This is a genomic window from Methylobacterium thuringiense (assembly GCF_022179645.1).
GTDB classification, from domain to species: domain Bacteria; phylum Pseudomonadota; class Alphaproteobacteria; order Rhizobiales; family Beijerinckiaceae; genus Methylobacterium; species Methylobacterium thuringiense.
This window is the reverse complement of sequence record NZ_BPRA01000003.1, coordinates 113,762-290,749: the sequence shown is the minus strand read 5'-3', so window position 1 is coordinate 290,749 and position 176,988 is coordinate 113,762. Positions and strand designations below refer to the sequence as shown.

Below are 176,988 nucleotides of genomic sequence, written 5' to 3'. Positions count from 1 at the left end.
TTTTGACACGGCCTGGACCCAAAGGAGACTACAAGCGGAATGCTTGTCGAAATTTCGCCGCCAGAACGAAAGCACAAGCAATCCAAAATAGACTCATCATTAATTCGAATATTGGAAACCTGATTGCTGTTATTATAATAGGATTGTCGCATCCTGTTTGCGGAATGATCTTTATAATAGCGCCTGGCTTGAATTTAAGATAATTACTTGCCCCACCAAGATTGGCCTTTGCGACACACTCTCTGTCAACGTTACCATCATTTAGGCTGAATTTAATCAACCCATAAATATCCATCTTATATCTATTTGTAGATAAGACTTCAGCATCAATTACTGAGCTATGTTTGGAGATATAATAAGCTTCAATGCTTCGAAGAATTTGCCAAACACCGAACCCCGCAAGTGTTAGGAAGACAAGCAGTGCGACAACGCCCGGAATGATAAGGCGAAGTCGCTGGTTTCGCGATAAGCGCGGTGGTGATGTCATCGTGATCGCTTTAGCTCAGATGCTTTAGAGACAGGTGAATACCGTCCGCTTTCCACCCAACTCGGACGGTCGGAGCGGGTTCTATCTGTCAGATTTCGACCACTAGAGCCGTACCCGACCCGATTGCATCGGGTCGGCGTCTCTAAGCCTTCATTGTGACGCGCTTTCTTTCGACCAACCGGCAACCACTTGGTCGGAAAGCGCTCTAGCGGAACAAACGCCGCGTCAACGGCTCGATACGAGAATCGCCGAGATCCCGCCCCGTCGCGACGCCTCGTGCCGGACTCCAGGTCGGGTTCCGCTGCCCCTCCACCCGCCGGGGAAGGGCGCGGGGTGGACGCGGAGCAATCCCCCCGGACACAAGGTTGGCGGTCGATTGCCGAGCCTTTACGCCGACGCCGACCGACGAGGACCCGATGCCCGACCGCAAGCCCGCCGTGCTGTTCGTCTGCCTCGGCAACATCTGTCGCTCGCCCCTGGCCGAAGCCGCCTTCCGACAGGAGGCCGAGCGTGCCGGGCTCGACGTGGAGGCCGACTCGGCCGGCACCGGCGCCTGGCATGTCGGCAACCCGCCGGATCGCCGGGCGCAGGCGGTGGCGCGGCGCCACGGCGTCGACATCTCCGGCTACGGCGCCCGGCAGGTCCAGCCCGGCGATTTCAGTCGCTTCACCCACATCGTCGCCCTCGATCGCGACAACCTCGCGGTGCTGGAGCGGATGCGGCCGGCGGACGGGGCCGCCCTGTCGCTCCTCCTCGACCACGTACCCGGCCGCCGGGGCGAGGCCGTGGCCGACCCTTATTACGGCGCGGATGCCGGCTTCGACACGACCTGGGCCGACGTGACCGCGGGTGCCCGCGCCCTCGTCGAAAAGTTTTCGCGGTGAGCGCTCTCGCGGCGCACGGCGCCGCCCTGCTCGGCGGCAGCCTTGTGCGGGCCGAGCCCATTGGCGGCGGCGATCTGTCCAGCGTGATGCGCATCGTGCTGGCGGACGGGCGCGAGGCGGTGGTGAAGGACGGCCCGGACCCGCCGGCCGAGGCCGCGATGCTGCGCGCGATCCGGGCCACCGGCGCGCCCGCGCCGGACGTCCTGGCGGTCGACGCCACCGCCCTCGTCCTGGAGCGCCTGGCCGTCAGCGACGATCGCGGCGCCGACGCGGATCTCGGCCGTGCCGTCGCCCGGCTCCATGCCGCGACGGGCGCGCGTTACGGCTGGGCGCAGGACTTCGCCTTCGGCCGGGTCGCGATCGAAAACGGCTGGAGCGCGGAGTGGCCCGCCTTTTGGGCCGAGCGCCGCCTGCTCTGCCACGTTCCGCATTGCGACCCCGCGCTCGGCCGGCGCATCGAGTCCCTGGCCGCGTCCCTCTCGAAAAGACTGCCGGCCCGGCCGCGCCCGGCGCTGCTGCACGGCGACCTCTGGGGCGGCAACGTGCTGTGCGACGGCGCCCGCGTCTCCGGCCTGATCGACCCGGCCTGCTCCTACGGCCACGCCGAAGTCGACCTCGCCCTACTCACCCTGTTCGGCCGCCCCGGCCCGGCCTTTCGCGATGCCTACGGCCCGGCCGAGCCGGGTTTTTCGGAGCGCGTGCCGCTCTACCAGTTGTGGCCGGCGTTGGTGCATCTGCGCCTGTTTGGGGCGGGGTATCGGGGGATGGTGGAGGGGTTGTTGGACGCGGTGGGGGTGTAGGGCGGTGGGCCGGAGCGCGTATCGTCGCCCAGCTGCGTCTTATTTGGAATCCGCTCGGGGCAGGCTTCCGCTTGCGACCCCAAGCGGCTATCTGAAAAGATCGGCTTGTTACTCACAAGTAGTAATGCAGACAACAAAAGTCTGGGCACCACCCACTGTCGCTATGCGGCCCGGCTCCTAGCTACTCGAGTATAAGCCGCCGATACCCAAAGGCGCATCTGAAGCAAATCGTTGCTAACGCCATACATATGACATGCTGCTGCCGGGCTGAGACGTTTCTGAGCAATATAGATTGCTGCTTCGTCAGATATTAGCAGGGCCGGTCCGAGCCAGTTTGCTTCATTTTCTTGCTCACGGTTAAAAATCCGGGCACCACGGGCGTCTGTCAAAGGCGAACCCTGATGACAGAGAAGGCCATGGGCGGCCTCATGAGCAAGGTTAGCGCCTTGTCGTCCTGTGCTGTGCGAATCGTTATGCACGATCCAAGGAGCGCCATCGTTAGGCAGGGTCACTGCTGAGAACTCAGTCTGCCCGACACCTGAAGTCAGGTAGGCGACTGCCTCAGGTTCTCTGCTAGCAAAATCGCTTAGCTTTACGACGTTATAGCCGAGATGTTCAATCAATTTCCACGGGCAAAGCGGCTCGTGCAACTGAACGCCTAACTCCTCCCTCATATCGCGAGCATACGAGTTAGCCTCTGCCTTAAATCCTCTTCGCATCGGAGCCGGCTGGCACTGTTACTGCTTACGCATCTGTTGATACGCTACCTTGATGATGGCTTCTAACGCCTGAACGCCTTCTTGCGAAAGGGCGGGATCTGCTCGCAACAAAGCTGTGATCTGTGCAAGTGGGGATGCACCGCCAGCTTGGCTATGCGCGGTACGCGAAAAATTTGCAGAGTTGAGTCCAGACCACAAGCATAAAGCAGCAAGCGTGTTCACGTCGGGATGTCGACCTTGCGACATGCGCGTTAGCGTCGACGCTGGTACCTCAGCTTGCTCCGCCACTTTCTTCCAAGTGATACCGCGTGACTGGCGCTCTGCGTCAAGAGCAGAAAAAAAGGCGGCGCCATCGAATTTTCCGGCGGTCATGGGCGATTGCTATCTTGCAACGTAAATGCTCCTGCGCAATAAACGAACGAGTTGCGATCTAGCAACCGGCCGCGCATCTCGCAATGTCGCGGAGGCATATGAAGGAGAGATCAATGGCCAAAAGTGGTTCAGGTGGTGGTTATCGCAGCGTTATCAGCGGGCGATACGTCACGAACGCTCACGGGCAGCGCAGCCCGCATACGACGGTAAAAGAGGCTCCCGGTCCGAAGGGATCGAGTGGTGACCATCACCGGAGCGCGATTAGTGGCCGGTATGTCACAACTGGGCACGGGCAGCGCAGCCCGCGGACGACTGAAAAAAACTCTTAGTAGGGAGCTCGCACATGGCTAGATGCACTGCGCCAGCAAGAGGTCATCGCACAGCGAGCGGTGCAGCCGCCTGCCCTGCATGCGGTGGTCGCTCCCGGTTTTACGGCGGCTACAGCAGCTACGGCGATTTTGGGTCGAGCTCGTACCCATCCTATACCTCCCCAGGAAGCGGCGGCGGCGGCCGGAGCGGCGGTAGCGGCGGCGGCCGCAGTGTGAAGCCGAGATGGTCGCAAACTGGTTCGACAGTGTTGTACACCCCTGCCGAGGTGCGGGCACTTACGCCGGTTCGCGAGAACGTTGAGAAGCAAGCAACACTCGACCTTCGGGACGTTTTTCTTTGCCATGCATGGGACGATCGACAGGGCGCCGCCAAGGAGTTGCATGATCTGCTCGTTGCAAGCGGTGTAAAGGTCTGGTTCAGCGAGAAGGATGTTGGCCTCGGCGTGCCCTTGCTCCGCGCCATTGACAAGGGGTTGGCGAATTCGCGGATCGGACTTGTGCTGGTGACTCCCGCGTTGCTGCGTCGCCTTCCAAAAGAAGGTATCGCCGACAAAGAACTCTCGGCCCTCCTCGCAGGTGAGCGGCTTGTTCCCATCGTGCATGACACGACGTATGAAGCTCTTCGTGAAATTAGTCCTCTGCTCGCCTCGCGGAGCGGATTGAGCACTATCGAAGAGTCAATGACAGACGTCGCTGCGAAAATTGCCGACTTAGTCACAGTCTAACTAGGTTTTGGAGATTGTAGCTTAACTGGGGCTGGCGACTTAAGCGCCCCGTTTATGGTATGCGGGTCGTCTCTGGGCTAACATCAACCAGGCGAGGCGAGTCCATTTCTTAGTGTGCTATCTAAGTAACGACTCGTTGTCGTTCAGGACAATACGTGCCCTCCGTTAGATGTCAGCCTGCTGTGAATTTCTAAACCAAGGCGGACAAGCAGGTTTCGACCCAAAACAGCCGAGATGCACTTAGACCCCAAGTAGGAGGGAACCGTTGCCTTCAAGCCTTCAGCCGACAACTGTACAGCGAGACGTCGCCGCCCTGCGTCGTGGCGATGTTCCTGGCTGTCACCAATTCGCGCCCCGAGTTCAGCGTCCAGACCTGGACAGTGCCGGTGCGCGAAGAGCTTGAGCAACTCTGTGCGGCTCTCTGGTAACCCGCCTGTCTGGCTGCAGATCGCGCGATAGCTGCAAAACGTCGTATCATTCAGCCGGCGAAGCTCGGTTAGGCCGTCGCTCCGTATGGCTGAGACGGTCTGCGAGCGAATGTGCCTGAAGCATTCGGCGCTGTTCAGCCAAAGCTTCAGCCGTATAGGAAAAATAGCATACGAGCGGTATGCTGTCAATGGCTCTCACGCGAGGCTGAGTCCGCCACGCGAACCCGTTCCGACGCGTGGGACGGCCTGGGACACGCGGGACGAACGTCCCGAACGTTCGGTATTCCGTCCGCCTCAGGCCGGGATCCGCACCGTCGCCCGGAGGCCCCCGAGGGGCGAATCGTGGAGCGAGACGTCGCCGCCGTGGGTCCGGGCGATGTCGCGGGCGATGGCGAGGCCGAGGCCGGAGCCGCCGGCATCCTGGCGGGCGTCGTCGAGGCGCACGAAGGGCTTGAACACCTCCTCCCGGCTCTCCGGCGGCACGCCCGGGCCGTCGTCGTCGATCGAGACGAGGAAGGAGCGCCCGTCGAGGCGCCCGCCGATGGCGACGGTGTCGCCGTAGCGGGCGGCGTTGGCGGCGAGGTTGAACAGGCAGCGCCGGAAGGCATCGGGCCGCACCGTCACCAGGGGCCGCCCGTCGAGGGTCACGGCGGTCACGTGGGCCCCGAGGCGCTCGATGTCGGTGCGCAGATCCTCGAGCAGCGCGCGCATGTCGGTGGCCGCGGCGGTCTCGGCGGAGTCGCCGCGGGCGAAGGCGAGGTAGCCCTCCAGCATCCGGCTCATCTCGTCGACGTCGCGCGCCAGATCCTCCACGTCCGGGCTCTGCTCGACCAGGGCGAGGGAGAGCTTGAAGCGGGTGAGGATCGTGCGGAGGTCGTGTGACACGCCGTTGAGCATCGTCGTGCGCTGCTCCATGGCCCGCTCGATGCGCCGCTTCATCTCGATGAAGGCGTGGCCCGCCTGCCGCACCTCGCGCGCCCCGCGCGGCTTGAACTCGATCTCGCGGCCCTTCCCAAAGCTCTCGGCCACCGCCGAGAGCCGCAGGATCGGCTTGATCTGGTTGCGCAGGAACAGGATCGCGACGCCGAGCAGCACCATCGACGAGCCGGCCATCCAGAGCAGGAAGATGTGCGAGTTGGAGGCGTAGGCCTGGCTGCGCCGCGCCGTCACGCGCATGACCCCGTCGGGGATCGCGACGCGGATCTCGATGAGGTTGGAGCGGCCCACCGTGTCGATCCAGAACGGCCGGGCGATCTGCTTCTTGATCTCGTCGGACAGGGCCTCGTCGAGGATCGAGAAGAACGGCCGCGGCCCCTGCGGCGGCAGCTTGGTCCCCTTCAGGATGTCGAGATCGAGGTTGAGGCGGTTGCCGGCGATGCGCGACAGCGTCTCGGCGTCCTTGTCCTGGGGGTATGTCTCGTAGATGTCGATCAGCGCGGCGATGTCGGCGGTGACGGCCGAGGACAGGCGCCGGGTCACGAGCTGCCAGTGGCGCTCCATGAAGGTGTAGGCGATCACCGATTGCAGCAGCACCATCGGCGCGATGATGATGATGAGCGAGCGGGCATAGAGCCCCTTCGGCAGCACGTCGCCGATCAGCCGGGACAGGCGCCGCCATGGCCCGCGCGCGCGCACCTCCTCCTTGGCGGGGGCCTCGCCGACGATGGTGCCCTCGATCGTGCGCCCTTCGGCCATCATGGGCCCCGGGTCAGTCGACCGCGAGGCGATAGCCGACGCCGCGCACCGTCTGGAGATAGATGGGGTTGGCCGGGTCGACCTCGGTCTTGCGGCGCAGGCGGTTGATCTGGACGTCGATGGTGCGCTCCCCGGCCCAGCCGCCGGCCAGGGCATCGCGCTCGACATTGCCGCCGCGGGCCTCTGCCAGCATGGTCAAAATCTCGCGCTCGCGCTCGCTGATCTTGACGGATTCATCGTCGCGCCGGAGTTCGCCCCTGTCGATCTTGTAGGTGAACGGCCCGAAGCTGACCTCGCCGCCCGGCGTGCGGACCGGTCCCGTCGGCACGCCCCGCTTGATGATGTTGTTGAGCCGCAGGATCAGCTCGCGGGGCTCGAAGGGCTTTGGCAAATAGTCGTCGGCGCCGATCTCCAGCCCCATCACCCGGTCGTTCGAGTTGGAGCGCGCGGTGAGCATCAGGATCGGCACCCGCGAGGTCTCGCGCACCTGCCGCGCATAGTCGAAGCCGTTCTCGCCCGGCATCATCACGTCGAGCACGAGTGCATCGAACACGAAGGATTGCGAGCGGGCGCGGGCCTCGGGCACGTCGGCCGCGGCGGTGACGCGAAACCCCTGCTCGGCGAGGAAGCGGGTCAGCAATTCGCGTACCCGGCGGTCGTCGTCGACCACGAGGACGTGCGGGGCGTGGTCCGGCAACTCGACGCGCGGCTTCGGGGAAGGGATTGCCATCAGGCGGCGGCCTTGGCGCGCCGCGCCATCAGCCGGGTGACGACGGCGCGCTCTTCCGGCTCGATCATCGCCAGCAGGAACCCTTGCGCCGAAGCCAGCGCCTCGCCCGGATCGTCGTTGGCGCCGCGACGCGGCTGGTCGACGAGCGCGCGGGCGACGCGGCGCATCTGCACCCGGCTCAGCTCCTCCGCGAAACGGATGCCGAGATCGGTGCAGAACAGCAGCCTCTGGCGCCGGTCGTTCGTACCGGTGCGCTGCGCGATGTAGCCCTGTTCGATCAAGTCTTTCAGCACCCGGTTGAGGCTCTGCTTCGTGATCCGGAGGATATCGAGGAGTTCGGCGATCGTGAGTCCCGGATAGCGGTCGACGAAGTGTAGCACCCGGTGATGCGCCCGTCCGAAGCCGTATTCCGCCAGGATTCGGTCGGGGTCGGCGACGAAATCGCGATAGGCGAAGAACAGCAATTCGATGAGGTCGTCGCCGTCGTTGCGGTCGGGAAAATGCGGCTCCATGATCGGGCTCGGCTCGCCGCCGCCGGCGGCCTCTGTCGTCGCGCGATGGGGCAAGGCGATGGCGACCTCGACGGAGAAGGCGATGCGGTGCGGATAAGTCAGTGTTGTTGACATATCTCAGCCCCATCGTTAGGCGTCAACCCTCCCGGCGCAGCCCCTCGATGTCCCCCGGCCCGCCGTTCGAACCCGCGGTTTTTTCGATGCCGCGTAAGAGGAAGCCGACATGTCCGTGATCCCCTTCGACGAGCGCGAGGGCACCATCTGGTTCGACGGCGCCATGGTGCCGTGGCGGGATGCCAAGATTCACGTGCTGAGCCACGGGCTGCATTACGGCTCGTCGGTGTTCGAGGGCGAGCGCGCCTATGGCGGCGTGATCTTCAAGAGCCGCGAGCATGCCGAGCGCCTGAGGCGGTCCGCGCAGTACCTCGATTACGAGATCCCCTTTTCGGTCGAGGAGATCGAGGCCGCGAAGGAACTCGTGCTCAAGACCAGCGGCCTCAGCGACGCCTATCTGCGCCCGGTCGCGTGGCGCGGTTCGGAGATGATGGGCGTGTCCGCGCAGGGCAACACCATCCACCTCGCCGTCGCCGCCTGGGAATGGCCGAGCTATTTCGACCCGGCCACCAAGATGAAGGGCATCCGCCTGGACATCGCCGACTACCGCCGGCCCGACCCACGCACGATCCCCTCGGCCTCGAAGGCGGCGGGGCTCTACATGATCTGCACGATCTCGAAGCACCGCGCCGAGAACAAGGGTTATGCCGACGCGCTGATGCTCGATTGGGAGGACAACGTCGCCGAATGCACCGGCGCGAACATCTTCTTCATCCAGGACGGCGCGATCCATACGCCGCTGGCCGACCGCTTCCTCAACGGCATCACCCGGCAGACCGTGATCGATCTGGCCAAGCGCCGCGGTTTCGAGCTCGTCGAGCGGCGCATCCGGCCGGAGGAGATGGAAGGCTTTTCGGAGTGCTTCATCACCGGTTCGGCCGCCGAGGTGACACCGGTCTCCGAGATCGGCCCCTATCGCTTCACGCCAGCCGCGATGACCAAGACCCTGATGGACGACTACACCGCCGAAGTGCAGCCGCGGGCGAAGGCGGCGTGAGGGACTGAGCGCGCGATCGCTGTCGCGCGTGCTGCGGGAAACGCGACGGCCGTGGGTGGTCGGCCGGCTTGTTGCGCCTGCGGCTCGCAAGCCCGACGGCATGTGATTTCGGTCGCGCAAACCGTCCCGATCTGCTGTTCGAAGCATCTACCGGGAACACCGCGTCCAGCGATGCGTTCTCAGGAACGTTTCATGAACAGGTGGACCGATGACCAAGACGACTCACGACGCTCCCGCAAACCCAAAGGTCGATCCCGACGATTCCTCGAACCGGATCAAGGATCCGGACGAGTGGACCACGGGCGGTGAGCCGATGACTGGCGCGCAGGCCTCCTACCTCAAGACGCTCTCGGAGCAGGCCAAGGAGCCGAAAGCGTTCGAACCCGATCTCGACAAGGCGGAGGCCTCCAAGCGGATCGACGCGCTGCGGAAGGCCGCCGGAACAGAGTAAGACGGCGGGCACTGCGGTAACCGAGCGGGATATCGGCAAGATCGAGGGTTCGATTAAGGCCTTGGCAACTCGGAAGCGGTGAGAATGACGCGTTGGAAGTCCGGGTAAGGTTGGACCGTCTTGAGCATTCCATCGCCGATGATGCCGACCGAACGGCGCTCGCCGCGCCGTTCGACCGTGATGACGTTCCTATCGGATCGGCGCGGGGAGACAGCGATCGAGTACGGCCTCATCGCCACCCTCGTCGTCGTCGTCACTCTGGCGGGTCTGTCTCAGTTCAGCGCCGCAACCAACAAAATGTATAACAAGATCACGAATGCGATGGCGGCGACGCCGTAACGCCTTGCCGTAGATCGATTCTTCCCCGTGAGTGGTTCGCCCTAAGGTATGGCTGTCGGGCCATGACGAGGATGGATACATCGTAAGGAAGCAGCAAAAATCTGAAGGTTCATTCGCCAAATTGGTACTATGACCAATCTGAAATCAGCGCTCAATCATCCAATAAGAATGGTGCCGCTTGAGGGATTCGAACCCCCGACCCCCTCATTACGAATGAGGTGCTCTACCAGCTGAGCTAAAGCGGCGCAGGGCGGTCGAGCGCTGGGCCGAACCGTCCTGACAAGCCAAGCCCATAAAGGCCACGCGCCGGCTTGGCAAGACGATGGGCAGCGGATGATCCGGCCGAAGAACCGGATCAAATCATCTGTCGCGCGCACGACGCAATCGATCGCGGCGGGAGATGGACGCTGCAAGGGAAGCCGTCGACCTCCAAGAGAATGTTCGATCCGGCGACGATATTGCCGGACCCGTCGCGCAGTGGCGTCGGATACGGCATGAAGCGGACCTTGTTGCCGTCAGGACGCTCGAGGATGGCCTGGACGCCGCGCACGGCACGGCCTTCCCTGAGGGCAACCGCCATTGGACATGCCTCGTGGGGAAGTGCGGAGCCGTCCGTCTCGTAAAGCCTCCAGGCACCGCACCAGCGAGCCTTGCCGAGCACGGGTCGGAAGCCCCAGAGTTTCGCGGCGGCATCATTGTAATAGGTCAGCCAGCCCTCGGCGTCCGTGGTGTAGAGAGCGGCTGGAATCTGGCGAAAGAGTTCGGCCCGAGACGGCTCGTAATTCCAATCGGAATCCGGTGCGTCGAAATCGTAGTCGATGCCTTCGAAATCCATTGTACTCCCCCACGACAGACGGGCCGGGCGCCCATGGCGAAAACCGGAACTCCGGTCTCCGTTTGCCCCCATCTGTCGCGAGTCCCTGTGAGCCCTCCGGCCGCTTTCGCGGGTCGCTGAAGGCTCTTCGGTGTGCACCGGCGAAGGCGCGCACTCCAGATCGTCCAACCCTGCAAGATTGTGCCTGGACAGCTTCCGGGGGCGGTTGCTGTCCCGACGCCATGACCGGAATGACCAGTCTGGGCTCTCAAGTAGGGTCCTATGCGGACATGCCTTTACAAACATGAAAACAGTTTCCGTGCAAGTGTCGCAAGCTTATGTTGCAACGCGATATTTTACTTTCTGTCGAGTGCCATCGTCCGAACGCTCCACGCAGAAAACGATCGACGCCGCACTGCGAGATCGACCGTTGATGGAGGAGTCGCGGATCCCCTATGGTCGGCGCCATGGACGCGATCGCGATCGACTTCGAAACGGCCAACGAGCGGCGCGACAGCGCCTGCGCGGTCGGCCTCGCTTGGATCGACGGCGGACGCGTCGTACGCCGGGAGACGCGGCTGATTAGGCCGCCGGAGCTGCGTTTTTCACCGGGTAATATCCGGGTCCACGGCATCCTGCCGGCGGATGTACGCGGCCAACCGAATTTGCCCGAGGCGATGGCTGAATTCCTGCCGGACCTTTCGGATCGGCTGGTACTCGCCCACAATGCCGGCTTCGATATGAGCGTACTTTCGGCATCGCTCGCTGCCTGGGGCAGGCCCGTCCCGGCGGTGAAATATCTGTGCACCCTGCGGATCGCGCGGCAGGTGTTTCCGGATCCGGCCGGATGCGGGCTAGCCAAGGTCGCCGGACGGCTCGGCATCCGCTTCGAACATCACGATGCGGGCGAGGATGCCTATGCCTGCGCCGAGATCGCCCTCGCAGCCATGCGCGAGCGAGACGCAAGGAGCGTAGCCGAACTGCCAGGCCTGCTAAAGCTACCCGCACTCGTGCTGTCGGGCGGCTACCGTCCGGACCCTGAGGATGCCCGCTCGACCGCATCGCGGGCGCTGCTCGTCGGACGCAGGCCGCCGGGCAAGGCCGATCTCGGCCTACGCTTCGCCATCCGCGGCAGCACGGGCAACCGTTATGAGGTCGTGCTGGAGGAGCGCAGCACCGGCCCCTATCTGCGCTGTGACTGCATCGCCGGCCGTCATCGCAAGCGTTGCCGACATGTCGACGCCATCGTCGAAGGCGACGTCACCGCTTTGGTCTCAGGCAATTTCGGGGATGTCGAACGCCTGCGCGTTCGCCTCACCGCTGCGATGACGCCGGTGGAACCGCTACGGGTCAGATCGCCGATCGAATCCCGGCGTCAGGCCAGCTTCGGGTAGAAGCGCTCAGCGACGGCGAGGAGCAGGATTGCGCAATGGCTCGATGCTGACGGCACGACGCCAAAGCTGCAGCATGATCCAGGCGGCGCCGAGGCTGAACAGTGCCATCAGTACATGTCCGACGGTGTCGCCGAGCTCGAACAGGCCCGCCAGCGCCCAACCCGCAGCCACGGCCGCGGCAAACACTTCGGTTCCGACCAGCACCATCAGGCTGACGATCGTGATCAGGTTGCGGGTGTTCACGGGCTCGGACCTGTCTGTGGCTCAGTTGCACGCGCAGTAGCCCGACAGGCCCCACACGTGCAACCAAAGTCTGTCTAAGTGCTCACCGGGGAGCGCGCTTGGCCAGGATACGCTGCAGCGTGCGACGGTGCATGTTCAGACGGCGCGCCGTCTCCGAAACGTTGCGCTGACACAGCTCGTAGACGCGCTGGATATGCTCCCAACGCACCCGGTCCGCCGACATCGGGTTCTCGGGCGGATCGGCACGCTCGCCCGGCTGGGCCATCAGCGTGCCGTGGATCTCGTCGGCATCGGCAGGCTTCGCGAGGTAGTCGAAAGCGCCGAGCTTCACGGCGGTTACGGCGGTGGCGATGTTGCCGTAGCCGGTGAGCACCACGCCCCGCGCCTCGGGACGACGCTCCTTGAGGCGGGCAATCACGTCGAGGCCATTGCCGTCGCCGAGACGCATGTCGACGACCGCGAAGGCCGGGGGCTCGCGGTCGACGGCGGCAACGCCCTCGGCCACGCTCTCGGCCACATGGACGTTGTAGCCACGCGCTTCCATCGCGCGGGCAAGCCGGGTCGAGAACGGACGGTCGTCGTCGAGGATCAGCAGGCTGCGATCGGTGAAGGCAGCCAGCGGATCGGCATCGGACAACACCGCAGGATCGGTTCCCTGCGTCGGCGCACCGGTGTGCGTGAGCATGTGATGTTCCTTGTTCGGTCTATGCTTTGACCACTTATATGGGCGCCGTTCCGCGTTCGGGCAGTGGCCACATTGAATTGGGCGCAACAAAATTGTTCGCCAAAGTTCCGCGCTCGAAAATGTGGCGCGCCCAGGAGATCCGCGCCACCGCACCTTTCATCCCCGGAGTCGAGGCATTCGAAAGGCTGAGCTGCGCACCCGAGCGCTCGATCAGGGTCTTTGCGATGAACAGGCCGAGCCCGAGACCCGAGCCGACCGTGTCGGGAGAGGTCGAGGGGCCGGGGCTACGGGTGGTGACGTAAGGTTCGCCGGCGCGCAGCAGGACTTCACTCGGAAAGCCCGGCCCGTCGTCGCGGAACTCCAAGGAGACCCGATCCAAGGTCCAGCGGGCTTCGACCAGCACGCGCGATTCCGCGAAATCGACGGCGTTGTCGAGGATGTTGGCCAGCCCGAAGGTCACGCCGGGATTGCGACGGCAGGACGGCTCCGGCCCTTCCCCGCTCTTCGAGACCTCGACGGCGATGCCGAGCGCGCGCTGCGGGGCGACGAGTTCCTCGATCAGATGGCCGAAACTCAGCGTCTGGAGGAAGCCTTCGTCCTCGTCCAACGAGGTCAGCTTCGAGAGGATGCCGCGGCAGCGGTCGACCTGATCGCGCAGGAGCTTGAGATCGTCCGCCACCGCCTGCGTCGCCGTGGGGCCGAGCTGCCGGTCGAGTTCCTTGGCCACCACCATGATGGTGCCGAGCGGCGTGCCGAGTTCGTGCGCAGCCGCCGCCGCCAGCCCGTCGAGTTGCGAGAGGTGCTGCTCGCGGGCGAGCACCAGTTCGGTCGCGGCGAGCGCCTGGGCCAGCTGCCGCGCCTCCTCGGCGACGCGCCAGGCGTAAACGCCGGTGAAGGCGGTGCCGAGCAGGATCGCGGTCCAGACGCCGGAGACATAGAGGAACGGCAACTCGATGCGCCCATCGGCGAACCAGGGCAGCGGCCGATGGACCAGGGCCAGCAACGTCGCCAGCCCGATCGCGAGCATGCCGAGCGCCAGAGTCCGCTCCGGCGGCAGGGCCGTGGCCGAGATCAGAACCGGGGCGAGGAAGAGCAGCGAGAATGGATTCTGCAGCCCTCCCGTCAGGAAAAGCAGGGCGGCGAGTTGCACGATGTCGAAGGCGAGCAACAGCGCCGCCGAATCGTCGCTGAGCCGGTAACTCGCCGGAAAGCGGATGCGCAGCGCCAGGTTCAACCAGGACGAGACGGCGATCACCAGGAAGCACCAGCCGAACGGCAGGCGCAGCCCGAGTCCGAATTGCGCACCGAGGACCGCCGCGCTCTGGCCGGTCAGCGCAAGCCAGCGCAGGCGCACGAAGGTGTCGAGCCTGAGATGCCGGGCGTCGTTGACGCCGGCTCCGCTGCCCAGGTCGTTCATGTGCTCAAAACGTTCATGACGGTGTCCACAACTTTGGAAGGCCGGCCGTCGACCCAACTGCCGGCGAGATGGAACGGCCGAAGCTGTCGCGCGTCATCGCCGGTTCAGGCCACATGCCGGAAGAACCGGCGCGCGGAATCGTTCCCTGAACCGGGATTGCCAGAAAGACAGATTTGGCTCGGCGTGCCGGGTCTCCGACAGATCCTGGAACCGCAGCCGCGCAAAAGGGCCACGCCAAAGGGAGTCGTCATGGATCTCGCCTACGTCTGGTACGAAACCATGAGGGCAATGCTGGCCCCGGCCCGGCTCATGGCCGACATGACCCGGCACGGCCTGCAGAACCCGGCCAACCCGCTCGCCTACTCACAGTACTTGCGGCCGCTCACCGCCGCCTGCGAGATGTTCGAGCGGGTGACGCGCCGCTACGGCAAGCCGGCCTTCGGCTTCGACAACACGATCGTCGACGGCGTGGCCGTGCCGGTCTCCGAGCGCGTGGTCTGGTCACGGCCGTTCTGTAACGTCATCGCCTTCGATCGCGGTCTCGTGCACGGACCTGCCGAACCGGATCCCAAGCTGCTGATCGTGGCGCCGATGTCCGGCCACTACGCCACGCTTCTGCGCGGCACCGTCGAGGCGATGTTGCCGAACCATCGGGTGTTCATCACCGATTGGGCAGATGCGCGCATGGTGCCGCTGCTCGACGGCCATTTCGACCTCGACACCTACATCGACTATCTCCGCGACATCTTTCGCGATCTCGGGCCGGACCTGCACATCATGGCAGTGTGCCAGCCGGCCGTGCCGGTGCTCGCGGCAGTCGCCCTGATGGAAGCGCAGGAGTCTCAGTACGTCCCGGTCTCGATGACCCTGATGGGCGGCCCGATCGATACGCATCGCTCGCCCACAGCCGTGAATTGCCTCGCGCAGGAGCGTGGCATGGGCTGGTTCGAGCAGAACTGCATCACGCTGGTGCCGGCGATCTATCCCGGCGTCTTCCGGCGCGTCTATCCGGGTTACCTGCAGCTCTCGGGCTTCATGGCGATGAACCTCGATCGCCACGTCACCGCGCACAACGACATGTTCCATCATCTCGTCACCGGCGACGGCGAATCCGCCGAGAAGCACCGCGACTTCTACGACGAGTACCTCGCGGTGATGGATTTGACGGCCGAGTTCTACCTGCAGACCGTGCAGACCGTGTTCGTCGACCGTTCGTTGCCCAAGGGCGAGATGATGCATGCCGGCACGCGGGTCGATCTCGGCGCAATCCGCCGCTGTGCGATCCTCGCGGTGGAAGGCGAGAACGACGACATCTCGGGCGTCGGCCAGACCAAGGCCGCCCTCGACCTGACCCCAAACCTGCCCGCCGAGCGCAAGGCCTATCACCTGCAGGAAGAGGTCGGCCATTATGGTGTGTTCAACGGCTCGCGCTACCGCTCGGTGATCGCGCCACGCATCGCCCGCTTCATTCGCGAGATGCAGGGAACGCCCACCGCCAGCCGCTATCTGCGCGAGGTCGGCTGAGGGCCGGAACATCTCCGCCGCAGATGAGAATGGTCTGCGGCCTCCAGCGTGGCTATGCCCATTCTGAGACACGGCTTATGGTGCCGCTTCCGGCACGGCTACCCGAACGTGACAGCACGGACGGGGACGAGCCTAGGCGGTCAGGAGGCCGGATATCCGCGTCATGGTAGCCGCGTTGAGATCCATGCTGTTGCGGACACCCGATCCGGATTTCCTGGAAGTCTGGCACGAGGGCGTCGGCCTGCACGTCGTCCTGCGTCGGCGACCGACGGCGCGGCGGCTGACGCTGAGGGTCTCCAACGCCACCGGCGAGGTCATCCTGACGCTGCCGACGCGCACCTCGTTCGCGGCGGCTCAGAAATTCGCCGTAAGCCATGGCGGCTGGATCGCTGCGCGGCTTGCCAAGGTACCGGCGCGGGTGGCCTTCGAGCCGGGCGCCAGCATTCCGTTGCGGGGCGAGATGCATCGCATCGTCCATCGCCCGGGGCGAAGCGCATCGGCCGCCGAGCGGGCGGGCGACGAAGCAGTGCTCGCGGTATCGGGCGAAGCCGCGCACGTGTCACGCCGGGTGCGCGACTTCCTGCAGCGCGAGGTCCAGCGCGACCTGGCTTCAGCAGCCGACATCTATGCGGGCCGCCTCGGCGAGCGGCCGAAGCGCATCACGGTGCGGGACACGCGCAGCCGCTGGGGCTCGTGCACGGCGACCGGCGAACTGAACTTCTCCTGGCGGCTGATCCTCGCCCCGCCGGTCGTGCTTGACTACCTCGTCGCCCACGAGATGGCGCACTTGCGCGAGATGAATCACTCGGCCCGCTTCTGGGCGTTGACGAACGCCCTCTGCCCGAACGTCGACGAAGCCGAGCGCTGGCTCAAGCGGCACGGCTCGGAACTGCACCGCTACGGCTGAACCCGGTCTTCGGTCCGGCAGCGCCGTCAGCCCTTCGTGCGCACCGAGGTCCGGCGCAGCACACGCTCGGCAGGCCAGGCTGGGCGCGGGTCGGTATGGCCGGGCCAGAGGGTGCGCGGGGCGACGTTATCGCAGACCTCGCGCTGGCGAACGATCGGCTGGCCGAGCCGGTCCCGGCGCACGATCGTTCCACCTTCGTGGCAGAACCCTGCCATCGCCGCAGAGCTGCCGCCACGGCGCCCGCCCACCGCGACAGGCGGATGCTCGATCGTCAGGGGTGCCTGATGGTTGAGCGAGCGCTCCTGATAGGTCGTCGTCGCCTCGGGCGGGAGATAGTCCGACTCCTCGAATGGGAGCGAGAGCGCGGAGGCCGCGCCGGTCCCTGCAAGGAGCCACAAGGCGGGCAGAGTGAGGCGGCGGAGCGCGATTCGACGCATGGGGAAATCCGGACAGGAGCTTTCGACAGGATTAAGCCGTGAATGGTCGTGGCGATAGCGCGACCCGGCCACACTCGGCTGCTTCGCGTTCATCGGCAGCTTCCAGCGCTCGGATCCGTGGCCAGGGATGACCGCGGCGCGCCTCGCGGATCGGACCCTACCAAGGCCAGATTGGAACCTTCGCTGCCTCGTACCGTTCCGGTTGCCAGATAGGCCGTCGCGTCAAGCCGACGCACCTTAAAGGAGACCTGCGATGAGCAGCACAACCGACAAGATCAAGGGGACCGCCAATCAGGCCGCCGGCTCCATGAAGCAGAGCGTCGGCAAGATCACCGGCAATACCACGCTCCAGGCCGAGGGGCATGCTCAGGAAGCCAAAGGCACGACGCAGAAGACCGTCGGCAACGCCAAGCAAGGCCTCAAGAACCTCGCCGACAAGGTGAAGGCCGGCTTCTAGTCCGGGAGATAATTGCCGGCGGCTGCGCCCCATGCGCGCGCTGTCGGCGCCCCCTCCCTACGACACGGGAAACCTCGTGCGATGTCGCATTAAGAGGCTTCCCGAATTTTTTCTCCTTCGCGTCGCCGTATCCCGGGCCGTCAGCGGCCCAGAAATGCGATGCCTTAGAAAGACGTATCGATGAACCGAGATCAGATCGAAGGCGGAATCCGCAACATCCGCGGCCGTGGCCGCAGTGCCATCGGTGCTGTGACCGGCCGCGCCCGTCCGCAGGTCGAAGGCGCCTACGAGCAGGTCGCCGGCGTCGCCCAGTCGGCCTACGGTCGCGTCCAGGACCGCGCCGAGCGGCTGCACCGTGACGGCCGCGACTTCGCGGAGGATGCCGCCAAACGCGGTCGCAGCTTGCGCGACGACGTTTCCCAGCGAGGCCGCGCCATCAGCGACGAGGCGGCGGAGCGTGGCCGATATTACGGTCGCGAGGTGAGCGATCGCGGCCGTGCCGTCTATGCGCGGGCTGAAGAGAACAAGGGCACGACCCTTGCGCTCGTCGCCGCGGCCGCCTTCGGCATCGGCTGGCTGCTCAGCCGCCGCCGCTGACCTCCTCAGCGCGCTTGACGATCGAACCGGCTTGCCGCTCCTGTGCGGCGAGCCGGGTTCCGGCGGGATGCTCGACGAGGGGGCCATGCCGGCACGCGCCTGGCGCGATCTGACCACGGTGGATGTCGCGGCGCGCGACATGGCGCGTACCGTCACCGTGATGCCCGTCGCCGCCATCGAGCAGCACGGACCGCACTTGCCGCTCGGTACCGACGCGATCATTGCCGAAGGCTATCTCGAGCGTGTCGCCGCGCTGGTTCCCGACGCTCTCGACGTGCTGACGCTGCCGGTGCAGGCGGTCGGCAAGTCGGACGAGCACGACAGCTTCCCAGGCACCCTTTCGCTCACGACAGCGACGGCCTTGGCGGCTTGGATGGAGATCGGCGCCGGTGTCCACCGGGCCGGCTGCCCCAAGCTCGTCATCGTCACCTCGCACGGTGGCAACAGCGCGCTGATCGACCTGATCGCAGGCGAGCTGCGCGGCCGGTTCGGCACCGTCGTCGTGACGACTTCGTGGAGTCGACTCGGCTACCCCGATGGGCTCGTGCCGGAAGACGAGATCCGCCACGGCATTCATGCGGGCGGGATCGAGACGGCGCTGATGCTGGCGCTGCGGCCGGATCTGGTCCGCACCGAGCATGTTCGGAACTTCCAGCCGCGAACCGTGGCGATCGAGCGCGATTTCTCTCTGCTCCGCGCCGGACGGCCGGCGGCCTTCGCCTGGAAGGCCGAGGACCTGCATGCCTCCGGTGCGATCGGCCATGCCGCGCTGGGCACAGCGGAGGTCGGCGCGGCGATGCTCGAGCATGGCGCGCGCCGCTTCGTCGAACTGCTCGGCGAGGTCTCCCGCTTCGAGCTCTGACCTCGGAAGCCGAAGCTAACCGGCGAACAAGCCCGCGATGTCGGCCTCTTCCATGATCCGGTAGCGGCCGGCCTCGAGATCCTGCGGCAGTTCGAGCCCACCGATCTTGTCACGGTGTAGCGCGGCGACATGGTTGCCGATGGCTGCGAACATGCGGCGGACCTGATGGTAGCGGCCCTCGCTCAGCGTCAGGGCGGCATGGGTGGCGTGGTGGACCTCCAAGACGGCCGGCAGCAGCGGTTTCTCTTCCCCCTCCAGCATCAGCGTGCCGGAGGCAAAAACCCGTTCCTCGTCGCCGGCGAGTGGCCTCTCCAGCGTCACCTGATAGCGCTTCGCCACATGGGCCTTCGGCGAGATGATCCGATGCAGCAGGGCGCCGTCGTCGGTGAGGAGCAGGAGGCCGGAGGTTTCCTTGTCGAGGCGGCCGACGGTGGAGAGCGCGGGGTCGCGGTGCCGCCAGCGCTCGGGCAGCAGGCCGTAGACGAGCGGGCCGGTCTCCTTGTGCGAGCAGGTCACTCCCAGGGGCTTGTGTAGCAGCAGCGCGACGCCCGGCAGCGGATCGAGCGGCTCGTCGTCGATCGTCATGCGCGCGGACAGATCGGGATCGAGCGCGATGCGCCCGGCCGCGTCCCTCACGGGCTCCCCGTCGAGGAGGACGGCGCCGGCGCGGGCCAGACCCTGGATCTCGCGACGGGAGCCATACCCGAGATTGGCCAGCAGCTTGTCGAGACGGACGGCTTTACCTTGAGGAGCGGACTTGCCGCCGCTCATTTCCGAGCCTCGTAGACCTTGAAGCCGCCCTCGGAGGCGACGGGCGTTACGGTGCGGAATGCGGCGCGCAGGGGCGCCTCGTAGGGCAGATGCTGGTTCGCCGTGATCCAGAGCGTGCCGCCCGAGCGCAACGCGTCCGCGGCGCGTGCGATGAAGACCTTGCCGAGCGCCTGATCCTCGGCGCCGCCATCGTGGAAGGGCGGGTTCATCACCACGAAATCGAGGCGGGTCAGGGCCGGGTCGGGCTGGCGGATGTCAGCCCAGCGGATCGTGGCGCGCGGATCGACGACGTTGCGGCGGGCCATCTCGACGGCGCGCCGGTCGATGTCGATCATGGCGAGGCTCGTGACCGTCTCGGCGTGCAGCACGGCAAGCGCAAGGATACCGAGACCGCAACCGAAATCGGCGCCCTTGCCGGCGAGCTTTTTTGGGAGGTGCTTGAGCAGCAGCGCGCTGCCGGGATCGACTCGGTTCCACGAGAAGATACCGGGCTGCGTGCAGAGTGCGAGGTTGTCGACATGGCGCGAGCGGCCCTCCTCGATCGCCTCGTCGAGTCCGTCGAGGGATGCCGGACGCGAGACCGTGCAGATTCGGTGGTGTCGACGGGCCTCCTCCGACACCGCGCAGCCGAAACCTGCGAGTTCCTTGCCGAGTCGGCTACCGCCCCGATCCTTCGGCGCCAGGACGACCAGCGTTTCACCGGGCGAGAGTGCGCGCAGGACGAGCGCAAGAGCGTAGCGGCGCTCGGCCGTACCCGGCGGGGCGAGCACGACGGCGGAGCCCGGCAGCGCGGCCGTCTGCATGTCCTCCAGGCGCGCAGACCCCGGGATGAGCGGAGAGACCTGAAGCGCGTCCTGGGGCACGTCGACGAGTTCGTCGGACGGAAGGCCGTAAACGACGGGCCGCACGGTAGCGGCTCCGCTCTCGAGGTTTGACATGATCGGGGAGGGACTCATTCGGGGTCGTTACAGGCGGACGGCGAATCCCTTTCGGTTCGGAGAATCGCGCCGAGTCCGGTCTTTTACAGGCTTTGGCCGGCGTCCGGCACGACTGCGCTGTTGATGGCCGCACCGTTTGCGCATGTGACGCAGCGACGGGTTGGCATCGACACCCGGGAATTCCCGTCGCAGGCCGGAGACGGCCCGTCAGTCGCATCGATGACGAGGACAGGCCGCCGCTGAATCAGCCTCTCGGAAACTCCAGGCCCATCTCGCGGTAGCGGGCGGGATCGTCGGCCCAGTTCTCGCGTACCTTCACGTGCAGGAACAGGTGAACCTGAGCCTCGGCGACCTCGGCGATGTCGCGCCGGGCCGCCTGTCCGATCGCCTTGATGGTCTGGCCGGCCTTGCCGAGCACGATTGAGCGCTGGCTCTCGCGCTCGACGAAGATCGTCTGCTCGATGCGGACCGAGCCGTCGCTCTTGATCACCCACTGGTCGGTCTCGACGGTGGAGCGGTAGGGCAGTTCCTCGTGCAGCCGGTCGTAGATCTTTTCGCGGGTAATCTCGGCGGCGAGCATGCGGATGGGAGCGTCGGAAACCTGATCCTCCGGGTAGAGCCATGGGCTCGGCGGCATCCGGGCGGCGAGCGCCTTGCGCAGATGCGGGACGCCGTCGCCGTTCAGCGCGGAGATCATGAAGGTGTCCTCGAAGGGCGCCCGCGCGTTCACGGCCTGCGCCAGTTCGAGCAGCTTTTCGCGGGCGATCAGGTCGATCTTGTTGAGGATCAGGAGTTTCGGCCGCCGCACCTCGGGCAATTTCGACAGAATGGACTCGACCTCCTCGTCGATGCCCTTGCGCGCGTCGATCAGCAGGCAGAGCGCGTCCGCGTCGCCCGCGCCGCTCCAGGCCGAATGCACCATGGCGCGATCCAGCCGGCGCTTCGGCGCGAAGATGCCGGGGGTGTCGACCAGGATGACCTGGGCGCTGCCCTCCATCAGGATGCCGCGCACCTGGGTCCGCGTCGTCTGCACCTTTCGGGAGACGATCGTGACCTTCGCGCCGACGATCGCGTTCAGCAGGGTCGACTTGCCGGCATTCGGCACGCCGATGAGCGCGACGAAGCCGGCCTGGGTGTCGACGGGCTTCAGGGCTGCTGGCTCGCTCTCGGGTGCGCCCGACACCGTGCCGTCGGTCTTGTTCTCGTCGGGCGCCTGTCCCTCGATGTCGGTCATTCCGGTCCGTCCTGCGTGGCGCCTGCGGCACCGATTCCCTCGCGGTCGAGCACGGCCTGTGCCGCTTCCTGCTCCGCGAGCCGTTTAGAGCCGCCGCGTCCGAGCCCCTGTTCGACGCCCGACACGCGCGCGGCGATGACGAAAATCGGGGCGTGGTCCGGGCCCGAGCGCTCCACTACCTCATACACCGGAATCGGCAGCGCCCGCGCCATCGCCCACTCCTGCAACGCCGACTTGGCGTCACGCCCACGCGGTGCGGCGGTGTCCTGCTCGGGACGGAAGGCCGCGCGCACGATCGCCTTGGCCGCAACATAGCCGGCATCGAGGAACACGGCTCCGAGGATCGCCTCGCAGACATCGGCCAGGATGGTCTGGTTGCGCCGGCCTCCGCCCTGAACCTCGCCGGGGCCGAGATTGAGATGCGGCCCGACCTCCCAGGTCTCCGCCACGGATGCACAGGTTTCGCGGCGCACGAGCCCGGCGAGCCTGCGCGACAGGTCGCCCTCGTCGGCCTGCGGAAATGCCTCGTAGAGCAGGTCAGCCACGGCGAGACCGAGAACGCGGTCGCCCAAGAATTCGAGCCTCTGATAGCTGCCGATACGGCCACCATCCGCCTTGCTGACATGGGTTAGCGCCAGCGGCAGCAGGTCCCGGTCGGCGAAGCGATGGCCGATCGCGGTTTCGAGAACGTCGATCGCGGGTCTCGGGCGATGCGCGCGCCGGGCGCGACTCGATAGACGTCCCTGCTGTCCGTCGTCCGCGGGAGTCTTCTCAGTTTCGGCCGTCACATCAGTGAATCGTCGTAAAGATGCGGTTCCAGCGCACGTCGGCCGGCCAGCGCCAGACCTGCCAAGCGGGCGTGCCCTCGTCGATCGAGAAGAAGATCATCTCGGCGCGGCCGACGAAGTTCTCGAAGGGCACGTAGCCGACGCTCGAGAGGTCGCGCGAATCGGTCGAGTTGTCGCGGTTGTCGCCCATCATGAAGAAGTGGCCAGCGGGCACTGTGTAGAGCTCGGTGTTGTCCCAAAAGCCGTGGTCGCCGTCGCGCTCGACGGTGCGGTGCTCGACGCCGCCGGGCAGCGTCTCGTTGTATTGCGGCACCTTTGTCGCCTGGCCGAAGGCATCCGAGGTCTCGTAATCGGCGATGCGCTCGCGCTTCACGGCCTTGCCGTTGATGTTGAGCACGCCCTCGATCACCTGGATCTTGTCGCCGGGCAACCCGATCACGCGCTTGATGTAGTCGGTGGCGTTGTCCTTGGGCAGCTTGAACACGGCGATGTCGCCGCGCTTCGGCTCTGCGCCCCAGACGCGGGCGTGGTACTGGAACGGCAGGTACTCCGAGAGCGGCAGGGAGTATTTCGAGTAGCCGTAGGAGTATTTCGACACGAACAGGTAGTCGCCGATCAGCAACGTCGGCACCAACGATCCCGAGGGGATGTTGAAGGGCTGGAACAGCAGTGTCCGCACCACCAGGGCGATGAGCAGCGCCTGGATGCCGACCTTGACCGTCTCCCGGATGCTGGCCCAGGTTCCGGTATCAGGCTCGGCCGTCCGGATCTGCTGCTTCGTGTCGTGATCCACGCGCGCCTGTTCCATGCGTTGGTGCTGGGCTCCCGGCCGGTCTCCGCCACGGCCGCGACTGTGCGACCCGGCGACGCGTCGGCGGTGTGCGGCGGTCTAGACCAAGCCGAGCCCCCCGGCAACGCGGGCGCGCGCCGGCTACCGATGCGCCGTGCCGGAGGGCACGGCTTCGATGATCACGAAGGCCTGCGCCATGGGCGGATCGTCGGTCAGCGAGATGTGGATGCGGGCCTCGTGGCCCGCGGGCAGCATCTCGGCGAGACGCGCCTCGGCGCCGCCGCTGAGCCGCAGGGTCGGCTTGCCGCCGGGCAGGTTCACCACCTCCATGTCGCGCCAGAACACGCCGCTCGCCATACCGGTGCCGAGTGCCTTGGCGCAGGCCTCCTTGGCCGCGAAGCGACGGGCATAGGACGGCGCGCGGGCGGCGCGAGCATCGCACTTGGCCCGCTCGCCATCGGTGAAGACGCGATGGGTGAAGCGCTCGCCGAACCGCACGAGCGATGATTCGATGCGCCGGATGTCGCAGAGGTCCGAGCCGATGCCGAGGATCATGGATGCGTCGCGTCTTAGCCGATACGGCAATGATCTCGCCACGCGTGACCGCAGGGCGATGCCGCATCCATTACCGATCGGCGGGTACGCGTCGAGCGCGATCGTGGAGGGCAGATCGCCGCTCTATCCGGCGCAGCGGATGCCGCCGCCCTCTCGGTGCGCCTCATCGGCCACAGTTCGCGCCGGGCGGGGCTGCTATGAAGCGGAGCCGGCAGGAACAGTCCCGATCGTTCCGCGCCGACACCTCTTGAGCCCCGCGGCCACGCGCCTGCGGGGCTTTTGCTTGACCAAACTACCGCGCTCGCCGACCGACAATGGGGATGGTCGGGGCCGGCAAGCGCGGTAGGCCAGCGTTCATTCGAAACCGGCAGCGTATTCTATCGTACGGAATCGCGGCGTCTAGCGCGTACGACGCCGACAGGTGTCGAGCCCGGCGCACGTGTGCTGCGGCCATGCCGCAACCGGTCAGCCGCCGCGCGACCGGTCCATCGCCGCGCGCATGTCCCGCACCGCCCGCTGCAGCCCGACGAAGATCGCCTCGGCGATCAGGGCGTGACCGATATTGAGCTCCCTGAGTTCGGCCAGGGCCGCCACCGGCCCGACGCTGTCGAGGGTCAGGCCGTGCCCGGCATGGACCTCGAGGCCGAGGGCGGTGCCATGGCGCGCCGCGCGCACGATCCGGTCGAGTTCGGCGCGGGTGCGAGCCGCGTCGCCGGCCGCGTGCGCCTCGCAATAGCTGCCGGTGTGGAGTTCGACCACGGGCGCCCCCAAAGCGGACGCGGCCTCCATCACCGCCGCCTCGGGCTCGACGAACAGCGACACGCGGATGCCGGCCTGCGCCAGCGTGACGATTCGCGGCGCGAGGTGGGCGCGTCCGCCGACGATGTCGAGGCCGCCCTCGGTGGTCCTCTCCTCGCGCTTCTCGGGCACGAGGCAAGCGGCGTGCGGCCGCGTCGCCAGCGCGATGGCGACCATCTCGTCGGTGGCGGCCATCTCGAGGTTGAGCGGCACCGGCAGGCTCTTGAGCGCGGCGATGTCGGCATCGCGGATGTGGCGGCGGTCCTCGCGCAGATGCGCGGTGATGCCGTCGGCGCCGGCCGCGACGGCCTCGCGCGCCGCCCGGACCGGATCCGGATAGACACCGCCGCGGGCGTTCCGGACGGTGGCGACGTGATCGATGTTGACGCCGAGCCGCAGCGCATGGGGCGAGGAGGACGTGGACACGGGAAACTCCGCCAGGGACCGGACGGCCGCACGCTGGGCCGCTCCCGCCGGATTGGACCGCGGCCGGCGCGTTGACAATGGACCGGCGGCGCTCGCGTTCACGTGAACGCCCCGCGGGAAACATCAGAACCGATCCAACCTTGCCCTCCCAGGACCGGCGCCGCGGGCGAGATCCGCAGCGCGCCCGCATCGTGAGGAGACCGGATGACCTACCTGCGTTACGCCCCCGAGATCGAGACGCCCGAACAGGACGAGCAGGCGACGATCGACGGCATTATCCAGGGCATGACCCAGCAGTCGCAGACCGTCGAGACGCGCGACGGCCACGCCGTGCGCGCCAGCCACGCCAAGAGCACCGCCTGCGTCACCGGCACGCTGACCATCGCCGACGACCTGCCCCCCGAACTCGCCCAAGGCCTCTTCGCCACCCCCGGCAGCCACGCGGTGGCTGTACGCTTCGCCCAGGGGCCGGGCGAAAAACTCGGCGACCGCGTCTCCACCCACCGCGGCCTCTCGCTCAAGATCTTCGATGTTCCAGGCGAAAAGCTGCCCGGCCACGCGGCCGACACCCAGGATTTCGTGCTCGCCACCGGCACGACCTTCCCGTCCGGCACCGCCTCCGGCTTCCTGCGCGACGGCACGGTCATCGGCAAGGCCACCGGCCTGCCCGAGGGCGTGAAGAGCGCCGTCGCCTCCACGATGCGCAACTTCAACAAGCTGCTGCACGCCTTCGGCACCGAGAGCGCCCTTGCCGATTTCTTCGGCCACCCCTTCGGCCATCCCCTGGCCGAGAGCTATTTCAGCCAAGCCCCGATCCGCTTCGGCGATTACGTGGCGAAGCTCGGCGCCGTCCCGGTCGCGCCGGCCCAGCGCGCCCTCGAATCCTGGCAGCTCGACCCGAAGCAGGACGAAGACGGATTTCGCCACGCAGCCGTGGCCTATTTTAGCGAGAACGAGGCGGTCTACGAACTGAAGGCTCAGCTCTGGGCCGACCGCGACAAGCAGCCGATCGAGGACGCCTCCGTCGACTGGCCGGTCGCGATCAGCCCCTACCGGACGATCGCCACCCTCCGCCTGCCCCGGCAGGACGCGTACAGCCCGGAGCGCGTGCGCTACTTCGACGAGGTCATGACCTTTCGCCCGGCCCACAGCCTCGCGGCGCACCGTCCGCTGGGCTCGGTGATGCGCGCGCGGCTGCAGGTCTATCAGGCGCTCAGCCGCTTCCGGCAGGAGGAGAACGGCGTGAAGGCGGAGAACACCGGCGGGATCGCGCAGATTCCGGCGTGACAGCCAGACATCGACTTCGTGCCATCGAGACCAAAGGCTTTGCCGTCATTGCGAGCCGAAGGCGAAGCAATCCAGGGCCAACGCGCCGACGTAGCGAGTGAGGCCCTGGATTGCTTCGCTGCGCTTGCAATGACGACGGGGGTCAACCGACGAGAGAAAGAGCCATCGGAAAATATTTGAACGCGGCTTCGCTTACGCCGTGCGCCTTCAGCCTCGGCAAAAAACGCAGCTTCACTGTGCGTTGCGGCGGGCTCGTTCGAACGCGCGGGCGACGATCTCCTCCGGTTCGCCCTCGACGAACGCCCCGCGTTCGATCTGCGCCAGACCTTCCAGCACGTAGGGCAGATGCTCCGGCTCGACATCGAGCGGTCCGGCCTCATGGCCGGCGAGCGATACGATTGCCTGGGCAATGCTGTCTCGCTCCGCGGACGGCATTCGGCGCATGGCTTCGACGGCTTGGTTGAAAATGTCGGCCATAGATCACCTCGACCGGCAAAATAGCATGCTCGATGCCGCCGTACATCGCGTCGGCTCGCAAAGCCCGCTGCGCCGTCCCACATCACCGGGACACGACACGGAGCGCAGTCCCATGGGTCTCCTCGACGGACTTCTCGGCCACGGCAGCGACCTCACCCCCGGCGAGGTCGACCAGCAGCTCGCCGGCGTGCTGACGCAGGGCGAGAGCGTCCGCGTCGCCTTTCGGGTCCTGCGCGACCTGATGGTCTTCACCGACCGCCGCCTGATCCTGATCGACAAGCAGGGCATGACCGGCCGCAAGGTCGAGTACCTCACCGTACCCTACCGGGCGATCACCTCCTTCTCCGTCGAGACCGCCGGCAGCTTCGACATGGATTCCGAGCTGAAGGTCTGGGTGTCGGGCCGGCCCGATCCGATCGAGCGGACGCTGAAGCGCGGGGCGGATGTGATGGGGATCCAGCAGGCGATTGCGGCTTCGTTGAAGTGAGAGCTTTAGCTGAACTCACATACGTGGCAACCGAATCCCTATTATCTACGGCGAAGGCTTGACCAAGCTCGGTACGATCCCCTCACGATTTTTGTGGCCCCAGGCGAAATGGTATGCCCTGGTGCCGTAATCTTCCGTTCGACCATAATCCGACAATTTCCCACTCCCTTGACTCGCCCATACGTACCCGCGCACCAGTCAAAAGTAAGACATCTCGTCTTCTTGAAATTTTTGATCATATTTATTTAGACAGAAGTACAATTTTTTAGAACAATATCAAGCTCTTCATCGAGGGGCAGTAACAAACTTACAATTTTCAGCAAGCGGTCATATTCGCCTTTTGGATCGATTCCTTGCTGAACAAATTTTGCCGAACTGGTGTGAGCAGCCTTGCCTCTTTGCTGTCCAAAATCATCGATTTCCGTAAGAAAAACGTCATCGATTTTCTTATGATCTATACCAACGGGCAACAGCATACCAAGTATATTCTTCTCCCGAATACCATGATTGTTAATCGAAATTTGTTTTATAAATAGGCTGACGGCTTCATTTAACCTATGATTAACATCGATTAGTGAGGGCCATATCTTCTTTTGATTGTCTCCCGGCGCACTATATGTATCTGGAGGAAGCTTCATCTCTCTACCACTAAATGCGATAAGACACATTGCTGTAGCCGATACATGGCATTTTTCTTTCCAAGACGCCCAAGCTGTTTTAGCTATTTCAGTGACTCGCTCTTCAAAAAATTCTTCGATTTCTGCATGAGCTAAAACTCTGAAAGCCAGCGCTTTAACGAAAATGCTTTGGTCGCTGTAGTTACCTGTTGGGTCAAAAACAGCAGGCAATAAATGTGTACGCAGATATGCTATCTGCTCATTCAAACGCATGTAACCAGCGGACGCCATTGCTAGAAACCCGCAAACGAAATTCTTCCATCGACCAATTTTGGTGGCGCTGCAGGTAAAGCTATTATATTATGAAGCGCTTCCCCCCAAATTCTGAGCCGCGCTTCAGTATGAGGCAAGCCTGCTGTATCGCTTTCGATAGCCTCAGCAAATTCAGGGTTTTTCAGAACCTCATTGTATGCATTAATAACTCGATCTCGGTCGCCCAACATTGCATCACTAATGCGCGGTTCGGATGCATAGAACACAAGAGCGTCAAATATTGCTCGATTAAACGATTTGGAATTTTCTTTCCGTGCTATACGATTAGCCCCAAAAATATCGATAAGAGCCTTTGTAGCTTCTTTAAAGTTTCTTACCTGTTCTTTAACGACATATTGCGATTTATCCCAGTTGTTATTAAGTTTTTCGCAACTTTCATCAAGAAAAGTTTTCATACGGCCAGGATATTTTTCAACAAAGTTGTGAAGTGCGAGATATCTCACTAGCAGTTCTACGTCCCTCATTCTCGGATCTGGCGTCTTTCGAGAGAGCAGCGCTTGTATCTCTGAGGATGCCGCCGCAGCATCATCGACATAGTCGGAGAACCCACCTGGAACGACAGCCTGCCGCAGCTCCTGAGGCGATAACTTTACGCTTCCGGTGTTTAGCCTTAAAAATACGAGATGTAAGAATTCCGTATTTGGCCAGTTCCGGATGACAACGGTGCGTAGAGTGTGGTTCAAGAAAGCATTCAGCTCATTCGAGAGCGTAGGGTCCTCAGCAAGGTCTTTATATTTTTTCGAACTAAATCAGCTCTTGCTTCTAATCCTAATAGTGCAAAATTATTGTTTTCACCTTCAGCATCTCCAACAAACTGCAATAACGACAATAATCTTTGTTTTCCATCCAGGACTATATATTTACCGCGCTCGTTACGCTTCTCAGCTAGAACAATTTGAGGAATTGGAAGACCCAAAATAATTGATTCTACAAATCTGCTTTTGCGCAATACTCGCCAAGCGTCACGGCGCTGAAAGCGTGGCCTCATTTCGATATTTCCGCGCTTTGCTTGCGATATAATTGTTTCTACCGTCCAATCAGTCGAGTGAAGAACGGCTTGCGAGAAATCGCTACCTGATTGGCATCAAGGATGGCATCGCCTTCATCTGCAAATTCAAGATTATCATCATCAACCGGCATGCACTGCTTCCTCAGACAACGAACTTGATATCGAATCTTGCTACTACAAACGAGCATAAATCTAGCTGAACAGATCGCCAAGAGCTTTATGAACAGGAAGGCGGTGCACCTTAGATGCAAATGCTCTGGCTGGCCGTGCAGCATATGGCAGCGTCAGCAGAAGACGGCTAATTCCCGTCGCTATCCGAACTGCTTCCTCTCTCCACCTTGCCCTCCAGCAAAAACCCCGCTACACGCCCCGCTTCGCGTTCGCTCCGGCCGGGGGCTGAACGGGCGGTGCCGTTCGCGGCATAGGGTTCGTCTTCGAAGAACCCGTCGTCCGGTGTTCCCGCCTTCGACACTCCGCTCGGGCCATTCAACGGCTCGAAGGGCTTGGCGCCGAGAGAACTGCGAGACGAACCGGCCCGAGCAATCCGCTGACACGCGGTCGGGCTCCTTTTTGTGATGAAAGGCCCGAGAATGCCTCTCTACGAACACGTCTTCCTGGCGCGCCAGGACGTGACGGCCCAGCAGGTCGAGACCATGGTCGAGACCTACAAGGGCGTCATCGAAGCCAATGGCGGCACGATCGAGAAGATCGAGCCCTGGGGCATCAAGTCCCTCGCCTACCGGATCAAGAAGAACCGCAAGGCGCATTTCACGCTCCTCAACATCTCCGCCCCCCCGGCTGCGCTCGCCGAGATGGAGCGCCAGATGCAGATCTCCGAGGACGTGCTGCGCTTCATGACCATCCGCGTCGAGCAGCTCGAGGCCGAGCCCTCGGCCATGATGCAGAAGCGCGACCGCGACGACCGCAAGGATCGCGACCGCGGCGACCGTCCGCGTCGTCGCGACGACGAGTTCGGCGGCGGCGGCGATCGTGGGGACCGGGGTGACCGCGGCGATCGCGGCGACCGGCCCGAGCGTAACTTCGGCGGGGAGAACTGATCATGGCATTCGGTGCAAGTGCCGGCGCGGCTGCCGGTGGTGCTGGCGGCGGTGGCCGTCGTCCCTTCTTCCGTCGTCGCAAGACCTGCCCCTTCTCCGGCGTGAATGCGCCGAAGATCGACTACAAGGACGTGAAGCTGCTCTCCCGCTACGTCTCGGAGCGCGGCAAGATCGTGCCGAGCCGCATCACCGCGGTCTCGGCCAAGAAGCAGCGCGAGCTCGCCCAGGCGATCAAGCGTTCGCGCTTCCTCGGTCTGCTCCCCTACGTCATCAAGTAGTCTTTTCGGATTTGGCCGGCCCGGCTTTGCTGGGCCGGCTCTTCGTTGCGGACGGTTTCCTCCGTCCGATCGCTGGGGCTTCGGATTGCCTCTAACCCTGCCCTCCTCGGGTCAGCGGGACAGCGCGTCGTACAAAACATGGCCCAGAACCTCGGCATCGGCGTCCTCGCCGGGCTCGTCTCGGCGCTCCTGTTCGGGATGCTGCTGCAGGCGACGCCGCTCGCGATCCTGCTCTACCTGCTCGCCCCCCTGCCGATTCTCATCGTCGGGCTCGGCTGGAGCCACAAGGCCGGCCTTGCCGCCGTGGCGGCCGGCACCTTGGCGCTGGCGATCGGCGTCACCCCCTTCCTCGGTATCGGCTTCGCGGCCTATCTCGCGGTCCCCGCCTGGTGGATCGCCTATCTCGCCTTGCTCGGCCGGCCGAACGCCGACGGCACGCTCGAATGGTATCCGGTCGGCCGGCTGCTCGCCTGGGTCGCCGGCACGGCCGCGCTCGCTTTCGTCGCCATCGCCGTGATCGCCGCGCCGAACTACGAGACGTTCCGGACTCAGCTCGGCGCCATGGCGAAGAAGGTGGTGCAGGCACAGATGAAGGGCGAAGGACCCGCGAGCGTCTCGGCGAGGATTGCCGGGCAGCCTGAGGGCCAACCCTCGGGCGTAACTCCGCCGCCCGCGCAGGAGCCGCCTCCCGTCCCGAACGAGGATAAGGCTCCCACGGTTCAGGACGAGGTCGCCGATGCGCTGGCCACCGTCGCTCCGGGGCTCGCCGCGCAGGGCCTCACCATCCTGCTCGTGTTCTACCTCTGGGCCGCCGCGCGCATCGTCAAGATTTCCGGCCGGCTGATGCGGCCCTGGCCGGACCTGCCCTCCACGCAGATGCCGCGCAACGTGCTGGTGATGCTCGTCGGCGCGATCGCCGTGGCCCTGGTGCCGGGCTATCCCGGCGTGCTCGGCGTGGCGCTGATCGGCGCGCTGAGCGCGGCCTTCAGCCTGCAGGGGCTCGCCGCCTTCCACGACCGGAGCCGGGGTCGGCAGGCGCGCGGCGCCCTGCTGTTCGGGCTCTACCTCGTCCTCATCCTGACTCAGGGGCTCGCCTTCGTGGCGCTGACCCTGTTCGGCATCGCCGACACGGCGCTCGCGCGCCGCTCGGCCCCGGCGGACCCGCCCGGCGGACCCCGCTCCCTCTGAACCACCCAACCCAAAGAAGGACTTCATCCATGGACGTCATCCTCCTCGAGCGCGTCGCCAAGCTCGGCCAGATGGGCGAGACCGTCAGCGTCAAGCCGGGCTACGCCCGCAACTTCCTCCTCGCCCGCGGCAAGGCCCTGCGCGCCACTGAGGGCAACAAGAAGCACTTCGAGACCCAGCGCGCCCAGCTCGAAGCCCGCAACCTCGACCGCCGCAAGGAGGCCGAGGGCGTCGCCGAGAAGCTGAACGGCCAGAGCTTCGTGCTCATCCGCCAGTCGGGCGAGTCCGGCGTGCTGTACGGCTCGGTCTCCACCCGCGACCTCGCCGAGGTCGTCACCAAGGACGGCTTCTCGGTCGGCCGCGACCAGTTCGTGCTGCACCAGCCGATCAAGACGCTCGGCCTGCACAACGTGCCCGTCACGCTGCACCCCGAGGTCGAGATCACCGTCACCGTCAACGTCGCCCGCAGCCCCGAAGAGGCCGAGCGTCAGGCCCGCGGCGAGTCCGTCACCGAGCGCGAGGCGTTCAACCTCGACGACCTCGGCCTCGAAGTCGGCCAGGCCCTGGCCGATGCCGGTGAAGGCGCCGACGACCGCGATCGGGATCGCTAAGCCTCTGGTACTTCAGGCTGACACCGCTTCCATCTTGCGAAGCGGTCGATGACGCCCTTCTCCTCCCCCTTGTGGGGCGGGGAACCGTCACACCACCCTGTCCGAGAGGCCGGAAGTCTCCCAAGCAACGGTGGACAGCGGGGAGCGTCGTTTCCCGCGGTTGACACGTTCGCAGTTTGTTCGACCATGGACGCCCGCGGTTCCTCTCAGGGAATCGCGGGCGTTCGCGTTCCGAAGAGCGCGGCTAAGGATCGGTTCACCCTGTCGCGGCATGGTGGACGGCTGACGGAGACCGGCGCCCGCGGGCTGCCGCTGAAGGAGCGAGACCGCCTATGGCCCTGCCGAACGCCCTCGCGGCCAAGCTCGAAGCGGTCCAGGCCGAATACCGGGTCGCGCCGCACAACATCGACGCGGAGCAGGCGCTGATTGGCGCGATGCTCGTGAACAACGACGCCTATTATCGCGTCTCGGACTTCCTGATGCCCGAGCACTTCATGGAGGAGGTGCACCGCCGGATCTTCGAGACCGCCGCCTCGCTGATCAAGGCCGGCAAGCTCGCCACGCCGATCACGCTGAAGACCTATCTCGGCGACGCCGACCTCGGCGGCATCACCGTGATGGCCTATCTCGCGCGCCTCGCGGCCGAGGCGACCACCGTCGTCAACGCGGCGGATTACGGCCGCGCCGTCTACGATCTCGCCATCCGCCGCCGGCTCATCACCATCGGCGAGGACCTCGTCAACGGCGCCTACGAGGCCCCGGTCGAGTCCGCGCCCCGCGACCAGATCGAGGAGACCGAGCGCCGGCTCTACGAGCTCGCCGAGGCCGGCAAGTACGACGGCGGCTTCCAGAAATTCTCCGACGCGCTCACCACCGCCGTCGACATGGCGGCCAAGGCCTATCAGCGCGAGGGCAAACTCTCGGGGCTCGCCACCGGCCTGTCCGACCTCGACGCCAAGATGGGCGGGCTGCAGTCGTCGGATTTGATCATCCTCGCGGGCCGCCCGGCCATGGGCAAGACGTCGCTCGTCACCAACATCGCTTTCAACATCGCCAAGGCCTACCAGGGCGAGAAGCAGCCCGACGGCACCACGAAGACGAAAAACGGCGGCATCGTCGGGTTCTTCTCGCTCGAAATGTCGGCCGAGCAGCTTGCCACCCGCATCATCGCCGAGCAGTCCGGCGTGCCCTCCTACAAGATCCGCCGCGGCGACATCCGCCCGGAAGATTTCTACAAGATCACCGATGCCGCGCGGGATATGCAGACGATTCCCTTCTACATCGACCAGTCCGGCGGCATCTCGATCGCTCAGCTCGCCGCCCGCGCACGCCGCCTCAAGCGCCAGAAGGGCCTCGACGTCCTGATCGTCGACTACCTCCAGCTGCTCGCCGGCTCCGGCAAGCGCTCGGACAACCGCGTGCAGGAGATGACCGAGATCACCACCGGCATGAAGGCACTGGCCAAGGAACTCTCGGTGCCGATCATCGCCCTGTCGCAGCTCTCCCGCCAGGTCGAGAACCGCGACGACAAGCGCCCGCAGCTTTCGGACCTGCGCGAGTCCGGCTCGATCGAGCAGGATGCCGACGTGGTGATGTTCGTGTTCCGCGAGGAATACTACGTCAACAACAAGAAGCCCCGCGAGGGCACCGAAGAGTTCTTCGCCTGGGAGGCGGAGATGAACCGCGTCCACGGCAAGGCCGAGGTGATCCTCGGCAAGCAGCGTCACGGGCCGACGGGAACGGTGGAGCTGCAGTTCGACGCGAACATCACGCGGTTTTCGAACCTTGCCGCCGAAGATCGAATGCCCGATCGGATGTAATTTCTCGGCATTGGCCATGGCCGTAGCACCATGATCGCGATGCCGGCTTTGTGTTAGACGGCAAGTAGCGATCCTTGATGAGGACAGCCGCCATAGCGTCCCGAGACACGAATCGAGACGGACACACCGCGCACGGCGCCCGTCTCATGATCGACCTCGCCGCCATCGCCGAGAACTGGCGGCGGCTCGGAGCGCAGGCCCCTGACGCGGAATGCGCGGCGGTCGTGAAGGCGGATGCCTATGGTTGTGGGCTGGCGGCAGTCGCGCCAGTGCTGTTCCGGGCCGGCTGCCGGACGTTCTTCGTGGCGCATCTGGCGGAGGGGGTCGCCGCTCGCGCTATCCTGCCTGACGCCGACATCTATGTTCTCAACGGCTTCCGGCCGGGCAGCGAGCCGTCCTATCGTGACGCGCGGCTGCGCCCGGTTCTCGGCTCCTGCGAGGAACTTACCGAATGGGTAGAGGGCGCACAGGGCGCGCTGCCCGCGGCGCTCCATGTCGACACGGGCATGAACCGGCTCGGGCTGTCGGTGGCAGAGGCTCTGGGACTCGCCGCCGACGCGGTCTTCGGCCGCGCCGGCATTGCTCTCGTGATGAGCCATCTCGTCAGCGCCGAATGCCCGGATCAGCCGGTGAACGCTCGCCAGATTGCCGCCTTCGCCGACATCCGTGCGGCGTTCCCCGGCATTTCGGGATCGTTGGCCAATTCCTCGGGCATCTATCTTGGGCGCGAGGCCCGTCACGATCTGCTCCGCCCGGGCTATGCCCTGTTCGGCGGCAATCCGACTCCATACGCCGAAAACAACCCGATGCGGCCGGTGGTGCGGCTGGAGACGCCGATCGTCCAGGTTCGTGCCGTAGAGTCCGGCGAGACTGCCGGCTACGATGCCCGCTGGACCGCACCGGCCCCCCGCCGTCTAGCCACGCTGTCGATCGGCTACGCCGACGGCTATCCACGCTCCGCGAGCAATCACGGCCACGCGCTTGTCGAAGGCGTACTCTGCCCGATCGTCGGCCTGATCTCGATGGATCTGATCATCCTCGACGTCACCGCCGTGCCTGACGCTCGCCGAGGGATGATCGCAACGCTGATCGGGGACGAGCTCGATCTCGACAGGGTCGGCAGAACGGCAGGTACGATCGGCTACGAGATCCTGACGGGGCTAGGTTCCCGTTATGTTCGCGAGTATGCTGGCGCCTGAATCCGACCGACCGGATTCCTCTCTTTAAAAATGACATGGCCAAGATCCACCAGACCTTCGTCTGCCAGTCCTGCGGGGCCGTCTACAATCGCTGGCGCGGGCGCTGCGAGGCCTGCAACGGCTGGAACACGATCGTCGAGGAGACGGGGGCGGCCGGCCCGCAGGCCGGTCCCGTCGCGACGCGGCCGAGCCGGGCGCGCGGCCGCGTGTTTCCCCTCGAAGGGCTGACCGGCGAGGCCAAGGAGGCGCCGCGCACGCCCTCGGGCATCGCAGAGCTCGACCGGGTCACCGGCGGCGGTTTCGTACGCGGCTCGGTGATCCTGATCGGCGGCGATCCAGGCATCGGCAAGTCGACCTTGTTGATGCAGGCCGGCGCGGCCATGGCCAAGGACGGCGCACGGGTCGCCTACATCTCCGGCGAGGAGGCGGTTGGTCAGGTGCGGCTGCGCGCCGAGCGGCTCGGGCTCTCCGACCGCCCCGTGGACCTCGCCGCCGAGACCAATGTCGAGGACATCGTCGAGACGCTCTCGCAGGGGCGGCCGCCGGCGCTGGCGATCATCGACTCGATCCAGACCATGTGGACCGAGACCGTCGAATCGGCACCCGGCACCGTCACGCAGGTGCGCTCCTCCGCGCAGGCGCTGATACGGTTCGCCAAGACCACGGGCACCGCCGTGATCCTCGTCGGCCATGTCACGAAGGACGGGCAGATCGCGGGTCCGCGGGTCGTCGAGCACATGGTCGATGCGGTCGCCTCGTTCGAGGGCGACCAGGGCCACCATTTTCGTATTCTGCGGGCCGTGAAGAACCGGTTCGGACCGACCGACGAGATCGGCGTGTTCGAGATGACCGATGGCGGCTTGGCGGAGGTGCCGAACCCGTCCGCGCTCTTTCTCGCTGGGCGCGACCACGCAGCACCGGGAACCGCGGTCTTCGCCGGCATGGAGGGCACGCGGCCGCTTCTGGTGGAGATCCAGGCGCTCGTGGCGCCCTCATCGCTCGGCACGCCGCGCCGTGCGGTGGTCGGCTGGGACCCGAACAGGCTCTCGATGGTGCTCGCGGTTCTCGAGGCTCATGGCGGCATCCGGCTCGGGAGCCACGACGTCTATCTCAACGTTGCCGGCGGCCTGCGCATCACCGAACCGGCAGCCGATCTTGCGGTCGCCGCCGCGCTCGTCTCCTCGCTCTCGGGCGCGGCGCTGCCGGCGGAGACGGTGTATTTCGGCGAACTCGGCCTGTCGGGGGCGGTGCGCCCGGTCTCACAGGCGGGGGCACGGCTGAAAGAGGCGGAAAAGCTCGGCTTCTCGAGAGCGGTCACGCCGCAGGCGCGGGGCGAGACGCCCGATCGTTCGATGCAGACGGAGGCTTTGCGTCACATCGCCGATCTCGTCGCCGGGATCGCATCGGGCGCGCCCCGCTCGGGTGGTAAGCGGCAGCCGGCTCGGGCATGGCCGGACGACGAAGACGGTTGAGAACGGCAGAGGCTATGGCCCGGCCGGCTTCGCAGGCTCTGGCTTGTTCGCAGGCGGTTCGGCGCCCGGTGCCGCGCCGAGGTCCGGCTGCAGCAGCGACAGCGTGATCGCCCGGGTGACGTGTTCCGCCATGCAGCGCAGACCGAGATCGTTCAGCCGGAAATGCCGGCCGAGCATATGCGTCTCGTTCTCCTTGTCGCCGCTGGCCGAAAGGAAGCGCATCGCTTCGTAACGCCGTACCAGGGGCACGCGCTGCTCCGCCGCGATATCCTGAACCTTACGGACGAGACCGTTGTAGGATTCGTCGTCGGCGATGCTCTGTGTAAAGAGCGGGTCGATCAGCACCACGTCGATGTCGTGCGACTTGATCCACTCGACCGTGTCGCGAAGCGCATCACCGAAGGCATCGGTATCGACTCGAGCGAGCGCGTCGTTCGTGCCGACCTGCCAGACGACGAGATCGGGTTCGATCTCGGCGACCATCGTACGTAGCCGCTCGCCTGCACCGCTCGCGACTTCGCCCGAGAGACCACGCGAGTCGATCTGCACGTCCACATTCGGGAGCGAGCGCTCCAGGGCATTCTCGAGCCGGACCGGATAGGAGGTCGAGGCGCCGAGGCCCGACGAGGACGAGCCGACGGACAGCACGCGAACCGGGCGCTTTTCCTTGAGCGCCCGCTTTACGGCCATGAGCTTGGCCAATGTGTAGAGCTTCGAGCCCGGCACGCGGCATTCGGGCGACAGACTGAGATCCAGCCCCTCGATCGGCGCGGCACCCGGCGCGGCCGATGGTGGATGCGGGGGCGATACGACGGTTGCCGCCCCCTCCGCCAGCGCCATGGCTGGGGACAGGGTGAGGAACATCCCGAAGATTGCGGCGCCTACGGTGCGGCAGGCGTGCCGACAACCTTTTTCGGTTTGCGGGAACGCCATTCGACGAACCATGCGGTAAAACCCAGTGCGAACAGGCCGCAGCCTACGACCGAAACGTCGACGATCATACCACCGCCGAACCGGAACCGCACGAACTGTGCGGCTAGGCCCAGGAGCGAGCCCATCGAGAAGACCGCGAGGGAATTGCGCCCGAGACCCGCGAGATAGCGCGTGATCGGACCGATCCGATGCGCGACCAGCCCGTACACCGTCTGGAACGCCAGGAGGACACCGCAAAAATGGATCAGACGGGCGGGCGAGAGGTAAGTTTTGTCGAAGGTGAAAATAAGGCGCGGCTCCGGCACCGTGAGCGGATCGGGCCGGAGCTCGAATACCGACAGCACGATCCCGACGATCACGATAACCACGCCAAGCGGCATGAGCCGGCGGCACCAAGCCCGGAAACGCGGCTGCGTCCGGTTCCAGTCCTGCATGGTGAAGCCGAGCACCAAGAGGAGCTGCCAGCAGAACGGATTGAAGAACCAATCGCCCTCCCCTGGCCAGGATGGGAGGTTCCACTCGTAGACGAGGCTCGCCGCATAGAGGCTGAACGACAGGATCAGCGTGCCGGTCTGGTTCACCCGCGCCATCAAGATGTAGATCGGCGCCACCGCGAGCAACACCACGTAGAGCGGCAGGATGTTGAAGAAGCCGAGTTGGTGCGTCATCAGAACGATGCCGACCATGGTCTGAATCGGATCGGCGAAGAATCCGCCGGCATTGTGCCATTCGAGTATGAGAGGGTTGTCGAGCAGGAGCGCCGTACCCGCGATCATCGCGAGCGCCAGCGCCATGATCACCACCTGTGCTCGATAGACCTCGATCGTACGCGACAGCAGCCGCAGGATCGCCGTCAGCGCCGGTTCGGGAACGCCGTCGCGCCCACGGGTCGCCAGCCCGATCGACCAGCCGGCGAGAAAAACGAACAGCTCGGCGGCGTCCGAAATCCCGTACTGGGAGAAGGTCCAGCGCTCGAAGATGTTGCCGGGGATATGATTGACGAAGATCGTAATGAGGGCGAAGCCGCGCCAGAAATCGATCGCGTTCGGTCCACGCATCGGTCTCCCGACTCCGGCGAGGGTTGGATCGGCACGCTTCGAGGGAAGCGCGTGCGGGCGCCCCGAAACGAAGGCGCGTCCTGATACGGCCCACGCGCCGATCTGCAAAGCGCGGTCTCGGAGTCCGGTATTGTGCGCACCGAACGGTTGGTGCCGAACGGCACACCGAGATGCAACAATTCAGCGTGGCGCAAAAGCGACTGTATTTTGCATACAGAACCGGTAGTATCGGTCCGTCCGTTTCAGAGACCACGGACTACCTAAATCCAGCGCGCTCCTGCGGGGCGCGCTGTTTGTTTTACGCGGCCGTTCAAGCGGTCGCACTTTCCCTGTTGCGGGTATGCCAGACGCGGAGAGCATCCAGCGTCACGACACCGTCGGGCCAGACGGCACCCGAGAGATGCCGATGCGGCCTGCCCGGCTCGCCGAGATCGGAAACCGCGGAGAAGGCGCCGTCGAGCCGATGGCTCTGCGTGTAACGGCTGCGCGTAGCGAGCACGGGTAGGCCGGCATCGAGCGCCGAGCGGATGCCGGCCGCTGAATCCTCGAAGGCGATGCCTTCGAGCGGATCGATACCGAGCCTGCCCACAGCCAATTCGAAGATGTCCGGTGCCGGCTTCTTTCGAGCGGCCTCGTCACCGGCGGCGATGACGTCGAACGGTTCGTCGCCCTTCGGAAAATTGATCGCAACGAGCCGGTCGAGATTGGGCCGGGTCGTCGTCGTCGCTACGCCGAGGCGGAGACCGGCGGCGCGGGCCTCGCCGATCAACCGTGCAACGCCGGGGCGTAGCGCGAGCGGGCCGGTCTCGATGAGTTCTCCGTAGATGCGCGTCTTGAGGTCATGGATCTCAGGCATCCGCGCGGTGAGCGCGCGCTTCTCGGCGGGATGCTCCTGGTCGATGTAATGGAGGAGGCGTTCCTTTCCGCCCATCACCTTCAGCAGTTCGGCATAGAGCTCGGGCGTCCAGTGCCAGTCGAGGCCGAGCTGGCCGAAGGCGCGGTTGAAGGCCTGCCGGTGCAGGTCCTCGGTCTCGGCGAGAGTGCCGTCGACGTCGAAGATCAGCGCCTTCAGCATCGCAAGCCGTCCCGACCGGTCGCGGAATTCGCACCCTCGCGGATCGCGGTGATGTTGCCGGCATAGGCGCCCGCGCCCCCGCCGAACACGCCGGAGCCCGCCACGAACACGTTCGCACCGGCGCGCGCCGCCGCCGCCACGGTCTCCGGTGTAATGCCGCCGTCCACCTCGATGTCGAGAGCGCGCCCCCCCGCCATCGCGCGCACTCGCGAGACCGTCTCCAAAGCCGCCGGCAGAAAACTCTGGCCGCCGAAGCCGGGATTGACCGTCATGCAGACGACGAGGTCGACGAGGTCGAGCACCGGCTCAACCATCGCGGCGGGGGTGCCGGGATTGAGGGCGATGCCGGCGCGCTTGCCGAGTGCCCTGATGGTCTGGAGCGAGCGGTGGATGTGCGGGCTGGCCTCGACATGCACCGAGATCGTGTCGGCGCCGGCTTCGGCGAAGGCGGCGAGGTAGGGATCGGCCGGGGCGATCATCAGGTGCACGTCGAAATGCTTTTTGGTGTGCGGGCGCAGCGCCTTGATGAGCGCCGGACCGAAAGTGATGTTGGGCACGAAATGCCCGTCCATCACATCAAGATGAATCCAGTCGCCGCCGGCCTCATCGACAGCGCGGACCTCTTCCCCGAGCCGGGAGAAGTCGGCCGAGAGGATGGAGGGAGCGATGATCGTCATGGATACCTCAGGAAGGTCCGCACTTGGCGCGCGGCCCGGCCCCTCAAAGGGTGCGATGCAAAACTAAGGCGCGGGATACCCGCGATGTAGTGCCAATTCGTCCAACCGGGAATGCGAAATCGGGGCCGCCTGCTCTCGCACTCGCCGGGCCGACGTTCATTTGTCGCAGGTCGTGCCGGCTCATCCCAGGCGGCGCTTGCGCTCGACGAGTTGCATGATCATCGGCGTCAGGATGAGCTGCATCGCAAGATCGAGCTTCGAGCCTGGAATCACGATCGAGTTGGCCCGGCTCATGAACGAGTCGTGGATCATCGAGACGAGGTACGAAAAATCGATCCCGTGCGGATCGCGGAAGCGGATGACCACCATCGATTCGTCGGCGGTCGGGATCCAGCGGGCGATGAACGGGTTCGAGGTGTCGACCATCGGCACGCGCTGGAAATTGATGTCCGTCCAGGAGAATTGCGGGCAGATCGTCTGCACGTAGTCCGGCATCCGCCGCAGGATCACGTCGGTGACAGCATCGGTCGAGTAGCCGCGGATCGAGCGGTCCCGGTGCAGCTTCTGGATCCATTCGAGGTTGATGACCGGCACGACCCCGATCTTGAGGTCGGGATAGCGGGCGAGATCGATGGTGTTGTCGACGACGCAGCCGTGCAGGCCCTCGTAGAACAGCAGGTCGGAGCCCGGCGGAAAGTCCTCCCACTCCGTGAATTGACCCATCGGAACGCGGAAGCGCGCGGCGTCGACCTCGTCGTGGGCGTAGGAGCGGGTCCGGCCCTCACCAGATTCGCTGTAGCGGCGAAACACCTCTTCGAGTTCCGGCAGCAGGTTGGCGCGGGGCGCGAAGTGGCTGAGGGTCGGCTCCTCCGCCATCTTGGCGCGCATGGTGTCGCGGTCGAAGGCGTGGAAGCCGTCGCCTTCGATGTAGACCGCGCTCACGTCCTCGCGCCGAAAGATCTGCTCGAAGGTGTTGCGCACGGAGGTCGTGCCGGCGCCCGAGGAGCCGGTGACGGAGATGATGGGATGACGCGCCGACATTGGGCTTTGCAGACTCGCGGGGGACCGTGGGCGCGCTCAGCTACGCATCAGGCCGCGCTGGCCGAAAAGCGGCGAGCGGCCGGCTGCGGGCTGGCGGCCTTCATAATATTTGGCGACGCAGGCCACATCGTCGGTCGAGCCGAAGACCAGCGGCGAGCGCTCGTGGATCTTGGTGGCGACGACGTCCAGGATGCGTGTCTGTCCGTCGGTGGCGGAGGCGCCGGCCTGCTCCATGACGAAGGCGATCGGGGCGGTCTCATAGAGGAGGCGCAGACGGCCCTGCTCGTAGCCCTTCCGACCGTCGCCCGGATACAGAAAGATGCCGCCGCGGATCAGCACGCGCTGCGCGTCCGCCACCAGCGCCGCCGTCCAGCGCATGTTGAAGTTGCGGTCGCGTGGGCCTTCCTCGCCGCGCAGGCAGTCCTCGATGAAGGCTTTGACCGGAACGTCCCAGTGGCGGCCGTTCGAGGAATTGATCGCGTATTCGTTGGCCGTGGCGACGACCTTCAGGGCGTCGTGAGTCAGGCGAAACACCTTGTCGGTGCGGTCCAGCGTAAAGATGCGCGTACCGTTGCCGAGGGTGACGACGAAGGTAGTGGCTGGGCCGTAGACGGTGAAGCCGGCGGCCGTCTGGGTCGTGCCGGGCGTCTTGAACGAGGCGTTCGGGTCGCTCGGGTCCGACACCACAGGCCGGATGCCGAAGATGGTGCCGACGATCATGCCGACGGCGATGTTCGAGGAGCCGTCGAGGGGGTCGATCGCTACGGCGAGCGGCGCGCCGGGATTGAGGACCATCACGTCGTCGGCCTCCTCGGAGGCGACTTCGGCCACGGGCGCGGATTGCAGTGCCTCGGTGAAGCGCTTGTGGGCGATGACGTCGAGCGCCTTCTGCACGTCGCCGTCGCTGTTGGTTTCGCCCTGTGCGCCGAGATCGCCGGCGAGCGCACCGCGGGCGCAGATCTCGCTCACGTCGATCGATGCGGCGGCGAGCGCCAGGATCGTCTTGGCGGTGTCGGCGAGGGAGGCGTCGCGGGCGACTTCCGCGTCGAGGTGCTCGGAAAGCGTGGAGCCGATCGCCATGGCCATGTCCTGATCCGAGTCCGCTTGATGCCGCCGGCCGTTGCCCGGCCGCTGTGTTCTGAGGCCGCATGATATCCTGCGACCGCTCCGGAGCACCAGATGCGGTGCAAGAGGGCGACAAAGATTCTCACGAAACTTGTGGTGCCGCGCAAAAAAACTAAAAGCGGCCCATGCGCAACCTCTCGCTCAAGCAGTTGCAGGCCGTCGCGGCCGTCGCCCGGCTCGGAACCATGACGCGGGCGGCGCAGGAGCTGAACGTCACCTCCGCCGCCCTCTATGCCCGCATCCGCCAACTGGAGGACGAGGCGGGCCTCCTGCTGTTCGATCGTACGCCGACGGGCCTCAAGCCGACCGATGCCGGTCGCGAGATGCTGTGGGCGATCAACAGCATCAACACGGTGCTGGAGACCTGCACCGAGCGCCTTCGCACACTGAAGGGTGCCGGTGGCGGCCGCGTGGCGTTGGGCGTCGTCTCGACGGCGAAGTACTTCGCCCCCGCCGTGATCGCCGGATTCATGCAGGCTCACCCTCAGGTCGAGATCAATCTGACGGTGGGCAACCGCACCGACACGGTCGAAACTCTCCGCAATTACGAGATCGACTTCGCGATCATGGGCCGCCCGCCGCGTGATTTCGCCATCGAGGCCGAGACCTTCGGCCCGCACCCACTCGTGCTGATCGCTTCGCCGGACCATCCGCTTGCCGGAAAGACGGGGCTGACGCGCGACGACATCGCGGACCAATCCTTTCTCGTGCGCGAGGAAGGGTCGGGGACGCGTGCGGTCTTCGAAGAGTTTATGAACGGCGTGATGATCCGCCGGGCACGGCTCGGGATCGACGCCGGCTCCAACGAGACGCTGAAGCAGGCCGTGATCGCCGGGCTCGGGATCGCGCTTCTGTCCTCTCATACGGTCTCGGCGGAGCTGGAAAGCGGCCGGCTCGTGCTCCTCGACGTGCAAGGCCTGCCCATCCGGCGCGACTGGTATGTCGTCCGCCGTGCCGACAAGGTACTCGGCCCGGCCTCCGACTCGTTCTGGAATTACCTCGTCCAGGAAGGTGCGGGCTTCCTGCCGAAGCTCCATTCGGCGATTGTGGCGGCGACGCCCGAGCCGGTGGCTCCGTGAGCGTCGTCATCGTCGGCGCGGGCCAGGCCGGCTTCCAGACCGCCGCGAGTCTGCGCGAGGCCGGGTTTGCGGACCCGATCACACTCGTCGGCGACGAGCAGACGCTGCCCTACCAGCGCCCTCCCCTCTCGAAGGCCTATCTCGCCGGCAAGACCGACGCCGAAGGCCTGCTGCTGCGGCCGGCTTCGTACCTGGCCGAGCATCGCATCGCGCATCGCCTCGCTCGGGGCTCCGCGATCGACCGCGATGCTCGCCGCCTGATCCTCGATGACGGCACGGACCTGCCCTACGATCAACTCGTTCTCGCGACGGGATCGCGCAACAGGACGCTGCCGGTGCCCGGCGCCGATCTTCCGGGCGTCCATCAGCTTCGGTCGCTCGACGATGCGAATGCGCTCCGCGCAGCCATCGCGTCCGCCAAGAACATCGTCGTGGTGGGCGCGGGCTTCATCGGGCTCGAATTCGCCGCAGTCTGCGCCGGCCGCGGGCTCGCCGTCACGGTCATCGAAGCGGCCGACCGGCCGATGGCGCGGGCGGTGTCGATGGAGACAGCCGACGCATTCCGGATTGCGCACGAGGCCATGGGAGTCGTTTTCCAGTTCCGGGCCGGCATCACCGCCATCGAAGGCCACGCCGGCCACGCCGCGGCCGTCGCGACTGCGGATGGCGGACGGATTCCGGCTGATCTCGTCCTCGTCGGCATCGGCGTCGTGCCGAACCAGGAACTGGCAGAACGGGCCGAACTGCCGGTCCGCGACGGCATCGAGATCAATACGTTTCTCGCGACGGTCGATCCCGCGATCTCGGCAGTTGGCGACTGCGCCCGCTTTCCGACGCGTTTCGCTGCGGGGATGTCGCGAGGAGATCGGGTTCGCATCGAATCCGTGCAAAACGCGATCGATCAGGCCCGCTGCCTCGCAGGCCGGCTCACGGGACGTCCTGTGGCCTATGACGCGGTGCCGTGGTTCTGGAGCGACCAAGGCCGTTACAAGCTCCAGATCGCAGGCCTTTCCGGCACCGGCGACGGCAGCGTCGTGCGGGGCGGTGGCGACGCCTTCTCGGTGTTCCGCTTCCGCGACGGCCGACTGCGAGCTGTGGAATCCGTCAACCGCGGGGCCGACCACATGGCGGCCCGCCGCATACTCGCCCTTGGACGCGACCTGACCCCAGCCGAGGCGGCCGACCCGGCCTTCGACCTGAAGGCGCTTGCGACGGCGCGCTGAACGCCCTCAGCGATCGTTCTCGGTGTTCAGCTCACCGAGCCGTGTTCCCTCGTCGCCGTTTTTGTGGCCGAGGCGGACGCCTGCCGAATCGCCGTCGGTGAAGATCACACCACCCGTCATGAGCGCACTCCGCAGGGCTTCGATCGTTCCCGAGGGTGGATCGTTCAAGCCGTTCTCGAAGTCGCGCACCAATGCCACGTCCAAACCGACCTTGGATGCGAGATCGGTCACGGACAAATCGATCAGAGCCCGGCCTGCTCGGCACTGTGCCGGCGTCATCGTGTTGGCAGAACGGCCGCTCGCTTCACCTTCATCCGATCCGGACACTCACGCACTCCCGCAGATTGGTCTCGTCAGGCCCAGGTCAACTCACCCGGGCTCGCTGCCCCGACAACCCGGGGCGCCTCGGATCGTTGCAGACGACGGTGGAACAGGATGTACGGCGCGCAAAACGACCCCGCGCGACCATATTTGCGCTCGATTCCTATCGGATTCGCGTGGGGCTTCGCGGCCCCGGCGGCTGCGGAGACCGAGTTTCATCGACGCGATGGACGCGCGAGCTACAGGGGGCTTCACCATGAACAAGACGCTGACCGTCGCGCTGACCTGCGCGACCATCGCTGGAGCGATGATCGCCGCGACGCCGTCGCAGGCTCAGATGGGGGGCGGCGTTCGCCAACTCGGTGCTGGGCAGCAGCCTGAGAAGAAGCCGCAATACGTCCCCGGCGCCAAGGCGCAGGAAAAAGTGTTCCCGCTCGGCACGACCTGGACCGCGGTGAGCCTGAACGGCAAGAACTTCAGCGGCGGCGACCGTCCGAGCTTCATCATCGACGCCCAGTACCGTGCCCGCGGCTACGGCGGCTGCAACACCTTCGCCGCCACCGCCTTCCCGCTGCGTGAACAGCACCTCGCCGTCGGCCCGCTCGCGATCACCAAGAAGTCCTGCGACAAGGCGCTCGGGGCGACCGAGCAAGCCTTCTTCGTGGCCCTGCGCACGGCAGGCGCCTGGGACATCGTCGGCTCGCAGCTCGTGATCAAGAGCCAGGGCGGGGAACTGCGCTTCGATCGATCGCTCTGAGCGCTCGGCAGCGTTAACACTCCCTTGTGGATGATCCGCGGTTCCTGCCGCGGATTCATCTTCCCTCAGGACCGGCGCCCCCATTCTCGATCCATCGCGCCGGCCTGATACGGCCGGTCTTCGGGGAGATCGGGACGGATGAAGCTCACGCTGGCAGGTCGGCGCTCCCCGGTTCGTGCTTCAGCGCGCGCAGCGACGGCGCGATACGTCCCTGTGCGCAGCTACGATGAGAACGCCGCTTTCCTGGCTCTCGGCACGACCCTGTTCGCCGTCCTCGTTCTCGTTCTTTGCGCCATTGCCCTGCGCGGCTGAGGCCCCATAGGAGCCGGGCCGGCACCGGATGACCGTCGGAACGTGGCGCCGATCGGCGATCCGCAGGGAACTCGTTTCTCTACAATAACCCTCCGGCAGATCATTCCTTCTCCAGGCTCCCGGACACGGCAGGAAATCAAGAAAAGAATTGCTGCGGCAGGGGTTAGGTCGATTGCCCCCGCTGCCATGACGCGATATCCGATCGCTCCGAGAAGTCCGGAGGACGCCCACTCCGGTCGGCCCCTGTCAGGCCGGCGTGCACCCGGCGCTTCCACGCAATTGCCTCGGACGATTCAGGAGACCCGCAGATGGCCGACGACACCACCGCATCCGCGCGCAAGGCCGGCCACGGCCGTATCTACGGCTCGATTACCGAGACGATCGGCAACACCCCCCTGGTCCGCCTCAACAGGCTCACGAAAGAGCACGGCGTCGACGCCGAGATCCTGCTCAAGCTCGAGTTCTTCAACCCGATCGCGAGCGTCAAGGACCGCATCGGCGTCAACATGATCGACGCCCTGGAGGCTTCGGGCCGCCTCAAGCCCGGCGGCACTCTGGTCGAGCCGACCTCCGGCAACACCGGCATCGCCCTGGCCTTCGTCGCCGCGGCGCGCGGCTACAGGCTGATCCTGGTGATGCCCGAGACGATGTCCGTGGAACGCCGCAAGATGCTGGCCTTCCTCGGCGCCGAGCTCGAACTTACCCCCGGTCCGCAGGGTATGAAGGGTGCGATCGGCCGGGCCGAAGAACTCCTCAAGGAGATCGATGGCGCGGTGATGCCGCAGCAATTCTCGAACCCGGCCAATCCCGAGATCCACCGCAAGACCACGGCGGAAGAGATCTGGAACGACACCGACGGTCAGCTCGACGCCTTCGTCGCGGGCGTGGGCACCGGTGGCACCGTGACCGGCGTCGGTCAGGTGCTGAAGCCACGCCTGCCGAACCTGAAGGTCTTCGCGGTAGAGCCGACGGATTCGCCGGTGATCTCCGGCGGCCAGCCCGGCCCGCACAAGATCCAAGGTATCGGCGCCGGGTTCATCCCGGACAACCTCGACCGCTCGGTGATCGACGGCGTGCTGACCGTCTCGAACCAGACCGCGATCGATACCGCGCGCCAGCTCGCCAAGCTCGAAGGCATTCCCGGCGGCATCTCCACCGGCGGCAACGTCGCAGCTGCGCTAGAACTCGCCTCGCGACCCGAGTTCAAGGGCAAGCGGATCGTGACCGTGGCCTGCTCGTTCGCCGAACGTTACATCTCCTCGGTGCTCTTCGAGGGAATCGGCTAGCACCGGCCGTCGACGCTTCAAAATCGGGACACCGCGCTTTCGCAGCGGCTGCGGCATCGCGAAGCCATACGCAACGTCTCTCGCCTCGCCCTGTTGTCCACGGCAGCAGGCGAGGATGACGATGAGCGAACAGCAGCACGAACGGCCGTCACCCGAGACCGGCGGTGCCTCTCATGTCCGAAGCGGCCAGGACTCAGGTATCCCTTCCCCACGCGACGGCGGCGTCCCTTCTCAGTTCCGGGACGCATTGAAGGGCGGTCCTGACGGCGAGGCCCGGGAATCGATCGAACGCGCGACGTCCGTCGTCGGCGACGACGAAGGCGATGCGTCATGAGCGACGAGAACACGTCCCACGCCACCCTCACCCGCAAGGCCGACGATGTCGGCACACCCGGCGCGCCGGCTGCCGGCGGCGGTCATCAGACGGCCGTGCAAGCTGCGATCACCGAAATGGGACCAGGCGGCCTCTCCGATGCGGATCGCAGCCGCGACCGCCCTGACGCCGGCAGCGCGGCCGGACGCAATCCCACGCCGATCGGCGGCTCCTCCGGCGGTCATTCCGACCAAAACTCGGCCTCCGGCAGCGGCAAGGTCGCCGGTGGCCATTACGACGTCGAGAAGGATGAGGAATGACCAGCGCCGGACACAAGACGAAGGACGACACGACGAACACGGACGACAAGCCGAAGGGCAAACCCGCCAACTCCGCTCCCGATGCCGTCATGGACCCGAACGAGAAGACCGAGGGGAAGCCCGGGCTTCCGTCGGGTGCGGACCAGGGCGACGACGCCGATCCCGGCGGCGGCTAGGCCGCCTCGGCGACCACGCGGTTCCGGCCGCTGGCCTTGGCCCGGTAGAGGGCGTCGTCCGATCGCTTCAGCATGTCGGAGGCGCTCGTGTCGCCGGCATGCCGGATGGCGACGCCGATCGACACCGTCACGGTGATCGCCGCCGCCCCGCGCTGGACCAGGAACGGGACGGATTCCATTCGTTCGCGAATGCGCTCGCCGGCGGCCTGGGCATCGACCAGCGTCGCACCCGGCATCACGATAACCACTTCCTCGCCGCCGAAGCGGGCGACGATATCGATACCGCGGGTATGCTGGCGGACGCGGTCGGCAAAGGCCTTGAGCACCTCGTCGCCGGCCTCGTGTCCGTAGCTGTCGTTGATCGACTTGAAACGGTCGATGTCGAGGATCAGGCAGGCGAGCCCAAGCGACTGGGCCGCGGCCTCGCCGAAGAGCGGGACGAGTTGCCGGTCGAGGTAGCGGCGGTTGTGCAGACCGGTCAGCTCGTCGGTCATCGCGAGTTCGATGGAGGCCTGCACAGCGCCGCGCAGCGTTTCCGAGAAGCGGCGACGACGGATCTGCGTGCGCACCCGCGCGATCAGTTCGTTGCGATCGACCGGCCGCAGAAGATAGTCGTGCACGCCGAAATCGAGGCCGCGGGTGAGACGTGCCATCCCGTTGGTCTCACCGACCATGATCAGAGCCATGTCGCGGGTGCGGTCGAGGGAGCGGAGTTGGCTGCACAAACGCAGGCCGTCGGAACCGTCGAGATCGATGCTGACCAGCGCCAGGTCGAAGCCGCCTTCTGTCGCCGCCACCAGGGCGCGGTGCGGATCCGCCTCGATCGTGACGGTGTGATGCTGCGCCAACGCGGTGGCCATGCGATCGGCGGCGTTCGGCCGGTCCTCGACCAGCAGGATGCGGGCGCCTTGGCCTGTCTCGGCTGCAGCCAGCGCGAAGGGGTCGCCCATGCCGAGTTCGCGCGAAGCCATCGCTCGGCTGCGCAGCTCGTCGGTGACGGCCTTGAGCCGGAGCAGGCTGCGTACGCGCGTGAACAGGGCGGTGTCGTCGATGGGCTTCGTCAGAAAGTCGTCGGCGCCGGCATCGAGCCCGCGCAGGCGGTCCGAGGGTTCGTCGAGGGCCGTCACGATGACCACGGGCAGGTGGGCCGTCGCCGGATTGGTCTTCAGCCGGCGGCAGACCTCGAAGCCGTCCATGCCCGGCATCATCACGTCGAGCAGGACGATGTCGCACAGGCCGTTCTCGCAGATTGCGAGCGCCTCGGGGCCACTCATAGCGGCGACCACGCCGAAATACTCCATCGAGAGCTTCGCCTCGAGGAGCTTGAGGTTCGGGAACAGATCGTCGACGATCAAGACACGGGCGGACATGCGTTGCTCCTGCCTCCCTCTACCGGCGGCTTCCCTAAGGATTCAGCCGGTCTCGCCGAGAAACGTGCGCACCGTCGCGATGAATTTTGCGACGGAGATCGGCTTCGACAGGTACGCCTCGCAGCCACCCTCGCGGATCCGCTCCTCGTCACCTTTCATCGCGAAGGCGGTTATGGCGATCACCGGAATGTGGCGCAGATCCTCGTCGTCCTTGAGCCACTTGGTCACCTCCAAACCCGAGACCTCGGGCAGCTGGATGTCCATGAGGATCAGGTCGGGACGATGCGTGCGGGCGAGTTCGATGGCCTCGATGCCGTTGCCGGTCTTAAGGGTCGCGTAACCATGGGCCTCGAGAAGATCGTTGAAGAGCTTCATGTTGAGCTCGTTGTCCTCAACGATGAGAACGGTTTTCTTCATGGCCCCCAGTCTCCGGGCTCCCGCGACCTCGCCTTCGTCGCCGTCTGCTCTTGTTCCGTTTAAGTGATACTCGTTGATGAAACGCAAATTTGATCATGGAGACGAGGCTGCGGAGAACCTCGCCCTCGAAGTCCTGGCATGGCTCGCCGGTGACGAGGAGCGGCTGTTTCCGTTCCTGCAGTTGAGCGGTCTCAACCCCGATACGGTCCGCGAAAGCGCGCGGGATCCGGCCTTCCTCGGCGCGGTTCTCGACCATGTGATGGGCGACGAGCCGATGCTGCTCGCCTGCGCCCGAGCGCTCGACGTCAAACCCGAAAGGATTGCCGCGGCCTGGCGGCGGCTTCAGCCGCCGGAGTTCGACCACGATCTGTAGATCGGCAAGCCGGCCTACCGCGCCAGTTCGCGCAATCCCAGCCGGATCAGCGTCTTCGCCTCCGCCCCTTCGCCGGCTCCCCTCATCGCCGCGGCGATGGCGGCGGAGGCCTGGATCTGCGGGTAGCCGAGATTGACCAGCGCCGAGATGGCGTCCGCCACCGGCTGGGGGGCGGCGCGCTCCTCGACGGCGCCGGTGAGCGCGATCAGGGCCGGATCGATCGGCGCGAAAGCCGGCGCCTTGTCCTTCAGTTCGGCCGCCAGCCGGGCCGCGAGCCGAGGCCCGACGCCGGGAGCGCGGGCGATCGAGCCCTTGTCGCCGGTGGCGAGCGCCGTGGCGAGTTGCGAGGGTTCCAGAACCGAGAGCACGCCGAGCGCTACCTTCGAGCCCACGCCCTGCACGGTCTGAAGCAGGCGGAACCACTCGCGTTCGGCATCCGACCGGAAACCGTACAGCCGGATCATATCCTCCCTTACATGGGTCTCGATGGCGAGGTCGGCCGCCTCGCCGGGCTTCGGCAGCCGCTGCAGCGTACGCGCCGAGCAATGCACGACGTAGCCGACGCCCTGCACGTCGAGGATGACGAAATCCTCGCCGAAGGAATCCACGATGCCCTTGAGCTTGCCGATCATGACGATTCCGTGCGGGGATGCGCCGGGACTTGGTTCCCGCGCCGGCCTGCCATATCCGATACGCTGCCCGACCCGACAAGGTGAGCCCAGACCCGTGCCGATGACGCCACTACCCGCCCTCGCCCTTGTCGCGCTCCTCGCAGGCGCTCCCATAGCAGCGTTGGCTCAGGCCGAGCCCACGGGGCCGACCAGCGATCCGACGCAGGTCAAGCCGGGGCGGTATCGGCTCGATCCGGCGCATGGAAAGATCACCTGGTCGCTGAGCCACCTCGGCTACTCGACCTATTACGGCCAGATCACCGGCGTGGCCGGCGAGGCGACGCTCGACCCGCGCGATCCGGCCAAGAGCAGGCTGTCGGTCACGATCGACACGGCGAGCGTCAACGGGCTGAACGACAAGCTCAACGAGCACCTCAAGGCGCCGGACTTCTTCGACGTCCCAAAATTTCCGCAGGCGACCTATGTCAGCACCTCCGTCGAGCCGACGAGTCCGACCACGGCCCGGGTCAACGGCGAACTGACGATCAAGGGCATCACCCGGGTCGTGTCCTTCGACGCCACCTTCAACCAGGCCGGCGTGAACCCGGTGGACAAGGCCTATTCGGTGGGCTTCGACGGGCGCGCGGTGATCCGGCGCTCCGATTTCGGCGTCAACGCCTTCCTGCCGATTCTCGGCGACGAGGTGCAGTTGCGGCTGGAGGGCGAGTTCAAGGCGGTGCCGTGATCGCGCGTTTGCGGCGGCGCAGCGTTCACGATATGTGCTGACGACGGGATGCGTCGCTGTCCTTTAGCCACGCCGGAGGCACCATGACGACGGACGTCCGCATCCTCGGCATCGATCCGGGGCTCCGCCGCACCGGCTGGGGGCTCATCACCGCCAGGGGCACCAAGCTCGCCTACCTCGCCTGCGGCGTCGTCACCTCCGACGGCGACCTGCCACTGGCCCTGCGCCTGCGCGAACTGCACGAGGGCATCACCGCCGTCGTCGGCGGCCACGCACCCGACGAGGTGGCCGTGGAGGAGACCTTCGTCAACAAGGATGCGCAGGCGACTCTGAAGCTCGGCCATGCCCGCGCCATCGCCCTGCTGGTGCCGGCTTTGGCCGGGCTGCCGGTCTCGGAATACGCCGCCAACCTGGTGAAGAAGACTGTCTGCGGCTCGGGTCATGCCGAGAAGGTGCAGATCCAGGCGATGGTGCGCTTCCTGTTGCCGAAAGCCGAGTTCAAGGTCGCGGACGCCGCCGACGCGCTCGCCATCGCCATCACCCATGCTAGCCATCGCGGCGCTCACTCGCTGAAAAAGCTGCATGTCGCCGGCCAGGTCCAGGGCCCCGGCGCCGCACGGATCGCGGCGGCGTTGGCCCGCCAGGGTTAGCGACAGATCTGGCAGCGGCTCGGCATGGTCCGGTCGATCGCCCGGAAAGATTCCGGCTCTCCAAACCGGTCGTCGCAAAACAGCCTCCCGATTTCCCGAATAAAGTTTGGGACCTTTTGGGAGTTCGATCGTTGACCGATCAGAAAGCCGCCGGCACTCGGCCGAAACGTGGCTGGTTCAACGTCTCTGGAGTCTCTTGAATGAAGCGCATTCTCCTCATCGCTACTCTCGCCGTGTCGCCGTTCGTTCTCGCCGGCGCCGCTGACGCGCAGGGTACTGTTCGCGGTGCACAGCGCGGCGTCGAAGACGGCAACCGCGCCGCTGGCCCGGTTGGCGGTGTCGTGGGTGGCGCAGTCGGCGCAGCGACCGGCACGGTTGGTGGTGTCCTCGGCATCGACCCCGATGCGCGTGAGGCCCGCGAGGACCGGATGGATCGCGAAGACCGCCGCGACCGCAAGATGATGCGCGGCGAGCGTCCCGCCCGCTAGGATCAACGTTCATTGCGTGATCGACCGCCCTGCAGCTCCGTGCTGCGGGGCGGTTTTCGTTTGTGCGACGGCTGATTATGCGCCGATGCGCACCAACACTTTCCCTCGAACCTCGCGCCGCTTGAGGATGCCGAGCGCTTCGGCATAATCGGCAAGCGGCAGAACGCCGTGGATCCGGGCCTTGAGCCGGCCCTCGGCCGCCCAGGCGAGAAGTTGCTCCTGGTTCGCCCGATGCGCCTCGGGCTCCCGCTCGACGAAGGCGCCCCAGTGCACGCCCTGGACGTCGACGCCCTTCAGCATGACGACGTTGAGCGGAAATTTCGGGATCTCGCCGGCCGCGAAGCCGATGACAAGATAGCGGCCCTTCCACCCGAGGGAACGCAGGGCCGGCTCGGCATTGTCGCCGCCGACCGCGTCGTAGACCACGTCGACGCCGCGTCCCTCGGTGAGGCGCTTCAGGGCCGCCCTGACGTCGTCGGCGACATAATCCACGCAATCGTCGGCGCCGTGTTCGCGGGCCGTGTCCAGCTTATCGGGCGAGGAGGCGCAGGCGATCACGCGCGCTCCCAGGATCTTGCCGATCTCCACCGCCGCGAGGCCGACGCCGCCCGAGGCGCCGAGGACGGCCAATGTCTCCCCCGGCTGGATGCGTGCCCGATCACGCAAGGCATGGAGCGTGGTGCCGTAGGTGATGGTGAGCCCTGCCGCGGTCTCGTCGCTCAAGCCGTCCGGCACGCGCGTAAGATGGCGGGTGTCGACCGCAATGGCCTCCCGGCAAGTGCCGCTGGTGACGTGCACGATGACTCGCTCGCCGACCGCAAATCCCGTGACGCCCTCGCCCAGGGCCGTCACCACGCCGCAGGCCTCGCCGCCCGGCGAGAACGGCAGGGCCGGCTTCACCTGGTAGCGGCCGGCGATGATCAGCGTGTCGAAGAAGTTGAGCGCGGCCACGGTGATCCCCACCACGGCCTCGCCCGGGCCGGGCCGTGGGTCCGGCAGATCCGCGATCGAGAGATCCTCCGGCCCACCGAGCCGGGTGCACAACAGAGCCTTCATCCAGCACTCCCCTTCCGCTGCCCGAATAAGCTGGAGGGGGCGGTCGGCGCGAGAGCAAATCGCGCGGTCACTTCCGTTCGTACACGCCGGTCAGAAGCCCCTTGGCCAGCACCCGGCCCCGCATCGCGTCGAGGATGTCGCCGCGCCCGGGAGAGTGCGGCAGGTCCAGGACGCCGTCGAGGGCATAGACCTGGAACAGGTAGTGGTGCGGCCCGTGGCCTGTCGGTGGGTCCGGCGGCAGCCAGGCGTCGCGCTGGAACGAGTTGCGGCCAAGCTCGTGCCGCTGTCCCTCGGTCCCCCGGCTGGCGAAGTCGCCCTCGGGCAGCGCGGCGTCGTGGGCCCGCTCCTTCCAGGCGATGAGATGCACGAGCGGTCTCGGCATCGGCGCGTCGGGATCCTCGACCATCAGGACCACGCTGCCGGTCCCCGGCGGCAGGCCGCTCCAGGCCAGCGGCGGCGATAGCTTGCCGCCGTCGTCGGTGTAACGAGCGGGGATCGTGCCGCCGTCCGCGAAGGCCTCGCTCGTGACGGTGATGCTCTCCGGCACGTCCGAGAATACGGAGTGGTAGACCGTCTTGCCGAGGCCGGCCTTCACGCGGGACAGGGCCTCGCCGACGGCGTGAGGGATCTTTTCGAGCATTGCGCTTCCTCCACGTTGGCAATCGCATCGCGATCGGTCCTTTTGAGGAGAACGGCCGGGCGACCCGACGGGTCCGTCGTCAGGCCCCGCGCGCGGCCACCATGTAGTTGATCGCCGTATCCCGGCTGCGCCGCCAGCCGCCGCTGAGCGGATCGAACACCACGCCCGCCACGTCGAACACGGATAACCCGCCGGCCACGAGATCGTCGCTGAGCTCGTCGGGCTTCACAAATTTCTCCCAATCGTGCGTGCCCTTGGGCAGCCAGCCGAGCACGTATTCCGCGCCGACGATGGCGAGCGCGTAGGAGCGCAAGGTTCGGTTGAGGGTCGCGGCGAAGAGCAGGCCGCCGGGTTTCATCGCCCGGCAGGCCGTGCGCAGGAAGGCCGGCCGGTCGACCACGTGCTCCACCACCTCCATGGCCAGCACGATGTCGAAGCGTTCGCCGCGCTCCACCACGGCTTCGATGGTCTCGGCACGATAATCGACCGTGACGGTCTCGGCCTCGGCATGCGCCTTGGCGACGGCGATGTTCTTCTCTGCCGGATCGAGCCCAGTCACGCTCGCACCGAGGCGGGCGAGCGGTTCGGACAGCACGCCGCCACCGCAGCCGACATCGACGAGGCTGAGACCTTCCAGCGCGAAGGGCCGGTTTGGCTCGCGGCCGAAATGCCGGCAGGCCTCGTCGCGGATGTAGGCCAAGCGGACGGGGTTGAAGCGATGCAGCACCCGCATCGGTCCGTCCGCATCCCACCACGTCGCCGCCTGCGCATCGAAACGCGCGACCTCCTCCCGATCGACCGACGCCGCCATTCGCTCGACACTCCCTGGCGCCTGCCTGCAATCCAGGGCGGCGGCCATCGCATTGACACCTTCGAGAGGCCCTTGTACCCGCCGGGCGCCTTCCCGGTACAGCCGCCGCGACGATCCGCGGCGACGCGAACCGCTTCGGGCTCCCCGATCCATGGCTCGACACGATTGAGACGACCGGACGCGACATGCCTCGTTTGGTGATGAAATTCGGCGGGACCTCCGTCGCGAACGTCGACCGCATCCGCAACGTGGCCGCCCACGTCGCCCGCGAGGTCGCGGCCGGCTACGAGGTGGCCGTTGTGGTCTCGGCGATGTCGGGCAAGACGAACGAGCTCGTCGCCTGGGTCAAGGACTGCAACGCCCTTTACGACGAGGCCGAGTACGACGCCGTCGTCGCCTCGGGCGAGCAGGTCACCTCGGGTCTCCTCGCCATCGCCCTGCAGAAGGCCGGCATCAAGGCCCGCTCCTGGCAGGGCTGGCAGATCCCCATCGAGACGTCGGAAGCACACGGATCCGCAAGGATCGAGGCGATCGACCCTAAAAACCTCGATGCTGGGTTCGCACGCGGCGAAGTCGCCGTCATCGCCGGCTTCCAGGGCATCCACACCGGCACCGGCCGTCTCGCGACCCTCGGGCGTGGCGGTTCGGATACGAGCGCGGTCGCCATCGCCGCCGCGATCGGCGCGGAGCGCTGCGACATCTACACGGACGTGGATGGCGTCTACACCACCGACCCGCGCATCGTACCGAAGGCGACGCGCATGGAGCGGGTAACCTTCGAGGAGATGCTGGAGATGGCCTCCCTCGGGGCCAAAGTGCTTCAGGTCCGCTCCGTCGAGCTTGCCATGGTCCATCGCGTGCCGACGACGGTGCGCTCCTCCTTCGATCCCCCCGACGCAGCGCGCCCGGGCACCCTCATCTGCGACGAGGACGACATCGTGGAACAGCAGATCATCACCGGGATCGCCTTCTCGAAGGACGAGGCCCAGATCACCCTCCGCTCGGTCAAGGACAGCCCCGGCATCGCCGCGGCGATCTTCGGCCCGCTGGCGGACGCCAACATCAACGTCGACATGATCATCCAGACCGTGTCGGGAGACCAGTCGACCACGGACATGACCTTCACGGTGCCGGCGGCCGACTATCAACGCTCCCGCGCGATCCTCGACGCGCAGCGCGGCATCATCGAGTACGGCCAGATCGAAGGCGCCACCGACGTGGTCAAGGTGTCGGCAATCGGCGTCGGCATGCGCAGCCATGCGGGTGTCGCCGCCAAGGCGTTTCGGGCGCTTGCCGAGAAGGGCATCAACATCCGGGCGATCACCACGTCGGAGATCAAGTTCTCCGTCCTGATCGATGCCGCCTACACGGAGCTTGCCGTTCGCACGCTCCACTCGCTATACGGCCTCGATCAGGCCTGACCGTACTCGCCGCACGCGTGACGTGCTACCGCCTCGGCGGTTGGCACGTTTGGTGGTTGCATCGGCTGAACACGGATTGACGACGAGATGCCCGCTGCGCCCGGAGGCCCGCGCCTGCTTCTGCGCCGGCTCCGCGAAGCCATGGCGGAGCCTGTCAGCGCACAGGCACGCCTCGACCGCATCGTCGTCCTCATCGCCGCGAACGTCATCGCCGAGGTCTGCTCGGTCTATGTGTTGCGCGACGACAACACGCTCGAGCTGTTCGCAACAGAGGGCCTGAACCGCGAGGCGGTCCACATCACGCGGCTGCGGGCCGACGAGGGCCTTGTTGGTCTGATCGCGAACCAGGCCGAGCCGCTCTCGCTCTCCGACGCCCAATCGCACCCGAATTTCTCGTATCGGCCCGAAACCGGGGAAGAGATCTACCACGCCTTCCTCGGCGTACCGCTGCTGCGGGCCGGCAACACGCTCGGCGTCCTCGTCGTCCAGAACAAGACCTACCGGGTCTATTCCGACGAGGAGATCGAGGCCCTCCAGACCACCGCCATGGTGCTGGCGGAGATGATCGCCTCGGGCGAGCTCCAGGCGCTCGCCCCCGGCGCCGGCAGCGCGGCGCGACGGCCTGTGAGCCAGCGCGGCGTGCCGCTTGCCGACGGAATCGGCCTCGGCCACGTCGTGCTGCACGAGCCGCGCATCGTCGTGAAGCGGCTGATCGCCGAGAGCGTCGAGCCCGAGGTCGTGCGCCTGGAAGAGGCGATCGAGGACGTCCGTTCGGCGATCGACGAGTTGGTCGAACGTGGCGACGGCATCGGTTCGAACGAATCGCGCGAAGTCCTCGAAACCGTACGCATGTTCGCCCACGACAAGGGCTGGCTGCGCCGGATGCGCGAGGCGGTGCAGTCGGGTCTCACGGCGGAGGCCGCCGTCGAGCGGGTGCAGTCGGACAACCGCGCGCGGATGATGCGCCAGTCCGATCCGTATCTGCGTGACCGCCTGCACGATCTCGACGACCTCGCCAACCGCCTCCTACGCCGCCTGATCGGCCACGAGGCCGGCGGCGGCACCGGCGCCCTGCCGGAGAACGCGATCCTCGTGGCGCGCTCCATGGGGCCGGCGGCACTTCTCGACTACGACCGGGCGAACCTGCGCGGCGTAGTGCTGGAGGAAGGCGGCCCGACCAGCCACATCGCCATCGTCGCGCGGGCGCTGGGCATTCCCGCGGTTGGCGAGATCGCCAACGCCACGGCGCTCTGCGATTCGGGCGATGCGATCATCGTCGATGGCGGTGCTGGCGAGATCCAGGTGCGGCCCTCGCCGGAAATCGAGTCGGCCTATGCCGAGCAGGCCCGCCTGCGCGCCCGGCGCCAGGAGCAATACCGGGCGCTCCGCGACGTGCCGGCGACGACCCGCGACAAGGTCCGCATCGGGCTGCACCTCAATGCCGGCCTGCTGATCGACCTCAGCCATCTCGCCGAGACCGGCGCGGAAGGCATCGGCCTGTTCCGCACCGAGCTGCAGTTCATGGTTGCCCAGCGGATGCCGTCGGCCGCCGAGCAGCAGACGCTCTACGAGGCGGTCTTCGCCGCCACCGGCGATCTGCCCGTCACCATTCGGACCCTCGACATCGGCGGCGACAAGATCCTGCCGTACATGCCGAGCCTGGAAGAGGAGAATCCGGCTCTCGGCTGGCGCGCGATCCGCATCGGCCTCGACCGCCCTGCCCTGTTGCGGGTGCAGCTGCGCGCGCTGCTCAAGGCGGCCGGCGGGCGGGCCATCAAGATCATGTTCCCGATGGTGGCGACGGTGGAGGAGTTCACCCGCGCCCGCGGCATCGTCGAGCGCGAGAAGGCGCATCTGCGCCGCCACGGCTATCCTCTGCCGACCGATTGCAAGCTCGGTGCAATGGTCGAGGTGCCCTCGCTGCTGTTCCAGATCGACGAGATCGCCCGCGAGGCGGATTTTCTCTCGGTCGGCTCCAACGACCTGATGCAGTTCCTGTTCGCGGTCGACCGCGAGAACCGGCGCGTCGCTGACCGGTTCGATCCCCTCTGCGGCGCGGCGATGCGGGCTTTCCGGCTGATCGCGGACCGCGCCGAGGCCATGGGTTGCCCGGTGACGGTCTGCGGCGAGATCGGTGGACGCCCGCTCGAAGCCATGGCCCTGATCGGCCTCGGCTTCCGCAACTTCTCGATGTCGCCGGCTTCGATCGGGCCGGTGAAGGCGATGGTTCTCTCGATCGAGGCCGAAGAAGTCCGCGCCTTGATCGAGGCCGAACTCGCCAAGGCGACGGACGGCGCTTCGCTCCGGCCCGCGCTCACCGCCTTCGCGAAGGCGAAGGGCGTGCCTATCTAGGCTCTGCCAGTCCAGACGCCGCCAAACGCCATCTTCCGTTCCTTTTCACGCCTAGTCCCGCAGGACGATGACCCCCATTCCCTCCGATCGCCTCGACGCCATCCTGGCGCGGCACGACATCGTCACCGCGATGCTGAGCACCGGCTCGGCCGATGCGGAGAGCTTCGTCGCGCTCTCCCGTGAATTGTCGGGCCTCGACGGCGTCGTCGCTTCGATCCAGGCCTATCGGGCCGCGATCGACAACCTCTCCGGCATCGAGACGCTGATCGCCGGAGGCGATGCCGAGATGCGCGCGCTCGCCGCCGACGAGAAGCCCGAGGCCGAAGAGGCGCTGGAGAAGGCGCATCGCGGCCTCCAACTCATTCTGCTGCCGAAGGACGCGGCCGACGAGAAGAGCGCGATCCTCGAAATCCGCGCCGGCACCGGCGGCGACGAGGCGGCCCTCTTCGCCGGCGACCTGTTCGAGATGTACGCAAAGTATGCCGAGGCCAAGGGCTGGCGCGTCGAGGTGATCTCGCAGAGCGAGGGCACCATGGGCGGCTATCGCGAAATCTTCGCCGAGGTGAACGGACGCGGCGTGTTCTCCCGCCTCAAGTTCGAGAGCGGCGCGCACCGCGTTCAGCGCGTGCCGGAGACCGAGACGCAAGGCCGCATCCACACCTCGGCGGCCACCGTCGCGGTACTGCCGGAGGCCGAGGAGGTCGATATCGTCATCAACGATTCCGACCTGAAGATCGACACCATGCGGGCACAGGGCGCTGGCGGCCAGCACGTCAACAAGACGGAATCGGCGATCCGCATCACCCACCTGCCCACGGGGATAGTGGTGTTCGTCCAGGAAGAGCGCTCGCAGCACAAGAACCGCGCGCGCGCCATGTCGTTGCTGCGTGCAAAACTCTACGACGCGGAGCGGACCGCCAAGGATTCGGTCCGCGCTGCCGATCGCAAGGCCCAGGTCGGCTCCGGCGACCGTTCGGAGCGCATCCGCACGTACAACTTTCCGCAGGCGCGGGTGACCGACCACCGCATCAACCTCACGCTGTACAAGCTCGAAGAGATCATGGCCGGCACGGCGCTGGACGAAGTCATCGACGCGCTCGTCACGGAGCATCAGGCCGAATTGCTCGCGGCCGAAGGCATGGCGTGACGCACGCGCCGCCGCGGCATCGACCATGAGCATTCCCATCGAGCCGAGCCGCTCCCGCGTCGAGGCACTCCGCCGGATGGCCCAGGCGCTCGAGCAGGCGGGAATTGCCGAAGCGCGCGGCGACGCTCGCTTCCTGTTCCTCCACATTCTCCGTCTGACCTCGACCGACTTGGCCCTACGCGGCCACGTGCCGGTCGGACAGGAGGAAGCGAATGCCCTCACGGAAGCGCTCGCGCGAAGGCTCGCAGGGGAACCGGTGGCCCGGATCCTCGGCGAATGGGAGTTTCGCGGGCTGACCTTCGCCTTGTCACCCGGGACGCTGGTGCCGCGACCGGATACGGAAACGCTCGTCGATACCGCCCTGCGGCTGGGCACCGTGCCCTCCCCGACCATCCTCGATCTCGGCACCGGCTCGGGCTGCATCCTGATCGCATTGCTCTGCGCATGGCCGAGCGCGCGCGGCATCGGCATCGACCGATCGGCGGACGCCCTCGCCACCGCGCGAAAAAATGCCGAGCGCAACGGCGTCGGCTACCGCGCCGCCTTCCTACGCGGAGACTGGTGCGCGGCCGTTTGCGGGCCCTTCGACCTCATCGTGTCGAACCCGCCTTACATCGCTAGTGGCGTGATCCCGACGCTCGCCGAGGAGGTGCGCCGATACGATCCCGCGGAGGCGCTGGACGGCGGCGCCGACGGACTCGACGCCTTTCGGGCGATCATCGATGGTATCGCCGCGCGGCCGGGGCTGCTCGTGATGGACGGTGCCCTCCTACTAGAGATCGGCCACGATCAGGCCGAGGCCGTCGCCGGGCTCGGTCGCGACGCGGGCTTCCACGTAGGGGGGATCGATTGCGATCTCGCCGGTCATGCGCGCGTCGTCACGCTTCGGCCACCGTTCGACGCCACGTCAGCCAACAACAAAGTCGTGCGATGATTGCATCGGCATGAAAAAATGCTTGTTGCGGAGACGATCAGCCATTACGTTCAGGGTGTAGATCGTGAACGGCCCGTTAAGACGGGCTGCGGTAGGATCGGGTTCGGTCAGCATCGCCTTCGGTTCGGACGATCGCCCCACCATCGAGCGGACGCGCACTCGGCATCACAGCCAAGCTGGCCGCCAAGCACGATGGCATCGAACCTGACAGTCGAAGGTCAACCCGCAAGCGCGCCTTGGTGCGAGCACGGGCTCCGATCGGACAAGACGACGGCACGCACGACGTGAAAGATCACGGATCGACCTGCGAGGCATCCCGCAGCGAGCATTGTGCTCGGTTGCGGACGGCCCGCACGCGCCGCCGGTCCACCTCTGTCAGAGATAATTTTCGCTGCGAGTGAAGGGTCAATCGAGGCCGATGAGACCAAACCAGAACAGACGGATGCGCGGCCGAAACCGGCCCAAGGGTCCCAATCCGCTGACCCGGTCCTACGAGTCCAACGGACCTGACATCAAGGTCCGCGGCACCGCCCAGCACATCGCAGACAAATATGCGCAATTGGCCCGCGACGCCCTCGCGAGCGGGGATCCCGTGGCTGCGGAGAACTACTTCCAGCACGGCGAGCACTACTTCCGCATCATCACCGGCGCCCAGGAGCCGAACCGTCCGCAGGCCTCGCAGGGCTATGCCCGCAATGGCTTCGACGACGAGGAAGAGGGCGATGAGGACGGCGCCGATCAGGGCCGCCAGGGCTACGGTGGCGATGATTACGGCGACGCGGCCCAGCAGCCGCAGCCTTTCGAGCGCCAGGATTATGAATCGCGGCAGCAGAATCGCGGCAACGATCGTCCGGATCAAAACCGTCAGGACCGGAGCCAGGGCCAGGATCGCAACGACCGGCCCAACCGCTTTCAGAACCGGAACGATCGTCCGCAGCGTTTCGACAACAATCGCCAGGACTACAACCGCGGCGAGTTCCGTCAGGACCAGCCAAGGCAGGATCAATCCAGGCAAGACCAGCCTCGCCAGGATTACGGGCGGCAGGATCAGGGTCGCTCCGAACAGAGCCGCCAGGATTACGGGCGTCAGGACTATTCGCGCCAGGACGCCGCCCGGCATGATCCGTCACATCAGGATCAGCCCCGCCAAGATCAGCCGCGGCAAGATCAGCCTCGACAGGACCAGCCGCGCTACGAGAACGGCCGCGGCAACTTCAATCGCCAGGACGGTGGCCGCCCGGACCGCACCCGGCAGGAATTCAGCCGCTCGGAGCCTGTACGTCAGGACGCCGTTCGTCAGGAACCGGTTCGCGAAGACGCCCCCCGCCAGGACGTTCCCCGGCAAGAGGCGAGTCGCGACGAGGCGCCCGCTCCCCGCAGCGCGCAGCCCCGTCGCGAGCGCCGCAACCGCGAGGAGGCTCCTCGCCACGCCGTCGACGAAACGTCGGCCCTGCCCGCCTTCCTGATGACGGCGACGCGCAATCCGACCCCGGTACCCGAGACGAATGCCGAGCCGACTCGATCCACCCCCGAGCCGGCGGCAACCCCGCAGCACGAGGCGACCGGTGACGATTCAGCACCTGCGCCGAAGCCCCGTCGGCGCCGCACGCGCTACAAGGCCGGTGAAGAGGGTGCCGCCCCCGAAAAGACCGAGGCAAGCGATATCGGCGAGTAGTCGCCGAAGTCGGGCCCGAACGATCGAGAGCCGCCCCCTCAGGGCGGCTCTTTTCGTTTCGGACCGGTTTTGTTGAGGTCTACGAGAGGTAGTTCACCAGCGAGAGCTTCGAGAGCATCGAGGTGACCTGATAGCTGGCCTGCAGCTGCGTCTGCAGCGTCAACAGCTTCGCGGCGACCTCCTCGGTGGAGACCGTCTCGACACCCTCGAGGGAATCCTGAAGCGCCGTCTTGGTGGATTGCGCTTGGGCCTTGGCGTCGGCCATGCTGTTCGACGCGACACCGAATTCACCCACGAGATCGGCGACATCGGTCTTGCCGTCTGCGGGCGTCACCAGGGTTTTCGCCCGATCTGCGGTGGCCTGGAAGAGCGCTACGTTCTGTGTGCCGGTCGAATCCGTGAAACCGCCGGCAGCAAGCGCTGCGAAAGCGGCGAGCGTCTCGCGCAGCGGAGCCTCGTTGGCCCGGGCACCGATCGAGACGTTTCTGTCTGCACCGACCTGGACGCTGGCAGTCGCGCGCGGATCAGTTGCCGCATCGTCGCCGGTGTACCAGATGACCGTGCTCTTGCTCGCTGTCTCGGCATAGCCACTGCCATCCGCTGCCATCCGTCGCGGCGCGAGACCCGGCGAGGACGAGCCGTCGAAGAAGTTCTCCGAGGCCCGTATCGCCGAACTCGCGGCGAGTGCTGTGCCGCCTGCTTGCTTCAGGGCATTCGATACCGCCACCGAGAGGTTGGCAGCCGTGTCTGCCGGCGTAGCGCCGATGGCGAAATTCGTCGCGGAGGTGGAATCCGCGGTCGCTGCTGCAGTCAGAGTGATGCTCTGGGTCGTCCCATCGCGCATCCCGACCTTGAGGGTCAATGTGTCTCCGGCGACGGGCGTGCCGGCGGAGAGCGACAGAGCGGCCGGACTGCCTCCGCCGAAGGCGGCCGAAATCCCGGGCGGGCTGGCGCTCTGAACGCTTGCGATGGACGCGGTGCCGAGCAGGGCCTTGAGGTTGGCGGCCGTGTCGGCCGGCGTCGCGCCGATAGCGAAACTGTCGCTCGAGCCCGGCAGCGCCGTGGTACGGGCCGAGAGGTCGAGGATCTTCTGGCTGCCGTCGGCTTGCAGCACTGCGACACGGACACGATCGCCGTCGCTCGGCTGGCTCGCGAAGGCGAGATCGACGTTCGCAGCGGTTCCGGCCGTCAGGGTCGCCGATACGCCGGCAGAATTGGAACTGACGGCCGAGACGAGCGAAAAGCCGAGATTTGCGCGCGCCTTGGCACTGGCATCTTCCGTGAGCAGGACCGTCGATCCGGTCTGGGTCTGCGTAAGCCGGCCATTGCCGTCCGCTCCGAGATCGGCGTTCTTCTGCTCGGCGATCAAGGTCTCGAGACCGGCGAGGCCGGTGGAGGGGTCACCTTTCAGCATGATGTCGGACGAGATCACCGGCGCGGTGTCAGTGCTGCGGCCACCAAAGATATACTTGTCCGCCACCGACTGGTTCAGGGCGTCGAGAGCGGCATCGAGGTTCGAGCGTGCCAGCGTGGTGCTCGTGGTAACGCCGGTGCCAGTGGTCGAGAGGGAGGCCGAGGCCAGGCTGGTCCGCAACTTGTCGCCGAGCGTCTTGACCTGCGTCAGGCTCGTGGCGGCTAAGGTCACCCGCGTAGTCGAGCTGGCGATGGCCGCGGTATAGCCGTCGAGGGCGCTGATCGTGGCATGGGCGCTGAGGCTCGACGTGCGCGCCGAGCCGAGGCCACCATAGGTTTCGGCGGCGCGGCCGCTGGCGAGCTGCGTCGTCAGCCCGTCGAGACGGCTCTTGAGACCGGCAAGGCTCGCGGCGGTACGGTCGGCGGCGTAGCTGCCGGCAGCGAAGGTATTGATCGAGGTCATGGAGCTGCGCCTCAAATCCTGAGAAGCGTGTCGATCATGTCGCGGGCGGCGGTGAGCACCCGGGCATTGGCGGTGTAGGCAGTCTGGAGTTCGATGAGCTTCGACATCTCTTCGTCGATGTTGACGCCGGACTGAGTCGAGAACCGACCCTGCGCCGTGGCCAAGGCTACGCTCTGGCCCTCATCGAGATTTTGCGCCGAGGCGGCCGCAGCCCCTTGAGAGGCGATGATCGACTGCGCGAAACCGCTCACTGTGGAAGTCGTCGGCGCGTTGACGCCGCCTATGCCGCTCGACGACGAAAAGGTCCGCTGGGTGCCGGTCAGCGCAGTGTACAGCGCCTGCGGCCGCGTCGAATCGCTCGATGCGGCCGTTCCCGATGTGGCGACGAGGGTGGCAGTCGTGGTCGCAACGTTCGGGTTGACGGCGATGCGCTGCGCGAACCCGGTCAGCTGGGATCCGCCATCGAAGGAGCCGGTAAAGAGCCCGTTGTTGCGGCCGGAATCCACGAAGAGCGCCAATTGGGCGCTACCACTCTGCGTGTCGGTCGGCGACGTGGCCTGGGTCACGCTGGCGCTTGCCGCGAGCAGGGTCGGCGAGCCGCCGCCGTTCGAGAGGATGCGGACGGTGCCTGATGTGCTGCCTCCGGCGCCTGAGACGCTGAAGCTCGAACCGAGCGCGGTAGAGATCGCGGCCACGATCGTGGCGGGATCCCGCGACGCAGACGAGGCCGGGATCGTGAACGGCACGACGGTGGCGCCGGAATCGTCCGTGGCGGACGCGGCGGCGGTGGCCGGCGGCGTCAGGTAGGACGGCATCAAGATCAGGTTGCGCTGGATGCCCGAAGCATCCTTGACGGTCAGCGTGATGCCGTTGCCGGCGCTGAGACCGTTAAGGTCGATGTCGAAACCGGATCGGGTGCCATCGGTCGCCGCGGTTCCGGAGGCGAGGTTGTCCGACATCGAACGCGACAGGCCGGCGGCGAGATCGTCGAGCTGGCGCTGAGCCTGGGGCAGTACCGTGTCGCGCTGCTCCAAGGCTGCGGCGATGGAGCCCGAGCGGATCGCCCCGGAGGCGACGAGGTCGATGGACGCGCCGCCCGGGATGACAGCCGTGATGGTACCGACGCCGCGCTTGGAGGAATCCGTTGAGTAGGTCGCATTCGGCGAGAGCGTGCCCCGGCTATCGAAGGACAGCTTCGTGGCGTTGCTGCGATCCACGAGGGTGACCCCGGTCGTGGTGAAGACGGAGACCGAACCGTCGCTTTGCCCCACCGTCTGCACATCCATCAGCGCGGACAACGCGTTGATGGCTTGGTCGCGCCGGTCGAGGAGGTCTGCTTTGCTGGCACCGTCTCCGGCCGACTGCACCCGCGTGTTGAGATCGGCGATGGAGGTCAGCAGGGTGCCCGCCTGGGCGGTATCCTGCGAGAGTTGCGATTCCATCGCGGTGCGCAGGTCCTGCACGCTGTTCGCGACGCTGCCGATCTTGGCGGCGAGGCTGGACGCGGCGGTGACGGCACCGCTGCGCGCCGCCGAGGCGCTCGGATTCGCGGCGAGCGTCTGGAGCGAGGAGGCGAACCCGTTCACCAGCCCGTCGAGGGCGTTCGAGGAGCCCGGCGTTCCGTAGAGTTTATCGACCTGGGTGAGCACGGCCGCGTTCAGCGCCGTATAGGCGGCACCGGAAGTTTCGAGCCGGAGTTGCTTCAGCGCCGCCGCATCGAGAGTTCGACCGACGGTTCCGGTGGCGACGCCGGAGTTGCCGGGCCCGGTCGTGACGGAATCGAGCGTGCGCTTGATGTAACCGACCGTGCCCGCATTCGCGACGTTCTGCGAGACGATCCCGATCTGAGCCTGTGTCAGGCGCAGGCCCGCAGTCGCGGTGTTCAGGGCATTGATCGACACCTGAGGCTCCTTCGAAACATTGCCCGATGCCGCGTCTCGCCGGTTGCCCGGTCGAGAGCCGCATCAGCGTAAAGTCTGGATCTTCGCCCTGCTCAGCGGATGATGTTCATGAGATCGGACATCATCGTCTGCGCCGTCGACATGACGCGCGTGTTCGCAGAGTAGGCCTGCTGGGTTACGATCATCTTCGAGAATTCGCTGGCAATGTCGGTATTCGACTGCTCGATGTTGCCGCCGACCACCGTCGTCCCCTTGAGCCCGGCAATGGGTTCGCCGGAAGAGGACGTCTGCTGGTAGTTGCCGAGGGAATCGGGCCGCAGCCCGTCGTCGTTGGTGAAATTCACCACGTCGACGCTGGCGAGCGCGACCGTCGTCCCGTTCGAGTAGGTGCCCATGATCTTGCCGTCCTCGGTCACCTCGACCGTGTTCAGCGTGCCCGAGGCGTAGCCGTTCTGCTGGAGCGTATTGGTCGTGACGCGGCCCGTGGTCGAGGCGTATTCCGTCAGGCCGCCGGTGCCGTAGTTCAGGCTGACATTGCCGACCGAAGCACCATCCACCGTGAGGTTGGAAATGGTGACCGCCGTCGTCGTCGGCGAAGTGAGCTGCCCGCTCGCATTGAAGGCGAAGGCCTGCCCGACATTGGTCCAACTGGTGTTGCTGCCGGTGACGCTGCTCTTGTCCGCGTAGAACAGGTTCCAGGTGTCGCTCGTCGCGGGTGTCGTCGTGGAATCGGCGTTCTGCACCTTGGCCCAGCGCGTTTGCAGACTGACTGGCGATCCAGCCGCGGTGTAGGCGGTGAGCGAGGGGCCGGCGATGCTGCTGTCGATGAAGCTCTGCGAGTTCGTGGAGGACACCGTTCCGGTTCCGGTGCCGCTGGTGATGCGCGCATCCGAGCCGTCGGCGAAGGCGCCGAGGAGTTCCGAGCCCGCCGTCGTGGTGGTGTTGGTGGTGGTCGGGGTCTTCGGAAGGTTCGCCGAATAGCTGATCGACGTGGTGGCCTTGGCCGGCAGGATCGAGTTGGAGATCTTGATCGGGCCGGTCGACGTCGTCGTGCCCGTGATCGGATCGAGCGTCTGACCGGTGAGGTAGGAACCGGCGCCGTTGGCGAGGAAGCCGTCCTTGTCCGGGGCGAAGTCGCCACGCCGCGTATAGAGATTGTTGCCGGAGAAGGATGTCGTGCCAGCGGCATCGGTGCTCTTCTTCTGGACGACGAAGAAGCCCTGGCCGTTCAGCGCCATGTTGGTGGCGACGCCGGTGGAGGAGACGTTGCCCTGGATGGTGTTGGTGAGCTGCGAATAGGCTCCGACGCTGCCGGCGACCTCGCGCCGCGGCGTCTGCTCGGCGATCAGGTCGACGAAGCTCGTGTCGATGCGCTTGTAGCCCGTGGTCTGGGAGTTCGCGATGTTGCCCGAGATGTTGTCGAGGGCATAGGACTGCGCCTTGAGTCCCGAGACTGCCGTCTGCAACGCGGTGAAAACGTCCATGACCGATACCCCGTGCGCCGCCGATGCGGCCCAATCCTCGGGATGGACCGGCGCAACCCCCGTGCCAGCGTCAAGTCTTTGAAATCGTTGAGCCCAGCCTAGAAAGACCCTGCAGAGTCCGGCCCGGTGCGACGCCTTGCCCGGCAAGTCTTGCCGAGCGGCCCCGGCGTTTACGCGGCGTTATCGACAGATCTCCTAGGATATCGGGAGCGTGCCCGAAACGATGGGCAAGACGACGGAAGCCTGACGATCCCATGCGGCCCAAGCGGACGAGCCTCGTCAACCTGATCTACTTCTCGCGGCTCAATCTCGCCGCCGATGCGCCGACCCGCGCCCGCCAGATCAGCGAGATCACCAAGCACGCGCAGAAAAAGAACGAATTCGCGGTGATCACGAGCTTCCTGATCGTCGAGGGCAACTTCGCCGTCCAGATCATCGAGGGCGAACGCATGTCGGTGAACGAAACCTTTCAGCGCATCTCGGCGGATGCACGCCATCGCGACGTGAAGATCGTGGAATGGCGTGAAATCAACAAACGCGCCTTCGTGACCTCGTTCACCACCGGCGTACGCGGCGGCGCGAGCGAGACCCACTTCACCAAGGCCGGCCTGCTGCCGATGCTCCAGCGCGGGACGCCGAAGGCCAGCACGATTCACAATCTCGCAACGACGCTCCAGCAAGACACGATGTCGAAGCAGGGCATCGACCATCTTTTCGTCTGACCTCCAGGATGGAATCCACAGACAACGCCATGAGCGACACCCCCGCGATCCTGATCGTCGACGATCAGCCGAAGCTGCTGCGGCTCGTCGTCGAGTTGATGACGCGTCTGGGTTTTCCCGAGGTCGATGGTGTCTCGGACACCGTCGAGGCGCTGGAGCGCATGCGCGCGCGGAAATACGCTCTGGTCATCTGCGATCTCGACTTGGAGCCGACGGACGGGTTGACGCTGCTGCGCGAGATTCGCGCCGACAACGCGCTGATGAACACGCCCTTCATCCTGACCGAGGCGACCTTCGACTTCGAAGACGTCAACCTCGCGCATCTCGCCGGCGCCGACGCCTTCCTGTTGAAGCCGTTCGATATCCCGCTGCTGAAGACGAAGCTGAAGCAGGTTCTCAATCGCCGTCCGCGCCGCCGCGAGACCCCGATGCCGATGGAATCGACGCTGAGCCAGGATTTCCCACTGCTCGGGAAGCTCTGACCAGCGGCGTCGATGATGGGATTGGGCGTCGGATCATACGACCCCAGGCCGCAAGACGATCCTCGCGAAGGTAGCGAAGGAACCCGAAGCCGTTTCAGCTTATTGGCGAATGTCGCCCCCGTGGTCGACTCACTACGCTCGCGACACGGACTTGAATCGAAGTCATCCAATCGTCGGCTGCGCAGCGCTGAGCCATCATCGTCAGAACGGTTATGATCGTCCGCAGCCTGACGTGAGAAGGCTTGGCGAAGGCGACTTCCGCCGAAAACCGCATCGGCATCCTTGGCGGTCTTCATCACGGCGGCGATCGTCAGAGTGCTCTTCAAGCGCTCGCCGACGTCCAACGCGACCGAACGGATGCTTGGATTCGCACGCATATCGCGAAAAAGGCGGAAGGCCGGCCCTTCGACAGCGGCAGCAGCATCCCTTAACAGCGGCGCAAAGAGACTTCACGGAGGATCCGGCCGCATGTCTCACCATGCAAGATCGTTCGCACTCGCGCTGGCCCTCGCCTTGGTCTCCCTCCCTACTCGGGCAGAAGACTGGCCGGTGTTCGGAGGCGATCACTCCAATCGCCACGCCTCGGCATTGGACGCGATCAACCGCGATACCGTTGGCAGGCTTCGACCCGCCTGGATCTTCCAGACCGGCACCACGGGCTACTTCCAGGCCGAACCGGTGATCGTTGACGGCACGATGTACGTCTCGGCAACCGGCAACCACGTCGCCGCGCTCGAGGCGAAGTCCGGCCGGGTGCTGTGGACCTATACGCACAAGGCCCGCACTGAAAAGATCTTCGGGCCACCCTCGAATCGCGGCGTCGCAGTGTCCGGCGGTCTCGTCTACGAGGCGACGATGGACGGGCGCGTCATCGCGCTCGACGCCAAGACCGGCAAGCTCGTCTGGGACATCGAGGCCGTGCGGCCCGAGGAGGGCGAGACCGAGACGGCCTCGGGGCTCGCGGCGCAGCTCGGCGACAAGGCGGTGCAGGGATCGAGCCGCCTCGGCTTCAAGATGCCACCGCTGGTCGCAGAGGGCCTCGTCATCGTCGGCGTTACCGGCGCGGGCTACGGCCTGCATGTCGAGGACGACAAGGGTGGCCTCGACGGCGGCTCGGTGGTGGGCATCGAGGGCGGCTACGGCCGCCGCGGCTGGCTCGCGGCCTATGACGCCACGACCGGCGAGGAGCGCTGGCGCTGGTACGTGACCAAGCAGGACGGCTGGGAGGGCGGCTACGTCGATAAGACCACCGACGGCCTGCCGCTCCACCGCGATATCCCCGCCGAGAAGGCTGCGGCGGACAAGAACCGCGAGGCCTGGAAGGTCGGCGGCGGCTCGCTCTGGATGACCCCGGCCTATGACCGCGATCTCGGCCTGATCTATTTCGGCACCGGCAATCCGGCCCCGCAGAATTTCGGCCTGACCCGGCCGGGCGACAACCTTTACACGATGAGTCTCGTCGCCCTCGACGTGAAGACGGGAGGGCTGCGCTGGTACTTCCAGCAGGTGCCGCACGAGACCTGGGGCTACGACGTCGCCAGCCCGCCCTTCCTGCTCGATTACCCGACCGACAAGGGGCCGGTGAAGGCCGTGGCCGAGGCGAGCAAGCTCGGCTGGATCTACGTCCACGACCGTAAGGACGGGCGGCTGCTTGCCAAATCCGCGCCGCTGATCACCCAGAGGAACCTGTTCGTTCCGCCGAGCCAGGAGGGCACGGTGGTCAGCCCGGGGCCGCTCGGCGCCGTATCGTGGCACCCGGTTTCCTACGACGCGAAGACCGGGCTGGCCTTCGTCCAGGTTCGGCACGGCGCTGCGACCTACACGGTGAAGACCGTACCTGCGGCGAACGGTCGGCCGGAGATCCGCTACACCGAGACCGGTGAGGCCAAAGGCGAGCCGGCCTTCAGCACGCTGACGGCGGTCGACTTGTCGAAGGGCGGTGCGGTGGCCTGGAGCGCCAAGGCCGGCAGCCGACTCTCTGGTGGCACGCTCGCCACCGCCGGCGGAATCGTCTTCTCCGGCGAGGAAGACGGGCATCTCGATGCGCACGACACGGCCACCGGCAAGCTGCTCTGGCGCTTCCAGTGCGGCGCCGGCATCGGTGGGCCGCCGGTGACCTATTCGATCGACGGGAAGCAGTACGTGGCGGTGGCCGCAGGCGGGGCTTCGTTCACGAAAGGCTCGGGGTTTGGTACCGGCGACGCCCTGGTGGTGTTCGCGCTTCCGGAGTGAACGGCGCTCGAAGCATTTCGACAAACGAAAAGGGCGGATCCTTTCGGATCCGCCCTTCGCAGTACAACCTCGAAAAAATCAGCGCTTCGAGAACTGGAAGCTGCGGCGAGCCTTCTTGCGGCCGTACTTCTTGCGCTCGACGACGCGCGGATCGCGGGTCAGGAAGCCTTCACGCTTGAGAGGAGCGCGCAGTTCCGGCTCGTAGTAGGTCAGCGCCTTCGAGAGGCCGTGGCGCACGGCGCCGGCCTGACCCGAGAGGCCGCCGCCCTTCACCGTGACCGTGATGTCGTACTGGTCGACGCGGCTGACGATCTCAAGCGGCTGGCGCAGGATCATGCGGAGCACCGGACGGGCGAAGTAGACCTCGATGGTGCGGCCGTTGACGACGACGGTGCCGTTGCCGGGCTTGATCCAGACGCGGGCGACCGCGTCCTTGCGCTTACCGGTGGCGTAGGCGCGGCCCTGCTTGTCGATCTTCTGGACGCGGACCGGAGCCTGCTGCTCGGGATTGGTCGTGTCGGTGTTCGACCGGTTGAGGTCGGAGAGGGACTGAAGCGTCGCCATGATCAAGCGCTCACGTTCTTGCGGTTGAGGGCGCCGACGTCGAACGTCTGCGGCTGCTGGGCTTCGTGCGGATGGCTGGCGCCCTTGTAGACGCGCAGGTTGCCCATGATCTGGCGGAAGAGCGGGCCGCGCGGCAGCATGCGCTCCACGGCCTTCTCGACGATGCGCTCGGGGAAGCGACCCTCGAGGATGTACTTGGCCGAGCGCTCCTTGATGCCACCCGGATAGCCGGTGTGGTGGTAGTAGTTCTTCTGCTCGTACTTCCGACCGGTGAACTTCACCTTGTCGGCATTGATGACGATGACATTATCGCCGCAATCGACGTGGGGCGTGTAGGCGGGCTTGTGCTTGCCGCGCAGACGCATCGCCACGATCGAGGCGAGACGACCGACGACGAGGCCCTCCGCATCGATCACGAGCCACTTCTTGTCGACGTCGGCGGCCTTCAGCGAGGTGGTTTTCATGGCTGATTCCGTGCCGGTGTTCTGAAACAAGGCGCCGCCGCGTCGGGGACGCAGCGGCGTTCGAGCGGTGCATACGGGCCGAACGGCCGGCCGTCAAGGAATATCGAACCGCGACCTGTCCGAAAACCTCAACAAATGGAATGGGTTCACGATAAAGGTATCAAGATACCGCAATGATCGTTTCGCCGAGCACGGAATTAATGGATAGCCCGAACGCTGTCGGCGCCGCTGCAGGCTGGGCATGGCCTTGATGGACGGCAAGACAATGCCGCCGCAAACGTCGGGCCGGCCGTTCGTGCATCGCACCAAGGGGCTGACATTTCTGCAACACACACGCCAGAGTTAGCCAGCGTCGTACGGTTCGCGGACAACGCAATTCCGTGGCGGGATGTCGCATCCGAGGGTTGAATCTCTCTCTGTCAGAGAGCGTTCCACACCGGCGTGGTTACTACCTGCGGACCTACCGGATCGACCGGCCTGGCCCGGAATGGGGCAATGCGAAGGCACTGTGGTTTTTCTGCACTATTGCCAGCTTGGCCATAACGTAAGCTGAGGTTGTTCATTCGGAACTGAGTCGGAGACCACGATGATCACCTCCTCCACCACCAAGCGTGTCGTTCTGATCGCTTTCGCCGCCGTCGTTGCCCTCAACGCTTCGGCCTGCATCGGCAAGGGCAAGGGCAAGGCCCCGCCGCCCGTCGCCGCTCCGGTCATCTCCAAGTACTGATCTCTTAGAAGACTCAGTATTTATCGACCGGTATCCGAACTAGACGGCCTCGGGGGTTCGCCATGAGCGAACCCCCAACTTTGTCAGCCGCCGGAATCGGCAAGAGTTAGATGCAAACGCTTTTGGAGCGCTGGCCTATGGGCACCCTTCGCGAATTGACTGGACGCGTCCGGGCGACGCGGATCCTAAGCCGGCTCTCCCTTCTCTCCCTGACGGCCACCGTTCTCGCCCTCGGCCTCGCCTCGCAGCCCGCCGACGCCGCCCGTAGCGGCAACGGCGCAGAAGGACGGCAATACAGCCCCCGTGGCAAGACACAGTACGCGATCGAATTCCGCTCGCGCTACGCGATGAGCTACGGCCACACCTTCATCATGTACGGCCGGGTGAACGCCAAGGGTCAGCTCGTCGACCGCGTCGTGGCCGGCCTGCACCCGGCGGGCGACAGCGCTCAGCCCTGGATGCTCGGCCACCTCATCCCCGTGAAGTCCGAGACCGGACCGAGCGATGGCGACCTCGAGGATGAGTACGTCTCGGCCCGCTACCGCGTCGTGGTGGACGAACCCGAGTTCCGGCGCATCGTCGCCTACATCAAGAACAAGCAGGCGACGTCGGGCACCTGGCACGCGATCTTCAACAATTGCAGCAGCTGGGTCGCCGATGTCGGCAACTTCATGGGCCTCAAGGCTCCCGGTTCGCTGCTGATGCCGGCCGACTTCATCAACGGCATGCGCAAGATGAACGAAGGTAACGACCGCCGCACCGCGCTGTCTCTCGCTGCCGCCCGGTAATCCCGGCGGTGGTATGACAGTCACCGCCGCACCGACCGTTCGCAATCGGCTGGTCGTCCACATCCACGGCTACCAGCTGACCGCGCCGGAGCGCTTTCACCGGCGTTTCGCCCGCGATCTCACGACATTCGGCGAGACTTGGTCAGCCCGGACCGGGACCGGTGTGCCCGAGGTTCTGCCGCGGCAGGCGCGCTGGCAGGCGGAGGCGTCCGGCCCCGACTGGCGGACGCGGACCGACTATCGCATCATCCGCCTCGACGACCTGATCGCACAGGGCCACCATAGGCCCCTGCTCGGTCGCATCGTGCTCGGCATACGCGGCCTGCTCGACTTCGTGCTCGATCGCGCGATCTTCGGTTACTTTCGCCACGGCTGGCGCTATGCGATCTTCACCATCGCGCCGCTGGCGATGATGCTCGCCTCCGTGCTCGCCGGCTATTTCGCGGCACGATGGTCGTCCGGCTCGATCGGGCCGTGGTTCGGGTCGCTCGTCGGGATCGCCGCGTTCGCGGCCGGCTTCGCGTTCTTCTCCAGGAAATTCTACCTGTTCATCCTGCTGGAGGACTGGGCCTTCGCCAGCATCCTGGCGCGCCGGCTGGAGCCAGAACTCGCCGCGCGGCTCGACGAGAGCCGCAGCGAGGTCCAGGCCGCGATCGAGGCCGGCACCTATGACGAGGTCCTGCTCATCGGCCACAGCCTCGGCGCCGTGATGATCCTGCATTTCGCGGAGATGCTGCTGGGCGGGCTGCCGCCCGAGAACGCCACGACCGCCTTCCCCACCCGCATCGCCCTCCTCACGATCGGTTCGTCGGTCCTCAAGATCGGCCTGCACAGCGCCGCCGCGCCGCTGCGTCGGGCCACCGCCGCAGTGACATCCTTCCCGCGCATCGTCTGGGCCGATTACTGGTCGCAGCACGACGTCATGAACTTTCCCTATGTCGATCCCGCCGTCGCTATGGGCCTCACGCCGCGGCATCCGCCGATCAGCCGCAAGGCGATCTTCCGGCAGATGATCTCGGCCGAGGCCCTGCGGGCGCTGCGCTTCGATTTCTTCCGCAAGCACAACCAGTTCTTCCACGCGGCGACGCGGCGCAGCGGTTACGACTACTTCATGTTCACCTGCGGCCCGTTCTTCTGCGCAGACCTCGCCGGTTCGCCGCACGGGGCGATGGACTGGCTCGACGACGCCGGCGCGATCACCGGCAACGCGCCGACCTGCGCCGCCTGATTGCGCCCCGGCCCGAACGCCCGTATCGCCGCCCGATGACGACCCCGCTTCTCTGCAAGCTCGCCTTCCTTGCCCTCGTCGTGGGCTGGTACGCGATCCGGATCCCGCACAGGCGGCGGGCCAAGCGCATCCCCGTGACCGCCTCGCACTGGGACGTTCGCGAGAATGTCCTGCTCTCGATCTCCGGTACCGGGCTTGGCGTGATCCCGATCGCCTACAGCCTGTTCGGTTTCGCCAAGCTCGGCGAGCGGGCGACGAACCCGGCGCTCCTGGTTCTTGGCATCGTCGTCGCGGCGCTCGCCCTCTGGATGTTCGACAAGAGCCACCGCGGCCTCGGCCGCGAATGGTCCTTCAGCCTCGAACTGCGCGACGGCCACCGCCTCAAAACCGACGGCGTCTACCGGTGGGTCCGCCACCCGATGTACAGCGCGTTCTGGCTCTGGGCGCTCGCCCAGGCGATCCTGTTGCCGAACTGGATCGCCGGCTTCTCCGGCCTCGTCGGATTCGGCTGCCTCTATGCCTTCCGCGTACCGCGCGAGGAGCGGATGATGCAGGAGCGCTTCGGCAACGAATGGCGCGCCTATGCGGACGCAACGCCGCGCGTCGTACCGTGGAAGGCATGGAGCCGGAAAGGCTCGGTCGCCCGACGCTGAGTCCGCAGTCTTGCGCTAGGCCGAGCGGTCTTCGATGGTGCGGCCGAGCCAGACATCCGGCCTGCGGCGAAGATGCTTCAGGATGCGTTCGGCCGAATGGCCGAACGCATCCTGAAGCTCGAAAGTTCGCCCGCTCAGATCGCGCAAGCATAGTCGCAAATCACAGATGTAAGTATCCGGACGCGACCTCACACGAGCAGGTCTATCGAACTAGTTCGCACCTTTCTTGTCATTGTTTTCCTTGCTTTTTTCCATGTGAGCCCGACGGTTCTCTTCGAAATCGTCGCCACTCGCCTGCTTCTGTGTGGCGCCGCTCGCCGCCGCCGAGTTCGTCGATTTCGTCTTCGAGCTCTCGGCGTGAGAAAGTGTGGGTACGGCGGCGAGGCCGACCGTAAGAGCGAGCAGCAGCGTGACGGGTCGCGACATAATTCGATCCTCCTTGGTAGAGCAAATTATAATGCAGTTTTCGGGGTCGAACACAACGCGCGCAAGCCAAAATATGTTCTCTGAAAATTGTATTAATAATAGTATTATTATATAATATACCGTACGTTTAACGTCATGACTGGAAAAATACTTGCGAAAATAGCCACCGGATCGGTCGAGCGCCCCCCAAAGCTGCCAATTCCGTTCGATGATCGATCACCCCCGACACCGCCGAACTCTCGATTTCGGCTTCGGCCGACCTCCGGCGAGGTGGCGGATCCCCGCCGCTGCCGCCCTCCGCCGAGACAGGCTGTAAGCGAATGACGAATCCTACCGGGGCGGTATCGAATACGTCCCGGTCGCATGGCAGACGAGATCGCCGCCGCCCTTCGTGGTGATCCGCACCTCCCCCACCGCGAGCCGCCGCCCGACCTTCAGCAGGGTGCAAACGGCGATCAGCCCATCGGTGCCGGGCTTGCGCAGGAAATTGAAGCTCAGCGAGGTCGTCACCGCGAGGGCCACAGGGCCGAGATTGGCGAGGATCGCAGCGTAGAGCGCGAAATCGGCGAGCGCCATCATGGCCGGCCCCGAGACCGTGCCGCCGGGCCGCAGGAACCGTTCGTGATGGTCGAGCCGCATCCGCGCCGTCAGCGGGCCGACCGCCTCCAGGTGGTAGGCGCGCACGCCGTCGTTCAACTGCGGAAACTCGCGGTCGAGAAAGTCGCGGGTTTCGTCCAGGCTCATCGCGGTCATCGCAGTCTTGCAGCATGAGAGCGGCTGGCCGACAAGGCGGTCATGGACGCGCCCTTGGCCCACCACGACCGTTACCCCGACGCGCAGATCCGCGCGCTGATGAAGGCGACGCGCACGATCGCGCTGGTCGGTGCCTCGGCGAATCCGGCCCGTCCGAGCTACATCGTGCTCAAGTACCTGTCCGAACGCGGCTACGCGGTCACCCCGGTCAATCCCGGTCTCGCCGGCCAGACCCTGCTCGGGATGAGGGTGATCTCACGGCTCGCGGAGTTGCCCGGCCCGGTCGACATGGTCGAGATCTTTCGGAATTCCATCGCGGCGGACGGCCTCGTCGACGAGGCCCTGGCGCTGCCAGAAGTCCCGAAACTCATCTGGATGCAGCTCGGCGTGCGCAACGACGCAGCCGCCGCGCGAGCCGAGGCGCGCGGCGTCACGGTGATCATGAACCGCTGCCCGAAGATCGAGTACGGTCGCCTGTCGGGGGAGATCGGCTGGACCGGCGTGAACTCGCGGATCATCAGCTCCAAGAAGCCGGTGCTCGACAAGCGCGGCGTACAGCGGCTGACGATCGACGATCGATAGTCGCTCCGGCCATGGGTCGGGCGCGTCGAGACGACTGGGTTACCTTGCCCCCAGCAATTGCGCTAACCTCTCCAAAAAGCCAGCCGACACGGTTGTTGAGACGCCTTGAGACGCTTCCTCAAATTCCTCCACACGATGGGGGCGATCGGGCTGATGGGGGCGATGGCGTCGCTGCTCGTCATGCTGAGCGTCATGCCGCCGACGAGTTCGCTTGCCGCCTATGCCGCCATGCGCGGCGCGATGGGCGCCATCGCCACCTGGATCTTCTTCCCTTCGCTGGGACTGACGCTGGTCGCCGGCCTGCTCGCCATCGCCATGACGCGCGGCTTCCACAATGCCGGCTGGGCCTGGCTGAAGGCCGCCACCGGCATCCTAGTGTTCGAGAGCGGCTTCGTCGGCGTGCTCGGCCCGATGCAGCAGGAGGCCGAGCGCAGCGCCGCGGCGCTCGTCGGCAAGGTCAATCCTGCGACGCTCGCGCAATCGCTCGGGCCGGAACGCAACACGCTCTGGGTGCTTCTCGCGATCGCGGCGATCAACGTCGTACTCGGGATCTGGCGGCCGCGGTTGATGCGGCAGGCAGCTTCCAGCCCGCCCGACGAAGCGGAGACCACGTCGTCGTGAGCCGGCGCTCCTGCGGGCGGTTTCCATGAGACCAGGCCGGACGTCTGTTCCTCCACCGTCTTTGCGAGCGGAGCGAAGCAACGGTGGACCGGGTTGTTTCAGATGCTCGAGCGGCCTGATTCCCTCATGAATGCCACCGCGATAAAACTGATCGCGGCTGCGCCCGCCAGATAAAGCCCGACCGCGCCGGTGCCGCCCCAGCCTGCGAGCCATTGCGCGGCGAAAGGCGCGCCCGAGGCACCGAGGATGCCGGCGAGATTGTAGGTCACGGAGGCGCCGGTGTAGCGCACCCGCACCGGGAACAGCTCCGGCAGGGCCGCGCCCATCGGCCCGAAGATCCAGCCCATGGCGAAGAGGCCGAGGCAGAGCACGGCGAGCACCTGTGCGCCCTCCCCGCTTCCGAGCATCGGCCCGAACAGGGCGCCGAGGCCGGCGGTGACGGCGAGGCCGGAGAGCAGCACCGGCTTCCGCCCGAAGCGGTCGGCCGCCGCGCCCGAAAGCGGGATCGCCAGCGCCATGAACAGGATCGCGGCGCATTCGAACAGCAGGAACGTCGTCTTCGGGTAGCCGAGCCGGCTGGTACCCCAGCTCAGCGCGAACACCGTGCAGAGGTAGAACACCGCGTAGGGCGCCACCATCGCCAGGGTGCCGAGCAGTGTTGCCCGCCAGTGCTGCGTCGCCATCGCGAACAGGGGCACCCGCTCCGGCGCGGCCCTGGCGAGCGCTTCGGCGAAGGCCGGCGTCTCGGTGAGCTTCAGCCGGACATAGAGCCCGACCCCGACCAGCACGGAGGAGGCGAGGAAGGGCAGCCGCCATCCCCAGGCCGCGAAGTCCTCAGACGTCAGGCCGAAATTTAGGGCGAGAAACAGCAGGTTCGCCGCCAGAAAGCCCACCGGGGCACCGAGCTGCGGCGCGATGCCGTAGAGGGCGCGACACCCCGGCGGCGCGTTCTCGACGGCGAGCAACGCCGCACCGCCCCACTCGCCGCCGAAGCCGATGCCCTGCCCGACCCGCAGCAGGCAGAGCAGCGCCGGCGCGAGCCAGCCGATGCTCGCATAGGAGGGCAGGCAGCCGATGCCGACGGTCGAGGCGCCCATGATCATCAGCGAGGCGACGAGCGTCGCCTTCCTCCCGACCCGGTCGCCGAAATGCCCGAACAGCGCCGCGCCCACCGGCCGCGCCACGAACGCGATGGCGAAGGTGGCGAAGGCCTGAAGCGTCTGTGCCGCGGGCTCTCCGGGCGGGAAGAAGATCGGCCCGATCACCAGGGCCGCGGCGGTGGCATAGATGTAGAAATCGTAGAACTCGATCGCGGTGCCGACGAAGCTGGCGACGAGGATGCGGGTGGCGGAGGGCGGCATGATCCTCCTATAGTCGAGCGTTTTCGCAGCGGTAGTGGAATGGGGCCTCGCGAAGGCGGATCCGCCGCTTGCCTCGCCTGGAACCGCGGGCGTACACGGCTCCGCGAGGAGTATCCCGATGACCGACCGCGAGCCCGGCTTCAACACCCTGGCGATCCATGCCGGAGCCACCCCGGACCCGACCACGGGCGCCCGGGCGACGCCGATCTATCAGACCACGTCCTTCGTCTTCGACGACGTGGACCATGCCGCCTCGCTGTTCGGGCTGCAGGCCTTCGGCAACATCTATTCGCGGATCACCAACCCGACCAACGCGGTGCTGGAGGAGCGCATCGCCGCGCTCGAAGGCGGCACCGCGGCGCTCGCCGTGGCCTCGGGGCATGCCGCCCAGTTCCTGACCCTGCATGCGCTGATGCAGCCGGGTGACGAGTTCGTGGCGGCGAACAAGCTCTACGGCGGCTCGATCAACCAATTCAACCACAGTTTCAAGAACTTCGGCTGGAACGTGGTCTGGGCCGACACCGACGATCCGGCCACCTTCGAGGCCGCCATCACGCCCTGCACCAAGGCGATCTTTTGCGAGTCGATCGCCAATCCGGGCGGCGTGATCACCGATATCGCGGCCCTCTCAGCGATCGCCAAGCGGCACAATATCCCGCTCATCGTCGACAACACCATGGCGACGCCGTACCTGATCAAGCCCTTCGAGCACGGGGCCGACATCGTCGTCCACTCGGCGACCAAGTTCCTGGGCGGACACGGGAATTCCATCGGCGGGCTCATCGTCGACGGCGGCAGTTTCCGCTGGGAGGGCGACGAGCGCTACCCGATGCTGTCGAAGCCCCGGCCGGAATATGCCGGCATGGTGCTCTCCGAGACCTTCGGCAATTTCGGATTCGCCATTGCCGTCAGGGTGTTGAGCCTGCGCGACCTCGGCCCGGCGCTCTCGCCCTTCAACGCCTTCATGATCCTGACCGGCATCGAGACCCTGCCGCTGCGGATGCAGCGCCACTCCGACAACGCGCTCCAGGTCGCGCAATTCCTGCAGCAGCATCAGGCGGTTGACTGGGTCAGCTATCCCGGCCTCGAGACCGACCGCTACCATCAGCTCGCCAAGCGCTACACGCCGAAGGGCGCCGGCGCGGTCTTCACCTTCGGGCTGAAGGGCGGCTACGAGGCGGGGGTGAAACTGGTCTCGAACCTCCAGCTTTTCAGTCACTTGGCCAATATCGGCGACACCCGCTCGCTGGTGATCCACCCGGCCTCGACCACCCACCGCCAGCTCACCGACACGCAGAAGCGCGCGGCCGGCGCCGGCCCGGAGGTGGTCCGCCTCTCGGTGGGCATCGAGGACCCCCTCGACCTCATCGACGATCTCGACGCCGCCCTCGGCGCCTGATCAGCCGGGGATAGACCCGGCGCATGCCAGGATGTGCGCCGGACTAACACCCCATCGCCGCCCCCACCGTCGAATCGCCCGGCTTCGCGTCCTTTCGGACCGCGCGAAGCCCTGAATCCGGCTGAAGTCGGCCGAGGTGGAACGCCCGTTCCAGCCGTTCCACCCCTGTTCCAGGTTGGATCCGCGTCCGGGAGGCCCCGCATCCCGCTCCGCGAAAGCGGGCGCGCTGGAACGCCTGTTCCACCCCTGGCTTTTTCGCCCATTTTGTGCTGATAATCCTAACATGGATATCGGCATCGTTCGCTTGTCGCCCTTTGCGCCGTCCGAATCGGGAACCGTCCGGCGGAGCGGGCGGCCGCCGGACCCGGCTTTGCTGGAGGTCGTCCGCGGGCTGATCGAAACCACCACCCTGCCCTATCGCGAGATCGCCCGCCGCACCGGCGTCTCGGCCGCCGCGATCTCGCGGCATGCCGGGGCGCGCGGCTGGTGCCGGCCGGAAGGTCCGTTCCGCGAGGAGCGGCTGACGCCGGAGGGCCGGCGGCGCGAGCGGCGCGGCGCCCTGGCCGGGCGTATACTGCGGCGCGCCGAAGAACTCGTCAGTATCGTCGAGATGGATCCGGCCGCGACGGTCGCGCAACTCGCCCGCGCCGCGCGGTTCCTGACGCTCGCCGAACGGCTCGACTCCCCGGCGCCCCAGCCGCGCCCGAGACGCCGTCGGCGGCGGATTGCCAAGACAGCGCCGAATCAGTCGCCGACGCCAGATGACGATGCGACCTGAGGCTGTCGCGGCGGCGGTTCAACACGGTCTGCACTGAGCCTCTTTTGGGGCAGTACAAACCCCGTCACGGCGCAATCCGCCGCTGATCATAACCTGTGACGGGCTTTTGTACCGGAAACTGCAGCGGACCTGTGCGATCACTGAAAAAAACACTTGAATCTTTTTCTGATCCGCATAGGTCCGTTATGGCGTAAGCAAACATAGGAACACACGAATGTCCGACAGTACTGCAGCTCCGCTACTCGACCGGGTCGAACTCGCCGCCGATCTGGTGTCGGCCTATGTCTCGAACAATTCGCTGCCCGCCGCTGATCTTCCGGGGCTGATCACGCAGGTCCACGCCGCGCTCGCCAACCTGTCGGCTCCCGCAGCCGCGCCGGAAGATTCCGTCGAGAAGGCCACCACGAGCCAGATCAAGAAGTCGGTCACGCCGGACGCGCTGATCTCCTTCATCGACGGAAAGAGTTACAAGACGCTCAAGCGTCACCTGTCGACGCACGGGCTCGACTTCGACACCTACCGCGCCCGCTACGGCCTCCCCTCCGATTACCCGACGGTTTCGGCCAACTACTCCGCCGCCCGCTCGGCCCTCGCCAAGGACCTCGGCCTCGGCCAGCAGCGCCGCAAGCCCGCCGCCCAGAAGGCCGCCGAGACCGCGGACGTCGTCGCCGAGGCTCCGAAGTCCAAGGCCCCGCGCAAGACCGCCGGCCGCAAGAAGGCCGTCGAGGCAGCCTGAATGCCGCCCGGCAACAAGCCGACGACCTGACGGCCCTGGCATCCGACGATGCCGGGGCCGCAGCTTTTCTGGACGAGCGACCCCAATTCTGGATTGCACAGGCTGGCACTTGCAGCGACGCGGACAATCATCCGGGTTTGCTAGCAAGACGGTCGACTGACGCCACGACTTGTACGGCGCGTAGAGGGTCCCCGCCGTCCGAGCCATGCGCCCACGTCCGGAGGGCATTCACCGATCCGACCCGACATCCGACCCACCCCCCTTCATCCTGAGGTGCCGGAGCGCAGCGGAGGCCTCGAAGGGTCCTCCAGAACCCACCGCGACCCCTGGAGGACCCTTCGAGGCCCCGCTGCGCGGGGTACCCTCAGGGTGAGGGTGCGGGTGGGAGGCTACGACAGCAGAACCGCTTTCGAACCGGGTCCGCACGGGCCGCAGCCCCGCCGATCCCATCTCCGGTCGATCGGATCGGGGCCGGATCATTCGTCGCCGGTCGGGGGGACGATTTTCGCTCCGTCATTGCGAGCGCAGCGAAGCAATCCAGGACCAACTCACCAACGGTTGCGTCCGTGGCCCTGGATTGCTTCGCTGCGCTCGCAATGACGGAAGCGGATCGATCGTTTCATCCGGAAGCCGTACGACGGAACAGATGCGCAGCAGCCCGCCGTCTTCTCTCGAAAGGACGAGCGCGCACGACGCGTAGAACCGTCTCTCGGACGACGTCCGAGGACTCGCGACGACAGGCCCAAAAGCAAAAGGGCCGGGGGAACGATCCCCCGGCCCGATCCACATCTAGCGATCGCCCCGCTCATACCGTTTCGGGTCGATTGCTTCGGCTGACCACGCCCCCTTCCCCGGACGGGTGGAGCGTCAGCGGAACCCGATCCGGGGTCCAGCATAAGGACGTCGCGAAGCGTCGAAACGTCTGCGCCGTTCAAATCGAGCCGCTGGCGCGGCCCTTTTCACGCTGGCTCCCGGATCACCTTCCACTGCGTTCCAGGCGTCCGGGAAAGGAGCGTGGCATCGATCGGATCAATCAGAAACGGTACCACACGGGCAGGAACGACACCGAAAGCCTCACTCGGCGCCGCCGTCGATCTGGCGGCCCATGATCGAGAGGGCCTGCTGGTAGACCGAGGCGGCGTTCCAGCCCTGGAGGGCGGCGTAGTTGGGCTGGCCGGGGCCGTAGCCGGCGCCCGGCTGCCAGCCGTGGCCCTTCAGGAAGTTGGCCGTCGAGGTCATGGCGGCGTTGACGTTGTTGAGGTCGCCGCCGGTGCCGTAGAGCAGGATGTTCTTGGGCAGGAACTGGGTGTGGCCGACCTCGCCATGCGCCGCGCCGCGGGTGCCGGCGGTGATGACGCCGCGGTCGACGAGCTGCAGCGCCGCGTAGAGCTGGTCGGTGAAGTAGGCCGAGCGGCGGCAATCATAGGCCAGCGTCGCCACGGCCGAGAGCGTGTTGACGTTGCCGCGCACCTTGCCGAAGGCGGTTTCCATGCCCCAGATCGCGATCAGCGGGCCGGCGGGCACGCCGTAGCGCTGCTGGATCGAGGAGAACAGGGCCGCGTTGGAGGCCTTCATCCGGCGCCCCTGCGAGACGATGGTCGCAGCGCCGCGCTTGGCCATGAACTGATCGAGGGACAGCTTGAAGCTGTGCTGGCCGCGATCCGCCGAGATGGTCGGCGTCGAATACGAGGTGCCCGCCAGCGCCTGCAGGCTGGCCGCGCTGGCCCGGCCCTGCGCCTCGGCCGAGAATTCCCGCTTCCAGTTCTCGAAGCCGGCGGCGGTGTTGCCGCATTGCGCGGCCTGTCCCTGCCCGGCCGCAGCCGTGAGCACCGCAAGCGCTGCGGCCGTGATGGTGATGCACCGCTTGACGTCGATCACTGGAAACTCTCCCCTGGCAGGCGGACGGGCGGCTTTGTCGCGCCCGACGATGCGGCTCAAATCGTTGCTGTTATAGGCGGATCTATGACCGCGGGAGAGTGGGGCGCAGGACGTAGCGGGCTCGGTGTGCCGATGCGAGCGGCGTTTGCGTGTCGTCGGTCGGACTGCCGAACGGTGGCCGGAAACGGCTGGGCCGCTTTGGCAGGCTGTTGAAACAGTCTCAGCAGCCTGAGCATACACCGTATATTGCGTTTCAAATTGTCTTGGAGGCCCGGACAAGGCAGACGTTGCCGTCGATGTCTGTGTGCGCCGGATTTTTAGCAGCCTGCTCGAACAACAGATACGGATAAGCAGTCGCAGACATATCGACTATCCTCGATCGAACCCGGACACTTGGAGCCGTGTCCGTCTCAATTGCATCGGGCCGGCGGCCCTAAAATCTTGTTTTGATGCGCTATCTTTCGAGTTACCAGCATCCACTTGGTCGGAAAACGCTCTAGGGCGGTCGGAAACGTCAAATCTCCATCACCAGCCCCGACGCTCGAGAGAGAGCGAAGCGGAGCTGTCTTGGTATGTTCAATCGCACGTGGCATGACCCGCCCATGAGCAAGTCGCCGACTAGAATCTTTAAAGCCTTCGCTCGCCCGTGTTCGGTCAACATTGGACGTTTCCGTTGGATGGTTGTCGCCAATGACGGAGGGCACTCGGAGCATGCCACCAACTCCTACGTCACGCGAGATGCGGCACAGATGGCAGGCGACGCGAGAGCCCAAACCCTGACCGACATGAGATACGTGGCCCAGTAATTTGGTAGCCTAGACGACCCAGGACTACCGTAAGTTAATTCCAGGCTTGTTTATTGCGGGTCGGCTGCCGAGATCCATCCCTCGTCCGTGCTACCTGATCTTAGATCAAGTCCATGAATGATGATCCTCCGGTTCCGCTTGGGCTGATCACCACGATCGGTTCCGCATTGTTCCTTATGCTCGCTCTGATGGTATTTTTCTTGGGACAAGCGCTACAGTTGTGGTGATACACGATCTCGTTCGCGAGAGCCGTACCCGACCCGACTGCATCGGGCCGGCGCCTCTAAGTCTTTGTTGCGACGCGCTTTCTTTCGACAAACCGGCACCCGCTAGGTCGGATAGCGCGCTAAATTAGCTAATGAAATTGTCGGGTGTCGGACATTCGTTTAATATAGACCGATTGCTGGTCAGAACCCTCGGCATCAGCGACTGAGAGCGACGCGTGCTCCCGCCTTCTGAAGCGGAGCCGTCCATGCCCACCTACGTGTATGACCTGAACGAAGGTGACACCTCCGACTGGGAAGACGAAGACTTGGAGTGTGAGGGGCGCGGCGAGATCGAGGAACACGCCCGCCGGCTTCTCGACGAGGCGGGCGTCAGGCAAGCCGCGCGCGGCAGTGCAAGCCTCCCGTCCACCATGGTTGTCTACCAGGAAAACGGCCTGGTCGTTATGAGCGCCCACGGATGGTCCGGACGGACCGCACGGATCCTGTGGTCGCGGAGATAGCGCGACGAACGATATGCGGCGGCTTTGGTGTCTCTCACAAAATTCCCGCTGTACCGTTGGCGCCAGTGAGAAAGCTCCCGGTGATCGGGCGTTTTGTGAGGTGCACTTCGGCGTCCATGTCGCCGGACACGTCCCGCGCCGCCGGCTTCCTGAGGTGCTCGACGAAGCGGCAGGTGCGGGCGGGCTGGGATGCCGATCGGCCCGGTTGCGTGGGAAACGACCGTTTTCGAGACGTCGTAGCGCGACCGCTTTCCGCGCATCTCGGTCTTTGACTAGCGAGGCTGCGACCTCAGCTTTCGAGGGTCCGAGGGGCGACCTTGATAGAGCGGCACGAGCGACAGGCGGACGCTGACCGTTCCACCTTCCCAAAACCTAACCCACCCCAAAAAAGCCCCACCCTCGTGACCCTTCACCCGTGCTTGCCAATCCGGGCGGCCGGGTCCATCCCAACCTCATGCTGAAGACCGCCTTCGTTGCCGCGCGCGACCGTCAGCGCCTGTCGGAAATCGCTTCGGTCCTGATCGGCTTCGGCCTGAACAAGGCCGTGGACCGCCTGGGGCTCCGCAACATCCCGCTGATCCCCCGGCGCACGCCGCGGGTCGACGTGACCCGGCTGTCGCAGCCGGAGCGGTTGCGCCGGGCGATCGAGGCGCTTGGGCCGACCTTCATCAAGTTCGGGCAGATCCTGGCCAGCCGGCCGGACCTGCTCTCGCCGGTCTGGACCGACGAGCTCGAGAAGCTGCACAGCCAGGTCAAGCCGATCCCGTGGGAGATGATCGGGCCGCAGCTCGAGACCGATCTCGGCGCGCCGCCGCAGGAGATCTTTGCCGAGTTCGACATGAACCCGATCGCCTCGGCCTCGATCGCCCAGGTCTACCGGGCGCGGCTGAAGAGTGGCGAGGACGTCGTCGTCAAGGTTCTGAGGCCGGGGCTGAAGAAGATCATCGAGGCGGACCTGCGCCTGATGGGTCACGGCGCGCGCATCGTCGAGACCGAGTGGCCGGAGATGGCCCGCTACCAGCCGCAGGAGCAGATGAAGCACCTCGCCGCCGGCATCAACGGCGAGCTCGACCTGCTCAACGAGGCCCGCAACTGCGAGATGATCGCCGGGATCTTCGAGGGCCGCGATGACATCCTGATCCCGAAGATCCACTGGGAGTGGTGCTCCGAGCGGGTGCTGGTGCAGGAATTCGTGAACGGCGTCTCGCCGAACGACGCCGCGGGCCTGCGCGAGATGGGTGCCGACAAGAAGGCGCTGGCCCAGAAGGGCTGCGACGCCTTCCTGCGCATGGCGCTGATCGAGGGCGTGTTTCACGCCGACCCGCATCCCGGCAACCTGCTGATCCTGCCGGGCAACCGCATCGGCTTCATCGATTTCGGCATCGTCGGCCGGCTCTCGCAGAAGCGGCGGCAGCAGCTGCTGGTGCTGATCGGCGCCATGCTGAAGCAGGACGTCGACGGCCTGATGGCGACGCTGCTCGACTGGACCGGCGCGACCACGCCCGATCTAACGAAGTTGGAGCAGAGCGCGCAGAACTTCGTGCAGGCGCATTCCTCGATCCCGCTCAATCTCGGGCTCGTGCTCACCGACTTCATGACCATGGCCCGCGAGAACGATCTCGCGATGCCGACCGATTTAGCAATTCTTTTTAAAGGTCTCGTCACGGCGGACGGCGTGATGCGCCAGCTCGACCCGAATTTCGACCTGTTCTCCGCCGCCGGCCCGACCGTGCGCGCCTCGATGCGCAGCGTGTTCTCGGCCAAGGCGCTGATGAAGAAGGCCGAGGCGCTGGGCTCCGGCCTCTACGGTGCGGCCTCCGAGCTGCCGACGCTGATCCACCTGCTGCTGGTGCGGCTCAAGCAGGGCCGCGTCACCGTCGAGATCGAGCTGAAGGGCATGGACAAGCTCGTGCGCGGCATCGAGCGCGGCGCGGCGCGGGTCGCCGTGGGCCTCGTCGTCGCCGCCTTCGCGATGCAGCTCGCGCCGCGGCTGATCGATCTCGGCACCCCGGTCTTCGTGCTGATCGCGCTGGCCGTCTCCGTCGTCGGCATCGGCTGGCTGGTGCTGCTTGGGCGTAACCGCTGAGTCTTCGCGGCGGCTCGACTCGCCGAGGTTGCAGCGCACACTGCGATCATGAGTCGAGCCCGCGATGGATAAAATCGTCGCGACCCGATTCATTGCATAGTCAGCTGTTTAACATTTACGAAACCTGCAACCCTCACTTGCGAGGCTGCGGTATCGTGATATGATCTGTCATGCACCGAATCGCGGGATGCCTTTAGGTAGCGCGACGGGGACAGAAACGGACAAGAAGCCGTCGCCCCGCCGAAGCTAGGAGAGCAGATCCCCACCCGCCCGTCGGCGCATGAAGCGCGGCGGCTGCGCGACTCCGTGGGAGGGTCGGCCCGTCGCCTCAGGGGGCTCCGGTGCTTGAGACCATGACGTTTTCCGCGGGGCCGTTCCGCGCCAGCCGAAAGGCCATTCTCGAGGCCGAGAACGCCTACCTGCGCAAGTTGCTCGCCGAGCGGCCGCCCGGCCCCGACGGCATCTACGTGACCGGTGAGCGCCGCCGCGCGGACGAGGCCGGCGCGTCCCGCTCCACCGCCGGCCGGACCGGCGCTGAGGCCGAGGTCGCCCGCTCCGCCGAGGCCGAGGAGGTCAACGCCCAGCTCCGCGCCAGCGAAGAGTTCAACCGGCGGGTCCTGGCATCAACTACGGATTGCATCACCGTCCTCGACGTCGAGGGCCGCCTGATCTCGATGAACGAGGTCGCCGTCCCGGTCTTCGGCGGCACGAGCTTCGCCCATGTCGTGGGCCGGCCCTGGATCGACGTCTGGCAGCTGCCGGAGAGCCGCGACGCGGTGCTCGCCGCCCTCGAACAGGCCCGCGCCGGCCGCAGCTGCCGCTTCCAGGCGGCGCTGGAGACCGGCGCCCCGGCCGAAACCCTGTGGTGGGACATCGTGCTCGCTCCGATGAACGGCGACGACGGCCGCCCCGAGCGCATCCTCGCGGTCTCGCGGGACATCACCGATCTCAAGCAGACCGAAGCCCGGCAGACCGTACTGATGCACGAGATGGCGCACCGGGTGAAGAACACCCTCGCCATGGTGCAGGCCGTGGCGACGCAGACCCTGCGCAACGCGCATTCGCTGGAGGAGGCCGGCGATGCGCTCGGCGCCCGGCTGCAGGCGCTGGCCCATGCCCACGACGTGCTGATGCAGGGCGCCTGGTCGAGCGCCGATCTGCGCGGCCTCGTCGACACCGCCGTGGCCCTGCACAGCGACGGCGAGCCCGGCCGCTTCGTCATCGACGGTCCCGACGTGACGCTCGGGCCGCGCCCCGGCCTGACGCTCGCGCTGATTCTCCACGAGCTCGGCACCAACGCGACCAAGTACGGCGCGCTGTCGAAGCCCGAGGGCCGCGTCGTCATCGGCTGGAACGTCGCGATGGTCGAGGGCGAGGAACGCCTGTCCTTCCGCTGGGAAGAGGTCGGCGGGCCGCAGGTGGCGCCGCCGACCCGCGTCGGCTTCGGCACCCGGCTGATCGAGCGCAGCCTCGTCCACAGCTTCGGCGGCAGCGCCAAGCTGCAATTCCCCGAGGACGGGGTCGTGCTGACCATGCAGGCCCCCGCCGCCAACGTCGTCGTGGTGCCGGCCGCGACCGCCTGACCGGCAAGGGGCGAACCGGGCGAACCGGTTCGCCGTCATCGCGAGCGCGTTTTGCGATGACGGCTTGTCGCGATGACGGCTTGCCGTTCACCCGCGCTACCGCGACAAGGTCCACTCTTCGAGGCGGAGATTGCACGTGGCCGGCGCGGACGACGACTGGGTATACGACGAGGCCAGCGGCGAGTGGGGTCCGGCCCCAGCCGCGACGGCCCCGGCCGCCGCCGCGCGGAGGGAGGTGCGCGACGCGTCGGGCACCCTGCTGGCCGATGGCGATTCCGTCACCCTGATCAAGGACCTGAAGGTGAAGGGCGCAAACCAGACCCTGAAACAGGGCACCGTCATCAAGACGATCCGCCTCACCGACGACCCCGAAGAGATCGACTGCCGTCACGACGCGATCAAGGGCCTCGTGCTGCGCACGGAATTCGTCCGCAAGCGCTGAACACCCGCAGCCCGCGCGGCAAGGCTCGGCATGGATGATGCATTCTGCGGCACGCTGTGGGCGTGATGCCCGCAGAGTAGGCGCTCGCGGGTGCCCCGCTCATCTTTCGCATGTCTTTCGGCTCGACCGACGCCGCCAGGGAACAACAATGGCTTATCTCGCGCCCTCCGAATTCGTCATCAAAATGGTCGACGCCGGAGAATCCAAAGTCTTCATGTCGACCCGTGACACCTTGATCCGCGCCTACATGGCCGGTGCGATCCTGGCACTCGCCGCGGTGTTCGCCACGACCATCAACCAGCAGACCGGCATCCCGATCGTCGGCGCGGCCCTGTTTCCGGTCGGCTTCTGCATGCTCTACCTGCTCGGCTTCGACCTGCTGACCGGCGTGTTCGTGCTGGCGCCGCTGGCGCTCCTCGACAAGCGCCCCGGCGTCACCCTCGGCGGCGTCCTGCGCAACTGGGGCCTCGTGTTCCTCGGCAACTTCCTCGGCGCGCTCACCGTCGCCGTGATGATGTCGATCGTCTTCACCTACGGATTCTCGAGCCCGCCGGACAAGGTCGCACAGTTCATCGCCGGCATCGGCGAGAAGCGCACCCTCGGCTATGCCGAGCATGGCGCGCAGGGCTGGCTGACGATCTTCGTGCGCGGCATGCTCTGCAACTGGATGGTCTCCACCGGCGTCGTCGGCGCGATGATCTCGACCCACGTCAGCGGCAAGGTGATCGCCATGTGGATGCCGATCATGCTGTTCTTCTTCATGACCTTCGAGCACTCGGTCGTGAACATGTTCCTGTTCCCGGCGGGCCTGATGCTCGGCGCCAACTTCTCGATCTACGACTACTTCGTCTGGAACGAGATCCCGACCGTGCTCGGCAACCTCGTCGGCGGCCTCGCCTTCACCGGCCTGACCCTGTACTCGACCCATGTCCGCACCGGCGCCAAGCGCGGCCCGGCTGCCGTCGCCGCCAGCCCGCGCCGCCTCGCGGCCTAATCGGGACGCCGGTTCTCGATGCCTCGGCCCGCACGGGCCGGGGCCACTCTCGGCGATTGCTCATGCCGCCCGAACTCACCGTCTCCATCGGCCAGCACAGCGCGCGCGGCCGCAAGGCGGCGAACCAGGATTTTCACGGCGCCCTGGTGCCGCGCCAGCCCGATCTCGGCCTCAAGGGCATCGCCGTAGCGCTGGCCGACGGCATCAGTAGCAGCGCGGTCGGCGGGGCCGCCGCCGAGACCGCGGTCAAGACCTTCCTCGACGACTATTACGGGACGCCCGAGACCTGGACGGTCAAGACCTCGGCGCAGCGGGTGATCACCGCCACCAATTCCTGGCTCCACGCCGAAACCCGCCGCGGCCGCCATGCCGACAACCGCGACAAGGGCTACGTCACGACGTTCAGCGCGCTCGTGCTGAAGGCCCGCACCGCCCACCTCTTTCATGTCGGCGATGCCCGGATCTGCCGGGTTTCGGGCGCGTCGCTCGAACGGCTGACCGAGGATCACCGGGTCGTGGTGTCCTCCGAGGAATCCTATCTCGGCCGCGCCCTCGGCGTGAACGCGCATGTCGAGATCGATCATCTCGCCGTCCCGATCGAATGCGGCGACGTGTTCGTGCTCACGACGGACGGCGTGCACGAGCATGTCTCGGCGAAGGCGATCGTTGCGGCAATTGCCGCTTGCGCAGGCAATTTCGAGAATGCCGCCCGAGCCATCGTCGATGCTGCCTACGAAGCAGGCAGTTCGGACAATCTGACTGTCCAGATCGTGGGCATCGACGCGCTGCCGCCCGCCGAGCCGTTCGATATCGTGGGCAGCCTCGATCAGCTCGCTCCGGCGCCGGTGCTCGAACCGCCGACCAGCTTCGACGGCTACGACATCCTGCGCCCGTTGCATGCCAGCGCCCGCAGCCACGTCTATCTCGCCCGGGATGCCGCGACCGGCGCCATGGTCGCGCTCAAGGTGCCCTCGGTCGACCTGCGCGGCGACGCCGACTACCTGCGGCGCTTCATGATGGAGGAGTGGATCGCCCGGCGCATCGACAACCTGCATGTCCTGAAGGCCCACCCGCAGACGCGGCGGCGCAGCCACCTCTACGTCGCCATGGACTACGTCGACGGCCAGACCCTGACGCAGTGGATGGCCGACCATCGCGAGCCCGGTCTCGAGACCGTGCGCAACCTCGTCGGGCAGATCGCCCGGGGCGTGCAGGCCTTCCACCGGCGCGAGATGGTCCACCGGGACCTGCGGCCCGAGAACATCCTGGTCGATGCCGGCGGCACCCTGCGCATCATCGATTTCGGCTCCACCAAGGTCGCCGGCGTCATCGAGGCCGAGCCGCCGGTCGCGGACGAGGCGATGCTCGGCACACTGCAATACACCGCGCCGGAATGCTTCCTGGGCGACCCCGCGACGCCGGGCTCCGACATCTTCTCGGTGGGGGTCGTCGCCTACCAGCTGTTGACCGGCCGGCTGCCCTACGGCGCCAGCGCCGCCCGCGCCTGGACCCGGGCGAGCCAGCGCAAGCTGCGCTACGTCTCCGCCCGCGAGAGCCGGCCGACGCTCCCGGTCTGGGTCGACGGCGCGCTGCGCCGGGCCGTGCATCCCAACCCGGAGAGGCGCTACGCCGTCCTCTCCGAATTCCTGCACGACCTGCGTCACCCGAACCCGGTCCTCGCCGACACGCGAAGCCTGCCGCTGCTGGAGCGCAACCCGCTGATCTTCTGGCAGGGGCTCTCGCTGATCCTGGCCGTCGTGGTGTTCGCCCTGCTGGCCGATCGCGTGTTCTGGCCGCCGCGATGAGCGATCGAAGCCCGTCCGGCCCGGCGAAAACCGCGATCGGAGTCATCACGTTTTGTTGCTCCACACAGTCCCGCTCGGGGCTCTCGCAAAATCAATGCGATAGCGCTGCGCTGGGCGCTGCAGTGCACAAACCGGCGCTTTGGCGTCCTTGACCTCGAAGCGGGCCGCCTTTAGGGCGCAGACAGAAGCAGTATGAGAGCGTCACCGTCGCTGATGACAGACGACCCGTCCGAGCACCCCGTCGTCCTCCTCGTCGAAGACGACGGACTCCTCCTGATGGAGGCCTCCGATACGCTGGCGGAGGCCGGCTTCACCGTTCTCGAAGCGGCCCATGCCGACAAGGCGCTGACGGTTCTCGAAGGCCGCACCGACGTCGGCGTCCTGATGACCGACGTGGACATGCCGCAGGGGTCGATGGACGGCTTCGCCCTCGCCCGGCTGGTCTCCCGGCGCTGGCCCGGGATCCCGGTCCTCGTCGTGTCGGGCATGGGATTCCCCGGCCCGAACGACATGCCCGACGGGGCCCGCTTCATCTCGAAACCCTACCAGCCCTCGGCACTGGTGCGCACCCTGCGCGCGGTCGTCGGGGCAGCCTGAGTGATCCTCACACAACGCCCGTTCGCGACCGGTCTTCGGCCGGCGCGCAACAGGCTGCGGGCGTTGTTTGAGTAGCATTGTGCGACGCACCTCCTTGAGGCGCGCGCCGTTTCGCGACACTGTCCAAAAGATGTCCACCGAAAAACACCGCTTCGCCACGCAGGCCGTTCATGCCGGCGCCTCGCCCGATCCCGCCACGGGAGCGCGGGTGCAGCCGATCTATTTCACCAACGGCTTCGTCTTCGAATCTACCGAGCAGGCCGCCGACATCTTCGCGATGCGTCGGACCGGCTTCTCCTATTCGCGCGGCTCCAACCCGACGGTGGCGGCCCTCGAACGGCGGGTGACCGGGCTCGAAGGCGGCAAGGCCGGCGTCGCGGTCGCGTCCGGCCAGTCGGCCGTGCTGATGGTCATGATGACCCTGATGCGCTCGGGCGATGCCTACGTCTCCTCCAAGCGCCTCTTCGGCGGCTCGCTGGGCCTGATGCGCCGGCTGGAGGGCCGCTACGACCTCAAGCCGCAATTCACCGAGGACTTCACGCCGGAGGCCTTCGAGGCGCAGATCACGCAGGAGACCAAGGCGATCTTCTGCGAGTCGATCGTCAATCCGTGCGCGAGCGTGGTCGACCTCGCCGGCATCGCCGACGTCGCCCGCCGCCACAAGCTGCCCCTCGTCGTCGACAACACCCTGGCCTCGCCCGCCCTCATCCGCCCGATCGAGTACGGCGCCGACATCGTCATCCACTCGACCTCGAAGTTCCTGGGCGGCTCGGGGCTGACCATCGGCGGCATGATCGTCGATGCCGGCAAGTTCGACTGGGCGGCGCAGGGCTCGCGCTACAACCTGATCAACGATCCCTGGCCCGATTACGAGGGCATCGTGCTCTCCGAAAAGTTTCCCGAGACCTGCTTCGCCTCGGCCTGCAAGCTGTTCGGCCTGCGCGACCTCGGCCCCGGCCTCTCGCCGATGAACGCCTTCCTCACGCTGACCGGCATCGAGACCCTGCCGCTGCGCATGGAGCGCCACTGCTCGAACGCGAAAATCGTCGCGGCCTTCCTGAAGGACCACCCGGCGGTCGCCTGGGTGAGCTATCCGGCCCTGCCCGGCCAGGAGGGCGAGGCCATGGCCGCGCGCTACGTGCCGCAGGGCCCGGGCTCGATCTTCACCTTCGCCCTCAAGGGCGGCGAGGCGGCGGCCCGCACGGTGATCGAGAGCCTCGAGCTCATCTCGCACCTCACCAATATCGGCGAGATCAAATCCCTCGCGATCCACCCGTCGAGCACGACGCACCGCCAGCTGCAGAGCCACGAGAAGGCTGCCGCCATGGTCGGTCCGGAGGCCGTGCGGTTGTCTGTCGGGCTGGAGAACGTCGAGGATCTGATCGCGGATCTGGAGCAGGCGCTGGCGCGGGTTTCGTAGGCCGCCGACCTCTCCCCGCTCTGCAGGGGAGGGTCGGCGCGCAGCGATGGGGTAAGGGACACATGCGGAAGCGGCGTACGGTCGGCGTTGTACTGGGCCTCCTGATCCTCGCAGGCTCCGCCGTCGTCGCCTCCGACTACCTCCAGCTCTTCCGCACCGAGCCGCCCCTCGCCCCCGAGGCCGAGCGCGCAGACCTCGTCCGTGTCGAGAAGGGCGCACGCCGCCTCACCCTCCTGCGCGACGGCCGGGTGCTCGCGAGCTATCCGGTCGCCCTCGGCTTCACGCCGGTGGGCCACAAGCAGCGCGAGGGCGACGGGCGCACGCCCGAGGGGCGCTACCGCGTGGAATACAGGAACCCGGCGAGCGTCGCCCACCTGTCGCTCAAGGTCTCCTACCCGGAGCAGGCTGACCGGGACGCGGCGGCGGCACGGGGCGAGGAGCCCGGCGGCGACATCATGATCCACGGCATCATGAACGGGCTCGGCTGGACCGGGAGCCTGCACCGCCTGATGGACTGGACCAGCGGCTGCGTCGGCGTGAGCAACGCCGAGATGGAGGCGATCTACGCCCGCGTCGACGTCGACACGCCGATCGAGATCAGGCCGTGACCTGACGGGATCGGCGCCTACCTTCAGGGCACGCACGACAGCCCGAAGACCAGGAGCCCCCCCATGCGCGCCTACGAAATGTCCTCCGCCGACGGCCTCGACAGCTGGCGGCTGGCCGAGCGTACGCAGCCGGAGCCGGGTCACGGTCAGGTGCTGGTGCGGATGCACGCCGCCTCGCTCAACTACCGCGACCTGCTCATCGCCAACGGCCAGTACCCGTTCGCGGTGAACCTCGACCGGCTGATCCCCGTCTCGGACGGGGCCGGCGAGGTCGTCGCCGTCGGTCCGGGTGTGCGGCGCTTCGCGGGCGGCGAGCGCGTCGCCTGCATCTTCTCGCAGTCCTGGCTCGGCGGGGCGCAGGTCGCGGACATGTGGCAGACGGCGCTCGGCGGCGCCGTCGACGGCGTGCTCGCCGAGTTCCAGGTGTTTTCGGAGGAGGGCCTGGTCGCGCTGCCGGACCACCTCTCGTTCGAGGAAGGCGCGACCCTCCCCTGCGCCGCCGTCACCGCCTGGAACGCGCTCTACGGCGCGAAGCCGTTGAAGGCCGGCGAGACCGTTCTGACGCTCGGCACCGGCGGCGTCTCGATTTTCGCGATTCAATTGGCCCACGCGGCCGGCGCACGGGTGATCGCCACCTCGTCAAGCGACGCGAAGTTGGAGAAGGCCAAGGGCCTCGGCGCGGACGAGACCATCAACTACCGTGAGCATCCCGACTGGGAGAAGGAGGTCCGCCGCCTCACCGGCGGCGTCGGCGTCGACCACGTCGTCGAGATCGGCGGCACCGGCACGTTGCCCCGGTCGATCGCCTCCACCCGGCCGGGCGGCCATGTCGGCCTGATCGGTCTCCTCGCCCAGGGCGAGCCGATCGACCCGTTGGCCATCCTCGGCGGAAGCTGCCTCGTGCGTGGCGTCGCCGTGGGCTCGCGCGAGATGTTCGAGGACATGAACCGCGTGATCGCGCTCCACGCCATCAAGCCGGTGATCGACCGGACGTTCGGGTTCGACGCGGCGAAGCAGGCGCTGGCGGCCCTCGGCGAGGGCGCGCATGTGGGGAAGATCGTGGTGGCGATCGCGTAGCGCGCGAGTCAGCCGATGAGCCAGCATAACGCCGACTCGCGGGGCAGCCCGCCCAGTTCGGTTGGCGACCCACGAAGCGCAAGCGCGTTCACGCCATGGGACCGCCCGGAAGGGCAACGCGTTGACGACCCGGCGCGGCAGACCCAGCCGCCGGAGGATTCCTGTCAATGACGACCCTGTTCATCGCGAAGGTCCGCGGGCCGAACGGCGAGAAGCCGCTGATCACGGTGAGGGCTGCGGCCGAGGGCGAAGCGCGGCTGTTTCTCGAGGCGGCTTATCCCGAGGACACGATCGAGGACGTCGTCGAGCCGGGAGACTGGGTCAGCGACGCGGATACCGGCACGAAAGCCGGCGACGTGCGTGAGCATCCCGGCGTGTCGTGGCAGGCCCCGACGGGCAGTTCGGGCTGACAGCCGTGCCGTGCCTGCCGGAGGACGTGCGCGCACTCGCGCTGTTGCTTCCCGAGACGGTCGAGGGGGCCCACCAGGGGCATCCCGATTTCCGGGTCGGGGGCCGGGTCTACGCGACGCTCTGGACGGAGGAGGAGCGCCTCGTCGTGCGGCTGACACGCGAGACCCAAGCCACATTGGTCGAGACCGAGCCCGATTCTTTCGAGACGGTCCCGGGCAATTGGGGCAGTCGCGGCTGGACGAGCCTCGCCCTGTACGCGGCCGAGGAGGATGTCTTGCGCCGGGCGCTCCTCAGCGCCTGGAGCACCACCGCGCCGCCGGGGCTGGTCGCCCGATACGACGGGCTCGTCCTCGATCCGTAGAGGCGCATCTCGCGGCCGGCGTCATTGCCCCTTCGACAGTCGATCACCGACCTGTCCGTAGCCGAGCCGGGTGGCCGCCTGGTTCACCCGCCCGAAGCGCAGCACCGATTCTTCCAGGTAGTCGATCGCACCGACGAGATGCTGCCGTGCCGTCGCGACGTCGTCCCCGTCGCTTTCCGCAAGGATTACGGACGCGATGAGGACCCGATCGCGTTCGTCCTCGATCCGCCGATCCCGTTCGACATTGGGGCGTACGTCCGAATCGAAGGCCTCGATCACCTTCCAGGGTAAGTCGTCGGCTTTCGTCGCGCCGGGAAAGGCTTCCGCCAGCCGACGTCCCTTGGCCGCCGCAGCGCGAACCCGTTCAGCCAGCGTCACGTGCCGCTTCCTCGCATGGTACAGAGCGCTCACGTCTTATCGCGTCGGCCGCACCCTGACGATGCGGCGGACTCGGCCGGTCGCTCACGCCGGATCGATCGGATCGCGCCTCGCCCGCCGCGTCAGCGCCCGCAAGGCCCCGCGAAACGTGCGCACGTCCTGCTCGGTCAGCGCCATGCGGTGGAGCCGGTCGCGCATGTTGCGGATGATGCCGAGACGCTTTTCGGGAGGGTAGAACCCGGCCCGGCCGAGCGCCGTCTCCAGGCTCTCGAACAGCGAGAGCACGGCCTCGCGGCTCGCGGGCGGGGCCGTCATCGCACCGTCGAAGGGCTGGCGGGCGAGGCCGGCGGCGCGGCGCCACTCGTAGGCGACGAGCAGCACTGCCTGGGCGAGGTTGAGCGAGGAGAACTCGTCCGAGACCGGAAAGGTGACGATGGCATCCGCCAGCGAAACCTCGTCGTTCGACAGCCCCGTGCGCTCGCGCCCGAACAGGATCCCGACCCGCTGTCCGGTGTCCTGCCGCGCGGCGACGTCGGCCATGGCCGCGTCGGGGGCGTAGGCGCGCTTCATCTGGCCGCGCTCGCGGGCGGTAGTCGCCACCACGTATTGCAGGTCGGCGATGGCCTCGCCGAGCGTCGCGTGGATCGTGACGCCGTCGAGGACATGGACGGCGCCCGACGCCGCCTCGCGCACGCCCTTCTTCGGCCAACCGCCCTTGGGCGCGACGAGACGCAGCTCGGCCAGCCCGAAATTCGCCATGGCGCGGGCGGTCATGCCGATGTTCTCGGCGAGTTGCGGCTCGACCAGGATGATGACGGGGGCGGCACCGGACATGCCGGGCCTCTCGCACGGACCGGGGGAATGCGCCATGCCCGACGCGGGCTCGACCGAAACGGGCTTCTGGAAAACCTTGGGCTCGCGCCTGGAGGGCGCACCGCTCGACGCGATCAAGCTCGTCGCGGCCGTGTTGATGATCGGCGACCATGTCGACACGATCCTGCTCGACGGCCACGCGGTGCCGCTCTGGCGGCTCGGACGGATCGCGTTCCCGCTGTTCTGCCTCGCCGCCGCGCTGCATCTCGCCCGCGGCCATGATCCCGGCCGCTACGTGCTGACGCTGCTCCTCATCGCCGTGCCGACCCAACCGATCTACGCCACGGCCTTTCCCTACGGGACGACGGAGGCGAGCATTCTGGTCACCCTCGCCGCCGGCACGGCTTTCGCGGTGTGGCTCGCGAAGGCCGGCGCGTGGCGGCATGCGGTGCTGGCGGCGGGGCTCGCCTGCGTGCTGCTGCTGCCGAGCCTCGCCAAGACCGGCGTGGATTTCGGCCTCGCGGGCGTGCTGGTGCCGGGGGCATTCCTCCTGGCGCTGACCGGGCGAGCGGGCGGCGTGGCCTGGCTCGTCGCCGTCATCCTCGCGCTGAACGTCCATGGCTGGCATCCGCGCGGCGAAGCACCGTTGCCGTCGGCGATGTTCGATGCGGCGACGATTCTTGTTGGCGTTGCCGCGATTGTTTTGTTCGCGATGGGGCTGCAGGGGCGGCCGCGGTTCCTGCCGCGCTACGCGCTGCACGCGTTCTATCCGGGGCACCTGCTGGCGTTGGTAGGACTACGCGCGGCCGGATTCGCCATCGGTTCCTAGAAAACGCCGCCAGCAAAGCCGGCGGCGCAACTCTCGAAAGAAAAATCAGATCTTACCGTCGAGACCCATCTGATAATATTTGTGGGTGATCTTGTCCTGGTTCTCCAGCAGCCAATCGATCGAGGGCTCGTTGGTCATGGCCTTGCGGATCGCCTCGCACATGCCCTTGCGCTGGATCTCGAACAGCGACTTGTGGTCGACGGTCTCGGCCTCGATCACGCCGGGGCTGAGCCAGACCGAGCAGATGATGCCGAGGTCGTTGGCCTTGTGCTTGGGGATGTAGCCGGCGCGGACCGCGTCGAGGACGCCGTTGGCGATGGCGAACTGCACCGTGCCCATCAGGATCGAGGTGTACTTGCTCTCTGTCACGCTGACCTTGGAGACGCAGAGCGTCACCGGGCGGACCATGATGTCGGTGTTCAGCAGCGCGAACACGCGCGAATGGCCGACGACCTGATCGCCGGTCAGGGTGGCGAGCGCGGTGCCGACCGGCCCGTCGAGCTCGCCGATGATGACCTCGGGCTCGGCCGCCGTGTTCGGCGCGCCGCCCGCGACGAGGGCCTCGCCGGCGCGCAGGATGATACGGTCGCTCATGATGTCTCCTTGGAAATGGGAATGGCCTGAACCTGTTGCGCTGATGCACGAAATCCAGGGCCAGGGCCATGCGGGTGGCGCGGACGGGGTCCGTCCGGTAAGGCCTCGCGGCCATGACCCGACAGTCGCGACACGAGCATGACGGCCTGCGCTACACGGTGGCGCTGGTCGAGATCTGGGGCGGGATCAACGGTCTCTGGGGGTTCCTCCGGGATCTCGGCCAGACCGGATTCGCCGTGCCCCTGACGCTGCTGCCCGGCGTGCTGATCATCGGGCTCGTTCTCGCGGCGAGCGTCGTCGCGGGCGTCGCCCTCTGGTTCGACCGGCGTTGGGGCTACGCGCTGTCGCTGCCGGTGCAGCTGGCGCAACTGGTCTGGTTCACGGGCGCGTCGCTCACCTTCCGCATCGCCTCCAGCGGCTGGATACTGGCCGACCTGTTCGTCCGCAGCCGGGCCGACGGCAGCCTCGTCTTCGGCTGGCAGCTCGATCCGGTGCATAGCGGCGGCTATGCGCTCTCGCTGGCGCCGCGGGAGGAGATCACCGTCGCACTCAACTGCGTGGCGCTGGCGATCCTGGTCTGGCTGGGCCTGCGCCTGCGCACCCGGCCGCCGGGACTGCAGCGTGGCTGAGGCTGAGAGCCGTACCCGACCCGACTGCATCGGGCCGGCGTCTCTCAGCGATTGTCGTAACGCGCTTTCTTTCGACCAACCGGCAACCACTTGGTCGGAAAGCGCTCTAGCGGCCGGCGGCGGCGCGGAGCATCCCGCGGATCGCAGGATCGGCCCGCCAGGCCGCGACGCGCGCGCAGGTGAGCGCTTCGTCCGGAACCGTCCGGTAGCGGGCGAAGCTCGCTTCGACGAAGGCGCGCAGGGTCATGGTCCGCGCCGGGCCGCTTCGCGGCGTCTCGACCTTGAAGAACAGGGTGTTGCCCGGCACGCCGTAATGGCGGGCAATGTCCGGATAGACCGGCCAGGTCCCGCCGGCGATCAGGGTGTCCGCGAGATAGCTGTCGAGATCGCAGGGCACGTAGGGAATTCCGGCCTTGTCGAGCAGGCCGCGGGCGAGGTCGGCGGCGACGTACATCTTCGGATGGTTGTCCGAATGCATGAAGCAGCCGCGGCGGCTCCAGCGGATCAGGTCGGCATCGAAATCGTATCCGGCCTGCGCCCCGAGGACGCGCAGGCCTTCGGCCGAGGCGTTCCACTGATCGTAGTAGCCGAGCTCGCCGTAGATGCGCCCGTCGTAGAGCCCGAGGGTTCCGTCGAGGCCGACGCCTTCGAGATGACCGAACAGGGCGAGGGCGGAATGGGCGTGCCCCATCGGGCTCAGGAGCCCGCCATAGGCCGGCCGCCGCTCGTCCATGCCGACGCGAACCTGATCGGGGTGAAAGGCGGCGAACACCACGCTCGGGATCAGCACGGCCCGCGTCTCGGCCAGCAGCCCCAGCAGGTCGCCGCCATCCCGGAACGGCGGCAGATAGTGGTTCGTGAACACGAAGTCGTGGCGGCGCGCTTCGGCGAGGAGGTCCGCCAAGCGCGGAAACCGCCGGTTCAGCGTGAAGGCGGACAGGCCGGTCACGGCGGCGTCCGGCAGCAGCAGCGACATCGCCTGGGCCACCGCCGACCCCTGGCAGGTGCCGATCACCAGGATTCGGGGTGTCCGGCCGAGGCCGGCTCGGCGCGCCCGCCGCTCCGAGCCGCGCGACAGGAGGCTGCGCCGGACATCGGACAGAACGTCCATCATCAGCATCGGGCGCTTCTGGCATGACGCCCGCCGCCCGGCAATTACCGCGGGCCGCCTGTCGAGCGAGCGGCGTGGGAGGGCATGGAGCGCCAGCGCGCGGCCCGGATCGCCGGTCCGTGCGCGCATCCGGTGCCACGATCGCTTTGTGCCTTTGGTGCACCGCGTTATAGCGGGTTCCGACCTGACCCGCGGCGCGCGCCGGAGGGGATCCGGTCATTGTTCTTTCGCGCTTCCCCGGGCCGGCCCGGCATCGATTTCGGCGGGAAGCGCTCCAGCGGGGAAGCGATATGGCGAAGATCAAGGTGGCGAATCCGGTCGTCGAACTCGACGGCGACGAGATGACCCGGATCATCTGGGCGGAGATCAAGAACAAGCTCATCCACCCCTACCTCGATCTCGACCTCGACTATTACGACCTCGGCATCGAGCACCGCGACGCCACCGACGACCAGGTCACGGTCGATGCGGCCGAGGCGATCAAGCGCCACGGCGTCGGCGTGAAATGCGCCACCATCACCCCCGACGAGCAGCGCGTCGAAGAGTTCAAGCTCAAGGAGATGTGGAAGTCGCCGAACGGCACGGTCCGCAACATCCTCGGCGGCGTGATCTTCCGCGAGCCGATCATCTGCAAGAACGTGCCGCGCCTCGTGCCCGGCTGGACCCAGCCGATCGTGATCGGCCGCCACGCCTATGGCGACCAGTACCGCTGCACGAACTTCAAGGTTCCGGGCAAGGGCCGCCTGACCATCAAGTTCGAGGGCGACGACGGCACGGTGATCGAGCAGGAGGTGTTCAAGTTCCCGGCGCCGGGCGTCGCGCTCGCGATGTACAACCTCGACGACTCGATCCGCGACTTCGCCCGCGCCTCGCTGAACTACGGCCTCGCCCGCAAGTACCCGGTCTACCTCTCCACGAAGAACACGATCCTCAAGGCCTATGACGGGCGCTTCAAGGACCTGTTCGAGCAGGTCTACCAGGAGGAGTTCAAGTCGCGCTTCGTCTCGCTCGGCATCACCTACGAGCACCGCCTGATCGACGACATGGTCGCCTCGGCGCTGAAATGGTCGGGCGGCTACGTCTGGGCCTGCAAGAACTACGACGGCGACGTGCAGTCCGACACGGTGGCGCAGGGCTTCGGCTCCCTCGGCCTAATGACCTCGGTGCTGCTGACGCCGGACGGCCAGACCGTCGAGGCCGAGGCCGCGCACGGCACGGTGACGCGCCACTACCGCGAGCATCAGAAGGGCAAGGAAACCTCGACGAACTCCATCGCCTCGATCTTCGCCTGGACCCGCGGCCTCGCCCACCGGGCCAAGCTCGACGGCAATGCCGAGCTGGCGAGCTTCGCGACGAAGCTCGAGACTGTCTGCGTCGACACGGTCGAGTCCGGCTTCATGACCAAGGACCTCGCCCTCCTCGTCGGCCCGGACCAGAAATGGCTCTCCACCACCGGCTTCCTCGACAAGGTCGACGCCAACCTCAAGACCGCCATGGGCGTCTGAAGATCCAGGCGGGCGTTATCATGTATTCAATCGATGGCGCCCACACTGGTCCCGGCCGGTGACCGCAGAGCCTGTCCGGCTCGACCGGGCCGTTCCTTTGCGTCGGCCCGGCTCGACTTCAGATGGCCTTGAACAACCGTAGCGATTTTTGTGTCAATCTTGCCCGCAACGGTGGCGGCAGGCGGCGACAACGGTTAACCTGAGGCGATCCCATCGCGTTTCGCGGGGGCAAAACCCAGGCTCCGGCGCATGGCGAGCGCGACACGGCGCTTCGACATCGAAGCGATCACCGACAAGATCTACGAGGCCTCGGTCGTCCCCGAATCGTGGACCTCCGTGCTCGATTCGATGACCGACATCGCCGGCGGCGTCGGCACGATCCTGCTCGCCGCCGACACCACCGATTTCCGCTTCATCAGCACGCAGGGGCTGAGCGGCTTCGTCGAGAGCTTCGTCGAGCAGGGCTGGCCGGAGCGGAACACCCGCACACCGGCCGTGCTCAAGGCGCGCCATGCCGGTTTCATCGTCGAGAAGGACGTCTACTCGCCCAAGGAGATCGAAAACGACCCCCTCATCAACCAGTTCCTGCGCCCGCAGGGACTGGGTTGGGCCACGGCCACCGCCTTCCCGATGAGCACGGGCGACACCCTGGTGTTCAGCGTGGAGCGCGCCTACCGCAACGGCCCGGTGCCGGAGGCATCGGTGGAGCTGCTCGACAGCGTGCGCCCGCATCTCGGCCGGGCCGCGCTGATCTCGGGCCGGCTCCGCCTCGAACGCGCCCGCGCCGCCGTCGAGACCTTGGCGCTGCTCGGCCTGCCGGCCGGCATCGTCTCTCGGGATTTCCGGCTCCAGGCCGCCAACGCCCTCCTCGAAGGGCTGATGCCGCGCGTGGTGCGCGACGGCAGCGCGCGGGTGGCCTTCGCCGACGGCGATGCCGACGACCTGCTGGCCACCGCGCTCAACGCCACCCGCCGCCAGGTGCCGCGCTCGATCCCGATCCCGAAGCGCGATTCCGACCCCGCCTTGGTCGCCCATCTCGTGCCGGTCCGCGGCATCGCCCGCGACCTGTTCACCGGCAGCGCCTTCATCCTGGTGCTGACGCCGGTGGAGAAGCAGGCGCAGGGGCCGGATGCGGACCTGCTCCAGGGCCTGTTCGACCTGACCGCCGCGGAGGCGCGGGTCGCCCGCGCCATCGTCGCCGGGGAGACCGTCGAGACGCTGGCCGTGCGCCAGCGCATCAGCGAGAGCACGGTGCGCACCCAGCTCAAGTCGATCTACGCCAAGACCGGCATGAAGGGGCAGATCGACCTCGTCCGCCTCGGTTCCGGCCTCAGCCTCGTGCGATCCGACGAGGCCTGAGGGGCGCGGACTACCCGACCCTCAGCCTGCCTTCGATTCCGCGTTTCTCTTCCGCGTGGCCGCCGCCTTCCTGGCCGAGGCCGAGCGCTCCTCCGCCGTGCGCGAGGACGAGGCCGCGCCACCCTTGCGGCCGCCCTTGTGCGCGGCCGGGTGGCCGGTCGACTTGCCGCGCCCCGAGCCGCCGGGATGCTTGCCGCCGCCGTCGTCCTTGTTGACGGTCGCCCAGGCGCGGGCCTCGGCCTCGGCCTCCGGCACCCCACGCTTCTCGTAGGATTCGGTGATCGCCTCGGCCTTGCGGACCTGCTTGTCCGTGTATTTCGACTTGTCTCCGCGGGGCATGGCCATCTCCGGCTCAGCCGCCCGTGGCGGCGTCGAGCGTGTTCCTCACCCGCCGCACGAGATCGGCGCGGCGATAGGGCTTGTTCAAGATCTCGAACTCCGATCCCCCCACGTCAGTTCGCTCCAAGCTGGCTTCGGCGTAGCCGGTGGTGAGCAGGACCTTGAGGTCGGGCCGCCGCCGCCGCGCCTCGCGGGCGAGCATCACGCCGTTCATGCCACCGGGCATGATCAGGTCGGAGAACAGCAGCGCGACGTCGGAGCACGTCTCCAGCACCTGCAGGGCTTCGCGGCCGTCGGCGGCGGTGAGGGTCGTGTAGCCGTAATCGCGCAGGATCGTCCTGGCGAGGTTCGCCACGTCCTCGCGGTCGTCGACGATCAGCACCGTCTCGGTGCCGGCCGGCTCGGCCTCCGGCGGGACGGGCACAGCCTTCGGGACCTCGTCCGCGCTCGCCGGGAAGGACAACCGCACCGTCGTCCCCTCGCCTACCACCGACGAGACCTGAGCGGTGCCCCCCGACTGCTTGGCGAAGCCGTAGACCATGGAGAGGCCGAGCCCGGTGCCCTTGCCCTCCTCCTTGGTGGTGAAGAACGGGTCCATCACCCGCGCCAGCAGCTCCGGCGGGATGCCGCTGCCGGTGTCGGTGACGGCGACGCTGACGAAGCGGCCGCCGGGGAGGCCGCTCGTGGCGGTCGCCTCCTGCGGCGTCAGATTCTCTGTGGCGATGACGAGCCGGCCGCCCTTCGGCATGGCGTCGCGGGCGTTGATCAGGACGTTGAGCAGCGCGACCTCGGCCTGGGCCGGATCGATCCGGCAGGTCCAGAGATCGGGAGCGAGCCGGGTCTCGATGGCGACCTGCTCGCCCAGCGTCCGCCCCGCGAGTTCCCCCATGCTCTCGACGAGCTGGTTCAGGTCGACCGGCCGCCCCTCCAGCCGCTGCTTGCGGGCGAAGGACAACAGCTGCTGCGTCAGCGTCGCCGCCCGCTCGGCGGCAGTGCGGATGCTGTCGGTGGCGCGGCCGAGGCGCGCCCGGTCCGCCCCGGGGTCGTCGAGCCCGGCGGCAACGATGTCGACATAGCCGAGGATGACCTGCAGCAGGTTGTTGAAGTCGTGCGCGATACCGCCGGTGAGCTGGCCGAGCGCCTCCATCTTCTGCGCCTGACCGAGCGCATCCTCGGCATCGCGGCGCCGGGAGACGTTGAGTTGCGAGGCGAAGAAGTACACCGCCTCGCCGGAGGCATCGAAGACCGGCGAGATGAACAGCGCGTTCCAGAAGGCCGAGCCGTCCTTGCGGTAGTTCAGGATCTCGACGGCGACCTCCCGGCGCGCCTCGATCGCGCGGGCGATCTTGGCGGCGGCCTCGGGATCGGTCGCCGGCCCCTGCAGGAAGCGGCAATTGCGGCCGACGACCTCGTCATGGACGTAGCCGGTCATCGTCAGGAAGGCGCTGTTGGCGTAGACGATCGGCGTATCGGGCAACCGCGGGTCGGCGATGACCATGGGCATCCGCGTCATCTCGACGGCGGCGAAGAAGACGTTGCCCTCGGGCCGCTGGATATCCAGGCCGGCGCGCTCCACGATCACGGGGCGCGCGAAACTCGCCGGCTTCTCGGGAGACGCGTCCATAGGCTCTTCCATCCCCTCCGGAGAGAGCGCGCCGTTCCTCAGCCCCGCCGGCGCAACCGACAAATAAGTAGTCGGAACATGAAGTCGTGTCGATCGATGGTTCGATGCGATGAACGGACCGGGCACGGCTTTGTCGTCCGGCACAGTTACCCAGGTCGAAGCATCGGCTTTTCCAAAACACCAACGACCACTTTTGCGGCCGGTGCTCCAAGCAAGGCAATCCCGAGGCATACACGCGACGTCGCGAGCCGCCCCGGGATTACTTCGCTGCGCGCAATGCCGGCGACTACGCTTCCCCGTCGAGCCCGAAGCTCACGCTCTCGACATGCGCCCGCTCGAAGGCCTGCATGACGTGCTGGTAGGAGCGCTCCATCTCGGAGTTGTCGGGACCCGACGTCTCCTCGGGTTTGAGCACGAACATCAGCATCGAGCGGCCGGTGACGGTGTAGCTGTCGCCGATGCCGAAGCTCGCCAGCTCCTGGCTGTCGGGCAGGTTGGTGTCGAGGATACGCGTCCAGGCGACGCCGCCCTTCAGCTCGGGCAGCGTGAAGTCGACCACGTCGTGATAGGAATTGTAGAACAGCAGCAGCGTGGCGTCCCCGCCGCGGCGATGGATGCCCGAGGCCTGGGCCCGGCCGTCGAGGAGCACCGCGAGAGAGCGCGAATTGCCGTCGTTCCAGTTCTCCGGCGCCATTTCGGTGCCGGCGGGCGTCAGCCAGGTGACGTCCTTGACCCCGAATTCCTCGTCGAAGGCGCCCGTGACGAAGCGGCCGCGCGAGAGCATCGGCAGGGCGTTGCGCAGCAGGATCAGGCGCTGCGTGAACTCGGCGAGATCGCGCTCGTCGGCACCGATCGCCTCCCAGTCCATCCAGGAAACCTCGTTGTCCTGGCAATAGGCGTTGTTGTTGCCCTTCTGCGAGCGGGCGAACTCGTCGCCGGCGAGCAGCATCGGCGTGCCCTTGGAGAGAAACAGCGTCGCCAGCATGTTGCGCATCTGGCGAAGCCGCACGGCCTTGATCTCGGGATCGTCGGTCGGGCCTTCGACGCCGAAATTGTAGGACAGGTTGTGGCCGTGCCCGTCGCGGTTGCCCTCGCCGTTCGCCTCGTTGTGCTTCTCGTTGTATGAAACCGTGTCGGCCAGCGTGAAGCCGTCATGGGCCGAAATGAAGTTGACCGAGGCCCAGGGACGGCGGCCGCGCTTGTTGAACTTGTCGGCCGAGCCGGTGATGCGGGACGCGAGCGACGGCAGCAGGCCCGCATCGCCCTTCCAGTAGCCACGGACATCATCGCGAAAACGGTCGTTCCACTCGGCCCAGCCGGGCGGGAAGCCGCCGACCTGATAGCCGCCGGGGCCGCAATCCCAAGGTTCGGCGATGAGCTTCACGGAGTTCAGCACCGGGTCCTGACGGCAGGTGTCCAAGAAGCCGCCGCCTTCGTCGAAGCCGTACGGTTCCCGGCCGAGAATGGTGGCGAGGTCGAAGCGGAAGCCGTCGACCCGCATTTCCGTCGCCCAGTAGCGCAAGCTATCCGTGACGAGCTGCAGCACGCGCGGATGCGACAGGTTGAAGGTGTTACCGGTGCCGGTGTCGTTGATGTAGTAGCGCGGCTCCTTCGGCATCAGCCGATAGTACGAGGAATTGTCGATGCCCTTGAAGGAGAGCGTCGGACCCTTCTCGTTACCTTCCGCGGTGTGGTTGTAGACCACGTCGAGGATCACCTCGAGGCCGGCGCCGTGCATGCGCGCGACCATCTCCTTGAACTCGGAGAAGGCGAAGTCCGGCACCGCCGCGTAGCGCCGGGCGGGGGTGAAGAACGAGATCGTGTTGTAGCCCCAATAGTTCGTGAGGCCCTTCTCCTGCAGGTAGTCGTCCTGCACGAAGGCATGGACGGGCAGCAGCTCGACCGAGGTGACGCCGAGGCTCTTGATGTAGTCGAGCACGGCGGGGGTGCCGAGGCCGGCATAGGTGCCGCGAAGTTTTTCCGGCACGGCCGGGTGCTGCTTGGTGAAACCCTTGACGTGGGTCTCGTAGAAGATCGTCTTCTCCCACGGCACGTTCGGCTTCACGTCGCGGCCCCAGGTGAAGGCCGGATCGATCACCTGACAACGGCGGGTGTAGGGTCCGCTGTCGCGATCGTCGAAGGTCAGGTCGTCGCCGGTCTCCATCTGGTAGCCGAACAGGGCCGGATTCCAGGTGATCGAGCCGACGAGCCCCTTGGCGTAGGGATCGATCAGCAGCTTGTTGTGGTTGAAGCGGTGGCCGGCCTTCGGCTCGTAGGGGCCGTGCACGCGGTAGCCGTAGATCGTGCCGGGGCGGGCGTCGGGCAGGTATCCGTGCCAGACCTCGTCCGTGTACTCGGGCAGGTCGATCCGCTCGATCTCCTTCTCGCCGGCATCGTCGAACAGGCAGAGTTCGACCTTGGTGGCATGGGCCGAGAAGACGGCGAAGTTGACGCCGAGGCCGTCCCAGGTCGCGCCGCGCGGGTGGGGCGAGCCCTCCCGGATGCGCGAGCGCGTGACGCGCGGCTTCGCGGGTCCATCGGTCTGGGTGCTCTTGGCGTCGGCCATGGTGTCTCCGCTGGCGGCCGCAACACGCGGGCGGCCGAATTCGAGGTGGGAACGCTCACGTTGCGGTGAAGCTCCGCCGCAACGCGAAAATATGCTGCGGCCGACAGGGTTGACGGGCAGAATTCCGCTGCAGCGCAGCAAGCCACCGCGCCCGCACGTCTTTTCCGCTCAGCCATGTGGCCGCCATGCCTAAGCGTTCATTCATTTCGCGCCGCTATGGTCCCGCCGAGTTGCGTTCGGCGAGCCGGAGTTGGTCGTGGTGGCGGTTGTTGCGTTGGGGAGCGCGCTGGGGCGTCTGTGCGGAGAGCTGGCGGCGGCCATCGCCTGCCATCTGACGCGATCGGACCACGAGGTCGGACCGGGCGCCGAAGGCGCGACTTACTACCATGAATCCATGCCAGCCTTCGAGGAGGCGACGCGGGTCCTGAAAGGCTTCGGTCTCGCAGCCCCCGTCCCCCGCGCCGACAAGCCGGATGAGGACTGGTACTGCCGCCACGCCCTGACCATGGATGCCGAAGCCATGCCGGGCGCGCTGGCTTCCGCCGGGATCGACGGCGACGCGGCGCTGCAGGCCGTGCTGGGCTCGTTCCTCACCCTGGGCTGCGGCCATGACCGCCTGTCGTCCGAGCGCACCCCCTTCACGCCGCCGGCCGCCTACGAAGCTGCGATGCGCGCGCTGGTCCGCGCCGGCTACGCCCAGAGCGTCGGCAGCGCCTTCCGCTGGACGGACAAGATCGGTCCCGCCATGCGCGGGATCGAGGCCTGGGACGAGAACGGCCAGTCGCTCGCGACCCTCCGCGAGCAGGACCGGCTGGCGCAGGCCGATGCGGCCTGGCGCTCGATGCCGGAGACGATCCGGCGGGCGCATTTCGCCAAGCGTCCGGTGCCCCTCGTGCCCGTGGTCGAGGCGCTCACCATGAGCTGGCGCGACGGCGCCTGGCATCCGGTGACCCGCGACGCGCCGGCCGCACCCGCCGGACAGATCGCCCTGGCGCGGCGGTTGATCGATTTGGCGCAGGGCCACGCTTGAGCGCCTCCTACGAAACTTGCCCTGCACGGTCGTGGCCAGGGCGAGCATTCCCGATGGCCCGGAGCTTCGCGAGAGACACCAAGCCCGGTTCCACCGGAGCCGTATCGGCGCGATAAGGGGGCAACTTCCAGCAGGATCGCGCCATGACCGATGACCCCTCCGACACCGCCGCGAGCCTGCGCGCTCTGGCGGAGAAGCATGGGGTCAGCCCGGAGGCGGTACGGCACATGCTGCAGGCGCTCGAGTCCGGCGGCGGCCGCATGGCGCAGTTCGATCATCCCGAATTCGGCGGCATGGGCCAGTGGTTCTCCGGCGGCATGGTCATGGTCGGCCGCATGAACGACCACGGCCTGAAGGCCCGCGTGACCGCGCTCTGCGACGACCTCTCGGCCGCCCTGCCGGAGCTGGCGCCGCGCCGGTCGCAGAGCTTCTCCACGAGCCAGTCGTCGAGCGGGTCTTCGGGCAACTGGTGGCCCGAGGGCCTCGGGCGGGCCTCGAGCGTCGGGTCGCAGAATTCGACCCGTTACGCCTGGTTTCCCGACAGCCGCCGGCTCGCCGTCGAGACCGACGGACGGGTCGCGCTCTACGACACCGGCGACCACGTCATCACCGGCGCCTCGCAGCAGCAATCGGGCACGTCGCGTGTCCGCTTCAGCGGCCCGCACGGGGTGATCTCGCTCGACGACCTGACGCCGGTCGGCCAGACGCAGGCACAGAGCGAGCCGAAGCCGAACGAGCCTGCGCGCACGGCGCCGTCATACTCCCCTCCCCCGGCTCCCGAACCACGCCCGGCCTACGCTCCGAGCCGTGACGACGCGCCGAGCCAGGCCAGCCCGCCCGAACGTCCCCGGCCCGCTTCCGCACCGACATCGGCCAGCCCGCAGACCGACGTGATCTCGACCCTGGAGCGGCTGGCCGAGCTGCACCGCAAAGGCATCCTCACCGACGAGGAGTTCTCGGGGAAGAAGGCGGAGTTGCTGGCGCGGCTCTGACGGTTCGCCGCATGACCCCGCAGCGCGACCTCGTCGACATTCAAAGGATCTACCACGAGCCCGCCGTCGCGGAGTTTGCCCGGGGGCGGGAGATCTTCGCGCGCTTTCCGGATGTGGAGCGCATTGCCGTGCCCTCGCACTGGAACATCCCTTCCCTCCACGGCAACGCGGGCGCGATCGAGGATTGGCTGCGCATCAAGCGCACCACGCTCGTCGTCGGCGTGAAGAAGGGGCTCGCCCTGCGGCCCAACGGGCGCAGCGCCCATTTCATCGCGCCCTCGACCTCGAACGGCTGCGCCATGGCCTGCGCCTATTGCTACGTGCCGCGCCGCAAGGGTTTCGCGAACCCGATCTCGCTGTTCGTCAACACCGAGGCCATCGGTGAAGCCATCCGCCGCCACGCCGAGAAACAGGGGCCGCTGACCGAGCCCGATCAGGTCGATTCGGCGCTATGGGTCTACGATCTCGGCGAGAACGGCGATCTCTCGGTGGACGCCATGCTCTGCGACAATGTCCGCGACCTCGTCGCGCTGTTTCGCACCATCCCGAACGCAAAAGGTTCGTTCGCGACGAAGGCGGTGAACCGCGACCTGCTCGCCTACGAGCCGCAGGGCAAGACGCGGATCCGGTTCTCGCTGATGCCGGCGCGGATCGCCAAGGTCGTGGACGTGCGCACCAGCCCGATCGCCGAGCGCATCGCCGCGATCGATGACTTTCTGCGTGCGGGCTACGAGGTCCACGTGAACTTCTCGCCGGTGATCCTCTACGAGGGCTGGGAGGCGGATTGGCGCGCGCTGTTCGACGAGATCGACGGCACCATCTCCGACGCGGCCAAGGCGCAACTCAAATGCGAGATCATCCTGCTGACCCACAATGCGGGCCTGCACGCGGTCAACCTCGGCTGGCATCCGCGGGCGGAAGACCTGCTCTGGCGGCCCGACATCCAGGAGGCCAAGCGCTCCGAGGGCGGCGGCGAGAACCTGCGCTACCGTACCGGCTGGAAGGGGAAATGGCTCGCCCGCTTCAAGGCGCTGCTGGCGGAACGGATGCCGTATTGCACGGTGCGCTACGCCTTCTGATTCTTTTCCGGAGTTTTCGATGAGCGATCACGAGACGTTCCTGCGCGAAGCCATCGCGCTCGCCCGCGACAACATACCGGCGGGTGGTACCGCCTACGGCTCCGTGATCGTGCGAAACGGCCGAGTGATCGCGCGGGCGGCGAACCAGGTCCACGCGACCAACGATCCGACGGCCCATGCCGAAGCCCTGGCGCTGCGCGAGGCCGGCCGCGTGCTCGGGCGGCCGGTGCTCGACGACTGCATCGTCTACGCCAGCGGCCGGCCCTGCCCGATGTGCCACGCCGCGATGCGGCTCGCCGGCATCCGCGAGGCCTATTTCGCCTTCACGGCGGAGGAAGCCGAAGCCCACGGCGCGGGCAGCGCGACGATCTACGCGGAGCTGTGCCTGCCGCCGGCCGAGCAACCGATGCAGGTGCGCCATCTGCCGCCCGTGGGCGAGACGGCGCCCTATGCGGACTGGGCCGCGCGCCGGGATCGGAGCTGAAGACCGCGCTCAGTGCGTCCAGGGCGCCGTGCGGTTGAACTTGAAATTGTCGGAGTAGGACAAGCCCTTGCGCACGGTCTGGGGCCGCGGGGTCTCGACCCGATAGGCGATGCCCTCGCGCTTGGCGTAGGCGATGGCCTCCTCAGCCGTGTCGAATTCCAGACGCACCTGCTGCAGCATGTCCGACGACGAGGTCCAGCCCATCAGCGGGTCGGCCTCGCGGGCGCTGGTCCGGTCGAATTCGAGCAGCCACTGCTTGGTGCGGGCCATCCCCGACTGCGAGGCATCCTTCGAAGGGCGGAAGATGCGGGCGCTCGACATCGGACGGAGGCTCTCCGGAAAAAATGGTCGGGGCGATAGGATTCGAACCTACGACCCTCTGGTCCCAAACCAGATGCGCTACCAGGCTGCGCTACACCCCGACACGCTCGCGCGCTGAGACGGACGTACGATTTTGCCTCCGCTGGGGCAAGCAGCGGCAGACGCGAACGTCCCATGAAAAACCAGCCCATGAAAAACCCGTCCGGCACGGCCGGACGGGCGGAATCGTCAAACGGGCCGGATGCGGATCAGCAATCGTCGCCCTTGTGGCCGGCATGTTGGGTGGCGGGTGTGTCGTTCATCGCGCCGACGGTGCCCGGCGAGGCAGGCTGTTCGCCGCCGGCCAGGTTCTTCGAACCGGCTTCGGCCTTGTCGCTCTTCTCGCCGCCCTTGTCGGCGGTCTGGGCCGCCTGGTTCGCGCCGGTATTGTTCATGGCGCCGACCGTACCCGGCGAGGCCGGCTGGGCACCGCCGGCAATGTTTTTGCTGCCCTTGTCTACGTCCGAGCTCGTCGCGTTGGTCGCCTGATCCGGGCTCTTTCCCTTCTCGGCGGTGCACGGCGCAGCGATGGCGGCAGAGGCGGACAGCAGTACGGCGGCAGCGAGATTGGCACCGATCACAAATTTCTTCACGTTTTTCTCCGCGTTGTTGTTCGCGGGAGAAAGCAGCAGCCCCATGCGGATGTTCCGCCCGAACAGGGTGGCTGCGACAATTCTGTCGCGCGGCCGCCGTGAACACGTCTATGCTGGAAAATACTTCCGGCATCGCGACAGAATATCGCAGGAAATCTTGAGCGGCGCCTCGGTCTCAGGGGTCGAGGAGCGCCGTGAGACGCGCCGCGAGCCCGGCGCCGTCACCGGCGAGATGCAGCAGCTTGAGCCGGGAGGTCGCGCCGGAAAGGATCGTCACGTCGGCCTTTCGCAGGCCGAAGCTCTTGGCCAGGAAGGCGACGAGGACCGCATTGGCCGCACCCTCCACCGGTGGCGCCGCGACGCGGAGCCCCAGCGCGGCCCGGCCATCCGCGCCGACGACGACGCGGCCGAGCGCCGTGCGGTCGGCCTTCGGCGTCAGGCGCACGGCAAGCCGCAGCCCGTCGGCATCGATCGCGAAGGGGGCTGGCGTGTCGGGCGTCATGGCGCTTCGGTCCGGCGGCTCTCACCGGACCATTGAACGAACGACGGCGATGGGTGGCCCCATCGCCGTCTGGCATCGGACTGGAGTTGGCAGACCACTCAGGCGCTGGCGCGCATCGGGGTGGCGTCGACGGGGATCTCGATATCCACGCCCAGCGTCGAGACGCCCTTGCCGCGCTCCAGCTTGATCTGGACCTTGTCGGCATCGACCTTCACGTACTTGGCGATGACGGCCAGGATCTCTTCGCGCAGCGTGATCACCAGATCGGGACGGCCGTTCTCGGACCGCTCGTGCGCGATGATGAGCTGTAGGCGTTCGCGGGCGGTGTTGGCCGAGCCGCGGGGCTTGAGGAAGGTGAGAACGCTCATGCTGCCCTCCGTGTGAACAGCTTGTTGATCAGGGACTTGCGGTCGGACGGGATCGCCATCGCAACGGTTTCACCCTTCAGGCGGCGCACGGCGTCGATATAGGCGCGGGACGGGGCGCAGAGCGGGTTGTTCAGCGTCACCGGGCAGCCGACATTCGAGGCGCGGAGCACTTCGAGGCTCTCGGGGATGATGGCCAGCAGCGGGATCGAGAGGATCTCGAGCACGTCGTCGACTTTGAGCATGTCGCCGCGGTCGGCCCGGGCCGGGTCGAAGCGGGTGAGGATCAGGTGCTTCTCGATCTGCTCGCCCTTTTCGGCGCGCACGGTCTTGGAATCGAGGAGACCGATGATCCGGTCCGAATCGCGCACCGAGGAGACTTCCGGGTTGGTGACGACCACCGCGACGTCGGCGTGGCGCATGGCGAGCTGGGCGCCGCGCTCAATGCCGGCCGGGCTGTCGCAGACGACCCAGTCGAACTTTTCGCGCAGCTCGGCGATGACGCGCTCGACGCCTTCGTCGGTCAGGGCATCCTTGTCGCGGGTCTGCGAAGCGGGCAGCAGCGAGAGGTTCTCGAGCCGCTTGTCGCGGATCAGCGCCTGGTTGAGCTTGGCGTCGCCGTTGGTGACGTTGATGAGGTCGTAGACCACCCGGCGCTCGGCGCCCATGATCAGGTCGAGGTTGCGCAGGCCGACGTCGAAATCGACGACGCAGACCTTCTCGCCGGCCTGGGCCAGCGCTGCACCGAGGGCGGCCGTGGTCGTCGTCTTGCCGACGCCGCCCTTGCCGGATGTCACACAGAGAACCTTGGCCATCTCATCGTTTCCCTTGAAGCCAAATCGTGTTCGTCGAAGCGTGCCGCTCAGGCGAGGGCCGCAAACTTGATCGCGCCGCCGTCGAGCCAGATCTGGACAGCCTGGCCGCGCAGGTGGCTGCCCATGTCCTCGGCCGTGCGGACGAGGCGGTCGATGCCGAGGAGTTCGGGCTCGAACTTCCGGCAGTAGATTCTTGCGCGCGGGTTCTTGGCGGCTCCCGCGATGACCCGGCCGCGCAGCGCGCCGTAGACGTGGACGGAGCCGCCCGCGAGAATTTCGGCGCCGGAGGAGACGGAGCCCATCACGGTCACGTCGCCCTCGGGATGACAGATGCTCTGGCCGGAGCGCACCGAGCCCTCAATGGTGAGCGAGGTGACCGGAGGCTTTTCCGCCTCGATCGTGACCGTCACACCCTCGAGCGTCGGACGGCCGCCGGCGAGGAAGGGAGGAAGTCCGACTGACGCGCAGGCCGCGCCCTCGATGCCGAGGATGCGGATGCTGCGGCTCGACAGCTCGGCGACGAGGCCTTCGAGCGCGGAGGCCTCGGGGGCCAGCGCCGCCACGTCGAGGATCACGCCCTTGTCCGCGAACAGGGTGGGCGAGCGCTTCAGCGCGGCGTCGAGGAGGGCGAGCCAGTCGCCGACCGGAGCTTGGGGCGCCAGGGCGAGCGCGCGAAACACGCGGCCGCGGCAGGCGAAGATGGGGAGTGTGGGAGCAGGGCTTGTCACGGGGGTGAACGTTTCCTTACCGACCCCCCCATTCACGGCCGCCATGGTTACCGTGCGGTTAATTTTTCCGGGCGGTCGGCAAGTTTTGCCGGGTGACGTCCGGGCACCGGATTGCCGTGTTTCGGAAATTATCCTTCACCGTCAGTGGCTTGATGATCGTGATCGGCGCGATACAATCGTTAAGGCGATTTCATCCGGCCTGCGGGGATCGCCCAATCCTGTGATCGTGCGAATCAGGGAGACGCCGACGCGGACGGTGATCGAGGGGTTTTCGAGAGGCGCGATCGCCCCCGGTGCCGGATCGCCTTCCGCCGGCGCCCCGGGCATCCGGCAAGGGGAAGTCGCCGGCGGCCTCAGCCGACTTCGACCCGGCCGTCGAGGCCGATCACGCGGCCGAGGCCGCGCACGCGGTTGAGCAGGCGTTCGCCGTCGAGGGGGCGCCATTCGGCCGGAAGCCTGAGCACGATCTTGCCGTCCTCGACGGCGAGCGGTGTCCGCTGGAGCACGCCCGCCATGCCGGCTGTGACCGGGAAGGCGACGCGCTGCAGGGCGGCGATCAGGCGGGCGCGCTCCAGCAGGCGGGGACCGGCGAGATCGCGCAGCATCTGGCTCGCCTTCTCCGGCGCGATGCCCTCGTGGCGAAAATATCCGGTCAGCGCGAGATAGGCGCGGCCGGGGTGGTCGATCCCGGTGAAGGCCGCGTTGGCGATCACGTTCAGGCCCTGCTCGCCCCGGTAATCCGGATGCGCCCGCCAGTTGATGTCCGACAGGAGGCAGGCGGCGTGGCGCAGCCGGCGCTCCTCGGTGGTCTCCGGCCCGTCGAGGGTCGCGATGAAGCGGTCGGTCCAGCCGCGCAGCTCCTCGCCGTGGCCGGGAGAGCGCGCGCGCTGGTCGTTGAGCACTTGCGCCCCGGCGATCAACGGGTCGAGCATCCGGGTCTCGCGGTCGAGCTGCTCGAACAGCAAACCCTCGCGGACGCCGAGCGCCGAGATCGCGACCTCGCGCGGCCGGCCGACATTGATGATCTCTTCGAGCACCACCGCGCCGTAGGCGAGCAGCGGCCGCCGTGCCTCCGACACGAGTTCCACATCCTGCAACGCGCTCGATTCGTTCTTCTCGACCATGTCGAGGAAGTCGAGCGTGTCCTGCGGCTCGACGCTGTAGCCGTGCATGACGTGGAGGTCATAGCCGCGGGCGGCCATGTGCAGCTTGGCCAGGGCGCGCCAAGTGCCGCCGACCGCGTAGAAGGTGCGCCCGCGCATGATCTCGAGCTGAGGCTCGGCCTTCTTGAGATGTTCGCGGGCGATCTTGCGGGCCTTCTTGGCGGAATCGCCGGAGAGATCCTGCAGGGCGAGGCCGCCGAGCGGCATGGTCACGCCCTGGCCCACCGTCGAGCCGCGCACGTCGACGAGTTCGAGGGAGCCGCCACCGAGATCGCCGACGACGCCGTCCGGCCCGTTGAAGCCCGAGACGATGCCGAGCGCCGACAATTCGGCCTCGCGCCGGCCCGACAGAAGCTCGATGCCCTGGCCGAGAATATCCTCGGCCGCCTTGATGAAGGCGGGGCCGTTCTCGGCGTCGCGCGCGGCGGCCGTGGCGAGCACGAAGATCCGTCCGATCTTCATGGTGTCGCAGAGCACCCGGAACCGGCCGAGCGCATGGAGCGCGCGGCGCACGGCCTCGTCGCTCAGCCGCCGCGTCGAGAAGACGCCCCGGCCGAGACCGCAAAGGACCTTCTCGTTGTAGAGCGGCGTCGGCGCACGGGTCAGCCCGTCATAGGCGACGAGCCGCACCGAGTTCGACCCGATGTCGATGATCGCAACGGGTTTGAGCCGGTCGGGCAAGGGCATGTCGGCGGAATGGGCGAGCGTCAGGTGAGAACGAATCGGACCCATGCGTCACCCTTTCAGGCACGCTGAGCCCGACGGCTCAACGAGCGGGGGCTGGATTTCTTCGACGACTTGCCGCGCCCGGACAGGCTCGGATTCGTCATGAAATACTTGTGCGCGTTGAACGGCTCTTCGCCCTCGGCGGGCTGGATCCGCTCGCTTGCGCCCGATGCCAGTACACGCCAGCTCTGCCGGTTGTCGAGGAGGTTCGCCAGCATGATCTGGTCGAGCACCTGCTGGTGCACAGTCGGATTGGTGATCGGCAGCAGGGCCTCGACGCGCCGGTCGAGGTTGCGCTGCATCAGGTCGGCGGACGAGATGTAGACGATCGCCTTGGGGTGGGGCAGCCCGGCGCCGTTGCCGAAGGCGTAGATGCGTCCGTGCTCCAGGAAACGCCCGACGATCGACTTGACCCGGATGGTCTCGGACAGGCCGGGCACGCCGGGACGCAGGCAACAGATGCCGCGCACCACGCAATCGATCTGCACGCCTTCAGTCGAGGCGTCGTAGAGCGCGTCGATGATCTGCTGGTCGACCAGCGAGTTGCACTTGATCCAGATCGCCGCCGGGCGCCCGGCCTTGGCGTGGGCGATCTCCTGCGCGATGTGCTCGAGGAGGCGCGGCTTCAGCGTCATCGGCGAGACCGCCATGCGCTCGAGCTCCGCCGGCTCGGCATAGCCGGTGATGTAGTTGAAGATGCGAGAGACATCGCGGGCGATGGCCGGGTCCGCCGTGAAGAAGGACAGGTCGGTGTAGATGCGCGCGGTGATCGGATGATAGTTGCCGGTGCCGATATGGCAGTAGGTGACGAGCTTCTCACCCTCGCGGCGCACCACCATCGACAGCTTGGCGTGCGTCTTCAACTCGATGAAGCCGAACACGACCTGCGCGCCGGCCTTTTCGAGGTCCTTCGCCCAGCGAATGTTCGCCTCCTCGTCGAAGCGGGCCTTCAATTCCACCAGTGCGGTCACCGACTTGCCGGCCTCGGCCGCCTCGGCCAAGGCGGCGACGATCGGCGAGTTCGAGGAGGTGCGGTAGAGCGTCTGCTTGATCGCGACGACGTTCGGGTCGCGGGCGGCCTGGGCCAGGAACTGCACCACCGAGTCGAAGGTCTCGTAGGGGTGGTGGACGATGAAGTCCTTCTGCCGGATCGCCGCGAAGACATCGCCGCCGCTCTCGCGGATGCGCTCGGGGAAGCGGGCGTTGTAGGGCTTGAACTTGAGGTCCGGCCGGTCGATCCCGACGATCTGCGAGAGCTCGTTGAGCGCCAGCGTGCCTTCGACGAGGAACACGCCGTCCTGCGCGATCTCCAGCTCGTCCATGACGAAGCTGCGCAGGTCCTCGGTCATGCCCTCCTCGATTTCGAGGCGGATCACGACGCCGCGGCGGCGCTGCTTCAGCGCGCTCTCGAAATGCAGGACGAGGTCCTCGGCCTCCTCCTCGATTTCGAGATCGGAGTCGCGCACCACCCGGAAGGCACCCTGGCCCTTCACGGAATAGCCGGGAAACAGCCGGTTCGTGAACTTCACGATGACCTGCTCGATGGCGATGAAGCGCGCCGTCGTGTCCCCCGTCGCGTCGGGCAGGCGCACGAACCGGTCGAGCATGGAGGGCAGGCGGATCAGCGCGCGGAGCGTGCGGCCGTCGCGCGGGCGCACCAGCATCAGGGCGATGGTCGAACCGAGATTGGGAATGAACGGAAACGGATGGGCCGGGTCGATCGCGAGCGGCGTCAGCACCGGCAGGATGTGCTGCAGGAAGTAGTCGTCGAGCCAGGCGCCATGCTCGTCCGACAAGCCCGCCGGCTCGACGAGCTCGATGCCGACTTCGAGCAATTCGCCACGCAGCGCCCGCCAGCGCTCCTGCTGGTCGAGGGCCAGCCGCGAGACCTCGGCGCCGACGCGCACGAGCTGTTCGGAGGGCGAGAGGCCGTCCTGCGAGGGCGTGGTGATGCCGGCGCGGACCTGATCGTACAGGCCCGCCACGCGGACCATGAAGAACTCGTCGAGGTTGGCCGCCGAGATCGAGAGGAAGCGCAGCTGCTCCAGCAGCGGGTGGTTCTTGTTGGAGGCCTCCTCCAGCACACGCCGGTTGAACTGCAGCCAGGATAGCTCGCGGTTCACGAAACGCTCGGGCGAGTGGCGCAGATGGCGGCCGGCCTCCAGGATCGGCTCGCGGGCGGCCTCGTCGACCTTAGCCCCCGTCTTCTGGCCGGTCGGGCCGGCCTCGGGCTCGGCGGCCTTCTCGGCGGCGAGGATGCGGGCGGCACGGGCCGTGCGGGCGCGGGCGCTCTCGCTGCGGACGCCGCGCTCTGTGGCGAGCGTCGTCTCCTCGGCCTCGACCGCCTCGCCGTCCTGCACCGTGACGTCCGACTCCATCTCCGGCAAAGGTCAGCCTCCTCAGTTGCGCGCGGGGCGGTGCCGTAGCACGGGCCGAGCTATGCCATATGACGTTTTTGCGACAGAGCGGCCAATGCCGCTGCGCCGCGACGGCCGGAAGGCTACTCCCCTTCCGCCTTCGCCTCCTCGGCGAAGATCGTCATGGCAGGGCCGAGATTCGGGGCGGGCTCGCGGCGCGTGTTCACCAGACGCAGCAGCAGCAGCGACTCGCCCATCACCGCCTTGAAGCCCGGCGTCACCCGGATCGGCAGGCAGCGGTCGAGCGTGAGGTAGGCCGCTGCTTCGTAGCGCTTCTTCGCGTCGTCGTCGCCTTTCAGGATCTTGGCCATGACCATCGGCGGGCCGCGCAGGCCGCCATTCGGCGCGAACAGGAAGCGGAACGCGACCACCGAGCCCTCGGTCCCCTTGGGCACCGTCCAGCAGCGCACGAAGGCGGCGCGCAGGTCCTTCCAATTGTCGAGGAGTGGCGCTGGATCCTCGGCGCGGGCAGGGAGGGCGGCCAGGAGCAGGACGAAGCCGACGGAGCAGACGCGGCGATACAGACGGCTCGGCAGATCAGAGGTCATGAGGTCCGATCCTCGTTTCGTGTCGCGGGCACGAGCCCAGAGTGATCGGTAACGGTCAGTCCCGCTCGCGAGGCGAAGCCGCCAGCCAATCCCGAAGCGCCTGATTGACCCGGCCATGCCAGCCGGCACCGGTCGCACGGATGCCATCCAGGACGTCGGCATCGAGACGCAGCGTGACCTGCCGCTTCGGCCGTTCGATCTTGGGCCGCCCGCGGCCGCGCCTGATGAGTTTGCCGCCGATGTGGAAATCGGCGCGTTCGATCATCTCGTCGGTAATCTCGGGAAGTTCTTCGTATTCCTCGGGCGTGATCTCGTGGGCATCCAAGGCAACGAGGTCCGTTCCGATCGGTCGATCGGCGGAGAAGCGGGGTGAAGCGCGTTTGCTCGCGGACATTGGCTTTCCTCATGGAAAATACGGCGATCCAACCCCCGTGGAATCCATCCAACGACGACCATTCGGCCGAAAAACAGCCCCATCGTGATGTTGCCGACCTCGCCGTAGTCTTTGCGCGTGTCTTCGAACGTGTAGGTCGGTCCGGCGAAAACGACCTCGGCATCGTCGAAACCGAGGCGCCCCTCGGTGAGCGCGTCTCTGGCGCTTCGCAGGATCCGAGACGATCGCCATCGATTATTCGCAACGCCATTTAACGCGGCGATCGACGATTAAAAGGCGTTACACAAAAGGCCGATCGGCATCACCCCTGTCGGAGAGCCGCGGTCATCAGGCCTCGTCATCCGCCCCGTCGGCGTCGTCCCCGGTCTCGGCCATGCCGAGCCGGTCGAGCACCGCCAGAGCCAACGGCTTGGTGATCCGCCGGCCGCGGCCGAGGGCGTCGCGGTCGAGTTCGGCGACCACGTCGCGGGCACGGGCCAGCGAGCGGTCGATGCGTAGGGCGACCGCTTCGACAACGGCGAGGTCCACCACGATCTGCCGGTCGACGAAGAGCTTGACGATGACCGCGCGCAGCAGGGCGTCGTCCGGCGGCAGGATCTCGACGCGCGGCGCGAGGCGCAGCCGCGAGCGCAGGTCCGCCACCTTGAGGCCGAAGCCGTCGACCGGGCCCGCTCCGGTGATCATCACCGGGCATTTCCGCTCGCGGGCGAGATTGAGCAGGTGGAACAGTGAGGACTCGTCACGATCCGCCGGGCGGTCGACATCCTCGATCACCAGGGCGCCGTTCGAGACGAGATGCCTGACCTGATCGGCCTGCAGCGTGCCGGCGGACACGGTCCAGGCATGGGCGCGCGTCGCCCAGATCGAGGCGAGGTGGCTCTTGCCGCTGCCGGCCGGTCCCTGCAGCAGAAGCACCGTGTCCGGCCAGTCGGGCCAGGCCTCGACCAGGCCGTAGGCCGTCTCGTTGGCCGGGCCGACGAGAAAATCCTCGCGGCCGTAGCGCGGGTCGAGGGGCAGGTCGAAGGTGAGCTGCTTCGGCGGAGCTTTGTCGCGCATGGGACGGGCTTATACACCCGATCCGTTGCGAAATTCGCGCGCGTTGCCTGCGCGTCATCAGCAGCCGTTCGGAGCAATCGTCGGGCCGAGCCTGTACGCGATACGGCGGAAATTGCATAAAATTAGAATTTCAAAATGCTCCAGAGGGCCGAAACAGCGCAAAGCCAAGTCTTAACGACTCCACTTCCAAATCGGGGACTGATTTTCGGGAGAGGCGACATGGCACGACCACGGCACGGTTTCCTGCTGGCCGCACAGGCGATCGTGATACTCGCCACCAGCGTCTGTCTCGGCACCATGCAAGCCTCCGCCACGACCGACGAGGTCCGCAATCATCTCGCCCGCAAGGACTGCGTCCGGGGAAAATTCGCGAACTACTATCGCGAGGGCCAGGGCGGCGACCCCGCGCCTAACTATCGCGGCCGGGTGTACAAGCTCAGCCAGGACTATCCCAATCAGCTGCCGCCCGCGGAAAAGCTTCCGTGGCAAAAGATCGATTTCAAGGATGGCGGGCCGGTCGATCCGAGGGCCTACCTGCAGGCGCTTCTCGATTACGGCCTGGAGGGCAATGTCGACGTCGACTTCTACGTCGAGGACAATAAAGTCCGCAAATGGTACGGCATGCCGTGGATGGACTGGAACACCGAGGTCGCCTCGGACTGGCCCGGCACCGACGGACGTGAATTCGTCCACGGTTTCACCCACGAGTTCGACTCGTCGGGCAACACGCTGAGCACCCTGCAGCGCGATTTCGTCGACACCTGGTCGGGCGCCTATTTCAACGACCGCGCCGCCTTCGGCATCGGGCAGGTCTATTGCAATCCGGACGACCCGAAACCCGGCGCGCTGAACCCCGACCCGACCGCGCTCAACACGTTCCCTGACGGCGCCTTCATCATCAAGCTGCTGTTCTCCACCGTCACGGAGGATCAGCTTCCCACCGTGAAGAACGCCCTCGAATGGAAGGCCGACGTCTTCGTCAACGACGATCCGCGCTGGCGCAATGCCGGGCCGATCGAGCGGTTCAAGCGCGAGATCAGTACGATCCGCATGATCCAGATCGACGTGTCGGTCCGCGACGCGCGCAGCACCACGGGCTGGCTGCTCGGCACCTTCGGCTATGACGGCAACGCCCGGGGCGACACGCCCTGGAAGCGGATGGTGCCGCTGGGCCTCCAATGGGGCAACTCGCCCAAGGCCACCTTCGCCGAGACTTGCACGGGGCCGAACGGACCCTGCGATCAGTCCAAGCTCACCGAGCAATGGATCAACCCGCAGGCCCTGAAGGAGCTGACGAACGCGCCGCTCAACTTCAACCATCTCGGCTATGGCGGGCGACTCGCCGGCCCCGTCGACAACGCCAAGGCCTCCTGCATGGGATGCCACCAGACGGCGGGCTTCCCGAACGTGGCGATCCTGCCGGAGTTTTCCGCCAACGGCACGCTGCTCGGCCTCGACGCCGAGCGCCGGCCGCAGACCGAGCAGAGCCTGCGGATGATGTACCAGGCGAACGTCGTCTCGGGCGTGGTGTTCAGCGACACCCAGCTCTACTCGTCGGATTCGTCCCTGCAGCTCTCGATGAGCCTACAGAACTACGTCTCCCTGCGTTGCGCGGCCCGGCCTCCGGGCGCCGGCGCGCCGCAGGAGACACCCTCGCTCTGCACGCAGCTCGCCCGCTGGCAGGTGCTGCAACGCAAGTCGATCGACGCCGTCTCGACCTTCGGGACGCCGGGTCCGGATGGCGGTCCGCTGCCGAGCCCGTAAACGTCTCGCAGAGGCTACTCCTCCGGCTCTGCCAGCAGCACCGGCTCTTCCGAGGTGTAGAGCCGGCTCTGCAGATACTGCTCGACGCCGAATCGAACGACCACGCCGATCGAGGCCGCCACCGGCACGGCCAGCAGCAGGCCGACGAAGCCGAACAGCGTGCCGAAGGCGAGCAACGCGAACATCAGCCAGACCGGATGCAGCCCGACGGAATCGCCGACGAGCTTCGGCGAGATGACGTTGCCTTCGAGGAACTGGCCGACCAGGAACACGCCGACGGTGAGGCCGATATGCAGCCAGTCGCCGGTCGGCCACCACTGCACCAGCGCGACGCCGAGCGAGAGCAGGAAGCCGGTGAGGCTGCCGACGAAGGGGATGAAGGTCAGGAAGCCCGAGATCAGCCCGATCAGCACGCCGAAGTTCAGCCCGACCGCAAACAGCCCGACGGCGTAGAAGGTGCCGAGGATCAGGCAGACCAGGGATTGCCCGCGCACGAATCCGGTGACGGCGTTGTCGATCTCGGCGGCGAGCCGGCGCGTGGTGTCGCGATGGCGCGGCGGCACCCAGCCGTCGAGGCCGGCGATCATCCGGTCCCAGTCGTGCAGCAGGTAGAACGCCACGACGGGGGTGATCACGAGAAGTGAGGCGATCGAGACCAGCGCCTGGCTGCCCGACCAGATCGAGCCGAGGAAGGCGAGGAACCAGGTTCCGCCCTGCCCCACCAGCGAACCGACCGAGCTCTGCAGCTCGCTGACGACGTCGGTGCCGCCGATCTTTTGCAGCACCGGCCCGACCCGCTCGACGATGATGCCCTGGAGCTTCGAGACCATGCCCGGCAGTGCGTTGACCAGCGAGGCGATCTGCCCGGCGGCCAGCGGCACGACGATGATCAGCAGCATGATCAGTCCGACGACGAAGCCGGCCAGGATGATCAGCGTCGCGGCAAGCCGCCCGACGCCGAGCCGCTCCAGCCGGTCTGCCAGGGGATCGAGCAGGTAGGCGAGCGCCAGACCCGCCACGAAGGGCAGCATCACCTCCCGCAGCGAATAGAGCAGGAAGACCAGGACCCCGAGGATCAGGAGACCGATGATTGCCCTGGTGCGCATCCCGGCTCCCCCGCAGCTCGACCGTTAACGAGACGGAGAGTGGGAAGCCGGTTTTGCCGGTCAAGGCAAGCCCAGGATGACGGCGGCCGTTCGGGGAACCGATACCCGGCCGATTTCTTCGGATTCATGCGAAGGCCATGATCTGCGATCCGGTCGGCAACCAGATGTCGGTCGTGCTCCCACAAAAGGGGCTGGCGAGATCGGCGAAGCCGTTCGCGGCGCCGCTCAACAAAGCAGGTAGTGTCGGTGCCGCGGATCGGCGGCCGAACCCACCGAGCGTTGTCGACAGCGATCTCGGCGATTGTGCGCAGGATGGGGTGGATGCCGGGCAAAATCGGCTAAAGAGGCTCCAACACGAGGACGGAGAGCCGATGACGGCCGCAGATCAAGACGGGCTGACCTACGCGCAGGCCGGCGTCGATATCGACGCCGGCAACGCGTTGGTCGAGACGATCAAGCCGCTGGTGCGGGCCACGCGCCGGCCCGGGGCGGATGCCGAGATCGGCGGCTTCGGCGGCCTGTTCGACCTCAAGGCCGCCGGCTTCAAGGACCCGATCCTGGTGGCGGCGAATGACGGCGTCGGCACCAAGGTGAAGATCGCCATCGAGACCGGGCGCCACGACACCATCGGCATCGACCTCGTCGCCATGTGCGTAAACGACATCATCGTGCAGGGCGCCGAGCCGCTGTTCTTCCTCGACTACTACGCCACCGGCAAGCTGGTGCCGGGCGTCGGCGCGGACATCGTGCGCGGCATCGCCGAGGGCTGCCGTCGGGCGGGCTGCGCGCTGATCGGCGGCGAGACCGCCGAGATGCCCGGCCTCTACGCCAACGAGGATTACGACCTCGCCGGCTTCGCGGTCGGCGCGGCCGAGCGCGGCACGCTGCTGCCGCGCCCCGGCATCCAGCCCGGCGACGCGGTGCTCGGGCTCGGCTCCTCCGGCGTCCACTCGAACGGGTTCTCGCTGGTGCGCCGCATCGTCGAGCGCAGCGGCCTCGCATGGGACGCCCCCGCGCCGTTCGCCCCCGGCCGGACGCTCGGCGAGGCGCTGCTGGAGCCGACGCGGATCTACGTGAAGGCCCTGCTCGCCGCGATGAAGCGCGCCGGCGGCGTGCGGGCGCTGGCCCACATCACCGGCGGCGGATTTCCCGACAACCTGCCCCGCGTCCTGCCCGACGGCGTCGGCATCGAGATCGACCTCTCCGCGATCGCGGTACCGCCGGTCTTCGGCTGGCTCTCCAAGGAGGGCGGCGTCTCGCAGGCCGAAATGCTGCGCACCTTCAACTGCGGCATCGGCATGGTGGTGGTGGTTGCCGCAGACGCCGTGGACGCGGTGGCCGGCGCCCTCGCCCAGGCCGGCGAGACGCCGGTGCGGCTCGGCCTTATCACCGAGCGTGGACCGGAGCCCGTGACGTTTACTGGATCGCTGGCGCTGTGATGGTGGGAGACTCGCCTTCCCTCCCCCTTGTGGGGAGGGATCGAGGGTGGGGGCGGTTTCGCCTGCCTCAGGCGGAGTCCAGCGGATCCAACCCCACCTCCAACTCCTTCCCACAAGGGGGAGGAGAGCCCGTTGGTGATTGCTTCTCCCGTGCGGCCTCCGCATGAGCGAACACCGAAAAAAACGGGTCGCAATCCTGATCTCGGGGCGCGGCTCGAACATGGTGTCGGTGATCGAGGCGGCGAAGGCAGCGGATTACCCGGCCGAGATCGTGCTGGTGCTTTCCAACCGGCCAGATGCGGCCGGTCTGGCACGCGCGGCCGAGGCCGGCATCCCGACGCAGGCGATCGACCACAAAACGTTCGAGAGTCGAGAGAGCTTCGATGCCGCGCTGGACACGGCGCTACGCGAGGCCGGGACCGAACTCGTCTGCCTCGCCGGCTTCATGCGGATCTTTTCCGCCGGCTTCGTCGAGGCCTGGGCCGGGCGGATGATCAACATCCATCCCTCCCTGCTGCCGCTGTTTCGCGGCGCGCAGACGCACGAGCAGGCGCTCGCGGCGGGTGTTCGCCTCCATGGCTGCACGGTGCATTACGTGGTGCCGGAGCTCGATGCCGGGCCGATCATCGCCCAGGCGGCCGTGCCGGTCCTAGCCGGCGACGATGCGGACAGCCTCGCCGCCCGCGTCATCGTGCAAGAGCACCGGCTCTATCCGAAGGCGCTGGCGCTGGTCGCGTCTGGCCGCGCGCCGCTTGAGGGAGGCCGCGTCGCCTTCGCCACCGGGCAAGGCACCGAAGGCGCCCTGCACTCGCTCTAACCCGGAGATTCCGAAGGGCTCGGCCCTTCGGCGGGGCGCGGGGCAGCGCCCCGCAACGGTTCAGGCCGGGCGCGGCAGCTTGCAGCTGTCGAGGGCGTTGAGGGCCTTCGCCTTGGCGCTTTCGTTGAAGTAGCCGGTTGCGCGGTAGGACTGGATCTCGCCGCTGTCGAGGGTGCTGAGCGTGCGGTCGGCATAGCAGCCGCAGGGCTGCTCGACGGAGGCCTCGGGCACCTTCTGCGAACGGGCCTGGGTAATGACGCAGGCGTGGCTGACGCGGCCCTTGAGGTTGCTCTTGGAGGCAGTCTTCAGCGCCGGATCGGGCGTGTAGCCTTCGAGCGAGGCGACCTGCGTGCGGCCGGACTGGCAAGCGGCGAGCAGGGAAGCGAGGGCGGCCGCCGCGAGAAGCTTGCTGGCGCGCGAGGAAACGAGGCGCATGGATCTTGTCCGCGAGAGAGATTCGTCGATGGAATCCTTCTCGTCTCGCCGGCCTCTGCGCCGCTAGGGCAGCGAGGCCACACCGTGGCGGGAATGCGACTTCACCGTGTCGCCGCCCGCAAGCGGGATGGTCTTCGAGACGTCCGCCTCGAAGACCGGATCTTGCAAAAATCAGCCGGCGATGTCGGAATCCTGGAAGAACTGCGCGATCTCGAGCTTCGCGTTCTCGGCGCTGTCGGAGCCGTGCACGGTGTTCTCGCCGACCGACTCCGAGAAGGTCTTGCGGATGGTGCCCTCGTCGGCCTGGGCCGGGTTCGTGGCGCCCATGACTTCGCGGTACTTGGCGATGGCGTTCTCGCCTTCGAGCACCTGCACGACCACGGGGCCGGAGATCATGAATTCCACGAGCTCGCCGAAGAACGGACGCGCGGCGTGGACTTCGTAGAACTTCTCGGCCTGGGCCTTGCTCATCTGGATGCGGCGCTGGCCGACGATGCGCAGGCCCGCCTTCTCGATCACGGCGTTGACCGCGCCGGTGAGGTTCCGCTTCGTCGCGTCGGGCTTGAGGATGGAGAAGGTGCGCTCGGTGGCCATGATCGGTACGGACTTTTTATGAGAGGTCGGTGAGGCCGAAAACGGCCGTCGCGCCGGGCTTATAGCGGGGGGACCCGGCGTCCTCAACCGAGGGCCGGCCGTGGACGGACATGGCATTGGCGCAACACTGCCGGAAATTCGCCCCATTGCGACGCTTTGATCCGTGAACGACGCGGGGCCCGGCCCTGCAGCAAGCGTCCCACGGCAGGCACACGGAGACCGCCCATGCGCATCGCCCTTCGATCCGCCCTCGTCCTCGCAGCGCTCGGCGCCGCCTCCGCGGCCTCCGCGGCACCGAAGGACCCGACCGGCACCTGGCTGACGGAGGACGGGCGCGCCAAGGTCCGCATCGACCGCTGCGGCCCGAGCGCCTCGAACATCTGCGGCAAGGTGGTCTGGCTCAAGACGCCGACCGCTCCCGGTGGCGGCCCGCGCACCGACCTCAAGAACCCCGACCCGAAGAAGCGCACCCGTCCGGTGATCGGCCTGACGCTGCTCGACAATCTCAAGCCGGAAGAGGCGAAGTTCTCGGGCGAGATCTACAACGCCGAGGAAGGCAAGATGTACTCGGTGAGCCTGGAGCGCGAGAGCGCGTCCGAGCTGAACATCTCGGGCTGCCTGCTCAAGGTGCTGTGCGGCTCGCAGACCTGGAACCGCGTACCGGACGTGAACCAGCAGGCAGCGGTCAGCACGACAGAGCCGAAGACCGCCACGAAGCCGGCCGCAAAGGCCGCTCCGGAGGCCGAACCGGAAGATTGACCGCCGGATTACTGTCGGCGACCCATCCTTGAACGAAAAAGGGCGCACCGGTCACGGTGCGCCCTAAGTTTTTGCCTATCCTGATGGGGGTTTAGGCTTCGCCTGATTACAGCACCCGCAGACTGCGACAAGTGATCGGCGCCCGCCAAGCTGTGATATCTTCCGACTTTCGATGCTGCGGCGCACGCGCCGGCCCGTACGAACGTTCGGGTGGCTGTCATCATCCTGTCGGCCAGTCCTGCTTGATCGCCATGTGGCGCTGGCGCAACGGTTCCGGAGAGTCGCTCCAGGCCGATTGCCGCGATTATAGCATTGGCTATACCTCGCTGACGGTCGCGGTGGGGAGTGCGTTTCGGTGGGGTGGGTCAGGGGACGAGACGAGGCGCGTGGCACCTGCCGGGCATGGCCCCGTGCGGCTTGGATGCTCGCCGCCGCCGGCCTGATCGCCGACGGGGCGCAGGCTGCCGATCTCGCGGCCCCCTCCCCTGCACCCGGCTTCGTCGACTGGTCCGGCAGCTATCTCGGCCTGCAGGGAAGCGCCGGAGCGTCGTTCGCCAACTTCGAGTTCGGCCCGTCGACGATCGGCGGGCGTCGCGTGCGGGCCTTCGAGACCGGCGACGCGACCGGCCGCGCCAACCTGAACCGCGATGCGACGGCGGCCGTCGGCGGCGCGTTCGGCGGCTGGAACTGGCAGAGCGGCGCCTTCGTCTACGGCATCGAGGCCGACCTCGTCGGCGCGAACCTGAAGCGGCCGGGATCCTCCACCGCACCGGGCTTCGGCTACGAGGCGGTCGACCCGCCCTTCGCCCTGATCCGCGAGAAGACGGACGTGATCGGCAGCGGCCGGGTCCGGCTCGGCTACGCCTTCGACCGGAACCTCGTCTATGCGAGCTTCGGCCTAGCCGGGGCGAACGGGCGGGTGATCGCGACCTATCCGGATCTCGCGACCGGAGGCGTCGGCGGCGCCCGCCGCGACGTGTCGTATCTCGGCTTCACGCTGGGTGCCGGCGTCCAGTACGCGATCACGCCGGACTTCTCGCTCGGGCTCGACTACCGCTACATCGATTTCGGAGAGAGCGGCCGCTTCGATCTCGGTGTGCTGCCGGGCGTGAACGGCGGCCCGGTCGCGACGCGCAGCGCCTTCGTCTCGAACGAGATGATGCTGCGCCTGTACTGGCATCCCGAGGGCCTGCGCCTTCCGCCGGAGAGCGAGGACGACACGCCGAGCGAGCCGAGCCGATTCTCGCTGCACGGCCAGACCACCTTCATCAACCAGGGCGTGACCGGCTTCCGCTCGCCCTATCGTGGCGACCAGAGCCTGGTGCCGCACCAGGCGCAGGCGACCACCACGGCCACGGCCTTCCTCGGCTTCAAGCTCTGGGAGGGCACCGAACTCTACTACAATCCCGAGTTCAGCCAGGGTTTCGGCCTGTCGCGGACGCTCGGCGTCGCCGGCTTCGTCAACGGCGAGGCGCAGAAGGCCGGCGCGCCGTTCCCGAAACTTCGCTCGAACCGCTACTTCCTCAAGCAGACCTTCGGCTTCGGCGGCGAGACCGAGGCGGTGCCGGACGGCCCGAATTCCATCGCCGGCACGCGCGACGTCGAGCGCATCACGCTGGTCGTCGGCAAGTTCGCGCTCGGCGACTATTTCGACAACAACGCCTACGCGCACGACCCGCGGGTCGACTTCATGAACTGGGGCCTGTGGGGCGCGGCCGCCTACGATTTTCCGGCCAACCTTCCCGGGTTCACGCAAGGCCTGATGGTCGAGTACAACCGCGCGGAATTCGCCCTGCGCGCCGCCTACACGCAGGTGCCGAAGCAACCCTCCAGCGACATCTTCGATACGCGGGTGCTCGAGCGGCAGGGCCTCACGGCCGAAATCGAGGAACGCCACGTGCTGCCGTGGCTCGAACAGCCGGGCAAGGTCCGGCTCGGACTGTTTTCCAACGTCGGCAACACCGCGAGCTACCGCGAGGCGGTGACGCTGACGCAGCTCGGCGTCTTCGGCGACGTCAACGATGCGGCGGCTGCGACCCGGACGGCGCGCCGCAAGAGCGGTTTCTACCTGAACCTCGAACAGGCGGTGACCAGCGATCTCGGCGTCTTCGCCCGCGCCAGCGCCGGCGACGGCCGAACCGAAAACCTGTCCTTCACCGACGTCGACCGCTCCTATTCCGGCGGCGTCTCGCTGAAGGGCACGGCCTGGGGCCGCCCCGCCGACACGATCGGCCTCGGCACCTCGATGAACCAGCTCTCGCCCGCCCACCGGGACTTCTTCGCGGCCGGCGGATTCGGCCTGCTGATCGGCGACGGCCAGCTCAACTACTCACCCGAGCGGGCGATCGAGGCCTACTATGCGATGAGCCTGACCAAGTCGGTCACGATGTCGTTCGACTACCAGCACGTCGAGAACCCGGCCTACAACCGCGACCGCGGCCCGGCCGACTTCTTCGGGACCCGGCTGCACGCGGACTTCTGATATCGTATCCGGTTGATCCGTTCGGTCCCACGGCCCTTTCCCGGACGCCTGCAGCGGAGCGGAAAGTGATCCGGGACCCAGCGTAACAAAGGCCGCGCCAGCGGCTCGATTCGAACGGCGCAGACGTTTCGACGCTTCGCGACGTCTTTATGCTCGGCCCCGGATCGGGTTCCGCTGACGCTCCACCCGTCCGGGGAAGGGAGCGTGGTAGGCCGAAGGAATCAACCGGAAACCGTATGAGAGAACGACCGGTGATCGCGATCGCCACGATGCAATCGCGACAGGCGGATCGACTCACCGAAACAAAGAGAGAGCCGCACCCGGTATGATCGGATACGGCTCTCGATAGTCTCGTGCCACCCTCGCGGACGACGAACGCGTCCAAGATCTCAGGCGACCTTGCGGCGACCGCGGGTCTTAGGCTCTTCGACGGCTTCCTCCGGAATACGGCCGCCCGGACGGCCGAGGCCGATCGACTTGGCAAGTGCGGAGCGCTGCGCGGCGTAGTTGGGTGCGACCATCGGATAGTCGCTCGGAAGGCCGTAGCGCTGGCGATAGGAATGCGGGTCGAGGCCATGCGTGCCGAGATGGCGCTTCATGGTCTTGTACGACTTGCCGTCGATGAAGCTGATGATCGCGTCGGGCGTGATCGACTTGCGCACCTGAGCCGGGGTCGGCTTCTCGACGCTCTCGGCGACCGGGGCGGCCTCGACGCTGCCCGACAGGCCGACGAGGGCCGTGTGGACGCTGCCGATCAGGGCCGGAAGGTCGGCGGCTGGCAGGGAATTCTTCGATACGTATGCGGAAACGATATCACCTGCGAGGGTGACGAAGTCTGTGTTCATTGTCTGTTGTTCTTCTGCCATTTTCACGGTCCGGTTGTGTGCCCCTCAGACGTAAGATCATACAAATGATCCTGAAAATCAAGAGACGATCCGAAGAGATCATGCACAGTTCACGGTCTGTACGATAGACGAATTCGAACAGAGCCTAGCCAAGGTGCAGACGACGCGAATTTGTATCAACCGAGCACTTCCAACGCCCCAATACGTCAACAAGCATACAAACAGAGCCTAACCACGGGGCAGACGACGCGAATTTGTATCAACCGAGCACTTCCAACGCTCCAATACGTTGACAAGCATACAAAAAGTTCCGGAGCCCTCGATCAAATCACCGTGATCGGCGTTAGCCGATCAAAGCTCGTTTCGCCAGCCGTCGGGCGATCAGGCGTCTTTCGCGGTGGTGAAACGACCGTAGTGGAGCGCGAGCGTCGGTACGATCGACAGATTCAGGATCGTCGAGGTCGCCAGCCCGCCGAGGATGACGATCGCCATCGGCCCCTCGATCTCGCGGCCGGGCTCGCCCGCTCCGAGGGCGAGTGGAAGGAGGCCGAGTCCGGTCACCAGGGAGGTCATCAGGATCGGCACGAGACGATCCGCCGCACCTTCGATCGCCGTCGCAAGTGTCCAGTCCCGACCCTCGGCACGAACCAGATGCTCGTAATGCGCGACCATCATGATCGTGTTGCGTAGACTGATTCCGAATAGCGTCACGAATCCGACGATCGATCCGAGCGAGACGACAGTTCCGGTCAGTCCAACGGCCAGCACGCCGCCGACGAAGGCGAAGGGCATGTTGACGAGTACGATCGCGAGGTTGCGCAAAGATCCCGTGACGATCGCGAGCAACAGCAGGATGCCGAGTCCGGCGAGGCCGGAATACAGGATCAGATCCTGCCGGGCCTGCGCCTGCGCTTCGGCCGCCCCCTCGAACCCGACATAGACGCCGGGCGGCAGCTTCACCGAACGGCCGATCTTGCGCTTGGCGGCGGCGACGAAGGAGGCGACGTCGCGGCCCTCGACGTTGGCCGTCACCGTGCGCACGCGCTGGGCTCCCGAATGCTGCACCGCGTAGCGGCCGGAGGTCTCGTAGACGTCCGCGACCTGGGCGAGGCGAATGTAGCTGCCGCTCGGCGTGCGCAGCGGAAGGTCGCCGACTGTCGAGAGCTTCGCGCGCGCCGCGCGTTCGAGGATCACGATGACGTTGAAGACGGCGTTGCCTTCGTAGGCCTGACCGACCGTGTCCCCCTGGTAGGCGGTGCGCACGATCTCCAGCACTTCGATCGCGTCGAGGCCCCAGTGGCGCAGGTCGTTCGGGCGTAGCCCCACATTGATCTGCGGCAGCCCGGCCGGCGACTTCTGCTGGACGTCGGCCGCGCCGCGGACCTCGGCGAGTTCGCGGGCGACGTCGCGGGAGGCCGCCTCGATCCGATCGAGGTCCGAGCCGTAGACCTGGACGACGACCGGCGCGGTGAAGCCCGACACCGTCTCCTCGATGCGCTCCGTCAAAAACGTCTTCAGAGAAAAACTCGCGCCGGGGGTCGCCGCCATCAGCGCGCGGATGCCGGCCTGGGCGCGGTCCTGGGCCGTGCCGTCGAGGCCGCGCTCCAGGTCGATATGGATCTCGCTGTCCTGCGGACCGCCGACATCGTAGCCGGCCTCGGCCCGCCCGACCTGCTGGGCGACGGCGCGCACGCCGGGGATCGCCTTCAGCCCCGTCGCGATATGCCCCCCGAGCCGCAGCGACTCCTGCAGCGAGGTTCCGGGCGCCGAGGCCATGTGCAGGATGAGGTGGCCCTCTTTCAGGTCGGGCAGGAAGGCGCTGCCGTAGAACGGGGCGGCCGCCGCGCCGGCCAGCGTCGCCAGAAGCGCTACGGTGATCATGAGGCGCGGGTGCCGGTCGATCCGCGACAGGCACCGCATGTAGACGGCCCGCGCCCCGCGCATCACCGGCGGATCGCGGGTCGGCAGGTTCTTGCGGCCCGCGAGCAGCAATCGCGAGAGGGCGGGCGTCACCGTCAGCGCCGTGACCAGTGAGGCCAGAACCGCGAGGATGTAGGCGATGGCGAGCGGACCGAAGAGCCGGCCGGGCACGCCGGTCAGCGCCAGCACGGGCAGGAAGACGAGCAGCACCGCGAAGGTGGCGTAGGCGACCGAAATGCGCACCTCGAGGATCGCATCGAGGATGATGCGGGACTCGCTCGACGAAGAGCCGGTCCTGCGATGTTCCCGCAGTCGGCGCACCACGTTCTCGACGCCGATCACCGCGTCGTCCACCACCTCGCCGATGGCGATGGCGAGGCCGCCCAACGTCATCGTGTTCAGGCTCTCGCCCAGCAGGCGCAGCACCAGCACGGCGCTGATCAGAGAGAGCGGGATCGCTACCGCGCTGATCAACGCCGTGCGCCAATCGAGCAGGAAGACGAACAGCACGATCACCACGAGCACGCCACCGAGCGCCAGCGCCTGCAGGACGTTCGCGTTGGCGACCGAGACGAAGTTCGCGGGTCGGAAGAGGTCGGCGCGCAGCGTGATGCCGTCGCGCTCCAGCGCCGGACGGAGTTCGGCCAAGGCCGTCTCGACCTTCTCGGTGACGTCGAGGGTGTTGGCCCCGTATTGGGCGCCGACCATCAGCAGCACGCCGGCCTTGCCATCGACCGACGCCCCGCTGATCGCGGGTTCGGGCGCGGTGACCACGTCGGCGACGTCCCCGAGGACGACGCTCGCCCCGCCCTCGTTGACGAGGACCGTGCGCGCCACCTCCTCAGGCGTCAGCGACTGTCCCTCCGTCTGCAGCGCGATGCGCTGGTTCACCGTGTCGACGAAGCCGGCGCCGCGCACGCCGGTGGCCTTGCGGGCGGCGACGAGCACGTCGTTGAGGCCGATGCGGAAGCGGATCAGGTCCTTCGGCCGGACCTGGACCTGGAACGAGCGCACCTCGCCGCCATAGACCAGCACTTCGCCGACGCCGGGCGCAGCGAGCAGCCGCAGGCGCACGCGCCAATCGGCGATGGTGCGCAGGTCGATCGGCGAGCGCGAGTCGGAGGTCAGGCCGACGAGGAGCACCGAACTCGTCGACGAGGTCAGCGCCGTCATGGAGGGCTGGAGGACGCCCTGCGGCAGCCGACCGGAGAGCGTCGCGAGGCGCTCGGTGACGAGCTGGCGCACCCGGTAGATGTCGCTGCCGGTGCCGAAGGTCACGGTGATCACCGAGACGCCCTGGATCGAGTTCGAGCGCATGGTGGCGAGCCCCGGCAGGCCGCTCAGCGCGACCTCGACGGCCTGCGTCACCAGCACCTCGACCTGCTCGGGGTTGAAGCCCGGCGCCTCGGTCTGCACCGTCACCGTCGGCGGCGCGAACTCGGGAAAGACGTCGTACTTCGCCTGACCCAGACCGAGGATGCCGTAGACGGCAAGCGCCATCGCCAGCGCCAGGACGATGCCGGGCCGACGCACGGCGAAGGCGACGAGGGCGGCCTGCGGGCCGGAGGGATCACGGATCACCGGTCTCTCTCAATCGTCGTCGTCGGCGGTGGAGCCCTGGCCCTGCGTCCGCACCTCCTCGGAGAGCACGGCCTGCGGCCCGGTCACGACGATCTCGGTCTCGGTGGTGAGGTCGGCCACGACGTAGGAATCGTCGGCCATGGGTGCGTCCGACCGCAGGGCATGGCGCGCGAAGGTGTCGTCGCCGACGCTCCGATAGATCCAGGCGCCGCCCTGCCAATGCACCACTGCGCTCTCGGGCACGGCGATGCCGTTGGCGACCTTGTCCGAGGTGAGGAAGGCGAGCGTGCTCATGCCGGGCAGGAGCCCGCTCTCGCCGGACACCGTATAGAAGAAACTCAAGCCCTGGATGCGCTGGTCGGTGCGGGTCGCGGCCGAGACGAGACGGAGCGCCACGCGCTCGCTCTGCGGCGGCACCTCGGCAAAGGCCGCGCCAGGCTGGCCCTTGAGCGTCTCGCCTGGTGGCAGCGTCACCTGCACCAGAAAGTCGGCCCGCTCGATCAGCCGCGTCACCGCCGGCGCCCGCTCGACGATCGCCTTGCCGAGCACCGGCCCCCATTCCTGCTGGGCCGTCGCCGCGAGGGTGCGCAGTTGCGACTGTGCCGCGGCGAGCGCCGCCTCGTCGGTGCGAAACGTGCCCTCGGAGGTCTCGACCTGCACCTGCGTCGCGTACTGGCCGAGACTCTTGGCCCGCGCATAGGCGCTGCGCGACACCTCCGCCCGGGCCTGCGCCGTCTGCAAAGCCGCCTTGGCGCTGGCGTAGGAATTGGTCAGGTCGGTGATGCGGGCGATGTCGAGCACGCTGCCATAGGCCTGGATCTCGGTGCGATGCGCCTTCGGCACCAGCCGCGCCGTCTCGACGCCCATGCGCCCGCGCTCGGCGTCGGAGAGCTTCACCACGATGCGGCCGCCCTCGACGGCGGTGCGCATCGCCGGGAGATGGGGGCGCTCCGGTTCGGCCTTGGCGGGTTCGGGCGTCTTCTGCGCGATCGGAACCAGGGGTTTCGGCGCGAACTGCTCCTGTAGAAACGGCCAGGGCAGCACAACGAGGGCGGCGGCCAGCAGCAGGCCGGCCATCCACCAGGCGGCGGTGTTGCTGCGGCCTCTCACGGGCGCACCGGTTTTTTCAATGCGAGCGCGACGCCGCCATCTCCCCAGGGGACGGGAAAGGACGTACGGGGCCACCCGATTCGATCAATGCGAAACCGAACCACGCGCGCTCCCCGATATTCGGCCACTTGGCGTAAGCCGTTCTGATCCCGTACTCGGATTACCGTTTTATCCCGAATCTTACTACCGTTTTAACCCGTCCTTCGAATCCTTTACCCTGACTGTCCCCGCTACAATGGTGGCCTGTCTCGGCAACGAGGTTCGTGCTAAGCGTGCGCGGGTCATGGCTCTGGTCCGACACATCGCGCTCCTTCTGGCGCTGGCGATCGCAACGATCGTCGTCTCCCTGACGCCGTCCTCGGCGCAGGCCCATGACGGCCATGCCCACGCCTCCGTCTCCATATCCGTTGATGCAGCCCGTCACGCATCGGCCGCGAACACGGTCATGACGGTCCAGGCCGAGGCCCGCATCGACTGCACCGGTCCGTGCTGTGCCGCCGACGGTCATCACGGTTCGTGCTGCTGTGCCACCGGGCTCGCCCCGGAAGGCACAAACGCAACGCTGCCGCCGATGGCGTCGGCCCGCTCCCTGTCGCGCGAGCATGCGAGCCCGGACGGAATCGTACCCGAGGCGCTCCCCGAGCCCCCCAGACCCTTCGCCTGAGCTCGCTGCCCGGGCCGCGCTCGCGCGCCGCCGGCGGCCTCCCTCCGGTGAAGGTTTTTCGTCATGTCTCGATTGTTTGCGGCAGCGCTCTGGGCGCTGGCCGTTTTTGGAGCGCATCCGGGGCTGGCCCACGAGGGTCACGACCACGGCACTGAAGCCCCCGTACCGGCCCATGTCGGGCCGCGGGCCGAGGCCGCTTCCCCAACCTTCGAACTCGTCGCGATCCCGCGCGGGCACGATCTCGTGCTCTATCTCGACGCCTTCGCCAGCAACGCACCGGTGGCCGGCGCCGACATCGACGTCGAGACGCCCGACGGCTTCGTCGAGGCGAAGGCGCAGGAGGACGGCAGCTACCGGCTTGCCGCGCCCTGGCTCGCGGCCGGCGGCCACCACGACCTCGCCGTCACGGTGAAGGCGGACGGCATCGAGGAGACGCTGACGCTCGATCTCGACCTGCCCGAAGCCGGGCAAGCCATGCCGGCAGCGGGAGCCGCAGAACCCTCCGCCCTTCTCACCGAACTCCGAAACCATCTCGGCCACCAGGGCCTCGTCGGCGCGGTGGCGGGTGGGTTCCTGCTCGGGCTCGCGACCATCGCGTTGATGCGCTCGCGGCGCGCGCTCCCGGCCCTGGCGGTCCTCGCCCTGACGCTGACCCTGCTGGTCGGCGGCGCGGCCATCGCGCATGAAGGCCACGACGAACCGCCGCCGCCTGTGAACGGTGCGGCCCTGATCGAGCCCACCGCCACCGTCTTCGAGCAGGCACGCCGGCTGCCCGACGGCACCGTCTTCGTGCCGAAGGCGACGCAGCATCTTCTGGCCGTCCGCACCGGCGTGACGGCCGAGGCCGCCTATCGCCGGACCATCGAGCTGCCCGGCCGGGTGATCGCCGATCCGAATGCCAGCGGCGTCGTGCAATCCTCCGTCGGCGGACGTCTGTCGCCGCCGCCCGGCGGTTTTCCGAATCTCGGCGCGCAGGTGCGCCGGGGCGACGTGCTCGCCACCGTCACGCCGCCGGTGCAGGCGGTGGACGCCTCCGACATGCGCCAGACCCAGGGCGATCTCGACCAGCAGATCGCCATCGTCGCCCGCCGCGTCGCCCGCTACGAAAAGCTCGCGCCGAGCGGCGCCATCGCGAAGACGGCGCTGGACGATGCCCAAGCCGAACTCACCGGCCTCAAGGATCGCCGCAGCGCCCTCGACACCCTTCGCCGCGTGCCGGAGGACCTGATCGCCCCCGTCGACGGCGTTGTCGCGGAGCGCGCCGCGACCGCCGGCCAGATGGCCGCCCCCGGCACCATGGTTTTTCGGATCGTCGACCCTGGGAAGCTCTACGTGGAGGCCTTGAGCTTCGAGGCTCTGGAGCCCGGCGCCACGGCCACCGGACGCCTGCCAGACGGCCGCACCCTTACCCTCGCCTATCGCGGCGCCGGCCTCGCCGACCGTGCCCAGGCGGTCCCGGTGCAGTTCGCGATCACAGGCGGAGCCGACGGCGTGCGGCTCGGCCAGTTCGTGACCGTGCTGGCCCCAACCGGCGGCACGGCCACCGGCCTCGCCCTGCCCCGGGCCAGCGTGATCCGCTCCGAGGGCGGTGCGGTCGTCTACGAGCACGTCTCGGCCGAGCGCTTCGCGCCGCTGGCCGTGAAGGTCGAGCCGCTGGATGCGGAGCGGGTGCTCGTGGCGGGCGGCGTTGCAGCCGGTCGGCGGATCGTGACGCAAGGTGCCGAGTTGCTGGATCAGGTGCGGTGATCATGGCTTTGCATCGGCCAGACGCCACCGCTTCAAGGCGGGCGCCCCCCTCTACCCGCGTGCGGGGAGAGGGAGGCTGCTCACGACCGGCGCGTGCGTCCTGCGAGAGGATTTAGCGCGATGTTCGCCTTCCTCGTCCGCGCCGCCCTGCTGAACCGCGTCCTCGTCCTCGCCCTCTGCGCCGCCCTCGTACTCGGCGGCGGGCTGGCGCTTACGCGATTGCCGGTCGACGTGCTGCCCGATCTGAACCGGCCCACCGTCACGGTGATGACGGAGGCGGACGGCTATGCGCCGCGCGAGGTCGAGCAGCTCGTCACCTACCCGATCGAGACCCGAATGAACGGCCTACCCGGCGTCAGCCGCGTCCGCTCGGTCTCAGGCGTCGGCCTCTCCATCGTCACGGTGGAATTCGACTGGGACACCGACCTCTATCGCGATCGCCAGTTCGTCGCCGAAAAGCTCGCCCTGGTGCGGGCCGAGCTGCCGGCGGGCGTCGAGCCGACCATGGGGCCGGTGGCCTCGATCATGGGCGGCATCCTGCTCGTCGCGGTGACCGGCGAGACGGCGACGCCGATGGAGCTCCGCGAGACCGCCGATTTCACCCTGCGGCCGCGGCTGCTCGCCATTCCCGGCGTGGCGCAGGTGATCCCGATCGGCGGCGAGGTCCGCCAGTTCCGGGTCAGCCCGAACCCGGCCGCGATGCGCATGCTCGGCGTGACCAACCAAGGCCTCGCCAACGCGCTCGCCGGCTTCGGCACCAATGCCGGCGGCGGTTTCGCGGATAGCAGCGCCCGCGAGATCCTGATCCGCAACGTCGGCCGCACGTTGAGCCTCGACGACCTGCGCAACGTCGTGATCCCAACCGGCGCGCAGGGCGCCACCGCGGCGGCGGACCTGCCGGGCACCGGCAATCCGGCGGTCGAGGGCCGGGTGCATCTGCGCCAGGTCGCCGAGGTGGCCTACGCGGCCAAGCCCCGGCGCGGCGACGCCGGCTACATGGGCAAACCGTCGGTGATCCTCTCGGTGGAAAAGCAGCCGGGCGTGGACACGGTGCGCCTTACCCAGAGCGTGGAAGCCGCCCTCAAGGACATCAGCCCGAGCCTGCCCGCCGGCATCGACGCCGAAAAAATCCTGTTCCGGCAGGCGGACTTCATCGAGACATCCCTCGGCAACGTCGAGCGGGTCCTGCTGGAGGCCGTCGCGGTGGTCGCGCTGGTGCTGTTCGCCTTCCTGATGAATGCGCGCACGACGCTGATCTCGCTGACCGCGATTCCCGTCTCGATCCTGACGACCGCCCTGGTCTTCAAGCTCTTCGGATTGTCGATCAACACGATGACGCTCGGCGGCCTCGCCATCGCCATCGGCGAGTTGGTCGACGACGCCGTGGTCGACGTCGAGAACATCCATCGCCGGCTGCGCGAGAACCGGGCGGCGGGTTCGCCGCGCCCGGTCTTCGATGTCGTGGTGGCGGCCTCGAGCGAAGTCCGCTCGGGCATCGTCTATGCGACGGCGATCATCGTGCTGGTCTTGGTACCGCTCTTCGCGCTGTCGGGCATCGAGGGCCGGCTGTTCGCGCCGCTGGGGCAGGCCTACATCGTCGCCATCCTGGCGAGCCTGCTCGTCTCGGTGACGCTGACGCCGGTGCTGGCCTCCTACCTGCTGCCCGGAATGAAGAGCCTCGCCGACCACGAGCCGCTGCTCGTGCGCAGCCTCAAGGCCGGCTATGCGGTGCTCCTGCGCGGCGCACTCGTGCACCAGCGCCTGCTGATCGTGGCGACGGTGATCGCGGTGGTCGCTTCGGGGATCGGGGCGAGCCGGCTGCCGCGGGCCTTCCTGCCGGCCTTCAACGAGGGCTCGTTCACGATCAACCTCACTTTCCGGCCGGGGATCTCCCTCACCGAGAGCGCCCGCGTCGGCACCATCGCCGAGCGCCTGCTGCTGGACGTCCCCGAGGTGCAGGCGGTGGGCCGCCGCACCGGACGGGCCGAGCTCGACGAGCATGCCGAGGGCGTCCACTCTTCGGACTTGGAAGTGCGGATGAAGCCCGGCGGCCGCGCGCGCGAGGCCGTGGTTGCGGATTTGCGGGCGCGGCTGGCGGTACTGCCGGTCGCGGTGAATGTCGGCCAGCCGATCTCGCACCGGCTCGATCACATGCTCTCGGGCGTGCGCGCCGAGATCGCCCTGAAGCTGTTCGGCGAGGATCTCGACACCCTGCGGAGCAGCGCCGAGGCCCTGCGCGAAAAGATCGCCAAGGAGGTGAGTGGCTTGGCCGACCTGCAGATCGAGCGGCAGGTGCTGATCCCGCAGCTCGACATCCGCGTCGATCACAACCGCGCCGCGCTCTACGGGGTCTCGCCCTCGGGCGTCGTCGAGGCGATCAGCAGGCTCGCCAACGGCCGCACGGTCTCGACCATCGCCGACGGGCCGCGCCGCTACGACGTCGTGGTGCGCCTGCCCGAGGCGCGCCGCACGCCGCAGGCGTTGGGGGATCTCCTGGTCGAGACGCCGTCGGGCTGGGTGCCGGCCCGCGAGATCGCCGACATCCGCGAGACCGACGGGCCGAACCAGATTCTTCGCGAGAACGGCCGTCGGCGGATCGTCATCCAGGCGAATTCCGACGGCCGCACCGACATGACCGCTCTCGTCGCCGGAATCCAGGGCGTGGTGGACGGCGCCCGGCTTCCCAAGGGGGTCGGCGCGAGCCTGGAGGGGACGTATCGGGCGCAAGGCGAGGCCGCCCGGACCATCGGCCTGCTCATGCTGACCTCGATCGTCATGGTGTTCGCCCTGCTGCACGGCCGGTATCGCTCCGTGACGCTCACCCTGGTGATCATCGCGAACGTGCCGGCGGCCATGATCGGCAGCGTGGCGGCCTTGTGGATCGCCGGACTACCGGTCTCCGTCGCGTCGATGATCGGATTCGTCACGCTCACCGGGATCGTCGCCCGCAACGGCATCCTCAAGATCAGCCACATGCTGAACCTCGCGGCCGGCGAGGGACTCGACCTCGGCCCCGCCCTCGTGATGCGGGCGAGTCTGGAACGGATGACTCCGGTGCTGATGACGGCCCTCTCGGCCGGCATCGCGCTGGTGCCGCTGCTGATCGACGGCACCGCGCCGGGCAAGGAGATCCTCCACCCCGTCGCGGTCACGATCTTCGGCGGCCTGATGAGCGCGACGCTGCTCGATGCGGTGCTGACGCCGGTCCTGGTCCTGCGCTTCGGCCGCCGCGCCTTCGCCCGGCTGAAGGCCGAGACGCCGACGGCCGGCGCGCTCCGCGAAGCCTATTGATCCCCCCTCACCCGACGAGAACCCGCATGCGCAAAGCCGCCCTCGCCGCCGCCCTCCTCCTCGCCTCGGGCTTCGCCGCCGCGACGGCCCTCGCAGAGGGGGCGCATCATCACGACCACGCCATGCCCGAGGCTAAGGCCACCGATACGGCGGCCACCAGGGAATTCCGCGCGGCCGACGCACAGATGCACCGGGACATGACCATCAGCTATTCTGGCGACGTCGATCTCGACTTTGTGCGCGGGATGATTCCGCATCACAGGGGCGCCGTCGCCATGGCGAAGGTCGCGTTGGCGCATTCGAAGGATCCGGAGATCCGCAAGCTCGCCGAAGAGATCATCAAGGCGCAGAACGTCGAGATCGCGCAGATGCAGGCTTTTCTAAAGCGCCGGCAGTCCTCCGCCGCTCAGTGATCGCCCGGAGTGCGAGCCGCCGTCATCGGTTGCTCGCGCACCCCGGTCGAAGTCGGCACCGGGGCCGGGAGCCCGACCCGAACTGCCGCGACATTGGATGGTCAGGCGACCCCGCGAGCCTATAGCTGCACTGCAAAATCCTGGGACTGACGCGAACCTGTTCCGATCGAAAACTCTGAAGTTGCGCTGCAATGAACGCAGCGCAAAACAGGTGTATCATACCTGACAGATAGACTAGAATTTCTCAAATTCGACTTTACGCTGCATCCTTATGCGGATCTCATGAGTTTCCCTGTGCGGCCGAACGCCACGGCCTTGGAGCGACAGTCCCAGCCACGGTGATCGGAATCGATGCCGTCTCTGCGAAGACGTGTCGCCAGAACAGGGAGAACGCCTTGAGACACGGACATCCCGGACAATTGCGGAAACTCGCTTTCCTCGCAGCCTTCGCGGCGGCGTCGGGACTGGCGACGGGCGCGGCGAATGCGGAGCCGAAGAAGCCGGCCAAGAGCGAGGACGGCAAGTATCTCGATGCCGACGGCCACCCGACCTACAACATCTCGGAAGAGGGCAAGAAGGTCGATTGGCTGACCTATTCCGGCTACCGCCGCTATCACGCCGAGTGCCACACCTGTCACGGTCCGGACGGCGCCGGCTCGACCTACGCGCCGGCCCTCGCCGACTCCCTGAAGACCCTCACCTACGACAAGTTCCAGGAGACGGTGATGGGCGGCAAGCAGGACGTGAACGCCTCCGAGAACAAGGTCATGCCGGCGTTCGGCGGCAACAAGAACGTGGCCTGCTACGTCGACGATCTCTACGTCTACCTGAAGGCCCGCGCCGACGACGCCTGGGGCCGCACGCGTCCGGGGGGCCACGAGGACAAGCCCGGCGCCATCGCGGAAGCCGAGAAGGGCTGCCTCGGCAGCTGATTGGGAAGCGACGGCGGGCGGGCCGGCCTCGGATGCCGGCCTGCTTCGCTCGACGTCGTCACCGTTTCGCCCGCGCTGCTGCGGCCGTCCACGACGCGCCCGATCCACGACATCGCTCGAAATCCGACGCCCGGCACTGATCCCGAACGTCCACGTTCGGAAGGGACTCGCACGACGCGTCGTCATGCCGATGCCGTCGCGCACCTCTTCAGGATGGAGCAGTCGACGGAGACCTTGGCATCGCATCCCCAAATACACAGTAAAATTTAATCATGGTTAATCGTCGGTTTAACCTCGACTACGTATTTGGAATGAGCAATCTTAAATGGCGCCGTAAAAACGAAGACGCACAATACACGGCATAGTAGTAGCTATCTCGATACCATAAGGGCGCCGCCATGCATGATGTGCTTTCGCAGCAATCCCGAAGCCTGGGTGATTTTGCCGACGTCGATTCTGCGGATTCCGAACATTTCGTCGCCAAACTCGACGAGATGCAGGCGTTGCCGGCTTTCCAGGACTACAAGCAGATTGCCTTCGCGCTGCTGAGGCTCGTTCCCGGCGCGTCCGTCGCCGACATCGGCTGCGGAGCGGGCGACGATGCAGGCCGTCTGATCGCGCTGGTCCAACCCTCCGGCAGCGTGACGGGTTTCGACTTGAGCGAGACGATGCTGGCGCAGGCGCGGGCGCGGTACGGCAATATTCCGGGCTTGAGTTTCGCCTTCGGCAGCGCGGACGGCATGACGGCGGCGGAAGGACGCTTCGATGCCGTGCGGGCCGACCGCGTCCTTATCCATGTTCCCGATGCAACGCAAACCTTGGCCGAGATGGTTCGGGCCACCAAGCCGGGCGGCCGTGTCGTCGTCAGCGAGCCCGACATGCCGGGCTGCTGGATGTCGAGCTCCGATCCGGAACTCGCGCAACGCGTCGTCCACGAAATCGCGCAGACCTGCACCTCGCCGTTCCTGGCGCGGGATCTCGTTGCGCTGTTCAAGGATGCGGGCCTCGTCGACGTCACCCTGACGGTCAGCCCCGTCACGGCCTTCGAACCCGGAATCGTCGGCAAGATCCTGGACTTTGCCGGCATCGTGCGCCGCCTGGTGGAGAGCGGAGCCGTGACGAAGGAAAAGGCGACGGAATGGGTCGCGGAACTCGAGGAGCGCGGTCGCACCGGCCGTTTCGTCGGCGGGATGTCAATTATGACGGTTGCGGGAACGAAGGTTTAATCTCCGTCAGATAGCCCAGGCTCGAGCGCTTTCCGATCGAGTGGATGCCGGTTGGTCGAAAGAAGGCGCGCCAGAACAGACTTTAGGCTCGTCGGCCGGATGGAATCGGGCCGGCGACCCTAAAGCGACTTCAGCTGGGCCTTCGGATGATCAAAGCCGCAGTACCGGCCTGCGACAGACCGGGGATCCATTGGAGGTCGCTGGGCAGCTACATCCGGGCGATCGGCGCATTCACGCGGACGGCGGCGCCAATCCTCGAACGATCGAGCTTCGCGCGGATCGCCGCCTCCGACTGGTCGGACCTTCCGCCGGCGCAGACCTTCCCGGTTCCCTCGGCCAGCCTCGGCTTCCGTCATTACGCGGCGGCCGACAGCAAACGCGTGCTCGTTCTGATTCACGGCTCGGGCTGCTTCTGTGACCTGGCCCACGAGATGGCCGTGCGAATCGTCCGCCGCAACGCCGCCCATGTCTATACCCTCGACATGCGTGGGCACGGCCGGTCGAGCGGCCCGCGCGGGCACGCCATCGACGACCAGGGCCAGATGATCGGCGATGTCGTCGCCTTCGTCCGTCACCTTCATGCCACCCACGATCGGCCCCAGGTCACCTTGGGCGGCCATTCCGCCGGCGGCGGAATCGTCCTGGCCTTCGCGCGCAGCCCGGCCGCGGACCTCGTGTCGTCGTACCTGTTCCTGGCGCCGTTCCTGGGTTTCGGCTCCGAGGTGGATCGTCCGCATTTCGGCGGCTGGGTCCGTCTGCGCATCGGCGTCCTGCGGCTCCTGACGCTGGCGAACGTCCTCGGCATCACCCGCTTCAACGGCAGCACCGTCGTCGACTTCAACATCGAGGCGGCGGGCGATCCGCGCTACGTGCCGAGCTGGTCGTTCAGCACGCTCCTGGCTTTCGGACCGGACCGTTGGTCGGCGAACGCCCGGCCGCTCCCCGCCGACAAGCCGGTGCTGGTCCTGGCCTGCTCGGACGACGAATGCTTCTCGCAGCGCCACTACGCCGGAGCGTTCGCGGTCGTCGCGCCTCACGCGGAGCTTCCCGAAGTCGGCCCCGGAGGGCACTGGGATCTGCTGGTCGATGCCAAGGCCGCCCAGCTCGCGGTTCGATGGCTGGAAGCTCAAGATCGGAGAGAGACCGAAACGACTGATAAGACGACGCCGCGTGAGCGTGCAGCTTAGTCGTATCCGAACACCACGGTGATCGCAGGCGCCATCCTGCCGTCCACGTCGAGGTCGGCGTCACGCGGGATCGGGCGTTCCGGCACTGTCTCCGGTTTCTCCCTGCAGAGCTGAGCAGAGCGCTCGCTTCGACCGGTCCGTTGGGTCGGACAGGGTGCGAGCAGTCGCGACCATCCATGACGGCCTGTGGAGGTGACGGCGGCCGACGCAACTTGAGCGATACGCGCCTCTCCGCATTCCGTGGCCGCTCTCCGAAAATCATCCCTGAAAATCTGCACCACACTGCAGAGATGTGCGATCACGCACATTGCTGAAAGTTCCCCGGGATTAAACCTCAAGTATATACAAGTGCGAAAACGCACTTAAGTTTGGTGTTTACATCGCTATAGGATGGAGCGCGCTGAAAGACTTCGTGCCGGGATAGCGACAGTCATGGACGCCTGATCGAAACGTCACCACTCTCGAGACGAGCGCAATCGGACGGGCAGCGCCCGCCGACGGTCCTCGCCCCGGCGGCAACGCAGACCGGAGCGTGCGACACAATCGCTGCCCCGGGATGAATGTAGCGCGAGATGCGCGCGTCCAAGAATAGCCGCAGTATGGAATGGGGCCGCCGCCCGATCGTTCCAGTCAGATTCTTGGTCGGCATGCCGATCATGTGAGTTCCGAAGCATCTTTCTGACTGCAATCAATCCGTCATCTCACACGAGTATTGCCTCTGCAGCGTACCGAGCCTCCCATTCGAGACGACGAGGTCATTCGTGGACAATATCATTCAGGGCATCTCGAATTTCCGCGGAAATATATTTCCCGGACAGCAGAAGGTCTATGAGCAACTCGTCCGCGACGGCCAGAACCCGAGCGCCCTGATCATCGCCTGCGCCGATTCCCGCGTCTCCCCCGAGCACATCACCCAATCCGGCCCCGGCGACCTCTTCGTCTGCCGCAACGCCGGCAACATCGTGCCCCCGTACTCGCAGCATAACGGCGGTGTCTCCTCGGCGATCGAGTACGCCGTCGTGGCGCTCGGCGTGCGCGACATCGTCATCTGCGGCCATTCCGATTGCGGCGCGATGAAGGGGCTGATGATGCCCGAGGCCCTCGAGAAGATGCCGAACGTCGCGGCGTGGCTGAAGCACAGCCAGGCGGCCAGCCGGATCGTCTGCGAGGCCTATCCCGCCGACATGGACCCGAAGGACCGTCACCGCGCCCTGGCGCTGGAGAACGTCGTCGTCCAGCTCAGCAACCTGCGCACGCATCCGAGCGTCGCCTCGGGCCTCGCCAGAGGTCAGTTGCGCCTCCACGGCTGGTTCTTCGAGATCGAGAAGGGCACCGTCCTTGCCTATGACGGCGAGGAGGGAGGCTTCGTTTCGATCGAGGAGAACATCCAGATCAAGGTCGCGCAGGCTCCTTCCGTGAGGGTCGCCGCCCCCGAATTCGCGCGAGCGATGTCGGTCGCGGCCGAATAAGGTCCAACCAACCCCATGCCACAGTCCCTCTCGCGGTTCCTGCCCGCCTCCCTGTCGCGGGACCTGCCCGCCTCCTTCGTCGTGTTCCTGGTGGCGCTGCCACTGTGCATGGGTATCGCCATCGCCTCGGGCGTCCCGCCCGAGCGCGGACTGATCACGGGCATCATCGGCGGCCTCATCGTCGGCATGCTCGCGGGTTCGCCGCTCCAGGTCAGCGGCCCCGCCGCCGGCCTCGCGGTCATCGTCTTCGAGTTCGTGCGCGAGCACGGCATCGGCATGCTCGGCCCCGTGCTGGTGGTGGCCGGCGCGATCCAGATCCTCGCCGGGGCGCTCCGCGTCGGCGGCTGGTTCCGGGCGATCTCGCCGGCCGTCGTGCACGGCATGCTCGCCGGCATCGGCGTGCTGATCGTGCTCGGGCAGATCCACGTGCTCACCGACGCGCTGCCGCAGGCGAGCGGCCTCGACAACCTCGTCGCCATCCCGGCCGCCTTCTTCGACTTCGTGCAGGGCGAGGGCAACAAGACCGGCGCGGTGATCGTCGGCCTCTCGACCATCGTCGGCATGCTCGGCTGGGAGAAGATCCGGCCGGCCCGGCTGAAGATGCTGCCGGGCGCGCTCGTCGGCGTGGTCGCAGGCACCGTCGTCAGCGCCGTCGCCGGCCTTGCCGTCAAGCATGTCGACGTGCCGGATGCGATCCTCTCGACGCTGGCGCTGCCGGCCACCGGCGATTGGGGCCGGCTCTCGGAGCCGACCATGATCGTCATGGCGCTCACCCTCGCCATCATCGCCAGCGCCGAGAGCCTGCTCTCGGCGGCGGCGGTCGACCGGATGCATGACGGCCCGCGCACCCAGTACAACCGGGAGCTCGGCGCGCAGGGCATCGGCAACATGCTGTGCGGCCTCGCCGGCGGCCTGCCGATGACCGGCGTGATCGTGCGCTCCTCGGCCAACGTCCAGGCCGGCGCCGTGAGCCGCGCCTCCGCCGTGATGCACGGCGCCTGGATCCTGGCCTTCCTGATGGCGCTGCCCTGGGCGCTGGAGCTGGTGCCGACGGCGGCGCTCGCCGGCATCCTCGTCGTCACCGGCGTGCGCCTCATCAGCATCGAGCACGCCTTCCACCTTCACCGGCGCCACGGCATCGCGACCGCGGCGATCTGGCTGGTTACCATGCTGACCGTGGTCGGCACCGACCTCCTCACCGGCGTGCTCGTCGGCCTCGGCCTCAGCCTGATCCAGGTGGTTCCGCACCTGCTCCAGAAGGGCCTGCTCAAGATCGAGGGCGGCGCCGCGACGGCCTTCCAGCCCGAGGGCGGCCTCGCGGCCGTCCCGGAGGTCCGACTCTCGGGGTCTGCGACCTTCCTGCAGCTGCCGCACCTGAACGAGGCGCTGGAGCTGACGCCGGTGGGCGGCACCGTCCGCGTCTCCGCGGACAAGCTGGGCCATGTCGACCATACCTGCCTGGAGATGATCCAGGACTGGGCCTCGCGCCGGGCCAAGGCCGGAACGACCTTCGAGGTCGTCGGCGGCTCGGCCAGCCTGCGCGAGAAGCTGACGGCAGCACTTCATCCCGCTGCAGCGCACTAGATCGCGCTGCGTTTTGATCGAATCGATCAGAACGCAGAAAACGTGATCGATCCAAAAGTTGACAGCAGGCTTCGCGCGAAAAAAACGTTACCACTTTTTCGCAGCCTGCTCTGACCGGACGCAGACACGCAAAAGGCCGGCGTGGGATCACCGCGCCGGCCTTTTTCGATGTCGAAGCTCGTTCTACCGAGTGGCGCTGCGGATGCGACGCGCGCCTTCGAAGCGGTTGAGGAAGCGCGGCTCCTTCTCCGGCGCGATGCGGATGGCGAGATGCATCGCGCCGCCCTCCTCCGACTTGCGATCGAGCACCTCGGCATTTTCGTAGAGCCAGTTTAGCGCCGCCCCCTCCTCCGGCCCGAGCTTCACCGCGAAGGTCGAGCGGGCGGTAGCGATGCGCTTCTCGATGCGGGAGGAGAGTGCGTCGAGCCCCTCCCCGGTCAGCGCCGAGACCAGCACGGGGGCTGCGCTGCCGCTCTGATTGCCAAGATTGGCGAGCCGGGTGCGCTCGCCCTCGTGCAGCAGGTCGGCCTTGTTCCAGACCTCGATGATGCGGTCGGCATTCGCCTCGATGCCGAGTTCGCGCAGCACCGTGTCGACGTCCTCGCGCTGCGCTTCCGTGTCGCCGTGCGAGACGTCGCGGACATGCAGCAGGATGTCGGCCTCGATCACGTCCTCCAGTGTGGCGCGAAAGGCGGCGATCAGCGAGGTCGGCAGGTCGGAGATGAATCCGACGGTGTCGGACAGGATCACCGTCTCGCCGTGCGGGAGCTTGGTGGCGCGGGCCGTCGGGTCGAGGGTCGCGAACAGCATGTCCTGCGCCTTCACGTCCGCTTTGGTCAGCGCGTTGAACAGCGTCGACTTGCCGGCATTGGTGTAGCCGACCAGTGCCACGATCGGGTACGGCACCCGCGCCCGGCTGGTGCGGTGCAGGCCGCGGGTCCGGGTCACCGAATCGAGATCGCGCTCGATCTTGGTCATGCGCTCCTGGATCTGGCGGCGGTCGGCCTCGATCTGGGTCTCGCCGGGGCCGCCGAGGAAGCCGAAGCCGCCGCGCTGCCGCTCCAGGTGGGTCCAAGACCGCACGAGCCGGCTCTTCTGGTAGGACAGGTGGGCGTGCTCGACCTGCAGCGTGCCCTCGCGGGTCGAGGCGCGGCGGCCGAAAATCTCGAGGATCAGGCCGGTACGGTCGATGACCTTGGCGCCCCAGGCCTTCTCGAGGTTGCGCTGCTGCACCGGCGAGAGCGCGCAATCGGCGACGACGAGGCCGATCTCTTCCGCCGCGATCAGCCCGGCGATCTCCTCGACCCGGCCCTTGCCGAGATACGTCGAGGGCCGGATGCGCTGGATCTGGACGCTGATCGCCTGCGTCACGTCGAGCTCGATCGCCGCCGCGAGGCCGGTGGCTTCGTCGAGGCGCGCCTCGATCGAGCGCGGGGTCTCGCCGCTACTCGCCGATCGCTCGGCGGCGCGGGTCAGATAGGGTCCGACGACCAATGTGCGGGTCGCGGCCGCGATGTCGCCTTCGGGCGCGGCGTGACGCCGCAGCCGATCTTCGGCGGGGGTCAGCGTCTCAGTCATGAAATCCTCTTGGCATCACGACGACATATCGTGATGCCGCTGCCGTTTCGCACGGGGTTCGCTCGGCGCAACCTCAAGCTGCGCGAGAAAAGGCGTCAAACCTTCTCGGCGGGCGCAGCCTCGTCCGGCTCGAACAACTGTACGGGATGGCCGGGCATGATGGTCGAGATCGCGTGCTTGTAGACGAGCTGCGAATGTCCATCACGGCGCAGAAGCACACAAAAATTGTCGAACCAGGTTACCACGCCCTGAAGCTTGACGCCGTTGACGAGGAAGATCGTGAGCGGGATCTTGTTCTTGCGAACATGGTTGAGAAACGTGTCCTGAAGGTTCTGTGCACGCTCGCCCGCCATTTTTCTTATCCTTTTTTGATTCGTGCCCGCCACTCGGGTGGGTTCTCTTGGTTGGCGACGCGCGTCGGACCGTCCACAGCCGACATTCGGGTCTGACTCCGCAAGCCCTCTCCATTACACGGCGAAGCCTTCGGCGACGCAAGAGGCTTGCGCAGCGGAAGGCTTCTTCTTGGACCGGTCCACAGCAAGGTGGTCCGGTCCAGTGCACCTTCCGACCAGGCAGTCGCAATCGGCCGGCAAAAAGCGCGTCGAGACAGAACCTTGGAGCCGCAGGCCCGATGCAATCGGATCGGATACGGATCCGGAACGATCAGACGTTCAGGGGCCGATTCCGAGGGATTTCAGCTTCCGGTGCAGCGCCGAGCGCTCCATACCGATGAACTCTGCGGTCCGGGAGATGTTTCCGGAGAATCGGGCGATCTGAGCGATCAGATACTCGCGTTCGAAGATCTCGCGCGCCTCACGCAGGGCCAGGCTCATCAGCTTCTCGCCGCCCGCCCCCGTCGGCGTGGTCGGCACCAACGCGCCGACCTCGGTGGGAAGCATCTCCGAGGTGACCTCCTGCTCCGGATCCGTCTTGGTCAGGATCATCAGCCGTTCGACGTTGTTGCGCAGCTGCCGAACGTTGCCGGGCCAGTCGTGCGATTGAAGAACCGCCATCGCATCCTCGGCGATCCGGCGGCGCGGCAGGCCGGTGGCGCCCGAGATCTGCTCCATGAAGAAGGTGATCAGTTCCGGCACGTCCTCGCGGCGCTCGGCGAGGGACGGCACGCGGATCGGCACCACGGAGAGCCGGTGGAACAGGTCCTCGCGAAACCGTCCGCCGGCGATCTCTTCGGCCAGATCGCGCGACGAGGACGAGATGATGCGCACGTCGACATGCACGCGCGTCGTGCCGCCGACCCGCTGGAAGTTCTGGTCGACGAGAACGCGCAGGATCCGGCTCTGCGTCTCCTTGGGCATGTCGGCGACTTCGTCGATGTAGAGCGAGCCGCCATGCGCTTCCTCCAGCGCGCCGACCCTGCGGGTGCGGCCCTCGCCGGCCTCCACGCCGAATAGCTCCGCCTCCATCGTATCGGGTGTGATGGTGGCCGCGTTGATCACCACGAAGGGGCCGCTGGCGCGGGCCGACGTGGTGTGCAGGGTCCGGGCGGCGAGTTCCTTGCCAGAGCCCGGCGCGCCGGAGATCATCACGCGGGCATTGGTCGGCGCGACACGGTCGACGGTCTGGCGCAGCTGGTTCACGGCGACCGAGGCCCCGACGATGCGGTTCGTCTGGCCGCCACGAGTCTTGAGGTCGCGCACCTCGCGCCGCAGCCGCGAGGTCTCCAACGCGCGCTCGGCAACGAGAATCAGCCGGTCGGCCTTGAACGGCTTCTCGATGAAGTCGTAGGCGCCCGACTTGATCGCCGCGACCGCGGTCTCGATGTTGCCATGGCCCGAGATCATCACCACCGGCAGGTCGGGATGGCCGGCCTTGATCAGGTCGAGCACCTGCAGGCCGTCGAGGCGCGAGCCCTGCAGCCAGATGTCGAGGAAGACGAGGTGCGGCCTACGGCTCTCGATCGAGGCGAGCGCCTCGTCCGAACCGGAGGCGGTCCGGGTGCGGTGGCCCTCGTCGTCGAGGATGCCGGAGACGAGGTCGCGAATGTCGGCCTCGTCGTCGACGATCAGGATATCGGCGCTCATGACTGCATCTCCGCGACGCGGGGCGCACTTGAGACGGCGCCCTCCCTGCCAGTGTTGTTGTGAGGAGCCCGCACGGACGCGGCCGCCGCATCGGTGACGGCATCACGCGAGACATCGCGCGGCACCTTCATGCGGACCTGACCGCCCCGTCCGTCGGGATTGTCGTTCAACTCGATCCCGCCGCCATGCTCTTCCAGAACCTTGCTGACGATGGCCAAGCCGAGGCCCGTCCCCCCTTCGCGGGTCGTCATATAGGGCTCGAGCAGGCGCTGGCGTCCCTCGGCGGGAAAGCCTTTTCCGTTGTCGGTGACTTCGATCACCGCGAAGTCCTGTTCGACGAGCAGCCTCAGGCGCACCCGGCCCTGGCCGCCATCCGCCGTCAGCACGTCCTCGGGGACGGCCTGGACCGCCTCGACGGCGTTCTTGAGGATGTTGGTCAGCGCCTGGGACAGGAGCCGGATATCGAAGGCCGCCTCGATCCGTTCCTCCTCGCCGACGCCGTCCACCGAGAACGGGAAATCGAAGTCGGGATGCGCGACGCGCATCATGAAGAGGTTCTGCTTGGCGATCTCGGTGAGATCCTGCCGGGCGATAGCCGGCTTCGGCATCCGGGCGAAGGACGAGAACTCGTCGACCATGCGCTTGATCTCGTCGACCTGGCGCACGATCGTCGCCGTGCACTGGTCGAAGATCTCTTTGTCCTCGACGATCACCTTTCCGTACTTGCGCCGGATGCGCTCGGCCGAGAGCTGGATCGGGGTCAGCGGGTTCTTGATCTCGTGGGCGATGCGGCGCGCCACGTCGGCCCAGGCGGAGGTTCGCTGGGCCGAGACCAGATCGGTGATGTCGTCGAGGGTCACGACGTAGCCGCGTGCCCCGCCCTGAGCCTGCTCGCTCGTGACCCGCACCGCGATGGTGCGCTCGCGGCCGTTGCGCTGGAGCTGGATCTGCTTCTGGAGCGCGCGCTGGCGGCCCTCGCGGGCGCCGCCCTCCTCCGGCAAGAGCGCCGCCAGTTCCGGCACGGCCTGGGTCAGCGGCACGCCGACAAGTTCGCCGGAGGTCAGGCCGAGGGTACGCTCGACGGAGGGGTTGGCGATGGTGATGACCCCGCCCGCGTCGACGCCGATCACCCCCGGCGAGACGCCCGACAGCACGGCCTCGGTGAAGCGCCGGCGGCGGTCGATCAGCTCGCTCGCGGCGGTCAGCCCGTCATGCTGGCGGCGGAGTTCCTGTGTCATCTTGTTGAAGCTATCGCCGAGATGGCCGAGATCGCCGTCGTCCCTGCGGGCAGGCACCTGCGCGTAGAAGTTGCCCGAGGCGACTTGGTCGGCGGCGTTGATCAGGCGGCGGATCGGCTCGACGAAGCGGTTGGCGAAGCTGAGCCCGAACCAGACCGCCGAGAGCAGGGTGATCAGCGCGATCAGCAGGAAGACCGAGGCGAAGGCGATCTGGATCGAGCGCTTGAGCGAATCGTAGGTGAGGTATTCGGCCGCCGCCGCGCGCGAGACGCCGGGGAAGTCGATGGCGAGCTGACTGACCTCGCGCTGCACGAGGAGCACCGCGTTGTCGTAGGCCGGCATCCGCAGCAGGGCGGCGAAGACCCGGCCCTCGTTCGGCAGCAGGCAGATCGGATCGCTCGATTTCGCCGCGTCCTCGAAGGCCGCTGCCGAGGGCAGGCGCGTCTGCTTGAGGATGTCGATCTGGGCGCGGGCGACCACGTCGTTCGGCCCGCGCATGATCTTGGCGATCGGCAGGCCGAGCGCCTGGGCGCGCGTCGTCATGAAGCTCTCGAACCACTCGCGGTTCACGTCGAATTGCGGGCGGGCGCGGGTCAGATCGTCGGTGAGGATGCGGATCTCGCGCGCCAGCGACTGGCACTGGTTCTCCTGGTAGGCGTCGGCGACCTCGACGGATTTCAGCACCACGTCCCGGACCCGGTCGGTGAAGCCGAGGGACAGCCCGCGATCGATGGTGATCGAGGCGACGACGGCGAGCAGGATGGTCGGCAGGATCGCGATCAGGCTGAACAGGCCTACGATGCGCGAATGCAGGCGCGCCACCGCCGCATGGGCCTTGCGGGCATGCAGGAAGACTCGCGCCTCCCAGGCGATGACGACGACGAGGCCGAGGACGAGGGCGGCGTTGATGGCGAGCAATGCCACGCCGGTGGCGGGCTTCGGCGTCACCTTGATCAGCCCTGCGAGCATCATGAAGGTGACGCTGGCCGAGACGAGGGCCGTGGCGACCACGGCCGCGCCGATCCAGCCCGGTCCGCGGGGCGCCGAGGACGGCGCCGCGGCCCGGCCGGTATCCGCATCGGAGGCGGAGGTTTTCCTGATCCATTGCGTCAGCGGCATGGCTGATGCAGGGCCACAACAGTGTGGCGAAATTAATACGAATCGGGCCGAATTGCCGCCCGATCGATCAAACGGCCACGGTGGCCCTACCCGCCCTGCGGGTTAGCGCGAGGTGCGGAACACCTGCAGGTCGAGATCGCGCACCTTCTTCCGCAGCGTGTTGCGGTTCACGCCGAGCAGTTCGGCCGCGCGGATCTGGTTGCCGCGCGTGGCGGCGAGCGCAGCGCCGATCAGCGGGCCTTCGATCTCGCGCAGGATGCGGTGATACAGGCCGGGCGGCGGCAGGCTGTCCTTGTAGCCGGAGAAGTACTCGGACATGTGCCGCTCGACCGCGCCCGAAAGCGTCTCGTTGTCGCCGACCTTGCGGGCGCTCCCGTTCAGCGATTGCGGCTGGGCCAGCGGCAGGGTGTCGAGTTCGGCCTCGATCACCGGGCCGGTGATGGTCTCCTGCGGATAGAGGGCGGCGAGGCGCCGGACGAGGTTTTCGAGCTCGCGCACGTTGCCGGGCCAGCGGTAGCGCTTCAGGCGCTCCATGGCCTCGCCGTCGAGCTGCTTGCGGCTCAGGCCCTCGCGCTCGACGAGGACGAAGAAGTGCCGGATCAGATCGGGCACGTCTTCCGAGCGCTCGCGGAGTGCCGGCAGCCGCAACGGCACGACGTTGATGCGGAAGAACAGGTCCTCGCGGAAGATGCCCTGCTGGATCGAGACGCGCAGGTCCTTGTTGGTCGCGGCGATGATGCGGACGTTGGTCTTGATCGGTACCCGCCCGCCGACGGTGGTGTACTCGCCCTGCTGCAGCACGCGGAGCAGCCGGGTCTGCGCCTCCATCGGCATGTCGCCGATCTCGTCGAGGAAGAGCGTACCGCCCTCAGCCTGCTCGAAGCGGCCGGCCGAGCGGGTCAGCGCGCCGGTGAAGGCGCCCTTCTCGTGGCCGAACAGTTCCGATTCGATCAGGTCGCGCGGGATCGCCGCCATGTTGACCGGCACGAAGGGGCCGGCCCGGCGGCGGCCGTAATCGTGCAGCGCCCGGGCGACGAGTTCCTTGCCGGTCCCCGATTCGCCGGTGATCATCACCGTGAGGTCGGTGGGCATCAGCCGGGCGAGGGCCCGGTAGATCTCCTGCATCGCGGGCGAGCGCCCGACGAGGGGGATGTCGTCGTTCTCCGGCCCGGCACCCGGCGCCGGCGTGCCGCGCGGCCGGGAAAGCGCGCGGCCGACGATCGCCGTCAGCTCCTTCAGATCGAAGGGTTTGGGCAGATACTCGTAAGCTCCGCGCTCCGAGGCGCGGATGGCGGTCATGAAGGTGTTCTGCGCGCTCATCACGATGATCGGCAGATCGGGCCGCACCCGCTTGATGCGGGGCAGCAGGTCGAACACGTTCTCGTCCGGCATCACCACGTCGGTGATGACGAGATCGCCCTCGCCCTGGGCCACCCAACGCCACAGCGTCGCGCAATTGCCCGTGGAGCGGACCTCGTAGCCGGCCCGGGACAATGCCTGGTTGAGCACGGTCCGGATCGCTGCGTCGTCGTCCGCGACGATGATGTTGCCGTTCGGCATATCGGTTTACTCGGGCTCCGAACTCACGGCTCCACCGCCGAGGCACGCCCGTCCCGGGCGCTGGACATGGGCAGAAGGATGCGGAAGGCAGTGCGGCGGGGAACGGGATCGCATTCGACGATACCGCCATGGTCGCCGACGATTTTCGCCACCAATGCAAGACCCAGGCCCGATCCCTGCGCCTTCGTCGTCACGAAGGGGTCGAACAGGTCGGGAAGCAGTTCCGCGGAGATGCCCGGCCCGTTGTCGCGCACGGCCACCTCGATCGGTAGGCTGACGCGCTCGCGCGAGCCCGGCACCTGCAGGCGCAGACCGGTGCGGAAGGCGGTCGACAGGGTGATCTCGCCCTCGACAGAATCGGCACCGATCGCCTCCGCGGCGTTCTTCACGAGGTTCAGGATCACCTGGACGAGCTGGTCGCGGCTGCCGAGGACCGGCGGCAGCGAGGGATCGTAGTTTTCGACGAAGCGGATGTGACGGCCGAAGCCGGACTGGGCCGAGCGCTTCACCTGGTCGAGCACGCCATGCACGTTGACCGGCCCGCGCTCGACGGGACGCTCCTCGCCAAAGAGCTCCATGCGCTCGACGATGCGCACGATCCGGTCGGATTCGTCGCAGATCAGCTGGGTGAGGACGCGGTCCTCCTCCACGCCGGACTGTTCGAGCAGCTGCGCGGCGCCGCGGATGCCGGCGAGCGGGTTCTTGATCTCGTGGGCGAGCATGGCGCCGAGGGCCACCATCGAGCGGGCGGCGCCGCGATGGGTGAGCTGGCGGTTCATCTTGTCGGCGATGGTGCGCTCCTGGAGCATCAGCACCACGTTGTCGCCGCCGTCGCCGAGATGCGTCGCGAACACGTCGACACTGCGCTCCAAGCCCGTGCGCGGCTGGATCAGCTCGACCCGGTACTCGCTGACGCTGGAGCGTCGGTTCCGCACCTCGGCGACGATCGCCACGATCGGCGAGGCGAACGGGAAGATGTCGCGCAGCCGGCCGCGCTTCATCAGCCGGACCGACGCGTCGAAGAAGTTCTCGGCGGCGTGATTGGCGTGGAGGATGCGCTCGTCGGTGCCGATGGTGAGGACCGGCAGAGGCAGAGCGTTGATGATCGCCTCCGGCGTGAGGCTTCCGATGGGAAAGGCGCTGCTCTCGCTAGTCATCGCGACTACGCAGCCTCGCCGAGGGATTCGAGGACGCCGTCGGCGGGGTCGAGAAACGCCCGGCGCAGCAGCGCGAGGGCTTCCGCCGGGTCGCTCGTCGTGAGCAGGCGCGTGCGGTCGGGCTGGCCGAGTGCGCCCGGCCCGGCATGGTCGACATAGGCCGCGAGATGCTTGCGGGCGTGCCGCACGCCCATCGCTGCGCCATAGAGCGCGATCAGCCCTCGGTAGTGCTCGCAGGCCGTCTCCGCGCGCTGCTCCCGCGAGAGATCGGCCACCGGTTGCCCCCCGAGGCCCGCTGCGATGGCACCCACCAGCCAGGGCCGGCCGAGCGCCGCCCGGCCGATCATCACGCCGGCCGCCCCCGAGGCGGCGAGACAGGCGCGGGCGTCGTCGAGGCTCGCGACGTCGCCGTTGGCGATGACGGGGATGCGCACCGCCTGGACCACGGCGCGGATCGCCGACCAGTCCGCGCTGCCCTTGTAGAATTGCTGCCGGGTGCGGCCATGGACGGTGACGCCGTTCAGGCCGAGGCCCTCGGCCCGTTGCGCCAGTAGGGCGGCGTTAACGGTCGCATGATCCCAGCCGAGGCGCATCTTGACGGTGACGGGTACGGCGACCGCGTCGCGCACGGCGCCGAGGAGGCGGGCGGCGTTGTCGAGGTCGCGCATCAGGGCCGAGCCCGCCGCGCCGCCGGTAACCGTCTTGGCCGGGCAGCCCATGTTCACGTCGATCACGTCGGCGCCGTTCGCGACGGCGATCTCGGCCGCCCGCGCCATCGGCTCCGGTGCGCAGCCCGCGAGCTGGACGATGTGCGGCGACACGCCCGCGCCCTCCGCGCGGACCTGCGATTCGGCGTCGCCGCGGGCGAGTTCGGCGGCGGCGACCATCTCGGAGACCACGGCGCTCGCGCCGGCGCGGCGGGCAATCCGGCGCATGTGCAGATCGGTCACGCCCGACAGCGGCGCCAGCAGGACCGGCGGTGCCATGCCCGGCCCCGCCTTCATTCCGCCGAGAACGCTCAAATAATGGTCAGCCGTCATTCTGCACAACAAATAGACAAATGCGCTCGGATGCAAGCGCTACCTCGGTTTGCCTTCACCTTGGGCACCGATTATGAGCGCAGCCGACTTCGCCATGATGTCGCAGAGGCCCCCGATGTCCGAGTCCGCCGCAAGGCCCCTGACCGCAGCGGTGGTCGTCGCGGCCGGCAAGGGCCTGCGCATCGGCGGCGACCTGCCGAAGCAGTATCGCCGAGTTGGTGGACGGGCCGTCCTGACGCGGACTCTGGCCGCCCTGGCAAGCCATCCCGGCATCGACCGCATCCAGCCTGTGATCGCGCCCGACGCCGCCGACTTCTTTCGCGAGTGCCTTGCCGATCTCGAACCGGACCTCGGCCGAAAGCTATTGGCGCCCGTCGATGGCGGGGCGACCCGCCAGCAATCCGTCCGTGCCGGCCTCGAAGCCCTGGCCTGCGGAGAGGCGCCGGACCTCGTGCTCGTCCACGACGCCGCCCGCCCCTACGTGGCGACGGACCTGATCGACCGCGCCATCGCGGCCGGCCGCGCCCATGGCGCGGCGGTGCCGGGCGTGGCGGTCTCCGACACGATCAAGCTGGTCCAGCCGATCGCCCCCGGCATCGGCCGCGTCCACGAGACGCCGGCCCGCGAATCGCTGCGCGCCGTGCAGACGCCGCAGGCCTTCGTCTATGCGACGCTGGTCGACGCGCATCGCCGTGCCGTGGCGGAAAACCGCGACGGCTTCACCGACGACGGCGCGCTCGCCGAATGGGCCGGGCTTGCGGTGGTGGTGTTCGAGGGCGACGCCGCCAACCGCAAGATCACGCAACCGAGCGACCTGATCGACGCCGACCGCACTTTCTCGGAACGCGCCGACGCGGTATCTGCATCAGCCATGACAACCCTCGTCTCCCACCTCGCCACCGGCTTCGACGTCCACAAGTTCGGACCGGGCGACCATGTCTGGCTCGGCGGGATCAAGATCCCGGCGGATCGCGGCGTGATCGCGCATTCCGACGGTGACGTGGTGCTGCATGCGCTCACCGACGCGCTGCTCGGCACCATCGCCGACGGCGACATCGGCACGCATTTCCCGCCGAGCGACGAGAAGTGGCGGGGCGCGGCCTCCGACCAGTTCCTGGCGCACGCCGTCGAACTGGTGCGCGCCCGAGGCGGCCGGATCGACCATCTCGACATCACTGTACTGGCCGAGGCCCCGCGCATCGGCGCGCACCGTGAGGCGATCCGCGCCCGCGTCGCCGAGATCGCCGGCATCCCGGTCGGCTGCGTCTCGATCAAGGCGACCACCACGGAAACGCTCGGCTTCGTCGGCCGCGCCGAGGGCCTCGCCGCACAGGCCGCCGCCAGCGTGCGCCTGCCGGAAATCTGCGCCGAACTCGACGCCGAGGCGGAGCAGGCCGCCCGCCAGTCGTGATCGAAGACGCCGCGCTCCTCGCCCGTGCCGAGGCGCTGGTGAAGGCCTACACGGCGGCGGGCAAAAAGATCGCGACGGCGGAATCCTGCACCGGCGGCCTCGTTGCCGCGCTGCTCACGGCGATTTCAGGATCGTCGAAGGTCGTGGAGCGCGGCTTCGTCACCTATTCGAACGAGGCGAAGGCCGAGATGCTGGGCGTCTCGACGGCGATTCTCGCCGCGCATGGCGCCGTCAGCGAGCAGACCGCCCGCGCCATGGCCGAGGGCGCGCTCGCGCATTCACAGGCCGACGTCGCGGTCTCGATCACCGGAATCGCCGGCCCCGATGGCGGCTCTCCTGACAAGCCTGTCGGGCTCGTGCATTTCGGCCTTGGCCGGACAGGCACGCAGACACGGCATCTGGAGCGGCGCTACGGCTCACTCGATCGCGGCGACATCCGGCGCCGCGCCGTCGAGGATGCGCTCGGGCTTCTCGAAGGCGCGCTGGCCTGATCGGCAACCGATTTGCTGGACTGAATGGCACGATCGAAGTGAGCACCGTCCCGGCCGATCGCACGGGGACCGGTGCGCTGGCGCACATCGGCGTTCGGATACTTTGCACGTTCTGAACGGCAGTGCATCTATCGATCGACCCGAATAGCCGCGATTTTTATTTTTCAATACATTACGTACTATGAAATATACTCTATCAATAGATCGAATTTGAAAAAATACTGTTCAATCTACGAATTTGCGAAGTCCAGTCGCGGCTGCTATCCACCGACTCGGCTGCAATTCAAACGAGGGAGGCCGCATGTTTAAAATTCGTCTCGCCTCTCCCGCCGGCCAGCGTTAGCTCGCTGAGCCTGCCATCCGCACCGGCCTGACGGCCGCCGCGGACATCGCAACCCTTCTTCCCGATCCGACCGCGACCGACGGCGTCATGCCGTGGCGACGCGCGTCCGTTGATGGAGCCGGCGTGTTTTCGCGCGTCGGGACAATTTCATGACTCTTCGTTCTCCCCGGCGCGGCGGCGCGCTCGGCCGCGTCCTCGTCTTCGTCTCCCGCCAATGGCGGCTGCGCTCCGGCCTCGTCTCTGCGCTCCTGGCGGCGACGATCCTGGCGACGCTCGCCGACGTGCTGCTGCCGCTCTATGCCGGCCGCCTCGTCGACGCGCTGACCCAATGCGATCGCAATGCCGCGCTCGACACGGCCTTGTGGGCCTTCGCGGCGATGGCCGTGCTCGGCCTGTTCACGATCGGCTTCCGCCACCTCGCCTGGAGCCTGGTGGTGCCGCTGACGCTCGGCATGATGTCCGACGTGGCGCAAGCGAGTTTCCGCCGAGTGCAGCGCCTGTCGACCGATTGGCACGCCAACAGCTTCTCCGGCTCGACCGTCCGCAAGATCTCGCGCGGGATGTGGGCGCTCGACGGTCTCAACGACGTCGTGCTGCTCTCACTGGTGCCGACGCTGATCGTGCTGCTCGGCACGATGGTGATGCTCGGCCTGCACTGGCCGGCCATGGGCGCCCTCGTGGGCGTCGCGACGCTCCTCTACGTCTTCACGGCCGGGTACCTCGCGACGCGGGTGATCGCCCCGGCGGCACAGCTCTCGAACACCCTCGATACCCGGCTCGGCGGCGTGCTCAGCGACGCCATCGGCAACAATGCGGTGGTGAAGGCCTTCGGCGCGGAGGCGCGGGAGGACGCGCGGCTCGCCCGCACCTTCGGCAAGTGGAAGCGGCGGACCTGGCGCACCTGGATGCGGGTGACCTGGAGCGGCACGGTGCAGTTCGTGCTGCTGCTCGTCTTCCGCACGGCGCTGGTCGGGCTCGCGCTATGGCTGTGGTGGCACGAGGCGGCGAGCGCCGGCGAGGTCGCGACCGTGCTCACGAGCTACTTCGTGCTGCACGGCTACCTCCGCGACATCGGCGGCCACATCAACCACCTGCAGCGCGCGGTGAACGAGATGGAGGAGCTGGTCGACCTCGAAGCCGAGCCCTACGGCGTCGCGGATCTCGCTGAGGCGCGTCCGCTCGCCGTCGGCGGCGGGGCCGTGCGCTTCGACGACGTGACCTTCCACTATGCCGGCCACGACACGCCGCTCTACCAGCACGTCTCGGTGACGATCCCGGCCGGGCAGCGGGTCGGCCTCGTCGGGCGCTCGGGCTCCGGCAAGACGACCTTCGTCAAGCTGATCCAGCGGCTCTACGACGTCACCGGCGGCCGCATCCTGATCGACGGGCAGGACGTGGCGGGGGCGACGCAGGGGTCCTTGCGCTCGCAGATCGCAATCGTGCCGCAGGAGCCGGTGCTGTTCCACCGCTCGATTGCGGAGAACATCGCCTATGCCCGGCCGGACGCCTCCCTGGCCGAGATCGAGCGGGCGGCAGGGCTCGCCAACGCGCACGACTTCATCGCGCGGCTGCCGAAGGGCTACGCCACGCTGGTGGGCGAGCGCGGCATCAAGCTCTCGGGCGGCGAGCGCCAGCGCGTGGCGCTCGCCCGCGCCTTCCTGGCGGACGCGCCGATCCTGATTCTCGACGAGGCGACGTCCAGTCTCGATTCGGAATCGGAAGCACTGATCCAGGAAGCGATGGAGCGGCTGATGCGCGGGCGCACGGCGATCGTGATCGCGCACCGTCTCTCGACGGTGCAGGCCCTCGACCGCATCCTCGTGTTCGACCGCGGCCGCATCGTCGAGGACGGGCCGCACGCCGCCCTGATACGCCGTCCGAACGGAGCCTACCGGGCGCTGTTCGAGAAGCAGACCGTGCTGGCGGAGAGCGCGTGAGGCTGCTGTTCGTCTGCGGTCGGGCCCGCCTCCGGAGCCCGACCGCAGAGCAGATCTTTTGTCGGTACGACGGTCTGGAGACGGCCTCGGCCGGGGTTTCGGCGGATGCCGACGAGCCGGTCACGGCCGAGCATCTCGCATGGGCCGATATCGTCTTCGTGATGGAGCGTGGGCATCGCCGGAAGCTTCAGCGGCGGTTCCGGTCGGCGCTCAAGCATGCCCGGCTGATCTGCCTCGATATTCCGGACGACTGTGCGTTTATGGACCCGGCGTTGGTGCGGTTGCTCGAGACGAAGGTACGGCCGCCTCTCCGATGATGTCGAGCCGTCATTGCGGGCGCAGCGAGGCAATCCAGGGCCAAATGCTCGACCGTAAGCGAGTTGGCCCCGGATTGCTGCGCTGCGTTCGCAATGACGAAAAGATATCCGCTTACCTAAAAGCTGTCTCAATACTCCCCGTAGGCGTCCTGCCGGCCGTAATAGCCTTCGCCGAAAGGATCGTAGGAACGCTGCCGCGGGGCGTATTGGTAGCCGGTCGGGGCGCGGCTGGCCTCCATACCGGCCGGCATGACATCGCCGTCGTCGTAGTCGCGGCGCGAACGGGCCGCGCGGTAGCCGGGCTCGCGACCGCCGCCGGCAACGCGCTCCTCGACCTCGCCCTGCAGGGTGATCCGCGTGTTCGCCATGCCCTGCGCCTTGATCAGACTGTAGAGCGTCGCGGCGTTGCCGGGCGAGAGCCGGACGCAGCCATGCGAGGCGGCGCGGCCGAGGTTGCGCACCTGGTTGGTGCCATGGATGGCGTGGCCGATCTGCGTGAAGAACACCGCATGCGGCATCGGCGCGTTGTCGAACTCGCGCGAGAAGTGGCTGGCCTCCATCCGGAACGGCTTGAAGCTGCCGCTCGGCGTGTCGTAGCCGGCGACGCCCGTGGAGACGGGCCAAGTGTAGCGAGGCTGGCCATCGACGGTCACCGACATCCGCTGGGACGCCTTGTCGACGTCGATGCGGAGTTCGGCCGAGGCCGAATTCGTGAGAACCGCGAGCAGAACGCCCGACAGTAGGATTGCAGAGAACGGACGCATGAAACGGCCTCGCGGCGACGACGGTCGAACCTGACGGACTACGTGCCGAACCGTAGGCGGTTCCGGCAGGTGTGGCGAGCAGTCCGCCTTCACCGACGGGGCATAAGGCCCTGCATCGTCGGTCTTTTCGGCGAAACGGCGCCGGAAATCCTCCCGGCGCCGCCCGATCTCGGTAGTCTGACGCCCGGCCGATCACATCGGAGGGGTCAGGCCGTCCTTGCCGACGGCGACGAGCTTGCCTTCGAGCTTGCTGCCGTCCTTGGCCGCGACCACGAAGATGTGGCTGCCGGGCTTGAGGATCGCGGCGTCGGCGGGCTCGAACGCCACGATCGGCGCCTTGGCCGGCACGGCGATCGTCTTCGAACCGTCCTTGTCGTAGGTCACGGTGAGGGTCTTGTCGCCGCCGGCGCCCGCGGCCGACTTGACGGTGCCGTTGGTCATCGAGCTCTTCACCTTCGGCGCGGCTGCGGAGCTTGCCTTGACCGTACCGTTGGTCATCGAGCTCTTCACCTTGGTGCCGCCCTCGGTGGTGTCGGTGATCTCGTCCCAGCCGTAGTGGCCTTCCGCCGTGCCGCGCATCGACTCGGGGAAGAGCACGACTTCAAGGGCGGTGGGCGGGTTGTCGCCCTTGGTGGCGGTGCCGATGAAGACGCCGTCCTTGATCTCGTCGAGGCTCGACTTGACCACCCAGGCGAACTTGGCGCCCGAAGTCGCGACGGTCTCGGACTTGCCGTCCGCCGTCTTGATCACGACCGAGCTGCCGTCGGCGCTCTCGATGGTGCCGCGAACCCGCTGAAGCTCGGGGGCGGCGACGCTGGCGCTCGTGAGGGCCAGAAGACCGGCGAAGGCTGCGAGCGTGGTGCGTTTCATGGTCGTATCTCCCTGTCTGTGCCCCGCAATTATGGGGCGGCCGACCGGGCAGACAAGCTTGCGCGCAATCGAATGACGCTCAAGCATCCTTATATTGCGCATAGGGGCGTGGCCGCCCGGTTTCGGACAGCCACGCGACGGAAACCCTTACTTCAGCAGCTTGGACAATGCCTTGCCGGCCGGGCTCTTCAGCTCCTTGGCGTCGACGGTGCCGTCGTTGTCCGGATCGGCTTCCTTGAACAGCGAACCGGCGAGCGCGACGAACTCCTTCTTGTCCAGGGTGCCATCGCTGTCGGGATCGGCCTTCTTGAGGGCGGACGGGCTAAGGCGGCCCTTGAGCTCCTTGACGTCGAGCGTGCCGTCCTTGTCGGGGTCGAGCACATCGAACTTCGCGGAGGCAGCAGCCTCGACTTCCTTGAGGTCGATGGTGCCGTCGTTGTCGGTGTCGACCGACTTCAGGATCGCGCTGCCGGCGGCCTTCTTGGCGAAGGCAGGGCTCAGGGTGGCAACCGGCAGCAGCAACGCTGCGGCAGCGAGAAGTGCGGTCGCACGGAACGGAACGGTCATCGTCGGTCTCTCCTGACTGTGGATGATTAGCAACGATCGATGACTACCATGACGGCGCAAGCGGATGGCCGCGATATCTTGCAATGCGGCATTGCAATATGGGCAAGTTCGGCAATCGGGCCGCAGATGCGGGAGCGGCTTCGTCCGGGCCACCGGCGGTCATCGAATCGTGTTCCGACCGGCCGGCAACCGGTACCGGGCTGAGGCGTTTCTCAGATGCAGAAGCGGCAATCCGGCCCTTGCGCGACGCTTGTCTTCCCGTGCGCATCGGCGATTGGAACGATATCCCGGACGCTAAGCCGCTGTCATATCGGCGCTATCAATTCCGGCTGGCGTCTCGCTCGGCGCACAGGCCTGCCGGAATGTTCTATGAGAAATATAAGTGTAGTGCCCGCTTGAATTGCGCCCAATAGATCGCCTATGTTGGGTCTATCGAAGAACGCAGGAGATGGTCATGAAGTGGTCCGCCCCGGTCGTCCAGGAAGTCTGCGTCGGCATGGAAGTCACCAGCTACGAGTCGGCAGAGATCGACACCTTCAACTGATGAAGTGACGGCGGCTCGATCGAGCCTGTCTCTTGCGTCTCATCCAAAATCCAAACAGGAGAAACGTCATGAAGTGGTCTGCCCCCATCGTTCAGGAAGTCTGCGTCGGCATGGAAGTCACTTCCTACGATTCCGCTGAGATCGACACCTTCAACTAAGGTCGTCTCCGGCTAGATTCAGCCGATCCTTCCTCTTTTTAATCAGTCAATCAGGAGATTCATCATGAAGTGGTCCGCTCCCGTCGTCCAGGAAATCTGCGTCGGCATGGAAGTCACCAGCTATGAGTCCGCCGAGATCGACACCTTCAACTAAGGTCGTCTCGTCGAACTCCAGCGGTTCGAGGGCGTCACCCGGAAGGGTGGCGTCTTTTTTTCGTGCCGTGACGAACGACGTGAAACGGCCGGATGATCGCTCATCCGGCCGTTTCACGTGTTAACAGGACTGGTCGGTGAGCCGAAGGCTCAGAGCTTGTAGCGGATCTGGTCGGTCCAGAAGCGTTCGAGCCGGCCCAGTGCCTGGTTGAGGCGGCCGAAATCGTCGGTCGAGATGCCGCCGATCGGCTGGATGGTGCGAGCGTGCTTCTCGTAGAGGCCGCGGATGATCTCGTGGACCTCGTGGCCCTTGTTGGTCAGGCTGATCCGCACCGAGCGGCGGTCCAGCTTGGAGCGGGCGTGGTGGAGGAAGCCCGCCTCGACCAGCTTCTTGACGTTGTAGGAGACGTTCGAGCCGAGATAGTAGCCCTTCGAGCGCAGCTCGCTCGCGGTGAGCTCCTTGTCGCCGATGTTGTAGAGCAGCAGGGCCTGGACGCTGTTGACGTCCTCGCGACCACGGCGCTCGAACTCGTCCTTGATGACGTCGAGCAGGCGGCGGTGCAGGCGCTCCACGAGGTGCAGAGCCTCGAGATAGTTGCCGGCCACCGGAGCGGTGTCGGGAGCGGTGTCGGACTCGACGATCCTCGCAGCCTGGGACTTCATCTGACGCCTCACTTGGTCTGTTCTGCCGGTGCGCCGTTTTGGTCGGCGCCGCTTATGCAGCCAATCTGGCCCAGACGAATGAAAGGCGATTTAAGCGACAAGATGAATTTGTGATTTACCCGGAGTGGTCAATGCGCAATGAAATCCGCGATATTTACGAACGCGAAGGGCTATACGGCAAGCTCCCGCTAAGATTACCAAGCTCGCTTCGCAACTCGACTTCGCTTTGCCGGGGAAACCTGCGGAAAGCGCCAGGACGGTCTCAAGCTGGACCCGCGACGGCCGGACCTCCGGCGCGTCGGCATCGCATCCGGGCGCCACCGCGCGGCCCAGGATTCAGCAGCCGAGAAGCCCTCAGGCCTTCACGGTACGCTTGCGCTTCGGCTTGGGAGCGGCCGGCTCGGGGGCCTGGGCCGCGACCTCCGCCTCCTTGGCCAGACGCATCGCGCGCAGGCGCTGAGTCCGGTCGTCGACCGCCCTGATCTGCGCCTTGTGGTCGGCCATGGCCTGCGCGCCGTCACGCGCCATGCGCTCGGCGCGCTCGGCGCGGTCCTCGGCGCGGTTCTTCGCAGTCGGGTCCTCGGTCGTCGTCATCGCGGTCTTTCGGTACTCGTCCGGTGCCCATCCATCGGCGCAGCGCATGGCGCATGCCGAAAATCCGCTCTCCGGCGAGGACGGGGCTGCGTCGGGAAGACATGGCGCCGAGCGGAGGAAGCCGGCACCGATTACGCTGCCCGATGTAGCACGCCGCGATGCGCAATGGCCAATCGCAGCACTCGCTTCATCCTTTCTCACCGCGAAAACATCGGTTCGGTGGCAAGCGAGAACCGCAGATGCCGCTCGCGGCGCATATCGGCGGCGATGATTGCCTCGGGCGACCGTCCAGGCGCACCGCCAAGTCGGGCATCGTGCTCGATACACGGCATTCGCAAAGCCGCCCGACGCGACCCGGTCGGACGGCGGAATGCGGGCGCGCCTCCCTTACTTCTCGCGGAAGGCCCGCCGGGCCTGATCCGTCAGCGGCTTGGTCAGGTAGGAGAACACCGTGCGATCGGCGGTGCGGATGAAGGCCTCCACCGGCATGCCGGGCATCAGCTTGGCGCCGTCGAGGCGGCCGAGCTCGTCCTTCGTGACGCCCAGCCGCACGAGGTAGTAGAAGCTGCCCGTCCGCTTGTCCTCGCTGACGTCGGCGGCGATGCGGGTGACGCGGCCGTTCAGCTCCGGCGTGGTGCGCTGGTCGAAGCTCGGAAAGCGCAGGCCGGCCTCCTGTCCGGTGCGCAAGCGGTCGATGTCCTGGGGCGCGACGCGCACCTCGACGACGAGAGAATCCGCGGTCGGCACCACGAGCATGATCGGCTCACCCGGCGAGATCACGCCACCGCGGGTGTGCACCGCGAGTTCGTGGACATAGCCGGTCTGCGGCGAACGGATGTCGATGCGCTGCAACTGATCGAGGGCGGTGATCTTCTGCTCGGTGAGCGTCGCGGCCTTGGCGCGGATCTCTGCGAGTTCCTTGGCCACGTCGCTGCGCAGGTTCTGCTCCAGCTGGATCACCTGCAATTCGGTCTCCGAGATCTTTCCCTTGGTCTGCGCGATGTTGGCGACGAGTAGGCCGCGCTCGCCCTTGAGCCGCGAGATGTCGCGTTCCAGCGCGGTGAGGCGGGTCATCTGGATGAGGTTCTTCTTCCAGAGATCCTGCACGCCCTCGTATTCGCGGCCGATGACCGTGGATTCCTGCTCTTTCGCGGCGGATTGCTCGACGAGCCCCTTGATCTCCTCGCCGAGCTGCCCGACGCGCTCCTTCAGCTGCGATTTCTGGCCCTGCAGCGCATCGCGCCGGAAACGGAAGAGCTTTTGCTCGCCGTCGACGATCCGCGAGACCTCGGCGCCGGCGGCGGTCAGCTCGGCCGGGAAGGCCACCGCGTCGAGCCCGTCGCGCTCGGCCTCCAACCGCGCGCCCCGGGCGGCCAGCTCGAAAAGGCTCTTGCTGACGCTGTCGTAGGTGGCCCGCGCCGTGGTGGCGTCGAGGCGGATCAGCAGATCGCCGGCCTGGACGCGCGCGCCTTCCTGCACCCGCAAGTCGTCGACCACGCCGCCGGTCGGATGCTGCACCTTCTTGATGTTGGTCTCGACCACCAGGGAGCCGGTGGCGATGATGGCGCCGGAGAGTTCGGTCGCCGCCGTCCAGGCGCCGACGCCCGTCGCCACGACGATCACCGCGGCGACGCCGCCGATATGCCGCCGCAGCGAACGGCGGGTGTTCCGGGTGACGTCCACTGCGTTGCTCATGCGACTCTCGTGGGTGTCTGGCGGGTGAGCGCGCTAAGCTGCGCCAGGACCTCGTCGCGCGGGCCGTGCATCTGCACGCGGCCGTCGGCGAGCACGAGGATGCGGTCGACCGCGGTTAGCGCGCTCGGCCGATGCGCGATGACGATGGCGATGCCGCCACGCGCCCGCACCGCCTGCACCGCCGCCGACAGCGCCCGGTCGCCCTCGACGTCGAGGTTGGAGTTCGGCTCGTCGAGCACGACGAGGAACGGATCGCCGTAGAGTGCCCGCGCCAGGGCGATGCGCTGGCGCTGGCCGCCGGACAAGCCGAGGCCTCCCGCGCCGAGCAGCGCGTCGTAGCCGCCGGGCAGCCGCAGCACGACCTCGTGGACGCCCGCCGCCCGCGCGGCAGAGAGCAGCGCCTCCGGATCGGGCTCGGGATCGAAGCGGGTGATGTTCTGGGCGATGGTGCCCTCGAACATCTCGATGTCCTGCGGCAGGTAGCCGGTGGAGCGGCCGAGCGCGTCGGGATCCCATTGCGCGATGGCCGCCCCGTCGAGGCGGATGACCCCGCGGCTGGCGCGGGCGAGCCCGACGAGCGCGCGGGCGAAGGTGGACTTCCCAGAGCCGCTCGGGCCGATCACGCCGAGTGCGCTGCCGGGGGCAAGGGCGAGGTTGACGTCGTGAAGCGCTAGCGTGTCGGTGCCGGGGATCGCCACCGAAAGCGCCGTCACCCGCAGGCTCTCGCGCGGGGCGGGCAAGGGCGTCAGCGCGGCGGGTTCCTTGCGCGGCAGGAACGTGGCGAGGCGGGTCCAGGCCTGGCGCGCGGCTGCGAACGACTTCCAGTTGGCGATGGCCAGATCCACCGGCGCCAGCGCGCGGGCCGACAGGATGGTCGCGGCGAGCATCACCCCGGCCGTCGCCTCTTCCCGCACCACGAGATAGGCACCGAGGGCGAGGATGCCGGATTGCAGCACGGTGCGCATCAGCCGCGCTGAAGCGCCGAAGCCGATGGCGAGGTCGTTGCCGTAGGTCGCGACGTCGAGGTTTTTTTCCGCGCGAAGCTGCCACAGAGCGGCGATGCGGGAGCGCATTCCGAGGGCCGACAGCAGCGGCGCGGTGCGGTGCGCCATGTCGACGAAGGCGCGGCGCTCGCTCGCCGCCTTGACCGCCTCACGGGTCGGGCCGGACGAGGCCCAGTCGGTCAATATCGTCAGAATGCACAGAAAGATCGCGCCGCCCAACACCGTCAGACCGATCCAGGGGTGGAACAGGAAGCAGACGGCGACGTAGAGCGGCACCCAGGGCAAATCGAAGAAGGCCGTGAAGGCCATGCTCGACAGGAAGCCGCGCACCGTGTCGAGGTCGCGGAGCGCCTGGGGGCCTTCGTCGCTGCGCGGCATCTCGGAGCCCCGCACCAACAGCCCCCGAAAGATCCGCGAGCCGAGGCGCTCGTCGACGAGGCGGCCGAAGCGCGAGAGGATGCGCGCTCGAAACACTTCGAGCACACTCTGAACCAGGAACAGTATCAGGGCGATGCCGGCGAGCCCGACGAGCGTCGCAAGGCTTCGGCTCGGCAGCACCCGGTCGTAGACTTGGAGCATGAAGACCGGCGCCGTCAGCATCAGCAGGTTGATGAGCCCGCTGACGCCGATCACGGCGAGCAGCGCCCCCCTCCCCGCACCCACGGCAGCCCAGAATTCCCGGCGCTTGGCCAGACGCACCACGCGGTCTTCGCTCACGTCACGGTTCCGGGTTTTTGGGGGACGGGGTGCGGAGGGTCAGGTCTGGGGGTGCGAAAAAGTCCCCGCCGCGCCAGGGCGGCGGGGACCGGTCGTCACAGCCCGAGGAGGTGGAGGCCGCTCGTCGCGCCATGCGGCGTCGGATCGGCGTGATGCGCTTCCGCATGCCCGCCGAGATCGATCGCGAGCACCCCGAGATCGATGCCGGCACCGTGCGAGGCGTCCGCATCGGCCGATCCGGCGGTCGTCGTGTGGACGATGTCGAGGACATGGCCGACCAGGGCGTCCCCGCCGCCGCCGCCCGTCGCGGGGAAGGCGATGCCGTCGCCGGACAGAAGCCCGGCGCCAAGCAGGCCCGGCTGGTCGGCGCCGACGCCGATCGCGCCGACCTGAACCGTGTGCGCCGGATCGGCCGGGGGCGTGAAGATTCCGACATTCGCGACCGGCGCCGCAGTGGTCGGGCCGGCTGCCACGTCGATCAGCGGATGCGTCCCCTCCCCGCCGCCGGTCAGGCCACCGAGGATCCCCGTCAGCGGATTTCCCCCACCCGTTACTCCGCCGACGGTAGAGAGTACGGGCGCGAGCACGCCATCGAGCGGCGACCCGCCGTTACCGCCGGTCACCCCATCGAGCACCCCGGTCACCGGTGCGAGCACGCCGTCGCCACCGCCCGTGAGGCCGCCGAGCACGCCGTCGAGGGGCGTCCCCGAGCCGACGCCGCCGGACAGGAGGCCGTCGATCACGCCGGGAACGCTGCCGACGACCGCGCCGGCCGCATCCGCCACATGGCCGACGTCGGCCACGACTTGGCCGATGCCGGCCGGACCGTTCCCGCTGAGGATGTCGCCGGGGAGGTTCACCACGTCCGTGACGAGGTTGCTGCCTTCGCCGAGCGCGCCGAGACCGACCGTCGTGCCGAGGTTGATCACCTCGTGCAGCGGCACGTTCAGGATCGGGATGTCGTGGCCGAGGTTCTCGATGTTGGCGTGGATGCCGTCGATCAGCCCGTTGGCGATGTCCCCCACCGGCTGCAGGGTACCGTCGGGACCGAGCAGGTCGCCGCCGAGGGGACCACCGCCGAGAAGTGCGGTGACGGGCGCGAGTACGCCGCCACCGTCACCGGCGAGCCCGCCGAGCAGGCCATCCAGAGGCGTTCCGGAATGGCCGCCGGTCACGCCGTCGAGCAGGGACGTCACGGGCGCGAGAAGGCCGCCGCCCTCACCGGTCAGCCCGCCGAGAAGTCCGTCGAGCGGAAGGCCGGACTGGCCGCCGAGCAGGCTGCCCGGAATGTGGAGGACGTCGCCGAGCAGGCCGGTCGCCGCGCCGGTGACATGGCCGAGATCGCCGAGGATCGGCGAGAGCGCGTCGAGGCCCTGGCCGTTCAGGAGGCCGCCGGGCAGCCCGACGATGTCGGTGAGCAGGTTGCCGCCGGTGCCGAGATGACCCAGCCCCACGGTCTCGCCGAGGGCGGTGAGCCCGTGCAGCGCGTCGTTCAGGATCGGCAGGTCGTGGCCGAGCCCCTCGATGTTCGCGTGGAGATCGAGCACCACGGCGTTGGCGAGGCTCGAGACCGGTGCGAGCAGGCCATTCGGCGCGAGCAGGTTGCTCCCCGTACCGCTCCCAACGGCCGAGGCGACCAGCCCATCGGTCGCGCCGAGCGCCCCGCCGAGATCGTTCAGTAGGGGCGCCGCGGAGACCAGCCCGCCGCCGGCGGCCACCGCGGCCGGAACCGCCGTCAGGTCGGTGAGGATGTTGCCCGGTTCGCCGATATGGCCGAGGCCGACGGTCTCGCCGAGGTTGGTCAGGGCGTGAAGCGGGCCGTTCAGCGGCGCGACCTCATGGCCGAGGTTCTCCAGCGCGGCATGCGCATCGATCACCGCCTGGTTGGCGATGCCGGTCGCCGTGCCGGCGAGCCCCGCCGTCGCGCCTTCGGTCAGGGGAACGTCGAGGCCGCCCTCGATGAGCGAGGCGATAGGGCCGAGCGTGCCGAGCTGCCCGGTCGCGAGCGCCGTCGAAGACAGCAGGGCATCGGGGCCGATCAGCCATTCGAGCGAGCGCGCAGGCTGGCCGAGCACGGATAGGGGTGATGTCGACATCTGATCCTCCAAGAGTCATGGACCAACTCTGGAAGCTCGATGTTGTTTCTCTACTTGAATTTCAGAGTAAATTTTCGATTAAAATCTCGTTTTAGGCTAAAATTTGATACTTATGCTGTCTTTGTATAGTTTTCGACTGTTCCATTGGCTGAAAAGTGAATTCTATAGCCACGCAATCGGCGGGGTCGGACGCACGACCCCTCCCGGCACGGTGTCGCGCCGGGAGGGGGCTGTCGGTTGCGACGCCGGCCATCAGTTGAGGGCGGCCGCTTCCTGGGTGATGCCCGCCGCGCGCAGCGGCGAGACGACGATGCGGTCGCCGATCCGGCTGATCTCGACGGAGCGGGTCTCGGCGCCGAGGCCGCGCGGGGTCGAGAGGGTCACGCTCTGGTCGGCGGCGAGCACCGTCTCGAAGCGGACCGCCGGGGCGGCGGCGCGCGGCGCCAGGGTGACGACCACGCGAAACCCCTTGGGCTCGGCGGTGTAGTAGGCGACGCCGGAGAGCGTGCCGAGGTCGACGCTGCCGCCGGAGGCCGACTTGATCTCGGCTGCGTTCGCCGAGGCAATGCCGGTCGAGAGGGCGAGGGCGACGAGGAGGGGACGAAGGGTCATGATCGGGTCTTTCGCGGTCTGCAGGGCGAGATGCCCTTGCCTGTGACCGGGATATGCTCTGCAGTGCAGCATGTATCAAACCGATTGGATCGCTAGTGGCTATTGATCATATCGATCTGGCCCGCATCGACCTGAACCTGCTGACGGCGCTCGACGCGCTGCTCTCCGAGCGCAGCGTCACGCGGGCGGCAGCGCGCATCGGCATCGGCCAGTCGGCGATGAGCTCCGCGCTCGCGCGCCTGCGCCGGCTGTTCGACGACGAGCTGCTGACGCGCGCGCCCGAGGGCATGCGGCCGACGCCGCGGGGGCTCACGCTGGCCGAGCCGGTGCGCGCCGTGCTGCGGCAAATCCAGTTCCTCGTGCGCCACGAGGACGATTTCGACCCGCGCAGGGTGGAGCGGAGCTTCACCATCAGCCTGCCCGACAGCACGGAGATGCTGCTCGGCCCGCGCCTGCTCGCCTATCTGCGGGCCGAGGCGCCCGGCATCCGGCTGCTGCTGCGCTCGGTCGACCGCGACCGCTCCCTCGAAGAGCTCGATACCGACCGGGTCGACCTCGCCGTCGGCTTCTCGTTCGAGGGCCAGAGCCATCACAAGCGGCGGCTGCTCTATCGCGACAGCTACGTCTGCCTGTTCGAGGCCGGGCTCGTCGGCCTGACGCCGCCGATCTCGCTCGACGACTACCTGCGGTTTCCGCACGTCCTGACGAGCCTGCGCGAGACCGCCCACGGCGTCGTCGACGACGCCCTCGCCAAGATCGGCCGAACGCGGACCCTCGCCGTCACCACTCCGCGCTTCCTCGTGGTGCCGTTCCTGGTCCGCAGCGCCCCGGTGATCGCCACCATGCATGCGCGCCTCGCCACCACTTTCGCCGACGCACTCGGACTTACGGTGAGCCCGGTGCCGGTGGCCCTCGACGACGTCGCCGTCGCCATGCTCTGGCACGCCTCCTACGACAACGATCCCGCCCACCGCTGGCTGCGCCGGGTGCTGGTGCGCCTCGCAGGCGAGACGGCGGAGGCCGAACCGCTGATGGTGATGCACGGGGCGGGCTGAGGCGCGCTTCCCGGCTCCCGGAGCAGCCGCCGGATCACTCCTCGCTGCTGCCGGCCTGATCGAGCGCTTCCAGGGCGCCGGGCGATCTGGCAAAGCGCGCCCGCAATCGGGCCTCGTCCTGCTCGATGGTGTTGCACCTCAGGCGGAACCGCGCCTGCGCGATCGCAGCCCCCCGGTCCGCATCGGTCGCCTCCTCGCCGGCCCAGTGGTTGCACCCGGCCAGACGCTTCACGAAGGCCGTGATCTCGGGCGGAAGCGGCAGCGGGTTCGGGGCGATCAGATCCGGCAGGTCCTGCGCGACCGCGCGCGACGGCATGACGGCCGCCGCCATCAGAACACCCACGGCCGCAGCCGCCATCCATCGGTGAAACGCCGGAATGCCCGATCTCGTCATGTCATTTCTCCGCGGACCTCGCGTCCGCCCGATGTGAAGAGATCTGTACGCCATCGGCCCCTGCACAACTCTCCGGCATGACAGGCCGGCGATCGGGTGCCGGAAGCCGTTACCGATCGCATCGCCTTGGCGATTCTCGTGCCGACGCGCGGGTCGATGGACGGTCGGGTCGAGCGCGACGCCGTTCTGCCTAACCCCACGGCCCCGGCGCCGCCGCGCAATCTGCCGCGAGCGTATCGCAGAACAGGTCGAGCGCAGGCTGCCATGGTTCCAGCACGGCTTTGCGCTCGACAGGTCCTCCGGCCCAGGCGGCGTGCTGCCGGGCGAGTTCGGCGCAGACCTCGATCGTGGCGTTCGAGGTGACGATCGGGAATTCCCGATGCGCCTCGATGCCCGAGGCGACCACCGGCAGACCCATGGCGAGGGCCTGCCCGATCCCGAGGTTGTAGCCCTCCCACCGCGAAAAACTCGCATAGGCGTCGGCGACCGCATA

Annotated in this window: 180 protein-coding genes and 2 tRNA genes (1 of these 182 running past the window's edge); 94 read left to right on the top strand and 88 right to left on the bottom strand. The window is 67.0% G+C overall.

Features of this window, described 5'->3' with window-relative positions; translation table 11 throughout:
• Positions 1–28: 28 nt before the first annotated feature.
• Positions 29–487 (bottom strand): hypothetical protein, encoded by a 459-nt coding sequence (locus MFF07_RS04760; protein WP_238230813.1) that lies wholly within the window; start codon positions 485–487, stop codon positions 29–31.
• 416 nt (positions 488–903) lie between these two features.
• Here MFF07_RS04760 and MFF07_RS04755 point away from each other — a divergent pair, with 416 nt between their 5' ends.
• Positions 904–1,371, top strand: coding sequence for a low molecular weight protein-tyrosine-phosphatase (locus tag MFF07_RS04755; protein WP_238230811.1), 468 nt, complete (start codon positions 904–906; stop codon positions 1,369–1,371).
• Positions 1,368–2,171, top strand: coding sequence for a fructosamine kinase family protein (locus MFF07_RS04750; RefSeq protein ID WP_238230809.1), 804 nt, complete (start codon positions 1,368–1,370; stop codon positions 2,169–2,171). The genes MFF07_RS04755 and MFF07_RS04750 overlap by 4 nt, the downstream gene beginning before the upstream one ends.
• Before the next feature lie 161 nt (positions 2,172–2,332).
• Here the strand turns inward: MFF07_RS04750 and MFF07_RS04745 are convergent, their stop codons facing one another.
• Together MFF07_RS04745 and MFF07_RS04740 are read right to left on the bottom strand one after the other, a co-directional pair.
• Positions 2,333–2,845, bottom strand: a complete 513-nt coding sequence (locus MFF07_RS04745; protein ID WP_238230806.1) for an ImmA/IrrE family metallo-endopeptidase — start codon at positions 2,843–2,845, stop codon at positions 2,333–2,335.
• A gap of 63 nt (positions 2,846–2,908) precedes the next feature.
• Entirely contained in the window at positions 2,909–3,262 is a 354-nt protein-coding gene (locus tag MFF07_RS04740) for a helix-turn-helix domain-containing protein (protein WP_238230804.1), read from the bottom strand.
• A gap of 577 nt (positions 3,263–3,839) precedes the next feature.
• Here MFF07_RS04740 and MFF07_RS04735 point away from each other — a divergent pair.
• A complete protein-coding gene (locus MFF07_RS04735) occupies positions 3,840–4,316 on the top strand; it encodes a toll/interleukin-1 receptor domain-containing protein (protein WP_306424623.1) in 477 nt (158 codons plus the stop codon).
• Positions 4,317–5,038: 722 nt separating this feature from the next.
• Here the strand turns inward: MFF07_RS04735 and MFF07_RS04730 are convergent.
• Genes MFF07_RS04730 through MFF07_RS04720 form a run of 3 tightly spaced genes read right to left on the bottom strand, consistent with a single transcriptional unit; the run spans position 5,039 to position 7,681 of the window.
• Positions 5,039–6,442 carry an ATP-binding protein gene (locus tag MFF07_RS04730; protein ID WP_147814095.1) on the bottom strand — a complete coding sequence of 468 codons (1,404 nt, stop codon included), beginning with the start codon at positions 6,440–6,442 and terminating at the stop codon, positions 5,039–5,041.
• Positions 6,443–6,452: 10 nt separating this feature from the next.
• Complete coding sequence (locus tag MFF07_RS04725; RefSeq protein ID WP_147814097.1) at positions 6,453–7,169, bottom strand: response regulator; 717 nt, start codon at positions 7,167–7,169, stop codon at positions 6,453–6,455.
• On the bottom strand, positions 7,169–7,681 hold the full coding sequence (locus MFF07_RS04720; protein WP_147814260.1) for a MarR family winged helix-turn-helix transcriptional regulator: 513 nt from the start codon (positions 7,679–7,681) through the stop codon (positions 7,169–7,171). Before MFF07_RS04720 ends, MFF07_RS04725 begins: the two co-directional genes overlap by 1 nt.
• A 223-nt stretch (positions 7,682–7,904) precedes the next feature.
• Between MFF07_RS04720 and MFF07_RS04715 the strand changes: the two genes are divergently transcribed.
• The 3 genes from MFF07_RS04715 (at position 7,905) to MFF07_RS04705 (ending at position 9,582) form a co-directional block, all read left to right on the top strand.
• Positions 7,905–8,792 (top strand): branched-chain amino acid aminotransferase, encoded by an 888-nt coding sequence (locus tag MFF07_RS04715; RefSeq protein ID WP_147814099.1) that lies wholly within the window; start codon positions 7,905–7,907, stop codon positions 8,790–8,792.
• A 208-nt stretch (positions 8,793–9,000) separates the two neighbouring features.
• Positions 9,001–9,243 (top strand): DUF3072 domain-containing protein, encoded by a 243-nt coding sequence (locus MFF07_RS04710; protein WP_238230800.1) that lies wholly within the window; start codon positions 9,001–9,003, stop codon positions 9,241–9,243.
• A gap of 120 nt (positions 9,244–9,363) precedes the next feature.
• The gene (locus MFF07_RS04705) at positions 9,364–9,582 is read left to right on the top strand and encodes a Flp family type IVb pilin (protein WP_238230798.1); all 219 of its coding nucleotides are present in this window, start codon (positions 9,364–9,366) and stop codon (positions 9,580–9,582) included.
• A gap of 169 nt (positions 9,583–9,751) precedes the next feature.
• Here MFF07_RS04705 and MFF07_RS04700 read toward each other — a convergent pair.
• Both MFF07_RS04700 and MFF07_RS04695 read right to left on the bottom strand, forming a co-directional pair.
• A tRNA-Thr gene (locus MFF07_RS04700) sits at positions 9,752–9,827 on the bottom strand.
• 110 nt (positions 9,828–9,937) lie between these two features.
• Entirely contained in the window at positions 9,938–10,417 is a 480-nt protein-coding gene (locus MFF07_RS04695; RefSeq protein ID WP_147814103.1) for a PAS domain-containing protein, read from the bottom strand.
• Positions 10,418–10,863: 446 nt separating this feature from the next.
• On the opposite strand from MFF07_RS04695, the gene MFF07_RS04690 reads away from it, so the two are divergent.
• Entirely contained in the window at positions 10,864–11,790 is a 927-nt protein-coding gene (locus MFF07_RS04690) for a 3'-5' exonuclease (protein ID WP_147814264.1), read from the top strand.
• Between the two features lie 6 nt (positions 11,791–11,796).
• Here MFF07_RS04690 and MFF07_RS04685 read toward each other — a convergent pair whose 3' ends face one another.
• The 3 genes from MFF07_RS04685 to MFF07_RS04675 all read right to left on the bottom strand — a co-directional run bounded on the left by MFF07_RS04685 (position 11,797) and on the right by MFF07_RS04675 (position 14,135).
• Positions 11,797–12,033: a hypothetical protein gene (locus MFF07_RS04685; protein ID WP_147814105.1), complete on the bottom strand. Its 237-nt coding sequence runs from the start codon at positions 12,031–12,033 to the stop codon at positions 11,797–11,799.
• A gap of 82 nt (positions 12,034–12,115) precedes the next feature.
• Complete coding sequence (locus MFF07_RS04680; RefSeq protein ID WP_147814107.1) at positions 12,116–12,718, bottom strand: ActR/PrrA/RegA family redox response regulator transcription factor; 603 nt, start codon at positions 12,716–12,718, stop codon at positions 12,116–12,118.
• Between the two features lie 34 nt (positions 12,719–12,752).
• Positions 12,753–14,135 carry an ActS/PrrB/RegB family redox-sensitive histidine kinase gene (locus MFF07_RS04675; RefSeq protein WP_147814109.1) on the bottom strand — a complete coding sequence of 461 codons (1,383 nt, stop codon included), beginning with the start codon at positions 14,133–14,135 and terminating at the stop codon, positions 12,753–12,755.
• 249 nt (positions 14,136–14,384) lie between these two features.
• Here MFF07_RS04675 and MFF07_RS04670 point away from each other — a divergent pair, with 249 nt between their 5' ends.
• Together MFF07_RS04670 and MFF07_RS04665 are read left to right on the top strand one after the other, a co-directional pair.
• Entirely contained in the window at positions 14,385–15,659 is a 1,275-nt protein-coding gene (locus tag MFF07_RS04670; protein WP_147814111.1) for a polyhydroxyalkanoate depolymerase, read from the top strand.
• A gap of 175 nt (positions 15,660–15,834) precedes the next feature.
• Positions 15,835–16,566 (top strand): M48 family metallopeptidase, encoded by a 732-nt coding sequence (locus tag MFF07_RS04665; protein WP_147814266.1) that lies wholly within the window; start codon positions 15,835–15,837, stop codon positions 16,564–16,566.
• Positions 16,567–16,592: 26 nt separating this feature from the next.
• Here the strand turns inward: MFF07_RS04665 and MFF07_RS04660 are convergent, their stop codons facing one another.
• Entirely contained in the window at positions 16,593–17,003 is a 411-nt protein-coding gene (locus MFF07_RS04660; RefSeq protein WP_147814113.1) for a hypothetical protein, read from the bottom strand.
• Positions 17,004–17,256: 253 nt separating this feature from the next.
• Between MFF07_RS04660 and MFF07_RS04655 the strand changes: the two genes are divergently transcribed.
• From MFF07_RS04655 to MFF07_RS04645, 3 genes are all read left to right on the top strand, one after another.
• The gene (locus MFF07_RS04655) at positions 17,257–17,460 is read left to right on the top strand and encodes a CsbD family protein (RefSeq protein ID WP_147814115.1); all 204 of its coding nucleotides are present in this window, start codon (positions 17,257–17,259) and stop codon (positions 17,458–17,460) included.
• Between the two features lie 180 nt (positions 17,461–17,640).
• Entirely contained in the window at positions 17,641–18,057 is a 417-nt protein-coding gene (locus tag MFF07_RS04650) for a CsbD family protein (protein ID WP_147814117.1), read from the top strand.
• 85 nt (positions 18,058–18,142) lie between these two features.
• Positions 18,143–18,919: a creatininase family protein gene (locus MFF07_RS04645; RefSeq protein ID WP_147814268.1), complete on the top strand. Its 777-nt coding sequence runs from the start codon at positions 18,143–18,145 to the stop codon at positions 18,917–18,919.
• A 15-nt stretch (positions 18,920–18,934) separates the two neighbouring features.
• Here MFF07_RS04645 and MFF07_RS04640 read toward each other — a convergent pair whose 3' ends face one another.
• The 7 genes from MFF07_RS04640 to MFF07_RS04610 all read right to left on the bottom strand — a co-directional run bounded on the left by MFF07_RS04640 (position 18,935) and on the right by MFF07_RS04610 (position 25,219).
• Positions 18,935–19,690 carry a pseudouridine synthase gene (locus MFF07_RS04640; RefSeq protein WP_147814119.1) on the bottom strand — a complete coding sequence of 252 codons (756 nt, stop codon included), beginning with the start codon at positions 19,688–19,690 and terminating at the stop codon, positions 18,935–18,937.
• A complete protein-coding gene (locus tag MFF07_RS04635) occupies positions 19,687–20,646 on the bottom strand; it encodes a class I SAM-dependent methyltransferase (protein WP_373322240.1) in 960 nt (319 codons plus the stop codon). The genes MFF07_RS04640 and MFF07_RS04635 overlap by 4 nt, the downstream gene beginning before the upstream one ends.
• A 226-nt stretch (positions 20,647–20,872) precedes the next feature.
• Positions 20,873–21,862: a GTPase Era gene (gene era, locus MFF07_RS04630; protein ID WP_147814122.1), complete on the bottom strand. Its 990-nt coding sequence runs from the start codon at positions 21,860–21,862 to the stop codon at positions 20,873–20,875.
• Complete coding sequence (gene rnc, locus MFF07_RS04625) at positions 21,859–22,650, bottom strand: ribonuclease III (protein ID WP_147814124.1); 792 nt, start codon at positions 22,648–22,650, stop codon at positions 21,859–21,861. The genes era and rnc overlap by 4 nt, the downstream gene beginning before the upstream one ends.
• Position 22,651: 1 nt before the next feature.
• Positions 22,652–23,458, bottom strand: a complete 807-nt coding sequence (gene lepB / locus MFF07_RS04620) for a signal peptidase I (RefSeq protein WP_147814126.1) — start codon at positions 23,456–23,458, stop codon at positions 22,652–22,654.
• A 123-nt stretch (positions 23,459–23,581) separates the two neighbouring features.
• Positions 23,582–23,995 carry a holo-ACP synthase gene (gene acpS / locus MFF07_RS04615; RefSeq protein WP_147814128.1) on the bottom strand — a complete coding sequence of 138 codons (414 nt, stop codon included), beginning with the start codon at positions 23,993–23,995 and terminating at the stop codon, positions 23,582–23,584.
• Between the two features lie 465 nt (positions 23,996–24,460).
• Positions 24,461–25,219, bottom strand: a complete 759-nt coding sequence (locus tag MFF07_RS04610) for a pyridoxine 5'-phosphate synthase (protein ID WP_147814130.1) — start codon at positions 25,217–25,219, stop codon at positions 24,461–24,463.
• 204 nt (positions 25,220–25,423) lie between these two features.
• Here MFF07_RS04610 and MFF07_RS04605 point away from each other — a divergent pair, with 204 nt between their 5' ends.
• Complete coding sequence (locus MFF07_RS04605) at positions 25,424–26,506, top strand: catalase family protein (protein ID WP_147814132.1); 1,083 nt, start codon at positions 25,424–25,426, stop codon at positions 26,504–26,506.
• Positions 26,507–26,737: 231 nt separating this feature from the next.
• Here the strand turns inward: MFF07_RS04605 and MFF07_RS04600 are convergent, their stop codons facing one another.
• The gene (locus MFF07_RS04600) at positions 26,738–26,983 is read right to left on the bottom strand and encodes an acetyltransferase (RefSeq protein ID WP_147814134.1); all 246 of its coding nucleotides are present in this window, start codon (positions 26,981–26,983) and stop codon (positions 26,738–26,740) included.
• 112 nt (positions 26,984–27,095) lie between these two features.
• Here MFF07_RS04600 and MFF07_RS04595 point away from each other — a divergent pair, with 112 nt between their 5' ends.
• Positions 27,096–27,470, top strand: a complete 375-nt coding sequence (locus tag MFF07_RS04595; RefSeq protein WP_147078721.1) for a PH domain-containing protein — start codon at positions 27,096–27,098, stop codon at positions 27,468–27,470.
• Positions 27,471–27,715: 245 nt separating this feature from the next.
• Here MFF07_RS04595 and MFF07_RS04590 read toward each other — a convergent pair whose 3' ends face one another.
• From MFF07_RS04590 to MFF07_RS04580, 3 genes are all read right to left on the bottom strand, one after another.
• The gene (locus tag MFF07_RS04590) at positions 27,716–28,360 is read right to left on the bottom strand and encodes a HEPN domain-containing protein (protein WP_147814136.1); all 645 of its coding nucleotides are present in this window, start codon (positions 28,358–28,360) and stop codon (positions 27,716–27,718) included.
• A 20-nt stretch (positions 28,361–28,380) separates the two neighbouring features.
• On the bottom strand, positions 28,381–28,863 hold the full coding sequence (locus MFF07_RS04585; protein WP_238230794.1) for a hypothetical protein: 483 nt from the start codon (positions 28,861–28,863) through the stop codon (positions 28,381–28,383).
• Between the two features lie 248 nt (positions 28,864–29,111).
• A complete protein-coding gene (locus MFF07_RS04580) occupies positions 29,112–29,438 on the bottom strand; it encodes a DUF262 domain-containing protein (RefSeq protein ID WP_283206809.1) in 327 nt (108 codons plus the stop codon).
• Between the two features lie 581 nt (positions 29,439–30,019).
• Between MFF07_RS04580 and rpsF the strand changes: the two genes are divergently transcribed.
• The 7 genes from rpsF (at position 30,020) to radA (ending at position 37,055) form a co-directional block, all read left to right on the top strand.
• Positions 30,020–30,487, top strand: coding sequence for a 30S ribosomal protein S6 (gene rpsF, locus MFF07_RS04575; protein WP_147078723.1), 468 nt, complete (start codon positions 30,020–30,022; stop codon positions 30,485–30,487).
• Positions 30,488–30,489: 2 nt separating this feature from the next.
• Positions 30,490–30,765 (top strand): 30S ribosomal protein S18, encoded by a 276-nt coding sequence (rpsR, locus tag MFF07_RS04570; protein WP_147078724.1) that lies wholly within the window; start codon positions 30,490–30,492, stop codon positions 30,763–30,765.
• Positions 30,766–30,903: 138 nt separating this feature from the next.
• Complete coding sequence (locus MFF07_RS04565) at positions 30,904–31,953, top strand: DUF2232 domain-containing protein (RefSeq protein WP_238230789.1); 1,050 nt, start codon at positions 30,904–30,906, stop codon at positions 31,951–31,953.
• A 29-nt stretch (positions 31,954–31,982) separates the two neighbouring features.
• Positions 31,983–32,564, top strand: a complete 582-nt coding sequence (rplI, locus tag MFF07_RS04560; protein ID WP_147814145.1) for a 50S ribosomal protein L9 — start codon at positions 31,983–31,985, stop codon at positions 32,562–32,564.
• Between the two features lie 332 nt (positions 32,565–32,896).
• On the top strand, positions 32,897–34,384 hold the full coding sequence (locus tag MFF07_RS04555; RefSeq protein WP_147814147.1) for a replicative DNA helicase: 1,488 nt from the start codon (positions 32,897–32,899) through the stop codon (positions 34,382–34,384).
• Between the two features lie 146 nt (positions 34,385–34,530).
• Complete coding sequence (gene alr, locus MFF07_RS04550; RefSeq protein WP_246682707.1) at positions 34,531–35,583, top strand: alanine racemase; 1,053 nt, start codon at positions 34,531–34,533, stop codon at positions 35,581–35,583.
• A 35-nt stretch (positions 35,584–35,618) separates the two neighbouring features.
• Complete coding sequence (gene radA, locus MFF07_RS04545; protein ID WP_147814151.1) at positions 35,619–37,055, top strand: DNA repair protein RadA; 1,437 nt, start codon at positions 35,619–35,621, stop codon at positions 37,053–37,055.
• Positions 37,056–37,067: 12 nt separating this feature from the next.
• Here the strand turns inward: radA and MFF07_RS04540 are convergent, their stop codons facing one another.
• From MFF07_RS04540 to MFF07_RS04515, 6 genes are all read right to left on the bottom strand, one after another.
• Positions 37,068–37,988, bottom strand: coding sequence for an SGNH/GDSL hydrolase family protein (locus MFF07_RS04540; protein WP_147814153.1), 921 nt, complete (start codon positions 37,986–37,988; stop codon positions 37,068–37,070).
• Positions 37,937–39,046 (bottom strand): OpgC family protein, encoded by a 1,110-nt coding sequence (locus MFF07_RS04535; RefSeq protein ID WP_147814155.1) that lies wholly within the window; start codon positions 39,044–39,046, stop codon positions 37,937–37,939. The genes MFF07_RS04540 and MFF07_RS04535 overlap by 52 nt, the downstream gene beginning before the upstream one ends.
• A 310-nt stretch (positions 39,047–39,356) precedes the next feature.
• Complete coding sequence (locus MFF07_RS04530) at positions 39,357–40,121, bottom strand: HAD-IA family hydrolase (RefSeq protein ID WP_147814157.1); 765 nt, start codon at positions 40,119–40,121, stop codon at positions 39,357–39,359.
• A complete protein-coding gene (gene rpe / locus MFF07_RS04525; protein ID WP_147814159.1) occupies positions 40,115–40,798 on the bottom strand; it encodes a ribulose-phosphate 3-epimerase in 684 nt (227 codons plus the stop codon). The genes MFF07_RS04530 and rpe overlap by 7 nt, the downstream gene beginning before the upstream one ends.
• 180 nt (positions 40,799–40,978) lie before the next feature.
• The gene (locus tag MFF07_RS04520) at positions 40,979–41,839 is read right to left on the bottom strand and encodes a phosphoribulokinase (RefSeq protein ID WP_147814161.1); all 861 of its coding nucleotides are present in this window, start codon (positions 41,837–41,839) and stop codon (positions 40,979–40,981) included.
• A gap of 36 nt (positions 41,840–41,875) precedes the next feature.
• Entirely contained in the window at positions 41,876–42,925 is a 1,050-nt protein-coding gene (locus MFF07_RS04515; protein WP_238230785.1) for a class 1 fructose-bisphosphatase, read from the bottom strand.
• Positions 42,926–43,089: 164 nt separating this feature from the next.
• On the opposite strand from MFF07_RS04515, the gene MFF07_RS04510 reads away from it, so the two are divergent.
• Entirely contained in the window at positions 43,090–44,043 is a 954-nt protein-coding gene (locus MFF07_RS04510) for a LysR family transcriptional regulator (RefSeq protein WP_147814165.1), read from the top strand.
• Positions 44,040–45,266: an NAD(P)/FAD-dependent oxidoreductase gene (locus MFF07_RS04505; protein ID WP_147814167.1), complete on the top strand. Its 1,227-nt coding sequence runs from the start codon at positions 44,040–44,042 to the stop codon at positions 45,264–45,266. The genes MFF07_RS04510 and MFF07_RS04505 overlap by 4 nt, the downstream gene beginning before the upstream one ends.
• 6 nt (positions 45,267–45,272) lie before the next feature.
• On the opposite strand, the gene MFF07_RS04500 is transcribed toward MFF07_RS04505, so the two are convergent.
• Positions 45,273–45,497: a helix-turn-helix domain-containing protein gene (locus tag MFF07_RS04500; RefSeq protein WP_238230782.1), complete on the bottom strand. Its 225-nt coding sequence runs from the start codon at positions 45,495–45,497 to the stop codon at positions 45,273–45,275.
• Between the two features lie 346 nt (positions 45,498–45,843).
• Between MFF07_RS04500 and MFF07_RS04495 the strand changes: the two genes are divergently transcribed.
• From MFF07_RS04495 to MFF07_RS04470, 6 genes are all read left to right on the top strand, one after another.
• Complete coding sequence (locus MFF07_RS04495; RefSeq protein WP_147814169.1) at positions 45,844–46,344, top strand: META domain-containing protein; 501 nt, start codon at positions 45,844–45,846, stop codon at positions 46,342–46,344.
• Between the two features lie 138 nt (positions 46,345–46,482).
• Positions 46,483–46,656, top strand: coding sequence for a hypothetical protein (locus MFF07_RS04490; RefSeq protein WP_187272411.1), 174 nt, complete (start codon positions 46,483–46,485; stop codon positions 46,654–46,656).
• A 308-nt stretch (positions 46,657–46,964) separates the two neighbouring features.
• Positions 46,965–47,942, top strand: coding sequence for a cysteine synthase A (gene cysK, locus MFF07_RS04485; RefSeq protein ID WP_147814171.1), 978 nt, complete (start codon positions 46,965–46,967; stop codon positions 47,940–47,942).
• Between the two features lie 121 nt (positions 47,943–48,063).
• Entirely contained in the window at positions 48,064–48,276 is a 213-nt protein-coding gene (locus tag MFF07_RS04480; protein ID WP_238230781.1) for a hypothetical protein, read from the top strand.
• Positions 48,273–48,575, top strand: coding sequence for a hypothetical protein (locus MFF07_RS04475; RefSeq protein ID WP_147814175.1), 303 nt, complete (start codon positions 48,273–48,275; stop codon positions 48,573–48,575). Before MFF07_RS04480 ends, MFF07_RS04475 begins: the two co-directional genes overlap by 4 nt.
• On the top strand, positions 48,572–48,751 hold the full coding sequence (locus MFF07_RS04470; RefSeq protein ID WP_147814177.1) for a hypothetical protein: 180 nt from the start codon (positions 48,572–48,574) through the stop codon (positions 48,749–48,751). Before MFF07_RS04475 ends, MFF07_RS04470 begins: the two co-directional genes overlap by 4 nt.
• Here the strand turns inward: MFF07_RS04470 and MFF07_RS04465 are convergent.
• Together MFF07_RS04465 and MFF07_RS04460 are read right to left on the bottom strand one after the other, a co-directional pair.
• Positions 48,748–50,121 carry a PleD family two-component system response regulator gene (locus tag MFF07_RS04465; RefSeq protein ID WP_238230779.1) on the bottom strand — a complete coding sequence of 458 codons (1,374 nt, stop codon included), beginning with the start codon at positions 50,119–50,121 and terminating at the stop codon, positions 48,748–48,750. The genes MFF07_RS04470 and MFF07_RS04465 overlap by 4 nt on opposite strands.
• Before the next feature lie 42 nt (positions 50,122–50,163).
• Entirely contained in the window at positions 50,164–50,538 is a 375-nt protein-coding gene (locus MFF07_RS04460) for a response regulator (RefSeq protein ID WP_147814181.1), read from the bottom strand.
• Between the two features lie 76 nt (positions 50,539–50,614).
• Between MFF07_RS04460 and MFF07_RS04455 the strand changes: the two genes are divergently transcribed.
• Entirely contained in the window at positions 50,615–50,911 is a 297-nt protein-coding gene (locus MFF07_RS04455; RefSeq protein ID WP_147814183.1) for a DUF3572 domain-containing protein, read from the top strand.
• 14 nt (positions 50,912–50,925) lie between these two features.
• Here MFF07_RS04455 and ruvA read toward each other — a convergent pair whose 3' ends face one another.
• Positions 50,926–51,543, bottom strand: coding sequence for a Holliday junction branch migration protein RuvA (ruvA, locus tag MFF07_RS04450; RefSeq protein WP_147814185.1), 618 nt, complete (start codon positions 51,541–51,543; stop codon positions 50,926–50,928).
• A 100-nt stretch (positions 51,544–51,643) separates the two neighbouring features.
• Here ruvA and MFF07_RS04445 point away from each other — a divergent pair, with 100 nt between their 5' ends.
• From MFF07_RS04445 to MFF07_RS04435, 3 genes are all read left to right on the top strand, one after another.
• On the top strand, positions 51,644–52,267 hold the full coding sequence (locus MFF07_RS04445) for a YceI family protein (protein ID WP_147814187.1): 624 nt from the start codon (positions 51,644–51,646) through the stop codon (positions 52,265–52,267).
• 83 nt (positions 52,268–52,350) lie between these two features.
• Complete coding sequence (ruvC, locus tag MFF07_RS04440; RefSeq protein WP_147814188.1) at positions 52,351–52,917, top strand: crossover junction endodeoxyribonuclease RuvC; 567 nt, start codon at positions 52,351–52,353, stop codon at positions 52,915–52,917.
• A 200-nt stretch (positions 52,918–53,117) separates the two neighbouring features.
• Positions 53,118–53,405 carry a hypothetical protein gene (locus MFF07_RS04435; protein ID WP_147814191.1) on the top strand — a complete coding sequence of 96 codons (288 nt, stop codon included), beginning with the start codon at positions 53,118–53,120 and terminating at the stop codon, positions 53,403–53,405.
• Positions 53,406–53,480: 75 nt separating this feature from the next.
• Here the strand turns inward: MFF07_RS04435 and MFF07_RS04430 are convergent, their stop codons facing one another.
• The 3 genes from MFF07_RS04430 to ubiG all read right to left on the bottom strand — a co-directional run bounded on the left by MFF07_RS04430 (position 53,481) and on the right by ubiG (position 55,912).
• The gene (locus tag MFF07_RS04430; protein WP_147814193.1) at positions 53,481–54,461 is read right to left on the bottom strand and encodes an NADPH:quinone oxidoreductase family protein; all 981 of its coding nucleotides are present in this window, start codon (positions 54,459–54,461) and stop codon (positions 53,481–53,483) included.
• Between the two features lie 67 nt (positions 54,462–54,528).
• Positions 54,529–55,101, bottom strand: coding sequence for a YbhB/YbcL family Raf kinase inhibitor-like protein (locus MFF07_RS04425; RefSeq protein WP_238230777.1), 573 nt, complete (start codon positions 55,099–55,101; stop codon positions 54,529–54,531).
• Between the two features lie 79 nt (positions 55,102–55,180).
• On the bottom strand, positions 55,181–55,912 hold the full coding sequence (gene ubiG, locus MFF07_RS04420) for a bifunctional 2-polyprenyl-6-hydroxyphenol methylase/3-demethylubiquinol 3-O-methyltransferase UbiG (RefSeq protein WP_147814197.1): 732 nt from the start codon (positions 55,910–55,912) through the stop codon (positions 55,181–55,183).
• Between the two features lie 185 nt (positions 55,913–56,097).
• Here ubiG and MFF07_RS04415 point away from each other — a divergent pair, with 185 nt between their 5' ends.
• From MFF07_RS04415 to MFF07_RS04395, 5 genes are all read left to right on the top strand, one after another.
• Positions 56,098–57,333 (top strand): aspartate kinase, encoded by a 1,236-nt coding sequence (locus MFF07_RS04415; RefSeq protein ID WP_147814199.1) that lies wholly within the window; start codon positions 56,098–56,100, stop codon positions 57,331–57,333.
• A gap of 87 nt (positions 57,334–57,420) precedes the next feature.
• A complete protein-coding gene (gene ptsP / locus MFF07_RS04410) occupies positions 57,421–59,685 on the top strand; it encodes a phosphoenolpyruvate--protein phosphotransferase (protein WP_147814201.1) in 2,265 nt (754 codons plus the stop codon).
• 67 nt (positions 59,686–59,752) lie between these two features.
• The gene (prfA, locus tag MFF07_RS04405) at positions 59,753–60,832 is read left to right on the top strand and encodes a peptide chain release factor 1 (RefSeq protein WP_238230775.1); all 1,080 of its coding nucleotides are present in this window, start codon (positions 59,753–59,755) and stop codon (positions 60,830–60,832) included.
• 25 nt (positions 60,833–60,857) lie between these two features.
• Complete coding sequence (prmC, locus tag MFF07_RS04400; RefSeq protein ID WP_147814205.1) at positions 60,858–61,766, top strand: peptide chain release factor N(5)-glutamine methyltransferase; 909 nt, start codon at positions 60,858–60,860, stop codon at positions 61,764–61,766.
• A 442-nt stretch (positions 61,767–62,208) separates the two neighbouring features.
• Positions 62,209–63,441: a DUF4167 domain-containing protein gene (locus tag MFF07_RS04395; RefSeq protein WP_147814207.1), complete on the top strand. Its 1,233-nt coding sequence runs from the start codon at positions 62,209–62,211 to the stop codon at positions 63,439–63,441.
• Positions 63,442–63,520: 79 nt separating this feature from the next.
• Here MFF07_RS04395 and MFF07_RS04390 read toward each other — a convergent pair whose 3' ends face one another.
• The 3 genes from MFF07_RS04390 to MFF07_RS04380 all read right to left on the bottom strand — a co-directional run bounded on the left by MFF07_RS04390 (position 63,521) and on the right by MFF07_RS04380 (position 68,702).
• Complete coding sequence (locus MFF07_RS04390; protein ID WP_147814209.1) at positions 63,521–65,317, bottom strand: flagellin; 1,797 nt, start codon at positions 65,315–65,317, stop codon at positions 63,521–63,523.
• Between the two features lie 11 nt (positions 65,318–65,328).
• Complete coding sequence (flgK, locus tag MFF07_RS04385; RefSeq protein WP_238230772.1) at positions 65,329–67,218, bottom strand: flagellar hook-associated protein FlgK; 1,890 nt, start codon at positions 67,216–67,218, stop codon at positions 65,329–65,331.
• Between the two features lie 92 nt (positions 67,219–67,310).
• Complete coding sequence (locus tag MFF07_RS04380; protein WP_147814213.1) at positions 67,311–68,702, bottom strand: flagellar hook protein FlgE; 1,392 nt, start codon at positions 68,700–68,702, stop codon at positions 67,311–67,313.
• A gap of 254 nt (positions 68,703–68,956) precedes the next feature.
• Here MFF07_RS04380 and MFF07_RS04375 point away from each other — a divergent pair, with 254 nt between their 5' ends.
• From MFF07_RS04375 to MFF07_RS04360, 4 genes are all read left to right on the top strand, one after another.
• Entirely contained in the window at positions 68,957–69,424 is a 468-nt protein-coding gene (locus MFF07_RS04375; protein ID WP_147814215.1) for a BLUF domain-containing protein, read from the top strand.
• A 29-nt stretch (positions 69,425–69,453) separates the two neighbouring features.
• Positions 69,454–69,906 carry a response regulator gene (locus tag MFF07_RS04370; protein ID WP_238230770.1) on the top strand — a complete coding sequence of 151 codons (453 nt, stop codon included), beginning with the start codon at positions 69,454–69,456 and terminating at the stop codon, positions 69,904–69,906.
• A 242-nt stretch (positions 69,907–70,148) separates the two neighbouring features.
• On the top strand, positions 70,149–70,337 hold the full coding sequence (locus tag MFF07_RS04365) for a hypothetical protein (protein ID WP_147814219.1): 189 nt from the start codon (positions 70,149–70,151) through the stop codon (positions 70,335–70,337).
• 37 nt (positions 70,338–70,374) lie between these two features.
• Positions 70,375–72,138: a pyrroloquinoline quinone-dependent dehydrogenase gene (locus MFF07_RS04360; RefSeq protein WP_238230768.1), complete on the top strand. Its 1,764-nt coding sequence runs from the start codon at positions 70,375–70,377 to the stop codon at positions 72,136–72,138.
• A 78-nt stretch (positions 72,139–72,216) separates the two neighbouring features.
• Here the strand turns inward: MFF07_RS04360 and rpsI are convergent, their stop codons facing one another.
• Both rpsI and rplM read right to left on the bottom strand, forming a co-directional pair.
• Positions 72,217–72,702 (bottom strand): 30S ribosomal protein S9, encoded by a 486-nt coding sequence (gene rpsI, locus MFF07_RS04355; RefSeq protein ID WP_147814223.1) that lies wholly within the window; start codon positions 72,700–72,702, stop codon positions 72,217–72,219.
• Positions 72,703–72,704: 2 nt separating this feature from the next.
• A complete protein-coding gene (rplM, locus tag MFF07_RS04350; protein ID WP_147814225.1) occupies positions 72,705–73,166 on the bottom strand; it encodes a 50S ribosomal protein L13 in 462 nt (153 codons plus the stop codon).
• Positions 73,167–73,752: 586 nt separating this feature from the next.
• Here rplM and MFF07_RS04345 point away from each other — a divergent pair.
• From MFF07_RS04345 to MFF07_RS04330, 4 genes are all read left to right on the top strand, one after another.
• On the top strand, positions 73,753–73,893 hold the full coding sequence (locus MFF07_RS04345; RefSeq protein ID WP_147814227.1) for an ABC transporter: 141 nt from the start codon (positions 73,753–73,755) through the stop codon (positions 73,891–73,893).
• A 137-nt stretch (positions 73,894–74,030) separates the two neighbouring features.
• Positions 74,031–74,681: a hypothetical protein gene (locus tag MFF07_RS04340; RefSeq protein ID WP_147814229.1), complete on the top strand. Its 651-nt coding sequence runs from the start codon at positions 74,031–74,033 to the stop codon at positions 74,679–74,681.
• Between the two features lie 13 nt (positions 74,682–74,694).
• On the top strand, positions 74,695–75,909 hold the full coding sequence (locus tag MFF07_RS04335) for an RBBP9/YdeN family alpha/beta hydrolase (protein ID WP_238230765.1): 1,215 nt from the start codon (positions 74,695–74,697) through the stop codon (positions 75,907–75,909).
• Positions 75,910–75,944: 35 nt separating this feature from the next.
• Positions 75,945–76,562: a protein-S-isoprenylcysteine O-methyltransferase gene (locus MFF07_RS04330; RefSeq protein WP_147814233.1), complete on the top strand. Its 618-nt coding sequence runs from the start codon at positions 75,945–75,947 to the stop codon at positions 76,560–76,562.
• 210 nt (positions 76,563–76,772) lie between these two features.
• On the opposite strand, the gene MFF07_RS04325 is transcribed toward MFF07_RS04330, so the two are convergent.
• Positions 76,773–76,988 carry a hypothetical protein gene (locus tag MFF07_RS04325; RefSeq protein WP_147814235.1) on the bottom strand — a complete coding sequence of 72 codons (216 nt, stop codon included), beginning with the start codon at positions 76,986–76,988 and terminating at the stop codon, positions 76,773–76,775.
• Positions 76,989–77,318: 330 nt separating this feature from the next.
• Complete coding sequence (locus MFF07_RS04320; RefSeq protein ID WP_147814236.1) at positions 77,319–77,741, bottom strand: PaaI family thioesterase; 423 nt, start codon at positions 77,739–77,741, stop codon at positions 77,319–77,321.
• A 42-nt stretch (positions 77,742–77,783) separates the two neighbouring features.
• Between MFF07_RS04320 and MFF07_RS04315 the strand changes: the two genes are divergently transcribed.
• On the top strand, positions 77,784–78,323 hold the full coding sequence (locus MFF07_RS04315) for a CoA-binding protein (RefSeq protein WP_147814238.1): 540 nt from the start codon (positions 77,784–77,786) through the stop codon (positions 78,321–78,323).
• 105 nt (positions 78,324–78,428) lie between these two features.
• Positions 78,429–78,944, top strand: coding sequence for a hypothetical protein (locus MFF07_RS04310; protein WP_147814240.1), 516 nt, complete (start codon positions 78,429–78,431; stop codon positions 78,942–78,944).
• A 98-nt stretch (positions 78,945–79,042) separates the two neighbouring features.
• On the opposite strand, the gene MFF07_RS04305 is transcribed toward MFF07_RS04310, so the two are convergent.
• The gene (locus MFF07_RS04305) at positions 79,043–80,308 is read right to left on the bottom strand and encodes an MFS transporter (RefSeq protein WP_147814272.1); all 1,266 of its coding nucleotides are present in this window, start codon (positions 80,306–80,308) and stop codon (positions 79,043–79,045) included.
• Positions 80,309–80,423: 115 nt separating this feature from the next.
• Between MFF07_RS04305 and MFF07_RS04300 the strand changes: the two genes are divergently transcribed.
• The 3 genes from MFF07_RS04300 (at position 80,424) to MFF07_RS04290 (ending at position 83,218) form a co-directional block, all read left to right on the top strand.
• The gene (locus MFF07_RS04300) at positions 80,424–81,704 is read left to right on the top strand and encodes an O-acetylhomoserine aminocarboxypropyltransferase (RefSeq protein WP_238230763.1); all 1,281 of its coding nucleotides are present in this window, start codon (positions 80,424–80,426) and stop codon (positions 81,702–81,704) included.
• 370 nt (positions 81,705–82,074) lie between these two features.
• The gene (locus MFF07_RS04295) at positions 82,075–82,482 is read left to right on the top strand and encodes a helix-turn-helix domain-containing protein (RefSeq protein WP_147814244.1); all 408 of its coding nucleotides are present in this window, start codon (positions 82,075–82,077) and stop codon (positions 82,480–82,482) included.
• Between the two features lie 214 nt (positions 82,483–82,696).
• Positions 82,697–83,218, top strand: a complete 522-nt coding sequence (locus MFF07_RS04290) for a Ros/MucR family transcriptional regulator (protein ID WP_147814246.1) — start codon at positions 82,697–82,699, stop codon at positions 83,216–83,218.
• Positions 83,219–84,292: 1,074 nt separating this feature from the next.
• On the opposite strand, the gene MFF07_RS04285 is transcribed toward MFF07_RS04290, so the two are convergent.
• Positions 84,293–85,096, bottom strand: a complete 804-nt coding sequence (locus MFF07_RS04285) for a lytic murein transglycosylase (RefSeq protein ID WP_147814248.1) — start codon at positions 85,094–85,096, stop codon at positions 84,293–84,295.
• 1,278 nt (positions 85,097–86,374) lie between these two features.
• Between MFF07_RS04285 and MFF07_RS04280 the strand changes: the two genes are divergently transcribed.
• The 12 genes from MFF07_RS04280 to MFF07_RS04225 all read left to right on the top strand — a co-directional run bounded on the left by MFF07_RS04280 (position 86,375) and on the right by MFF07_RS04225 (position 98,013).
• Complete coding sequence (locus MFF07_RS04280) at positions 86,375–86,629, top strand: hypothetical protein (protein WP_238230761.1); 255 nt, start codon at positions 86,375–86,377, stop codon at positions 86,627–86,629.
• Positions 86,630–87,083: 454 nt separating this feature from the next.
• A complete protein-coding gene (locus MFF07_RS04275) occupies positions 87,084–88,715 on the top strand; it encodes an ABC1 kinase family protein (RefSeq protein ID WP_147813732.1) in 1,632 nt (543 codons plus the stop codon).
• Positions 88,716–89,068: 353 nt separating this feature from the next.
• Complete coding sequence (locus MFF07_RS04270) at positions 89,069–90,298, top strand: sensor histidine kinase (protein WP_147813708.1); 1,230 nt, start codon at positions 89,069–89,071, stop codon at positions 90,296–90,298.
• A 136-nt stretch (positions 90,299–90,434) separates the two neighbouring features.
• Positions 90,435–90,740: an alkylphosphonate utilization protein gene (locus MFF07_RS04265; RefSeq protein ID WP_147813706.1), complete on the top strand. Its 306-nt coding sequence runs from the start codon at positions 90,435–90,437 to the stop codon at positions 90,738–90,740.
• 148 nt (positions 90,741–90,888) lie between these two features.
• Positions 90,889–91,734, top strand: a complete 846-nt coding sequence (locus MFF07_RS04260; protein ID WP_147813704.1) for a formate/nitrite transporter family protein — start codon at positions 90,889–90,891, stop codon at positions 91,732–91,734.
• Between the two features lie 62 nt (positions 91,735–91,796).
• A complete protein-coding gene (locus MFF07_RS04255; protein ID WP_147813702.1) occupies positions 91,797–93,539 on the top strand; it encodes a bifunctional protein-serine/threonine kinase/phosphatase in 1,743 nt (580 codons plus the stop codon).
• 213 nt (positions 93,540–93,752) lie between these two features.
• Positions 93,753–94,136, top strand: coding sequence for a response regulator (locus MFF07_RS04250; protein ID WP_147813730.1), 384 nt, complete (start codon positions 93,753–93,755; stop codon positions 94,134–94,136).
• Positions 94,137–94,266: 130 nt separating this feature from the next.
• Entirely contained in the window at positions 94,267–95,556 is a 1,290-nt protein-coding gene (locus MFF07_RS04245) for an O-acetylhomoserine aminocarboxypropyltransferase/cysteine synthase family protein (protein WP_147813700.1), read from the top strand.
• A 62-nt stretch (positions 95,557–95,618) separates the two neighbouring features.
• Entirely contained in the window at positions 95,619–96,164 is a 546-nt protein-coding gene (locus tag MFF07_RS04240; protein ID WP_147813698.1) for a L,D-transpeptidase family protein, read from the top strand.
• 63 nt (positions 96,165–96,227) lie between these two features.
• Positions 96,228–97,241, top strand: coding sequence for a zinc-dependent alcohol dehydrogenase family protein (locus MFF07_RS04235; RefSeq protein ID WP_238230759.1), 1,014 nt, complete (start codon positions 96,228–96,230; stop codon positions 97,239–97,241).
• Positions 97,242–97,408: 167 nt separating this feature from the next.
• A complete protein-coding gene (locus tag MFF07_RS04230; protein ID WP_147813694.1) occupies positions 97,409–97,651 on the top strand; it encodes a hypothetical protein in 243 nt (80 codons plus the stop codon).
• A 5-nt stretch (positions 97,652–97,656) separates the two neighbouring features.
• Positions 97,657–98,013 (top strand): MmcQ/YjbR family DNA-binding protein, encoded by a 357-nt coding sequence (locus MFF07_RS04225; RefSeq protein WP_147813728.1) that lies wholly within the window; start codon positions 97,657–97,659, stop codon positions 98,011–98,013.
• A 21-nt stretch (positions 98,014–98,034) separates the two neighbouring features.
• Here the strand turns inward: MFF07_RS04225 and MFF07_RS04220 are convergent, their stop codons facing one another.
• Together MFF07_RS04220 and MFF07_RS04215 are read right to left on the bottom strand one after the other, a co-directional pair.
• A complete protein-coding gene (locus tag MFF07_RS04220; RefSeq protein ID WP_147813692.1) occupies positions 98,035–98,391 on the bottom strand; it encodes a hypothetical protein in 357 nt (118 codons plus the stop codon).
• Between the two features lie 84 nt (positions 98,392–98,475).
• Entirely contained in the window at positions 98,476–99,225 is a 750-nt protein-coding gene (locus MFF07_RS04215; RefSeq protein ID WP_147813689.1) for an RNA methyltransferase, read from the bottom strand.
• Between the two features lie 34 nt (positions 99,226–99,259).
• On the opposite strand from MFF07_RS04215, the gene MFF07_RS04210 reads away from it, so the two are divergent.
• A complete protein-coding gene (locus tag MFF07_RS04210; protein ID WP_238230757.1) occupies positions 99,260–100,033 on the top strand; it encodes a TraX family protein in 774 nt (257 codons plus the stop codon).
• Positions 100,034–100,078: 45 nt separating this feature from the next.
• Here MFF07_RS04210 and MFF07_RS04205 read toward each other — a convergent pair whose 3' ends face one another.
• Positions 100,079–100,627, bottom strand: coding sequence for a formaldehyde-activating enzyme (locus tag MFF07_RS04205; protein WP_147077143.1), 549 nt, complete (start codon positions 100,625–100,627; stop codon positions 100,079–100,081).
• A gap of 113 nt (positions 100,628–100,740) precedes the next feature.
• On the opposite strand from MFF07_RS04205, the gene MFF07_RS04200 reads away from it, so the two are divergent.
• Positions 100,741–101,256 (top strand): hypothetical protein, encoded by a 516-nt coding sequence (locus MFF07_RS04200; RefSeq protein WP_147813684.1) that lies wholly within the window; start codon positions 100,741–100,743, stop codon positions 101,254–101,256.
• A 106-nt stretch (positions 101,257–101,362) separates the two neighbouring features.
• On the opposite strand, the gene MFF07_RS04195 is transcribed toward MFF07_RS04200, so the two are convergent.
• Positions 101,363–102,496, bottom strand: a complete 1,134-nt coding sequence (locus MFF07_RS04195; RefSeq protein WP_147813682.1) for a WcbI family polysaccharide biosynthesis putative acetyltransferase — start codon at positions 102,494–102,496, stop codon at positions 101,363–101,365.
• Between the two features lie 161 nt (positions 102,497–102,657).
• Here MFF07_RS04195 and MFF07_RS04190 point away from each other — a divergent pair, with 161 nt between their 5' ends.
• On the top strand, positions 102,658–103,872 hold the full coding sequence (locus MFF07_RS04190) for an NADP-dependent isocitrate dehydrogenase (protein ID WP_147813680.1): 1,215 nt from the start codon (positions 102,658–102,660) through the stop codon (positions 103,870–103,872).
• Positions 103,873–104,121: 249 nt separating this feature from the next.
• Positions 104,122–105,231: a helix-turn-helix transcriptional regulator gene (locus MFF07_RS04185; protein ID WP_147813678.1), complete on the top strand. Its 1,110-nt coding sequence runs from the start codon at positions 104,122–104,124 to the stop codon at positions 105,229–105,231.
• Positions 105,232–105,252: 21 nt separating this feature from the next.
• Here MFF07_RS04185 and MFF07_RS04180 read toward each other — a convergent pair whose 3' ends face one another.
• The 3 genes from MFF07_RS04180 to glgX all read right to left on the bottom strand — a co-directional run bounded on the left by MFF07_RS04180 (position 105,253) and on the right by glgX (position 109,760).
• Positions 105,253–105,570: a plasmid stabilization protein gene (locus MFF07_RS04180; protein WP_147813676.1), complete on the bottom strand. Its 318-nt coding sequence runs from the start codon at positions 105,568–105,570 to the stop codon at positions 105,253–105,255.
• Between the two features lie 13 nt (positions 105,571–105,583).
• Positions 105,584–107,194, bottom strand: a complete 1,611-nt coding sequence (locus MFF07_RS04175; protein WP_147813673.1) for a histidine kinase famiy protein — start codon at positions 107,192–107,194, stop codon at positions 105,584–105,586.
• A 286-nt stretch (positions 107,195–107,480) separates the two neighbouring features.
• Positions 107,481–109,760 carry a glycogen debranching protein GlgX gene (gene glgX / locus MFF07_RS04170; protein ID WP_147813671.1) on the bottom strand — a complete coding sequence of 760 codons (2,280 nt, stop codon included), beginning with the start codon at positions 109,758–109,760 and terminating at the stop codon, positions 107,481–107,483.
• A gap of 394 nt (positions 109,761–110,154) precedes the next feature.
• Between glgX and MFF07_RS04165 the strand changes: the two genes are divergently transcribed.
• From MFF07_RS04165 to MFF07_RS04150, 4 genes are all read left to right on the top strand, one after another.
• On the top strand, positions 110,155–110,790 hold the full coding sequence (locus MFF07_RS04165; RefSeq protein ID WP_147813669.1) for a hypothetical protein: 636 nt from the start codon (positions 110,155–110,157) through the stop codon (positions 110,788–110,790).
• A 143-nt stretch (positions 110,791–110,933) separates the two neighbouring features.
• Positions 110,934–111,782 carry an SHOCT domain-containing protein gene (locus MFF07_RS04160; protein WP_238230755.1) on the top strand — a complete coding sequence of 283 codons (849 nt, stop codon included), beginning with the start codon at positions 110,934–110,936 and terminating at the stop codon, positions 111,780–111,782.
• An 11-nt stretch (positions 111,783–111,793) separates the two neighbouring features.
• The gene (locus MFF07_RS04155) at positions 111,794–112,861 is read left to right on the top strand and encodes a spore photoproduct lyase family protein (protein ID WP_147813665.1); all 1,068 of its coding nucleotides are present in this window, start codon (positions 111,794–111,796) and stop codon (positions 112,859–112,861) included.
• Positions 112,862–112,880: 19 nt separating this feature from the next.
• Positions 112,881–113,345, top strand: a complete 465-nt coding sequence (locus MFF07_RS04150; protein WP_147813663.1) for a nucleoside deaminase — start codon at positions 112,881–112,883, stop codon at positions 113,343–113,345.
• A gap of 9 nt (positions 113,346–113,354) precedes the next feature.
• Here MFF07_RS04150 and MFF07_RS04145 read toward each other — a convergent pair whose 3' ends face one another.
• The 11 genes from MFF07_RS04145 to MFF07_RS04095 form a co-directional block, all read right to left on the bottom strand.
• Positions 113,355–113,666: an ETC complex I subunit gene (locus MFF07_RS04145; protein WP_147813661.1), complete on the bottom strand. Its 312-nt coding sequence runs from the start codon at positions 113,664–113,666 to the stop codon at positions 113,355–113,357.
• A gap of 24 nt (positions 113,667–113,690) precedes the next feature.
• A tRNA-Pro gene (locus tag MFF07_RS04140) sits at positions 113,691–113,767 on the bottom strand.
• Between the two features lie 147 nt (positions 113,768–113,914).
• The gene (locus MFF07_RS04135; protein WP_238230753.1) at positions 113,915–114,343 is read right to left on the bottom strand and encodes an exopolysaccharide production protein YjbE; all 429 of its coding nucleotides are present in this window, start codon (positions 114,341–114,343) and stop codon (positions 113,915–113,917) included.
• Positions 114,344–114,473: 130 nt separating this feature from the next.
• Positions 114,474–114,800, bottom strand: a complete 327-nt coding sequence (locus MFF07_RS04130; RefSeq protein ID WP_147813659.1) for a DUF167 domain-containing protein — start codon at positions 114,798–114,800, stop codon at positions 114,474–114,476.
• Between the two features lie 98 nt (positions 114,801–114,898).
• Complete coding sequence (gene minE, locus MFF07_RS04125) at positions 114,899–115,168, bottom strand: cell division topological specificity factor MinE (RefSeq protein WP_147813657.1); 270 nt, start codon at positions 115,166–115,168, stop codon at positions 114,899–114,901.
• Entirely contained in the window at positions 115,165–115,980 is an 816-nt protein-coding gene (gene minD / locus MFF07_RS04120; protein ID WP_147813655.1) for a septum site-determining protein MinD, read from the bottom strand. The genes minE and minD overlap by 4 nt, the downstream gene beginning before the upstream one ends.
• A 47-nt stretch (positions 115,981–116,027) precedes the next feature.
• Entirely contained in the window at positions 116,028–116,660 is a 633-nt protein-coding gene (gene minC, locus MFF07_RS04115) for a septum site-determining protein MinC (protein WP_238230828.1), read from the bottom strand.
• Between the two features lie 401 nt (positions 116,661–117,061).
• Complete coding sequence (gene ppx, locus MFF07_RS04110; protein WP_147813651.1) at positions 117,062–118,603, bottom strand: exopolyphosphatase; 1,542 nt, start codon at positions 118,601–118,603, stop codon at positions 117,062–117,064.
• Between the two features lie 11 nt (positions 118,604–118,614).
• Positions 118,615–120,984 (bottom strand): RNA degradosome polyphosphate kinase, encoded by a 2,370-nt coding sequence (locus MFF07_RS04105; RefSeq protein ID WP_147813649.1) that lies wholly within the window; start codon positions 120,982–120,984, stop codon positions 118,615–118,617.
• A gap of 113 nt (positions 120,985–121,097) precedes the next feature.
• Positions 121,098–121,562, bottom strand: coding sequence for a UCP034077 family protein (locus tag MFF07_RS04100; protein ID WP_187272395.1), 465 nt, complete (start codon positions 121,560–121,562; stop codon positions 121,098–121,100).
• A 55-nt stretch (positions 121,563–121,617) separates the two neighbouring features.
• A complete protein-coding gene (locus MFF07_RS04095) occupies positions 121,618–121,887 on the bottom strand; it encodes a BrnA antitoxin family protein (protein ID WP_238230751.1) in 270 nt (89 codons plus the stop codon).
• A 44-nt stretch (positions 121,888–121,931) separates the two neighbouring features.
• Between MFF07_RS04095 and MFF07_RS04090 the strand changes: the two genes are divergently transcribed.
• Positions 121,932–122,210, top strand: coding sequence for a hypothetical protein (locus MFF07_RS04090; RefSeq protein ID WP_210245112.1), 279 nt, complete (start codon positions 121,932–121,934; stop codon positions 122,208–122,210).
• A gap of 73 nt (positions 122,211–122,283) precedes the next feature.
• Here MFF07_RS04090 and MFF07_RS04085 read toward each other — a convergent pair whose 3' ends face one another.
• Positions 122,284–123,012 carry a P-loop NTPase family protein gene (locus tag MFF07_RS04085; RefSeq protein ID WP_147813645.1) on the bottom strand — a complete coding sequence of 243 codons (729 nt, stop codon included), beginning with the start codon at positions 123,010–123,012 and terminating at the stop codon, positions 122,284–122,286.
• Positions 123,013–123,231: 219 nt separating this feature from the next.
• Between MFF07_RS04085 and MFF07_RS04080 the strand changes: the two genes are divergently transcribed.
• On the top strand, positions 123,232–124,776 hold the full coding sequence (locus MFF07_RS04080) for a hypothetical protein (protein ID WP_238230749.1): 1,545 nt from the start codon (positions 123,232–123,234) through the stop codon (positions 124,774–124,776).
• Between the two features lie 14 nt (positions 124,777–124,790).
• Here the strand turns inward: MFF07_RS04080 and MFF07_RS04075 are convergent, their stop codons facing one another.
• On the bottom strand, positions 124,791–125,882 hold the full coding sequence (locus tag MFF07_RS04075) for an AI-2E family transporter (RefSeq protein ID WP_147813643.1): 1,092 nt from the start codon (positions 125,880–125,882) through the stop codon (positions 124,791–124,793).
• Positions 125,883–126,253: 371 nt separating this feature from the next.
• Here MFF07_RS04075 and purM point away from each other — a divergent pair, with 371 nt between their 5' ends.
• The gene (gene purM / locus MFF07_RS04070; RefSeq protein ID WP_147813641.1) at positions 126,254–127,321 is read left to right on the top strand and encodes a phosphoribosylformylglycinamidine cyclo-ligase; all 1,068 of its coding nucleotides are present in this window, start codon (positions 126,254–126,256) and stop codon (positions 127,319–127,321) included.
• Between the two features lie 163 nt (positions 127,322–127,484).
• Complete coding sequence (gene purN / locus MFF07_RS04065; protein ID WP_147813639.1) at positions 127,485–128,138, top strand: phosphoribosylglycinamide formyltransferase; 654 nt, start codon at positions 127,485–127,487, stop codon at positions 128,136–128,138.
• A gap of 60 nt (positions 128,139–128,198) precedes the next feature.
• Here the strand turns inward: purN and MFF07_RS04060 are convergent, their stop codons facing one another.
• Positions 128,199–128,573, bottom strand: coding sequence for a hypothetical protein (locus MFF07_RS04060; protein ID WP_147813637.1), 375 nt, complete (start codon positions 128,571–128,573; stop codon positions 128,199–128,201).
• A 171-nt stretch (positions 128,574–128,744) separates the two neighbouring features.
• Positions 128,745–129,167, bottom strand: a complete 423-nt coding sequence (ndk, locus tag MFF07_RS04055) for a nucleoside-diphosphate kinase (RefSeq protein WP_147813635.1) — start codon at positions 129,165–129,167, stop codon at positions 128,745–128,747.
• A gap of 225 nt (positions 129,168–129,392) precedes the next feature.
• On the opposite strand from ndk, the gene MFF07_RS04050 reads away from it, so the two are divergent.
• Both MFF07_RS04050 and MFF07_RS04045 read left to right on the top strand, forming a co-directional pair.
• Entirely contained in the window at positions 129,393–129,926 is a 534-nt protein-coding gene (locus MFF07_RS04050) for a DUF2147 domain-containing protein (protein ID WP_147813633.1), read from the top strand.
• Between the two features lie 421 nt (positions 129,927–130,347).
• Complete coding sequence (locus MFF07_RS04045) at positions 130,348–132,408, top strand: carbohydrate porin (RefSeq protein ID WP_147813631.1); 2,061 nt, start codon at positions 130,348–130,350, stop codon at positions 132,406–132,408.
• Positions 132,409–132,797: 389 nt separating this feature from the next.
• Here MFF07_RS04045 and MFF07_RS04040 read toward each other — a convergent pair whose 3' ends face one another.
• From MFF07_RS04040 to MFF07_RS04030, 3 genes are all read right to left on the bottom strand, one after another.
• The gene (locus MFF07_RS04040; protein WP_147813629.1) at positions 132,798–133,274 is read right to left on the bottom strand and encodes a Ros/MucR family transcriptional regulator; all 477 of its coding nucleotides are present in this window, start codon (positions 133,272–133,274) and stop codon (positions 132,798–132,800) included.
• A 360-nt stretch (positions 133,275–133,634) separates the two neighbouring features.
• Entirely contained in the window at positions 133,635–136,754 is a 3,120-nt protein-coding gene (locus tag MFF07_RS04035) for an efflux RND transporter permease subunit (protein ID WP_147813627.1), read from the bottom strand.
• A gap of 9 nt (positions 136,755–136,763) precedes the next feature.
• Positions 136,764–137,864 carry an efflux RND transporter periplasmic adaptor subunit gene (locus MFF07_RS04030; protein ID WP_238230747.1) on the bottom strand — a complete coding sequence of 367 codons (1,101 nt, stop codon included), beginning with the start codon at positions 137,862–137,864 and terminating at the stop codon, positions 136,764–136,766.
• A 283-nt stretch (positions 137,865–138,147) separates the two neighbouring features.
• On the opposite strand from MFF07_RS04030, the gene MFF07_RS04025 reads away from it, so the two are divergent.
• From MFF07_RS04025 to MFF07_RS03985, 9 genes are all read left to right on the top strand, one after another.
• Positions 138,148–138,528, top strand: coding sequence for a hypothetical protein (locus tag MFF07_RS04025; RefSeq protein WP_147813625.1), 381 nt, complete (start codon positions 138,148–138,150; stop codon positions 138,526–138,528).
• A 63-nt stretch (positions 138,529–138,591) separates the two neighbouring features.
• Positions 138,592–140,274: an efflux RND transporter periplasmic adaptor subunit gene (locus MFF07_RS04020; RefSeq protein WP_238230745.1), complete on the top strand. Its 1,683-nt coding sequence runs from the start codon at positions 138,592–138,594 to the stop codon at positions 140,272–140,274.
• Positions 140,275–140,394: 120 nt separating this feature from the next.
• A complete protein-coding gene (locus MFF07_RS04015; protein WP_147813621.1) occupies positions 140,395–143,565 on the top strand; it encodes an efflux RND transporter permease subunit in 3,171 nt (1,056 codons plus the stop codon).
• Between the two features lie 26 nt (positions 143,566–143,591).
• Positions 143,592–143,978, top strand: coding sequence for a CopM family metallochaperone (gene copM, locus MFF07_RS04010; protein WP_147813619.1), 387 nt, complete (start codon positions 143,592–143,594; stop codon positions 143,976–143,978).
• A 464-nt stretch (positions 143,979–144,442) separates the two neighbouring features.
• Entirely contained in the window at positions 144,443–144,910 is a 468-nt protein-coding gene (locus MFF07_RS04005; protein ID WP_238230826.1) for a c-type cytochrome, methanol metabolism-related, read from the top strand.
• Positions 144,911–145,308: 398 nt separating this feature from the next.
• Entirely contained in the window at positions 145,309–146,136 is an 828-nt protein-coding gene (locus MFF07_RS04000) for a methyltransferase domain-containing protein (RefSeq protein ID WP_147813617.1), read from the top strand.
• 146 nt (positions 146,137–146,282) lie between these two features.
• Positions 146,283–147,323, top strand: coding sequence for an alpha/beta fold hydrolase (locus tag MFF07_RS03995; RefSeq protein WP_147813615.1), 1,041 nt, complete (start codon positions 146,283–146,285; stop codon positions 147,321–147,323).
• A gap of 761 nt (positions 147,324–148,084) precedes the next feature.
• Positions 148,085–148,792 (top strand): carbonic anhydrase, encoded by a 708-nt coding sequence (locus MFF07_RS03990; RefSeq protein WP_147813613.1) that lies wholly within the window; start codon positions 148,085–148,087, stop codon positions 148,790–148,792.
• 15 nt (positions 148,793–148,807) lie between these two features.
• Positions 148,808–150,376 (top strand): SulP family inorganic anion transporter, encoded by a 1,569-nt coding sequence (locus MFF07_RS03985; RefSeq protein WP_147813611.1) that lies wholly within the window; start codon positions 148,808–148,810, stop codon positions 150,374–150,376.
• Between the two features lie 183 nt (positions 150,377–150,559).
• Here MFF07_RS03985 and hflX read toward each other — a convergent pair whose 3' ends face one another.
• From hflX to dusB, 7 genes are all read right to left on the bottom strand, one after another.
• Positions 150,560–151,954, bottom strand: a complete 1,395-nt coding sequence (gene hflX, locus MFF07_RS03980) for a GTPase HflX (RefSeq protein ID WP_147813609.1) — start codon at positions 151,952–151,954, stop codon at positions 150,560–150,562.
• A gap of 95 nt (positions 151,955–152,049) precedes the next feature.
• A complete protein-coding gene (gene hfq, locus MFF07_RS03975; protein ID WP_147080744.1) occupies positions 152,050–152,307 on the bottom strand; it encodes an RNA chaperone Hfq in 258 nt (85 codons plus the stop codon).
• Between the two features lie 318 nt (positions 152,308–152,625).
• Positions 152,626–153,996, bottom strand: coding sequence for a nitrogen assimilation response regulator NtrX (gene ntrX, locus MFF07_RS03970; protein WP_147813607.1), 1,371 nt, complete (start codon positions 153,994–153,996; stop codon positions 152,626–152,628).
• Positions 153,993–156,353, bottom strand: a complete 2,361-nt coding sequence (locus MFF07_RS03965; RefSeq protein ID WP_147813605.1) for a sensor histidine kinase NtrY-like — start codon at positions 156,351–156,353, stop codon at positions 153,993–153,995. The genes ntrX and MFF07_RS03965 overlap by 4 nt, the downstream gene beginning before the upstream one ends.
• Before the next feature lie 102 nt (positions 156,354–156,455).
• Positions 156,456–157,913 (bottom strand): nitrogen regulation protein NR(I), encoded by a 1,458-nt coding sequence (ntrC, locus tag MFF07_RS03960; protein ID WP_147813603.1) that lies wholly within the window; start codon positions 157,911–157,913, stop codon positions 156,456–156,458.
• A 23-nt stretch (positions 157,914–157,936) separates the two neighbouring features.
• Positions 157,937–159,070 (bottom strand): two-component system sensor histidine kinase NtrB, encoded by a 1,134-nt coding sequence (locus MFF07_RS03955; protein WP_238230741.1) that lies wholly within the window; start codon positions 159,068–159,070, stop codon positions 157,937–157,939.
• A gap of 5 nt (positions 159,071–159,075) precedes the next feature.
• A complete protein-coding gene (dusB, locus tag MFF07_RS03950) occupies positions 159,076–160,110 on the bottom strand; it encodes a tRNA dihydrouridine synthase DusB (protein ID WP_147813599.1) in 1,035 nt (344 codons plus the stop codon).
• Positions 160,111–160,225: 115 nt separating this feature from the next.
• On the opposite strand from dusB, the gene MFF07_RS03945 reads away from it, so the two are divergent.
• From MFF07_RS03945 to MFF07_RS03930, 4 genes are all read left to right on the top strand, one after another.
• Positions 160,226–161,521, top strand: coding sequence for a bifunctional 2-C-methyl-D-erythritol 4-phosphate cytidylyltransferase/2-C-methyl-D-erythritol 2,4-cyclodiphosphate synthase (locus tag MFF07_RS03945; protein ID WP_147813597.1), 1,296 nt, complete (start codon positions 160,226–160,228; stop codon positions 161,519–161,521).
• Positions 161,518–162,012 carry a CinA family protein gene (locus MFF07_RS03940; protein ID WP_238230738.1) on the top strand — a complete coding sequence of 165 codons (495 nt, stop codon included), beginning with the start codon at positions 161,518–161,520 and terminating at the stop codon, positions 162,010–162,012. Before MFF07_RS03945 ends, MFF07_RS03940 begins: the two co-directional genes overlap by 4 nt.
• A gap of 492 nt (positions 162,013–162,504) precedes the next feature.
• Positions 162,505–164,292 carry an ABC transporter ATP-binding protein gene (locus tag MFF07_RS03935; protein WP_238230736.1) on the top strand — a complete coding sequence of 596 codons (1,788 nt, stop codon included), beginning with the start codon at positions 162,505–162,507 and terminating at the stop codon, positions 164,290–164,292.
• The gene (locus tag MFF07_RS03930; RefSeq protein WP_238230734.1) at positions 164,289–164,609 is read left to right on the top strand and encodes a low molecular weight protein tyrosine phosphatase family protein; all 321 of its coding nucleotides are present in this window, start codon (positions 164,289–164,291) and stop codon (positions 164,607–164,609) included. The genes MFF07_RS03935 and MFF07_RS03930 overlap by 4 nt, the downstream gene beginning before the upstream one ends.
• A 128-nt stretch (positions 164,610–164,737) precedes the next feature.
• On the opposite strand, the gene MFF07_RS03925 is transcribed toward MFF07_RS03930, so the two are convergent.
• From MFF07_RS03925 to lanM, 3 genes are all read right to left on the bottom strand, one after another.
• Complete coding sequence (locus tag MFF07_RS03925; protein WP_147813589.1) at positions 164,738–165,373, bottom strand: L,D-transpeptidase; 636 nt, start codon at positions 165,371–165,373, stop codon at positions 164,738–164,740.
• Between the two features lie 192 nt (positions 165,374–165,565).
• Entirely contained in the window at positions 165,566–166,243 is a 678-nt protein-coding gene (locus MFF07_RS03920) for a metal ABC transporter permease (RefSeq protein WP_147813587.1), read from the bottom strand.
• Between the two features lie 147 nt (positions 166,244–166,390).
• Positions 166,391–166,810, bottom strand: a complete 420-nt coding sequence (gene lanM, locus MFF07_RS03915; RefSeq protein ID WP_147813585.1) for a lanmodulin LanM — start codon at positions 166,808–166,810, stop codon at positions 166,391–166,393.
• A gap of 454 nt (positions 166,811–167,264) precedes the next feature.
• On the opposite strand from lanM, the gene pqqA (MFF07_RS03910) reads away from it, so the two are divergent.
• The 3 genes from pqqA (MFF07_RS03910) to pqqA (MFF07_RS03900) all read left to right on the top strand — a co-directional run bounded on the left by pqqA (MFF07_RS03910) (position 167,265) and on the right by pqqA (MFF07_RS03900) (position 167,666).
• The gene (gene pqqA, locus MFF07_RS03910; protein ID WP_147048147.1) at positions 167,265–167,354 is read left to right on the top strand and encodes a pyrroloquinoline quinone precursor peptide PqqA; all 90 of its coding nucleotides are present in this window, start codon (positions 167,265–167,267) and stop codon (positions 167,352–167,354) included.
• 68 nt (positions 167,355–167,422) lie between these two features.
• A complete protein-coding gene (gene pqqA, locus MFF07_RS03905) occupies positions 167,423–167,512 on the top strand; it encodes a pyrroloquinoline quinone precursor peptide PqqA (protein ID WP_147813583.1) in 90 nt (29 codons plus the stop codon).
• Positions 167,513–167,576: 64 nt separating this feature from the next.
• Positions 167,577–167,666 carry a pyrroloquinoline quinone precursor peptide PqqA gene (pqqA, locus tag MFF07_RS03900; RefSeq protein WP_091970034.1) on the top strand — a complete coding sequence of 30 codons (90 nt, stop codon included), beginning with the start codon at positions 167,577–167,579 and terminating at the stop codon, positions 167,664–167,666.
• Between the two features lie 149 nt (positions 167,667–167,815).
• Here the strand turns inward: pqqA (MFF07_RS03900) and ldtR are convergent, their stop codons facing one another.
• The 6 genes from ldtR to MFF07_RS03870 form a co-directional block, all read right to left on the bottom strand.
• Positions 167,816–168,328, bottom strand: a complete 513-nt coding sequence (ldtR, locus tag MFF07_RS03895) for a transcriptional regulator LdtR (RefSeq protein WP_147813581.1) — start codon at positions 168,326–168,328, stop codon at positions 167,816–167,818.
• Between the two features lie 354 nt (positions 168,329–168,682).
• On the bottom strand, positions 168,683–168,922 hold the full coding sequence (locus MFF07_RS03890; RefSeq protein WP_187272393.1) for a hypothetical protein: 240 nt from the start codon (positions 168,920–168,922) through the stop codon (positions 168,683–168,685).
• Positions 168,923–169,309: 387 nt separating this feature from the next.
• Positions 169,310–170,617: an HlyD family type I secretion periplasmic adaptor subunit gene (locus MFF07_RS03885; protein ID WP_147813579.1), complete on the bottom strand. Its 1,308-nt coding sequence runs from the start codon at positions 170,615–170,617 to the stop codon at positions 169,310–169,312.
• Complete coding sequence (locus MFF07_RS03880; protein ID WP_147813577.1) at positions 170,614–172,338, bottom strand: type I secretion system permease/ATPase; 1,725 nt, start codon at positions 172,336–172,338, stop codon at positions 170,614–170,616. The genes MFF07_RS03885 and MFF07_RS03880 overlap by 4 nt, the downstream gene beginning before the upstream one ends.
• Positions 172,339–172,433: 95 nt before the next feature.
• Positions 172,434–174,434: a hypothetical protein gene (locus MFF07_RS03875; protein ID WP_147813575.1), complete on the bottom strand. Its 2,001-nt coding sequence runs from the start codon at positions 174,432–174,434 to the stop codon at positions 172,434–172,436.
• Between the two features lie 252 nt (positions 174,435–174,686).
• Positions 174,687–175,046 carry a hypothetical protein gene (locus MFF07_RS03870; protein WP_147813573.1) on the bottom strand — a complete coding sequence of 120 codons (360 nt, stop codon included), beginning with the start codon at positions 175,044–175,046 and terminating at the stop codon, positions 174,687–174,689.
• A gap of 95 nt (positions 175,047–175,141) precedes the next feature.
• Between MFF07_RS03870 and MFF07_RS03865 the strand changes: the two genes are divergently transcribed.
• Positions 175,142–176,101, top strand: coding sequence for a LysR family transcriptional regulator (locus tag MFF07_RS03865; protein WP_147813571.1), 960 nt, complete (start codon positions 175,142–175,144; stop codon positions 176,099–176,101).
• A gap of 34 nt (positions 176,102–176,135) precedes the next feature.
• Here the strand turns inward: MFF07_RS03865 and MFF07_RS03860 are convergent, their stop codons facing one another.
• Positions 176,136–176,495 (bottom strand): hypothetical protein, encoded by a 360-nt coding sequence (locus MFF07_RS03860; RefSeq protein WP_147813569.1) that lies wholly within the window; start codon positions 176,493–176,495, stop codon positions 176,136–176,138.
• Between the two features lie 190 nt (positions 176,496–176,685).
• A protein-coding gene (locus tag MFF07_RS03855) for a glycosyltransferase (protein ID WP_187272391.1) crosses the window boundary here: on the bottom strand, positions 176,686–176,988 show its 3' portion. The gene runs 2,934 nt beyond the window's last position; only the last 303 of its 3,237 coding nucleotides appear in the window; the start codon falls outside the window, past its right edge — the gene reads right to left on this strand; its stop codon occupies positions 176,686–176,688.

Excerpts from the sequence above, each read along its gene's own strand:
- MFF07_RS04760 (WP_238230813.1), bottom strand. The coding sequence starts at position 487 with ATGACATCACCACCGCGCTTATCGCGAAACCAGCGACTTCGCCTTATC.
- MFF07_RS04755 (WP_238230811.1), top strand. The coding sequence starts at position 904 with ATGCCCGACCGCAAGCCCGCCGTGCTGTTCGTCTGCCTCGGCAACATC.
- MFF07_RS04745 (WP_238230806.1), bottom strand. The coding sequence starts at position 2,845 with ATGAGGGAGGAGTTAGGCGTTCAGTTGCACGAGCCGCTTTGCCCGTGG.
- MFF07_RS04740 (WP_238230804.1), bottom strand. The coding sequence starts at position 3,262 with ATGACCGCCGGAAAATTCGATGGCGCCGCCTTTTTTTCTGCTCTTGAC.
- MFF07_RS04730 (WP_147814095.1), bottom strand. The coding sequence starts at position 6,442 with ATGATGGCCGAAGGGCGCACGATCGAGGGCACCATCGTCGGCGAGGCC.
- MFF07_RS04725 (WP_147814097.1), bottom strand. The coding sequence starts at position 7,169 with ATGGCAATCCCTTCCCCGAAGCCGCGCGTCGAGTTGCCGGACCACGCC.
- MFF07_RS04720 (WP_147814260.1), bottom strand. The coding sequence starts at position 7,681 with ATGGAGCCGCATTTTCCCGACCGCAACGACGGCGACGACCTCATCGAA.
- MFF07_RS04715 (WP_147814099.1), top strand. The coding sequence starts at position 7,905 with ATGTCCGTGATCCCCTTCGACGAGCGCGAGGGCACCATCTGGTTCGAC.
- MFF07_RS04710 (WP_238230800.1), top strand. The coding sequence starts at position 9,001 with ATGACCAAGACGACTCACGACGCTCCCGCAAACCCAAAGGTCGATCCC.
- MFF07_RS04695 (WP_147814103.1), bottom strand. The coding sequence starts at position 10,417 with ATGGATTTCGAAGGCATCGACTACGATTTCGACGCACCGGATTCCGAT.
- MFF07_RS04690 (WP_147814264.1), top strand. The coding sequence starts at position 10,864 with ATGGACGCGATCGCGATCGACTTCGAAACGGCCAACGAGCGGCGCGAC.
- MFF07_RS04680 (WP_147814107.1), bottom strand. The coding sequence starts at position 12,718 with ATGCTCACGCACACCGGTGCGCCGACGCAGGGAACCGATCCTGCGGTG.
- MFF07_RS04675 (WP_147814109.1), bottom strand. The coding sequence starts at position 14,135 with ATGAACGACCTGGGCAGCGGAGCCGGCGTCAACGACGCCCGGCATCTC.
- MFF07_RS04670 (WP_147814111.1), top strand. The coding sequence starts at position 14,385 with ATGGATCTCGCCTACGTCTGGTACGAAACCATGAGGGCAATGCTGGCC.
- MFF07_RS04660 (WP_147814113.1), bottom strand. The coding sequence starts at position 17,003 with ATGCGTCGAATCGCGCTCCGCCGCCTCACTCTGCCCGCCTTGTGGCTC.
- MFF07_RS04655 (WP_147814115.1), top strand. The coding sequence starts at position 17,257 with ATGAGCAGCACAACCGACAAGATCAAGGGGACCGCCAATCAGGCCGCC.
- MFF07_RS04650 (WP_147814117.1), top strand. The coding sequence starts at position 17,641 with ATGAACCGAGATCAGATCGAAGGCGGAATCCGCAACATCCGCGGCCGT.
- MFF07_RS04645 (WP_147814268.1), top strand. The coding sequence starts at position 18,143 with ATGCCGGCACGCGCCTGGCGCGATCTGACCACGGTGGATGTCGCGGCG.
- MFF07_RS04640 (WP_147814119.1), bottom strand. The coding sequence starts at position 19,690 with ATGAGCGGCGGCAAGTCCGCTCCTCAAGGTAAAGCCGTCCGTCTCGAC.
- MFF07_RS04635 (WP_373322240.1), bottom strand. The coding sequence starts at position 20,646 with ATGAGTCCCTCCCCGATCATGTCAAACCTCGAGAGCGGAGCCGCTACC.
- era (WP_147814122.1), bottom strand. The coding sequence starts at position 21,862 with ATGACCGACATCGAGGGACAGGCGCCCGACGAGAACAAGACCGACGGC.
- lepB (WP_147814126.1), bottom strand. The coding sequence starts at position 23,458 with ATGGAACAGGCGCGCGTGGATCACGACACGAAGCAGCAGATCCGGACG.
- acpS (WP_147814128.1), bottom strand. The coding sequence starts at position 23,995 with ATGATCCTCGGCATCGGCTCGGACCTCTGCGACATCCGGCGCATCGAA.
- MFF07_RS04605 (WP_147814132.1), top strand. The coding sequence starts at position 25,424 with ATGACCTACCTGCGTTACGCCCCCGAGATCGAGACGCCCGAACAGGAC.
- MFF07_RS04600 (WP_147814134.1), bottom strand. The coding sequence starts at position 26,983 with ATGGCCGACATTTTCAACCAAGCCGTCGAAGCCATGCGCCGAATGCCG.
- MFF07_RS04595 (WP_147078721.1), top strand. The coding sequence starts at position 27,096 with ATGGGTCTCCTCGACGGACTTCTCGGCCACGGCAGCGACCTCACCCCC.
- MFF07_RS04590 (WP_147814136.1), bottom strand. The coding sequence starts at position 28,360 with ATGCGTTTGAATGAGCAGATAGCATATCTGCGTACACATTTATTGCCT.
- rpsF (WP_147078723.1), top strand. The coding sequence starts at position 30,020 with ATGCCTCTCTACGAACACGTCTTCCTGGCGCGCCAGGACGTGACGGCC.
- rpsR (WP_147078724.1), top strand. The coding sequence starts at position 30,490 with ATGGCATTCGGTGCAAGTGCCGGCGCGGCTGCCGGTGGTGCTGGCGGC.
- MFF07_RS04565 (WP_238230789.1), top strand. The coding sequence starts at position 30,904 with ATGGCCCAGAACCTCGGCATCGGCGTCCTCGCCGGGCTCGTCTCGGCG.
- rplI (WP_147814145.1), top strand. The coding sequence starts at position 31,983 with ATGGACGTCATCCTCCTCGAGCGCGTCGCCAAGCTCGGCCAGATGGGC.
- MFF07_RS04555 (WP_147814147.1), top strand. The coding sequence starts at position 32,897 with ATGGCCCTGCCGAACGCCCTCGCGGCCAAGCTCGAAGCGGTCCAGGCC.
- alr (WP_246682707.1), top strand. The coding sequence starts at position 34,531 with ATGATCGACCTCGCCGCCATCGCCGAGAACTGGCGGCGGCTCGGAGCG.
- radA (WP_147814151.1), top strand. The coding sequence starts at position 35,619 with ATGGCCAAGATCCACCAGACCTTCGTCTGCCAGTCCTGCGGGGCCGTC.
- MFF07_RS04540 (WP_147814153.1), bottom strand. The coding sequence starts at position 37,988 with ATGGCGTTCCCGCAAACCGAAAAAGGTTGTCGGCACGCCTGCCGCACC.
- MFF07_RS04535 (WP_147814155.1), bottom strand. The coding sequence starts at position 39,046 with ATGCGTGGACCGAACGCGATCGATTTCTGGCGCGGCTTCGCCCTCATT.
- MFF07_RS04530 (WP_147814157.1), bottom strand. The coding sequence starts at position 40,121 with ATGCTGAAGGCGCTGATCTTCGACGTCGACGGCACTCTCGCCGAGACC.
- rpe (WP_147814159.1), bottom strand. The coding sequence starts at position 40,798 with ATGACGATCATCGCTCCCTCCATCCTCTCGGCCGACTTCTCCCGGCTC.
- MFF07_RS04520 (WP_147814161.1), bottom strand. The coding sequence starts at position 41,839 with ATGTCGGCGCGTCATCCCATCATCTCCGTCACCGGCTCCTCGGGCGCC.
- MFF07_RS04515 (WP_238230785.1), bottom strand. The coding sequence starts at position 42,925 with ATGGCCATGGCGATCGGCTCCACGCTTTCCGAGCACCTCGACGCGGAA.
- MFF07_RS04510 (WP_147814165.1), top strand. The coding sequence starts at position 43,090 with ATGCGCAACCTCTCGCTCAAGCAGTTGCAGGCCGTCGCGGCCGTCGCC.
- MFF07_RS04495 (WP_147814169.1), top strand. The coding sequence starts at position 45,844 with ATGAACAAGACGCTGACCGTCGCGCTGACCTGCGCGACCATCGCTGGA.
- MFF07_RS04490 (WP_187272411.1), top strand. The coding sequence starts at position 46,483 with ATGAAGCTCACGCTGGCAGGTCGGCGCTCCCCGGTTCGTGCTTCAGCG.
- cysK (WP_147814171.1), top strand. The coding sequence starts at position 46,965 with ATGGCCGACGACACCACCGCATCCGCGCGCAAGGCCGGCCACGGCCGT.
- MFF07_RS04480 (WP_238230781.1), top strand. The coding sequence starts at position 48,064 with ATGAGCGAACAGCAGCACGAACGGCCGTCACCCGAGACCGGCGGTGCC.
- MFF07_RS04475 (WP_147814175.1), top strand. The coding sequence starts at position 48,273 with ATGAGCGACGAGAACACGTCCCACGCCACCCTCACCCGCAAGGCCGAC.
- MFF07_RS04470 (WP_147814177.1), top strand. The coding sequence starts at position 48,572 with ATGACCAGCGCCGGACACAAGACGAAGGACGACACGACGAACACGGAC.
- MFF07_RS04465 (WP_238230779.1), bottom strand. The coding sequence starts at position 50,121 with ATGTCCGCCCGTGTCTTGATCGTCGACGATCTGTTCCCGAACCTCAAG.
- MFF07_RS04460 (WP_147814181.1), bottom strand. The coding sequence starts at position 50,538 with ATGAAGAAAACCGTTCTCATCGTTGAGGACAACGAGCTCAACATGAAG.
- MFF07_RS04455 (WP_147814183.1), top strand. The coding sequence starts at position 50,615 with ATGAAACGCAAATTTGATCATGGAGACGAGGCTGCGGAGAACCTCGCC.
- ruvA (WP_147814185.1), bottom strand. The coding sequence starts at position 51,543 with ATGATCGGCAAGCTCAAGGGCATCGTGGATTCCTTCGGCGAGGATTTC.
- MFF07_RS04445 (WP_147814187.1), top strand. The coding sequence starts at position 51,644 with ATGACGCCACTACCCGCCCTCGCCCTTGTCGCGCTCCTCGCAGGCGCT.
- ruvC (WP_147814188.1), top strand. The coding sequence starts at position 52,351 with ATGACGACGGACGTCCGCATCCTCGGCATCGATCCGGGGCTCCGCCGC.
- MFF07_RS04435 (WP_147814191.1), top strand. The coding sequence starts at position 53,118 with ATGAAGCGCATTCTCCTCATCGCTACTCTCGCCGTGTCGCCGTTCGTT.
- MFF07_RS04430 (WP_147814193.1), bottom strand. The coding sequence starts at position 54,461 with ATGAAGGCTCTGTTGTGCACCCGGCTCGGTGGGCCGGAGGATCTCTCG.
- MFF07_RS04425 (WP_238230777.1), bottom strand. The coding sequence starts at position 55,101 with ATGCTCGAAAAGATCCCTCACGCCGTCGGCGAGGCCCTGTCCCGCGTG.
- ubiG (WP_147814197.1), bottom strand. The coding sequence starts at position 55,912 with ATGGCGGCGTCGGTCGATCGGGAGGAGGTCGCGCGTTTCGATGCGCAG.
- MFF07_RS04415 (WP_147814199.1), top strand. The coding sequence starts at position 56,098 with ATGCCTCGTTTGGTGATGAAATTCGGCGGGACCTCCGTCGCGAACGTC.
- ptsP (WP_147814201.1), top strand. The coding sequence starts at position 57,421 with ATGCCCGCTGCGCCCGGAGGCCCGCGCCTGCTTCTGCGCCGGCTCCGC.
- prfA (WP_238230775.1), top strand. The coding sequence starts at position 59,753 with ATGACCCCCATTCCCTCCGATCGCCTCGACGCCATCCTGGCGCGGCAC.
- prmC (WP_147814205.1), top strand. The coding sequence starts at position 60,858 with ATGAGCATTCCCATCGAGCCGAGCCGCTCCCGCGTCGAGGCACTCCGC.
- MFF07_RS04395 (WP_147814207.1), top strand. The coding sequence starts at position 62,209 with ATGCGCGGCCGAAACCGGCCCAAGGGTCCCAATCCGCTGACCCGGTCC.
- MFF07_RS04390 (WP_147814209.1), bottom strand. The coding sequence starts at position 65,317 with ATGACCTCGATCAATACCTTCGCTGCCGGCAGCTACGCCGCCGACCGT.
- MFF07_RS04380 (WP_147814213.1), bottom strand. The coding sequence starts at position 68,702 with ATGGACGTTTTCACCGCGTTGCAGACGGCAGTCTCGGGACTCAAGGCG.
- MFF07_RS04375 (WP_147814215.1), top strand. The coding sequence starts at position 68,957 with ATGCGGCCCAAGCGGACGAGCCTCGTCAACCTGATCTACTTCTCGCGG.
- MFF07_RS04370 (WP_238230770.1), top strand. The coding sequence starts at position 69,454 with ATGAGCGACACCCCCGCGATCCTGATCGTCGACGATCAGCCGAAGCTG.
- MFF07_RS04360 (WP_238230768.1), top strand. The coding sequence starts at position 70,375 with ATGTCTCACCATGCAAGATCGTTCGCACTCGCGCTGGCCCTCGCCTTG.
- rpsI (WP_147814223.1), bottom strand. The coding sequence starts at position 72,702 with ATGGCGACGCTTCAGTCCCTCTCCGACCTCAACCGGTCGAACACCGAC.
- rplM (WP_147814225.1), bottom strand. The coding sequence starts at position 73,166 with ATGAAAACCACCTCGCTGAAGGCCGCCGACGTCGACAAGAAGTGGCTC.
- MFF07_RS04345 (WP_147814227.1), top strand. The coding sequence starts at position 73,753 with ATGATCACCTCCTCCACCACCAAGCGTGTCGTTCTGATCGCTTTCGCC.
- MFF07_RS04340 (WP_147814229.1), top strand. The coding sequence starts at position 74,031 with ATGGGCACCCTTCGCGAATTGACTGGACGCGTCCGGGCGACGCGGATC.
- MFF07_RS04335 (WP_238230765.1), top strand. The coding sequence starts at position 74,695 with ATGACAGTCACCGCCGCACCGACCGTTCGCAATCGGCTGGTCGTCCAC.
- MFF07_RS04330 (WP_147814233.1), top strand. The coding sequence starts at position 75,945 with ATGACGACCCCGCTTCTCTGCAAGCTCGCCTTCCTTGCCCTCGTCGTG.
- MFF07_RS04325 (WP_147814235.1), bottom strand. The coding sequence starts at position 76,988 with ATGTCGCGACCCGTCACGCTGCTGCTCGCTCTTACGGTCGGCCTCGCC.
- MFF07_RS04320 (WP_147814236.1), bottom strand. The coding sequence starts at position 77,741 with ATGACCGCGATGAGCCTGGACGAAACCCGCGACTTTCTCGACCGCGAG.
- MFF07_RS04315 (WP_147814238.1), top strand. The coding sequence starts at position 77,784 with ATGGACGCGCCCTTGGCCCACCACGACCGTTACCCCGACGCGCAGATC.
- MFF07_RS04300 (WP_238230763.1), top strand. The coding sequence starts at position 80,424 with ATGACCGACCGCGAGCCCGGCTTCAACACCCTGGCGATCCATGCCGGA.
- MFF07_RS04290 (WP_147814246.1), top strand. The coding sequence starts at position 82,697 with ATGTCCGACAGTACTGCAGCTCCGCTACTCGACCGGGTCGAACTCGCC.
- MFF07_RS04280 (WP_238230761.1), top strand. The coding sequence starts at position 86,375 with ATGCCCACCTACGTGTATGACCTGAACGAAGGTGACACCTCCGACTGG.
- MFF07_RS04275 (WP_147813732.1), top strand. The coding sequence starts at position 87,084 with ATGCTGAAGACCGCCTTCGTTGCCGCGCGCGACCGTCAGCGCCTGTCG.
- MFF07_RS04270 (WP_147813708.1), top strand. The coding sequence starts at position 89,069 with ATGACGTTTTCCGCGGGGCCGTTCCGCGCCAGCCGAAAGGCCATTCTC.
- MFF07_RS04260 (WP_147813704.1), top strand. The coding sequence starts at position 90,889 with ATGGCTTATCTCGCGCCCTCCGAATTCGTCATCAAAATGGTCGACGCC.
- MFF07_RS04255 (WP_147813702.1), top strand. The coding sequence starts at position 91,797 with ATGCCGCCCGAACTCACCGTCTCCATCGGCCAGCACAGCGCGCGCGGC.
- MFF07_RS04250 (WP_147813730.1), top strand. The coding sequence starts at position 93,753 with ATGACAGACGACCCGTCCGAGCACCCCGTCGTCCTCCTCGTCGAAGAC.
- MFF07_RS04245 (WP_147813700.1), top strand. The coding sequence starts at position 94,267 with ATGTCCACCGAAAAACACCGCTTCGCCACGCAGGCCGTTCATGCCGGC.
- MFF07_RS04240 (WP_147813698.1), top strand. The coding sequence starts at position 95,619 with ATGCGGAAGCGGCGTACGGTCGGCGTTGTACTGGGCCTCCTGATCCTC.
- MFF07_RS04235 (WP_238230759.1), top strand. The coding sequence starts at position 96,228 with ATGCGCGCCTACGAAATGTCCTCCGCCGACGGCCTCGACAGCTGGCGG.
- MFF07_RS04230 (WP_147813694.1), top strand. The coding sequence starts at position 97,409 with ATGACGACCCTGTTCATCGCGAAGGTCCGCGGGCCGAACGGCGAGAAG.
- MFF07_RS04215 (WP_147813689.1), bottom strand. The coding sequence starts at position 99,225 with ATGTCCGGTGCCGCCCCCGTCATCATCCTGGTCGAGCCGCAACTCGCC.
- MFF07_RS04210 (WP_238230757.1), top strand. The coding sequence starts at position 99,260 with ATGCCCGACGCGGGCTCGACCGAAACGGGCTTCTGGAAAACCTTGGGC.
- MFF07_RS04205 (WP_147077143.1), bottom strand. The coding sequence starts at position 100,627 with ATGAGCGACCGTATCATCCTGCGCGCCGGCGAGGCCCTCGTCGCGGGC.
- MFF07_RS04200 (WP_147813684.1), top strand. The coding sequence starts at position 100,741 with ATGACCCGACAGTCGCGACACGAGCATGACGGCCTGCGCTACACGGTG.
- MFF07_RS04195 (WP_147813682.1), bottom strand. The coding sequence starts at position 102,496 with ATGCGCGCACGGACCGGCGATCCGGGCCGCGCGCTGGCGCTCCATGCC.
- MFF07_RS04190 (WP_147813680.1), top strand. The coding sequence starts at position 102,658 with ATGGCGAAGATCAAGGTGGCGAATCCGGTCGTCGAACTCGACGGCGAC.
- MFF07_RS04185 (WP_147813678.1), top strand. The coding sequence starts at position 104,122 with ATGGCGAGCGCGACACGGCGCTTCGACATCGAAGCGATCACCGACAAG.
- MFF07_RS04180 (WP_147813676.1), bottom strand. The coding sequence starts at position 105,570 with ATGCCCCGCGGAGACAAGTCGAAATACACGGACAAGCAGGTCCGCAAG.
- MFF07_RS04175 (WP_147813673.1), bottom strand. The coding sequence starts at position 107,194 with ATGGACGCGTCTCCCGAGAAGCCGGCGAGTTTCGCGCGCCCCGTGATC.
- glgX (WP_147813671.1), bottom strand. The coding sequence starts at position 109,760 with ATGGCCGACGCCAAGAGCACCCAGACCGATGGACCCGCGAAGCCGCGC.
- MFF07_RS04165 (WP_147813669.1), top strand. The coding sequence starts at position 110,155 with ATGCCAGCCTTCGAGGAGGCGACGCGGGTCCTGAAAGGCTTCGGTCTC.
- MFF07_RS04160 (WP_238230755.1), top strand. The coding sequence starts at position 110,934 with ATGACCGATGACCCCTCCGACACCGCCGCGAGCCTGCGCGCTCTGGCG.
- MFF07_RS04155 (WP_147813665.1), top strand. The coding sequence starts at position 111,794 with ATGACCCCGCAGCGCGACCTCGTCGACATTCAAAGGATCTACCACGAG.
- MFF07_RS04150 (WP_147813663.1), top strand. The coding sequence starts at position 112,881 with ATGAGCGATCACGAGACGTTCCTGCGCGAAGCCATCGCGCTCGCCCGC.
- MFF07_RS04145 (WP_147813661.1), bottom strand. The coding sequence starts at position 113,666 with ATGTCGAGCGCCCGCATCTTCCGCCCTTCGAAGGATGCCTCGCAGTCG.
- MFF07_RS04135 (WP_238230753.1), bottom strand. The coding sequence starts at position 114,343 with ATGGGGCTGCTGCTTTCTCCCGCGAACAACAACGCGGAGAAAAACGTG.
- MFF07_RS04130 (WP_147813659.1), bottom strand. The coding sequence starts at position 114,800 with ATGACGCCCGACACGCCAGCCCCCTTCGCGATCGATGCCGACGGGCTG.
- minE (WP_147813657.1), bottom strand. The coding sequence starts at position 115,168 with ATGAGCGTTCTCACCTTCCTCAAGCCCCGCGGCTCGGCCAACACCGCC.
- minD (WP_147813655.1), bottom strand. The coding sequence starts at position 115,980 with ATGGCCAAGGTTCTCTGTGTGACATCCGGCAAGGGCGGCGTCGGCAAG.
- ppx (WP_147813651.1), bottom strand. The coding sequence starts at position 118,603 with ATGGGTCCGATTCGTTCTCACCTGACGCTCGCCCATTCCGCCGACATG.
- MFF07_RS04100 (WP_187272395.1), bottom strand. The coding sequence starts at position 121,562 with ATGACCTCTGATCTGCCGAGCCGTCTGTATCGCCGCGTCTGCTCCGTC.
- MFF07_RS04085 (WP_147813645.1), bottom strand. The coding sequence starts at position 123,012 with ATGCGCGACAAAGCTCCGCCGAAGCAGCTCACCTTCGACCTGCCCCTC.
- MFF07_RS04080 (WP_238230749.1), top strand. The coding sequence starts at position 123,232 with ATGGCACGACCACGGCACGGTTTCCTGCTGGCCGCACAGGCGATCGTG.
- MFF07_RS04075 (WP_147813643.1), bottom strand. The coding sequence starts at position 125,882 with ATGCGCACCAGGGCAATCATCGGTCTCCTGATCCTCGGGGTCCTGGTC.
- purM (WP_147813641.1), top strand. The coding sequence starts at position 126,254 with ATGACGGCCGCAGATCAAGACGGGCTGACCTACGCGCAGGCCGGCGTC.
- purN (WP_147813639.1), top strand. The coding sequence starts at position 127,485 with ATGAGCGAACACCGAAAAAAACGGGTCGCAATCCTGATCTCGGGGCGC.
- MFF07_RS04060 (WP_147813637.1), bottom strand. The coding sequence starts at position 128,573 with ATGCGCCTCGTTTCCTCGCGCGCCAGCAAGCTTCTCGCGGCGGCCGCC.
- ndk (WP_147813635.1), bottom strand. The coding sequence starts at position 129,167 with ATGGCCACCGAGCGCACCTTCTCCATCCTCAAGCCCGACGCGACGAAG.
- MFF07_RS04050 (WP_147813633.1), top strand. The coding sequence starts at position 129,393 with ATGCGCATCGCCCTTCGATCCGCCCTCGTCCTCGCAGCGCTCGGCGCC.
- MFF07_RS04045 (WP_147813631.1), top strand. The coding sequence starts at position 130,348 with ATGCTCGCCGCCGCCGGCCTGATCGCCGACGGGGCGCAGGCTGCCGAT.
- MFF07_RS04040 (WP_147813629.1), bottom strand. The coding sequence starts at position 133,274 with ATGGCAGAAGAACAACAGACAATGAACACAGACTTCGTCACCCTCGCA.
- MFF07_RS04025 (WP_147813625.1), top strand. The coding sequence starts at position 138,148 with ATGGCTCTGGTCCGACACATCGCGCTCCTTCTGGCGCTGGCGATCGCA.
- MFF07_RS04020 (WP_238230745.1), top strand. The coding sequence starts at position 138,592 with ATGTCTCGATTGTTTGCGGCAGCGCTCTGGGCGCTGGCCGTTTTTGGA.
- MFF07_RS04015 (WP_147813621.1), top strand. The coding sequence starts at position 140,395 with ATGTTCGCCTTCCTCGTCCGCGCCGCCCTGCTGAACCGCGTCCTCGTC.
- copM (WP_147813619.1), top strand. The coding sequence starts at position 143,592 with ATGCGCAAAGCCGCCCTCGCCGCCGCCCTCCTCCTCGCCTCGGGCTTC.
- MFF07_RS04000 (WP_147813617.1), top strand. The coding sequence starts at position 145,309 with ATGCATGATGTGCTTTCGCAGCAATCCCGAAGCCTGGGTGATTTTGCC.
- MFF07_RS03995 (WP_147813615.1), top strand. The coding sequence starts at position 146,283 with ATGATCAAAGCCGCAGTACCGGCCTGCGACAGACCGGGGATCCATTGG.
- MFF07_RS03985 (WP_147813611.1), top strand. The coding sequence starts at position 148,808 with ATGCCACAGTCCCTCTCGCGGTTCCTGCCCGCCTCCCTGTCGCGGGAC.
- hflX (WP_147813609.1), bottom strand. The coding sequence starts at position 151,954 with ATGACTGAGACGCTGACCCCCGCCGAAGATCGGCTGCGGCGTCACGCC.
- hfq (WP_147080744.1), bottom strand. The coding sequence starts at position 152,307 with ATGGCGGGCGAGCGTGCACAGAACCTTCAGGACACGTTTCTCAACCAT.
- ntrX (WP_147813607.1), bottom strand. The coding sequence starts at position 153,996 with ATGAGCGCCGATATCCTGATCGTCGACGACGAGGCCGACATTCGCGAC.
- MFF07_RS03965 (WP_147813605.1), bottom strand. The coding sequence starts at position 156,353 with ATGCCGCTGACGCAATGGATCAGGAAAACCTCCGCCTCCGATGCGGAT.
- ntrC (WP_147813603.1), bottom strand. The coding sequence starts at position 157,913 with ATGCCGAACGGCAACATCATCGTCGCGGACGACGACGCAGCGATCCGG.
- MFF07_RS03955 (WP_238230741.1), bottom strand. The coding sequence starts at position 159,070 with ATGACTAGCGAGAGCAGCGCCTTTCCCATCGGAAGCCTCACGCCGGAG.
- dusB (WP_147813599.1), bottom strand. The coding sequence starts at position 160,110 with ATGACGGCTGACCATTATTTGAGCGTTCTCGGCGGAATGAAGGCGGGG.
- MFF07_RS03945 (WP_147813597.1), top strand. The coding sequence starts at position 160,226 with ATGTCCGAGTCCGCCGCAAGGCCCCTGACCGCAGCGGTGGTCGTCGCG.
- MFF07_RS03935 (WP_238230736.1), top strand. The coding sequence starts at position 162,505 with ATGACTCTTCGTTCTCCCCGGCGCGGCGGCGCGCTCGGCCGCGTCCTC.
- MFF07_RS03925 (WP_147813589.1), bottom strand. The coding sequence starts at position 165,373 with ATGCGTCCGTTCTCTGCAATCCTACTGTCGGGCGTTCTGCTCGCGGTT.
- MFF07_RS03920 (WP_147813587.1), bottom strand. The coding sequence starts at position 166,243 with ATGAAACGCACCACGCTCGCAGCCTTCGCCGGTCTTCTGGCCCTCACG.
- lanM (WP_147813585.1), bottom strand. The coding sequence starts at position 166,810 with ATGACCGTTCCGTTCCGTGCGACCGCACTTCTCGCTGCCGCAGCGTTG.
- pqqA (WP_147048147.1), top strand. The coding sequence starts at position 167,265 with ATGAAGTGGTCCGCCCCGGTCGTCCAGGAAGTCTGCGTCGGCATGGAA.
- pqqA (WP_147813583.1), top strand. The coding sequence starts at position 167,423 with ATGAAGTGGTCTGCCCCCATCGTTCAGGAAGTCTGCGTCGGCATGGAA.
- pqqA (WP_091970034.1), top strand. The coding sequence starts at position 167,577 with ATGAAGTGGTCCGCTCCCGTCGTCCAGGAAATCTGCGTCGGCATGGAA.
- ldtR (WP_147813581.1), bottom strand. The coding sequence starts at position 168,328 with ATGAAGTCCCAGGCTGCGAGGATCGTCGAGTCCGACACCGCTCCCGAC.
- MFF07_RS03890 (WP_187272393.1), bottom strand. The coding sequence starts at position 168,922 with ATGACGACGACCGAGGACCCGACTGCGAAGAACCGCGCCGAGGACCGC.
- MFF07_RS03885 (WP_147813579.1), bottom strand. The coding sequence starts at position 170,617 with ATGAGCAACGCAGTGGACGTCACCCGGAACACCCGCCGTTCGCTGCGG.
- MFF07_RS03875 (WP_147813575.1), bottom strand. The coding sequence starts at position 174,434 with ATGTCGACATCACCCCTATCCGTGCTCGGCCAGCCTGCGCGCTCGCTC.
- MFF07_RS03870 (WP_147813573.1), bottom strand. The coding sequence starts at position 175,046 with ATGACCCTTCGTCCCCTCCTCGTCGCCCTCGCCCTCTCGACCGGCATT.
- MFF07_RS03860 (WP_147813569.1), bottom strand. The coding sequence starts at position 176,495 with ATGACGAGATCGGGCATTCCGGCGTTTCACCGATGGATGGCGGCTGCG.